The organism is Siphonobacter aquaeclarae (assembly GCF_900103285.1).
GTDB lineage: Bacteria > Bacteroidota > Bacteroidia > Cytophagales > Spirosomataceae > Siphonobacter > Siphonobacter aquaeclarae.
This window is the reverse complement of sequence record NZ_FNGS01000005.1, coordinates 408,936-625,499: the sequence shown is the minus strand read 5'-3', so window position 1 is coordinate 625,499 and position 216,564 is coordinate 408,936. Positions and strand designations below refer to the sequence as shown.

The following is a 216,564-nucleotide window of genomic DNA, read 5'->3' as shown; positions in this document are numbered from 1 at the left end:
TCAAACTCAATTTAAACGGCAAGAGCCCGGTTCAGTACCGAGCTCTTCGAATCGAATCGTAACTTTTACCTGTCCAACTTTTGGGGGCTAGTCCAGTATGGGAGCCGTTTGGTTATTCTTCACGTGACGGGGGGAGGTTACACCCTGACGGGCCGCAACCCGTATTCAGAATGGCCTGCCCCAATAGTAACCCCCCGAAAGCGCCTGCCATCCAGTCTGAATAGACAAACCCCGTAAGCACCAGGATGATACCGAAGGCCAGTCGGATAATGCGCATCAGAGGCCAGTTTGCAAGGGTCATATCAATGTCGGCGAGAGGTTCGTGGATGAATACCGATTAACGTATACAGCGGGCACATGCCGGTGAAACTCGTCAGCAGCAGGATACCGGAAATGATCAGAAGGGCGCCGCCGCCCATTCCGGTGATAACGCCGGTAACGTACAGTCCGACAAGGAGCAACGCCACCGCGGCACGAAGCAGCCGGTCTGTTGGATGCATGTTCTTTTTCATGTTGATCTGCGATTAGAAATCAGCACAAAGAAGGAAAAGTTGCAAGCCGGATTCCGTGACACTTGTCACATAGCGCCGCCGTAGTACGTGATCTTGTTGCGCGTCAGCGCTACGCGCCCGTTTTTTTCCAGTTGTTTCAGCAGTCGGGAAACTACTTCGCGGGAGGTGGCCAGCTCACGGGCAATCTCCTCGTGGGTGATAAGCAGCGTATGACTTCCCGCAGCAGCGGTTTTCTTTCGCAGGTATTCCAGCAGTCGCTGGTCGAGTTGATGGAAAATGACGCTGTCCACCGTCTCCAGCAAATTCTCAAATCGTCGCTGGTAAGTCCGGAAGATAAACGCTTTCCATGTCGGGTATTGGCACAGCCAGTTGTCTACCTGCTCCGCAGGCACGAGCAAAACAGTAGTTCTCTCCTCTGCAACCGCGGCAACTTCACTGGCGCGCCGTCCGACACAGCAGGTGAGCGACATCGCGCAGGAATCATGCGATCCAAGGTAGTAGAGCAATGCTTCCCGTCCTTCCGTGTCAGGTCGCAGCACTTTGATGGTACCGCTCAAAACAATCGGTACGGAGCGTATGAACTCTCCCGGACGGATAAGGGCTGTACCGGAGTCCAGGGTCCGGAATTCGCCCGCCTGTGCGAGTTCTTCGAGCAGGCGGAATTCAAACAGGTCGGGGAGGAGTTCGCGTAGCTGGTCAGTCGAAAGCTTCATTATTCAAAAAAGAGTAGACACTCAGCAGAAAACCAATTACCAGGAAATGCGCGCTTCGGCCCAGTCAATCAGCTGATCGGCTCGTTTGAGGCCGGCCTGGGCTACTTCAGCGTCCGGGTTTCCATCGTAACTCATAGACAGGTGAAGGGTGTCATAAGCCGCAACAAAGGCCGTCAGAACCCGCTTGTCGATCTTTCCCAGTTCTTCCTTGTACCATTCGACGCTTTTCCTTCCCTTCCGCTTTGCGCCCAGTACCGTGTCCAAGGCCAGCAGTACGCCGGAAAAAGCGGCATGACCGGCCAGGCGGACATACTTGGTATCCTGGTAGTATCCTTCCTCTTTACACGCTTTTTCGCGGAGGAGTGAGCGGGCGTTTTCGACGTATCGCCTTGGAGTAGTGAAAGAGTATGACATGGGCGTATTCGTTTCGCTTTTCAGGTTGGAGTCGATTGTTTAATGGAATATCCACGCACGACTATGCGAGTCGAAGCTCTACCCATTCAATCAATTGATCGGCCTGTTCGAGACCAGCCAGGGCCACTTTGGCGTCGGGATTTCCGTCATAACTCATCGACAGGTGGAGGGTGTCATAGGCAGCAACGAACGTCGTCAGTGCGCGCCTGTCGATCTTGCCGAGTTCTTCCTTGTACCATTCAACACTTTTCCTCCCTTTCTGCTTTCCGCCCAGTATTCTGTCCAGGGCAAGTAAAACGCCCGAATAAGCGGCATGCCCGGCCAGGCGGACATATTTGGTATCCTGGTAGTATCCTTCTTCTTTGCATGCCTTTTCGCGGAGGAGTGAGCGGGCGTTTTCGACATATCGTCTGGGAGCAGCGAGGGAAGCACGCATGGGTATTGTTTCGGGTTTGGGGGTTGACTATAGACAAGAAAATGAGGCTGCCAAACTACGCGAGACGGAGTTCCACCCAGTTGATCAGCGTGTCGGCTTCTTCCAAACCATAGTTCGCAATTTTGGCGCTGGGGACACCATCATACCCCATCGACAGATGCAGGATATCGTAAGCTGACACGAACGTACCCAATGCCTTCTTATCCAAAGCGGCCAGTTCTTCCTTATACCACTCCACGCTTTTCCTCCCTTTCTTTTTCACGCCCAGCGCGGCATCTAACGCAACAAGTACGCCCGAGTAGGCGGTATGACCCGCCATCCGGACGTACTTGATATCCTGGTAATATCCTTCTTCCTTAATTGCCTTGTCGCGCAGCAGGGCGCGGGCATTCTCAAGGTAACGTCTGGCTTCTGTAACCGCTTTCATCTCTTTTCCTTTAACAGGAACGAAAATTAAGTATTTCTACTCTTTTGAAAGCAAGCCGTTGCTGAAAATTACCTGATCGGCAAATGTTTCAGCGACGCAATTACCTCCTCCGGGCTGGGAGCAGAAAAGACGAAATTGCCCGCTACGAGCGCGTCGGCACCGTGTTCGACGAGTTTGCCGGCGTTTGCTGCATTTACACCGCCGTCAATCTCGATAAGAAGCTTATTATTAAGTGTGTAGCGCATATCCGCCAGGCGATTGATTTTCTCGTACGTCCGCTCAATGAACTTTTGTCCTCCGAAGCCGGGGTTTACCGACATCAGTAGCACAAGGTCGAGATCTTCGAGAATATCTTCCAGCAATGTCACCGGCGTATGCGGGTTGAGGGCTACTCCGGCCTTGCAGCCGAGCGCCCTGATATGTTGTACCGTCCGGTGCAGGTGCGTGCACGCTTCGTAGTGCACCGTGATCGTCGCTGCGCCGGCGTCCCGGAAGGCTTCCAGGTAGCGCTCGGGTTGCACGATCATCAGGTGGACGTCGAGCGGCTTTTCCGCGTAGCGTTTGACGGCCTCCGTCACCGGAAGACCAAAAGAAATATTCGGAACAAAGACGCCATCCATGACATCGACGTGAATCCAGTCGGCCTCGGACCGGTTCAACATCTCGATTTCCTTCTGCAGATTGGCGAAATCAGACGCCAGGATGGAGGGAGCAATGATCGGGGTTTTCATGTACCAAAGGTCGGAGAATTTTTAGCTATGCAAAAGTTTTAGAACTTTGCCATGGGGGCATTGATCGCTTCCGGGCACTTTTCCCGGAAGCCTCCCCGAATCTTTCACTGCACGCACGTATGAATCCCCAGCAACGGATTGACGAACTGACCGGTCGTCTGAACTACCTCAACCAGCGGTATTACCAGGACGCCGTCTCGGAAATATCGGACGAAGAATTCGACCAGCTGCTCCGGGAACTATCAGACCTGGAAAGGCAACACCCTGAGCTGAAGCACAAAGACTCACCGACCCAACACGTTGGCGGAACAATCTCCAAAGAATTTCCGACCGTCAGCCACCGCTATCCGATGCTGTCGCTGTCCAATACCTACAGCGACGAGGAGATACTGGATTGGGAAGAACGTATCCGCAAAGCCATTCCCGAAGAGACGGTCGAATATATCTGTGAACAGAAGTTCGACGGAATCTCGTTGTCGATCCGGTATGAAAACGGTCAGTTGACGATGGGAATCACGCGGGGCGACGGAACCCGCGGCGACGATATTACCCATAATATCAAAACACTCCGCACCTTACCGCATCGCATTGAAGCGGAGGACCTCCCGCCGGTGTTCGAAGTCCGCGGAGAAGGTTTTATGCCGCTGATTTCGTTCAACCGCCTCAATCAGGAGCGACTGGACATCGGCGAGGAACCGCTCATGAACCCGCGTAATGCAGCGGCAGGTACCTTTAAGTTGCAGGACTCCGGAGAGGTTTCCCGGCGGCGGCTCGACTGCTACCTCTATAGTTTTTTGTCGGACAGGGAAATTTTCCAGACGCACGAAGAGAGTATTCTCGCGCTGCAGCGCTGGGGCTTCAACGTATCGCCGACGTGGAAAAAATGTGCATCCATTGAAGAAGTAATTGCCTATATCCGCGAATGGGAGACCAAACGGTTTGATCTTCCTCTGAATACGGACGGCATTGTAGTCAAGGTAAACTCATTTGCACAGCAGCGGGAACTGGGTTTCACAGCCAAATCTCCGCGCTGGGCTATTGCCTATAAATACAAGGCGCAATCGGTCGAAACGACGCTTCGCTCCGTGAGCTACCAGGTCGGACGCACCGGCGCGGTGACGCCGGTGGCGAACCTCGAGCCGGTATTGCTGGCAGGTACCATTGTAAAACGGGCCAGTCTGCACAATGCCAATGAAATAGGCCGGCTGGGTATTCGCCTCGGTGACTATGTATTCGTGGAAAAAGGAGGAGAAATCATCCCGAAAATTACGGGGGTAAACCTCGACCGCCGGCCTGAAGAAACCGAGGAAATACACTACCCTGAAACCTGCCCGGTTTGTGGTACTCCGCTGGTGCAGCCGGAGGGAGAGGTAGCGCGGTACTGTCCGAATGACAAGGGCTGCCCGCCGCAGATCAAAGGTAAACTCGAGCACTTCATTCAGCGAAAGGCCATGAACCTCGACAGCCTTGGAGAAGGAAAAATCGAGTTGCTGTACGACAAAGGCCTCGTGACCAATCCGGCGGATTTCTATGACCTGACGTATGAGCAGCTTTTCGGCCTCGAAAAAGTCATTACCGACCCTGAAACCGGCAAAAGCAAGAAGATCGGTTTCCGGGAAAAGACAACGCAGGCCATCCTGAATGCGATTGAAGTATCGAAAACAGTGCCGTTCGAACGGGTACTGTTTGCCATCGGAATCCGGTATGTCGGTGAAACCGTCGCCCAGAAACTGGCCCGGTATTTCAAAACAATCGATGCGATTCGGCAGGCAGGTGTCGAAGAATTGACGAATGTTCCCGAAATTGGCGGTAGAATTGCGCAGAGCGTCGTCGAATTCTTTTCGGCGGCTGAAAATCAGGAGCTTGTCGCCCGCCTTCAATCGGCCGGCCTGCAATTGACCCTGGGCGAGGAAGCCATCATCGAACAACTCAGCGAAAAACTTTCAGGAAAGACGCTTCTTTACACCGGTACGTTCCGGAGTTTTGAGCGGGAAGAGCTTGAACGGCTTATCGAAGCCCACGGCGGCAAATTGCTCAGCGGGGTTTCGGGTAAACTGAATTTCCTGATCGTCGGCGAAAAGCCCGGTTCGTCGAAAGTCGACAAAGCCAGGAAGCTGAATGTGGCGATGATTTCGGAAGACGAGTTTTTGAATTTAATCGGATAAACGTGTACGGAGCAGGCGTGTGCCTCTGACCTCCCCCTTTGAAAGTGATGAATACCAAATTTCACGGCGTAGGAGTCGCCCTTGTTACTCCCTTTCACGAAGACGGCTCCATCGACTGGGATGGCCTGGAACGCATGATTCGGCACGTGACCGACGGTGGCGTCGACTACCTGGTGATCCAGGGAACGACGGGTGAGTCGGCTACGACAACCGATGCAGAAAAAGCTGATATCCTTCAGTTTGTCAAAGAACATAATCCGGGAAATCTTCCGATCGTGTTCGGCGTCGGAGGAAACGTTACGTCCAAAGTTGTCGAGCAGATTAAGAAAACCGACTTCTCGGGTGTGGCTGCAATCCTGTCCGTTTGTCCGTATTACAATAAGCCCGGTAAACGCGGTGTGATTGCGCATTATACGGCCGTCGCTGACGCCAGCCCGGTGCCCGTCATCATGTATAACATTCCGGGACGTACCGGCATCAACATGACGAGTGCGACGGTCATCGAACTCGCTCAACACCCGAATATCATCGGCGTGAAAGAGGCTTCCTGTATCATCGAGCAGTGCATGGAGATTTTCCGCGATAAACCGGAAGACTTCCTGCTGATTTCCGGTGACGACGTACAGGCTGTCCCCATCATCAGTATCGGAGGCGTAGGTGTCATGTCCGTTATTGCCAATGCCTATCCGAAGGCGTTTTCGGCCGTCATCCATTCGGCGCTGAAGGGTGACTTTGCCGCTGCCCGTAAAGGACTGGTATCGTTCCTCGACATCGATCCGCTGTTGTATGAAGAAGGCAATCCTGTCGGCGTAAAAGGTATTCTGAGCACGCTGGGGATTATTTCCTCTGACGTCCGCCTGCCGCTGATGAAAGCTTCTGACGAACTCCGCGAAAAACAAGTTCTCGTTATCCAAAAAGACGGGCTCACCGCCTGATATCCCGCATGTTTGTACACGTTGTTAATTTCTGGCTGAAAGAAGGAATTTCAGCAGAAGACCGCGCCCGCTTTGAGCAGGGTGTGAAAACCCTTGGTGAGGTAGAAGGCCTCGAAGTATTCAACGTCGGAACGCCGGCCGCTACGGACCGCCCCGTGATCGACCGGTCATACGATTATTGCCTCCTGACCGTTTTCAAAGACGAAGCAGGTCACGATGCCTACCAGGTGGCGCCGATTCACCTGAAGTTTATCGAAGATTGCAAACAGTACTGGGACCGCGTCCTGATCTACGATTCGGAAACGGTTTAATCCTCCGTTGAACCATGAAGAATACCCTGAGGTGGCTGGGCGTGATGTGGGTGATGCAGGCGTGTTTTACGCCTTCCGTACCGATCACAACCAAAGTGAAATATGATTTGCCGGTTTATTGGAATGATACAGCACCGGACCGTCCTTACGACGAAATCCGGAAGCTGACTTTTTCCGATGAAAAGCCGCTCGTCGCCGGGCAAACTGCCCGCGGGCGGATGACGGCCCGGGGCAACGACGCTACCCAGAAAGACAAGATTACCCAAAAACTGGTAGAAGAAGCGAAGGACATAGGCGCCGACGCCGTCATCAAAGTCAAATACCAGTACTACACCTCCGCTACGGCAAACGGATTCACGATGGAAGGCATCGCGATCCGGTATCGGGGACAGTGACAAAAAGACCGCCCGGAATTCCGGGCGGTCTTTTTGTTGCATGGGGCAGAGGGCATGGGGCAAGCGACCCCATGCCCTCTGCCCCATGCTATTTCCTCCCCCTGCGGGTCGCATAGATCACCGTGTAGATGGTTGTGACGAGTACCATTGCGACAAGCAGCGTCATCTTTCCCCAGGAAGGCAGATACAGCATCGGAAGTATACAAAGCAACCCCGCGAACATCATCAGCCGACCGCCGACGCGGTGCGTTTCTTCCCAGACCTTCGGGTCGTTGAGCGTCGCCGGTATCCGGAAACCGATGAGGGCATTCGGAGTGGAATGGATCATCAGGTTTCCGAGGTAGACAAACAACAGCGGAATCGCCACGAAAAGGTAGTCGATGAGGTCGCCGTTATCGCGCCGCGACGACTCGATGATCAGCAGGCTGACAAAGGAAATCAGCAACGTAGCGCCGAGGGCCGCCTTCTCGAGGATATCCCGGTTCGCTTCTCCGCCTTTCGGATCGAGTTTCCAGGCATTTTTCAATCCCCAGAACAAGGCGATGGAAAACCCCGCAAGTCCAAACAACAAGCCATACAGCCCATACCGCGTCGAATACCTGTCAGGCGTACCCGCCAGGTTGAAATGCGTCGCCACCCGCTCAGGCAGCTCCGCCCAGATAAAATTCAGGTACAAGAGTGGAAGCAGCGCAATCAAAATAGCCAGCAGTGTCCGGGATGTTTTCATGGGAGAGGGGTTAGGAAGGGGGAAGGTTGGCTTTAAGCCGTAGGCTATAGGCGTTAAGCAGTTGGCAAAAAGCCGCGTAAACCGGTAAACTGTAACTAATTGTATTTCAATAGGAAAGCCCGCTGCCCACAGCTTTAGCCTAAAGCTCACAGCCTCTTAAAAAATAAGCTGTAAACAGTACCCCGGAGCTTCAACCCCTGCAGCCTACTGCCTACAGCTTATCGCCTAAAGCCTATTGCTATTAATTCACCATAAATACCGCATTCGCGAATACCAGCTTGCCCTGGTACCAGAAACCGCGGAACAGCGGATTGTTAACGAAGTACACAACCTGACCGCGACCGAGATCCTGTACGCCGAACATCAGCGTGTTTTCGATCTTCTTGCGGGCGTCCTTGCCGACAAAGCCAGACACCGGCGCGTCGCCTTTTTTGATGTATCCGACGTTCCAGCCATTTTTCAGGAAGCCGTATTCAGACGTAGACAGTACCAGGCCGTGGTAATAGCCGGGCAGACCATAGGCGAGGGGATGGGTATTGTCGACCGCAAACTTGTAAATAGCGCCCGGCGTATCTCCGGAGACAGCTTCACGCTCCTGATTGCCATAGATCTTCAGATCGTCGTCCTTTTTGTCGTCTTTCTTTTCCTCCTTCTTTGCGATATCGAAGCCTTCCTTTCCGGCAAACGCACCGACGGCGCCTTCCATCAGGATGAGCTTTCCGCCGTCCTGTACCCAGGCTTTGATCCGGGCGATGGTGGCGTCGTTGAGCAGGCGACCGTAGTTGCCGTTCGCCAGCACCAGTACGCTGAAATCGTTTAGTTTGAAGTTCGGGAAATCGCCCGTCAGTACCATCGTCGCCGGATAGTGGAGCTGCTTGTCGAAATAATGCCACACCTCTCCAACCGAGTAAGAAGAAGTACCTTCTCCGGTCAGAATCGCTACTTTCGGCGCTTTCAATTGTGATACATAGTTGGAGCCGAGGTCAGGGCCGCTGGTTACATAGCCGGAGGTCACCGGCGTGAGTGAAAGGCCGTTTTCATGCGCTTCTTCCGCCAGGATAGTATCGAATTTGTCGCCGAGGCGGGCGTTTTCCCCCCGGGTAAAGATTACCGTGCCGATACCATATTTCTTTCCTTCCAGCTCAAATTCCTTCGTCGCTACCCGTGCGCGGAGGTTTTTCCGGTACAGGTGTGCCAGCAGGTGCGCGTCTTCCTGTGAGCTCCAGCGCAGGAGGTAGGCGTAGGGTTTGATGATCGCCGGGAGCGTTGTCGCGGTAGCCGGCTTGGTAGCCGACGGCGTCAGTTTTTCCTTCAGCGCGTAGGCTTTCAGGCCATAGGCATACGGGAGCGACCAGGAAGTAATGTCATACGTCACCGAATCTTCGAGTACAGTTTTCGGCTCCATCAGGATTTTGAGGAAAACCGACCGCGGCTGGCTGGTGCTGATGAGGATATCTCCGGCTTCGACAGCCGCCGTAGCGGTTTTGTCATCCACATAGCTGTATGAACCGGGGAAAGAAGCGGTCTTGTCGGCGTACCCGAACTGAAAGCCCATCTTCGTGAGGTAGTTCGTAAAAGACTTAATCTTTCCGTCTTCGCCTTTCGTCTTCACCACAAACGTCTTGTAAGTACCTCCCGGCGCGCTTTTCGCGTTCGAGAAGAACTTGATAAACTCCGAAGCCGCCTTGTCGGCATTGGCTGAAAGCGCCGCCATCGTGGCCTTGCTCGCCGTGACGTGGTGGAGAATACGCTCCTTCAGCGTCAGCGTGTCGCCGTCGGCTTTCTGGATAGCGAGTCCGGCGCGTCCGTTTCCGGCTTGCTCAAAGGTCATGCCGATGGCGCCGTTGAAGGTGGGATAGGTATCGCCGTAGCTCGGATAGAAAAGGTCAAAGTTTTCACGGGTGAAATACAGCCAGCCATTTTTGTCAAAAGCTTTGCGGTTGAAATCCCCGATGATGGTCTGAAACTCGCGCTGCCAGCCCGTAACATCCTGGTGGACAGGCTTTGCCGGCGGCGTAAAGAAATACGGAGAGTTGATGCCCTGTTCGTGGAAATCGGCGAATACGTGCGGCATCCATTGCTGGTACAGCGCATTGCGGGCCTGGCTTTCCTGCTGGACCATCCAGGCCCAGTCGCGGTTGAGGTCAAACAAATAGTGGTTGACCCGACCGCCCGGCCAGGGTTCAGTATGCTCCCAGGCGCCGGCATAGGCGTTCGGCGTAGACCCCATGCGCTGGTTGTAGCCGTTGACATAGCGGTCGTACCCGTCCGGGTTGACGCAGGGGTCGAGTACCACGATCGTATTTTTGAGGACGTCTTTCGCATCGCCTTTCAGCAGATCGTACAGCACGATCATCGCCGCTTCAGACGATACGTTTTCGTTTCCGTGGATGTTGTAGCTCATCCAGGAAATGGCAATATCCTTGCCTGATCCGGCGCCATCCTGCAGGCCGATAGACTTGAGGTGGTTGGTGCGAAGTTCTTCGAGTTTCGGAAAGTTCTCCTCAGAAGCGACCACCGCAGCCATCAGCGGCCGGTTTTCATAGGTTTTGCCGTATTGAATCAGCTTGACCTGACGGGGAAACTGTTGAGCGAGGTACTCGTAATAGGCGATTACGCGGTAGTGCGGTGTGCAGCGGACGGTGCCGGGTTCGTATCCGAGAAATTCCGTGGGAGATTGCTGAGAATAAGCCTGATACGTGAAGAGGGTTAAGAGCGCAAGCAGGGAAATTTTTTTCATGCCGATGTCGTGTATTTTTCGGAAAAGCCAAAAATAGCCGAATTTGCTTCTTCCTGTAGCCTGCTTTTCCAAAAGATCATCACCCCGGCGATCAAACCCCACTATCCGGTGATGAAATGGTACCCGACGCCCTTGATCGTAACGATCTGAAGCTTTTCGTCTTCCCGGAGATATTCCCTTAACCGGGTGATGTATACGTCCAGGTTCCGGGAGTTGAAGAAGGAGTCGTCGCCCCAAACCTTCATCAATATGTCCTTGCGGGCGACGGTCTGATTCTGGTTTTCAGCGAAAATCCGCAGCAGTTCATTTTCCCGGTGCGAAAGCTTGCGTATACGCTCTCCTTTCCGGAGTTCAAATTTCTGAGGAAGGAAATCGTAGCTCCCGACCGACAGCGCCGCTTTCTGCGCCGGCCGGACGGATAGCCGAAGCAGGTTTTCGATCCGGACGATGAGCTCCTCCAGGCTGAAAGGCTTGCGGAGGTAGTCGTTACCGCCTGATTCAAAGCCAGTTATCACGTCTTCTACCTGGGTTTTGGCCGTCAGAAACAGAATCGGCAGGTCGGGGTAGCGGGCCCGGATCTCGCGGGCGAGGGAGAAACCGTCCCGGTTGGGCAGCATGACATCCAGCAGGCATAAGTCCGGGTTGGCCGCTTCGAGCGTGCCGGATACTTCGTCGCCATCCGCGACCATTACCACCTCGTACTGCCGGCTCTCGAGGCTTTCTTTCACAATACGCCCCAGAAAGGGTTCGTCTTCGACATACAGTAGTTTAGCCATGATACGGAAAGGTAATTTCAAAGGTACTGCCTCGGCCGGGTTCGCTGTCCAGGCGTATGGTACCGCCGTGGCCGGTGATAATCTGATGGACATAGCTCAGGCCGAGGCCATACCCTTTGACATTGTGGACGTCGCCGGTAGGCACACGGAAAAATTTCTCAAAAACCTGCAGCTGATACTCCGGCTCAATACCAATTCCCTGATCCTGTACCTGCAGGCGTATCCCGTGGGGCATATCGGTCAGCGAAAGGCAGATGTTGGGCCTGCTACGGCTGTATTTCAAAGCATTATCGAGGAGGTTGTAGAGGACGTTCATCAGGTGAACCCGGTCTCCCGACACAGAAAATGCTCCGGTGCCGTGTTGAAACCGGACATCTGCCTCGGTCTTCTCAAACTGAACCCGCAGCGAGTCCAGTACTTCCTGAATAAGGGGTACAAGCGGGAGCGTCTCGAAATGATAGGCGATCCGCTGCTGGTCGAACAGCGCCGTTTTCAGGACTTTATCCACCAGCAGGTTCAACCGGTTGAGCTCTGTTTTCGAAATCGCGAGGTACTCCCGCGTACGTTCCGGATCTTTCAGGGCGTCAAAATGACTGAGGGCCTCGATCGCTACGCTGACGGTCGAAATCGGCGTTTTCAGCTCATGCGTGATGTTACTGATGAAATCGTTTTTCATCGCCGTGAGCTTTTGCTGTGCCCGCAGACTTCTGAATACCAGCACGAAGGCTACCGTTGTCAATCCAAGTAAAAAAACGGAAAACAGGATCTGCGGCACCATCCGTTTCAGGACGAGCGGTACATAGTCTTCGATCCGCGCGACATAAAAATGGTCGGGCGGCAGACCGGCCTGAAAGGCGTTGGTAAACAGCGTGTCGGAGTGCCGCGGAGGAGGCGCCGTCATCCGGAAGACGGAATAGCGGATGCGTAGCGCCGACGTATCCAGCTCCAGTTGATACCGAATTGATAATTCTTTGATTTTGAGGGAATCGCGCAGGGAATCCGGTCCGATTCTGGCCAGTGAAGCCGGAATACCCCGGCCAAAAAACACGGGCCGGCGACCCACCGGAGGCGGCGTTCCCGTTCGCCGCTCTATGTGACGGAAAAACGCTTGCTGAGGCGGATGAAACAGGCTGTCCCGGCGCGGCTGCATGGTCATGATACGGATACTGCCGCCCAGGCCTTTTGCCTGCATGGGCCGAAGTACTTTTTGCGTAATCAGGGAATCCTGCAAACCCATAACCGACCGGAAAAAGGGCTGACTGGCCTCGGCAACGAGCAATTGCTTCTGCTCGCGGAAGCTCCGCCGCAGCCACCACGCCATAAATCCGCTCAGCAGCAGCAGACTGCTCACCATGAGAGCAATCAGCAGCTGGTTGCGGGAAAAAGGCTTCGGATACCACATGATTCAAAGATAACGGCAGGAAGTCACGGCCGAAACGGCATTAACCTTGTTTAACCTTATAGCAAGGTTTGTTAACCTCGGCGGAAGGTAGCTTTGTCTATCCGTATTTTCCTTCCAATTTCATGAAAAAAGCCCTGTTACTCCTCTGCTTCACCGGTTCTGCGGCCATCGCCCAGCATACCGAAGGGACCATTACCTATAGTCAGAAAACAGCGATGCGCGGCCGGGTTCAGATCGCCGACCCCGCCATGCAGGCCCGTATGCCCGAGTCCGTTACGACGGGGTATCAGCTGATGTTTACAGCGGACGAAGCGCTGTATGAACCGACTGTTGACGACGAGCCGGCAGGCCCCGGCGGCGGTCCGGCGTTCCGCTTCAACCGTCCGCGTACCGAGATCTACTCGAAAATCCGGGAACGGAAACGGGTGGAACTCCGCGACGTATTCGGCGACCTCTACCGGATCGAAGATACCCTGCGCAGCCAGCGCTGGAAGATCGGCTCGGAAACCAAAACCATCAAGGGGATCGAATGCCGGAAGGCGACTTTCAGCGACTCCTCTTCAGCCCAGATGCTGACGTTCGGCGGACCGATGCCAGCCCCTCAGGGGCAGCAACCGGCCCAGGCGAAACGATCGCGTACGGTGGTGGCCTGGTATGCCCCGGAAATCCCCGTGTCCATCGGTCCGGATCGCTACGCAGGCCTTCCCGGCCTGATTCTGGAAGTAGACGTGAACGAAGGGGAAATGGTTACAACGGTCACGGAAATTGACTGGAAGAAGCCGAAGTCTTCCGAACTCAAACAACCGAAAGGCGGCAAGGCCGTCACCCAAACCGAATTCCAGGACATCATGCGCCAGAAAATGCAGCAGATGAACGGCGAACGCCGGGTGCGGATCGGGGGGTAATTAGGCAATAGGTTTTTGAGCTGTAAGCAATAAGCTGTAGGCTGTAAGCTATAGGCCGCGCCGGGGTAGTTTGCCGGCAGCCTATAGCTTACAGCCTATTGCTTACAGCCTACGGCTTATTGCTTCCTTAAAAATCTATTAAACATATAGAGTTTATATAAAAAGTACGTTTCTTTGTCCAGCCGGCGAGGGTCCGGCTTTTTCTTTTGTGTATGGCTACTACGACAACTACTGCCCGGGCATTGCCGGCGCCCAATACATTCTGGCTTATTTTAGCTGTCAGCGTTTTGTTGGCGGGAGGATTGGCGGCAGCACTCGCTTTCGCCGGACCGGCCGTTACGGTGGTCGTATCTGAACTCACGAAAGGGGAGTTCTGGCTGTTTGTCGGAGCCGGTTTCCTTGCGCAGACGATAGACGGCGCGCTGGGAATGGCCTATGGCATCAGCTCTACATCGCTTTTGCTCAGCCTGGGCGTTAGTCCGGCGGCAGCGAGCGGCAGCGTACACATTGCCGAAGTATTCACCACCGGCGCTTCCGGTCTTTCACACTGGAAATTCGGGAATGTCAACAAGAAACTGCTCAAGGTACTGATCATTCCCGGCGTCATCGGCGCGGTGACCGGCGCGTACCTGCTCAGCTCGTTCGACGGTAGCTTCCTGAAGCCCTATATCTCTGTTTACCTGCTTTGTATGGGCGGTGTGATTATCCGCAAGGCGATCATCGGACGAAAAACCAAGAAAAAGACCCGCTACGTAGGAGCGCTGGCATTGCTGGGTGGTTTCATCGATGCCGTCGGCGGGGGCGGATGGGGGCCGGTTGTTACGACGTCTCTTCTCGGACAGGGCCGCTCGCCGCGTTATACCATCGGATCGGTTAACCTGGCCGAGTTTTTCATCGCGGCCGCAGGATCGCTGACGTTTATTCTGATGATTGGTGTTCAGCATTGGAGCATCACGGCCGGTTTGCTGCTGGGCGGCGTACTTGCCTCTCCATTTGCGGCCTTTATCTGCGGGAAGATTAACCCGAAGGCATTGATGATCGTGGTTGGACTGGTGATCATCGGCCTCAGCCTGCGCAACCTGATACTCTAAAAATGTATGTGTATGCTGTGAAGTCTGTGAGAACATCTATTTCTTTTTTCTCACAGACTTCACAGAATACACAGACAAGATCCTGATAAAAGAAAAGCGGCTGTCCTTGCAGCCGCTTTTCGCATTTATCCCCCGATCATAATCGGCGGCCGCCCTCCCGGTCCGCCCCGCACCGGTCCCCGCCCGCCTGCGCCTGCCTTGTTCCGGAGCGTGTATGTGAAGGTGACCAGGAAGTACCGCGCCAGCGACCGCACCCGCTCTTCCTGGAAATAGTTCACATCGACCGACCGGTTGATAACCACGTTCCGGTTGAGCATATCCGTCGCGATAAACTTGATCTCTCCGGCGTTGTTCTTCAAAATATACCGCGTCAATGAAGCATTCCAGATCGGAATTTCCTGGTTGTAGCCTTTCCCGGCGAGTACCTGATAATTCATCGAACTGGAAATGGCCCATTTCGGCGTGATATTCCAGTTGGCGTCGACAGTATAGCGCTGGGTGGAGTACTGCTGATTCTGCGCTGCCTGAAGGGAGTAGGTGGCGTTGTTGAGCGATAGATTCGCTGCCAGGTTAATGTCAAATACATCGCCCGGACGGTAGTCGATCCGCGTTCCCAGGTTTGTTCCCAGCGTTTTGGTGACGTTGTTCCCGGCGTTGATGATACTCTGGCTGCGGGCATAGGTCACGCCGACGTTCGCATTGACCCGCAGGCCCTTTACCTTCTGAATAGGCAGGCCAAAGCCAACAAATCCGTTCCCCTGGAGATTATCCGGTACGTTGACCGGCTTCGTCGTTGTAACCAATTGATCACTTACGGTTTGGGAGTTGGCTATTTTATTCGTGGTATAGGTCAGAAACGCGTTTCCGAAGAAATTCCGGAACCGGGATGGGTTAAACGAGAAGTAGTTGAGCGAAAACTGATGGTTGTACTCCGGCTTCAGGTCCGGATTACCGGTACTGATGTTAAGAGGATCGGTATTGTCGACGATCGGCTGAAGCTGCGTCAGGCTGGGCTGCTGCACGCTGGTTTCATAGGTGAAATTCAGGTTTTTGCTCGAAGCCAGGTTGTACATCATCCGCAGGTTAGGCAGCAGGTTGGTATAGTGCCGCGTGATGCTCATATCCTTCAGCGGAAACTCCCCGATCAGGCTTGCCTGCTGGATATTCAGACCCGTCGACAGGTTGAGCGCCCGCCCGGCGTACCGGTAGCTCAGACCGCCGCGGTGGTAGTTGTACTGGTTGTCATACCGGTTGGTGAGCTGGGTATTCGGCGTGCGGGTTTCGCCCTTGATATCGTCGACGTCTCTCCGCGAATCGTTGAGATTCCGCTGGTAGGTATAGTTGAATTCCAGGAAAGTACGCTTGCTGAGCGGTTCGATGTAAAAAGCCGTGATGCCGTAGTTGAGCCGTCCGTTTTTCTGGCGGTCGTCCTGCCGCGTGGTATCCGACGACGCATTCGTGCCGAAGTAGTTGTTGACTGCGTTGATGTTCCCGGTCTTTTTGTCGTTGTTAAGCCCGAAAACCAGGTTCGCTGTCAGCGAACGACCCTTTTTGCTGAACCGGCGGCGGTAGGCGAGGTTGGAATTCAGCGAGTAGGCTGTGCCTTCATAGTAGTTGGCGCGTGTTCCGTCGTTCTGAAGTGCCCCGTCTGTTCCATAGGTCTGGGTGAGGGTGGAGGTCCGGTAGTCGCTCCCGGTGATGGAGCCGGTATTCGTCCACCGCAGGGTACTGAGCGAGTCCAGCTGGGTTTCGAGGTTCAGGTTGAGGCGGTGGTTGGTCGTCCGGCTGACGGTATTGCCGCTCTGTTTGCTTTTGTAACTGCCGTTTTCGAGAAAATTCTCTTTGTCAACGGTCCGGTCAATCGTGCTTTTGACAGAATTGAGGAGATAGTTACCGTCGATTTTCGTCTTTTTGTTAATCTGGTTGAAGAAATTAAGGCCTCCGGAACCGGAATTGACAAATCCGGAGGACGTCTGGCCGGGAATATTCACCGCCACGCCGTTGACCGTCGCGCCGCCTCCGCTGCTGCCACGGGTGACGTTGACCATCGTCGGGCCGCCCCCGCCGGAACTGCCGCTTCCCACCGACGAAAAGTTAAAGTAATCGTTGAGCGTAAAACCCTGCTGGTTGATGTTATTCAGCGTGCCGATGAGGGAATACTGCTCGTTTTTTGCGAAGCGGTTGAGGTTCAGACGTCCGGTATAGCGGCCCTGATCTCCTGCGCCGGCGACAGCCGTCCCGAAAATGCCTTTCTTGAAGTCTTCCTTCAGTTCGAGGTTGATGGTCTTTTCCCGGGTACCGTCGTCTACTCCCGAAAAGCGCGACTGCTCCGATTTCCGGTCGAATACCTGAACCGCCTTGACGGCCTCCGCCGCCAGGTTCCGGGTCGCCATTTTCGGGTCGGTGCCGAAAAACTCCTTGCCATCTACCAGTACCCGCTGCACGCTTTTGCCGTGTGCTTTGACGGTACCGTCGCTTTCCACTTCCACGCCGGGCAGGCGTTTGAGGAGGTCTTCAACGGTGGCATTCGGCCGGGTTTTGAAGGCGTCGGCATTGAATTCGACTGTATCGTGCCGCATCGTGACCGGCGCTCTTTCACCTTTGACGACTACTTCATTCAGGTTTTTGCCACGAGGTGTCAGGGTAATTTTACCGAGATCGGGGACATCGCTTCCGACTTTTTCAAACCAGTCGCGGTATCCGACATGCGTGATGCGCAGCAGGTAGTTTCGCTGAGCGAGGTTCGGAAAGGCAAATGCGCCCTTGCTGTCAGATAGCTGAAAATCAAGCAATGTAGAGTCTTTGGTATCAAGTAATGTGACAGACGCGCTCTGAAGGATACCGCCGGTGGAATCGGCCAGGGTACCTTTGAGGGTCCACCGGCCTGTCTGTGCGGTGGCGGCCAGACTGAGCAGCAGGAAGAATACCGGAAGAAGGTATTGTTTTTTCATGGAAGAAATATGTTGTCGGAGATCTGGGCCGAAACTATTCCTTTCCTCTTCCAAAGGCGGTTAACGAACCTTGCTTTAAGGTTAAACAAGGTTAATGGCAGAAAACGGCCGGTCAATTCTTTCCTGCCGATTCGGCGGCGATCCCCGTATCTTCTCTATTTTTGCGGCGTTTTAGTCACCACGGATGCGTACGATTTCTTCGATTCTTTTGGGCTGGGTAGTTCTGCTGACGATGGCGGCTTGTCATTCGGAAGAGCAGGGCGGACAGAAAATTCCGCCGGTGCCGGACCTGAACCAGGGTTTTTCAACCCAGCAGGCGCTGGAACTGCTCACCCGTGTCATCCGACAGTACCCCGGCGCGGCCGACAACTACCGGAAACGCGCCGAGATCTACTTCCAGCGCGAGGAGTACGATGCCGCCCTGCAGGATATCAACGACGCCATCGACCTCAAGCGGAATACCGGCTCTTTTTACGTCACCAAAGCGAAGATTCTTCGGGCCAAGCGCAAAACCGAGGATGCCCTCGTGGCTGCGCAGCGCGCCGAAATCCTCAACGTCCGGACGCCGGAGCTGTATATCCTGCTCGCCGACCTGTACCAGCAGGTCAATCAGCTCGGCCTGGCGCGGCAGTACATCGCCCGTACCCTGCAGATTAATCCTTTTTATGGGGAAGCCTATTTTTACCGCGGCGTAATCGCCGCCAAACTGGGCGATACCGTTCGCGCGCTGGCCTTGTACATGCACAGCCGTGCGCTGTCTCCCGGCTTCCTGGATACCTATAAACAACTATCGACCGTCCACTACCAGCTGAAGCAATACCCCCAGAGCCTGGTGTTTGTGGGGGAGGGGCTGAAGTTTTTTCCGAGGAATGCGGACCTGCATTTTCGGCGGGGTCTTACTTTTTTACGTATTTCGCAGCCGGACAGCGCTTACCGGGAGTTTGCTCATGCGCTGAAAACCGAGCCGGAACATCCCGGCGCCCGTTTTCAGGCCGCCGCGGTGTTGTTTGAGGTGAACAAACCTGCTGAAGCGCTGAAACACCTCGAAGTCGTCGAAAAAGTAAACCCGCAGTATCCCGGATTGAACTTTCTGATGGCCCAATGCCTTGAACAGACAGGTAATGACGACAAGGCAATGGATTATTACCTGCTGGAAGCCCAGCAGAACCCGGCCAACCGCCGGGCTGTAGGCGGCTACTGGCGCACGCGTAAACGTATTCTCACCAGCGATCCCACGCTGCGGCAACTGGACCGGTACCGGCCCCAGTTGGCCATCCCGGATAAGTCCGGTGCCGCGGGAGACTCGCTCCAGTGATAACCGGCTGAGCCGGAAAGAGCTCACGGACTTTGTATCTCCGTGATTTATAACCGTTTAACCATTTATGGAAAACCAAATCCAGATTACCCTGCCGGACGGGAGCATTCGTACGTTCCCGAAGGGTGCTTCCGGCCTGGACATCGCCCGCAGCATCAGCGAGGGCCTTGCCCGTAACGTATTAGCCGCCGAAGTCAACGGCGAAGTATGGGACGCCAGCCGCCCCATCGAAGCGGATTCGTCCGTCAAACTCCTCACCTGGAACGATACCAGCGGCAAAGCGACTTTCTGGCACTCGTCCGCTCACTTGCTGGCAGAAGCCCTTGAGGCGCTGTATCCGGGTGTGAAATTCGGGATCGGACCTGCTATCGAAACCGGCTTTTACTACGATGTAGACCTCGGAGACCACAAGTTTTCGCAGGAAGACTTCAAGAAAGTCGAGGACAAGATGCTGGAACTCGCCCGGAAGAAGGAAGTATTCACCCGCACGCCTGTTCCGAAACAGGAAGCGATCGAATACTTCGAGAAAAAAGGTGACGAGTACAAGCTCGACCTGATCAAGGACCTGGAAGACGGAAAGATTACGTTCTACACCCAGGGCGACTTTACCGACCTCTGCCGCGGACCGCACATTCCGGATACCGGTTTTATCAAGGCAGCCAAGATCATGAACGTCGCCGGGGCCTACTGGCGCGGGAACGAGAACAATAAAATGCTCACCCGTATTTATGCGGTGACATTTCCGAAGCAAAAGGAACTCGACGAATACGTTCACCTGCTCGAAGAGGCCAAAAAGCGGGATCACCGCAAGCTCGGTCGCGAGCTGGAGTTGTTTACCTTCTCCGAACGGGTAGGTCAGGGGTTGCCGCTGTGGCTGCCGAAAGGTACCGCCCTCCGCGAGCGCCTGGAGAATTTCCTCCGCCGCGCGCAGATCCGGGCCGGGTACTCGCCTGTGGTTACCCCGCACATCGGCTCGAAGCAACTCTATGTAACCTCCGGGCACTATGAAAAGTATGGCAAGGATTCGTTCCAGCCGATTCATACTCCGGATGAGGATGAAGAATTCCTCCTCAAACCGATGAACTGCCCGCACCACTGCGAAATCTACCGTTCCAAACCCCGGAGTTACCGGGATCTGCCGGTACGTTTCGCTGAGTTCGGAACCGTGTACCGCTATGAGCAATCGGGCGAGTTGCACGGTCTGACCCGGGTACGTGGCTTTACCCAGGACGACGCCCATATTTTCTGCCGCCCCGATCAGGTGGAAGAAGAGTTCATGAAGGTAATTGATCTCGTTCTTTATGTATTTAAAGTACTGGGCTTCAATGACTACATGGCGCAGGTATCGCTCCGTTCAAAGGAAGACCGCTCCAAGTACATCGGAACCGAAGAAAACTGGGACAAAGCCGAGCAGGCCATCATCAATTCTGCAAAGGAAAAAGGCCTGCCGACCGTCATCGAGTACGGAGAAGCAGCCTTCTATGGTCCGAAGCTGGATTTCATGGTGAAAGATGCCCTCGGCCGGAAATGGCAGCTGGGAACGATTCAGGTAGACTACAACCTGCCCGAGCGCTTCGAGCTGGAATATACCGGAGCGGATAACAAAAAGTACCGTCCGGTGATGATCCACCGCGCGCCGTTTGGCTCGCTGGAGCGTTTCATCGCGATTCTGATCGAAAGCACCGCCGGGAATTTCCCGCTGTGGCTGTCGCCCGAACAACTCGCAGTATTACCCATCTCGGAAAAATACACCGACTACGCCAATGAGATTTTCCTCCTTTTGCAGGAAGATGATCTCCGCGGCTATGTCGATCACCGGGATGAAAAGATCGGAAAGAAAATCCGTGACGCCGAAGTAGCCAAAACGCCGTTCATGCTCATCGTGGGTGACAAGGAACAGGCAGATGGCACTGTGTCAGTCCGGAAAAAAGGGGAAGGTGACCTGGGCAGCATGCCAATTGGTCAGTTTATTGCCCTTGCCAAGGAGGAAATCAATAAAAATTTGCTCAAATTCTAAAAAGTTTCCATCTTAGGCACAACATTTGAAGCCGTTGAAGAGGGAACCCGATTCAACGGCTTCTTCTCGGTTTTCAGTTCAGGACAACGAATTTTCCGCTTTTGTTTCTGCTGAAAACACTCGCTAACTGAAACCCAAAAAAAAACACCAAATTCGCTAGTATGGCATTACGCCCCGGCGGTTATAACCGCAGACTTCCCGTCAGGAAAGAAGAACCCTACCGTATCAATCAGCTTATCCGCGGCGTACAGCAGGTACGTCTGGTCGGAGAGAACGTCGAACAGGGAATTGTGGACATCAAGGTAGCCCTTGAGCTCGCCCAGCAGCAGGCGTTGGATCTGGTGGAGATCTCTCCGAATGCCGATCCTCCGGTTTGTCGGGTTGTCGATTATTCCAAGTTCAAGTACGAACAGAAGAAAAAGCAGAAAGAACTGAAGGCGAAGCAGGTCAAGGTCGTGCTCAAGGAAATCCGCTTCAGCCCGACGACTGACGACCACGATTACGACTTCAAACTCAAGCACGCCACCAACTTCCTCAAGGAAGGTTCCAAGGTAAAAGCGTATGTACAGTTCTCCGGTCGGGAAATTGTCTTCAAAGACCAGGGATTTAACCTGCTCAAGCGGTTCATGTCGGACCTCGAAGAGTGGGGAAAACTGGAATCCGAAGCACGCCTCGAAGGCCGGCGGATGAATATCATCATCGCTCCGAAAGTGAAGAAATAAGTCCGGACGCTCCGGATGCAACGGCCGCTGCTCTCCGACGGATGAGCAGCGGCCGTTTTTCTGTCTGACTGTCAGGGGAATAAATATCAAATTCTTTCATACAACCGGACAGTTATTTTCGTATCTTCGCGACTCATTTCACACACGCGTACTTTTTTCATTTTTTAACAGGTTCAGTTTATGCCTAAGCAAAAGTCAAACTCAGGTGCCAAGAAGCGGTTCAAGCTGACCGGTACCGGGAAAATCAAGCGGAAGCATGCCTTCCACAGCCACATCCTGACGAAGAAGTCTAACAAACGTAAGGCTAACCTCGTCAAGACGACCCTCGTGCACGAGTCCGATCACGCCCGCGTTATCGCCCTCCTGCAATAGTAACTTCGGTTACGGTTTTTGTTTCACCCGACAACTGGCTGAAAGAGAGCAGTAACAGGGCAGTTTTCAGTTTATGGTTTTCGGTTTTCAGTTTAACTGACAACGGAAAACCGAAGACAGTAAACCGGCTTTGCTCCGCCAACGTCAAAAAACTAACACAACATGCCACGTAGTGTCAATCACGTAGCGTCACGGGCCCGCCGCAAAAAGGTGCTCAAACTGGCTAAAGGTTACTTTGGCCGTCGTAAAAACGTTTGGACGGTAGCGAAAAACGCCGTCGAACGCGGTCTTAACTATGCTTACCGCGACCGTAAGCAAAAGAAGCGGAATTTCCGTGCCCTCTGGATTGCACGTATCAACGCTGGCGCCCGTATTCACGGCCTCAGCTACTCGCAATTCATCGGCAAGCTTCATAACTCCGGTGTTGAACTGAACCGGAAAGTACTCGCCGACCTCGCCATGAACCACCCTGAGGCGTTCAAGGCCGTTGTCGACCATGTGAAATGAACCGATAGACGCTAGCGCCTGTCACGAAAAACCCTCCGGACTTCCGGAGGGTTTTCTGTTTTACAGCCTGGCTGCGATCAGTAATCCAAGGCCGACAGCATACAGCAACAGCATTACCTTGAGCAGGCGCCCTGTTGACGGTGGCGCTTCCCGGAACTCCTTCCAGATATAAATACCCCAGATGGCTGCGACAATTGTGGCGCCCTGCCCGAGCCCATACGAAATCGCCGGCCCGGCCTTATCCGATGCCAGTATGCTCAGCGCCATACCCAGTGTCCAGATCATTCCCCCAAAAATACCCATGAGGTGATCCCGCCCCGATCCGCGGAAGTACGCAGCGTAGGAAGAGGGAGCTCCGGTTACCGGCTTGTAAATCAGGTAGGTATTAATAAGCATATTCGACGCCGCGATACCCAGCGCAAACAATACCAGCGCAGTATAGGGTGTCAGCTTGCCAGCCTCCGGGTGGGCGAAGTCGGTCGCCATGGCTGCGGCGACATATTTGTAAAAGAAGCCCATCGCGACGCCGGCCACGACAGAAAGCAACAGACCCCGGGCCGAAACGCCACCCGTTCGACCGGCCAGCGACCGGTATGCCCGAGCATTCAGCCAGATAGCCATAGAAACCAGCGCTACCCCGCCGAAAAGCAACCCGGGCTGGCCCTCAGGCCGGTCGAGGTAGTTGACGATTACGCCAAGTACCAGCGCAATACCAATTCCGACCGGAAAGGCGACAGACATACCCGCAATCGCGATCGCAGCTACCAGGACAATATTCGCGACATTGAACACGATCCCGCCCCAAAAGGCCGAGAGCAGGTTTGGCCGCGTGGCCTGAGCGAGATCGTCGGTAAAGGAACGCCCCTCCGTGCCATTGCTTCCCGCCGTAAAAGCCAGCAGCAGCGAGAACAGGAGGATTCCCCAGACATAGTCCCAGTAAAAGAGTTCAAACCGCCAGGAAGTACTCGCCAGCTTTTGGGTATTGGCCCAGGAACCCCAGCAGAGCATCGTGACAAGACAGCCGGCTACGGCCATAGCATATGTATCAACGACCCACATCGGTTTTCCAGGTTTTGGTATTGGGTTGATTGTCGAACGTAATGACATAGCTCAGCCGCAGGTCGTGGTCGGGCGATGGATTCAATACCTTCAACCGCAGTTGATGCTTGCCCGGTTTGAGGTCGTAGCCATAGAAGAAGTTGAACCGACGTTCGCGGAAGAGCGTCGGAAGGGATACTTCTTCCACTTTCCGGCCATCGAGGTAAACTTCTGCCCGGAAGACGTATTCGCTTTCTTTCTTCTTCTTTGCTTCTCCGTTGATGACATAGCCGATACCTTCAAAGTCCAGGACATAGTCCTGTTCCAGGTTTTTGTCGATCAACTGTTTTTCTTTCGGGTAATGGCCGGGAAAACTCTCTTCAAACCGAACCGGAACGGCTCGCTGCGTACGGATTTCCACCGTATTTCCGGAAACTTTTCCTCCCTGTTTTTCAATAACCTGAAGGGCGTGCTTTAAACCAATACTATAGACGTCGTTGAGTGACATGGTCGTAAACCGGAAGTCAATGTCCTCCGCTTCTTTCAGACCACGTTTCCAGAAATCGGGAATCTTGTCGTATCCGATAATCGCACCGAGAACGCCTCCTGCCGAGGCCGGGTTGCAATCCGAATCCTGCCCGCAGCGCGTGCTGATTTCCAGTGTCTTTCCAAAGTCACCTTTACCGTAAAGCAGGCCAATGACGACGTAGGCGGCGTTGACAGTTGCGTCGATATTGAAAGGAAGGAAAATCCCTTCGGGTACGGTACGGTCGGACGACCATTTTTTCTGCACCTCAAACCACGTCTGTTTCCAGTCGTCCGGATACTGCTTATGCCAGCGGATGACGTCAGCGATGCAGCGGTGAAAGGTCGATTTCTCCGGAATAGTCTTCAACGCTTCCGACACAACGTAGTTAACGTCGCTCGATACATAGGCCAGCGAGTACATCGCCGCCATGTAAACCCCACCATACCACCCATCTCCGTAATTCATGATATGCCCGATACCGTCGCAGATATCGGTGGCCGTTTTGGGCATACCGGGAGACATCAGGCCGGCGAAATCGGCTTCGATTTGAAAATCAATCGCATCGGCCTGCGGGTTGTTTTTCCAATGCCCGGATTCCGGCGGCATCAGGCCGTTGAGGATATTGTACCGGCCAACCTGATTGGCGTGCCAGAGCCGGTAGTCGGCATTGGCGTATGCTTTGGCATGCTCTGCCACCGGTGCGTCGATACCTTTTTTCTCAAAGACATCCACGAAAGTCAGGTCCATGTACAGGTCGTCATACAGGCTCGGACTGCCGAGCATCGACTGGCGGATATACCCCTCCGGCCACGGAATAGCCTGGTAGTCCTGAATATAGGTACCGTTGTAGCGGAATTCGGTCGGGCCGCCAAACGTGCAACCAATAACCTGGCCGGCCCAGCCGCCCTTGAGTTTGTTCTGGAGACTTTCCTTTGTCATCCGTACGGTTTGCTGGCTCCAGCCGGTCAGGCTGATACCGAGAAGCAGGCAGGTAAGCGATTTTTTCATAGGGTTAGAGACTAAGGTATTGGTTCAGAGTTCTTTGCGATAGGGGAGTGAGGCCTGCGCACCCATCCGCGTGACGGATAGCGCGGCAGCGCGGCAGGCAAAATCAATGGCAGCGGGCAGGTCTTGTCCTTCGCTGACGGCAACGGCCAGGGCTCCGCTGAAACAATCGCCGGCGGCTGTAGTATCAACGGCATGGACATGCGGAGCTTCAATCAACTGTCCCTGCTGACCATCAAAAGAATACGCGCCTTTCGCGCCGAGGGTAATGACGACGTGTCCGACACCTTTCGCGGCGAGCTGCCGGGCTGCCGCTTCAGCCGTTGCGGCGTCCGTCACGGGAATGCCGGTGAGCAGCCCTGCTTCCGTTTCATTGGGTACGAGGATCGCGAGCCGGGGAAACAAATCATCCGGCAGCGGCTGCGCGGGAGCCGGATTCAGGATGACGCCGATGCCCTTCTTTGCACAAAGACGAACAGCGGCTTCGACCGTCCCGAGCGGAATTTCCAATTGGATCAGAACGGTATCGCCGGCCCCGGCATTTTCCAGCGCCTGTGATACTTCTTCCGCTGTCAGGCGGGCGTTAGCGCCGGGCGCGACGACGATACAGTTTTCGCCTTTTTCGTCTACCGAAATCAGCGCAACCCCGGACGCCGCCTGCGGATCGGTAAAAATCGGGGAGGTGTCGATGCCGTCGCGCCGGAAGCCCTGTACAGCCTGTTTGCCGAAGAGGTCGTTGCCGACCTTCGCGACAAAACGCACATCTCCGCCCAGCCGGGCTGCCGCTACCGCCTGATTGGCGCCTTTTCCACCCGGATTCATCAGAAACTCGCCGCCGATGACGGTCTCGCCCGGGGCCGGTAACCTACCCGTTTTGACGACCATATCCGTATTGGACGAGCCGATGACAATAATCTTTCCCATCTCAAATAGAATTTTTCTATGCAACAATAGGATATATGAAACAGAAACCAGGCAATACGCCGAAATATTTAAATGCGTATCTTAGAGAATGAAAATGTTATGAAATGACTGTTAATATATTGAATATGAATGTATTAACAGGATAATTTAAGAGAATAGATGACCGGAACCGAACAACTCCACCGCCTGATTCTGCGGATGGACAAGGCAGAACGCCGCCGTTTCCGCCAGCAAGCTGCCGAGGGACAGTACCTGCGACTCTATACGCGCCTGGAAGAACTGCCTGCCTGGACTCCGGCTTCCGACGCGGCCCTGCAAAAGGAATTCCCGCAGCTGGAGCCTACCCGGAAGTACCTGCAGGTCCTGATTCTGGAAAGCCTGCGTGACCGGACGGGCGTCGTCCGGAATATGCTCCTCGATGCGGATACCTGGCACCGGAAGGGTTTTCTGGCACAAAGTCTGGCAACCTGGCGGAAGGCCGGCGACCTGGCGCGGGAAGCGGCACTACCCATACTCGAAGCCGAAGCATTACAGGGAGAACTGCACGTCTGGTTGGAATCCGGATTTGGCAATGCGGCTGAGGAAGAATTGATCCGGAAGCAGGAGCGCCTGGCCACTTTGCTGGAGAACCGCCGCGATGTTCGCCGCCAGGCCGAGCTCTTCGAAATACTGTCCTTCCGATACCGGCAGGCGGGCACCGTACGAACGGACGCGGAAATCCGGCAATTGCATGACCTCGTTTTGCAGGAAAGCCAGATGGTCCGGCAAAGCCGTCGGGCTGACGACCGTCTGCATCGGCATTTTCAGGCACTGTATCTACGGATTACCGGCGATTCGGCCGCCAGCCTCGGCGTTTTACTCGATCTCGCGGCCTCTTATCGGGGCCGTACGCTGTCTGGAGAGGAGACCGACCGGTATTACCGCCTCCTGCATGAAGTATTGTCCGAATTGTATGAGTGGGGGAGATATGACGAAATGACACCTTTTTTAGAGGACTTAGGCAAAAATGCGTCATCCCGTCAGGTGTTTTTGCTCCATACGTTCACACAGGCCAAGGGGCTGAAAAAACCGCTGAATACCCTGCGGCAGGATACTGTGCAACGCTATGGAAAGGGCCTGGAAGGGATGGAGGACCGGATTCGCTTTACCTTTCTTTTCGAATCAGCCGAGGCATGGTTCGACGAAGGCGCGCTGAGTCAGGCCCTTAGAGAGGTCAACGAGGTACTTAACTGCCGCTCTTCCCGTGAAAATGACCAGGTGATTCGATGCCGGATGCTGTTTTGGCTGATTCAGAAACAGCGGAGAAACGAGGACCTGCTCCGTTCAGAATTGCGCTCGGCCATCAGAAGGTATGGTAAGGAAGGCGTAGTTGGCTGGGTAATACATTGGTTATCAGGGTATGATGAAGCAATACTTCGCCGGGAACTGGCCCAGCTCCGGCAGATACCCTATGAGGCCCGGCTGATACGCGCGCTGCGGCTTGAAGACCGGTTTACTCCGTTTCCGTTGCGTGGGTAGAGATGCAAACCCATTGATTGTCAATGGTTTTTCCAAGTAAAAAGTAATCTATTTCCCGTTTGCCGGCCTTGAATACGGTCAAGTCGGAGAGTTGACCGGAGAGCCATTCCTTCAGTGAGTCGAACTTTACAGCCATCGCTTCTTCTTCCTTCCCGAACCAGTCAAAGCGGGCGGTTAGCGGCTTGAAAAAGGCATTGATTTTCAGGGATTTGACCGGAGTTTTTTCGGGGATATCGAGGAGAGGGCGCAGTTCGTCGACCGCAGGCGCGCCGGTACCCTGCCATTCGGGAAGAGCGCGAAAGGAGAACGGCGCGTTGGATTCGCTGAGGTAAACAAGGCCCTGGAGCCGGGTAGTAAGGTCCTGTTGCAGGTCGGAAAGGGCAGATCGGTTCATGGAATCGGGTAATGGTGTAAAGGAAACTGCTTAATTGTGCCGGAGGAAAAACCGGGTGCCTGCCAGATTTCCAGGCAGGTAGTTTCCGGCAGGAAGGAAAGGAAAAAGGTTTTTTTTTCTTTTCCAAAAATCCCCCTATCATTGCCTGCCCTTCGGCAAATAACCAATCTAACTACTTCAATCATGCTGGAACAACTGCTCGGCCTCATCAAGGATAATTCACAGGAGGCCATCGTCAACAACCCCGCCATTCCGAACCAATACAACGATTCTGCCCAGGCTACAATCCTTTCCTCCATCGCCAATGGATTGAAGAACGAAGCAGAAGGAGGTAATCTCGGCGGGCTGATCGGTCTGCTGACAGGCAAACAGGCTCAGGGCGCAGCAGGGGTGATGGGTAACCCGGTCGTTTCCGGAATCGCTCAAAACGCGATCGAAGGACTGATGGAGAAATTCGGCATTGAAAATCAGGCAGCAAAGGGAATCGTCGCGTCAGTCCTTCCTTCGGTTATCGGCGGGCTGATCTCCAAAATCGGCGATAACGGCGACAGCTCCATTGACCTCAATTCAGCGATGGGTTCGATCCTGTCGAACACCCAGACGCCGCAGCAAACGCAGGGCTTTGATTTCAACCAGATCGGAGCGGCGTTGTCTGACGGAAAAATCGATATGAACGACGTCATGAACATTGGCGGAAGCCTGCTTGGCGGTAATTCCGGCGGCGGCCTTGGCGGACTGCTCGGAGGTCTCTTCGGCGGTAACAAATAACCGGCCTTTTTCTACTTCCGGTATCGGTACCGAACCTGCGGGAAACCCCCGCAGGTTCTTTTTTTGCCTGTCAATGTGTCAGAACAGGACGGTCTTGCCGGAAGCAGGCACGGGGATTTAGGAGATAGAGGCATCTGTTGAAACGAAAAATCTTAACACACAATACAGTATTATGGGAAAAATCATTGGCATTGACTTAGGTACGACGAACTCCTGCGTAGCGGTGATGGAAGGTAACGAGCCCGTTGTTATTCCGAACAGCGAAGGCCGTCGCACGACACCGTCCGTCGTTGCCTTTATGGATAACGGAAACGGCGAGCGCAAGGTAGGAGATCCCGCTAAGCGTCAGGCCATCACCAACCCCGTAAACACCATTAGTTCTATCAAGCGGTTTATGGGGAAAAAGTTCTCCGAAGTACAAAATGAGATGCGTTCCATTTCGTACGTCGTCGAACAGGGCCCCAACAACACGCCCCGCGTACGGATCGGTGACCGCCTGTACACGCCGCAGGAAATTTCCGCGCAGATTCTCACGAAAATGAAGCAGACGGCCGAAGATTACCTCGGCCAGACCGTTACGGAAGCTGTTATTACGGTTCCGGCATACTTCAACGACGCCGAGCGTCAGGCTACGAAAGAAGCCGGTCAGATCGCCGGTCTGGACGTGAAGCGGATCATCAACGAGCCGACCGCCGCTGCACTGGCCTTCGGTCTCGACAAGAAGCACGCCGACATGAAGATCGCCGTGTTTGACCTCGGTGGCGGTACGTTCGATATCTCCATCCTCGAACTCGGTGACGGTGTATTCGAAGTAAAATCAACCGACGGGGATACTCACCTCGGCGGTGACGACTTCGACCAGGTCATTATCGACTGGCTGGCAGGCGAATTCAAGGCAGATGAAGGCGTAGACCTTCGTCAGGACCCGATGGCCCTGCAACGCCTGAAGGAAGCAGCAGAAAAAGCAAAGGTTGAACTTTCATCTTCTTCACAGACGGAAATCAACCTGCCCTATATCTTCCCGGTAAACGGCATTCCGAAGCACCTGGTGCGGACGCTGAGCCGTGCGAAGTTTGAGCAACTCGCAGACGGACTCTTCACCCGCATGATGGAGCCGGTTCGCAAGGCGATGAAAAATGCCGGTCTGAATACGTCTGAAATCGATGAAGTAATCCTCGTCGGCGGTTCTACCCGGATTCCGAAAGTACAGGAAGAAGTAGAGAAGTTCTTCGGTAAGAAGCCTTCGAAAAACATCAACCCGGATGAAGCGGTAGCCATTGGCGCTGCGGTTCAGGGTGGTGTATTGACCGGAGAAGTGAAGGATGTCCTCCTCCTCGATGTAATCCCCCTGTCACTCGGTATCGAAACGATGGGCAGCGTGTTTACGAAACTGATCGAGGCCAATACGACGATTCCGACCAAGAAATCGGAAACATTCTCAACGGCGTCTGACAACCAGCCTTCTGTTGAGATCCACGTTCTCCAGGGTGAGCGCCCCATGGCCAGTCAGAACCGGACCCTCGGCCGTTTCCACCTGAGCGATATTCCTCCGGCCCCGCGTGGCGTACCCCAGATCGAAGTAACGTTCGACGTTGACGCCAACGGTATCCTGCACGTTTCTGCCAAAGACAAGGCAACGGGCAAGGAGCAAAAGATCCGGATCGAAGCTTCCAGCGGCCTGAGCGATGCCGAAATCCAGCGCATGCGGGATGAAGCGAAAGCCAACGAAGAAGCCGACAAAGCGGAACGTGAGCGTATCGAGAAACTCAACCAGGCTGATTCCCTGATCTTCCAGACAGAGCGTCAACTGAAAGAATATGGCGATAAGCTGTCTGAAGGCAATAAATCAGCCATCGAAGGCGCTCTGACAACGCTGAAAACGGCTCACCAGTCCGGTGACGTTGCGGCGATCGACAGCGCCTCCGAAGCCCTCAACAACGCCTGGGCTGCCGCTTCGACTGAGATGTACAACGCAGCCAATGCCGGCGGCGAGCCGACAGGCTACCCGGGTGGCGAAGCTACCAACGGCCAATCCGACGGCGGGAATGCCGGCGCGTCTGACAAGGACGTACAGGACGTAAACTTCGAAGAAGTGAAGTAATACGACCGGATAATAATGCGAAGGGGCTGTCTCATACCGAGACAGCCCCTTTTTCTTTTTAGTCCGTGTATTCTGTGAAGTCTGTGAGAATTTGAATTTTATTTTTCTCACAGACTTCACAGAATACACAGACTTTTATTTCGGGAAAAGGACGGTATTGATTACGTGAACCACCCCATTCTTCTGCGGCTGATCAGCATACTGAATCACACCTGAATTTCCTTTTTCATCGGATACCACAAATTGCGTTCCTTTTTTGGTGACGTACAATGCCTGACCGGTGAGGGTACGCAGCTGCGTTTTACCACCGTTTTTCCTGATGGCTTCATCCAGGTTCGAAGCCAGCCATTTGCCGGTTACGACGTGGTGAAACATTACTTTGCGGAGTGCTGTCGTATTGTCTTTCGAGAGGAACTTCTCAGCGTCCGGAAGAGCATTGAAAGCAGAATCTACCGGTGCGAATACCGTAAACGGACCGGCAGCGGTAAGCGTATTGCTGACGCCCGTTTGCTTGATAGCGCCCAGAAAATCAGAAAGGGCAGGAGACTGCACTACGTTATCGACAATGGCACGGCTTGCGTTCATCGAAATGGCAGCCGGCTTGACCTGAGCAAAGGAAGCGCCGGCGATCAGCAGCAGGGCAGCAGTTTGGATCGTTTTCATGAAGGAAAGGTATAAGAACTTGACGGGTCAAGTTTAGGTGAAAAAATTGGGATGTAATTCTTAAAAAAACCAAAAATACGACAGTCAGGTACCGATTCGTCAGTTCGGGAAAAACAGCGCGCTGGTTACATGAACCACGCCGTTGCTCCGCACCAGATCCGGCGCCTCGATATACCCTTTGTGTCCTTTCTTATCTGAAACGGCAAAACGGTCTCCTTCTTTTGTGACCGTGAGCGATTCCCCCGCCAGCGTCTGGAGCTCCGCCCGTCCGTTACCCCGGTCAATCGCTTCCTGCATATTACGCGTATACCAGACGCCTGTGACGATCTGATAGGCCATAACCTTGCGGAGCCGGGTTACCTGAGAAGGGTCGAGCAGACCGGGGTCGCCGGACTTCACGAAAGCCGAATCCGTTGGAGCGAAGACCGTAAACGGCCCCGCACCCTGCAGGGTATTGATGAATCCCGAGGACTGCAATGCCTGATAGAACCGGGTATGCTGCCGGGAAGCAGACGTTCCCTGTACGATGCTTTCCCGTCCGCCGGGCGTAGCAGTAGTACCGCCGCCAGTTGACGGCGTAGACGTCGAACGTGTTGGAGTTTGCATGCAGGCTGCCATCACGACCAGCAGGCAGAGGGGAGCAAAGGTCTTTTTCATGATCAGGTTGAGGAAAAAAGGAGCAGCCTGAGGCTACTCCTGTCGTCATTATCCGATTGTTTCTTCTTCATCCGAAGATTCTTCTTCGGCTTCCGGCTCGTCATCGCTCTCTTCGGCCAGCAATGATCCTTCTGCTTCCGGAGAAGGAGGCTCCGGTAAGCGTTCAAATGCCGTTTCCTTCTGTTCGAAGTGCGCGAACGGATCTTTTTCTTCCCGTTCGAAAGCATTAACAGCCTCGTCGAGCGGGCGAAGCGTGTCCAGCCGCTGATTATCTACTTCATAAGGAACTACTTCCAGAATCGGCGTCAGCCCGACGTCCGTAATTTCATAATCCTCCACGCGTCCGAGCAGGTCTTCGACGCGGTCATAGGCCTGCTTGACAGAATCTGCGTTGACCAGAAAAAGGGAAGAGGATTTCTTCTCTTTCTTCGTCTTTTCATCGAAGGTCGTGATGACGATCTTCACTTTGAACCACTTCAACTCCGGGCCTTCTACGTGAAAGACCTCCTGAACTTTCATCGGAGCGAGGCTCGTCACGCGGAAATCCGGCGCGTTGTCTCCCAACAGATCATAAAGCCGCGCTTCAGAATCGGTAAAGGAAACGGCGTCGAGCAGGTATGCTTCGGTGATCGTCTGGAACTTGCCGGGTTCGATTTCTTTGGTGTATCGTATTTTGCCTAAAAACCAGGTTGCCATAAACAATGGGTAAAACAGTAAACCGGCAAGTTAACAGGCGTCCGGCGAGCTCCCTGCTTCCGGACCGAAAAAATATAGCTTCCGTGTAAACGGGTACCTGAAAACCAGTGTCAAAGACTTGTCTTCGGTGTTATTACCGTATCTACTCCGTGAAAGATACCGTTTTCAGCTACCTGGTCGGCGACGACGATCTTCGCCGAATTGCCATTTTCGTCCGTCAGCAGAATACCTCCCTCGATCTGTGTCGCAAGAAGGGTGCTGCCGCCCAGGGTTTTCAGCGTTGTCTTACCGTTACCTGCTGCTATGGCTTCCTTCAGGTTGGCGACGGTATACTTACCGGCCACGACGTGATACGACATCACCTTCGCCAGCAGATCCCGGTTTTCTGCTTTCAACAGCTTATCGAGCGAACCGGCGGCCAGCTTATAGTAGGAGAAATCGTTTGGCGCGAAAACGGTATACGGGCCTCCGGTGCGGAGCGTCTGGGATACGCCGCTGAGGTTCAGGGCGTTGACAAAGATCGAGTAATCGGCTGTGCTGCTCAGATTACCGATCAGGTTTTTGGTAGCGTCCTGTGCCATCGCCGGCGAAGCGCCGAGCAATAACAGAACTATGAGCTTTTTCATAGGTTTCGATGCGTTTTTGGGTGGCGGTTGGTCGAAGTACCGCTTTTTCCCCGAACTTCCGGACTATCCCGGAAAAAAGAATGCCAGTTTCCGTATCTACGGGCTCCGGTGAGTCGCGGATGTTCCGTTTCCGGTCAAAAAAAGAACGCATCGTATCGATGCGTTCGTAAAATCAGCAGTATCTGTATCAGAATCAGGTAAGTATCGGTTTGACAACCTTACCCGCCACGTCCGTAAGCCGGTATCTTCTTCCCTGAAACTTGAAGGTCATGCGCTCGTGATCGACGCCGAGAAGGTGCATGATCGTAGCCTGGAAGTCGTGCACGTGTACCGGGTCACGGGCAATGTTGTAGCCGAACTCGTCGGTTTCTCCGAAAACAAAGCCTTTCTTCACCCCGGCGCCGGCCATCCAGACGGTAAAGCAGCGGGGATGGTGATCGCGCCCGTAATTTTCTTTGGTCAGTTTACCCTGGGAATAGTTGGTCCGGCCGAATTCCCCGCCCCAGATGACGAGGGTATCGTCGAGCAGGCCGCGCTGCTTCAGGTCCCAGATCAGGGCGGAGGAGGGTTGGTCCACCGATTTCGTCATCACCTTGATATCGTTCGGCAGGTTGCCGTGCTGATCCCAGCCCTGGTGATAGAGTTGCACAAACTTCACATCCTTTTCGATGAGCTTTCGCGCCAGGAGGCAGTTCGCCGCAAACGTACCCGGTACCCGGGATTCCGGACCGTACATATCGAAGATGTAGTCGGGTTCTTTCGAGATGTCGAGGGTCTCCGGAACAGCAGTCTGCATCCGGTAAGCCATCTCGTACTGGGCCACGCGGGAGTTGATTTCCGGGTCGAGTACCTGCTTGAACTGATCCGCGTTGAGGCGGGCCAGGGCGTCGAGCATACGTCGCCGGGAGGTTTTGTCAATGCCCTGCGGGTTAGACAGGTAGAATACCGGGTCCGGGCCTGACCTAAAAACAACGCCCTGGTGTACAGAAGGCAGAAATCCGTTGCTCCATAGTTTCGCATACAAGGGCTGGTCGCCGCCGCGTCCTTTTGACAACAGTACCACAAAGGCCGGCATATTCTGATTGTCAGAGCCGAGACCCCAGCTCACCCAGGACCCGAAGCTTGGACGACCTCCCTGCTGACTGCCGGTCTGAAAAAACGTCACAGCCGGGTCATGGTTGATGGCTTCTGTGTGGAGACTCCGGATGAAAGTGGCCTCCCCGGCTACTTTCGCGATATGGGGCAGTAACTCAGAAATCCACATGCGGCCCGGGCCGTATTGCTGAAATTTGAAAGCCGACGCGGCAAGCGGAAAGACGCTCTGTCCGGCTGTCATACCGGTCAGGCGTTGCCCTTTTCTGACGGATTCGGGCAGGTTCTGCCCCCACATTTGCTCGAGTTTCGGCTTGTAGTCGTACAATTCGAGGTGCGACGGCGCCCCGCTCTGGAACAGGTAAATAACCCGTTTCGCTTTGGGAGCAAAGTGAGGCATATGGCCGGACGACGCTTCGGCGGTACCCGGCAGCAGCGAAGACAGGGCGGCTGCGCCGAGCCCGAGGCTGCTTCGGCTGAGGAAGTTACGACGGCTCATCTGGTCGTGATGAGCCTGCTCGAGTTCCATCCATTCGGTCTTTTTCATGCGCTATCGTTTGATGACGAATTCGTCTGCATTCATGAGGGTAGTGGCCAGCATCATCCGGGCGGCCAGTTCAGTTTTGTCAAGCGCCGGATCGTTGGGAAATTCACCTACGGTCAGCAACTCCTGTACCCGCCTGGGATTCCGGCTGAGTTCCGCTTTTTCCTCGGAAAAATAGTTTTTGAGGATATCCATTTCCGTCTGGCGGGGCAGCCGGCTCGTCAGTGCTTTGTAGGCATACCGGATCTGGTCGTCGATCGACGTGCCGCCCTGCTTCATCATCCGCTGGGCCAGTACCCGGGAGGCTTCCACAAACTGCGGATCGTTCATCACCACCAGCGCCTGAAGCGGCGTACTGGTTTTTTGTCGTCTCACCACGCAGAAATGGCGCTCCGCGGCATCAAAATTGAGCATCATCGGCGGCGGAGAGCTCCGTTTCCAGATGGTATACATACTTCTGCGGTAAAGACTGTCTCCATGATCCTGCACGTAGTTGACGGCGTTACGGGTAGCAAGTGCTTCCCAGATACCTGCCGGCTGGTACGGTTTCACGCTGGGGCCGCCGATCTTCTGGGTGAGCAAACCGGACGAGGCAAGGGCATTGTCGCGTACCTGCTCTGCCGAGTACCGGTAGCTCGGTCCGCGAGCCAGCAGTCGGTTGTCCGGGTCTGCCTCACGAAGCTGTTCAGAGGCAGAAGACCGCTGGCGATAGGTTGCTGACAAAGCGATCTCCCGGAACAGCCGTTTGACGTTCCAGCCGGATTCACGGAAATCGACGGCCAGGTAATCCAGTAGTTCGGGATGGGAGGGAAGTTCTCCCTGATTGCCGAAGTCGTCGCTCGTTTTGACAATACCATTTCCAAACAGCTGCTGCCAGAAGCGGTTGACGACTACCCGGGCAAACAACGGATTATCGGCGCTCAGGAGCCACTGCGCGAGTCCAAGCCGGTTTTTAGGAAGATTTTGCGGGAACTGACCGAGAATCTCCGGCGTCATCGCTTTCACTTCTTGTCCCGGAGCGTCGTATGCGCCCCGCTTGAGGAGATAGGTCGGGCGCGGGTACTTTTGCTCCCGCATGACCATGACATCGATTTCATGGTTCATCAGTTCATTTTCTTCCGTCAGAAGGGCGCTGCGCTCTTCCCGGATGCGCCGAAGCGGCTCGTCGTAGTGAAAGGTATAGTGCTCAAATACCTGTTGCCGGGTAGCGGGCGCGGCGCGCGGCCCCTTTACCCACTTGGCAATCTCCCATCCGCTGACGGGCCGGTTGTATACCTTCAGTTCACTGACAGCAAAACCTCTGTAATTATGATCCTGACTCTGTCCGATGGACAGGTTATTCGTTCCGGCGCCCCAGTTTGATTTGTCTTTTCCCCAGATAACGCCCTGCGTCAGATTATCAGTCATGATCCGTACCGGTGCAGGCTTACCGTTCAGGTAGATCCGGATGCCCTTGGCGCTGCCTGAGCCGTCGTAGCTGACGGCGATATGGGTCCAGTGTTTGAGCGGAACTTGCTGGAACGTTTCCACATCCATCGCGTCGTCCGGCCATACGTAACTCATTCGGAATGCCAGACGGCCGTCCGGAAGCCGGACACATTCATATCCGCGGAAGCCGTTCATCGGCCCCAGGTGGCGGTTGAACAGCGGGCCGTCCAGCTTCGGATCCCGGATATTTACCCACAACCCGATGGCAAACGGGTCTTCCCGGTTAAACCAGGCGGTATTGTCGGGCATGCGCGCGCGGTCGCCGCGATTGAAACCCCGCATTTCCAGGTAGGTTTCCCCCGGCAGAAAGACGCCCGACCGGTCCTTGTTCCGGACCATTTTCGGCAGGTGATCCATGTCGCCGCGGATCTGCATCGGCATGGTATCATTGACAAAATTGGTGAACTTATATTCGATACCCGTACGTATTTCCTTGCGCGGCTGCGCCTTCGGGTTTTTGGCGAGCTCTTCCGGAGAAGGCTTGATTTCGACTTCTTTCGTCCACGGACGGATCTTCAGCGTATCAAAGCGAACGTCAAAAATGAGCCCTTTCCGACCCGAAATGCGCGGCAGCTTCCGCTCGCCACCCAGTGCCTTCCAGCTTTCGTAGCGGGTATCTGCCAGTTTCAGTTGCTGGTCGTAGGTTACCTCCAGCTCTTTCAGTCGTTTGTGAATCTCCTTCAGCCGCTTTTCCGTTTCGGGCTTAGGCAGCGTGATATGCGGAGAAGGCTCACCGTTATACGGAATCTGCCCATACTCATTCACCGTATTGAAGAACGCATAGAGCGAATAGAAGTCTTTTTGGGAAATCGGATCATACTTGTGGTCGTGGCAGCGCGCGCATTCGACTGTATGCGCGAGGAACGTCTTGCCAAAGGTATTGACCCGGTCGATGACATATTCGGTATGGTATTCTTTCGGTACAATACCGCCTTCCTGACTTTGCTGGTGGTTTCGGTTAAAGGCCGTGGCCAGCAGCATTTCGCGGTTCGGGTTAGGCAGTAGATCGCCCGCGAGCTGCCAGGTTACGAATTTATCATACGGCATGTTCCGGTTGAAGGCGGAGATGACCCAGTCACGATAGGGCCACATCGTCCGCAGCCCATCGTCCTGATACCCGTGTGTATCGGCGTAGCGGGCCATATCGAGCCAGCTGACGGCCATGTTCTCGCCAAAGTGCTTTGATTTGAGCAACCGGTCCACCACTTTTTCATAGGCATTCGGCGACTGATCCGCCAGAAAGGCATCTACTTCCGAAACCGTGGGCGGCAGACCCGTCAGGTCGAAGGTAACGCGGCGGAGCAAGGTCGTTTTATCGGCTTCAGGAGAAGGCTTAAGCCCCTTGTCTTCGAGTTTTTTCAGGACAAAACGATCAACATCATTTCGCACCCACCGGGCGTCTTTCACCTCGGGCGGAGTTGCTTTTTCCGGTTTGGTGAAGGCCCAGTGGGGTTTGTAGGTGGCGCCGTCTTCAATCCACTTGATGAGCACCGCCTTTTCTTCGGTAGAGAGGGTTAAATGGGATGAAGGCGTTGGCATGACCAGCTCCGGATCGGCTGAAAGTATCCGGTGAACGAGATCACTGCCGCCGGGATTCCCGGGATCAATGGCATTGCGGCCATTTTCTTCGCTGACGTGAGCCAGGGCTGACTCCGACAGATCCAGACGCAAACCTGCCTGCTGCTTGTTCTTGTCAGGACCATGGCAGGCAAAGCAGCGGTCAGACAGGATAGGTTTTACGTCGTAGGTGTAGTCAAGCTTTTCCGGCAGCTTTTCCATCGCCACCTTCACATCGGAAGGGACATCGATGCTGCTGCTGCCGCAGGACGAGATCAACATGCCTGCGAGGGCGGTTCCGGAGAGGCAAAGTAGCCGTTTCAGGTGAGTCATATGAAAGCGCGTCACGACACAATACAGCGGCGGGGTGAAGGGATGAAATCGTATCAGTCTGACTTGATAAAATACGTTAAGCGTCATTCTAAAATACAAAACTAGGCAATCCGGAACCCGCTGAGTGATGCTTTATTAACCAGTTGTGGCAGATTCGGAACTAAGACGCGGCGAAGCGCCTTTTTCCTTAGCTGACCCTTATTTTTGCTTCGTTTTTTTTGCTTTCATGGTCCGTATCGCGTTCGATCCCGTTTTCTGTCACCCGCTTCCGGAAGGCCACCGGTTCCCGATGGAGAAGTATGAGCTGATTCTCGCACAGTTGCTCTGGGAGGGTACCATCACGGAATCGCAGCTATTCCACCCCGCGCCGGTTGAGGCGCAATGGGTCCTTCAGGCACATACGGAAGCCTATTGGGAGGACTTGCTTCACCTTCGCCTTTCTCCGAAAATGATCCGGAAAATCGGGCTTCCCTTGTCTGCAGAGCTGGTTTACCGGGAGCGCGTGATCACGCAGGGGACGATTGACTGTACCCGGTACGCCCTGGAAAACGGCGTGGCGCTGAATGTCGCCGGAGGTACCCATCATGCTTATGCTGACCGGGGGGAAGGCTTTTGTCTGCTGAACGATGTAGCTGTGGCGGCACGGTATCTTCTGGCGACGGATCAAAGCCGGAAAATACTGGTTATCGACCTCGATGTACACCAAGGCAACGGCACCGCCGCTATCTTCCGGGATGATCCCCGCGTTTTTACCTTCTCCATGCACGGGAAGGAGAACTATCCGCTGCATAAGGAGCTGTCGGATCTGGATGTGGAATGGCCGACGGGTACCGGCGACGAACCTTACCTCACCCGCCTGCGGGAGTTATTGCCGGCATTGATCCGGAAAGAACAGCCGGACTTCCTGTTTTTCGTATCGGGGGTGGACGTACTGGCGTCGGATAAACTCGGCAAGCTGGGAATGAGCCCGGAAGGGTGTCGCGAGCGGGACCGACTGGTATTCTCGGCGGCGCTGGAATCGGGCCTGCCACTGGTCGTCACGATGGGAGGCGGGTACTCCCCGCGCCTGAAAGACATCGTGGAAGCCCACTGCAATACCTTTCGCCTGGCGGAGGCGCTGTACGGCGACGGTCAGGGGCGCAGGCCCCGCCGCTCGCTCTGAAGATGGAGTATGGTTTCGCGCTGGGCGGCGACGGTCGAGTCGCTTTTCAGCAAGGCCGTACTCAGGCGGTTGCCGGTATTCCGGCCCGAAAACCACTGGAAACCATTGCACACGAGGGAAAGCAGCAGCAGCCCCGCCAGCGCGCCTCCCCGCAGCCGGCGATAGCGCCGGTAGGAACCCGGGAAAAACAATTTTGTCATGCAATCACCAAAGTAAGGACAGCAGAATTCCGAGGCAGGCAAACAGCCGGATGTCCAGCGATGGATTGACAGGGGGAAATTGACGGGAAACCAGCTCCAGCATAATTCCCGAAGGAACGCCCAGCACAAATCCGATCAGGATCATGCGGGCTACCGAGGCCAGGTCGGCCCAGGGCGGACTGATCAGCCGGACGATCGTGCCGAGGGCGAGCCCCGCCAGGACCGACAACAGACAGGGAATAAATTTCATGCAGCGGACAACAGATCTTGATGGGTACTTCCTTAAAAAGACTACGCCGGGGCCGACGTTAAGGACCCCAGCGTGTCTGTATTTCCCCCATTACAAACCATCTAACCGGATGAGAAAACTGGTTTGCTTTGCATTGGCAAAACAAGGGGTCAATACTTAACCACGTGTGAAGTAATCCTTAAAAACTGCTGAAATTCGCCCTTACCGACAGGGAATGGTCACGGTAAAGATGACCGTTCCGTCTCCCGAGCGAACCGCAATCTGCCCGCCGTGCAACTTGACAATGCGTTCCACCAGCGATAACCCGATGCCGTAACCGGCTGTTCTGACCCGTTTCTGGCTTCTGTAAAACGGTTCAAAAATCAGGCTGATTTCGTCTTCCTGAATATCGGAATGATTGGTAAACAGGAGGACGATTTGTTTGTCGGACGGTACCACTTTTACTTCGACGGCGTGGTCGTCCGAAAATTTGCATCCGTTCTCCATCAGGTTTACCGCCGCGATCTTCAGCAGGTAGGCATTTCCAGAGACGGTCAGCAGCGCGTCTTCTTCCAGGTCGGCCGGAAACTCGACCTTGATGGAATAGTCCGGGTGCGTGGAGCGCAGCAGATCCCGGGCATCCCAGACGATTTCGTCGATGCGGACGGAAGCCGTCAGGAAGGAATGACTCTGGTCGGTCACTTTTGCCAGCTCCAGCAACGTATTCGAAAGGTGACTCAGTTCGCGGGTATCAGATAGTACAGACCCTAACGTCTGCCGGTATTCGTCGCCCGTCCGCTCCCGCAGGAGCACAACTTCCAGCTGGGAAATAATCTTGGTCAGCGGGTTCTTCAGTTCATGGGAAACATTGGAAATGAACATGTTCTGAAGCTTGAAGGCTTGTTCGACCCGATCCAGCAAGGCGTTGAAGGTGGCCGTCAACCGGCCTATTTCATCTTTTTCATTCTCGGTATGAACCCGCCTGCTCAGGTTCTGGGGATAGATACGCTGGACTTCGTTGATAACGGAAGATATCGGCACAAGCGCCCTCCCGGCAAACAGCCAACCTACCACGGCTACCACGAGAATCGCCGCGATATAGGCATAGACCATGATTTTGAGGAGGGAACGCATGTTCACCTGATCGGCCACATCCGAAGCGCCCGCTACACTGACAACCCGGTCTTCACCCGAAGAATAATACAACCCGAAGATCTTATACTCGCCCTTGTCAATGCGCAGCTCCCGGTTGAGGCGGATTTTATTCAGGATATTCTGATCGAGATCGAACCGGATGGTATCGTTGTTGGTGTGGATCTCCTCGTTCCGGTAATTGTAGATGATGACGTTTTCCTTGTAGAGCAGGTCCCGGTTGGACTGATCCACCAGTTTCAGGATCTCGGAATTGACCTCTTCGACATTGACCAATAGCTCAGCCGTAGTCAAAGCCTTCTGTTTCAGCCGGTTATAAAACTGCTCTTCCAGGTAGTACTGCCGAAACCAGTAAATGGCCGCAAAGGCCAACAGCACGATGACCGAGACGAGCAGGCTAAACTGGATAGTCAGACGGGTACGAATCTGCATGAGAAACGGAAAAACGGCAAAATACAGAAATCAATCCTCCAGTTTCAGCACATAGCCCATTCCGTACTGGGTATGGATCAGCCGGGCGGAAAAGTCCTTGTCCACCTTCTTGCGTAACAGGTTGATATACACCTCGATAACGTTAGTGCCGGTATCGAAGTTGACATCCCATACCTTTTCGGAGATTTCGGATTTGGAGAGTACCTTTCCCTGGTTGCGCAGCATGTACTCAAGAAGGGCAAATTCCCGCGCGGTGAGATCGATTTTCTTTTCATTGCGGGTGACAGTCTTCGAATCCAGGTTCATTTCCAGGTCGGCATACCGCAGGATATTCGAAGCAATCGGAATGGAGCCGTTCCAGCGACGGGTGAGTACCCGGATACGGGCGAGCAGCTCGGCAAATTCGAAGGGTTTGACGAGGTAGTCATCCGCACCCGCGTCGAAGCCCATGAGCTTTTCATCGATACTTCCGAGCGCGGTGAGCAGCAATACCGGCGTTTCGACCCCTTCGCTCCGCAGCTCACGGGTCAGCTCTACGCCGTTCAGGCCGGGCATGATGATATCGGAAACGATCAGGTCATAGGGATTCTTCTTGGCCAGATGCTTGCCGATGAGACCATCGTAGGCGATATCCACTTCGTATCCGTTTTCTTCCAGCCCCTGTCTTACCGACTGAACGGTCTTGGGTTCGTCTTCGATGATCAATAGTCTCATGTCGTTCGGGTTTTAGTCGGCTACCGTTGAAAAGCGGTAGAACACACCCAGCGGAAGCTTCTTGTCGAACGAATCCGGCAGGTAGAGTTCGCCGAACTCCGTGTGTCGCGTCTGTCCAAAAATACGGAGAATCAAACTCTCCGCAATCAGCGCGGAAAAACTAAGGGAGTACAGGTTGATGAGGAAAAAATGGTTTTCGGGGTCGAGCAACTCCTTGCAAAGCTTTAGCAGTTCATTGATCTGTTCTTCCAGCACCCACTTTTCACCATCCGGACCGCGCCCATAAGCCGGCGGGTCGAGGATAATACCCTGGTACCTGTTGCCGCGGCGTACTTCCCGGCGGACAAACTTCATGGCGTCTTCTACCACCCAGCGAATGTTGTCCAGTCCGCTCAGTTCCATGTTCTCCCGGGACCAGCTGATGACCTGCTTCACCGAGTCCACATGCGTGACATCGGCGCCGGCAGCGCGTGCCGCGAGCGACGCAACCCCGGTGTAGGCAAAGAGATTAAGTACCTTCGGCGTCTGCAGCGCCTTCGATTTCCGGTGGATGTATTCCCAGTTCGCCGCCTGCTCGGGAAATAACCCGACGTGCTTGAAAGACGACAGCGCGAGCTTGTAGCTCAGCTTTTGTCCGCCGATCGGGCAGGTGCCAACCCATCTGTCAGGCATACCTTTCTTTACCACCCATTCACCGCGTTCAGAGTTTCCTTTTTCTTTCCGGAAATAGGCCTGCGCCTGTTTTTCCCACTCTTCCTGTGAAAGAGTCTTATCCCAGATAGCCTGAGGCTCGGGCCGGGCCAGCACATAGGAGCCAAAGCGCTCCAGTTTCTCAAAATTGCCGCAGTCAATCAGTTCGTAGTCCGACCAGGGAGCAGGGGTGAGGAGTTTCATGGCGCTAAGGTACGAATCGCATGGGGCGGTAGGCAATAGGGGGAGTGCTTTAGGCTGTAAGCTTTAAGCAGCAAGCTGCGATGGCTCTGCTATATAAAAGCAAAAGGCGGCAAGCCTTCCGACCCACCGCCGCCTGCTTAAAGCTTAAAGCCTATCGCTTACAGCCTTAATACGCTACTTTATTCAGATAAAACACCGTTCTCCTCCCGTCTGCATCGTTTGTGATGCGCTGGAAGCCCCAGGCGAGGAAGTAGTTATCATACCAGTAGTCCAGGTTGTCGGTACCCTGGCGGCGGATTTTGTCGCCCGCGCTGCCGGTCGCAATGGCCTGCGCAGTACCGTTTTCAAGGACCATATCGCCTTTGATGGATTTGGACAGGAGCCGTCCCCGGTCACTGTATACCATCGTCAGCTGGTCGTTCTGCAGATTTACCTTGACCTTTTCTTTCAAAGTCATGGACTTCGTCTGGTCAATTTCAAAACTGTTATCCCAGACGATAGCACCCTGCTGGTTGATACCTGCGACTATGGCGTGGGTATACTGCCAGCCGTCGAATATCTGCGAGCCGTTGTTGTACAGACCCCGGTTTCCGAAGTACCAGGGGTTCAGGCTGTACATACCCCAGCCCCAGCCGGGATAGAAGCCGCCGCCACCGGGACCGTAACCCCACGGACCGCCGCCATATCCCCACGGATTGCTCTGGTTCCGGAACGTAGCCTGGAAGGCTTCGGCGACGATGATCAGCTGCCCGTCTTTCTGAATGACATCATGGAGCAGTAGTTGCGTATTGACTTTGTAGTCACTGCCTTTTTCCTTCTTGCGGGCGATCTGACGTTCGCGGCGCTCCAGGTCGCGCGGGCTCAGGTAGGAATAGAAGTTCTTGAAGTCCGTGAAGCTATAGTACTTCAGTGGAAGTACTTCATTTTCAGTTACTTTGCAGATATACAACCCTTGTACGATACGTCCTTTCGTCGGCGATTGCATGTTGCGGAAACCATAGGTGCCAACCATCAGCTGGGTACCATCCGGGAGGACGCTGAGGCGTCCGTCGAGCAGCGCATAGTCCTCGTCCGGCGTGACGACGATCTCAGAAAGCTGCTTGCCCACGTCGTCGAAGGACTTGACGACGATGGAGTAATCCCGGCTTTTCCGGACGCAGTAGGTTACGTTGACGCGGTTGGTCACCGAATCCACGTCAATCGCCTGCACTTCGGCCTGGCCTTTGAACGTGGCGTTCAGCAGGCGGTTCTGTCGCGTCTGCAGGTTGGTATACGACAAAATCGGCTGCTCCCGCACAATACCGGCGATGTAAATGCCGTCATTGAAGGCTTTGAACTGGGAGATCTCCATTTTGTCGACCGAATGAATCTCAAATTTCTCCGTAAAACCGGGTCCTACGTAGACTTTGATAACTTCGTATACATTGCTTTTCGAGCGACTGAAGAGGAGATAGACATTCCGGCCATCGTACGAGTACGTGACGTATTCGAGGCCTTCGGTAATCGTACCGTCTACCGACCAGCTGCGGTCCATGTTGGTGTCGAACCGGTCGACATGGTAGGAGTTTTTGCCCGTCTGGGTCAGCAGCATAACGCCTTCCTTTCCGACAGGAATGGTGAAAATACTGGCGGAAGTTGACGGAATGGGAATTTCCAGCCGCCGTTGCTGCGCGGCGACGGATAAAGTAAGGCCCCAGGCGAGGGCGAATACAAGGAGGGGGTTACGCATGTTCATGTCCTAATCCAAGGATGATATCGAATTCTTCGGGGCGGACGGGAGAGACCGATAAGCGGGACAGTTTCACCAGTGCCAGGTCCTGAAGACGGGGATCGGCCTTGATCGTTGCCAGTGTGACGGGTTTCTCCAGCTTTTTGACCGGCTCGAGGTCCACCACAACCCAGCGATCGTCGTCCGTTGTGGGGTCTGGATAAGCTTCCCGGACGACCTTTGCGATGCCTACCACTTCTTTTCCTTCGTTGGAATGGTAAAACAGCACCAGGTCTCCGACGGCCATCGCTTTCAGGTTGTTACGGGCCTGAAAATTGCGTACTCCGTCCCACATGCCGCGTTTTTCTTTAACGAAAGTGTCCCAGGAATATTTAAACGGTTCGGACTTGACTAGCCAGTGGTTCATGATGCGGAAAGAGGTTTCAGGGTTTGGTAAAGGTAAAAAGGCTGATTATGAGTTGGTTGTCTGGCAGATTAAAGAGATGTTAATAATCCTTAAATCGGCCTGACAAGCAGCAGGTCTTTCGAGAGAATCAATACCTGATAATGGATGACGGTCGGCTGCTTCTGACCCGGCGCCGTGTAGGTAATGGTCAGTTCCTTTACCTGATTCCCGTCTTTGATGACGGAATACGTGCCCCTTGTCAGCGTTACTTTGTTGGATTGGCTTACGCTTACCTGCACATCTGCAGGTGTGAAGATGAATTTCTGGCGATAGCCCGTTTCCGTAAAGTTGTAGTTGGCAGTGCGAAAGACAAACCGGTCCTGCTGGCTTTCAGACAGCGAATTTTCCCAGGTCTGATAGAGGTAGGCGAGGACGTCTTCCTCTTCGAGCGCGCCACTCTGGCGACAGCCCGTCAGCAAGAGGAGGCAGAAGAACAGAAGTCGTTGCATCGTCGGCTGGAGTGAGAGACGGAAAAATAACAAAAAAGCAGGTGAGCCCGAAAGCCCACCTGCCCGTATCAGGGAAATTTCGGGAATTTCCGGAAGTCGGGTTTTCGCTTTTCGAGGAATGACCGCTGTCCTTCTTTCGCTTCATCGCTGAGGTAATAGAGGAGCGTGGCGTTTCCGGCCAGTTCCTGAATACCCGCCTGCCCGTCGAGTTCGGCATTAAAGGCTGACTTGAGCATGCGAAGGGCAATCGGGCTGTTTGCCAGCATTTTGCGGCACCATTCCACTGTCGTTTCCTCGAGTTTTTCGATCGGTACGACCTTGTTGACCAGGCCCATGCTCAGGGCGTCCTGTGCATCGTATTGATCGCAGAGGAACCAGATTTCGCGGGCCTTTTTCTGACCCACCACGCGGGCAAGGTAGCTCGCGCCGAAGCCGCCGTCGAAGCTGCCTACTTTCGGGCCGGTCTGACCGAAACGGGCATTTTCAGCAGCAATGCTGAGGTCGCAGATCACGTGAAGCACGTGCCCTCCGCCGACAGCCCACCCGGCTACCATCGCCACCACGGGCTTCGGAATGGAACGGATCTGTTTCTGAAGGTCGAGGACGTTGAGACGGGGTACATGGTCATCTCCGATGTATCCGCCATGGCCGCGTACCGACTGGTCGCCGCCCGAGCAGAACGCCCGGCCGCCTTCGCCGGTGAGGATGACGACGCCCACGCGCTCGTCCTGGCGGGCGAGCTCCATGGCTTCGCTCATTTCCTTGACGGTCAAGGGCGTAAAGGCATTGTGTACTTCCGGACGATTGATGGAGATCATCGCGATACCGTCGTAATACAGAAAGCGGATTTCCTTGTATTCCCGGATGGTTTCCCAGGGAAACTGCCAGGTAAGAATCGGCGCTGTTTTCGGATTTCGGTTACTCATGTGTTTGGCCTGCTTGGCAGCGGGTTTATCGGGCGGGGTCGACTTCAAGCCGGTCGCCGTCTTCGTTGTAAAATAATACGTCCCAGGTATGATCGTAGAGCATCGTCACCTTCGCGACGAAACGGTTGTAGCGAAACGAGCGGCCCCATTCTTCCGGCGCCACGAGCGAGAGCAGGTCAGAGCCGTCGGTCCGTTCGTAGAGGTACATCGTCTGACCGATAAACGGCTCGAAATTCACCGTGGCCTGATAGACCCGTTCGGAAATTTCGACGCGCCGCTGAATCACTTTCGCCTGCTCGATCAGGGTTTGCATCTGGCCGGCGAGCTGGTCGTACTGCTTGCCGGTCTGCTGCCGCATGGCGGTCAGGGCCTTGGCTTTGATACGGCCTTCGTCTTCCGGGCGGATGACGGCACTCCCCGCATGATGGGCATAGGGTAACAGGCCGGGATTTTCGGCCACATGATCTGGGTTGATGGGGTTTTCGAACGCCCCGGCTTCCGTGTTTTCCGGCATAAGAACCGCTGGTTTTGTGTTAAAACGCCCAAAAATACGGATTGTTTATCAGGAAATGGTCAGGGAAAGCCCCCGGATTCGCCCGCGTATTGACAGAAACGAAACAAGAACCTGACGATCAGGCCTTGACTTTCCGGCGGCTTTTCGCCTTCCGGATCTCGAGGATTGGCGCTTTCTGCAACTGCACGTTATGATCGAAAAACTCGAGGGCGCGCTGAATATTCCGCTGGCGTACTGCAACAAGGTACGGCTGCTTGCCTGTCGTCTGTACCAGGCGGGCGTCGAGTTTATAGATCGTCCCTTCCGGGAAATGACAGAAAATCCGGGAAGGACACCGAACGGCGATATTACCCGGCACCCGCTGGTTATCGATCGTCCTCAGGCGAAATCGGTTGCGGCGCGAATCGAATACGACGCGGGCGTAGAGATCCAGAAAAAAACGAGGCTCGTCTTCGGGAATGAGGGAAAGTTGCATGCGGTATACCTCCGGAATGGAACTGCGAAACTAATAGATAAGGCGCCTGAAATCAAGTCATTGCCTCCGGCAGGCCCCGCAGGCGGGGCGAATATCCGGCCTGCGCGAGGCGAAGCGCAGGGGAATCTGTATCTTTGGATTCTGATTTTCCATTCATCGTTACAGGACAAGGTTATGCAATTGATTGACGGCAAGGCCGTTGCCGCCCATTTTAAGGCCCGGATCGCAGAAGAAGTTACACAGCTTAAAGCGGAGTCGGGCAAGACTCCCCACCTCGTCGCTATCCTCGTGGGGAATAACGGGGCGTCGGAAACGTATGTCGCCCACAAGGTAAAGGCCTGCGCTGAGCTGGGTTTCGAGTCGACGCTCGTGCGTTTTCCGGATACGGTTTCCGAAGAAGAACTGCTCCGTAAAGTGGAGGAAATCAATGCCAATCCCGATATGGATGGCCTGATCGTTCAATTGCCGCTTCCGAAACACATCAATCCCGACCGGATCATGGAAACCATCGCGCCGGCTAAGGATGTGGACGGTTTTCACCCGATCAATATCGGTCGCATGGCCAAGGGTCTTCCTGCTTACGTTTCGGCCACGCCCCAGGGCTGCCTGATGCTGATTGAGCATTATGGCATTGAAACGGCGGGTAAGCATTGCGTGGTCGTGGGCCGGAGCCAGATTGTCGGCCTGCCGATGAGCATTCTCATGCAGCGCAATACCTATCCCGGCAACTGCACTGTCACGATTACGCACTCCAAAACCGCTAACCTGGCCGAAATCTGCCGGCAGGCGGATATCCTGGTCGGCGCACTCGGACGCCCCGAGTTCATTACCGCTGATATGGTGAAGGAAGGAGCTGTGGTTCTGGACGTCGGACTGGAGCGCGTTGCCGATCCGTCCAAAAAATCCGGCTTCTCCCTGAAAGGTGACGTGAAATTCGACGAAGTAGCTCCCAAAACCAGCTACATCACGCCGGTACCCGGCGGCGTCGGGCAGATGACGATCATCTCCCTCATGCAGAACACCCTTCTGGCTGCCAAAGGCGCCATTTATGCCAAATAAAAAGGAAGCTTGTTGATGGCCTCCAATGCCTTGCGTCAAGTACCGCTGCTGACTCTCCTCGTGGTGATTTGTCTGGTAGCGTTTTCGTTTATGCCTGCGGACCTTCAGTGGCAGGAATATGCCCTGAAACCGGTTAATATTTTGTCCGATATCCAGCAGGATACGCTGGCGGTTTTGCCGCCTGCGCCCCCGGTGGCGAAGGTAAAACCGCCAGCGGAAGCGCCGAAGCCCGAAAAGGAGCTTCCCTGCCCGAAAGGCCGGACCTGCGTCGAGGATTTTGACGCGAAAGGGGAAGGCCTGACCCGGTTTATGAAGGCGCTGGAAGAACAGGCGCCCAATGAACCGGTACGGGTGGCGTTTTTCGGGGATTCCTTTATCGAAGGAGACATGCTGTGCGGCTACTTCCGGGATACGCTGCAGGCAGCATTCGGAGGCCGTGGCGTCGGGTTTGTGCCGCTGACGTCTCCGGTAGCCAATTTCCGGGTGACAATCCGGCACCAGTTCCGGAATATCAAAACCTATTCGGTGCTGCAGCGCGATCCATCCGGACCTGCGCTCGGTGTTTCGGGTTTCAGTTTTGTGCCGGAAGGGGATAACCAGGTGACGTACAGTACGTCCCAGCCCTACGGCGCCAGTCGTTTTGACCGTGTACGCGTCTTTTATAAATCCAGCCAGACAAGTGAACTGTATTATTCCCTCGGGAAAGGCGCAGGCAGCCAGCCAGCGGTGCTGGAGGGGCATGGACGCCTCGCCGCGCAGACGCTGACGGCCGGAGCCGGCAAAATCCAGTTTTCCTTCCCGAAAGGGCTGAATATGTATGGCGTGAGTTTCGAGAATAACAACGGCGTATATGTCGACAACTTCAGCATCCGCGGTAATTCCGGCTGGGGATTGCTCGGAGTGTCGGAAGATATGTACCGGCAGTTTAATGATTTACAGCATTATAAGCTCGTTATTCTTCAGTATGGCTTGAACGTTATTCAGCCGAATACCCAGCAACTGGGCTGGTATGTCCCGAAGATGATGTCCGCGATCGAACGGATCAAAAAGGGATTCCCGGAGGCAAGTATTCTCGTCGTCGGCGTGTCGGACAGAAGTACGAGAAAGGACGGTTCCTACGTTTCTTTCCCGAGTATTCCGCGGCTGATCGAAGCGCAGCGGGAGATGTCCCGGAAAACGGGCGTCACGTTCTGGAACCTCTGGGAGGCGATGGGCGGACCCGGATCCATGGTCCGCATGGTCAACGCCGGTCTGGCAAACAAGGATTATACCCACCTCAAGTATGCGGGTGGACGGAAAATAGCGAACCTGCTTGCGGGCGCGCTGCTGTTTGAAAAGAAGAGATATGATCAGAAGAATTCTTCCCGGGCTGCTGCTGAGCTGCCTGCTGGCAGGACGGATACAGGCGCAGACAGCATCCGTCATTTCTGAACAGGTGGTCAGCCACCGGACCGCCCGCCCTGTCGGTAACATGATCGGGCAGGAGAGCGGCCTGGAGCAGTTTTTCAGTCAGCTCGACGGGCTGCGCACGCACCACACAGGTGTCGTGAATATCCTGCATATCGGCGATTCCCACCTGCAGGCTGATTTTCTGACGAATGTCCTGCGGAAGAATTTTCAATACGAGTTCGGAAATGCCGGCCGCGGTCTCGTGGTTCCGCTGCACGTTGCCCGAACCAACGAGCCCCATACGTTCAAAACGATTTGCGATACCGTTTGGGAATCCAAGCGGTGTACGTTTCCCGATCAGCCGCTGCCCATCGGTATCGGCGGGGTGACGGTCCGCAATGCACATCCGGGTCGGAAAATTACGGTGCAGATCCGGTCGGATTCGTCGCTGGGGTATCAGTTCGACCGTGTCCGGTTGTTCTGCCTGCGCGACGAGCATAGTTTTGATTACCGCATTCTGGATGACTCCGGTGCTGTACTGGGAACTGCGCAGGCGTCGGGTATCTCCGACAGCCAATCACCCATTACCGTTCAACTGCCTGAACTGAACGACCAGTTTACGCTGGAACCGGTGCGTACCGCCGATCAGCAGAACCACGCGACGCTGTTTGGTTTCAGCCTTGAAAACGGGCAGCCGGGCGTATTGTATCATACTGTTGGCGTCAACGGTGCGCAATACAGTCATTACAAGGCGGCGACCTATTTCGCCGAGCAGACGAAAGGCCTTGCGCCTAACCTGATCGTGATTTCGCTGGGTACAAACGAGGCGTTCGCACCGAGGCTGACCGGCGACGAGTTTTACAGCCAGATCGCCGGCCTGGTACAATCTCTCCGGAAGGCAAATCCGGAAGCGTCTATTTTACTGACGACACCGGCAGATTCCTTTAAAAGCTATCGCCGGCGCCGCGTTCCGAACCCGAAAATGGCCGAAGTCCGCGAAACGATCCTGCGGTATGCGACCGACCACCAGCTTCCCTGCTGGGATTTGTATGGTATTACCGGTCCGGCGACCTATTGGCAAAAAAAACACCTGATCCAACGCGACGGCGTCCACTATACCCGCCAGGGGTACGAGCTTCAGGGCCGGCTGCTGTACGATGCCCTGATGAATTCTTTCAACCAGTATGTTGCCAATCGACCTCGATAAACTGGCGGAGGTACTCCGCTACCAACCGAATGCGCCGATGCTGTTCAACAGCGGGCTGTTCCTGTGGCTATTTCTCGGATTTTCTACAATTTATGTACTGATTCAGCCATACCACCGTGCGAAGGTCATCTTCGTAACGGCGTTTTCTCTATACTTCTATTACAAATCCTCAGGGTGGTACTTTCTGCTGCTGGTGCTGGCGACTGTAGTTGACTATGTACTAGGCTGGATGATTTACGATGCGCAACGTACCTGGGTAAAACGTTTCTGGTTGATACTCAACCTGATCCTGAACCTGGGACTGCTGGCCTACTTCAAGTACACGAATTTTTTTTACGAAGTCTGGACGGAAATCGCCCGGCAACCCTTTGATCCGCTGCCGATATTCCTGCCGGTCGGGGTGTCGTTTTACACGTTTCAATCCCTGAGCTATACCCTTGATATTTACCGTAATGAAATCAAGCCGGTCAAGAGCATTCTTGACTATGCCTTTTTCGTGTCGTTTTTCCCGCAGCTGGTAGCCGGGCCGATTGTCCGGGCAAAGGATTTTATCCCGCAGCTCTACCGCCCGGCGGTAGTAACCCGCGAGCAATTCGGACGTGCCGTCTTTCTCATCGGAGCCGGTCTGTTCAAGAAGGTCGTCATTTCGGATTACATCAGTATCAACTTTGTTGACCGGGTATTTGACAATCCGACGCTGTATTCCGGTCTGGAAAACCTGGTAGGTGTGTATGGGTATGCGCTTCAGATTTACTGCGATTTCTCCGGATACTCGGACATGGCGATTGGTATCGCGCTGCTCCTCGGGTTCCAGTACCCGTTGAACTTCGATTCCCCGTATCAGTCCCGCAATGTGGCCGAATTCTGGCGCCGCTGGCATATTTCGCTTTCCAGCTGGCTGCGCGACTACCTGTATATCTCCCTGGGCGGTAACCGAAAAGGCAGGTTCCGGACGTACCTCAATCTCTTCCTGACCATGCTGCTGGGCGGCCTCTGGCACGGCGCAGCCTGGCGGTTTGTGATCTGGGGGGCATTGCACGGCCTGGCGCTGGGCGTACACCGGTTTTTCCGGGAGTACTTCGCTCCGGGAGCCTATCCGATGCCCAGGTTCATTGCGCAGCTGTTGACATTTCACTTTGTCTGTTTTTGCTGGATATTCTTCCGGGCGGATAACGTGCAGACAGCTACCGAAGTCCTTAATCAGATCGCGACGCAGTTCGACATTTCCATTCTGCCCGAATTTGTCAGTGGCTATCGGTACGTACTGGCACTGATGGTACTCGGCTATGCCCTCCATTTCCTCCCGAAATCGGTCGAAAACTGGTCAGAAGCGGTCATGGCGCGAATGCCGCTGGCGGGTAAGCTGGCATGGCTGCTGGCCGTCATTTTGCTAATGACGCAGATTCAATCGGCTGAGGTACAGCCGTTTATTTATTTTCAGTTTTAGGTCGGGGGCTATAGGCTGTATGCTTTAAGCTATAGACGGTACGCTGCATCAGCGAGTAAACACAAAGAGGCACGCTCCATTCAGAGCGTGCCTCTTTGTGCATTGCCTGGATTCGAAATCTCTGGAGATATTCGTGGAGACTTGCCACCCGCCTATAGCTTAAAGCTTAAAGCTTACAGCCTACCGCATTATAAACCTATCGCCGCTTCACAATCACCGAGAAAATCCGATCGTTCCAGTTCTGGTTGCGCAGTCGGTCGGATGATTCGGTAAACGTGTAGGAGGGTCCTGAGAACCGGTCATTTCCAAACACCTGTACCGTATAGCCTCTCGGAACGCGGATCGACGAAGCCTGGCCGCGCAGCGCGCCGAGTGACACGGAGGTATGACGGCCGACGGTCAGCGAGGCAGTACTTCCCCGGAAATTATCATCCTCAAAGAGTACCACTACGTCGTCGCCCGGTCGGCCGGGATTGCCCTGGCCGGGACGGTCCGGGAATCCGGGGCGGTCGTTCTCGCGAACGACACGGAAGGAGCGAATCCGGCCCGACCAGCCCTCCAGACGTGCTACGTCCTGGCTGAAGCGGGTCGACGGGCCTCGGAAATTCGGCTGAGCGAACGCTTCAACCACAAATCCCCGGGGTACGCGTAGCGAGCCGAAGCCGCCGCGGAGATTGATACTGGCATAATTTCCTTCCCGGTAGGTTTCCGGACGACCTTGAAAATTGGGAGAAGGGAAAACCGATACTTCAGCGAAACGATCGTCTCCCGGCCGATGACGTTCCGGCCGGTTTTGTCCAAAGACCGTAGTGGTCAGCAAAGCGAGGAGGAAAAGGAGCTTTTTCATGAGATTAAAGGATTGGCGTAACATTATTACGATGGAAATGTAGATTATCCCGTCACAAATCCGAGTAATTCCGCGGAATTCCCACCGTTAAAAAGAGTGAAAACCGACCGGAGTATCAGGGTTTCAGCGCGTTGTCAAAAAAGGTATCGGCGTCTTTTTTGAGCTGAATCAGCGAGGGTTTGTGGATGTACATCATGTGCCCGGCCTCGTAATAGGTAAAGGAGACGTTTTTTCGCTGTTCCGGCTTTAGACCCATGTGCTGGAAGGTATACTCCGCCGCGAAAAAGGGAGTAGCCAGGTCGTAATAACCCGCGCCCACCCAGACCTTCAGGTAGGGGTTTTTGCTCATCGCCTGGCGCAAGGTTTCGGCGACGTTGAGGTACTGATTCTGCACGTTATTGTAATTCCAGGGATAGACGCGGCTGGTCAGGACGAGATACGGCAGGTCGTTTTCATACTTCAGATCCTGACGGACATACTGGTTCATCGCCGTAGAATACGGTCCGGAGATGGTCGCATCGAGGCTTGGATCGAATTCGTACCGATCCCCGGCATTGTCGAAGTCGGTTCCGGTGATGCGGCCGTCGAGACGACCGGCGGTCTTTCCTTCGTCGCGAAGCAGTTCCTTCACAAAACGACCGATTTCGATCCGCATACGGGTATTCTTCAGGTATTCTTTCGAAAGACCGGTAAACCGGGAGAGTTTCTCAATCACCTGATTTTCTTCCGCTTCCGTCAGCAAGTCCCCTTTCATAAGGGCTGTATTGTATTCGTTGCGGGCAAATTCCCGGACGGCCAGCATGGTTTTGGCGAGGTCGCCCTGGTATTCCGCACCAATTTTCTTGTGGTACCAGGCCATTGCTGCATAAGTAGGCAGAAAGAGCGCGTAAGGCAGGTCATTACCCCGGTCAAAACGGGCCGTCTGAAAGTTGAGAATGGAGGAAATTAACGCTACTCCGTTGATATAGAGGTTGTATTTGTCCTGCAGGTATCCCGAAAGCCCGGCGGCGCGCGTAGTGCCGTAACTTTCCCCGGCAAGAAATTTCGGGGAGCCCCACCGCCCATAGCGGGTCGTATAGAGGCGGATGAATTCTCCTACCGACTCGATATCTTCCACATAGCCCAGAAACTGCTTCTCGTTTTCGCCGGTCACCGCACGGCTGTAACCCGTATTTACCGGATCGATGAAGACCAGGTCGGTTTTATCCAGCCAGCTGTATTCGTTATTGACGAGGGAGTAGGGAGGCGAAAGCGCCTCTCCCTTTTCAGTCATCGGAATGCGCTTCGGACCGATGCAGCCAAGGTGCAGCCAGAGCGATGCCGAACCGGGACCACCGTTGAAGGTATACGTCACCGGCCGTTTCGACAGATCTGAAACGCCGTCTTTGGTATATGCCGTAAAGAAAATATTGGCTTTGGGCTTTCCGGCTTCGTCTTTGATGGTCAGGTAGCCGGTGCGGGCGGTGTAAGAAATGGTCTGGCCCTTGATGGTAACGGTTCCTTTGGTTTCAACCGGCGCTCCGGGGGAGGGGGCAGGGGCAGCACTTTTTTCTTCCGGTTTGGCGCCTTGTGCGATGACGCCGGAGGTAAACAACAAACAGGCAAGTAGAGGTACAAGCTTCATGAAACGGGATGTTGATGCGTTCAGAGGCAATATAACATCCCGGTGATTACGCGTGGCAGAAAAGAGACGAAAGCCGGCGGTGAGAAGTTTTCGGTTTGCAGTTCTGACCTGCAGCCGCATTCGCCAATCCAACTGAAAACCGAAAACTGCAAACCGAAAACCCTCAAGGAATTCCCACACGGATTTTAAACGCCGCCGCATAAATCAGCTGGCTATTCAGTTGCAGGGTTTTGGCTTGTCCGTCGGCGGTAGAGAGGGTTACCGCGTGTGAGACAGTGACATCGTCACAGGGAAGAGGGACCCGCCCGCAGCTCCAGGTAGCCGGAGCGTGCCAATTGCCCGCCGAGAGGGTTTGACAGGTACCGCAGCCGGTAAATCCATACAGATTAGACGCGGTATTGACCCATAGCTGCCCGCTGTCAGTATTCCGGAAAACACGTGTGCCTGCTTGTCCCGGCGGATCGACGTACCGGGTCCCAAAGCCTGACCCGGGCCTGGGGCGGAAGGGAGCAACGGTATTATTACTGCCACTGGCCGAGTAGGAGTATTCTCCCCAGGCGAGACCTTCATAGCCATAAACGGCGGCGCAAAACCAGGCGTAGTTCATCCGGTTCTGGTCGAAATTGCTGCGGTTGGCCAGATCGGTAGTTGTCGTGGCCAGTATCTTAAAATGTCTTGCATTGCGGTATCCCTCCAGCCAGGCTGCTTTGTTGACCCAGTTGGGATCGTAGTTCCAGCTGGAAACGGCAAAGCTTTCCGACAGGTAATAATCTCCGGCATTCAGGACAGTAGATATGCCGGACGGATTATAGGTCGGATCGGGAAAGGAGCCGAAGGCATGATCGGCGTTCCAGGCGTTTGCGACGACCGGCAGGCCCTGATTATGAATGTATTGGACGACGTCGTTCTGACGCTGGCGGCTAACACCGTAGTCATAGCCATAGTCGTCCAGAAAAATGCCGTCGATACCCATCGCCTTCCATAGTTGCACACGGTTCTGTATATCGGCGATGGTCAGATTCTGCGTCGTAACTCCAAGATCGATGTAGCCGAAAAACGTGACGTTTGCTGTGATCGGATGCTGGATAATTTGCGTGGTTTTCGCATGGTCGCCGTGAGTGGCGTCCTCCAGGCCGTTTCCAAGGACTACATAGCGGTATTGGGCAAACTGGCTGGCGGCTGTGACGACCGTTCCCCCGGAATTATTAATCAGTGATGGCCAGCCGTAATAAATCAGAAAGGGCTTCGGCCCGGTTTGTGCCCCGGCGGACATCGCCCCGAGCAGCAGCATACAACACAAAAAACGCATGACAAACGAATTACCAGTTGTCAAGTACGCTGTTTCGCTGGTGAAAAGCAATTTGGTCGACAGACGGGCGGTTGGGGGCGACGGAAAGGGCAGGGGGCATGGAGCATAGGGCATGGGTATGGGGGGAAATTCGCTGAAAGCCGAAAGCCGATTGCCGAAAGCCGATTGCCACCTAAAATCCGATGTCCACTACCAGCGGCTGAATCAACATGCCTTTCTGCTCTGTCCACACGGCGCGGAGGCCGGCTTCGAACGGCTGGCGGAGGCGCAGCACGTTAAATTCAAAGCTCAGGTCGAGACCCGCCGACCGGTACTGCTGCACGAAGCGGCTGCGGTCGTTTTCCCCCGAAATCCCCTGCCCGAAATCGCCGAAAGCATTTAGTTTGATACGCTGGATGTACAACAACCGGCCCAGGTTCCAGTCCGGATAAGCCAGTGGCAGCTGATACTGAATCGTACCGGTATACAATTGATCTGTACTCACATACGAATAGCCGCGCGGGAAGAACATGGGGCTACCGAAAGAATACGAATCCCCGCTGCCCTGAAACTGCATGCCGCCGAACAGCCGCAGGGAATGATGCTTCGCCAATCCGGGGAAAAAGAGCCGTGCCTGGGCGGCAAACAGGTTTCCGCTCAGTACCCCGCCGAAAGGTGTATTCCGGGCATACAGCGAAAGGACCTGCCCGAGCCGGGGCTGTACATCCCGTTTGGCCTGCCGCAGGAGGCGGGAATAGGCGAAGGCCAGGGTAGTAGCGGCGAGGTTATTCGTTCCCGGTTCATCGAGGTAGCGCCGGGGCAGGTCATACCCTTTTGTCTGGATAAAATTTGCCTGAACGGACAGGTTAAGCCCTTCCCGGTATTTCGAATGGGTCAGAATGAGGGGTAGGCGCAGGCCGATATTCAGTTCGTTTTGCCGCCAGCGATCCGTCCGCATGCTGTCGATTGGCTGGGCGCGGTCGATCGGCAGGGTAGTACTGCGCTCGGCACTGACTACACCGACGTCAATCACCGGAAACCAGCCCAGGTAACTGAAGTTGCCGAACCAGCGGCCGCGGCGCTCGCCGGCGTCATATCCGTATCCGGCGGAGGCAAATGTGGTGGAAAGCAGGTTCTGCGACTGCAAGCCGAGGGTAAGTCCCGTACCGGTTGACTCAAACACCGGCCCCCATCCATAGATATTAAACAAATTGGCTTTGGAATACGGCTTGACCGCAAGCGGCCCCGACGGTACCTGCTTCAGGATATTTCCCTGGTTTTCCTGCTGGACCAGCGGGCCGAAAGCGCGCGTCGCTGCGGGACGTACTTCCTCTTTTTTCTTCCAGGTACCCGGTTCAAACGGTATTGTCGCAATCCGGAATCCTTCGCTCCGGAAGTCCTGAAACGCCAGTGTTTTACCGTCGGGAGATACCGTGACGTGGTAGGCGCCGAAGGGCCGGTTCGTTACCTGATAGTGAATCTTCGTTTCAGTATCGAACGCATAGATATTGTCAATACCCGACAGGGGAGAATTATAGAAAACCCATTTGCCGGACACGACCGGCTGGGCAATGTTTTCATTCCCGGTTTCGAAAAGCGTTTCCTGACTACCGGAATCCGTATCGAGGACGCGGAGGTACTTGCGGGCGGCCTGTTGGGCGATGAAGACGACGTGTTTTCCGTCCTCCAAAAAGCGCGGTTGCTGCAAAAACGCCCCGTCCGGGTTGTTAAATACCCGCCGCAGCGAGCCGTCGTAGCCATTCAGCAATACCAGGCGGCTGTTTCCGGAAGTTTCCGTTTCCACTACTACCAGGCGGGAGGCATCGGGCGAGAGCGTCGGCGCGAAATACCGGCTTTTGAACGTGAGCTGGTTCAGGTTCCGGAAGTCGACGTCCATCGATTTAATCACGGTATAGTCCCGCATACCCCAGCGGGGATCGAAATGCTGTTCGGCCCAGACTATTATTTTCCCGCCTGTGGAAAGTGTCGCTGAATTATTGACGAAGCCGGTTTGATGTACCTGACGCTCGGTTTTTCCATCGAGTGTCACAAAAGCCGGAATATCCGCGAGGCCTGATCGCAGCGCGACCAGCCGACCGTCGGCGAGGTACTGTGGTGTAACATAGTCGGTATATACTTTTGCCGGAGACGCCGGTACGTCCTGCACGGGTGTATACTGCGCGTCTTCCGTGGTCCATTCACGGCGGAAATCGGCGAGCGCGTCGGTATAGAGTTGCTCGATTTTATGCCCGGTACTTTTTCTGAGACTATTCGAAAACGAAAAGGGATAGAGCGGAAAGGAATAGTACCTCTGCAGCGTCTTGTCCCAGATATCCGGGCCATAGGTACGGCGGGCGTAGTTTGCCAGGTGGTAGCCAAGGACATACCAGTCCGGAATGTTATCGCGGTAAGATCCTGCTACGGCTTTCGAATAGGAAAAAGGCGTCTTGCGACTGGTGAGTTGCGTACGGAAGAGGAGGTTGAATTCCGGAATCCGACCGCGGCCGCCGGGCGTGAGCGCCGTTTCGGTACAGACGGCGTCGCCTTCCGTAAACCAGTCCGGGATACCTATGTTGATGAAACTGAGTGCATTGTATCCGAATCCGTAATAAAGAATCTTGCTGAAACCGGTCAGTGCCTTGTCATTTTGAACGACATGCCGGAACTCGTGTACCGACAGCAGGTCGAGCCAGCGGTTCAGTCCGACAAAGTTGGCGTCCTGCGGAGACGTAATGTAAAACTCCGAATGCCGGGGCAATAGGGTGACGAACCCATTCGAGACCGTCGTCTGATTTTGCAGAACGAGGGAAATCGGGCGTGGTTTCTTCCCCAGCGTCTTCGATACCGGTTCATAGACCGTTTCGAGGGTATGCGCGAGCCGCGTACCGACCGAATCCTGTCCCCTGGGAAAAATCACCCGGAAGTGCGGTGTTTTGATCTGGGACCATTTGACGGATGATGGATTTTGAACCGTACTGCCGAGTTGAGCAAACGCTCCGAACGGCAGCATAAAGGCAAGCAGACAGACCGGTAATTTCATGGGTAGCTGGGGGACGTATGCCCGCAAAAGTAGAAGGAGTTCGTCATAACCCATTGGGATGAGGAAGAGAATACTGTTCGCAGGGCCTGTCTCCGGAAAAAATCCCCTGATTTGCGGGAAAAGGCTGAAAAACTTGACTCCGCACGGTTTTTCTCTAGTTTTGCTAAAAGTTTTGTCATTCACGGGGAACATGAGTATCATCAGTGAAAACATACGGTACCTGCGGAGCCGGAACGACCTGACGCAGGAGCAACTGGCCCGGCGCATCGGGACCAAGCGGCCGAATATCGGTGCCTATGAGGAAGCAAGGGCCAATCCACCGCGGGAAGCGTTGATTAAGCTGTCTCAGCTGTTTGGCGTTTCGATCGATCAGCTGCTTACGACCGATCTCCGCCGGATCAGGGATACACCCAGCCTGGATCTTGGTCCGGCCGCCTCGCCGCCACCACCGCCGGTGTTCAAGCCGGAGACGCCCCGGCCGCCGCAACCTATTCAGAAAGTAGTAGACACCTATCTGCGGGAAAAGTCACAGGTGCAACTGGTGGCGCAGCGGGTAACCCTCCGCAAACTCAACCGGCTGGACTATGGGCCGCTTCCGGTAGTGCCGCCAATAGTAGAACGGAGGAAGGACCCGGTCGTACTATCCGAACCCGTCAGGGAAGTACGGGAGGCCGCGGGTATCCGGCTGGTGCGCCGTGCCTTGCTGGACGATTACCTGCATAAATTCCGTCATCCGGAGTTTATTCGGGAATTGCCTGATTTTCAGTGGCCATTTGCCGGAAGAGGAACGTTACGGGCGTTCGAAGCGGGAGATGATTTTGTCTTTCCGGGCGCGATAGTCGTCGGAGAAAAAGTAGAAGACTGGTTTACGGCCGAGGACGGCAAGCACTACCTCATTGTAGCCAATCACCACGGTTTTCTGTACCGCCGGATCTACAACGAACTAAAAATCAAGAATACGTTGCTATTGAGTTCCGACAGCCCCGGCGTACGTTCGATGGAGCTTCCCGTTAAGGATATCCTCGAAATCTGGGCTGTGAAGGGCTTTTTCAGCCAGCAGCTGCCGGAACCGGCGCTTTCGATCGATCGCGTACGTTCGCTGGTGGACGAACTTCGTCTCGAACTGGAGCGCGTGAAGCGTTAGTTATTTAGCAAACCGTCGAGGGTCTTTTCAATATGACTCAGGAAACGGTGATTTCCCGGCGGGTTCACGAGCGATACCCCGAGTTCATACCAGAGGCCGTCGCCGATTTCGAGGTAGCGACCGGGTTGGCGGGGTTCGCGCTGAATGGCTTTTTCAGGAAGGAAATCCCCGGTATAAATGAGTTTTAGTACGGGGTTGAGGGTATCCCAGTTCAGCGTACCGTTTTTCTTGCCGGCCGGCCGGCTGAGCAGTGTCTCAATGCTTCTTGTTGCAAATAATACGCTGATATCCAGGCGGTCGGAGCCGTCCTTTTCCAGTTTCAGGTAGGTAATGCGAAGGGGGGCTTCCAGGCGCGCCGTCTCATAAACGGCCTGCATCAGCTCCTGGGAGAGGTATTCCCACTCTTCATGGTTGCGGGGACTTCCGCTGAAAACACTGTCTGCTTCTCCTTCTACCGTAATCCAGTTTTCTGATTCGGCGGGTTGCCGCCCTGCCCGGTGGTAGTCGGTACGGCTAAGAAGCCGGGTAATCTGGGCTGTCCAGGCCGGTGCGAGGGTACCTTCCCAGGCGAAATCGTCGTCGCCGGTAAATCCTTCACTTTCGATTTCTTCTTCTGTCAGTTCCTCCCGGTCCAGGTATTCAATCCTGAAAGAAGTTTGTAACTCCTGTTTGCTGTTGACGGTCGCTGTAAACGAAATATGATGGGAGTAAGGCGCCGGAATAATATCGGCGGTCTGGTAATGGATCGTAACTGATCGGATCGCGTGTTCCATAATTAACTGTCTCGGGTGCGAAAGTAACGCTTCGGGGCGAATTTACCCGACGCTCAGAGGCGGGCGACGGTTTGTCGCTTGTCGATTTTGCCCGACGGCGTCTCCGAAAAAGCGGAAATCGACCGGATTAATTGCGGGTGCTGATAAGGCGGAAAGAGGCCGCGTAATTCGGTGAGGATTTCTTCCGCATCCGGAATCTGCGTCGTTTCGACGACAAGGCCCAGTTTCTGCCCGAGCCGCTCGTCCGGAAAACCCCAGGCAAAGAACCGGGAATCGGGGAAGAAGCGGGCCAGACGTGTTTCTGCCAGTTGCTCCGTTTTTTCGAGCTGAATTTTGATACCGCCTGAGTTGATGATGTTGTCGAAGCGACCCAGCAGGCGGAAGGATCCATCCGGAAATAACTCAGCGACATCGTTGGTTTGAATGCGTTCGTGGTTGGAAGCGGCGGCTGTGATAGCAAGACACTGTCGACCGTCGAGGGAAAGATCGACGCCTTTGAGGGCATGAAAAAGTCCGTCTGCATCCGGGCCGTTCAGCCGCTGAATAGCAATGTGGGAGACGGTTTCGGTCATGCCGTAGGTTGAATAAACCGGCGCCTGAATAACCTGCAATTGCTCCAGCAAGGCACCGGATACCGCCGCTCCGCCAATGATGATGGCCTTCATCCGGCTTAATGCGGGCAGGTACCGGTCTGTGTGACCCAGCAACGTTTGCAGCTGAAGGGGTACAAAGGCGGCAAAGGCGAACGGAATCTCCTCCAAACCGCGGAGCGGCTCAGCGTCAGGCTCTACCAGCCAGGTGTCGAGGCCCAGCTCGAGTGTGCGTACCAGCATCATCCTTCCGCCAATGTACCGGATGTTAAGGCAGCAGAGAGCCTTGTCGCCCGGCTCCAGCCCGAAGGTATCGCCGGTGAGCCGCGCAGATGCCTCCATCTGGTACCGGGTGAGAACAATGGGCTTGGGAGTACCCGTCGACCCGGAGGTCTGCAACTGAAATGCCGGCTGCCCCTCGAGCCATTCCCGGCAAAATGCCACTGCCTCCCGTTCGTATTCGGTTCCGGGATTTGGCAGGGGTGTGGTAAGTCGGATCATGGGGCGAAAATACGGGGTTTAGGGAGTTTTGGGTTGGGAGTTTTGGGTTTAGAGTTTAAAGTTTAGGGTTTAGAGTTGGGGGTTGGCGAATACAGTCGCCCGCCCCCAACTCTAAACTCTCAACCCCCAACCCTAAACTCTAAACCCTAAACTCTAAACTCTAAACCCTAAACCCTAAACCCTAAACCCTAAACCCTAAACCCCCAACCCTCCCTACTTCCTCACCTCATAATTTCCCGCCACAAACCCGAACGACCGTACCAGCCGGTTCCAGCCGTTGATCTGGGTGACAGCCAGCGTTAGGAAGGCGATTTCGTCGCGGGTGAAATGGTTGCCCAGTGCAGCATAATGCGGGTCTGCTTCTTCGGCTTCGGGCATACGCGTCAGAAATTCGGCGTAGGCGAACACGGCACGCTCGGCATCGCTGTAGTAGGGTGCTTCCCGCCAAACGGATACGGAAATCAACCGCAGAGGCGTCTCACCGGCGTCAATAGCCTCCTTGTAGTGCATGTCGAGGCAATAGGCGCAGCCGTTGAGTTGGGAAACGCGGGTCCGCATGAGTTCGAGAAGCTTGCGGTCAAGGCCGGAGCGGTCAACATATGCCTGTACATGGCGCATGGCCGCCATCAGGCCTTGGGGTAATTCGGAGGAAGGAATACGTTCCATCAAAAGAATAGAGATTGATTTAACAGGAAGACAATTCAACCCTTCCGGATGTGACAACGGCGTATTCCAATTCCCGTAGTTTTTCCGGATTACGGAGAAAGTATGTATTGATAATCAGGTTGTTATAAATTTGAAAAACCTGGCAGGTTACCAGTTTATCGTCGTTGAAAAACAGCAGAGCCGGTTGATGATTGACAGTCGCAGCGACCAGTCTGCGGCGGAATTTGTGAAAAATCCCGGAAACAAAAGCCGCGACGTCGTCACGACCAACCACCGGCCGCCGGGCCGCCGGAACCTTCCCGCCGCCGTCTGAAACTGACCGGATATCTTCGTGAAAGAAACCTTTGAGCCGTTCGATATCGCCGGACCGGAGTGCTTCGAGATACCCCTCGGGAATAGTAATATGCTTACTGTCAGGAAGATAGGGAGTAGTGAGCCGCTTCTTAGCCCGGCTTACTAATTGGCGGCTATTGGCAGCGGAAAAGCCAAGGATGTCTGCGATTTCCGCATGTTCAAAATCAAACGCTTCCCGAAGTACAAATACAGCCCGCTGCCGCGGATCGAGCTTTTCCAGCAACGCGAGCAGGGAGTAGGACAGAATGTCACTTTGTTTCAGGGCGCCGTCTGCGGACTCGGTCGCAACCGGTTCCGGTAGCCAGATACCCGGGTATCCGGATACCCTGTTTGATCGCTTTACTTCGTTGACAGACAGGTGAATGACCGTTCGTATGAGGTAATTCCAGATATCCCGCACAGGCCGGTCGGGCTGCTCCAGTAACCGCAAAAAGGCATCCTGAACGAGATCGCGGGCTGTCTCGCGCGAACCGGTGATGGCATAGGCATAGTGGACCAGAACGGGTCTGAGCGAACCGGCGAATTGTTCAATCCCATCCCTGACGGCCGTTATTTCCATCGCGTATACACCAGGCAATCGAGGAAACGTCCCTCGAAAATCCGGTTCTCCCGGAAATGGGCCTCCTGGATGAACCCGTTTTTCTCCAGCAAAGAAGAAGACGCTTCATTGGCCGGGTCCACAATCGCTTCAACCGTATGGAAACCCAGTTCCCCGAAACCATAATCCAACACACGCACAAGCGCCTCCTGTACATAACCTTTCCGCTGATAGTCAGGATGTAAGGCATAGCCGACTTCCGAGCGGTGGTGCTCTTTGTAGATGTTAACGAAGCCGATTGTTCCCATCAGCCGCTCCGGCTCGTCTGCCGTTGCGATCGCCCATGTCAGGCCATCCGCGCGGCTGGTCATTTCATCCAGTTTCGCCAGGTATGTCCGGACGTCATCGTGCGTTTGTGCCAGTGTCCGGGGAATGTACCGCATGACATCTGCATCGGAACGTATCCGGAAGAGATCGGGAACGTCGGAATCGACAGGGCGGCGGAGTATCAGCCGCTCTGTCTTCAGCGTCGGAAACGGGTCGAAATGAAGATCAAGCATAGCAATAGGCGGGAAAAATGGCGGGAATTACTCCCGCCATCTTATTGAGAATGAGCAATTAAGCAGCCGGGATCAGGCGTGGCTGTCCGTCAACCCAGACCGTAAATTCAGGTCCCTGGTGGTTGTCTACAACAGTACCCTCAGCCGTAACGCGTACCTTCAGCAGGTTTTCCCGGAAGCGAACGTTGAACGAATAGGCGCTCCATTGCACCGGGCAGGTCGGCGACAGATGTAGTTGATGGTTTTTCACCCGCAACCCGCCAAAGCCCTTTACGACCGACATCCAGGTACCGGCCATCGAGGTAATGTGAAGGCCGTCTTCCGTGTCGTTGTTGTAATCGTCGAGGTCCAATCGGCTGGTTCTCAGGTACATTTCATACGCCTTTTCGTGCAGACCCAGCCGCGACGCCAGGATCGCATGCACGCAGGGCGACAGAGACGATTCGTGCACCGTCCGTGGTTCGTAAAACTCAAAATTCTTCCGGATGGTCTCTTCGTCAAACTCGTCTTCGAAGAAATAAAGACCTTGTAATACATCCGCCTGCTTGATGAAGCAGGAGCGGAGAATCCGGTCCCACGACCATTTCTGGTTCAGCGGCCGGTCTACCGCCGGAAGTTCCTGCACGAGTATCTGCTCTTTGTCGAGGTACCCATCCTGCTGCAGAATAACCCCCAGCTCCTCCGAATAAGGCAGAAACATGTTGTCCAATATGTCTTTGAACCGGGCAAATTCCGCGTCTTCAGCCAGCAGCAGTTGCTCCCTGAGGCTGTCATACCTTCCGGGTTCGACGGATTTGAGGTACTCCGCGACCTCCAGCGTATACCGCAGGCACCAGCAGGCAATGTAGCTGGTATACCAGTTGTTGTTTACGTTGTTTTCGTACTCGTTCGGGCCGGTTACGCCAAGCATGACGTACTTTTTCCGCTCGCCGGACCAGGTAATGCGCTGCGACCAGAACCGGGAAATAGCCAGCAGTACCTCAAAACCGTGTTCGCCGAGATACGAGGTGTCACCGGTATAGCGGACGTAATCGTAAATGGCATAGGCGATTGCGCCGTTGCGGTGAATCTCTTCAAACGTAATTTCCCATTCATTGTGGCACTCTTCTCCGTTCATCGTGACCATCGGATAGAGCGCTGCCCCGCCCGTAAACCCGAGCTTACCGGCGTTTTCGATGGCCTTGCCCAGTTGCTTCCAACGGTATACGAGGAGGTTGCGGGCGACGTGCCGATCGGCGGTCGATAGATAGAAAGGAATACAGTAAGCTTCTGTATCCCAATAGGTTACGCCGCCATATTTTTCTCCGGTAAAGCCTTTCGGACCAATATTCAGGCGGTCGTCCTCACCGGTATAGGTCTGACTGAGCTGAAACAGGTTGAAGCGAATACCCTGCTGGGCAGCGATATCTCCTTCAATCGCGATATCCATTTGCGCCCATTTGGCTTCCCAGGCAGCGATTTGCCCGTCGAGCAGGTCGTCATATCCGATGGCGGCCAGCTGCCGGACATACGCTTTGGCGCGGTCGCTCAGCTCTTCTTTCGGGTGATTGAGATCGCTCAGGTTACAGGCATACTTGATGAGGGTAAGTTCGGTACCTTCCGTCGCTTCGAGTACAATTTTGCTACCGACGAATTTTTCCTGTTTGACAGGAAGTGCCTGAAATTCAATAGACTTTCCGTCTCTCAGAAGTTCGAAATGCTGCGCTGTCGCCACTTCAAACTGTGGAACGCCATACGGGTTCGGAATGGTTCGGAGCTGCAGGCATCCTTCGGCAAAGCTTGTTTCCCGGTCGGTTTCTTCCCAGAATTTCTGATCGTAGTTGGCATCCCGGTTCGAGATGGTGCCGTCGATATAGGGAAAGAAGGTAATTTTATCGCTGAAATCGAGCGGCGTAACCGAGAAGCGAATGGCGCCGCCTTCGTCATGCGTCAGCGAGCAGAACCGTTGTGAGTGAATATGGATACGCCGGCCCGAAGGCAGAATCGCTTCGCAGGAACGGCTGAGCCAGCCTTCCTTCATGTTCAGGGTACGCTCAAACGCAAGAATCTGACAGCCTGCGAGGTCCAATACCTCGTCGCCAACCGTAATGCCGATGCCGATCCAGTTGGCGGCATTGATAACCTTGGCGAAATAATTCGGATAGCCGTTTTTCCACCAGCCAACGCGTGTCTTATCCGGAAAATAGACGCCGGCTACATAGTTGCCGGGAAGGGTTTTTCCGGAATATCCTTCCTCAAAATTGCCCCGCTGGCCCATACGGCCGTTGCCGAGTGACATAATGGACTCCGTAATCTCGTTCCATTCGGGATGAAAGCCTTCTTCCTTAATCGTCCAGTTCTCGTGTATCAGGTAATTCTTCATATCAAAGGGCAAACAATTGGTCAAGAGTCAGTTGGGTGAAACCGGGTACTACCAGGTCGGCTTCGGTGAGTACCTCCGGCGAGCCGATGCCGACGGCCTTCATACCGCCGCGGTGCGCCGCTTCAATTCCGGCTACCGCGTCTTCGAAGACGATGCAGTCAGAAGGAGGGAAGCCCAGCGCCTGAGCCCCGAGGAGGAATACTTCCGGATCGGGTTTGCTGCGGGTAGTATGGGTACCATCGATGACGGCGTCAAAATAGGAAGCCATTTCGATCCGTTCGAGAATGAGCGGGGCGTTTTTACTGGCTGATCCAAGGGCGATTTTAATACCGTTTTTGTGTAAGGTTGTCAGGAAATCCTTTACGCCCGGCAGTACTTCAGCCGGCGTCATCTGCCGGACATATGCGAGGTACCATTCGTTTTTCCGGGCGGCCCAGGTTTCTTTTTCTTCGGGAGAAAGGCTAACATCCCCCCAGCTGAGTATCCGCTCCAGGGACTCCATCCGGGAAATACCCTTCAATTGCTCGTTCTGGTGCTCGGTGAAATCAAAACCCAGTTCATTGGCCAGCCGGCGCCAGGCTTTGAAGTGATAGACGGCTGTGTCGACGATCACGCCGTCAAGGTCGAAAAGACACGCTTTCAAATTGGTTTTCAGTTAGGTTGTGTTCAGTTGAGTTCCAGTATCGTGGCAGACAGCGGCGGTAGTTTCAGGTGGGAAAGATCGGAAACGATAGATCCCGACAGCACATCGCGACCGCTGGTTTTGCCCTGCATACGCTCGGCGAAGCGGTCTGTAGCCAGTCCCTTTTCTTCCCGGTTGGAATTGATAGCCACCAGAATCGTTTTGGCGGAATCGTACCGAAAATAGACATAAATACCGTCCTGCGGGACGAACTGCATGAGTTTTCCGGTCTGAAGCGCGGGCGTTTCCCGGCGGTAACGGGCCAGTGTCCGGACATAGCGGAAGGCTTCGTTCTCCACGGTGCTCCGGCCCGCCTCGGTAAACTTGTCGGCCGGGTCTCCGGGAAATCCCCCCGGAAAATCCTGCCGTACTTCGGCGTCCGAGGGATTTTTGAAGTTCTTCATCAGGATTTCTGTGCCGTAGTAGAGTTGGGGAATACCCCGGGTCGTCAACAAAAAAGCGATACCCATTTTGTATTTCCGCAGGTCTTCTCCAACGACCGAAAAGAACCGGTTCTGGTCGTGATTGTCCAGGAAAACCACGTTCCGGAAGGCGTCTTCGTAAAGTAAATCCTGGGCAAGTACCTGGTACCAGCGCTGAACGCCCTCGTTCCAGCCGAATGCCTGGTTCAGGGCGTCGTTGGTTGCAAAATACAGCTGAAAATCAATCGCGGAGGGGAGGTTACTTTTCCAGGATGTCTGAATGCGGTTCCGTACAAAATACGCCTGATTCGTGACGCTGTTGACCCAGTTTTCCCCGCAGATAAAAAAGCCCGGAAATTCCCGGAACAAGGCCTCGTTGAGGCGGTTCAGAAAATCCGGATCGTTGTAGAAGTACGAATCGACGCGGAAACCATCGACGCCAAACGTCTCAATCGCATACAACGCCTGTTGAATCAGGTAGTTAACAACCTGTGGCTGTTGCTGGTTGAGGTCGGGCATGAACGGTACAAACCAGCCTTCCCGACTTATTTTCCGGTCAATTTCCGCGCCGTACGGGTCTACCAGCGGCTGGTCCCGGTAGCTCGTGTTCTGGTACGAAGGCCAGGCATGCAGCCAGTCTTTAGACGGAAGGTCCTTCATCAGCCAGTGGTACAGCCCCATGTGGTTGTACACGACGTCGTGAATAATTTTCAAACCCTTTCCGTGAGCGGCGTCGACGAGTCTTTTATAGGCGTCGTCGCCTCCCAGGCGTTTGTCGACGTGATCATGGTCCGTAATGCCATAGCCGTGATACGAAGAGCGCTGAGTGCCGTTTTCATCGGTCAAAGGCTGGTCGTTTTCGAGTACCGGCGTGAGCCATAGGGTCGTTACGCCGAGGTCTGCCAGGTAGTCGAGGTGCCGGGTAACGCCCCGGAGGTCGCCGCCGTGCCGGCGAAAGGGGTTGGACCGGTCAGTCTCGTTGTCTGCCATGCCGGTGACACGGTCAAGCGACGGATCGCCGTCTGCAAACCGGTCGGGCATAATCAGGTAGATAAAATCGGCGGAGGTGACCGGCTTCGGCTTTGCCGTCCGGGCTTTCAGTTCATACGGCAGGGTGATGGTTACTTCTTTTCCACCGTTGACGACGGTACTGCCGTTCGCGCGTTTTTCGGTTAACGGAAAAATCCGGGACAACTGAAACGTTACCATACCGGGCTTTGCCGCCGGGCTGATGGTAAGGTCTGCGAAAATGTAGTTCGGATTGTCGGTGTACTGAACGCGGTCGACTGTCACGCCCGGATACGTTGTCCGGACTTTCGTGCCTTTGATACCGGGGCCATAGAGCAGGAGCTGCAGCGACTGGCGCTGGAAGCCGGTAAACCAGTGAGCGGGACTAACACGCTGAATCTGAATGGTCTGGGAGAGTACGTCTGTCGGAAACATCAGGAGCAGATACAAAAAACCTGCAATCGGCGTGTACCGAAGATTTTGCAGGCGTCCGGGAAGAAAGTAACAACGCGTCATGAAAGACATAACAATGGCGCAGGCAATTTCCGAAATCGGCGTAAATGATGGACTACCAAATAGGAAAATGTACTTATTTTTGATCGATCCCGGTTTTGCGAAATGTTCACGGGGCCGGATTCACTGACTCATTCCGTTTTATTCCTGTCTGTTTCTCATGGCGAAAGCACACCACAAACTACTGGTTTATGAGCTTACTCTCCGGCTATCCGGAAATAAAAATACAAAAGTAGTCCCCTGGGGCTCATTGGCGGAGAACGGCACCGGTACCTTTAACGACCTCGACGACGCGGCATTGCGTCACCTGACATCCTTTGGCGTTACACATCTCTGGCCGATGGGGATTATCGAGCATGCGACGATGGAGGATTTTTCGGCAGAGGGTATTCAGAAAGACCACCCGGCCGTGATCAAAGGCCGTGCCGGTTCTCCCTATGCAATCAAGGATTATTACGACGTCAATCCTTATCTCGCGTCCGATCCGTCGAAACGCATGAACGAATTTGAAGCGATGGTTGAGCGTATTCATGCCAATGGCCTGAAAATCATCATCGATTTTATTCCCAATCACGTTTCCAGGACCTATCATTCCGATGCCAGACCGGCAGGCATTCAGGACCTGGGTGAGGGAGACGACGCGACGATAGCCTTTTCCCCGCAGAATAACTTTTACTATTTGCCCGGCCAGGACTTTACTGTACCCGAGGGTATCCGCCTGCCGATGGAGTCCACCCAGCCATACCACGAATATCCGGCCCGGGCGACCGGAAACGATGTATTTACGGCGCATCCCGGTATCAACGACTGGTACGAGACCGTTAAACTCAATTATGGGGTAGATTACCTGGGCGGTCGCGCAGGGCATTTTGATACCATTCCGTCTACCTGGCTGAAAATGCGGGATATTCTCCTGTTCTGGGCCGGAAAAGGCGTCGACGGCTTCCGGTGTGACATGGCGGAAATGGTACCCGTTGAATTCTGGGGCTGGTGTATTCCGCAAATAAAGGCAGCAGCTGACGTTGTTTTCATCGCCGAAATCTACAATCCGGCAGCGTATCAAGCCTATATCTTTCAGGGTGGGTTCGATTACCTCTACGACAAAGTCGGCCTGTATGACGCCCTCCGCCGCCTCATGGAAGGGCATGGAGACGTCGCCGATATTACGCGACTCTGGCAGCACGAGTCCGGAGACATCGACGAGCACATGCTCCGTTTCCTCGAAAACCACGACGAACAGCGTATTGCCAGCCGTTTCTTTGCCGGAGACGCCCGCTATGCCCGCCCGGCGTGGGTCGTTTCGGCGACGCTGGGCCGTGGCCCGCTCATGTATTACTTCGGGCAGGAAGTAGGAGAGCCGGCGACTGAAGCCGAAGGCTTTCAGAGTGATGACGGGCGTACGACGATCTTCGACTGGTGGCGGGTACCATACTGGCAGCAACTGATGAACGGCGGTACGTTCGACGGCGCCGGTCTCACGCCCGGGCAGAAAGAGCTGCTGGCATTTTATGCCGCTGTCAACCATCTATGCCTCACGTCGGAAGCTGTGAAGACCGGCGATTTCTTTGATTTACAGTATGTTAACGATAACGGGCAGTCGACCGGATACGACCGTATCTACAGCTATCTCCGGTATACGCCGACGGAAGTACTGTTGTTTGTCGTGAGTTTTCAACTGACGCAGGAAACCTCTACGTTTGTCCGGATTCCCGATCTTTTCCGGTCGATGGCGGGCCACCAGCCCGGTACGCCATTCCGATACCAGGAGATTTTTGGCGACACCGACCAGCACGGCGAAGCCACAGAGGGTATCCCGGTAATGATCCCGCCTGCCGGCGTTCTGATTTTTTCCCTGACCTGATACAACACGATGACGGCACCGAAACCGCGTCTTTCCTTCTGGCAAATCTGGAACATGAGCTTCGGCTTTATGGGCATACAATTCGGATTTGCCCTGCAGAATGCCAATACCAGTCGGATTTTTTCGACACTCGGTGCCAATGCCGACGAGATACCCATCCTCTGGGTAGCCGCTCCGCTTACAGGGTTGCTGGTCCAGCCGGTCATCGGGTACCTGAGCGACCGTACCTGGCATCCGCGCTGGGGGCGTCGCCGGCCCTTTTTCTTCATCGGCGCCGTGCTGGCAAGTCTGGCGCTGATCGCCATGCCCAATTCCTCCAGTCTCTGGATGGCGGGGCTGATGCTCTGGGTGATGGACGCGTCGATCAATATTTCGATGGAGCCCTTCCGGGCGTTTGTCGGAGACATGTTGCCGGATGACCAGAACACCTCCGGTTTCGCGATGCAGAGCTTTTTCATCGGTATCGGCGCAATTGTGGCATCTTCTCTGCCTGCTATCCTGACGTGGTGGGGGGTACCGAATACCGCTTCGGCGGGTTTGGTACCGGATTCCGTCAAGTGGTCGTATTACCTTGGTGCAATCGCGTTTTTCGGATGCGTGTTGTATACCGTCCTGAAAACCAGTGAATATCCTCCGCACGAACACCACGAGCCAACGGGTATCCTGGCTGGTATCCGGGAGTCGTTTTCCGGTATTTTCCAGATGCCGGAAATCATGAAGCAACTCGCCTGGGTGCAGTTTTTCACCTGGTTCGGCTTGTTCTGCATGTGGATTTATACGACCGCGGCGATTACGGGCCACGTCTTTGGCGCCACGGATACTTCTTCAGACGCCTACAACCGGGGCGCGAATTTTGTTGGGATAGCTTTTGCCGTTTACAACGGTGTTTCAGCGGTTTTTTCTCTTTTTCTTCCTTTTCTGGCAAAAAATCTAGGCCGTACACGTACGCACCTCGTATGTCTCGTCACCGGCGGCCTCGGCCTGGCTTCGTTGTGGTTCGCCACCGGGCCGGTTTGGGTACTGGTTGCGATGGGAGGGGTAGGCATTGCCTGGGCGAGTATCTTATCCATGCCCTATGCCCTGCTGGCGTCGAGTCTGCCGGCGCATCGCATGGGATATTTTATGGGGGTATTTAACTTTTTCATCGTCATCCCTCAGGTATGTGCCAGCCTTGGCCTCGCGCCTCTGATGGGCGGTCTGGGGCTTACGCCGATGCAGGTAGTTGTCTTCGGCGGCCTTTTTCTGATTTTGGCAGGTTTGCTGACGCTGCGTATCCGGGACGAAATACATTGAGTTTTGGTAAATAAATACCCGGAAACATACTATTTTGGTTCGATTTCCGGCCGGCAACTACGGATTTTGTCAGAAATTCTATTTTTGCAGGGATAATGCACTATGAGTCGTAACAGCCTGTGGGTGGGGATATTGTTGCTTGCCCTGCTGACTTCGTGGACGCAGTCGGGGGACGACGAGCTGCTGAAACAAAAACTTCGCATTACCCGGGAGGCCTCCCTTCCGGAAACTGCCGTACAGGTGGCGATGAGCTTTCTGGGTACGCCCTATGTGGCACATACCCTTGAATCTCCGGAGGAGCATCTGGTCGTGAACGTCCGGCAGCTGGATTGTACAACCTTCGTCGAAAATGTGCTGGCCCTTGCCCGGACGATTCAGGATAACGAACGGACGGCAGACGCTTTCCGGCGTAATCTCACCCAATGCCGCTATCGGGGCGGTGTGATTCAGGGATACGGGAGCCGGCTCCATTATTTTTCTTCCTTCCTGGGACAACTCGTGGAAAGGGGAGAAGCCGATCTTGTGTACCCGGGCGACCGGCAGGCATACGACAAACCCATCAACTTTATGTCGGGACACCGGCAGCTGTACCCTTCACTCGGAGACAGTACGGCTTACCGCCTGACGCTGGATGCGGAAAGGAAATTACTGACGACCCCGCGGTTTTTCATTCCAAAAGACCGGATCCGCGAAGATCTTTTCCGGCCGGGAGATATTGTCGGCATTACGTCGTCGATCAAAGGACTGGATGTATCACACGAGGGATTTGCGGTCCGGAAAGCCGGGCGTATCTACCTGCTGCATGCTTCCTCCGAAAAAGGTAAAGTGATGCTGACTGCCGAACCGCTCACGGCGTACCTCCGGCAACACTCCACCCAAACCGGAATTATGGTTGCCCGCTTACGTTGATTTCATCCCCAAGCTAAAAAGCACCTATGAATAGTAAAGCAGGACGACCTGCCGACAAGCGTACCGCCATTCTGGAAGCCACGCTCGACCTGATTTCCAGAAACGGGTTTCACGCCACGCCGATGAGCATGGTGGCGAAGCACGCTAACGTCGCTGCAGGGACCATCTACCACTACTTCGACAGCAAAGAGCAGCTCATTGACGAACTCTTTCTGATGTACCGGGAGAAAGTAGCCCGGGTTATTATCGACAGTGATGACGCCGCGAAACCATACCGTGACCGTTTCCGGGCCGTGTTTCTCGGGTTGTATCATTACTTCGTCAATAATCCGGATCAGTTTCTCTTCATCGAGCACTACGCCAATTCCCCGATCATGAACAAGATGCCGAAGGAAGAAATCTTCAGCTTCTATCAGCCTCTGTGGGAATTTCTCCGAAAGGGTATTCATACCGGCCAGATGAAGGATATTTCCTCGAAACTGATGGCCTGGCTGGTCTACGGAAACATAACCTCTCTCGTGAAAATGAAACTCTCCGGAGACCTGTCCGTCGATCCGATGCTGCTCAATACCGCCGTCAATACCGTTTGGGACGGGTTGAAACGATAACGAAAAAGGGGCGCCGAAGCGCCCCTTTTTGATACAGTTGTATGGCAGATTACTTGATCTTTCCGGCCTTTTCCCACTCCAGGGCCAGCTTCACCGCCTGGTAGGCATTGACTTCACCACCCGTATTGGACAGTTCGCCAAAGGCTACCTGGCCGTCGCCGCCCGGCAGATTGACTTGTTGCTCGGGGAATTTAACGGTCGACTGGATCAGGAGATCTTTCAATTGCGCCGCCGTAATTTTCGGGAAGTAGGACTTCACGAGCGCAGCCACACCGGCTACTACCGGAGAGGCCATTGACGTTCCGTCGAGTTCTTCGTATTTCGAACCGGGAACAGTAGAATACAACGCGACGCCCGGCGAGAAGAGATCAACGCCTTTCTTTCCGTAGTTCGAGAAGCTGGCTACCTTGTTCGGTTCCCAGCTGATCGCGCCAACTTCGATCCAGTTGTTGGGTTCTCCGCCTTTCTTAAACTTCCGGTTGGGGAAGTTCGGCTCTTCGTCGGTATTCTTGGATTCGTTGCCGGCCGCGTGGACGAGGAGTACTCCTTTCTTCTCCGCGTATTTTACTGCTTCATCAACAGCCTCTTTCTGAGGAGAATAGGCCTTGCCGAATGACATGTTGAGAATTTGCGCACCGTTGTCGACCGCATAGCGGATGGCATTGGCAACGTCCTTATCACGTTCGTCTCCGTCGGGTACTGCCCGAACGACCATAATCCGGACGTTGTCAGCTACGCCTTTCACTCCGAGGGAGTTCGTCCGGTCAGCGCCGATGATACCCGCTACGTGCGTGCCGTGGCGCGCGTCAGGCCCGATGACGTCGTTGTTACCGTAGTTGTGATCGGCCGTATTATCCGGATCGTCGCCAATGATTTCTTTCCGGGCGTTGAAATCGGTGTTGAGCTGGATTTCCGCTTCGGTCTTGTAGTGATCCAGGCCTTCCTGCAGTTCCTTCTCGTTGTACCCCATCTGATAGCCACGTTCCAGTACAGAGATGGCCTTTTTCACCTTCGCGTCTGCCGTGGTTTTATCGATTTTGGAGACGTCTTCCGCCGTGAAGCTGTCTTTCTTCAGGTATTCTTTGATCGTCGCAGTCGACTCCTGGTAGGTCTTGAGGAGGTTCTCGATCAGGGGCAGCATCATCTTTGATTCCTGCGCCTTTTCGTTGTACGCGATCTTCAGCTCCTGGTAGTACGTGAAGGCGTCTTTCTGATCGGCAGGAATGTCGGCTTCCGATTTCCCGTCGAACAGTTTCTTGTACCGGGCGTATTCACGGGTCAGCTCGAGGGATTCCTTGTCGATGTTCCGGCCGTCCTTGTTGCCAAGAAAGCTCCAGCCGTTGACGTCATCGATATAGCCGTTTCCGTCGTCATCCTTGCCGTTTCCGGCAATTTCCTTCGGGTTCTTCCAGATGACCGACTTAAGGTCTTCGTGGTTGATATCGATTCCCGAGTCGATGACGCCAACGATCACGGGATGAGATTTCCGTCCTTTCAGGAGTTCGTAAGCCTTTTCGGTACTGACACCTCGCACGTTGTCAGCAGAATAATCAAGGTTAAACCAGTTGGTCGGCGCCTTGGTTTTTACAGGTTCAGAAGACGTGTTCTGACTTTGGGCGGTTGCCAGATGAGCAGCCAGTACGGCCACCGGAATGAACCATTTACGCATAGGTAATTTTGTTGATGTGTCTTCCGGATACCCATGGAAATCCGGAACGATTTTTCACTAGTAACGGAAAAGGAGTCTGCCAGCGGGTGGCGTTCTGCCTGTTTCCCTGAAATGGAAGGAAAAAATACAAAATTAACCGGGAATACGACCGATAAATTTTGTTAAAGGGTCGGTTGGGATGACATCCGGAACGGAGGTTCCGACAGAAGGCGCTGAAGTACCTTCATCCCGTCCGTGGCCTTTTCCCGGATATAGGTCACATTCCGGGAGCGGGCTACTTCCGGAGTATGCGGATCAATCACAAAAACGGGAACCGACCGGCCGACATAGTTGACCAGCCCGGCTGCCGGGTATACCTGCAGGGACGTTCCGATTACCACAAATACATCCGCTTCCTCACAAAACGGGATAGCCTCGTAAATCGCCGGAACTTCTTCCCCGAACCACACGATATGCGGCCGGAGCTGGCTTCCCTGTTCGCAGGTATCACCCATTTGCAGCGACCAGCCGTCAACCGGGTAAACAAGCGACGGATCGGCTGTAGACCGCGCTTTGAATAACTCTCCGTGCAGGTGGAGAACGTCCGTACTGCCTGCCCGCTCGTGCAGGTCGTCGACATTTTGCGTGATAATGGTTACATCAAAATCAGTCTCCAGCGCCGCCAGCAGGAGATGAGCCTCGTTTGGTTCGGCTGCCAGCGCCTGTTTGCGCCGCTGGTTGTAAAACTCCAAGACCAGCTCCGGATTTCGTTTCCAGGCTTCGGGCGTGGCGACATCTTCTACGCGGTGGTTTTCCCACAGACCACCGGAGTCGCGAAAAGTCCGGATCCCGCTTTCTGCTGAAATGCCGGCCCCGCTGAGTATCACCAGTTTTTTCATCGAAAACAAAAGCTGCCGGCGGATGGCCGGCAGCAGGTTATTTTTTGGATTCGGCCTTTTTCCGGGCCGGCTTCTTCTCTTTTTCTTCGGCTGCGGGTGTTTCGCCGCCGAGTTCCAGGCATTGTTCGAGCGTCAGCGTTGCCGGGTCAGTACCCTTCGGAATACGTACGTTCCGCTTGCCGATCTGGATATACGGCCCGTATTGCCCGTTCAGCACTTTTACAGACGGGTTTTCCGGAAATTCACGGATGACCTTGTTGGCTTCAGCATTCCGCTTGTTCTGGATGACGGTAATCGCCTCTTCCAGGGAAATCGTCGCCAGGTTCATGCCGCGTGGCAGGGAGAAAAACTTCCCGTCGTGCTTGACATACGGCCCGAAGCGACCCTTGCCCTTGGTAATCGGATTATTTTCGAAAAGCCCGAGCATTTCGGATACTTCCGCGGCCCGTTTTTCCTCGATCAGCTGTACAGCCCGCTCCTCGTCGATGGTATACGGATCGTCTTCCGGAGTGAGGTTAAAGTACTTGTCGTCAAACTTGACGTACGGTCCCAGTTTCCCGATGTTGACGAGCAGCTCCTTGCCTTCGTACTCGCCCACGGTCCGGGGTAGTTTGAAGAGCTCAATCGCTTCTTCCAGCGTAATGGTTTCCAGGAGCTTATCCTTCGGCAGGTTGGCGTATTGGGGCTTCTGCTCGTCCTTGGAGTCGCCGAGTTGCGCATACGGTCCGTACTTGCCGAGACGTACCGATACCGGCTTCCCGGTTTTCGGGTCGATACCCAGCTCCCGGGCCGACGTTACCGAACTTTTTTCGGCACTGGAACTCTGTTCGATCGTGGAGTGGAAGTTCTTGTAAAAATTATCGATCATCCGCTGCCATTCGATCTGGCCTTCAGCGATCTTGTCGAATTCCTCCTCCATATCCGCGGTAAACTTGAAATCCACCACGTTATCGAAATTCTGCACCAGGAAGTCATTGACAATCATACCGATCGTCGTCGGGAAAAGCTTGGCCTTTTCGGTACCATACGTTTCTTTTCCGGTACTTTCCCGAATGGCATTGTCTTTCAGAACGAGTTCCTGGAAACTGCGTTCCTTGCCGGGACGGTCTTCCTTGACGACGTATTCCCGCTTGATAATCGTCGAGATCGTCGGCGCATAGGTTGACGGACGCCCGATACCCCGCTCTTCCAGTTCCTTGACGAGACTCGCTTCCGTAAAGCGGGCGGGCGGGCGGCTGAAGCGCTCTGTGGCCTTCATGTTGTCGAGGTCGAGTACCTGACCGATAGAAAGCGGCGGCAGCATGCCCTTGCTTTCTTCGTCTTCGTCGTCTTTCGACTCCAGGTATACTTTCAGGAAACCGTCGAACTTGATGACTTCACCCTGTGCGATGAGCTCTTCCGAAGTGGTTGATATTCCGATGGTTGCTGTGGTACGCTCAAGTTGTGCATCCGCCATCTGCGAAGCGATGGCGCGCTTCCAGATCAGCTCGTACAAACGCTGCTCCTGGCGGGTTTCTCCTGCAGAGGCAACGGAAAATTCGGTCGGACGGATGGCTTCGTGCGCTTCCTGTGCCGACTCGTTTTTCGTCTTGTATTTCCGTACCTGTGAGTAGGAATCACCGAACTGATCGATAATGGAAGCCTTCGACTTGGAAATGGCTTCTTCGCTCAGATTCGTGGAGTCGGTACGCATGTAGCTGATCTTCCCCGCTTCGTACAACTTCTGGGCATACAGCATGGTGGAGGCGACGGAGTATCCGAGCTTCCGGCTGGCTTCCTGCTGAAGTGTAGAGGTGGTGAAGGGCGGCGCGGGTGATTTCTTGGCCGGCTTGGTCTCCAGGTTTTTGATGGTGAAGATGGCGCCGCGGCATTTTTCGAGGAAAGTCCGGGCGAGCTCGGCCGTCTCCAGGTTTTTAGCGAGCTCCGCCTGCAGTACTTTCCCTCCTTCGAGTCTGAAAAGCGCTACAACCTTGAAACTGGATTTCGACTTGAACTTGTCAATATCGCGTTCGCGTTCGACGACGAGGCGTACCGCTACCGACTGTACGCGGCCGGCGGAAAGACCGCGCTTGACTTTTTCCCATAGGACGGGAGAAAGCTCGAAACCGATCAGGCGGTCGAGTACCCGGCGTGCCTGCTGGGCATTGACGAGGTCCTGATTGATCGTACGCGGATTCTGAATAGCCTTCTGGATGGCGCCTTTCGTGATTTCCCGGAATACGATCCGTTTGGTCGAATCGGGCAAACCGAGCGTTTCCTTCAGGTGCCAGGAAATAGCTTCTCCTTCCCGGTCGTCGTCAGTTGCCAGCCACACTTCCTGTGAGGACTTGGCAAGCTGCCGCAGTTCGTTGACGACTTTCACCTTGTCCGGCGATACCTCGTAAGTGGGGAGAAAACCGTTTTTAATATCAATAGCGAGCCCTTTATCAGGCAGATCCCGGACGTGTCCGTAGCTGGATTTAACCTGAAAATCCCCGCCCAGATACCCTTCAATGGTCTTGGCTTTGGCGGGTGACTCCACTATGACAAGGTTCTTCTTGGCCATAATAATGCGACATTAGGTGTATGGGAAGCGTCTGCCAAAATAAGTGACAAAAATTCGAAACACAGGCAACTATTCCTTTCCAACAAAGCGGAATATTTGGTAAAAAAAGCAGTGGAAAGTATAAAATTTGCTGAAAATCAACCGGCTAAAGAGCTTCTTTTTTAGCAGATGGTTTTGTAGAACAGACAGACGGGCACTACCGGAAACTGATCCAATCGTGGCAACGTTAGCCAATCGGGTAGGGTTCCGTGAGCCTTCTTTCCGTCTACCTTTTATCCTGTTACGGGCAGAAAAACCCATGCCGGAGGGTAGTTGAGTCCCCGGCAGCGGCGCTCAAATCGGGTGGATATCCATGTATAATATCTGAGCAGGAATTTCAGATTTTCTCGTGGCATGACCCCACTTGTTTTGTAGTTTTGCGGCAAAGACCTGTTCCTTCATTATTTTAAACGCTAATAGAAACGATGGCTTTTGACATTGAGATGATTAAGGCCCTGTACGCCCGGATGCCGGAACGAGTGGCAACCGCACGGCAGGTACTGGGTCGGCCGATGACTCTTTCGGAGAAGATTTTATACGCTCACCTTTGGGATAGTTCGCTTAGTACTCCGTTTACGCGTGGCAAGGATTACGTAGACTTCGCTCCCGACCGCGTGGCGATGCAGGATGCGACTGCCCAGATGGCATTGCTCCAGTTCATGCAGGCAGGTCGTCCGAAAGTAGCCGTTCCCTCAACCGTACACTGTGACCACCTGATCCAGGCGAAAGTAGGTGCGAAGGAAGACCTTACGAACGCTGTGACGCAGTCAAAGGAAGTATTCGACTTCCTCTCGTCGGTATCCAATAAATACGGAATTGGTTTCTGGAAACCCGGAGCCGGGATTATTCACCAGGTAGTACTCGAGAACTATGCGTTCCCGGGCGGCATGATGATCGGTACCGACTCCCACACCCCGAATGCCGGCGGTCTGGGTATGGTTGCGATCGGTGTCGGCGGCGCGGATGCCTGCGACGTTATGGCTGGCCTTGCCTGGGAACTGAAAATGCCGAAACTGATCGGTGTGAAGCTCACGGGCAAACTCAGCGGCTGGACTTCCGCAAAAGACGTTATCCTTTGGGTAGCCGGTCAGCTGACCGTGAAAGGCGGTACCGGTGCGATCGTCGAATACTTCGGCGAAGGCGCTGAAAGCCTTTCTGCTACTGGAAAAGGTACGATCTGTAACATGGGTGCGGAAATCGGGGCGACGACTTCCATCTTCGCGTATGACCCGAAAATGGCTGAATACCTCAAAGGTACGGGCCGTGCCGACGTTGCCGAACTGGCTGACGGCGTTGCCGGATACCTCCGTTCCGATGATGAAGTATACGCTGACCCGGCTGCCTACTACGATCAACTGATCGAACTTGACCTGTCGACGCTCGAGCCGCACATCAACGGCCCGTTCACCCCCGATCTGGCCTGGCCGCTTTCTAAATTCGCTCAGGCGGTGAAGGAAAACAACTGGCCGGCAGAGCTCGAAGTAGGTCTGATCGGTTCCTGCACCAACTCTTCCTACGAAGACATCAGCCGCGCTGCCAGCCTCGCCCAACAGGCCGTTGACAAGAAGCTGAAGGCGAAAGCCGAATACACCATTACGCCCGGTTCGGAGCTGGTTCGCTTCACAATCGAGCGCGACGGCTTCATCGATATCTTCGATACCATGGGTGCCGTTGTGATGGCCAATGCCTGCGGACCGTGTATCGGTCAGTGGGCCCGCCACACCAGCGACCCCACCAAGAAGAACTCGATCATCACGTCGTTCAACCGGAACTTCAAGGCCCGGAACGACGGCAACCCGAATACCCACGCGTTTGTGGCTTCGCCCGAAATCGTAACGGCGTTCGCCATTGCCGGTGACCTGACATTCAACCCCATCACGGATACCCTCCTCAACACCGATGGCGTGGCTGTTAAGTTCGACGAGCCCCAGGGACTCGAGCTGCCCCCGCGCGGCTTTGCTGTAGATGATGCCGGCTATCAGGCTCCCGCCGCTGACGGATCTGCGGTTCAGGTAATTGTATCTCCGACTTCGGATCGTCTGCAACTCCTAGCGCCGTTTACGGCATGGGAAGGTACCGACGTCACCGGTCTCAAGCTGCTCATCAAGGCAAAAGGCAAGTGTACGACGGATCATATCTCCATGGCAGGTCCGTGGCTGAAGTTCCGTGGTCACCTCGACAATATCTCCAATAACCTCCTCATCGGCGCTACGAACTTCTTCAACGAAAAGGCGAATGAAGTGAAGAGCCAGCTGACAGGTGAAGTAGGAACCGTTCCGGGTACCCAGCGCGGCTACAAGGCTGCCGGTATCGGTACGATCGTTGTCGGTGATGAAAACTACGGAGAAGGTTCATCCCGCGAACACGCAGCGATGGAGCCCCGCCACCTCGGCGTCCGGGCTATCCTCGTGAAATCATTCGCCCGTATCCACGAAACGAACCTGAAGAAGCAGGGTATGCTTGCCCTGACCTTCGCTGATCCTGCCGATTACGACAAGATCCTGGAAGACGATACCATCGACATCGTTGGCCTGACCGAATTCGCTCCGGGTAAACAACTGACGATTGTCCTCAACCACGCAGATGGTACGACCGAGACTTTCCCGGTTAACCATACCTATAACGACGCTCAGATCGAGTGGTTCAAGGCCGGTGGCGCCCTGAACATCATCCGGGCCAGCGTAGGCGCGTAAGGTACACGTATGAGTAAGAAAAAGCCCTGGTGTGAGCCAGGGCTTTTTTTTGTTTGTGAAATCGAATCTTATGATCAGCTCCAAACAAACTGAGATTTGTTAGTTTTCCTGCCAACAGAAGTCATCGTTCTCAACAGAAGAGTTGCGTTGCTTTGGGAAAGCAATCACGCTACCGATGAAAACGATACTCGTTCCCACCGATTTCTCCCCGATGTCCCTGAAAGCACTCGATGTGGCGGTTCAGCTGGCCGGCGGAGCCAAAGTTCTGCTCATGGATGTCCTGAAATACCCGGAGCCGGTACTCATCGCCGGTGGGGTGCAGGCCGAAGACCCCGACGATGTATTTGAACGCCAGGTGGAGGGCATCGAAAACCGCCTCCGCTGCCTTGCCGCCCAGTATCCGAATGTTTCTCCGATCGTACTCCGGCAGGAAGGCAGTATCGGGGAGACCATCGCCACTCACGAGGTGGACCTGATCGTGATGGCGTCTGAAGGTGCTTCGGGATGGAAGGAGAAGACGACCGGTTCCAACGCCGGTAAGGTCGTCCGCAAAGCGAAATGTCCGGTGCTGGTCATCAAAGACGATATTACATTACCCATACGCCGGGTGCTGTTTCCGACGGATTTTACGCATACCGATTTCATCCAGCGGTTTCTGTCACTGCCGCTTTGCCGGGAAGCCGCTGTCTCGTTTGTGACCGTCAACACCGGGCTGCTTTCCATGGATACCCAGCAACTATGGGGCAAGATGCGCAAGCTCGCAACCAAAATCGGCCTGGAATCATATGATTACGGCATTACCGACGCACCCAACGAAAGTGCGGGTATTATCCAGTTCGCCGGCGACGTCGAAGCGGACCTGATCGCGCTCTATACCCACGGTCGTGATGGATTCGCTCACTGGTTCAAAGGCAGCGTTGCCGAAGATGTCGTCAACCATTCCGATCTGCCGGTACTGACCTGGGGATTGGAAGAAGAAGCCTAGTGCTGCAGACGTACGTTCTCCCTTCAACCGAAACGAGGCTGGCTCACATCAAAGGAGCCGGCCTCGTTTTTGTAAACGCGGTATACCTGAACAGTTATTTTCCGAGCGAAATCAGGTTCGCAAACAGCCGATACGCTCCCGGAACGCCTGCCGGTAATTCCCGGAAAAACGCATAGCCCGTGAATACATACCAGCCTTTCCCGTACTGCGCGGCGAGCATACCGCCGTCGAGGGGTTTTTCGCCGGGATCATTGCTGCTGAGGATAGGCTGGTAGTGATCGTCCCATTCGTTGGCGAAATACAACCCCCGTTCCTGTATCCAGTTACCGAAATCGGCCTCAGTAATCCGGTTCGGGCGCTGAAGAATGGGGTGGTCGGCTTTGAGGAAGCGTACGGGTGCTTCTTCGACCGTGACACGGTCCCGCGACAACTGGAAGGGGTAGGGGCCAATCGATTTTGAGATCTTCTGAAGATTGGAATTAACCTGGTATTGTACGACAACCGTGCCACCGGCCTTCACATAGTCCATCAATTTCGCCTGTATGTTTTCCATACGGCCTTCCATGTTGTAAGCCCTGACCCCAACGACAATCGCGTCAAACGTGGACAGGTTAGCTTCCCGGCCGGTCAGCATCGTTACGTCGCAACCCAGCTGCCGCAGCGCTGCCGGTACCTCGTCTCCCGCGCCGGGGATATACCCGATGCGTTTGGCTTTGTTTTCAATCGAAAGCCGCACAATCTTCGATTCTGCTACCGGGAAGACCGTCAACGGTGGAATATGCTCGTAGCGAATCTCATAAATACCCCGGCTGCCCGTTCCGGCAGCCGTTTTTACGTTGACACGTACAGACGCCTCGGCTGCCTGCGCGGGAGGCGTCAGCCGGAACGTGACGACCTGCTCCCGGAATTTGTCTCCGAAAGAAAAGGGAATACCCGCCGGTTCGGCTTTCCATCCGGCGGGTAGTGCGAGGGATACTTCCCCGGAAACCGGAGCTTTGGACGATTTGAGAACGATACTGTATTCCTTTGCCTTACCATCCGGGAAAACCAGTACTTTTTCGGCCGGTGTCGCCGTTACTTCCGGGCGGATTTCGAAGGGGCGATAGAGCTCGCCGCGGACTTCGTCGGTATACTTGTAAGTGACGGGTACCTGCCAGGAAAGCGGAAGTCCGTCTACCGTAAAGAAAAATTCAGCCTGATAATCAGCTGGTTTTTCGGGAAGACCAATCAGCGCAGGGTCGTCGACACGGTACATACCCTTGCCCATTTTCGGTTCGGTTAACCAGTACGGCTGGGTGATAGCAGCGGATGCGGGTACACGTACATTCGTTTCCATGCGCTGGTACTCATTATTCCCCAGCGAAACAGATAACGTCGTATCCCGGTTGAAACCAGCGAAACGGACGCGTGTCAGCGTGACAGGAACTTCCGAGCGCTTGACAAAGCTGGTGATCAGTCGAACCGGGTCGCCGGCGGTTACCGCATACTCTGACGGATTGGTTTCGAACCAGAGACCGGCGCAGGCGACGATCAGTTGCCGCAGTTGCTTCTTCTTTTCTTCCTTCCAATAGGCATCCTCCAATTGATCTACCTGCCGGTAAATCTTCGTCAGCTGAGGTACCAGCGCGCCTGGATTCGCCGGCTGGAAAGACTGAACAGCCTGCTCCACCAGCGCCTGTACGGCTGCGCCGCCCTTTACGCGGCTCCAGGTAATATCGAGGCCGTCAAACAGGTCTTTATCCGCCTTGTCGCCGTTTTTGTGGACCAGGTACTCGATTTTGATACCCCGGGATTTGGGCACGCCAAAACCCTGCGACTTATGCTGGGAACGGCTTTCCGCGGCCAGCTCGGTATAGGAAGTCGCCAGCAGCGGGTTATAGCCGCCGATTTCCACCGAAAACCAGGTACCTTCCGTAGGCCGCTGGGCGGGATTGACGCCGAAAGAGAACGTATTCCAGACGATGCGCTTCGGGCGCCAGGGCTGAAGGGTTTTCAGCTGTTCCGGAAACTGTGTCGGGTCGCCGGCACGGACGAACGCCTCTTCTGCCAGCGCGGCTGAAGCCGAGTGGTTACCATGCCCGGCACGCGGGTCGGGCGGGAACCGGCAGATCATCACATCCGGGCGGAACTTCCGGATCCGCCAGACGATGTCCGACAGAACGGCTTCCTTTCCCCAAATCTGAAGGGTTTCTTCAGTAGTCTTCGAAAAGCCAAAGTCATTGGCACGGCTGAAGTATTGCTCGGGGCCGTCGATCGACCGGGCAGCCAGCAGCTCATAGGTCCGGATCAGGCCGAGGAGATCACCCTGTTCGGAGCCGATGAGGTTTTGCCCGCCATCGCCGCGGGTGAGGGACAGGTACGCCGTCCGGACGTTTTTCTCCTTCGCCAGCCAGGCGAGCATTGCCGTGTTTTCGTCGTCGGGGTGCGCGGCGACGTACATCGCCGAACCCAGGACGTTGAGTTTTTTCAGCTGAAGAGCGATTTCTCCGGGAGCAAGGGGTTTCGGTAGCTGGGCAAAGCAGGTAGTGCCGGCCAGCATAAGCGCAACAAAAAGCCTCATTTGACGCGTGTGTAATGCAGGTGATGATTCAAAAATAGGAACGTCGTTCTGCCTAAAGGTCATCCGATGGAAGAAAGATCCGTCGAATCAGAAAAAGTCAAGAATTTCTTAACAGAGTTCCAAAATAAAGCATCTTTCATTTGCCCAATTGGGAGGCTCGTCTATTTTTGTGAATGACGCGTAAACCTCTGTATTAAACCTTTAACGCTATTCGCATGACTCCTTTACTGTACTTAGTTCCCGTGCTGGGGATTGTGGGGTTAATTGTAATGTTTGCCAAGGCCGGCTGGGTCAACCGGCAGGACGCGGGCAGCTCCGATATGCAGGAGATTGCCAACGCCATTGCCGCCGGGGCGCTCGCTTTTCTCAAGGCCGAATGGCGTGTTCTGATAGTTTTTGGTCTTGCAGTAGCGGTTCTTCTGGCCTTTTCCGGGACCCTGGTGGAAAACTCGGACTGGGTCATCGGAGTAGCCTTCGCGATCGGAGCGTTTATCTCCGCCCTGGCCGGGTACATCGGTATGAACATTGCGACGAAAGCCAACGTCCGTACCTCGCAGGCGGGCCGTACGAGCCTCGCCAAGGCGCTGAGCGTCTCATTCACAGGTGGTTCGGTGATGGGTATCGGCGTGGCGTCGCTGGCTGTCCTCGGGCTTGGCAGCCTCTTCATCCTTTTTTACCACCTGTATGTGGGAGAGACGGGCAACGTCAACGGTCTGGAAATGGAGAAGGCGCTTGAAGTACTGGCGGGTTTCTCGCTGGGCGCCGAGAGTATTGCCCTGTTTGCCCGTGTCGGCGGTGGTATTTACACGAAAGCGGCGGACGTAGGCGCTGACCTCGTCGGTAAGGTCGAAGCCGGTATTCCGGAAGACGACCCCCGCAACCCGGCTACGATTGCCGATAACGTAGGCGATAACGTCGGGGACGTGGCAGGTATGGGGGCTGATTTGTTCGGTTCGTATGTCGCGACGACACTCGCCACGATGGTACTGGGCCGCGAAATCGTTTCAACCGGCGATAATGCCAACGGTATCGCGCCGATAGCGTTGCCAATGTTGATTGCCGGCCTGGGACTCGTCTTCAGTATTATCTCCATGGCGTTTGTCCGTGTTTCGGACGATAACGGCAGCGTACAAAAGGCGTTGAATATCGGCAACTGGGGCTCCATTATCCTAACGGCCATTGCGTCTTTCCCGCTGGTGAAATGGCTGCTGCCTTCGGGTACGATGTCGATCCGGGGCGTTGAGTTTGTGTCGGAAGATGTCTTCCATAGTATTTTGCTGGGATTGGTCGTCGGTGCTATTATGTCGGCGGTGACGGAGTACTACACGGCCATTGGCAAGCGACCGGTCCGTTCTATTGTGCAGCAGTCATCTACCGGCCATGCGACCAATATTATCGGCGGGATTTCAGTGGGGATGGAATCCACAGTGATTCCGATTATCGTCCTCGCTACGGGTATTTTCCTGAGCTACAAATTTGCCGGTCTGTACGGCGTGGCTATTGCCGCTTCCGGCATGATGGCGACGACCGCCATGCAACTGGCTATTGACGCCTTCGGGCCGATCGCCGATAACGCAGGCGGAATTGCCGAAATGAGCCACCTGCCGGAAGAAGTACGCGGCCGGACTGACGTCCTGGACGCCGTAGGAAATACGACGGCTGCGACGGGTAAAGGCTTTGCCATCGCTTCCGCGGCACTTACGTCGCTTGCTCTGTTTGCGGCGTTTTGCGGAACCGCCGGTATTTCGTCCATCGATATCTTCAAGGCCGATGTACTCGCCGGTTTGTTCGTAGGCGCGATGGTGCCGTTTATTTTCAGCTCGCTGGCGATTGCGGCAGTAGGTCGCGCGGCGATGAAAATGGTGGAAGAAGTACGTCGCCAGTTCCGGGAAATCCCCGGTATCATGGAAGGTACTGCCAAGCCGGAGTACGACAAATGCGTGGCGATCTCGACGCAGGCTTCCATTCGTGAAATGGTTGCTCCGGGGCTGATCGCATTGCTGGTACCGGTGATCATCGGCTTCCTGTTTGGTCCGGAAGTACTGGGTGGTACGCTGGCGGGGGTGACGGTTTCCGGCGTCCTCCTGGGTATTTTCCAGAACAATGCCGGCGGTGCATGGGACAATGCCAAGAAGTCGTTCGAAAAAGGCGTCGATATCAACGGCACGATTTACTACAAGAAATCGGAGCCGCACAAGGCTGCTGTGACGGGTGATACCGTCGGCGATCCGTTCAAGGACACGTCCGGCCCTTCGATGAATATTCTTATCAAGCTGATGTCCATCGTCTCGCTTGTCATAGCTCCGCATATCGCTGTTCAGAAGCATGAAGCTTCGAAAGCGCCAGTACCGCCGAAGGTGGTGTTGGTGGCGAAGAAGTGAGTAGGACGAGGGCCGGCAAGAATGCCGGCCCTCGTTGTTTTCAGTTTTCAGTTTGTTGTTTTCAGTTGGGGTTGGGAGGGCGTTGTTAGATTGGGAGAGAGGGTAAGACGAATCCGTCTGCCCGCCGTGCGTAGCATTCGCTACGCACTTTTTAGTTGGCAGGCTGTGCCTGTCGTAAAATGCTCTTCCTAAAAGAACTTACGAACGCTTTTTAAGAACTAGTTGATGATCTGACCAGAGGCATCCCATCACGTTTGTTCGAATATTGAGGAGCCGATGAAATGCGTATGAAGTTTTTCGCGAGGGTGAGCTTGTTTTATACGGATCGCGGTAGGCACAGCCTACCAACTAAAAAGTGCGTAGCGAATGCTACGCACGGCGGGCCAACGTATTCGTCTTATCTCTTTCCCGTATCCAACACCTCTCGCAACCCCAACTGAAAACAGTAAACTGAAAACTGAAAACACAAGGGGCCGACGCGAACGCCAGCCCCAACTCTAATAACTACTTCAAAACCGGCAGCACAATCCTGCTCGCCTGCCCCGCCTCATGGAAGACACGGATCGTAGCTTTCTGGAAGTCGCTGTCCTTCGCCTGGTAGATGTCCACGAATTTTTGCGGGTTGCGGTCCACCAGCGGGAACCAGCTGCTCTGAATCTGTACCATTACCCGATGGCCTTTTTTGAAGGTATGGGCAATGTCGGGCAGGGTATATTTCACCCGGGTGATTTTGCCGGGAATAAAGGCTTCCGGTTTTTCGAAGCTGTTCCGGAAACGACCGCGCATCACTTCTCCACGTACCAGCATCTGGTACCCGTTCATGATGTACTTGTCTTCAGTGCTGTAGGAAAAATCATCCGGGAAGACATCAATGAGTTTCACCACGAAGTCCGCATCGCTGCCGGTAAGGCTCACCAGAAGATCTGCGACGAGCGGACCGGAGAGCGTCAGGTCTTCCGTCAATACCTCCGTCCGGAACGACAACACGTCCGGGCGGATGGAGGCAAACCGCTGATCATCGGTCATGTACTCCCGCGTCCGGTTGGATTTCACGCCTTCTGCGTAAGGGACCGGCCGGGCCGGATCGCTGACATACTCCGTAAAGGCGCCGCCGGCGGCCGGTTTGGCGAAAGAGAGGCCGCCCTTCGGCTGTAGGTACAAGGATGTTTCAGCGGCCTGTTTCGGCGGCCATTGCTCAAACTGCCGCCACTGGTTTTCACCGGTGAAGAAGATCGTCGCTTCCTTCAGGTTATCAACGTTACCTTTTCCTTTCAGGTAGTAGTTGAAGAATGGGACTTCCACTTTTTCGGCATACCAGGTGCTGGTCGGACTGCCAAACTGAACGTTTCCAAGCGAGGAGCCGTCGCTGCCCCGTCCGGCCCATTGTCCGTGGAACCAGGGCCCCATAATAATCTTGTTATCGTTTTTCGCCTTTTGCTCGATCGCGCTGTAGGTTGTCCAGGCGCCGAAGCAGTCTTCGGCGTCAAACAGGCCGCCTACTACCAGCGTCGCTACGCCGTTCGGAACATGGTTGGCGAAGTTCCGGACATTGCGGGCTTTCCACCATTCGTCCATGTTCGGATGCTTCATAAGCTCGTTCCAGAACCGGACGCTGTCACCCGTCAGCTTCGTGAAGTTGGGCAGCGCGCCGGTACGCAGAAAAAACTCGTAGTTGTCTTTCGTGGGCTGATTGTAGCCTTTCGGTCCGACGGTCGTCGGTGCAGGCCGCGGCATCCCGAAGCCTCTTTCCACGTAAAAAGTAAAGGCATCAGCCAGCATAAACGCCCCGTTGTGGTGGAAATCGTCGCCGAGGAACCAGTCTGTCACCGGTGCCTGCGGACTGGCTGCTTTCAGCGCGGGATGGTTACTGAGGGCTGCCATGGTGGAGTAGAAGCCGGGGTAGGAGATGCCGAACACGCCCACATTCCCGTTGTTGTTCGGCAGGTTTTTGACGAGCCAGTCGATGGTGTCATAGGTATCCGAGGCTTCGTCAACGCTGTTATTTCCTTTTTTGGCGGGAAGAAAAGGGCGTACGTCCTCGTAAACGCCTTCACTCATCCACCGGCCGCGCACATCCTGGATGACCATGATGTACCCCTCTTTCAGGTACTCCTTGTAGTGATTGAGGTAGAAGGGGCGGTATACATCTTTCCCGTACGGTGCACAGGAATAGGGCGTGCGCGTCATCAGGATCGGATGCTTTTCGCCGGTCTCTGTCGGAAGGTAAATAGAGGTAAAGAGGCGCTTGCCGTCCCGCATGGGGATGTACTGTTCAAGTTTGGTGTAATGCTGCCGGAACCAGGTAGAGTCAGGGTTTTGGGCGGCGGCCCCGAACGACAGGGAAAGACACAATGCGTAAAACAGGTGTTTCATACCAGAAAGATGTTGTGAAGAAAGAAAAACGCGGCGCCGACAAGTTACGCAATGCGGCGCAAAATCTCCGGAAAACAAAAAACCCGGCAGCAATGCCGGGTTTTTCGGTTCTCTCACATCGCGGGAGACTACTTGCCACGCAGGGAGCGCGGGATGTCGATCGTTGCGATGGGGAGGGCGAGTGCGTTGAGGATTTCAACGTTTTCAACCTTTACTTCGCTGACACGGACAGATTTGCCGAGGTCGAGGTGGCTGATGTTGACTTCCACAGCGTCCGGAATATTTTCAGCGGCACCACGCAGGGTAATTTTGCGCAGCTTCTGAACCAGTTTACCCCCTTTTTGAACACCGGGAGAGTTGCCTACAAACTTCAACGGAACGTTGACTTTGATCGGCTTGTCGGTGATTTCAAGGAAGTCGGCGTGCAGCAGGCTGTCGTTGACCGGGTGGAACTGCGTATCCTGGAGGATGGCGCGGTAGATATCACCTTCGATGTTCAACGTTACCTCGTAAGCATCCGGAGTAAACAGAAGATCACGGAACAGAATAGCCGGTGCGTAGAAGTGAACCTGGTTCGCACCACCGTACAGAACGGCAGGAATGTTGGCTTCGGCCCGAAGATCTTTCGATTCCTTCTTACCGAGATTCGCTCTTTTAAACCCTACAATCTCGAGTTTTTTCATTGTGTTGAAATTAAGTGCCTTGCGGCGAATTAGTAATTGATAAACAGGGAACTGATTGATTCGTAATCACGAATGCGTCCGATGGCCTTGGCAAACAGCTCGGCCACTGACAAGACCGTTATTTTCGGGCTGGACTGGCTCAGGGGGATGGTATCCGAGACGATCAGCTCTTCCAGAACGGAATTGGAAATATTTTCATAGGCCTTTCCGGACATCACCGGGTGAGAACAGATGGCCCGTACAGATTTCGCTCCTTTGTCGAGCAGCAACTGGGCTGCCTTGCAAATGGTACCGCCGGTATCGATGAGGTCATCAACGAGGATAACGTTGGCGTCCGTCACGTCGCCGATGAGCTGCATGGCGGCAATTTCGTTGGCTTTCTTGCGGAATTTGTCCACGATAACCAGGTTGGCGCCGGGGAAATAACTCGCAAATTTCCGGGTCCGGGCCACGCCGCCTACGTCGGGAGAGGCGAATACCAGGTTGTCCAGGTTCTTCGACCGGATGTACGGAACGAAGATGGATGCGCCTTCGAGATGGTCTACCGGGAAATCAAAGAATCCCTGGATCTGACCGGCATGAAGGTCCATCGTAATCAGGCGGTCGGCTCCCGCTGCGGTGAGCAGGTTGGCCACCAGTTTGGATCCGATCGATACCCGGGGTTTGTCTTTCCGGTCCTGACGGGAATAGCCGAAATACGGAACCACCGCCGTAACGTAGTGGGCAGAAGCCCGGCGGGCGGCGTCAATCATCAGCAGCAGCTCCATCAGATTCTCTGCCGGAGTGAACGTACTTTGGATCAGGAAAACGTCGCATCCACGGATCGATTCGTCGAAACTGGGTGACATCTCCCCGTCAGCAAACCGCTGAACAGTGACGGTCCCGAGATCTTTGCCGTAAAAACGGGCAATTTTCTGGGAGAGATACTGAGTAGAACTGCCTGAGAAAATTTTTACCGGATTGGTAGCCATTGGTCCCTTTAAAATTGAGCCGCAAAGGTAGGGAAAATATGAAGGGAAAGCCACGGAAATACGAAAAAAAGAGCGGCTGAACCCGGGTTTGCCTGAGGTTCAGCCGCCTTTTTTACGGAAAAACGATTAGTTCGTCTTCCAGAACTTTGTCGTCCGTCCGAGGAGCGGGCTGCCGATATATCCGCGAACAGCCAGTTCCGTTTCGGAGACTTTTGTGATCTTGCAGGAATAGGTCTTTCCGTTCCGCGGATCGTAAATCTTGCCGCCGGTCCAGACGCCGTCTCCGTCATACGTAAAATCGGTCAGCATCACCAGGCCGACGATCGGGCGGGTACGGAGTTTCTCTTCCGGATTTTTGGCGTCGAGACGGGGCGCTCCCGCACCGGCATCCTTGATCCAGACGATCTTCCCGTAATATTTCTCACCCTGTTTGTAAATCTGGACCTTGGAGGTCTTCTCTTCGTTGAACCAGACGCCCTGAATATCTTCCGAAACAGGCGCCAGGAATTTCCCCCAAAACAGGGAAACAAGCAGAAAGGCTGTTTTCATGCGGTTCGCGTTTGTTGAATACGACGGTACACAAACGTCACGAGAAAGGCAGATAGTATGCCGACTCCCGCGCCGACTGCTACATCCAGCGGATAATGCGCGCCGACATAGATCCGGCTATAGGATACCAACGCCGCCCAGACGTACAGCCAGCGGACAGCCGGATACTTCTGCCCGGCCAGCAAGGTCAGTACCGTCGCGAAGCCAAAGGTATTGGCGGCGTGACTGGAGGCAAACCCGAACGGCCCGCCGCATTCCCACACAACGTGGACCAGGCGCTCGATCGATGGCTCATGACAGGGCCGCAGCCGTGCTACCCAGGGCTTGAGTATGCTGCTGGTAAACTGGTCGCCCAGCGCAATCGTCGCGATAATGCAAAGTACAATACCGGTGGAACGTCCCCGGAACGTCCAGATCAGCCAGGCCAGTATCAGTGCATAAAACGGATACCAGAACGCCTGATCCGATACCCAGTACATGACCGGGTCAAGCCAGGACGCATGCGCTCCGTTCAGAGCCAGAAATATCCGGGTGTCAATGTCGTACAGCATAATCAGTAGCCGAGGACTTCACGAACACGGACAATGGTCTGACGCGCAATCGCACGGGCCTTTTCCTCCCCGCGCTGCAGCTCGCGCTCCAGCTCATCGAGGTTTTCCATGTAATAGGCGAAACGCTCGCGCTCCTTCGCAAAACGGGTCAGGATCAGCTCATACAAGGCCTGCTTGGCATGCCCGTAGCCATAATTGCCGCCGAGGTAGTTGGCGCGCATCTGTTCGACCTGCTCCGGCGACGCGATGAGGGAGTACAGGGTAAATGTCGTATCGCCGTCCGGATTTTTGGGCTCTTCAAGAGGAGTGGAATCGGTTACGATGGCCATTACCGCTTTGCGAAGCTGCTTTTCCGGCAGGAAGATGTTAATGTAGTTGTTGTAGGACTTGGACATTTTCCGTCCGTCCGTCCCCGGAATCGTCATGACGTCTTCCCGGATCGCGGGTTCGGGCAATACCAGGATTTCACCGAAATGCCGGTTGAAGGCCGTTCCGATATCCCGGGTGATTTCCAGGTGCTGCTTCTGGTCTTTCCCGACCGGTACGAGCTGGGCGTCGTACAACAAGATATCAGCCGCCATCAGCACCGGGTAGACAAAAAGCCCGGCGTTGACGTCCGACAGATTCTCCATTTTGTCCTTGAACGAATGGGCGTTGGCCAGCATCGGGTAGGGCGTGAAGCAGTTCAGGTACCAGGCGAGCTCGGTATGTTCGGCCACGCGTGACTGCCGGAAGAATACATTCTTTTCCGTATCAAACCCGCAGGCGAGCCAGGCGGCCGCAACAGCGTTGACAAATTCGCGGCGGGAAGCCCCGTCCTTGATAGTCGTCAGCGAGTGCAGGTCAGCAATAAAGAAGAACGATTCGTTCGACGGGTCCTTCGACAGTTCAATCGCCGGGAGAATAGCCCCCAGGATATTGCCGAGGTGCGGCAGTCCGGAACTTTGTATGCCGGTAAGAATACGAGCCATTGAGAAATAAAACAGTTATCGGATATTCGCAGTCGGCTTGGGCGGCCTGCGTTTTCCTGCAAAACTGCAACGTTACTGCCGCAATCAAAAATTTACCGGTCACGCTATGCCACAAATTCCACCTTCAACACTCCGGTTTTTGCAAGAACTGGGTCAGAATAATACCCGTGAGTGGTTTCAGGCGAATAAGAAACGCTGGGAAGGCGTCAAAACGAATTTCGAGGAAACCATCGCAGACCTGATCAAACGGATCGGTCAATTTGAGAACCTCGATGGCGTACGGGTGCAGGACTGCAACTACCGCATCGCCCGTGACATCCGCTTCTCTCCCGATAAATCCCCGTACAAAACCTGGTTGTCTGCCAGCTTCGGCGAAGGCGGCCGGAAGGGTGGAAAGATGGACTATTACCTGCATATCCAGCCCGGCGACGAATCGTTTATCGGCGGCGGCATGTACGAGGCCCTGCCCGTGCAACTGGCGAAATTCCGGCAGGAGATAGACTATAATCCCGGTGAAATCAAGGGAATCATCTACGATCCTGTTTTCAAGGAACATTTCGGCGAACCCTACGGAAACTCCCTCAAAACGGCTCCGAAAGGGTATGCGAAAGACCACCCCGATATCGACCTCCTGCGGCGTACGCAACTGTTTTTTTATCGGAAGTATACCGACAAGGAAGTAACTTCACCGGAATTTGCAGAGAAAATAGAGCACTCCTGCCGCATCCTCAAACCCTATCTGGACTTCCTGAACCTCATTTTCGAGGAGCCCAAAGACGAGGTGTAGCCACGGCAAACTAATTTGATAACGGCTCTGTTATTCCTCTGAACACGGTTCCGGAAGCAACTTTCACAGACCAAATGAACTTTCGTAAACGGAATCCGTTTTACCCTTCGAATCATCTATCATACCAATAATTGTAAAGACAATGGCACACAAAGCGATTGAAGCAACAGACACCAACTTTGAAGAACTGATCAATTCCGATAAACCTGTTTTAGTGGATTTCTGGGCAGAATGGTGCGGACCCTGTAAGATGATCGGACCGGCTGTAGAAGAGCTGGCCGGTGAGTACGAAGGAAAGGCCGTCGTAGCGAAAATGGACGTAGACGCCAACAGCGTAACCCCGTCCAAATTCGGTATCCGGAGCATCCCGACGCTCATGATCTTCAAGAACGGCCAACTGGTCGACAAAGTGGTCGGCGCTGTTCCGAAGCCGGTTTTGGCGCAGAAGCTTTCGGCGCAACTGTAAGCAAAAACAGGAAAAAAAACAGCCCGCTGGCCAAAAGCCAGCGGGCTGTTTTTTTTCCTGTTTTTGCAGTTTTCGGTTGGCGGTTTTCTGTTTTCAGTTCTGCCGGATGGGGAGTTGACTGATTGGGGAATAGTTAGCCTGTTTGCGGTTTTCAGTTCAGCATGAGTAAGTAGGCCGCCAAAAAAATAGACAAACCACTGAGTAGGTGGATATTGGATTCGACTTCCCCTAACTGAAAACTGAAAACTGAAAACTGAAAACTGAAAACTGAAAACTGAAAACTGAAAACTGAAAACTGAAAACTGAAAACCGAACCTACCCCTCCATCCCCCTCACCAACACCCCACACGCTTCCCGGATTTCCTCCTCAGTGATGGTCAGGGGCGGGGCGATGCGCATGGAATTGTCGCAGAAGAGGAACCAGTCGGTGATAACGCCGTTGGCGATGCCCCGGTCGATGATGCGTTTCAGGGTATCAAAGTCCGAAAACTCGACGGCCATCATCAAACCTTTGTGGCGGATTTCCCGGATAGCAGGGTGGACGAGGAGTGAGCGGAATAACTCCGCTTTCGCAGCGACAGTTTCGCAGAGGCGCTCGTCCCGGATGACCTGGAGCGCCGCCAGGGACGCAGCTGCGCTCACCGGATGCCCGCCAAACGTCGTAATATGCCCCAGAATCGGGTTGTTTTTGAATACCTGCATCAGTGCCTGCGGTGCCATGAACGCGCCGATCGGCATGCCGCCACCCATTCCCTTGGCCGCCAGCAGTACGTCCGGCACAACGCCATAGTCTTCAAAGGCCCAGAATGTACCCGTGCGACCGAATCCGGTCTGTATTTCATCGAAAATCAATAATGTGCCGGTTTCTGTACAGCGCTCGCGCAGGGCTTGCAGGTACGCTTGAGCGGGTACACGAACGCCGGCTTCTCCTGCTATTACTTCAATAATGACAGCGGCGGTTTTGTTCGTAATACGGCCGAGATCATCCGGCTGACCGTGCCGCAGATGCCCGATATCCGGCAGCAGGGGGCGGAACGGTCGCTTGAAAAACTCCGCGCCAGCCAGGCTCAGCGCTCCCTGGGTAGACCCGTGATAGGCGTTGAAGCAGGAGAGGATTTCGGTCCGCCCGGTATACCGCTTGGCGAGTTTCATCGCCCCTTCCACGGCTTCAGCGCCGGAATTGGTGAGGTACACGTTGTCAATCGCATGCCCGGACGGTGTTCGCCAGGCCGCCAGGGTTCCGACGAGGGCTTCGGCGAGTAGTACTTGCGGCGACTGCACGTATTCACCGTATACCATCGTATGGAGGTAACGGTCTACCTGAGCGTGTATGGCAGCGACTACCTTCGGGTGCCGGTGCCCGACGTTGGAGACGCCTATGCCGGCAATCAGATCCATATAAGCCTGTCCGTCAGGTCCGTACAGCCAGACGCCTTCGGCTTTTTCTACTTCAATACATAAGGGAAAATCAGACGTCTGAGCCAGGTGACTCAGGAATAGCTGTCGCTGCTGCATGGCTTACTGACTACTTCCGGCCTTGCTCGCAGGAAGTAGTGTTAATTTTTGTGAAAGGGAATATCGGGAATGGAAAACAGGTTACCTTTTGGCAACAACCTGTCCTGCCCATGAAATACCTGCTGCTTTTTCTCCTGTTTACCGCGTCTTTATCGGTATATGCACAGGATCCCGTTTACTATGCCAAACCCGATTCTACCGGACCGACGTTCAGACTGGTATTGAAAACAGGGGTAAAATTACGGGGCAGGATTCTTTATCAGGATGAAAAAGTTTGCCGCATTTTGACAGAGGAAGGTATGGAACTGGAAATCAGTCCATCCGATATTCTGAGGAGCGAGCGAACAGACATACGGCTCGAACAGTATCCCAACGTATTTCCACACCGGCTTATCTTTTATCCGACGGCATTTCCGATGGCCAAACACAGCATCGAGTATTCCAACAACGAGATACTCGTCTCCCGTGTTGGCTACGGATTGACAAAGCACTTCAGCGTTGCCGGCTCCTTTACTTCTTACGATCCTCGGTCAGTTTTCGCCCTTCATGCCAAGTGGACCGTTGTAGATACAAAGCTGATACGGGTAGCCGTCGACGGCAGTGCCTACAGCGGCCGCAGGGCAAAGGGAATCCTTTTACTACCGCAGGTGCTAGTGACGGTCGGCACATCCGAAAACAACCTGACGCTGGGCGGCGGCGTCGTTTTCGACAGAAACTACAATATCAAGGTCAGCCGTCTCATCGTCCTGGGCGGAGTCACAAAGATCTCAAGAGGCACTTCCCTCCTGATGCAAAACCAGATACTGGTGTCGCGGGCGGGAAGTGCAATGGGTATACTGGCGCTGGCGGCCCGGATGAACGGGCGGAAGGCAGGCTTTGACGGGGGACTGATGGTATTGACAGGCAGCCCTGAAAATACAAACTCCGGTATTTTTGTGCTGCCGTACTTCGGCTTTATGCTGAAGCTCGGAAGGCGCTAAACCTCGAAAAAACACGCCGAAGCGCCCACCCAGGAAAAATCCTTGTTGTACCGGACTCCGATCATTTCACCACGGCTCAGTCGGCTGAGGCTCGTCAGTAGTTTCGGACGGGCGTCTCCTTCCGGCCAGGTATACAGCAGGCGGATTTCGCATTTTACGCCGCCGTCAGGCGCCTGAATCACAGGCTCATACTGTACTTTTTTCTGAAGGATATAATGTCGCGGATCGGTGATCGCCGCGAGGCTCTCCGCCGTGGGATGCAGGTCTACGCCCATACCTGCGAAGCTGAAGAGGGGCTTCAGCACATAGTTGTCCAGGTCTTCCGGGAATTTTCCTCCGAAATCAGACAGATACCGCGTGTCGGGTACGTAGGGGGACTTCAGCAACGGCAGGATGTACTTCGAAATCCGGAAAAACCAATTGGGATGACCTACCCAGGTAACGTCAATATCGTCGGTCAGCTGAAAGTCGGTTTGCAGCCCCGGATAGCTTTGCAAGTCATCAAAAATCAGCCGGTTATAAATCCGGCGGATCGGCGTCCGAATGCCGTCCCGGTCATAAAACAGGTTACGGCCTTCCTTTTGAATTTGTGTATAGCAAACCGGACGAATACCTGTCAGCGCTTCCGTTACCGCAAAGTCGATTCGGGTTTTCTGTTTTTCGGGGAATATTTCGAGCAGAATACAGTGTTCCGGAGCTTCATCCCCAAGCAGTACCTTCTTCAGTTCAGCTGCGTAATCATCCGCTGCAAAATGCCACCGCAATGACTCCGGTATGGCCGGATACCGTTCGGCAAACAGTGCAGACAGATATCCCTGAAAAGCAAATACAGAAGGAAATCCCTGAAGTTCAATCAGTTGCGGAGTCAAATCCCCGGCTTCGTCGCGACAGACGGCAAAATCAATAGCCAGAAAGCTGGTATGGCCGTTTTCGCCGGGTACCCGCTGGCCGTCCGGAATGGCAGCCTCCGTTTTCATGCGGAAATCGGAGGCTGTGATGGTATCGATAAACGATTCGCCGGCTGTTATCAGTTTTTCCCGTAGCGCTGCCGGAATGAATACCGGCGACTCCGCTACCCGGAAGTCGAGCTGTCCGGGCCAGTCTTCCCGGATTTTCTGCAGAAAATCCACATAAACGGCCTCTGAAAAGGACTGATTGTATGCCTGACGAATGGAATCGATCATGAGAGTTTCTGATAAGCGTCCCGGAGGAAGGTCGGAATAATGACAGATTCGGTGAGGAGAATCTTATCCGGGTCGTTGAGGGTATTCAGCATCTGCTGGTACTTCTCATACCCGTGTTCGTGGATGATCTGCTTTTGCTTTTCAGGCTGCTGAAAATAGTGGAGCATCCCGACGGCGTCGGCTTCGGGGTGAAACTGCGTGCCGAATACTTCCCGGGAAAACCGAACGGCCATCACAGCCCGCTCCAGCGGTACATGCGGGCGGATCTTTTCGCGGCAGAGTACCTTCGCGCCGATGGCGTCGATTTGTTCGAGGTCGGCGCTGATGATCTGAAAATCACGGGAATCTACCGCCCAGAACGGATCGGGGAGGAGGTCAAAATACGGCTCGTCATAACCGTTTGCCGTTTTGTGAATCGGAAAGGTGCCGAAGCTGGTAGATCGCCGGCGCGTCACCCGGCCAATGCCGAGGTGGTGGCTGACCATTTGAAACGAATGGCAGATCAGGAAGAGAAACTTCCGGCCCTGACCCGAGTCGTTGATTTCGAAAATACGGTCGATCAAAGCGAAATAGGCAGTTCCCCAGGTTCCCGTATCCAGCGGGTCGCCGGGGCCGCCGGTCGACAGAAAGATATCATAGTCTTCCGCAGCGGGTATTTCCTGTTTGCCCCGGACGTCGAACGTTGCGACTTCACAACCTCCGATTTCGTCCGAAAACTCCTGAATAAGCTGGCGGATACAACGCATTCCCTCGTTGGGAACGCCGTCGTACATGTCCAGAACGGCTAATTTAAGTTGCTTCATTGGGTGCGGCGTCAGCTGTGTCCCGACAGCGGACGGATTCTCGTTGTACTGAAAACAGGCGGCAAAGATACACAATCGGCCGGGGTAATCCGGTCGGGAGGTACTTTCCCGTCAAAGGCAGGGCTATGAACGTATTCCGTGGCTGGTTTCCTGAACGATGAAATCGACTACTTTTTTCATGTCACGGGTTTGTTCCCAGACGGCCAGCTGACGGTCGGCTCCGGTACCCATGCGCAAAATTGTATTGATGTATTCCACCTCTTTCCGGCTGCCGAGTTCGTCGACAACATCGTCGATAAAGTCCAGCAGTTCCTGCGCCAGCGTGGTATAGGAAACTTCCTCCTGACGCCCGAAATCGATCAGTTTTCCGGAGATACCGTACCGGGCCGCCCGCCATTTGTTTTCGCTGATGAGGGCCTTTCGGTACATCCGGAAGTTGAGATTCTGTTTCATCAGCTTGTAGATCTTGACGACCAGCGCCTGCATGAGCGCGGCGAGGCAAATCGTCTCATCCACCCGCATCGGAATGTCGCAGATGCGGAACTCAACGGTATCGAAATGGGGGTGAAGCCGGATGTCCCACCAGATTTTCTTCCCGTCGTCGATGCAATTGGTTTTGATGAGGAGGTTGACGTACTCGTCGTACTCATTGGCGGAGTTGAAGTATTCGGGAATACCCGTCCGCGGAAATTTGTCGAATACTTTGGAACGGTAGCTTTTGAAACCCGTATCCCGCCCGCACCAGAACGGCGAGTTGGTGCTGAGCGCATAGATATGCGGCAGGAAGTACCGGACCGCGTTCATGATCTGGAGGCCTTCGTTCCGGCTGGGAATACCCACGTGAACATGCAGCCCGAAAATCAGGTTGGAGCGGGCTACATCCCGCATTTCGCTGATCAGCTGGTCGTACCGCGGGTTCGGTGTAATGAGCTGATCGACCCAGTCCGAAAAGGGATGGGTACCTGCCGCCGCGATGCGGAGGTTCTGCTTGTCGGCCAGCTCCATGATTTCCCGGCGCAGAAAGGTTACTTCCTCCCGGGCTTCGTGAATATTGGTGCAGATATTGGTCCCGACTTCTACAACAGCCTGGTGCATTTCCGCTTTCACGCGTTCCTGCAGAATGATCTTTCCTCCGTCCACAATCTTGCTCATGTGCGAACGCAGTTCTCGCGAGTCCGGATCAATGGTCTGGAACTCCTCTTCAATACCGAGCGTAAATACCGGCATGGCTCTTCAGGTTAGATGAAACGGGGACTTACTTTTTCGCTTTTCCGGCCGGCTTTTTCGGTGCTGCTTCGGCTTTAGGCGCCGCTGCTTTCTTCGCGGGCGCCGCTTTTTTGACGGGTTCTGCCACTTCTTTTTTAGAGACGACCGTACCAACGCTCAGGTTTTCCAGCGGAAGGTTCATCGCTCCGACGCGGGTAAACTGCCCCCAAGTCAGGTTCATTTTGCCTTCCACGTGGTTTTTTGCCTTTTCAATGGCGAAGAGCGCAGCGGTATCGACTACCCATTCAAAGTTCTCTTTTCCTACCGAATGAATATCAGCATCGGGCGCCGGATTGCAGAAATCGATCGCGATGGGCACGCCGTTACGCACGGCGAATTCAACAGTATTGAAGTCATAACCGAGGGCTTTATTGAGGCGGAGAACGTAGTCTTCCATCGTCTTCAGCAACTCCGGATTATGGGGAAAATTCGCTTCGTAACGCAGGTGATGCGGGTTACGGGGCTCATACGGCATAATCCGGACATGCTCGCCGCCGATGCAGTAGCAACGGTAATAGGACTCAAAGTCGATCGCCTCCTGCAGCAACATGACTAACTGCCCGGTTTCGTTGTAGGCCTGGAAGAGCTCGTCGGCATTGTCGACTTTGTATACGTTTTTCCAGCCGCCGCCCGAATGGGGTTTCATGAAGGCGGGAAAACCGATGTATTCAAAAATCTCATCCCACGGCATCATCGCCAGGTTACGGAAAGACGTTTCGCGGGTATCGTCGGGGCGTTCTTTTGACGGAAGAAGCACCGTATTCGGAACCGGTACGCCCACCTTCGTGGCAAGGCAGTTATTGAAAAACTTCTCGTCGGCGCTCCACCAGAAGGGGTTATTGATGACAGCCGTACCCGTCAGCGCGGCGTTTTTGAGCCACGCCCTGTAAAACGGGACGTCCTGGGAAATACGGTCAATGACAACGGCATAATCGGAAGGTTCTCCCTGAACCACTTTCGCGAGACTGACCGGTTCGGCTACAATACCGTCCGGCGCGAGCTGGTTGACACGTTCGACAAAGGCGGCCGGAAAGGTGTTTTCCATGCCGTGGAGGATACCGATTTTTTTCATGGTTAACGCTATTGAAGTAATGAAGTAAGGTCAGATTTGAGAAAGGTATTCCGGAAACATTTCTTTCCAGATAGGCCAGTCGTGCGTGCCGTGCCATCGGATATCCAGCCAGTGCGGGATCTGCTTGGCTGTCAGGATAGCTGACAGGCGCTCGGTTTCCGGTTTACAGAAATCCGCAAGACAGCTGCCAAGTATGATTTTCATTTGCCAGAGATTCGGATCGTTGGCATTGGGCAGGTAGTCTGGCGGATTGTTGAAATAGACATTTTCGTCGTAATACCCGCTCATAAAATCCCGGATATCAAACGCAGCGCCCATTGTAAACAAATGCGAGACTTTGTCGGCATGCTTGAAGGCAAAATTGGCCGCCTGAAAGCCGCCGAAACTGCAACCTGCCGCCGCTACCTTTCCGACATTGCACTCCTGCTGAATCCAGGGGACAAGTTCTTCGTTCAGGAAACGATCATACTGAATGGCATTCAGGATGCGCAGGGAAGGATGGAGGTGTTTGGCATACCATGAATCCCGGTCGATTGAGTCAACACAATAAAGCTTGATCCGGCCTTCGTCAACCAGCCGGCGGGCCGATTGCACCAGTCCGAAATCCTTCGCTTCGTAGTACCGACCCATAGTCGTCGGGAAAACCAGAACAGGATACCCCCAATGTCCGTAGACGAGCAATTCAATGTCCCGGCCGAGCCGGTGTGAGTAGTACTTAGTATACTGTTCTTTCACCCGATGAAGTGTTTCTTTTTCCGAAGTTTAAGGAGATTTTGATTTCCTCCAAATAATGCACGGCGTTTTTTGTCAGAAAATTAATTTTTCGGGGGATAGTATCCCTTCATATGAAATATTATTTGGGGGCATAGGCTTGGGAACTTTCAACAGTTTTTGTAACTTACTTTCTTTTACCAGTCCGGTCTGAGGTTTTTCTACTAGATTGGCATCTTTTATTCATGCAACACCGAACCGTGAACAGCGCTTTCATTCAGTCCCGAACGGGTTCCCTGGCCTCCCGGCCTTTGCAGCGGCAGGTAATTCTCACCGTTTTACTGCCTCCCGGATATGATCAGTCCGCGCAGCAGTATCCGCTGCTGCTGGTGAACGACGGGCAGGATTTCGAACGTCTTCAATTGAAAGCGCGTCTGGAATCGCTGATGCGCCACGGTGAAATTCCGCCGCTGGTAGTAGTAGGTGTGCATGCAAACGAGCGGCGGCTGTCGGAGTACGGCACGGCCGGATTACCCGACTATAAAGGTCGCGGTAATCTCGCTTCCGCCTATACGCAATTCATTATCGATGAGTTAATTCCGCATCTCGAACATTCATACAGAGTTAACGGGCAGAAGCGCTATTTCGCCGGGTTCTCGCTCGGCGGGCTTTCGGCGCTGGATATCTGCTGGCAGCACGACACCACCTTCGCCGGAGTAGGCATCTTTTCCGGATCGCTCTGGTGGCGCAGCCGGGCGTATGATGAGGGTTATGACGACGAAAACGACCGGATTATGCACGTCCGGGTCCGGAATACCACTGCCAAACCGGCGCTTCGTTTCTGGTTTCAGGCCGGAACAGACGACGAGCAGGAAGACCGCAACCAAAACGGTATCATCGATGCCATCGACGATACCCTCGACCTCATGCGCGAGCTGCAAACCAAGGGATACCGGCAGGATGCAGACTATACCTACCTGGAGGTATCGGGCGGTCAGCATAATCCGGAAACCTGGGGCGCAGTTTTTCCCGATTTTCTCCGGTGGGTCTGCCGCTGATCCCCGGTTTCGGACCGCTTGTTTTATTTTCGGCAGGCATCGTGCAACTTCGCCGGGTATTTGCGCATTCATCCGGAAAAAGTCTGTTCTGTGAAAAATACTGCCTTCTTTCTCCTCCTTTTTTGGGCAGGAATCTCCGCCGCATTCGCTCAGGGTGTGAAGGGAACCGTTCGGGGCGGCAACGGCGAAGTTCTGCCGTATGCCGCGATACAAGTCAAAGGTACCCGGATCGGAACCATGGCCAACGGCGAGGGCGGCTACGAGATTTCACTCGCGCCCGGTACCTATGAAATCCAGTTTCAATACCTGAATCACCAGACCCTTTCACGAAAAGTGGAAGTAGGGTCGGGATTCGAAGTGGTGGACGTTCGCCTGGAAGAAATCGCCGTGAAGCTGGCGGAGGTCCGCGTCGGCAGAACCAAGGAAGATCCTGCGTACACAATCATGCGTAAGGCCATCGCGACCGCCCGGTTTCACCTGCTGGAGACCGAATCGTGGACGGCGCGCACGTATGTGAAAGGTACTTTCCGCATTGACAAGATCCCCGGTCTGCTGGAAAATGCCCTGAAAAAGGAAAACCTGCAGGTCGGAACAACGTACATTCTCGAATCCATTAACGACCTCTCGTTCCGGCAACCCAATACCGTGCAGGAAAAAGTCGTTTCGATTCGTTCCAACCTGCCGCCGGGAAGCAATCCCCTTATCAATTTTGCCCGGTTGAGTTTTTACAATCCTTCGCTGGGCGATCTGGTATCCCCGCTCTCTCCCAAGGCCTTTGGCTATTACAAGTTTGAATACCTGGGCTTTTTCAATGACAAGGGCGTACTGGTCAACCGGATACGGGTAATGCCCCGCAGTCCCGGTCTGGACATTCTGGACGGTACCATCAACCTCATCGAAGATACCTGGAGTATTCACAGCCTTGAGTTTTCCTTCCGCGACGACGCCGGAACGCAATACTCCATCCGGCAGCTTTTCTCACCGTTTGAGAATATCTGGATGCCAGTGCAGCTCGAAACCAATGCCAAAATCAGCCTTTTCGGTGCGAAAGGCGAAACCCGCTACGTGACCTCCGTCCGGAATTACAACGTCAAAATCGATCCGCGGTACCACCGGGTACCACAGGTGGTCGACGAGAAAATAGACAAGGAAATTGCCAGTAGCCTGAAACAGAAGGCCCTTCCAAATGCAGCTCCACCGCAGCAGGCTACCCGTAAACAACTCCGCCAGATGGTGAAAGAGCTGGAAAAGGAAGACCGGCGGGAGCGAAAGAAGCAGGGGGAAGACGTAACCGTGACCCGGAGCTGGTCGTTTCAGGTCGACACCCTGGCGCGGAAACGACCCGAAGCTTTCTGGGACGGCGAGCGGCAGGTACCACTGACGAAGCTGGAAACCACCGGTTTCCGCCGGGCAGATAGTTTGTATAAAGCCAACGAAGTAAAGATCCGGAAGGATTCGATCCGCAACCTGCCGAAATTCAAAGTAGCACACCTGCTGGAGGGACATACCTATAATTATGGCAAACGCCGGGAAATGGAATGGTATCCGCGGCAGCTGGTGTTTGAATCTCCGGTGATGGACCTGACCAAAATGGAGTTTTTCAATGCGGTGGAGGGGTATGTGGTGAAATCCCGCCTGACCTATGTTCAGCGGCTATCCCGGAGTGTCAACTGGAATGCGTCGGTTTTCGGGCGGTATTCCTTTGCCCGGGAACGGCTCAACGGTGGTATTTCAGCGGGCTTTAATACCGAAAAATGGCGACTGGACGCCAGCGCCGGCCGAAATGTCTATCAGTTTAATGCCAGTAACCCCATCCGGGAGAACATCAATACCTTTTATACGTTGTTCCGGGAGAATAACTACCTGAAGTTTTACGAGAAACAGTTTGTCTCGGCGACGGTTTTTCACAGACTGTCTCCGACGTTGTCGGCCCAGCTGACTGTCGACCGGGAAAAGCGTTTTCACCTTGTCAATCACGAACGCACGGGTTGGGTAGACCGGAAGGACCACGAGTTTATGTCAAACGACCCGGAAAGCCTGGAATTGAATAACCAGACTGCCTTCCCGAATCATCAGGCGACGGTGCTGACAGGCGTCGTAACCTTTCGGCCGCTGGCTAAATCAGCCGTGTTTAATGACCGGAAAGTTGTTCTCGGGAATAATTCTCCTGTTATCACCGGTTTAGTCAAATGGGGAAATACCGGCGGGAATACCTTTACGCGTGTAGAACTGGGCGTCAGGGATGAATTTAAATTGCTGCGGAATGCGTTCAGCTATGTCGTACGTGGCGGATATTTCCCGCAAAAGCCTTCCTGGTTCATGGATTACCGGCATTTCGACGGAAACGAAACGCTCTTTCAACCGCCGGGAACCGATCATTTCAGTGTGTTGCCTTATTACAGGTATAGTACAGCCGGGCGATATGCCGAGGCGCATGCGAACTACCAGTTCCGCAAATTTCTCCTGACGCAGATTTTGCCGGTACGGTTATACGGCATCAAGGAAGACCTCTTTGCGCATTACGTCACCACGCAGCAGGTGCATCACGTCGAAATCGGCTATGGATTTTCCGGTCTGATGAAGCTGCTCGGCGCCGAAGTAGTTACCAGCTTCCAGAACGGGTCGTATTATCAGACGGGTTTTCGGGTGAGGATGGGGTTGTAGGCATGGGGCAGAGGGTAGCTGAAACAGGAAGTAAAAGGAGGGGCCGGCAGCTTGGTACTGCCGGCCCCTCCTTTTCTTATCAGATAGTCAATCTACTGGTGTCGGTGGCTTACTGCTTAAAGCCTATTGCCTAAAGCCTACCGCTTAAAGCCTATTGCCTTATACCAGCCAAAAACTCAACCCAGATTCACCAAAAACTGCATCGTATCCACGCCGTCGGCATAATCCCACAGTTTCGGGGACTGGGTTTCACCGAAGGGGACAAAGCCTTTTCCGGCGATGCATTGAATTTTGTCGTGGGAAAGACCGGCTTCCAGCGCCTGCCTGTCCGCATAGCGCTCGTAAAACAGGACGGAGATCGGAGAGACAAGCGCCTCGCTTTCCGTCAGAAGCAGAAAGCCGTTATCCAGAAACGGCGTCCGGTTGACGAGGAAAATAGACTTGTTGTAATCGTAGTTATGGACGTACTTGTGGTTATGCGTAATTGTCTCGAGTGATGCGATGGCTTCGAAAAACGTCGTAAAATCATATGTATTCGGTACATAGATCTTCGAGACGTTTCTACAGCCGAGACCGTAGTACGTCGTAATATCTTCGCCCAGCGCCAGGATCTCTTCCGGAGTCTCGTTCCCGTCAAGAATGGCTACCGACGTACGGTTTTTACGGATAACGTGCGGTTTTTTCGCAAAGTAATACTCGAAATACCGGGCGGAATTATCGGAGCCGGTCGCAATGATGGCGTCGGCGTCGTTCATGCGTTCCTGAAAAACAATAAACGGAGCGAAGCCCGGCTCGAGCTCAACGAGTTTGCCGAACAGCGCACGGATCAGTACTTCATCCTGGGAAGAAGGCTTGATAACCGCGATATGTCCGGCGATCAGGACGGAGAGAATATCGTGAAATCCGACAGCAGGGATATTGCCGGCGAGGACAAGCCCAACTTTTTGCGGCGTCTCAGGATGTAGTTCCGGGTAGGAGGCAACCCATTGATCAAGCTGTTCCTGCTGAAGAAAACCATCGGCGATAGCGCTGAGACCGGCTTCGACATTTTCCGGGACGAACCACCCGTTGCGGCTGGCGGCGATGGACGCCCATTCTTCCCGCGCTTCTTTTCCGTCTTCACTATTGAGCCAGGTACCCAGCCGGGAAAAGGCAGCTATCCTTGTGGAAATATGCATAAATTAACTGTGATTAATTATATGTCCGGGCGTAATATTCAGTTTTTTTTGAGCCTCGAACTTTATTTAGTTACATTTGTTATCCGATTGGATTTATAGGCTACGAAATTACTAAACGCGACTGAAATGGCCATCATGATTACCGATGAGTGCATCAACTGCGGCGCCTGCGAACCGGAATGCCCGAACACCGCTATCTATGAAGGCGGCGTGTCGTGGACATTTGCAGGAGGCACTTCGTTGGTGGACGTCGAACTGGGGGACGGAACGGTAGTGAGTGCGAAAGAGGCTCAGGCACCCTTTTCGGAAGAATTCTATTATATTGTTACGGATAAATGTACGGAGTGTATCGGTTTCCACGAGGAGCCTCAGTGTGCGGCGGTTTGTCCCGTAGACTGCTGCGTACCTGATCCGGATAACGAAGAAGACGAAGATACGCTTACCGCCAAGAAGGAATGGCTTCACGGCGAATAGCTGATAACAACCACTCCCGGTTTGAAAAGCCCCTTCCTGCAATGGAAGGGGCTTTTTTTAGGTTCGCGGCAGATGGAAGCCGGAATCGCCGGGTAAGGCCACGGGCCGGGAAGGATTTTCCCGGCCTTTTTTATTGCACTTTCGGAAGAAACTGCCGGAAAGTAACTTTTTAAAAAATTTTGAAAATGAACTTCAAAACAGAATAATCTTGAAAATCATAAATAGTTTAATAAAGTATGATTTTACGTATAATTTATTGATAGAAAATAATAAAATTCATATTTTGATATGAAAAATGGGAATTTTTAAACCTGTATTCTTGCATTTAATTCTTTTTGCCTCAATATTTGAACTGTTCTAAGACACCTTACTCCCATTTTACAAACAAAATTATATAATGAAAAAGGCCGTAATATCCATCTTTTCTTTGTTTTGTGTAACAGCAGCGTTTGCTGAAGTTTCCCCAGAATCGAAAGAAAAACCGAAAACCAAAAAAGCGCCCGTAACGGCGCAGGCTTCCGACGACAAGAAATCCGACGAAAAGACGGACGAAGGCAAGGAGAAGAAGGAAGAAGGCGAGAAAGGCAAGATTACGTTTTCCGGATACCTGGATACGTACTACATGGCCAACCTCAACAACCCGGCCTCGCGGAGCAACCTCGGTACGTCCGGCTTATCAGACGGCACGCCGACAGTCGGAAACGCCCGGGCATTCGACCAGAAGTCAGGTCAGTTTTCGCTCGGCCTGATCCAGACGAAGGTGGCTTACACGAGTGACAAACTCGACGCCGTTGCTGACCTGACCTTCGGACCGAACGCCGATCTCGGTAACTACGGAAACGCCATCGGGCCTCTCGGCGGTAATTCCACTGCTCTGGCGATCAAGCAGATGTACCTGACGTACAAATTCTCGCCGAAATTCTCCATCACCGCCGGTCAGTTTGGTACCCACATCGGTTACGAAGTCATCGACGCCCCGGTTAACTACAATTATTCACTCTCAAACCTGTTCAATAACGGTCCTTTCTACCACATCGGAGCGAAAGCTCAGTACTCCTTCAGCGACAAAGCGTATCTCATGGCCGGTGTCGTCAACAACATCGACGCCCTGAACGATAATAACAAAGCGAAGGCGATCATCTCCCAGTTCTTCTTCTCTCCGGCGACAAACTGGAACGTCTACATCAACTGGATCGGCTCCAACGAAGTATCGGCTGTCGGCAAAACCCCGAGCGGAAACTTCTACTCCCTGTTTGACCTCACCACGACGTATCAGATCACCGAGAAATTCTACATGGGTCTGAATGCTGCTTACGGTACCAACAAAACGTCTGGCGTAAGCCCGACGCCGAAATGGGGCGGAGCCGCTATCTACAGCAACTATGCCTTTACGCCGGTGTTTGGCCTGGGCGTACGTTACGAATACTTTGACAACAAGAAAGGCGACCGGGCGGTGCGGAACGGAGACGGGCTGGGTACCTCGGTCAACTCCCTGACGATTACCGGAAACTTCACGCTGGCTGACGGCCACCTGCTTCTCAAGCCGGAATTCCGCCTCGACAGCTATCCGAAGGTCTCCGGTTCTACGCAGAAGTTTGAAGACAGCGACGGCAAGTTTACCAAGAGCAGCCAGTCGACGCTCGGACTCATTGCAATCGTCAAGTTCTGATTCCGAATACCCTTAACCAAAACATCTCCTGATTTCCTTGTTCTACACCAAATCCTAATTTTTCAGTTCTATGCAAAAACCATCGTATATCCCCTTAATCATTCTGATCGCAGTCAGCGTTCTGGGAGCGTTCGTTCCCAATCTGCCGACGTCGATCAACACCGAAGGCCTCAATTCCGGCGACATGGCCTGGATGATCGTAGCCTCCGCGTTTGTCCTCCTCATGACGCCCGGTCTGGCGTATTTCTACGGCGGTATGGTCAACGCGAAAAACGTCATCTCTACCATGTTCCAGAGCTTCGTCGGAATGGGCGTGATCTCTGTGGTCTGGGTGGTGTGTGGCTTCAGCCTCGCCTTCGGAGACTCAATCAAAATCGGTGATTTCGGCTTTGTCGGTAACCCCGCTACGTTCTTCATGTGGCAGGGAGTACTCGACGGAAAGCCCTGGTCACTCGCTCCGACGATTCCCCTGGCACTTTTCGCGCTGTTCCAGCTGAAGTTTGCGGTCATTACTCCGGCCCTCGTAACGGGCTCCATGGCTGAGCGTATCAACTTCAAGAGCTACGTCCTGTTCATGATCCTGTTCAGCATGTTCGTTTACAGCCCGCTGGCACACATGACCTGGCACCCGGAAGGTTTCCTCTTCAAGCTGGGCGTGCTCGATTTCGCCGGTGGTACTGTTGTACACATGTCTGCCGGTTGGGCTGCACTCGCCGGTGCGCTGTACCTGAAGCGCCGTAAGTCTCACCTGGAAGCCAACTTCCTTCCCCCGGCAAACATTCCTTTCGTTCTCCTCGGAACGGCGCTGCTGTGGTTTGGCTGGTTCGGTTTCAATGCCGGTTCGGCTGTGGGTGCTTCTCCGCTTGCGGTTTCGGCCTTCGCTACGACCAACTTCGCAGCTGCTGCTGCCGGTCTGGCCTGGGTACTCTTCGACGCTGCCAAAGGCAAGAAAGTATCTTCACTCGGTTTCTGCATCGGTGCAGTAGTCGGTCTGGTAGCCATTACGCCGGCTGCCGGTTTCGTAACGATCCCGGTTTCTCTCTTCATCGGAACCGTTGCCGGTATCACTTCCAACTACTTCGCTCACCTGAAGGCCAAGGGTACCCTGGATGACACGCTTGACGTATTCCCCTGCCACGGTATCGGCGGTATGGTTGGTATGATCATGACGGGTATCTTCGCTACGAAGACGGTTAACTCCGCTGTCGCTATCGACGGTCTCGCGTACGGCGCATTCGATACCTTCAAGGCACACATGATCGCCCTGGTACTCGTTTCTGCCTTCGCTTTCACCCTTTCTTACGCACTGCTGTGGCTGACGGACAAGATCCTGCCGCTGCGCGTAACGGATGAAGACGAGCGCGTAGGTCTCGATGTCAGCCAACACGACGAATATCTCATCGAGGCATAAGCCTCCAGGCAAATCCACCGGTTTGCCGGTGGTTTTGTTGCATAGAAATGAAGCCAGCCCCGCATTGCAGGGCTGGCTTCTTCTTGTTGGGTGGGGCGGCTGTACGCGTTAGGCTTTAAGCTTTAGGCGGGTGAGAGAGGGGTCTGTCAGTGGGAGGGAGTGTCCATTCGGGTGAAGCCGGGCAGGCGGCAACAATCTTTTGAGAAGGTGTATTGTCGTTGAAGCGATATAGCAAAGGCAGCGTCAGAAGATGCTGCCTTTGCTATATCAATGTATTGTCAATAACCGGCAGATGCGGAAGTACTTATAGGCAAAAATTTTTCACAAACACCCCTTCAAACCCTTCACCGCCTTCCCGCTTTTGCCTATAGCTTAAAGCCTACGGCTTATAGCTCATCCCAAAACCATCTCCGGCTCCGTTACTTCTACCAGGCCATTTTCCGCAATACTACTGAGCTGGACGGTCTTGATTTCGTTGATGAGCAGGGGATCGTATTTGGCCATGACGCGGACGTAGTTTTCTGTCCAGCCCTGCATGTACCCGTCTTCGATTTCTTCTTCAAACAATACCCTGGAAACACGCCCGAGCTGACTTTCGTAAAACGCCCGTTTCTTCTTTTCAGAAAGAATATGGAGCATTTTGGATCGCTCTGCGCGTTGGGAAGCCGGAACTACCGGCTTGATTTCAAGGGCATTGGTATTGGCCCGCTCCGAGTAGGTGAATACATGGAGATAAGAAACGGGCAGCTCCTGGAGAAATGCATAGGTTTCGAGGAACAGCTCCTGCGTTTCCCCCGGGTGGCCGACAATTACGTCTACGCCGATACAGGCATCCGGCATGAGTGCTTTGATCTTTTCAACCCGGTCCTTGTACAACTCCCGGCGGTAGCGGCGCTTCATCAGGCCGAGTACCTTGTTGCTGCCCGATTGCAGCGGTACGTGAAAGTGGGGAACAAACCGCTTCGAATCGGTGACGAATTCAAGGATCTCGTCCGTCAGCAGGTTCGGTTCAATGGAGGAAATCCGGAAGCGGTCGATACCTTCCACTTCGTCCAGCGCCTTTACCAGGTCGGCAAAGCGTTCGTTGCGGATCCCGTTCTGTATGCCGAAGTCACCGATGTTCACGCCCGTCAGGACGATTTCACGTACGTCGCGGGCCGCGATGTCCTGCGCCGCTTTAATCACATTACCGATCGTATCGCTGCGGCTGCTTCCGCGCGCCAGGGGTATGGTGCAGTAGGAGCAGGGGTAGTCGCAACCATCCTGAACCTTGAGGAAGGTACGGGTACGGTCGTTCAGGCTGTAGCTGGCGTGGTAATCAAGTACTTCTTCAATGCTGGAATTATAGACGCGGGCATTGCCGGAGGGTTCCTTGACAAAGCCGTCCAGCAGCTCCGTCAGTCGGAATTTCTCTGCTGCACCCAGTACTGCGTCTACACCGTCAATACCGGCGATTTCCTGTGGCTTCAACTGGGCATAACAGCCGATAATGGCGACGTAGCCATCCGGGTTAATCCGCTGTGCTTCACGGACAATCTTGCGGCATTTCTTATCCGCATTTTCCGTCACCGAACAGGTATTGATGATGAAGATATCCGGGTCCTGGTTGAACTCGACACGCTGATACCCCTTCTCCTCGAAACTCCTCGAAATAGTAGAAGTCTCGGAAAAATTGAGTTTACAGCCAAGTGTGTAGAAAGCTACTTTTTTCATGAATCAGGAATTCAACCGGGTCTGGATGCTGGCCCTGCTTTAGGTTATAAGCTTTAAGCTATATGCTGAGACGCTTCGGAATGAAGGCAGGCTTACAGCTTAAGGCTTATGGCCTACGGCCCGGCAGTTACAAGCTGCAAAACTACCCATTTCGTTCCGCATACCCATAAAAAAAGCCCCCGAAAACGCGGGGGCCAGGCATAAGGGGGAAAGAAGATTATACTTCTTCAGCGCTCTTAACGGTCTTGATGATCCGTGCGGCAACCTTGTAGGGATCTGCAGCGGAGTTCGGGCGACGATCTTCGAGCCATCCTTTCCAGCCGCGTTCTACCGTGGCGATGGGAACGCGGATGGAAGAGCCACGGTCGGAGATACCCCAGGAGAACTTGTTGATAGCAGCTGTTTCGTGCTTGCCGGTCAGGCGCAGGTGGTTGTCCGGACCGTATACCGCTACGTGCTCTTTCACTACCGGGCGGAATGCTTCGAGGATTTTCTCGTAAGCTTCCTTGCTGCCGGAGGTACGGAGAATCGTATTGGAGAAGTTGGCGTGCATACCTGAACCGTTCCAGTCGAGCGTTCCGAGGGGCTTGCAGTGCCAGTTGATGGATACGTTGTATTTCTCGCCGATGCGCTCGAGGAGGTAACGTGCGATCCAGGTTTCATCGCCGGCCTGCTTGGCGCCTTTGGCAAATACCTGAAATTCCCACTGACCCATCGCTACTTCGGCGTTGATACCTTCTACGTTGAGGCCGGCCTGGAGGCAGAGCTCGAGGTGCTCTTCCACGATGTCGCGGCCTACGGCCTTGCCAGCGCCTACTGAGCAGTAGTAGGGACCCTGAGGACCGGGATATCCGCCTACCGGGAAGCCTACCGGCTTGTTGTTGGCCGGATCCCAGAGGAAGTATTCCTGCTCGAAACCAAACCAGAAATCGTTATCGTCATCATCGATCGTTGCACGACCGTTTGATTCGTGGGCGGTGCCGTTTGCGTTCAGAACTTCGCACATCACCAACCAACCATTGCCGCCGAGACGGGCAGGGTCCTTGCACACAAATACCGGCTTAAGCAAACAATCGGAAGAGCGGCCCGGAGCTTGCTCAGTAGAACTACCATCAAAAGACCACATTTCGAGGTCTTCCAGTTTGCCCGAAAAATCACTTACGATTTTCGTCTTGCTGCGGAGGCTTTGCATGGGCTTGTAGCCGTCGAGCCAGATATACTCCAATTTAGCTTTTGCCATGGTTTTGTTATAAATGAGAAATGAAACGATTCGTTCGATTGACGATTCAAATCTAGTTCGGTTTTGGTCAATTATCCAAATAATTATTTGGCGAAATGTCATTTTTAACGTGAATAAATTTTGAAATATTGAAAATATCCAATTAATTATATGATTGTTGAAAAGTTATTTAGATGGAAATCGCCGGAAATACTTGATTTTGAGATAATTTGACGTTTTCGGAAGATTTTGGAGAAAATTTCAACTGATTTTAACAATTAGAAGCTCTTTTTTTGAAGAATGTCCTGAAATGGACACTTTGTTTTGCTTCAGAGGGCATAAACCGGAATCGAGAAGGACAAGGGTATCCGGAATTGTATTTTACCAAGAAGCATCCCGGGGACGGAGGATTTTTTTGCAGATTTGTATGGCAACACCCCGCTGCAAAAGACGGGAAGTTCAATTTTAGGCCTATTTTAGCGAGTTCAGAAACAGAATCAATCCCAGAGTATGGCTTTAGCACGCTTTAAAGCATTGGAATTGGCACAATCGCGCCAATTGACCCCCGTTAAGACCCCCTCGGAAAAAGTGACCGAGTACTACGGCAGTCTGACCTTCAACGAAGAGGCTATGCGCTCTTTGCTGAGCCCGGATACCTTCAACAAGATCAGCAAATCGATCAAGGAAGGGCATAAGATCGACCGGGAAACGGCAGACGAAGTAGCCGCTGCCATGAAGTCCTGGGCGGTGTCCAAAGGAGCGACGCACTATACGCACTGGTTCCAGCCGCTGACCGGTACCACCGCTGAAAAGCACGATGCCTTCTTCGACATCGTACCCGGCTCCGGAAAGGCGATTGAAAAGTTCAAGGGCTCTGCGCTCGTGCAGCAGGAGCCGGACGCCAGCTCGTTCCCCAACGGTGGCATCCGGAGTACGTTTGAAGCCCGCGGTTATACCGCCTGGGATTCGTCGTCCCCTGCCTTTATTATGGAGAACGGCGCCGGTACTTCTACGCTGTGTATCCCGAGCGTGTTCGTCGCCTATACCGGCGAAGCACTGGACTACAAAACGCCCCTGCTGAAATCCATCGAGCTCATCGACCGCGCCGCAACGAAGGTGATGAGCGAGTATTTCGACCGGAACGTTGAAAAGACTATCCCGACCCTCGGCGCCGAGCAGGAGTACTTCCTGATCGACGAAGCGCTGATGAACGCCCGTCCCGACCTGCTTATGGCCGGCCGGACCGTATTCGGTCATGCACCCGCGAAGGGTCAGCAGCTGGAAGATCACTACTTCGGCTCGATTCCCCCGCGCGTGAATGCCTTTATGGTTGAGTATGAAATGGAAGCTCATCGCCTGGGTATCCCCGTGCGTACGCGCCATAATGAAGTAGCTCCCGCACAGTTTGAGGTAGCTCCGACGTTCGAAGAAGTAAACCTCGCGTGCGACCACAACGCCCTGCTCATGGACCTCATGCAGAAAGTGGCCGCCCGTCACCGCTTCAAGGTTCTCTTCCACGAGAAGCCTTTCGCGGGTATCAACGGCTCCGGAAAGCACAATAACTGGTCGCTTGCTACCGATAACGGCATCAATATCCTTGGCCCCAGTACCAAGCCGAAGGAAAGCCTCCGCTTTGTGACCTTCCTCGTCTGCGTGGTGAAAGCCGTGCACGACAATGCTGACCTGCTCCGTGCAGCGATCGCTACTGCCGGTAATGAACACCGCCTCGGCGCAAACGAAGCTCCCCCGGCCATCATGTCGGTGTTCCTCGGTTCGGAAATGACGCGCGTCATCGAGACCATCGAGAACCTTCCGGCGATGACCGAGTTCAAACTCGAAAAAGGTGACAACGTATACCTGAAGCTGGGTATCAACAAGGTACCGTCCCTGCTGCTCGACAACACGGACCGTAACCGGACGTCTCCCTTTGCCTTCACCGGTAACAAATTCGAATTCCGCGCGGTAGGCTCTTCGGCCAACTCAGCCTCTGCCATGACGATCCTGAACACGATCGTAGCGGACCAGCTGATCCAGTTCCGCAAGGACGTCGACGCTCTCCTTGATACCGACCTGAAGAAAGAGCTCGCGATCGTCGAAGTACTCAAGAAGTACATCGCTGCATCGAAGCGCATCTTGTTTGAAGGAAACGGTTATTCCGATGAATGGGTCGACGAAGCAGAACGCCGCGGCCTGTCCAATATCCGCTCGGCTCCGGCTGCGCTGGAAGTATATACCCGCAAGGAAGTAGCTGAACTGTTCGAGCGTCACGGCATCTTTACCGAGAAGGAGCTGCATGCCCGCTACGAGATCGAACTTGAAAACTACATCAAGAAGATTCAGATCGAATCCCGGGTGATCGGCGACCTCGCCATCAACCACATTGTCTCGACGGCCCTGAAGTATCAGTCTCAACTGGTAGAAAACGTCAAAGGGCAGAAAGACATCGGAATCGACGAGAAATACTATGCGCCGACGGTCGAAACCATCAAGAAGATTGCCGAGTACACGGCCAAGATTCAGATCCTGGTAGACGAAATGACGGAAGCGCGCAAACATGCCAATGCCATCCAGCAAAACGACGAGCAGGCCCGCCTGTACGGATCGAAGGTCAAAGACTACTTCGATGAGATCCGTTACTACGTGGATAAACTCGAGCTCATCGTGGATGACGACGAGTGGCCGCTTGTGAAGTACCGGGAGCTCCTGATGCTTCGCTAGGTTATTTTTCCCCGAAAGAGCCCGCATTTTGCGGGCTTTTTTTTCGTACTTTGGGAATCAAACCAATTATTCTTTTTATGCCATCCGTAGAAAATTCCGGCTCCTCAGCTCCCGATATCCAGAAATTGAAGGACGATATCCGGCAGGGCGGTAAATCGTTTGTCTACACGGAAGACCCCGAACTCGATGAACCGACCGGAGATGAGTTTGCCCATTTTCAATTCGTTGGTCAGCACGAAGGAAAAGAAACGGTATTCGATGCCGTAGTCTATACCCTCCGGCTACACCACAGCAGCCTTGTCTACGAAGAAGCCGAACGCCGGGCGACGAAGGAACACCCCCTGTACGTGCCACTGGATCAGCGGGATGAGACCTACCAGCCGAACGAGGAAATGGACGAGGAAGTAGAGTTGCTGATTACGGAAATCATCGAAGAGATCGAGGAGAATGAAGAAATCAAGGTGACCGAACACATTGAAACCGAGGTATCGGATCCCAATGTCGTGGAACTGGATATCTGCCTCAATAAGGATGCGGTGACGGAAGACGTCATCGAACAGTTTGTCCGCGATTACAACGCCGGAACACTTTCCCTGGATCCGACGCTTTATTCCTTCAAAAGCCTGGAGGAAGAGTAGGAATGGCCTTGTTTTACAAGCCTGATATACTGGAACAGCCTTTTTTGTCCGAAGAAGAATCCCGGCATGCCGTAAAGGTGCTGCGGCTGGGCGTCGGGGATACCCTCGACATCGTCGACGGAAAAGGGGGGCTGTTCCGGGCCGTTATCCGGGTAGCCGACGCCCGGCGCTGTACCATCGAAATCCGGGAATCTATTCCGGAACCGGATGTACGCCGGCATCGGATTCACCTGGCTATCGCGCCGACGAAAGACCTGGACAGGATCGAGTGGATGCTGGAAAAGTGCGTGGAAATCGGTGTGGATCAGGTGACGTTCATCCGTACCCGCCGTACCGATGAGCGCTACTGGAAGGGCAAGTCCATTCATCCGGAACGCCTGGAAAAGATCTCAGTCTCGGCCATGAAACAGTCCCTTAAACGCCGCTTGCCGGTAGTAACGGACCTCGTTCCCTGGGAACGGTTTCTGGAAGAGCGGGAAGCGGGTGAGAGCCGGTTTGTGGCGCACCTGGAAGAAGATGACCGTACCTTGTTGCAGCAGAAGGCGATACCGGGCGAAAATTATGTCGTGCTGATCGGCCCGGAAGGCGATTTTACGCCGGAAGAAATCGCCGAAGCAAAAGAAAACGGCTTCGCGCCCGTTAGTCTCGGAAACAGCCGGCTCCGGACGGAGACGGCCGGCCTGGTGGCCGTCCACACACTCGAACTCTTAAACCAGGGCGAATGAGACGCGTATTGTTTGTGTGCCTGCTCGGATTAATGGCCTGGAACGCCGGAGCGCAGTCTTCCGTCAAACTGGCCAAACTCAAGTATGGGGGCGGGGGAGACTGGTATGCCAACAAAACCTCGCTGCCCAACCTCATCAAGTTCTGCAACCAGAACCTGAAAACGGCGCTGGCGCCGGAGGAGGATATTGTCGAGCCGGGTAGCCCTGAACTGTTCAACTACCCGTTCGTACACATGACCGGACACGGTAACGTCGTTTTTACCGAAGCAGAGGCGCTCAATATCCGGAAATACCTGCTTGCAGGCGGTTTTTTGCATATTGACGACAATTACGGCCTCGATCAATTCGTTCGGAGGGAGATGAAAAAGGTTTTTCCGGAACTGAACTTCGTGGAGTTACCTTTTGATCATCCGGTTTACAAAGTGAAATACCCGTTTCCAAATGGTCTTCCGAAAGTGCATGAGCACGACGGCAAGGCGCCGCAGGGATTCGGACTGATCTGGCAGGGGCGACTCGTCTGCTTCTTCAGTTATGAATGTGATCTGGGAAACGGCTGGGAAGACCAGGCGGTCTATAACGACCCGGAGCCGGTGCGCCAGCAGGCGCTGAAAATGGGCGCTAATCTGGTCTATTATGCGATGACATCGCTTTGAAAAGAAAATCCGGGGATGAATGGATCATTCCCCAAAATTTCATAAACTTTTGCAACTAACCTCCGGAAACCGGGGTTTACTTGTTACATTTGTAATTGGTACTCAACAAAACTGCCGAAATGCAACTCATCATTCCTACGTTCATTATCCACTGGTACCTCTCGCTTTTCAGCCAGACGTTCTTTCTTCATCGGTATTCAGCGCATAAGATGTTTACGATGAACAAGTTCTGGGAGCGGTTCTTTTATGCGTTGACGTATGTTTCGCAGGGTTCCAGCTACCTGAGCCCCAAAGCGTACGCGATCCTTCACCGGATGCACCACGCCTTCAGCGACACCCCGCGTGACCCCCACTCGCCTCACCATACCAAGAACGTCTTCACGATGATGTGGAAGACCAAAGACATTTACAACGCGATTCTGTTTGGCAAGTCAAAGATTGAGCCGCAGTTTGACAAGAACTATCCCTACTGGCAGACGATGGAAAACATCGGAGATTCCTGGATCTCCCGTGCAGGCTGGGGTACAGCGTATTCCCTGCTGTATATCGGTGCCTTCATCTGGCTGGATATGCACTGGGCATTTTTCCTCCTGCTGCCGATCCACTTCCTCATGGGCCCGATCCACGGTGCAATCGTAAACTGGAGCGGTCACAAGTATGGCTACCAGAACTACGACAACAACGATAAGTCGAAAAACTCCCTCGTTCTTGATTTCCTGATGATGGGCGAGCTGTTCCAGAACAACCACCACAAGCTGCCGAATCAGGTAAACTTCGCTTCGAAGTGGTATGAGTTCGATCCGACCTATCCGATCATCAAGGCCCTGCATTGGATGCACATCATCCGTCTGAAGCCGGTGAAAGCGAAACCTTCGCGTCAGCTGGAAGAAGCATAAGCTTGATTGATATACAAAAGAGAAGGGCGACCAACCGGTCGCCCTTCTCTTTTGGTGCCTATCGGATCAATCAGATCAACTTGCGCTCGGCGTCAAAGGCTTCCAGGTAGTCTGAAACACGTTTGACAAACTGACCGCCCAGTGAGCCGTCCACGATGCGGTGATCGTAGGAGTGGGAGACAAACATCTTCTGACGGATACCGATCACGTCGCCGTCCGGGGTTTCAATGACCGCCGGCTTCTTCACAATCGCTCCGAAAGCCATAATCGCCACCTGAGGCTGCACGATGATCGGCGTACCCATCAGGTTGCCGAACGTTCCGATGTTAGAGACTGTATAGGTGCCGTCGGCCAGGTCATCTGCCTTCAGCTTGTTTTCCCGGGCGCGGCGGGTGAGATCGTTGATCTTCTTCGTCAGTCCGACCAGGTTGTATTCATCGGCGTTGTGGATGACGGGCACGATCAGGTTGCCGTTGGGCAGTGCGACCGCCATACCGATGTTGATGGCTTTTTTGATGAGGATACGATCGCCGTCTACTGAACTGTTGATCAGCGGGAAATCCTTGATAGCCTTGACTACCGCTTCAATCAGCAGCGGCGTGTAGGTGAGGTTTTCACCGTATTCTTTCTGGAATTGACCTTTCATGCGGTCCCGCCAGCGGGAGAGTACCGTCATATCCGTTTCGAGAAAACTCGTCACGTGCGGCGCTGTACGCTTCGAATCCACCATCCTTTCGGCGATCATCTTCCGCATACGGTCCATCTCGACAATTTCGACAGCGGCGCCATTGACCGGTCTGGGAGCAGGTGCCGCGGGAGTAGCCGTCTTTGCCGGTGCAGCTGCGACGGGCTTCGGAGCCTGTGCCCGATCCGTCACGTATTTCAGAATATCGTGTTTCGTCACCCGGCCTTCGGCGCCCGTCCCGGGTACCGTATCCAGTTCCTCCATCGGAATACCCTCTTTCTCGCAAATTGTCAGGACCAGCGGGGAATAGTAGCGCCCGTTTCCTGCGGCAGCAGCCTGACGAGATTCCCGGACGACCGTCGACGCGATCGCGAGTACTTCGTTTTCCAGTGTTTCGGCGACAGCTTCGGCGGAGGGTTCTTCAACGGCGGGAGCAGCTGCCACGGGAGCGTCTGCCGTTGCTCCTTCCGCGTCGATCAGGCAGATCGGCTTGCCGATGACCGCTACGTCGCCTTCTTTCACCAGGATTTCCCGGAGGATACCGGTATGCGTGGAGGAAATTTCGGTATCAACCTTGTCCGTCGCGACTTCCAGAAGAGGTTCGTCGGTCTCGACCCGGTCACCCGGCTTCTTCAGCCACGTCAGCACGGTGGCTTCGTGAATGCTTTCGCCCATCGCAGGCATCAAAATCTCTGTCATAGGATCAAAGTTGCTATAATTTCGGCTGATAAAGTGTCTACTCTTCCTGCAAAAGTACCTTTCTGAGCAGATTCAACAGGTAAATAGCCGACAAATGTATGTTTTGCTGGCGGTCGCCGCCCAGGGTGAGCTTACGTGTAAGGGTTCTTTCCGGCGTAGAAACCGCTATCCAGACTGTACCGACCGGCTTTTCGGGCGTTCCGCCGTCCGGTCCGGCTATACCGCTGGTAGCGAGTCCGAACCAGGTATGGAAGCGGGTACGGATACCTTCTGCCATCTCGCGGATGGTTTCTTCCGAGACAGCTCCATACTTCGCCAGCGTTTCAGGACGGACGCCGAGTGTCTGCTCCTTGATTTCGTTGGCATAGCTTATTACGCCTCCCTGAAAGTAGGCGGAGCTTCCGGGGATTTTGGTAAGCAGGTGAGCAACATATCCGCCGGTACAACTTTCAGCGGCGGAGATCGTCTGTCCGGATGCTTTCAAGAGTGCAGCGATTACCTCTTCGAATTCTTCTCCGTCATAGCCGAATACAAACGGTTGAATAACAGGCAGGATATCCTGAACCAGTTGCTCTGTTTCCTCTTTCAATGCGGCAAGGGAAGTACCCGTTGCCGTTAGCCGCAGTTTGACCATACCCATCGAAGGCAGGTAAGCGAGCCGGATATGCGGGGGGAGAGCATCTTCCCAGGCGGCGATTTTCTCGGCCAGAAAAGACTCGCCGATTCCTACCGTCCGGATCACCCGGTGATGAATAACCGGGAGGGTAAAACGTTGCTTCAGCCGGGGAAGAATCTCGTCCGTCATCAGGCCTTTCATTTCGAAAGGAACGCCCGGAAGCGACACAAATACTGTCCCTTCGTGATCAAACCACATACCCGGCGCCGTGCCCCGCGTGTTGGGAATATAGGTAGCGTTGAGCGGCAGAGCAGCCTGCTGCCGGTTGATGTCCGACAGTTCCCGGCCGCGTTTGCGGAAGAAGGTATCAACGGCTTCCAGTGCGTCGGGGTGAATGGCCAGCGATGTGCCGAAGTATTCGCAAAGCGTGTGTTTGGTGATGTCGTCTTTGGTAGGGCCGAGGCCACCGGTGATCAGGACGATGTCGGCGCGCTCCTGCGCTTCTTTCAATACACGGAGGATTTCTTCCCTTACATCGCCCACCGAACTCTTCCGGATTGTTTTTACGCCGATCAGCGACAGTTCGACGCCCATCCACTGGGTATTGGTATCGGTGATTTGTCCGAAAAGGATTTCATCTCCGATGGTAATGACTTCCGCGGTAACAACTTTCATAAAAAGGGAGACGGAAAATAGTTGAAATCAGGCCGTTCGTCGTGAATCGCCGACTGCACAACCGGATATTCCGGCAACGTGTTTCATTTTGGCCTAATTTTGCGGGTAAAACTACATAAAAAACGGAGGTGTAGCGTTAGGAGGCGATAGGCTAGCGGCTTTAGGCTTTAAGCAATAAGCTATAGGCCTTGGGCTGTAAGATGAACGTTTTCGGCATTTGGCATAAAGCTTACGGCATAAAGCCTATAGCCCGCCCGCCCCCCGAACCATTCCCATTATGAAAAAACTCGTCACGACGGCCGTTGTTCTGGCCTTTTCTCTTCAGATAGCGCAGGCCCAGACCGATACCACCCAGAAGAAAGGAGGCCTTGGCGGCTTTCTGGAAAAGGCAGGCAATATCCTCAGGCAAACGACAGGCGGCAACAGCAGCAGCATGGGCTCCGATGAGATTGCCCGGGGGCTGAAAGAAGCCCTGACCATCGGAATCAAGAATGGTTCGGAACAGGCGTCACAAAAAGATGGCTATTTTGGAAACGCACTCATCAAGATCATGCTTCCACCGGATGTACAGAAAGCCGAAAAGACGCTTCGTAAAATCGGTTTAGGCAAGCAGGTCGATAATTTCATGCTGACGATGAACCGCGGCGCCGAAGAAGCCGCCAAGAAAGCCTTCCCGATTTTCGTCGACGCCATCACCAAAATCACCATTCAGGACGCCATCGGTATTCTGCGGGGGGATAAAAATGCAGCGACGCTGTACCTGAAACGAACGGCATTTGACGGATTGTACAAAGAGTTTACTCCGGTGATCAAAACCTCCCTGGCGAAGACGCAGGCCACCAAATATTACGGCGATATTGCCAATACCTACAACCGGATTCCGCTTATTCCGGAGAAAATAAATCCCGACCTGAACGACTATGTCACGCGGAAGGCGATTGACGGCTTATTTTTGCTTGTTGAACAGGAAGAGGCCAAAATCCGGGAAAATCCCGCCGCCCGCGTCACCGATCTGCTGAAGAAAGTCTTCGGACAATAAGAGCCGGGAACCTATTTTCCTGTTTCATCGCTTTTGACACTATTACTTTAACGGGCAGTCGCCATTTATTTATGAAAAAAGCAGAGATCCACTTCGATATTCAACTGGATGAAAACAACGTTCCCGACAAGATTTTCTGGGACGCATCCGATAACCCGAACGAAGGACTCAACGATACCCAGGCCGTCTCCATTGCTACGTGGGACCGCTACCACCGCGCCACCATGAAACTCGATCTGTGGACGAAGGACATGGAAGTAGGGGATATGAAGCAGTTTTACATTGAGATCATGTCCGGTATTGCGGATTCTGTTACTTCTGCGACCGGAGATAAAAAGATGGCCGAGCAGATCCACGACGTCTGCAAGATTCTCAGCCGCAACCTGAAATCCGAGCTCGAAGAACTGCAACGTAACAGCAAATAAGCATGCGCAAAACCTGGGTTTTCCTGCTCTTTTCGCTGACAGCGCAGGCACAGGTCAGTTTTATTCCGGGGAACCTGCGGACGGCTTTTAACCGGGCTGCCTCCGTCCACAAGCCGGTATTCATCGAGGTATATTCGCCGACGTGTCACGTGTGCGAGAGTTTTGTCCCGGTATTCAACAAGCCATCGGTCGGGAAGTTTTACAACGACCGGTTTGTGAGCTACCGCCTCGACATTAATTCCCAGGAAGCCCAGGGCTTTCTTGCCAAGCAGGGATTGGTTGTGCCGTCGCTGCCGCTCTTTTTGTTTTACGATGAAAATGTGAGGCTACTGCACGCTCAGAACCTGAATAATACAGAAAAAGAGGTGACGGGAACGGGAAGCAAGGCGCTGAACCCGGCCGAAAGGGCCTCGGGATATAAAGACCGTTTTGCAAAAGGGGATCGTGCCGCGGCGTTTCTTTCGGCGTACAGCCTGTATACCCGCATTGTCCGGGATACAGTCTCGAATATTCAGGTGATGAATGCGTATGCGAAGAGTATCCGGCCGGCGGAGTATGTATCGGCCTTTCCACTGATCAAAAAGGCGCTTCTCGATGCTGAAAATCAGCTGTTTACGTATTTTATTACGCACCTGGAAGAATACCGGAAAAAGAATGCTCCGGCTGACGTCAAACAGGCAGGAGAGTCAGTCATTATGGCGACGCTCTATTCCAGCCGGGGAAACCAGATGAGCTCCGACCGTATCAGCAAAGTGGCATCCTACCTGCTTTTGCTGGGTTTCGACAGGAAGACGATGGAAAACCGCAGTCTGTTGCCGGAACTCAACGCTCTTTTCCGCGAGCGGAAGACCCTGCAGGCTATTACGCGGGTAGACCGGTACCTGCAAACGACGCAGCCCGGCCCCGATGAATACCTGTACCTAAGCAACTATCTCCCGGCACGAAGCAGCGACCCATTGGTTCTCCGCAAAGCAGCCGAGTTGAAAGCCAGGGCGCAAAAAAAATAAAATGAGGGCCGTTTCTCACCGAAACGGCCCTCATTCTTTCAAACCCCTGTTTTCTGTGGAGTCTGTGTTTTCTGTGAGAAAAAACAAAATAGCTCACAGAAAACACAGACTTCACAGAAAATTGCGACTTAGAACTGGAAGTAGTTCTTCGCATTGTGATAGCAGATATTCTGAACCATTTGCCCCAACCATTCGAGATCGGCGGGAAGCTCTCCGTTTTCCACGTCGTTGCCGATGAGGTTACAGAGAATCCGGCGGAAGTACTCATGGCGCGGGTAGGAGAGGAAACTACGCGAATCCGTCAGCATACCGAGGAAGCGGCTGAGAAGACCCATGTTCGACAGCGTATTCATCTGCTTTTCCATTCCGTCTTTCTGATCGAGGAACCACCAGCCTGAACCCCACTGGATTTTGCCGGGCAGGGTGCCGTCGTTGAAGTTTCCGATCATCGTCGCAAAGACGTCGTTATGAGCCGGATTCAGGTTGTACAGAATGGTTTTGGCGAGTTTGTTCTCGTTATCGAGCATGCCGAGGAAAGTCGCAAGCGGCCGTGCCTGATCAAAATCACCGATAGAGTCCCAACCGGTATCCGGGCCGAGCTGGCGGAGCAGACGGGTATTGTTGTTTCGCAGTGCGCCGAGGTGGTACTGCTGCGTCCAGCCTTTTTCCCAGTCCATCAGGGCAAATTCAATCAGCATGGCCGACTTGAATTTCTGCCGCTCTTCGAAGGTCGGCAACTGCCCGCTGCGTGCCTTGGCGAAAATCGTCCGGATTTCTGACTCCGTGTATTCCACGGAATAGATTTGCTCCAGTCCGTGATCGGAAAGACGCCCGCCGAGAGAAGCGAAAAAGTCGTGACGCTTCCGGAGACCCGCCACATAGTCGTCATAAGTAGCAATCGATCCGCCGGTGAGTCCTTCTACCTTGTCGACATACTCGTTGAAGAGATTCGTGTCGTCGATCGACAACATCGCTTTATCCGGCCGGAAAGTCGGAAGTACCTTCACTTCAAACCCTTCTTTGGCGAGTTGCTGGTGAAAGCGGAGGTCGTCTGTCGGGTCATCCGTCGTACAAACGACTTCTACGTTCATTCTCCGGAGAAGATTGCGAACAGAGTAATCGGGTGTCTGAAGCAGTGAGGTAGCCTCGTCGTAGATATCTTTGGCAGAAGCGGGATTGAGTACCCGGTCGATGTTGAAGTACCGCTGAAGCTCCAGGTGCGTCCAGTGATACAGCGGGTTCCGCATGGTATAGGGAACCGTTTCCGCCCATTTCTCGAATTTCTCAAAATCGGACGCTTCGCCGGTGCAGTAGCGCTCGGAAACGCCGTTGGTCCGCATGGCCCGCCACTTGTAGTGATCACCATAGAGCCAGATCTGGGAGAGATTGGCAAAGCGCCGGTCTTCCGCTATCTGGTCAGGAGGAAGATGGCAGTGGTAATCAATAATTGGCATTTCCCGTGCAAAATCGTGGTAGAGCACACGAGCGGTTTCAGTCTGGAGGAGGAAATCTTCGCTCAGGAACGGCTTGACAGACAATAATGTGGCGTTCATACGATAGCGTTCTTTCTCTCAAGACAGGCCTTGACCGTTCTATCCCTGAAAAAAGATGTAAAATCTTCTCGCAAGAAATGATGAAAGAACCAAAAAGGGATTATTTACGAAGTTGTACGGGCTTGCCGAAATGGGTCTGGAGGAAGTAGGCGGCGTTTTCGTCGCCCAATTGTGCTGCCGCTTCCCAGTCGATCCGCGCCGAGTCAAAATGCCGCAGCCGGTAATGCGCTTCCCCGCGGAAACGGAGTACCTCCGGGTTTTCCGAACGCGAATGCCACACGGCTTTGTCCAGTTCCAGAAAAGCGGGATGAATTTCGCCAAGCTCCAGGTGTGACAAACCCTTGTAGAGAAAACATTCCCACTGGGTATTATCGAAAGCAGTGGACTGCGTGAAATCATATAGCGCGGAATGATAGTTGCCAAGCTGGTACTGGCAAATACCGCGGTACAGAAAAGCGATAGCCGATTTGGGATAGCGGTTTACAAGAAGGGAAAAATAGGCGCAGGCTTCTTCGTATTGCTTGCTTTGTACCAGCTCAATCCCTTCGGAGAAGCGCCTCCGGTCTTTGTCCGCAGGCGTATCATGATCATCCGTAAAGTAACGGATGATCACGTAGGGGATAAAAAGCAGTATAAGCGCTATCGTTTCCATGACCGGCTACAGATATTCTCCCTGCACTTTCCGGGGCAGGCTCCGGACGATCAGTTCGTAGGAATGATCGATCAGCTCCCGCACCAGAGCGTCGGGGACAACCGGCGTAGGTGCGAGCGTATTCCAGTGTTTTTTATTGAGGTGGTAACCCGGAATGATCCAGTCGTACTGCTCACGCAGTTCGACCGCCCGTTCCGGATCACATTTCAGGCTGCAGCGAAAAACGGGCTCATCGAGACTCGTCAGTGCAAAGATCTTTCCGCCGACCTTGAAGACGAGCGTCTCCGGGCCGAAGGGCGTCTCTTCTGCTGCTCCATTTTTGCTCAGGCAATATTCCCGGAACGATTCGAGGTGCATACCTATCGGGTAAAAGCCCGTATGATCATCACGATCAGACAGAACAGAAACATCAGAATGCTGATCCGGTTGATACCGTGCATGACCCGCAGGTTGAAACTGTCCGGGCGTGACGGGTCCGGCTTCCGGAATACCCGCAGGAAATAGCGGAAGGCCTCTCCCAGGCGAAATTGTTCTTTGACGCGATTCGAGTCCATGGTTATGCTTGTTGAAGGGCAGCGGCCTCCGGCTCCCGCCAGACACCGTCTTCCCGCATGAGTTCAATGAGTTCGTCGAGGGCTTTGTCGGCCGAAACAGAACGCTTCACGAGCTGCTGCCCCCGGTACAGCGCAATTTTGTTAACGCCCATTCCTACGTATCCATAATCGGCGTCGGCCATTTCTCCCGGACCGTTTACGATGCAGCCCATGATACCGATTTTAACGCCTTTCAGGTGATCGGTACGCTTGCGGATCAGGGCAGTGGTTTCCTGGAGGTCAAACAGCGTCCGGCCGCAGGAAGGGCAGGAGATGTATTCCGTTTTGCTCATCCGTGTCCGCGCAGCCTGCAGGATGCCGAAACCGAGGGAATTGAGCAGGCGAACCTGTCCGTCTTCCTGTCCGGCAAACGGGCGAAGCAATAGTCCGTCACCGAGACCGTCTACCAGCAGTCCACCACAATCGGTCGCGGCAAAAAGCATGCTTTCATCCGAATCGGCCGAAGGCTGTTCCCACTGTATGACGACCGGCAGGTGAATCCGGTTCTGGATCAGCCGGAAAAACAGGCGCCGGAGTTCCGGCATGGCGTGTGCATTGGTGGTGGTAATCACCAGCACCAGCAGCGGATCTTCCTGCAGGTAACTGAGAATATCTCCTTCCGTTTCCGCCAGAGTGAGGCGGAGAAAATGGAGGGAAGTAAATCCTTTTGTTACTTCCGCAAGGTATTCCTCCCGGTTGAGCAAAGGATAGGTATGTTCCTGATCATCAATCGATTTCCAGGTTTGAAAATCGACGATTTGTTTGAGCCCGTTCGGCAGCATGAACGGCACCGCAGCCGCACCGGTATAGAGGTAATCGGCGCCGAGGTCGTTCATGGCCCATTTGTCCGTCGCCGGAAGGTAAAAATGACCTATGGTCTGCAAATCAGTAGGTTCCTGCACACGGATACCAGAGAAATCGGCGATAATCCGGGGGACGTTCTTTCCGCCGAAATTCCCGACTTCGGCCGTTTCCCGCCTGTGGTACGCGAAGGGGTTCACCGGAGACGCGTCGATCGCAGGAATAGGCGTGGCTTTTGAAGCGCGGTCATCGTACCGGCGTACCAGCGCCTGAGCAACCGGAATTTCGAACTCCGGATCTTCCGTCAGGCTTACGCGAATGGTATCGCCCAGCCCGTCTTCCAGCAAGGTACCGATACCCATCGCAGACTTCACGCGACCGTCCTCTCCCTCGCCGGCCTCGGTTACGCCGAGGTGCAGCGGGTAGGGCTGGAGATTTTCGTCTTTCAGCCGCTTGGCGAGAAGGCGGTAGGCCTCGACCATTACTTGAGGATTGGAGGACTTCATCGAGATGACGAGGTTGGTATATCCTTCGTCTTCACAAATCCGGAGAAACTCCAGTGCCGATTCCACCATGCCGTTCGGCGTATCTCCGTACCGGCTGAGAATACGGTCTGACAGCGAACCGTGGTTCGTCCCGATCCGCATAGCGGTTCCGTACTCCTTGCAAATCTTCACCAGCGGGAGAAACTTGTCCCGGATGCGCTGTATTTCAGCCTGGTATTCCGATTCGGTATACTCAAGTACTTCAAAACGCTTCTTGTCAGCGTAGTTACCGGGATTGATCCGTACTTTTTCGACCAGCCGCGCCGCCAGTTCGGCCGCATTCGGTGTAAAGTGTATATCGGCGCAGATCGGCGTGTTGTAGCCGCGACGCCGCAGTTCTTTGCGGATATTATCCAGGTTCTGCGCTTCCTTGACGCTGGGGGCTGTAATTCGTACCAATTCACAGCCGGCTTCGATCATGCGGATCGATTGTTCGACGGAACCTGAGGTATCCATCGTATCGATCGTCGTCATCGACTGCACCCGGATAGGGTAATCAGATCCAAGCCAGAGGTCTCCAATCCGCACAGGAATGGTTTTCCGCCGGGAATAAGCCGTCAGCGAATCACAATAGTCGGTGCCGGAAAACACGTCCGGCACGAATAAGCTGGGTTCGTTCATGAAACAAATGCAATAGAGCAAAGGTACGATCCGGTCAATGGAAACGCGCCCATTATTTTGTTTTTCTGTCCTGCTGAAACACCCGTTCATCCGGAATTGTTTCCACTGACAACAGCTTGACAAGTATCCTCCATATCCTGCTCACTCTCTAAAATCGGCATCCGGATAGTTCAATATTAAAGAATGATCATTCAATCTATATTTGTAAAGTATTGATTGTCAGTAAAACAAAAAATCCCGGTCGCAAAACCGGGATTTTTTGTTTCAGGATGTCGGAAATCGCCGCCACATCTATTCCAGTAAGAGCAGCAGACTGACCCCGTAGGTTCGAATTCTAATGCTTCATTCCGATCTTATGCCCCTTGGATGCAAAAAACAGGATATACAGGTAGCAAGGCATCACGGCGACAAAGTAGGCCAGGCGGAAATCAAGGTGCATGGTTTCGGAAAGCAGTCCGTAAAAGAGCGGCCAGATAGCGCCCCCGGAAATACCCATGATCATAACAGCTGAGCCGATTTTGGTAAACTTACCCAATCCCTGAATACCCAGCGGGAAGATAGCCGGCCACATCAGCGAGTTGGCCAATCCGAGCAGCGCTATAAACACGATGGACGAGAATCCGGGCAGCACGAAAGCGAGGATGGAAAAGATAATTCCGAGCACTGCACAGATATAAAGCGCTTTCTGTTGGCTGAGGTACTTGGGAATGGCAATAATGCCGATGATGTACCCGACCAGCATACAGGAAAGCGTCAGCGAAGTCAGGTAGTTACTGATATCAGCGGAAAGCCCGAGCCGTTTTCCGTAAACACCGATAATATCGCCGGCCATTACTTCAGCAGCGACATAAAAGAAGATGCAAAGGGCTCCGAGGAATAAATGCGGAAACTGGAAAAGGCTGGTTTTGGCTTCCTGTTTTTCTTTTTCCTGATCGACTACTTCGTTCTCTTCCTCCACATGCGGAAGTTTGACTTTCATGAAAACAACTGCCAGGATGGAAAAAAAGATGGCAAGAACCACCGACGGCGTATTCACACGTCCGAGAAGCTCGCCTACATGCTGGAATCTTTCGGCTTCAGTAGCGGCGGAAGCGATCTGTTTTTCGACAACCGATGCGTTCGCCAGGAAGAGCGTTCCCATGACAAGGGGAATGATGATACCGGCAAACTTGTTGCAAATACCCGCAATGCTGATCCGTTTTGCGGCGCTTTCAATAGGGCCGATGATCGTCATGTAAGGATTCGCCGCCGTCTGAAGCAGCGCCAGTGCAGAACCCTGGATGAAGATACCCACCAGAAAAAGGCTGAAGGATTGAAGCCGGGCTGCGGGGATAAAAACAAGAGAACCGAACGCCAGAACGAACAGGCCGGTTACGATGCCGTTTTGGAAGCCCAGTTTTTTCAGAATAACCGAAGACGGCAGCGCCAAAAAGAAAAAGGCGATATAAGAAGAAAAAGTAACCAGAAAGGACTGTGTATCCGAAAGGCTGAATGACAGTTTGAAAAACTGAATCCAGGTACTGTTGGCCCAGGTGACGAAACCAAAAACGAAAAAGAGGATACAAATCATCACGATCGCCAGCGTATTGCTTTTGGGCGTAACCTGGGATGCGACTCCGGTTGAGTTTATTTCGGACATGTCTGACTGGGTTTGTTTGTTTGGATCGTCATTTAGAGGGATGAATCAGCAGTCTGCCGGACGGCTCGGAGGCGGCGCCGGTTGGGCTGACGTGAAGGACAGGAATAACTATCTTCGTCAATAACGTCTGCCGGGAGAGAATGTTGGAACGAAGGGGCTGCGCTGGTTTTCGCGGGAGAAAACCGGGAATGGGAATGATCCGGGTCTTCCGGCCTGCCGTGTGCCTGACGTAGCCGCGGAAAACTGCCGCTGTTTGATAGACATAGAGAGTTTAGGTAACGAATGAAAGGGGAATCAGCGGGCTGACCCTTATCAGAGATTGACGGTGTTAATACGATACTCTTCAGCCTGATGACTATTTCTCCCGAGGTGCGGAGAAATCCTGATTCGGATGATCGTGCTAACGAATCTGAAAAGTACACCCGGAAATTGAATTTTTTGTAATTTTTAAAAAATATTATTAAATCAAATTTGTCGAATGACCGTGCTTTCGTTGGTTTCGAAAAATCGTGTTTCTCTGACACAGGCCGGTTTTTTTACGACAAAACGGAACAATTATCCGCAGACATCCGTTTCTTTGAAGCGAAAACAGGACTTTCCACAGATCGACGGGTGTTGCTGACACACTTTCAGACGGCCCCAGATCTTTCGTATCAGTGAGACGGAAAGAAGACATTCTTCCGTCAAAAAATCAGGCAGTATGGAATCAAAGCGAGTTGCGGTGTACCGCAAGGAGCACTTCAACGCCGCGCATCGTTTGTATAACCCGCGCTGGTCGGACGAAAAAAACCGGGAGGTGTTCGGCCTGTGCAGCAATGCAAACTATCACGGGCACAACTACGAACTCATTGCTGAAGTCATCGGGCCGGTGGATCCGGAGACGGGCTTTGTCATTGACCTCAAATACCTCTCAGATCTGATCCGGAAGGAAATTCTGGACCGGTTTGACCACCGAAACCTGAACCTGGATACCGAAGAATTCAGGGACCTCAATCCAACCGCCGAGAATATCGCCATTGTGATTTATGAAAAACTGAGGCAATACCTGGATCCCCGGCTTGCGCTTAAAATTCGACTGTATGAAACCGAACGAAATTTCGTTGAATACCCTGTTGGTTGACGATACCCCCCTCGACGATGAACTCGGCAACGAGCATGTCAGTACTTCAGTGGAAACGCCGCTCCGTCCGGATGCTTTCGAATTGAGCGATGACCAGAAAATTGCCAAAATCCAGGAGCACTTCCGGGAAATTATGCTGACGCTCGGGCTGGACCTGAACGACGACAGCCTCAAAGGCACTCCGAAACGGGTGGCTAAAATGTATGTGAAGGAAATTTTCAGCGGTCTGAATCCGGCTAATTTTCCGAAAGCCACCCTCTTCGAAAATAAATACCGCTACCAGGAAATGCTGGTAGAAAAAGATATCCAGTTTTATTCGAACTGCGAACACCATTTTGTCCCGATTATCGGAAAAGCTCACGTAGCTTATATCTCAAGCGGCAAGGTGATCGGGCTTTCCAAACTCAACCGCATCGTTCAGTACTTCTCACGCAGGCCCCAGGTGCAGGAACGCCTGACGATGCAGATCGCGCGGGCGCTGCAGAAAATTCTGGAAACGGAAGATGTCGCCGTCGTCATGGATGCCAGCCACCTCTGTGTTTCGATGCGGGGGGTGCAGGATCCAACTTCTTCCACGGTCACTTCATTTTATGGCGGAAAATTCGCAGAAGACGACCGGAAAAAGGAATTCCTTGGGTACCTCAACCTGTAGTTATTCGATCAGATCGACCAGAAAAAGCCGGAAATCGTCCGGCTTTTTCTGTTTTCGACCGTTTGTAGATTATCCGGCCGGCGAAGCGGTTCCTGTTCGGCTTTTTCTGACTTTTGCAGAAATCAGAACCAAAACCTCTCTATCGCTATGCCCATCCTTTCCGGCTCCTTTATCTTTCTCCTGCTGGTTGTTGTGGTATTGTACCTGTCTGTCGTGATTGTGCAGCAGGGGACCGTCGCCGTCATCACCATCTTCGGGAAATACCAACGGGTCATGACCCCGGGGCTTAACTTCAAAATCCCGTTCGTCGAGTACATCTACCGGCGGATATCCATTCAAAACCAGTCTGTTGAACTTGATTTTCAGGCTATTACCAACGATCAGGCCAACGTTCGCTTCAAAGCTATGCTTGTGTACGCGGTACTTGATCAGGGAGAAGAGACGATCAAGAACGTCGCATTCAAATTTGTCGACATCCGCAGCCTCATGCAGGCCCTGATCCGGACGATCGAGGGCTCCATCCGGAGTTATGTCGCCACGAAGAAGCAGGCGGAGATTCTGGCGCTTCGGACCGAGATCATCTCGCACGTGAAGACCGAACTGGATGAAATGCTCGTCACCTGGGGCTATCACCTGATTGACCTGCAGCTGAACGACATCGTGTTTGACGAAGCCATTATGCGCTCTATGGCGCAGGTTGTGGCCTCGAATAACCTCAAAGCCGCCGCCGAAAACGAAGGGCAGGCGCTGCTTATTACCAAGACAAAGGCAGCCGAAGCCGAAGGGAACGCCATCAAAATCGCGGCGGAAGCCGAACGAACGGCGGCCCAGCTGCGGGGACAGGGGATCGCGCTCTTCCGCGAAGAGGTCTCGAAAGGGATGGCCCACGCTGTACAGGAGCTGAAAGACAAGAACCTGGACCCGTCGCTCGTGTTGTTTTCGATGTGGACGGAAGCTATCCGGCACTTCGCCGAGCACGGAAAAGGGAACGTAATCTTCCTCGATGGGTCCAATGAAGGTATGCAGACGACTACCAAACAGCTGATGGCCCTGATTCAGAAGAAGGATCTGGAAGGTAAGTAAACGAAAACGGAGCCGTGACAGGCTCCGTTTTCGTTTCTCAGAATCCGTTATAAGCCCGTACGTCGGCCTGCCGGGCCGCTTTAACGAGGCCCGTAGTCGAGACGGTTCCGAGACAGAGCAGGAGGGCGCATGTCCCCCAGAGGATGGCTTTACGGGCCCGGACAAGCAACTCTTCCATGTCCGGAATGAGACTCGTGTAAAAAAAATGCTTGAGGTAATAATTGAGGGCGATGGCGGTCAGGAACAGCGTAATCAGGAGCATGATGACGCCCGCGTTGTTGTTGGCCGTAAAATCCCCATGCACACCCCGGTAAATCAGCGCCAGCACGAGGTAGCAGAAAATCATCACCAGGTTGGCAAACAACGCCCGGAAGAGTGTGAGCCAGAACGGCTCTTCATCCAGCGGCGCCAGCAGGTACGTCTCAATACCGACGACCAACAGGAACAGCAGAAAATACAGGCTGGTTTCGTGATAGATAGACAGGTCCATAGGCGATTGCAGAGGTATACGCAATCTTACCTAAAAGATTAGTTCAAAGCAAGGGTTTCCGGGAAATTATTCGCTTTTGAGCGTTTCAAGGAAGTGTTTCTGGTTGAGTACCAGGTTCTCACGGGTCCAGTCGATGGAAGTAGTTCTCGGAAACTGCCGGACAGGGCAGTCCGCCAGTCGGCAGTGATGGCAGCAGGCTGGCAGGCAGGGGTCGACGTGTACGAAGATTTCGACTTTTGAAGCGAACTCTTCTTCAAGTATAGCCTCAAATTCATGTACAACGGAATGGACCTTTTCCAGATCCCAGTAATAAGGAAGGGTAAGGTGACAGTCGACATGCAGGTCGGCGCCATATTGCTGAATACGCAGGTTGTGGACATCGATCCAATACTCCTTTTGGCGAGTTTTGAGAATATCTACGACACGGAGCAGGGTAGTATCGTCCACTTCGTCCATGAGGCCGCCGGCAGATTTACGGGCAATCCGAAACCCATTCAGAATGAGGATAATACCAAAGACGATGGAAATCAGCCGGTCCAGCCAGACATACCCGGAAAAGAGAACAAGACCTACGCCTACCAGTAGAATAAGCGTCGAAAAAGCGTCCAGCTGCAGGTGCTTGCCGTCGGCAATCAAGGACGGCGAGCCTTGTTTTTCACCCTCTTTCTGTACATAATATCCGACGACGTAGTTGATGACCATCGTTGACCCCACCAAAAGCATACCTGTTCCCAGCTCTTCCAGCGGCTCGGGATAGATCCATTGGCGAACGGCCTGAACAATAATGAAGATCCCGGCGAGCAGGATGAGTACTCCCTCAAGGCCGGCAGAGAAAAACTCGATTTTTCCGTGGCCGTAGGGGTGGTTGAGGTCCCGCGGCTGGGCAGAAAGGTAAACGCTGTAGGTGGCAAAGCCGGTGGCCAGCACGTTGACAATAGACTCCAGGGCATCCGACAGAATGGCGCTGGAGCCTGTCAGCCACCAGGCTGCGAACTTCAGGAGCATCAGAAAAACGCTGACCCCAAAGGAAAGCCAGATGAGCTGTAATTTACGATTGGATGACATGGCTTCGACATATTCCCGGCTTCCGCGCAGGATTGCCGCAAAATTAACGAATTAGACGCCCTTTCCGAGGTCTGTTCTTATTTTTACCGAATGGAAGATATTCAATCACCGTGGACAACGGTTTCGTCGGAGGTCATCTACGACAATCCCTGGATCCGCCTTCGTCACGAGGAAGTCATCGCACCCACAGGCAAACCGGGTATCTACGGTGTCGCACATTTCAAGAACAAGGCGATCGGCATCATTCCGATCGACAACGAAGGATATACCTGGCTGGTAGGTCAGTACCGGTACCCGCTGAACGAATACTCCTGGGAAATCCCAATGGGAGGCGGCCCGATCGAGGCCGATATTCTCGAATCGGCGCAGCGGGAGCTTCGGGAAGAAACCGGCCTGATAGCCCGGCGGTGGGAAAACATCGGCCGGATTCATACATCTAATTCTGTTACGGACGAAGAAGGGTTTATCTTCGTCGCGGAAGACCTTCAGCAGGAAGAAACGGAGTTCGACGACACGGAGATTCTTCAGATTCGCCGGTTGCCGTTGAAAGAAGCCGTTGATATGGTGATGGACAACCGCATCACCGATTCCCTCAGTGTCTACGGACTGCTGAAAGTTGCCCGTCTCCGGGGTCTCTGACCCTCAACCTTTCTTGCACTTCATGAATTATTGGGAAGCTTTGTCGCTCGGTTTTACCTCGGGTGTCGTCATGTGCCTCACGTTAGGGGCCGTTTTCTTTGCGTTAATCAGAAACAGCCTGGATTTCGGCTGGACCAGTGGCCTTCGGATTTCCCTGGGCGTTATCATCTGTGATGCAATTTTCATTTTCGTTGCCCTGACCGGCACCTCCTTCATTCCGAATTTTCCCTATTTCGATACCCTGCTGCGTGTCGGCGGCGCGATTTTTCTCGGCGCCATGGGTATCAATACCATACGCAAAGCCCATATCCAGGAGCCTGCCTCGCAACCCAAGCGGCGTTTCTTCCAGTTCCTGAAGTTTTTTGGTATCGGTTTTACGCTGAATGCCACCAACCCGGCCAATTTTATCATCTGGGTATCCGTTTCGGCCTATGTCAAAGGGGTATTGCAGTATGAACTCAACGAGCGCGTCGTCTATTTTGTCGCCTGCCTGACGGCGATTTTCCTCACGCAGGTCGGAATTGCCTTTTTTGCGCAACGCATCAAGCGGTTTCTGAACGACGGCCTCATTACCTGGATTAACCGGATCAGCGGGATGGTATTCGTCGGAACTGGTATTTATTTGCTTTACCGGCAGGTCGAAATCTGGATCGCCGGTCATTAAGTTACCAATATGAGAGAGGAAAGACCGTTTCCCGTGATGCCCTACACCGTCCACGGAGAGAAGCTGCTGCGTCGGCTCATGCTGGCTTACCGGCCGCTCCGCTGGCTGCGCCGCAAAAGCTGGGAAACGCCGAAGAAGAATTTTGAAGAAAACCCGAGGCTCTCTCCCTATGTCGGAGCGGCTTACCTGGGTTACAAATACTACATCGCACCGCCCCTGCGCGCGCAGGGCGGACTGGAGCAGCACTTCCGCAAGCAGGAACTGGACTTTACTCCGCCGGCAGAGTTCGTTTCCGAACAACAACTGACGCTGAGCGCAGGAGGAGATCTCATGCCGTATGAGCGCGTAAACGCCCATGCGGCCCGTCACCTGTGGGACGAAGTAGGAGACTGGTTTTTCGATGCCGATCTCGTGGTTGCGAACCTCGAAACGCCGGTAGACCTCACCCGGCCGGCAGCCGCCGTTCCGGAAATCATGCTGAACGACATGCATTTCAACGGATCGGAAGAATTGTTCGGCCTTTTTTCGGGAAACGGCCGCTTTAAAGGGTATGACGTACTCTCCACTGCCAACAACCACAGCCTCGATCAGGGCGAGGAAGGCCTTTTCCGGACGATGGAGTTTTTGAGGAATAAGGGAGTAACTTATTGTGGGTCAGCCTGTTCGCAAGAGGAGTCTCAGGCGCCGGTCATCGTGGCGCGAAACGGCATCCGGGTCGGATTTCTGTCCTGGACGTCGAATCTGAACAAGTTCGTTCCTGAACCGGGTCGCGAATGGACGGTGAACTACGATCGCCTGAACGGCGCAGATCCCGATCTGTCGGCTATCCGGCGGCAGGTAGAGGCGGCGCGGAACGCCGGCGCGGATATTACCGTTTTCCTCTTTCACACCGGCAATGCGTATCAGGCTTATCCGTCGGCACATACAGTTCATACTTTCCACCGTGTTTTTTCGGAATGCGGGGTGGATGTGATTCTCGGCAGTCACCCGCACAATCCGCAGCCGATGGAAAAAGTGGCTTACCGCGACCCGATTTCGGGAGAAGATAAAACCGGGTTTGCCATCTATTCCCTGGCGGATTTTGTGGCGTATGACATTTTTGTGTGGGACCGACTCGTTCCGTTGCTGAAGCTGACGATCGAAAAGGGAACGGTTAACGGTCGCCCGAAGACCCTGCTGACACAGGTACGCGTGCTGCCCGTCTACAACTGGGGTACCAAGCCGGCACACGGCGGACGGGAAGAAATGCGTTTTCTGGACCTCAAAAAAACAGTCCGCCTTGTGGAAGACGGACTGAAACCAGATTTCTTAAGCGATGTATGTGTGCAGGAGCTCCGGCACCTGAACTGGTTCTGCGACCGGCATTTTCTGCCGGAGCAAAAAGACTACTTGCTCGCTACCGCTTCGACTTCATACGAGGCGGAATGGAGGAAATCCAGCCAGTTCTGAATCATCATCTTGCGCAATACCCGAGGGAATTTATGCTGGCCGCCCATTTTGCCTTTGGCGGCCATCCAATCATAAAAAGCCTGAACGGGTAACACGGTCAGCTTCACGTCCCGCAGGGCGTGGCGACGCTCGACTGCATAGTCGTCATTCAATTCCTTCAATTTTTCATCGATGAGGCGGCGAAGTACGTCTGCATCGACCGCGTCGTCCGTACCCACGTACCAGTGGTGCGCAAACAGCGCGCCTTCGGGTACTCCGGCGACGGTATATTCCGGAATCGAGATACCGAGCTCGGCGGTAGCAAGTTCGATAGCCCGGTTCATGTTTTCAACGGAAAGGTGCTCTCCGCAGAGGCTCAGGTAGTGTTTTGTGCGACCCGTAATCGTGATTTCGCCACGGCGCTTATCCGTGAAGCGAACGGTATCACCGATGAGGTAACGCCAGGTGCCGGAACAGGTAGAAATCAGGAGGGCATACTCAACGCCTTCCTCGACGTCGTCGATCATCAGCGTCTGTGCCTCCGGCCGTACTTCTCCGTCTCCGTTAAAATTCTCGTCATTGAACGGAATGAACTCAAAGAATATACCCTGATTCAGCGCAAGTTGCATACCCTTCGCTTCCGGGCGGGCCTGGTAGGCGAGGAAGCCTTCGGAAGCCAGGTAGGTCTCGATATAGGTGATCGGGCGACCAAGTAGTTTTTCGAATCCGCCGCGATAGGGTTCAAACGATACGCCTCCCCAGCCGAATACTTCCAGATTCGGCCAGATTTCGTGAATATTCTTCAGGTTGTAATGCTTGATAATCCGCTCAAGGAGGAGCTGAATCCAGGCCGGCACGCCCACGACATACCCGATGTCCCAGTCTTTGGCCTGCTTGGTGATTTCTTCGAGCTTCAGTTCCCAGTCGCGGATACGGGCGATTTCCTTTCCGGGCTTGTAAAAACGTTCGAACCAGAACGGAATCTGGGAGGCATTGATCCCGCTGAGGTCGCCTTCGAAGTACCGACCGCTGAATTTCAGGTCGGTACTACCGCCGAGCATCAGGTACCCTTTCTCGAACAATTCATCGGACAGATTCTTGAACTCGGACAGGGCGATGATCTGGCGGATACTCGTCCGCTGCATGGCTTTCACCATGTCTTTGGTAACGGGGATGTACTTGGAGGCAGCCTCCGACGTTCCCGAACTCAGGGCAAAAAACTTGACACGTCCGGGCCAGGTGACATTTTTCTCCCCGTCTTTGGTCCGGTGCCACCACTCGCTGTACATCTTATTGTAGTCATGAATGGGGACATATTGGCGGTAAAGGTGGTAAAACTGCTTGTCTTTACGGAAAAGCGCCGAGGACATGATTTCCTCGAAATGATACGCCTCTCCGAAAGCCGTATAACGGGCCTTGTTCAGTAACTTGATAAACGCTTTACGCTGTGATTTATATCCATTTACTCGGCGTTGGCGGATGACAGTCCCTGTCAAACCGATACCTCTTTTCAATAGACTTCCGAGTACTGCCATAGTTCAGCGGATTAGATTCAGATTATTCAAAAATAAAGACTCAGGTCTGAAATAACCAACGTTGCCGGAAAACGAACGCTGTGCCGCCCGTCAGAGCGACCAGGTTTTCAGTTCCTCCAGCGCCGCATAGGCAGTTAAATCGGTTTTACAGGGAACGATGGACACGTAATTGTTGGCGAGCGCCCATTCGTCCGTATCGTGGCCGGTATCGAAGTTAACAAATTCTCCGTCAAGCCAGTAATAGGGGCGGCCATAGGGATCTTCCCGCTGCTGGAAATGCTCCAGGTAGCGGGCGTCTGCCTGGCGGCAAAGACGGATGCCTTTAATCGGCTCTTCGACACGCGCCGGAAAGTTCACATTGAGCGCTACGTGCTTCGGAAGGCCCTTCTCCAGTACCTGGCGGGCGATGAGTGTGAGGTAGTCAACCGTATGCGAGAAATCGGCTTCGGGGTGGTAGTTGGCCAATGAGAACCCGACGGCCGGAATACCTTCGATAGCGGCTTCCATCGCCGCCGACATCGTACCGGAATACAGGACGCTGATGGCGGAATTGCTGCCGTGGTTGATACCACTGACGACGAGATCCGGCTTCCGGTCCTTCAGAATGAGGTGTTTACCGAGCTTGACGCAGTCAGCCGGCGTACCGGTGGTTTCATAGGCGACGAGAGAATCAAAGACCCGGGAGCGGCGGATCCGGATCGGAGAATTGATGGTGATGGCATGTCCCTGTCCCGATTGGGGGCGGTCGGGCGCAATGACAATAACTTCGCCGAGTTCCTGCATGGCTTCAGCCAGTACGCGGATACCCTTGGAAGTAATGTCGTCATCATTGGTGACGAGAATTACTGGTTTTTCGACAGACATGATTTATGGCTGGCCGGGTCGTTTTGGGGCGATCCTGCCGGTGGTTTTGTACTTTTTCAATTAGGACGGATGTCCGATTTATTCTAGTTTCGTCTTCACAACCAACCAATCCGGTTATGCCAACGCTGCTGATCAGGGACGCGGATTTTACAGACATTCCCACTATTCAATACATCGCCCGGGAGGCCTGGCTTCCTACTTACGGCGACATCCTGTCGGCTGAGCAGTCGCGTTTTATGCTCGACTGGATGTATAATTCCGAGACGCTGTCAGCCGGCATGTCGGCCAAAACCCGCTTTCTTATCGGCAACGAAGACACGCGTTCGGTAGGCTTCGCGGCCTTCGAACACAAAGAAGGCGGGGTAGTCAAACTTCACAAAATATACCTGCTGCCCGACTTTCAGGGCAAGGGTTACGGTCGCCAGCTGCTCGACGAAGTTACCCGGCAGGCAGCCTCCGGCGGAGGGCAATACCTGGAGCTGAATGTCAACCGGCAGAACACCGCGCGTGACTTCTACGAAAAACTCGGCTTTTATTTCCTGCGTGACGAAGACAATTACATCGGAAACGGGTACTGGATGAACGACTACGTACTGCGCAAAGTCCTGTAGCAGGGGAGGCCTGAGCCTCCCTTGTTATGCCGGCCGGAGCGTACCGAAACTGCCTTTGGCGTTACGGAAACCCAGTTCGGCCGAATAGTCTGCCGTAATCTTCGGGTAGTACCCTGTTCCGTCATACGGCCGTTTTTTCGGATTGGTCCGGCATTCTTCGCTGCAGCATCCTTCCATCTTCCACCCGCAATCCTCGCAGATCGTCACGTGCTCGTTGCACTCCGGGTTGGCGCAGTTGACCATCCGGCTGGTGGAAGTGCCACATACATAGCAGGTTGAAATGACCTGCGGGTTTACCGTATTGACGGAGGTCGTTACCCGGCCGTCAAATACATAGCATTCTCCGTCAAAATTCTCGCCGCCTTCTTCGAGCCCGTACCGGATGATGCCGCCATGCAGCTGGTAAACATCCTTGAAACCCTGTTGTAACAGGTAAGCCGATGCTTTTTCGCACTTGATGCCTCCGGTACAATAGGTGACGATTTTCTTGCCTGATTCCTTGAGGTGTTCGATTTCGGCGACGTGCTGCGGCAGTTCGCGCAGGTTCTCCATGTCGAAGGTGATCGCCCCGCGGAACTTGCCGACGTTGTGTTCGTAATTGGAGCGCATATCGACCAGTACCACGTCGGGATCCTGGAGCATCGACCGGAATTCAGCCGGTTCGAGGTGAATACCCGTTTCCCTGCGGGGGTCAACGGGGAGGTCGGAGTTCACGATTTCCTCCTTGATCCGGACATGCAATTTGTGAAACGCATGGCCGTCGTGCTCCTCGACCTTGAACTGAATAGCGCGGAAGCGCTCGTCGGCATGCAGCCACTGCATGTAACGTTCGCAATCTTCCGCCAGCCCTGACACTGTACCGTTCAATCCTTCCGCCGAAACAATTACCCGCCCCATCAGGCGGTTGTCGATGCAAAAGCGGTGATGTTCATCGCGGTACGCCACGGTGTCTTCAATGGGCGTGTAGATGTAATAAAGCAGAATGCGGTACTCTTTCATTGGATGAATAAGGGAAACCACCTGTAAAGTGGATCTTTATGGACCGCAAAGGTAACTCTTTTTTCAGGGAGAAGGGCGGGAGGACGCCGGAAGTCCGGGGAAGAACCCGTAGGTTTGGTGCCGGAAAACGCGGATCTGTCCCGTATTCCCTTCGATCACAGACGAAAAAACGAGGTACTATGCACATTGCAGTGACCGGCAATATCGGTGCTGGAAAGACAACCCTGGCCCGGATGCTGGCCGACCACTTCGGGTGGGAGGTGTTTTATGAAGCGGTTGAAAATAACCCTTATCTGGCTGATTTCTATGGAGATATGGAACGGTGGGCGTTTCACCTCCAGATTTATTTTCTCCGGAGCCGTTTCGACCAGGCCAGGCAGATTATGCAGTCTACCCGTCGTATTATTCAGGACCGGACGATTTACGAAGACGCGTATATCTTCGCCCGGAACCTGTATCAGTCGGGTTATATGAGCAAAGTAGACTACGATACCTACTTTTCCCTGTTTCAGACGATGATGAGCGTTGTCAAGCCGCCCGACCTGATGATCTATCTGAAAGCCGATCTGCCCAAGCTTACCGCACAGATCGAAAAGCGCGGCAGGGACTTCGAGCAAAACATCAGCCACGACTATCTTCAGGCTCTCAATGATCACTACTCCGAGTTCATCGAGGGGTATAAAGACGGAAACCTGCTGGTCATAGACGTCAATTCCCTGGATTTCGCCAATAAGCCGGCCGATTTCACCTTTGTAGTATCGGAGGTAGACCGGGCGCTGCTTTACGGTGCCTGATACACGAAAAAGGAGGCTGTGCAGCCTCCTTTCTTTATTCGTTCCAGTACATCGCCCGAAACCGCTTGACAGCCTCCACCCGGTCGCGCAGAAAACGGGCGTTGAAGAGGCTATGGGTACAATCTCCCCGGTTGTCGTATTGAAAACCCAGGTAGAAAAGCCAGAACATCGGAAACAGATATGGGATCGCGGCTATTTCTTCGTCGGTCAGCGGCCGGACTTCCCGGTATGCATTGAGAAACACGGTAAACTGGCGATCGCCTTCTTCCCGAGTGATTTTACCATGTGCTTCGTGGAAGAAAAAGTATACAAAGAAGGTCGTAAGGTCCAGTACCTGAAAACCTTTTCCCGCGAAATCAAAATCAAAAAATGTAACGGTATCGCCGGCGAAGTGAAAGTTCTTCGGCAGAAAGTCGAACTGACAGTACCCGAAGGAAAACTGTGCCGTATTCCATCGCCGTAGCCTTTCCGAGACGGCGGCTGCGGTTTCGGAAAGGTAGGTATACCCTTCTTCATACCCTTCGAAAGCGGGTTTTATGCGCTCCAGTGGGCCGAAGAGCGTCGTTTCTTCCGTATACGCCAGCCGACAGGTGCTTTCCGGAGCCGGAACAGCATGAAAGCCAGCCATTTCCCGACCCAGCGCGCGTAACTGCGCATCACTCAGATCATATACATTTTCGCCCGCTGCATACGTAAAGAGCACGCCGTGGCGGACGCCTTCCGCTGCCTGGAAAGCCTGAATAAAGGCGCCCGACCGGTCAGGCAGGGGTGCCGAAACCGACAGGCCATATGCGCGGAGGCGGACGAGCAACGTTACCTCTTCCTCAATTTCAGCGTATGAGCGGTGATCGGTCCGGTACACCTTGAAAATAGAGCGGACGCCGGCGGGGTCGGTCAGTTCATAGGTATCACTGACGTTTCGAAGCAGCAACCGGCAGTTCAGCGGCGCCATGCCATACTGCTCAGCGATAAACCGGGCCAGGGCAGAAGAAGACAGGGTAGAGTACTGGGTTGGAAAAAGGATCATGCCGGTATAGTCCAATTTTAAGCGTGGGGGAAGTATGCAAAAATCCCTTGATATTCCGAAAAAAAATCATGTAGCAACAGGTAATTCCGGAGAAGGGGTCGTGTAGGTCCGACACTTTAGGGCAAAGTATACCGGAAATTGATCTGTAAAGTCCGTTTTCGGTGATCCGGAGCGAATGTAGCCTTTTCGCGGTTTTCGTTACTCAGATGCCCTGAAAAACGCCGGAAAACCAGAAAAGAGAAGCAATTATCTGCATAAAAAAAATTCCCCGACCTCAAAGAGGCGGGGGAATGTCTTTTATCCAACCCACGTGAGAGAATTGTTCTCTCATGTTGAAAGCAAAGATACGGCTTTTTATAAATATTAAAAACTCTTTAACGGAAAAAGATGAAAGGGTAAAAAGCTTGCTTAATTGGAAAAGTCCAATTGGGAATGGGTTGTTCGTGGCAGCCGGAAAAAAGCCAGGAATCCGCCGGAGCAAACAATTGTATAGTTATTGTTATAATTACTTTACTTTTTTTGGGAATTCCGGCGTCGGGCGTATACTTTTGCCGCTACCACACCGCCGTCTTGCCTTTTGTTATCTCATTTCCCGCAAGGTCGCGTTTTGACTACCTGTTTCTTTCTCCTTCGTTCGAATGGAGGAGTAGTGGCCTGTACTGCGTATAATTATCGCCGTTCTGAGTTTTTAACGATAAACAGGGCCTGGTTTTCAGGCCCGTTAACCCACACCGGTGTATTCCGGCATTGTTCCATACAACTGTCCATTTTATGAAACGTCTTTACTGTTCCCTGATTCTCGCCGCCACCGTATCAGGTACTGCCTTTGCCCAGACGGGTGTCGGTACCACTACGCCTCACGCCAGTGCGCAATTGGAAGTAGCCTCTCCGAATAAGGGCGTGCTGCTTCCCCGCGTGTCTGCGGAAGATCTCCCCGCCGGACCGGCAGAAAGCCTGCTGCTGTACCAGAAAGATGCAGAAAAGGGTTTCTATTATTATACAGGAACGAAATGGGTCAGACTCGCGACTGCCGATGATATTCCGGTTGTTCCGACGCCGGGATCCAATGCAGGATATGCCGGAAATTCTACCGGCGCCAATATAGTCGTTGTGCTGGGCGGTACTGCCATTCCCTTTCCCAGCGACCAGAACCTCGGGTCAGGTATTACGGTAAATGGATCTAATACGGTCTTCACGGTCGCGACGGCCGGCCGCTACCGGATTACCTACCGGGCGGCAACGACGATTGGTCTGTTGATGAGCAGCCGTGTCGTGATCAACGGAACCCAGGCGAATCAGTCTGTAAACAGTCCTTTGTTGAGTACAAGCCAGTTTATCGGCGACTTTATTACGAATCTCAGTGCGGGATCGACCATTAGCGTCGAGTTTTACGGATTATTGGGCGTTGCGACGCTCGCAGGCAGTTCTTCGTTGGTGATTCAAAAAGTTGACTGATATGACCACGAAGAAACATCTCTTTTTGAACGGTGCGCTATTGCTGGGTATTCAGGCAGCCAGCGCCCAGTTTGTCGTTGGAGGCGAAGGGTTTTTCATCAAAAGCGGCACTACGGTTTTTGTAGATAGTCTGGTGATGACGCCGAATGCCGATCTGACCATCGTAAACAACTCAATCGCCATCAGCCGCGCGGCCATACCGGGTGTGCCGAAGGGCAGCGTCGCGCGGGTGTACCAGTTCGGCGCGCCGATCAGCTACTCCGGCGTTATCGGTTTTTTCTACGCTAATTCTGAACTGAACGGCAATACTGAACCGGAGCTGACGCTTTCGTATAATTCCACGACAGGCCAGATCGGCTTCGTGAATACGTCTCCGGCGAATGCCTCGTCGAATTTCGTAAGCCAGACGCTGGCTTCTCCGACGACGCTCCAGCAGGTGACGGCGGCCGCTTCGGCCTCTGCCTTGCCGGTTTCGCTGCTTAGCTTCTCCGTGCGTCCGGACGGACATAAAGTGAAGATCGAGTGGGAAACTGCCTCTGAGCGGAACAACAAAGGATTCGAAATTGACCGCTCTCCTGATGCGGTTCGGTTTACGCGTCTGGCGACGGTCGACGGCAGGGGAACCGTCTCCAGCCGTCAGAAATACCAGCTGGTAGACGACAGCCCTGAACCGACTGTGACCTATTACCGCCTCAGGCAGGTCGATTTTGACGGAACAGTGAAAGATTACGGGATCAAGTCCGTTGTCTTCGACTCGCCCAATCACAGCCTGAAAGTGGTAGCATATCCCAATCCGGTGACGTCGCGGTTGTCGCTTCTCCTGCCGGATGGCCGCCCGCGGTCGCTCAAAGTAGACTGGCTGGACCCCGTAACCGGTCGCCGGCTCAGTACCGAGTCGATCGAAGCAGTAGGAGCAGAGCAGCCTTTGACGATTCCCTCCGGCCTTCGTTCCGGCCTCTACCTTTTGAGAGTGAATAGCGGTGACATTTCCGAATCGGTTCGGATTTCGCTGCAGAAGTAATAGTCTTTTTATTGAATGAGGCACCCGGAGATTCTTCGGGTGCTTTTTTATGGATGGATGGAAAAGTAGGTATATAAGCTAAAAATTGACAAATGAAAGTATATTGTAGCGTCACAACCTAAACGTTTTTAAATGAAATCTCTTTCTTTTGCCGGCCTGCTCCGGTTTTGCGGAATTGCGTTGCTTCCATTTTCAGCATTCGCTCAGACGCCCAGTGCGATTGTCCAGCCCGATAATACCGTGAAATACACGTCAGGCGGCAGCTACAGCATACCGCTCGACCTTGGAAAAAAGCTGGATAATTACCGTACCGTTCAGGATTTCGGAGCTGTTGGAGATGGGGTAACGGATGATACACAGGCGATACAGCGGGCTATTGATGCCTGTGGCGCCTCAAAAATTCCGTTACTTTTCCAGGCAGGAAAAACGTATCGTATCGGTCAGATCGCGCCCGTGTCGAATACCTATATGGATCTGAACGGATCAACGCTCGTGTTAAAAGATAATATCAATGCGCCGGTGATCAACCGGCAATCAACACCTCCTGCCTATGAAAATGTGACCATTCAGAATGGAACAATCGATGGGAATATGGCAAATAATCACAACCCGGCAGCCCAGGCGGGAGCGATTTGGCTGACCGGTTGGAAAAACGTGACAATCAGAGGAATTAACTTTATCAATTGCTACCGCGAACTGATCAATTTTTACGATATCGATAAGGTACGGGTTGAAAACTGCCACGCAAAAAATTGCGGTATGAATGTGGTGAACTCGGTCTATACTTATTTTGGCGGATTTGTCAATTGTTCAGATGTGCGAGTTCAGGATGTGTCCATGACAGATAGTTTCGGTTTTGGGATTCATTTTTATAAGTGTACGGACTACGTCGCCGACGGGGTGAGATTTGTCAATCTTACGCATCCTGCGTCTATTGGAATCACCGTCACGGAGGGTGACAGAGGCCTGATACGCAATGTCCGGACCAAGCTCACCAACAACAATGCGATTGAAATCAATGCTGTAAAAAATGTTACACTCTCGGATATTTTTATCGAGCAGCCTGGTGTTTACGGAATAGTGTTTGGTGACGATACGACGAAGAAGATTAGCCAGAATGTGGGAATAGAAAACGCAGTTGTTATGGGAACAACAGGCAGCAAATCGCTTTCTATTAACTACATGAAAAGATTAACTATACGGAACAGTTCCTTTGACAAGGGGCTCAATACGACTGAGAATATGCCATCGGATAGCATATTCTTTGAAAACTGTCACTTTTTGACGAATGCAGAGCACCTTAATTTTGCATACCGGAGATTCAATTATTCTAATGTGGCCTGGCAAAACGTCAAAGCCGTGAGGCATTCGATTACCGAAGGGTCCTACGTTTCTGCTGCGCCTGTGACAATAGCGCCCGGCGACTCTGTCGCAGTGCCGACAAATTTAGTTCCTTGCTACGATCGCCCACTTGCCGGGACCTTTTCTACTGTATCAAGTATGGTAGGTAATTTTGGACAAATGACGTACCAGCAACGCCCTTTTGTGTTGGAAGGAGGGCCTAAATTCGGCGCGGAAGTGCGTATTGATGCCGCTGTAGCCAGGCCGCTGGCGTACTATGGCGAGACCGCGACCAAGAAAATCTGGTTGAAAAACATAACAGACAAGGCAGTCGAGGTCCGATGGCAGATTAACTAGCACCGCTCAATTCATGCACATTTCGTTTTTGCTTACTTGAGTATATTGATAATCAGTTCTTCAGCCGAAACGGGAGTTTTTTCTTCTAAAAAATCCAAGCTAATACTTGCCTTCCCCTTCGAAAAAGTATACTTTTGCACCACATTCTCAAAAACGGCGTTGTGGTGGAATTGGTAGACACGCTACTTTGAGGGGGTAGTGCCGGTTCCGGCATGGGAGTTCGAGTCTCCCCAACGTCACGGTCAAGCCCGTTCGGTGTAAACTGAGCGGGCTTTTTTCTTATGCGGATTTCGATAGCAGGTTTTGTTGTACCTGATTCCTTGCCGCGTTTTGCTGCGATGACATGCGTGTTTTCTCCCGCTCCGCTGTCTGAACCGTACTTTTTATAAAAAATTCACATTTTTTTAACGCCGTGAATGCCTGAGTAGCAGGACTTCCGGAGCAAGGGTGTGTTCGCAGGGGGAGCAGCCGCCCTGGCAAGACTTGCTTTCGCCTCTCAAAAAGCCTACTTTTGCACCACGATCTCAAAAACGGCGTTGTGGTGAAATTGGTAGACACGCTACTTTGAGGGGGTAGTGCCGGTTCTGGCATGGGAGTTCGAGTCTCCCCAACGTCACGGTCAAGCCCGTTCAGTCTAAGCTGAGCGGGCTTTTTTCTTGCCGGACGTGATAAATAGGAGAGGTACCTGCGGCTTTTTTTGAAAAGAAGCCCGGCAGGGGAATCCCTCGACTGCGCCCGATTCAGTAACTTGCAGTGTTTCCGGTTGCTGCCAGCGGCAGTGCCGATTAGTCGAAAAAGAAATTAGCAGAATCAACCAATGGCATTAGAAATTGAAGGCGTGCTTCACGTGGTCCTCCCGGAAGTAGGTGGTACCAGCAAGACCGGTAACTCCTGGGCGAAACAGGATTTCGTCATCGAAACCGAAGACCAGTATCCGAAGAAGGTGAACTTTTCGCTCTGGGGTGACAAGCTGGCAGATCTGAAGCAGTTTGCACCGGGAGATAAAATCAAGGTTTCCTTTAACCTCGAATCACGGGAGTACAATGGACGCTGGTACACCGAGGCGCGCGCGTGGAAAGTGGAACTGGTTGACAAAAACGGTTTTCTAGGCAACAGCGGCGGCGGAGATCCGTTCGGAGACATTCCGCCTTCGTCTCTCATGCCGTCTGACGGCGGTACAGACGATCTGCCGTTCTGATAACAGAAAGGGTGAGCGACTGCTCACCCTTTCACGTTTAAAAAGCAAGTAGTCTCTCGACCGCCAGCTTCGCATTATTTCGTATGCCGAGTATATCCGTCTCCATCATGTAGCAGGGAGCGGTCACAATTTTCAGGTCCTGGTCGACCACAATCTCTTCAATCGTCGCTTCAGCAGGGTGCGCACCGACTTGTCCGATACCGGCGTGAAAGCCGGCGATGTCGTAAGGGGACGCGGCCGCTGTCGTTCCGAGCGTCAGCCGCGCATGCCAGTCTGTACCTTCAAAGGCTTTGGCCAGCACGACCGGACTCACGCAGAGTGCGGCAATAGGAATACCCTTTTCAACGGCAGCGATCAATATCTCCCGAACCTCCGGTAATACAGTTGCGGCAGGGCCGTCGAAGGCCCAGGTCGAAAGGTTTTTCGCTGCGCCGAAACCTCCCGGAATCAGCAAGCCATCTAAGTCATCCAGATTCAGGTGACGGATGTCCTCAATTTGTCCTCTCGAAATCCGGGCTGATTCTACCAGGATATTACGGGTTTCCGGCATTTCCTGCCCGTTTGCGTGGTTGATCACGTGGTGTTGCGGCCGGTCAGGCGCATAACACCGGTATTCGGCTTCCGCTTCCCGGATGGCAAGCATGGCCATCGTGGCCTCCTGGATTTCCGTGCCGTCAAAAACGCCGCACCCGTGGAGGATGATTCCGATTCGCTTCATAGTATTGGTTTTTCCCGCAAAATAGCCGATCACCAGGCAGATACAAAAGCTCCCTGCCGTCGGATGTCAACGCAGCGTTTTCCGAGCGGTAGCAGCGCCCTTCGCCATCGCTCGACAGTAGCCGGCGAATTTGTGGCGTCGAAGATGTATACATTCACCACCGAAGCGAGCAGCGCCTTGTCCGGATAGCGACGGGCATTGTGGCTGAAAACGAGGTAGTCTACCGGATATGGAAAGCGAATCCGGCCAAGCGTATAATGCGATAGCCAGACCACGATGCGCCCGGAAACTACGCCTGCCTGTCCGCCGGGAATCGACCGGATGCCGGAAACCGAATCGGTGCGGACAATACCCCACGCCGGTTGCAGGCAGAGAACCGATCGCGACAAGACCGCCGCGCCCGGGGCCCGGGGCATCCAGAGATACTGCGTTCTTCCCCTTATCACACTGATTACGCCCTGTTTTCGGGAGTGATGAATGATCAGTATTTCCTGGTGACGATGCTGCTGATAGGCGAATAATTTTTGACAGAGGAAAAAAGCCGCTGCAAGTAACGCCGGCCAAAACAGCGCCCGTTTCCGGCGGGTAAGCAGAAGCAGTAGGAAGACGATGACCGAGGAAATGAGAAAGTACTCCGAAAGAAGGAGAGATAATCCGGTCCATCGGGCGCCCGGAAGCCGGTCTGCCAGCCGGATGAGACCGTTCAATCCACCGAAAAACAACTGAAGACAATAGCTGAGGAAGTCCTCCAAAACAGGTATCCAGGCGAACGCGAGGTAGCCCAGGCCGAAAATCAGCCCACCTGCTGAAAGGCTCAATACAAAGGGATTGGCTAACAGGAAATAGGTAGGAAACTGGTGAAAATAATACACCGCCAGCGGGAATGTCACCGCTTGGGCAGCAACGGCACCACAACTCATTTCCCAAACCTCAAGCAACAAAGGATTTTCCGGTCGCCACAGCCAGCGAAGGACCGGGTATATCACAATCAAGCCACCTACCGAAAGATACGACAGCTGAAAGCTCATTTGAAACAACGCCAGCGGTTGGACAAGCAATGTCACAAAGGCCGAAAAGGCAAGAGTATTCAACGGATTAGCATCCAGCCGGAAGGTATCCGCTGTAACAAGCAGGCTGAGCATCAGGGCGGAGCGAACAACCGGCGTCGACAGCCCGGTAAGCAGCGCATACCCCCAGACCAGAGCCAGCGCCAGGCCTGCAAAAAGCCATCTTCCCGTGTTGCCCCGGTTTTTCAGAAATCCCAGTATCCGTCCGACCACCAGAAACAGTATTCCTACGTGCATCCCTGAGACCGACAGCGCATGAATCGCGCCGGCCGAAGAGTAAGCCTGAAGCAGCTCCGGGTCAATATCTGCCCGTAAGCCGATCAGCATTGCTGTAGCGACGGTCGCGTCTTCCCGCGACAGGAAAGCGTTGTCCAGTAGTTCCGCGGCCAACAGACTGACTTCTATCGCCCGGGCCATAAGCCGGGAAGGAGGCGAATGGCCAGCGAGCCGATAACTGCCTTCGCGGAGGTATTGCTGGTGAAAAACGCCGGAAAGGGATTGGTATGCCCTGTAGTCAAATTCCCCGGGGTTTTGCGGGGGCGGAATAAGGTCAGGCGTGCCGGTGATCAATAACTGGTCGCCATACCGGAGTTTTTCGCCTCCTTCCAGGTAACAGAGGACCACGCCCGAACCGGATTGCCAGCAGGAACCCAAATGCAGTTGCGTAACCCGGACAAACGTCCTGTGAACCGTGGCCCGTTTTTCCGGAGCACTGGTAACGACGGCCACGTAACCGCGAACGGGTTTCCGGCCGATCCAGTCGGATTTCGTGGCAGGATTGTGCAGGAAAACCGTCAGACATCCTGAAACAAGGAGAAATGACAGCCCAAGCCAGCCCGGCCTACGCCGATGCAGGCAGATATACCCGATGGCAAGCAGCAACCATGAGAAGCCGAGAAGGGTCAAGGATGCCGCAGGCAGCAGTCGGGCGACGAGAATGCCCGACATCAGCGCCGACGTATACCGTACGAATGGAAACGATAACCAGTTCATCTTCAGGTTGGAAAACGATCCGAATATCGGGCGGTCGGCAGCCGCGGAAAAGACTAAAAATAGGGATACGGAATAGACGAGCGCGTTTTCAACGGAAAACTGTTCCCCTGAAACCGCATCCGGATCAAATGCAGCATGACTTCGACCGCTTACAAAAAAATCCCGCTTCTTATTTTGGAAGCGGGATCGGAGAAACACGCAGTAAAGGAAACCTACCGGATATATACCCGGGTGACCTTTTTCTCAGTCGGCGTTTGTACTTGCAGCAGGTAAACGCCCTGGGTAAGTCCTTTTACAGGAAGGAAAAACCGGTTGCTCGGCTGCGAGCTGCGGTTGTCCGAATACAGCACATGCCCGGCCGTGTTCGTCAGCGAAAACTGGAGGTTTTGAATTCCCTTGAACGTGGCATCAAACGCAATCAGCTGACTACTAACAGGATTCGGATAAACCGACACAACGAGATGATCGGTATCCGACAGGGTATTGCTACCGGCAATCAGCTTCTGGCGGCGGGTAGAAACTTCGAGTACTGCCCGTACACGCTTCTTCTGATCGGCTGTAAAAATGTTCATACAGGCGTCTGGCGAGTAATCGAGGTAGTTTTCAATCATATTTTTAGTGCGCTGTCCGCTGACACAGGTCGAATACGTGTCGTTGCAGTACCGCGTCCGGTTGGCAGATTCGGTCGGCGGTGTATCATTGCAATAATCGGTACCGCAGTAATCATCGCCCCAGGTATGAATCAGACCCAGCCAATGCCCGATTTCGTGGGTAGCGGTTCTGCCGTAAGCATAGGTCTGATCGGCCAGGTCACCGGTATCGCCTACGTATGCGTGACCAAGAAAGACGCCGTCCGTTTTTGGAAACTGCTCGTAATACATTTGGAGACCTTCGTAGTTGGCCGCGGCAAACTGCGCATAGCCGAGGAAACCGGATAATTCCGGAACGATCCACATGTTAAGGTACCGGTCAGACGGCCAGTAACTCAGCGCACTGATCTGTTCGAGGTCGGAATTGATGTTGTATGCCGCTTTGGCATTGTACCGGCGGAGGATACCGGACGTAGGGTTTCCGTTCGGATCCTGGGTTGCGAGGTAAAACTCGATTTCCATGTCGACCCCTACCGGATTGGTATTGTATCCCCGGGTACCTTCTTTTTTGCGGTAGTCTTCGTTGAGAATCCGGATTTGGGACTCAATCTGGGCAACGGAGATATTGGCATTGCCTTTTCCGCCGAAAACGAGTGAATCCCGGTTGTTGTGAATGACGTGCACGACGACCGGAATACGGAGAATCCCGCTGCCCGTACGTCCGCCCTGCGCATCCATCTGCCGGATTTTTGCCTGTACGGAATCTTCGAATGCCTGCCTGGCGACTCCGAACGTCTTGTTTTTCAGGACCATCTGGCGATAAACATCGCCAACTGCGCAGTCGCGCAGTTGCTGCGCGGATACTGCGATTGAGCTCAAAAGCAAAAAGCCGCTGACCAGCGGCTTCATGCAGGCGCTAAGGAGGCGCTTATCTCCGTATTTCATGGGCATATTCGGCCTTTTCATAGGCTTCAATAATCAGACGCACGAGCTTGTGCCGTACGACGTCGCGACCGTCGAGCTGGACAAACCCGATTTCATCCACGTCGCGGAGGATTTCGAGGGCTTCGCTCAGGCCGGATTTCATTTTCGTGGGCAGGTCAACCTGCGTTTTATCGCCGGTGATAATCGTCTTGGAATTCGGCCCCATCCGCGTCAGAAACATCTTCAACTGCATCGTCGTCGTGTTCTGCGCTTCGTCGAGCAGGATGAACGCATTGTTGAGCGTCCGTCCGCGCATGTAGGCGAGGGGAGCGATTTCGATGGTGCGGTTTTCGATGTAGAGTTTCAGCTTTTCAGCCGGAATCATGTCATCCAGCGCATCGTAAATCGGCCGGAGGTACGGATCGATTTTTTCCTTCAGGTCTCCGGGAAGGAAACCGAGGTTTTCGCCGGCTTCCACGGCCGGCCGGGTGATGATGATTTTCTTGACTTCTTTGTTTTTAAGCGCCTTGACAGCAATGGCAACGGCGGTATACGTCTTTCCGGTACCGGCTGGGCCGACGGCAAAGACGATATCGTGTTTGGCAACGGCATCCACCATGGCTTTCTGGTTGGCCGTCTTCATCCGGATCACGACACCCTTGTTTCCATAGAGAAATACGTCATCGTCTTCCGGCGGAAGCGCCGTGGGCGTCTCGTCGACGGTCAGCCCGAGATACGAGCGTACGTTGTCGGCGGTTACTTTCCCAAAACGTTGATAATGATGACGAAGAGACTCCAGAATGTCGGTGATGCGGCTGATTTCAGAAGAGGTTCCGCGAATGGTGATCTCGTTGCCGCGCGAGATGATTTTGCTCATCGGGAAGGCCGAGGACAGCTCCCGGATGGTGGTATTTTCGACGCCCAGGAAATCAACAAGTGAGACGTCTTCCAGCGTGATGGTCTTTTCGATCAAACTGTTGAGGAGGTTTTGTGGATACTTCTTTTGACCAAATTAACCATTATTCTGTCTTTTTAGTCCCCGGAACAGATTATTTTTTCGTGATCTGCTCATGCTGAACACATTAGCGCCGATGGTGAAAATGTTTCTTCCGAAGGGCAAAAAAATGCTCCCGCAGGCAGTAAATTCGCCCCTCTTTTTGCGTATCATTGTGTATATGGAAGACAACAGACGACAAGCAACTACTAGAAAGTCAGCCGCTTCGGCGGGGTATGTGCCGAACGGGAATCGGTGGCTTGATACCGGTCTGGGCAAGATTCCTCCCCAGGCCATTGAGCTGGAAGAGGCGGTGCTCGGCGCCGTGATGCTGGAGCGGGATGCGCTGACGGCTGTTGTGGATATTCTGAAACCCGAGAGCTTTTACCGGGAGGCCCACCAGAAGATTTTTACGTCTGTCCTGTCTCTCTTCAATAATTCGGAGCCGGTTGACCTGCTGACGGTAACCCAGCGGCTCCGGAACGACGGTACCCTCGAATTTGCGGGCGGAGCGGCTTACCTGGCTGAATTGACCAGCCGGATCAGCTCAGCTGCCAACGTAGAGGCCTATGCCCGGAAGATTGCCGAAAACTCGATCAAGCGGGACCTGATTACCTCTTCCAACGAGGTTCTTAAACTGGCTTACGAAGATACCACGGACGTGTTCCAGCTGCTGGACAAGGCCGAACAGGACCTTTTCAAGATCTCCGAATCCAATATCCGGAAGAATTTTTCGGACATGAATGCGGTCGTCAAGCAGGCGCTCGAAGAACTCGAAGCGAAGAAGCACCTGCAGGACGGTCTGACCGGCGTAGCGTCGGGTTTTACCGCGCTGGACCGGGTGACGGGCGGCTGGCAGAAGTCCGAACTGGTCATCATTGCGGCCCGTCCGGCAATGGGAAAGACGGCCTTTATCCTTTCCGCGTGCCGGAATGCGGCAGTAGACTGGAATCAGGGCGTTGCCATCTTCTCGCTTGAAATGTCCTCGGTTCAGTTGGTGAACCGTCTTATTTCGGCGGAAGCGGAGATCGAAAGTGAGAAAATCAAGAAAGGAAGCCTGGCCAACCATGAATGGGCTCAGTTGCACGCGCGGATCAGCAAACTGACGTCCGCGCCGATTTTTATCGACGATACCCCTGCGCTTTCGATTCTGGAATTGCGGGCCAAATGCCGTCGTCTGAAGCAACAGCATGATATTCAGCTGATTGTTATCGATTATCTCCAGCTGATGCAGGGAGACAGCAGCAAAGGCGGAGGCAACCGCGAGCAGGAAATTGCGTCTATTTCGCGGGCGCTTAAGAACCTGGCGAAAGAATTGAATGTGCCGGTGATTGCCCTGTCACAGCTCAGCCGCGCGGTCGAAACGCGGGGTGGAGAGAAGAAGCCTCAACTTTCCGATCTCCGGGAATCCGGCTCTATCGAGCAGGATGCGGATATGGTTATGTTTTTGTACCGGCCCGAGTACTACGGCATTACGCAGGATGAAAACGGCCAGCCGACGACGGGCGTCGGCGAAGTTATCATCGGTAAAAACCGTTCCGGTTCAACCGAAACCGTGCAGCTCCGGTTCATCAATAAGTTTACCAAATTTGCCGATCTCGCCGGCGGAGATTTCTCTGCCATGAACGAAGGACCGCGCTTCTCCAATCAAGGCAGCGGCGAGTTTATCGGGTCGTTCGAGAATCAGGGCGGCGCCCGGACTTTTGGCAGCAAAGTTAATCAGCAAACCCAGGCGCCTCCGGGCGATTTTGGCAGCTTCTCTACCGGAATGGGCGACGTCCCATTCTAAAAAGAAAGGCCTTTGGAGATTTCCAAAGGCCTTTCTTTTTAGAATGGGTCCCAGTGAATTCCCTCCCGGATTTTTCGGGCGGTACCAGAGCCATAGACGGCATTCTCTCCGTCGAGCGGCCGCGAAACAATCGTTCCGGCTGCAATGACCGAGCCCGGCGGGATCACAGAACCTTTGAGTATCGTGCACCTGCATCCGATCCAGGTTTTGTCGCCGACGGTCACGTCAGCAGGTTCGTTGATGATCCGGTGAGCGGCGTCGCGGATCGGGTGCATATCGGTATCGAGAATGAGATTTTCCCAGGACAGAAGGCAGTCGTCGCCGAATGTCACTTTCTTATGGCAAACTATTGCGGACTCTGCGCTGATCGCGAAGTTGGCTCCGAATGTAACGACGCCGTCTGGTCCTACAGACAACCGGGTGCCATGCCCCAGCGCCGCAGCACCTTTGAAAACAACGGTACCCCCTACCTGCCAGATACTCCTCGAATAGCGGGCGTCGAAAATACCAATGTCACCATACCCGATTTGCACCTTGCCAAAGAAGAGATCCCCTTCCAGGCGGACCTGTCCGCCGAGGTCTTTCAAAAGGACATGGCGGGACACAAGCACGGGGAACCGGATGGCCTGCCGGAATGGAAAATACCGGAAGTTGAACCGGAGCGTGGAATAGTTGAGTCGGGTTAGATGATGGAAGAAGCGGCGCATATAATCAAAAAACAGGATATTTTTTACATATCCTGTTTTTTGCGAATTGGTTATCGTTATGCCCGCTTTTCCAGCCACATGACGTTTTCGACGTGGTGCGTATGCGGAAACATATCGACGGGTTGCACTGCTTTTACGTCGTAAAGTGCAGCCAGAGCGGCTACATCACGCGCCTGCGTAGCCGGATTACAGCTGACATAAACAATCCGCTGCGGCGCGGCGCCGAGAATAGCTTCGACCACATCCGGGTCCATACCCGCCCGCGGAGGGTCAGTAATGATGACATCCGGCTTGCCGTGTATTTCAAAAAAAGACGCCGTCAGGAGCTTTTTCATGTCTCCCGCAAAGAACGACGTATTCTCAACGCCGTTGATTTCCGAGTTTACACGCGCATCCGCTACCGAAGCCTCGACATATTCGATTCCGACGACCCTAGCGGCCTGATGGGCCACGAAGTTGGCAATTGTGCCGGTGCCGGTGTAAAGATCGTATACGAGCTCGGTGCCGGTCAGTTGCGCATATTCCCGGGCCAGTTGGTAGAGAACATAGGCCTGATCGGAGTTGGTCTGGTAAAACGACTTCGGGCCTACCCGGAACGTCAGGTTTTCCATCCGTTCTTCGATAAACGGTGTGCCGCCAACGTGGATAATTTCCTGATCCTGAAAGGTATCGTTCAGTTTGGTATTGACGACGTAATGGAGGGACGTAATCGCCGGGAAATTCTCCTGCAGGTAGTCCATCAACGCCTGAATCTCCTCCGGCTGCGATTCCCCGAATTGCACAATGACCATTACCTGGCCGGTGGAGGATGTCCGGATAACCACGTTCCGGAGGAAACCGCCATGTTGAATGAAATCGTAAAACGACCACCCGCGCGATTCTCCGAACTGCTTGACGGCGAGGCGGATAGCATTCGACGGCTCCGGCTGCAGGTGGCAGTGCTGAATATCCAGGATGCGGTCAAAGCGCTTTGGTACGTGGAAACCGGCTGCGCGTCGATTGAGCGTATCTCCGGAAGCTATTTCCTGGTCGGTGTACCAGCGGTTGGCCGAGTACGTAAATTCCAGCTTATTCCGGTATTCGTACTGTCTGGAGGAACCGATAATCGGACGTATACCCGGGTGGGAAACTTTCCCGATCCGTTCCAACGAATCAGTTACCTGACGGGTCTTGAAATCGAGCTGGGTTTCATATTGAACGTGCTGCCATTTACAGCCGCCGCACGTGCCAAAATGCTGGCAGGCAGGCGTCTGCCGCAACGGCGAAAACGAGTGAACCGCAACGGCTCTTCCTTCCTTGAAATTGGACTTGGTCTTGAATATGCGAACATCGACTACATCACCGGGAGCCACTTCGCCTTCAATAAAAACGACCTGTCCCTCGTGGCGGGCGAGGCATTTTCCTTCGGCAGCAAAATCTTCCACCCGCAGATTTTCGAGTATGACGGGAGGTTTCTGTTGTTTCTTTCTCATGATTTGGCCGCAAAATTAGACAATTTCCGGGCGCTCCCGACTATTTCGGCCGGAGTGCCTTGATGTTTTCCCCGGGAAACTGGAACTTGAGAATGGATTTGCCGGCAGGTCCGGCCCTGCTTATGAAAAAACTCTACCTGTTTACGATACTTTGTTTGTTGCCCTTTCTGACCCGCGGAACCCACATTGTGGGAGGGGAGATTCAGATGGAGGAGCTGAAAAATGCCACGAACGGAGCCACCCACCGCATTACCCTGAACCTGTATTTTGACGACATCAACGGTAACGTCGGTGCAGACGATCCGACGGTCGTCATTTCCATTTTCCGGAAGCGGGACAACGCCCGGATGGGGGACCTGGAAATGCCCCGCATTTTTGACCAGATCATTCCGTACTCAAATCCCCTCTGTGCCAGCGCCGGGGCGTCGCTGCGTACGCGCCTGATCCGGTACAGTTCCGATGTTATTTTTCGCCACCAGGCGTTTGACGACGCGCAGGGTTATTACATCGTCTGGGAGCGCTGCTGCCGGAACAATGTAATCAGCAATATTGTCCGGCCACAGGATGCCGGAACGGTGTTTTACCTCGAAATCCCTCCGTTGTTTCAGAACAACCGGATTTTCAATAATTCATCGCCTCAGTTTACCGTCGTCAAAGGCGACTACATCTGCCTGAACCGGCCGTTTACCTTTGATTTCAGTGCGACGGATCCGGACGGAGACAGCCTCCGGTACTCCCTTGTGACGCCCCTGAACGGTTTCAGTACACCGGGTACGCCCCGGCCGCTTGCGTCGCCGAGTTCCAGCTATCCGGCTGTTACCTGGGGTGGCGGATATTCGGCTGCACTGGCTATTCCCGGTAATCCGCCGCTGGCGATCGACCCGCGATCGGGAAAGCTCTCCGTGACAGCGTCTCAGTTAGGGCTTTATGTTTTTTCGGTTATGATCGAGGAGTTCCGCAGCGGAAAGCGGATCGGTGTTGTCCGTCGTGACTTTCAGTTAAAAGTTATTGATTGCCCCGCCGGAAACCCGCCGGTGGTCATGGCGCGGGAAGACGGCAAAACGCAGTACTACCGGCAGGGGGAAATCATCCGCATGAAAGCGGGAGAGAAGCGCTGCCTGAACCTGTATTTCACTGACAAAGATCCCCGCTCGCGGCTTTCGCTGAAGGTTCGCGCACTGATTCCCAATCCGTTGACGTTTACGCTGGCGCCTTCGGAGGTCGTCATCAACACAGGCAAAGATACTGCCTCCGCGCAGATATGCCTGGGTGAATGCGCAGAGAGTGCCGACGGCCGACCTGTTCAGTTTCAGGTGATTGCGAGCGACGAAAGCTGTCCGCTGCCGCAACAGGATACGCTGACGGTCAGCGTACTAGTCGAACCGCGACCTAATCAGAAGCCAACGGTATCGACGACGCTTCCCGGAAACCAGACAACTGTCCCCTTTGGCACGCCGGTTGCTTTCCGGGTGGACGGCCTGGACCTCGATCCCGACAGCATCCGGCTGGAGGCTCGGGGACGGGGCTTTTCTCTCGCCAGCGTCGGAATGACCTTTCCGGGAGGAAAAGGCTATGGAAAGGCACAATCTCCCTTTACCTGGAACCCGCCCTGCGCCGCTGTGCGGGATCAACCCTATATTGTTGATTTCTATGTTATTGATCTGAGATGTGGCCGTAATCTGACGGATTCTGTCAGTGTATCGTTGAAGGCTACCGGTCGACCGAGTCAGCCTCCTTCCGTATCCACGACATTGCCTGGAAATAAAGCTACCGTTGTATTGGAAGGAACCACCGGCGAACCGATTCGCTTTGACGTAGCCGGGGTTGACCCGGACAGCGATCCGCTTACGGTGAAAAGCGCCGGGCGTGGGTTTTCGCTGGGCTCAGCCGGGATGCAATGGTCGGATTTGTCAGGTACGGGTCGTGTTTCCGGACCGTTTGAGTGGATACCCTCATGCGATCTGCTGGAAGGGCTTCCGGAAAAAACCTTTACTGTTGATTTTGTTACGGAAGACAATTCTTGTAACCCGAACCGCTTTGATACCGTTTCGGTGGAGCTGACGATACGGGACCGGGTAACGGACTATGCCTTCCTTCCTCCGAACGTCATTACGCCAAATAATGACGGAAAAAACGATTTCTTCTACGTGGACGATCTCCCAAAGGATAACTGCATACAGCAATTTGAGTATGTCGAAATCTTCAACCGCTGGGGCAAGCAGGTATACAGGGATACCAAGCGGACGTTCAGGTGGGGAGGAGAGAACCTGTCGACAGGTCAGTATTACTACGTCATCCGCTATACGAAACAGCAATTTAAAGGCGTGGTGAGTATACTGAGGTAGCTGTTCTTCCGCGAAAAAGCCGCATTTTTACGCCTTTTGCGAAAGAGCATATTCATGAAAGATAAAGTTGTTTTGATCACCGGCGGCTCGTCCGGTATTGGCCGGGCTCTGGCACTGGAGTTCGGCAGAAAAGGCAGTAAGATTGTAATTACGGGTCGTGATGCGGGCAAACTCGCGGAAGTCGGTGCCGAATTAACCCGGGAAGGTATTGATTACCTGGCTGTTACGGCTGATGTTAGCGCGCAGGCAGACAACGAATTAGTCGTCTCCCGAACGCTTGCAAAATATGGCCGGCTGGACGTACTCATCAATAATGCCGGTATCTCCATGCGGGCAATGTTTGAAGACCTCGATCCGGAAGTAATCCGGCAGGTCATGGACATTAATTTTTTCGGAGCCGTTTATGCGACGAAAGCCGCCTTGCCTCATTTGCTGGAATCGAAGGGAAGTATCGTCGGGATTTCGTCGATTGCCGGTTACCGCGGGCTTCCGGTGCGGTGCGGGTACTCGGCGTCCAAATTCGCGCTGAATGGATTTCTGGAGGCGTTACGGACGGAATTACTGTATTCAGGCGTCCATGTGCTGACGGCGGCCCCGGGGTTCACCGCTTCGAATATCCGGTTTGCGTCTCTCGGTAAAGACGGCTCGCAAACAGGCGAAACCATGCGTGACGAGGACAGGATGATGTCGGCGGAAGAAGTTGCTACACATCTCTACAAGGCCGTTGTGAATCGCAAGCGGGAACTCGTTCTCACCACACAGGGAAAACTGACGGTCTTCCTGAACAAGCTGTTCCCCGGGTTTATGGACAAAATGGTGTATAACGAACTGGCGAAAGAAGCCAATTCACCGCTCCGCAAGCGGTCTTGAGCGGAGGAGACGTCACCGGACCACCCATACGTCGGCTGCCTTGACATACGCCAGCCGGTTGTCCCATAATACCTGGTACCAGATATCGGATTTCCCAAGTACTTTAAGGCGATGCCCTTCGGTGACTACTTCGGTAGGCAAAGCGCCGCCGGAGGGGTCCTGTCGCAGGATGGTATCGGGGTTGCGGATGATCACCTGCCGGTAGCGACCCGGCAGGTTGACGAGGAGCGCTACTCCCAGCCAATAGAAAAAGAAGATAGCCTTGTGTCGAAAAGGTATGTACTGCTTCTTCACCAGTTTCGACAACAATACGATAAAGACATAAGTACCGAGTACCAGTAAAACGCCAATCAGGTAGCCGGAATATTGCTTGAAAAGTAGTACGAGCAGGTTAAAATCATCCAGTTCGTAGCCTTTCCAGCTTTGGGTACGGGCGATTTCGTTCATGCGCTGAAGAACGCGCTCGTCCGGGACCTGTTCGTAGTAAAGGTTCAGGTAGTACTGTTCCTTCAGCCAGTCTTTTCGTTGTTCATGGAGAAAGGCCAGCTTGAGGTAAACTGTCGGCGCGATACGCGGCGTCTTCGCGAGGACATCTTCATATGCTGTAGTTGCTTTCCAGAAGCTGTGGGAACGGAAAAGGGAATCGGCTTCAGCAAGACGTACATTCTGAGCGTCAGCGGATTGAACGAAAATCGACAGGAAAAAGAAAAAAAATGTAACTTTTTTGAGGCTTGCCACTTGCTTTCGGCTCTAAATAACCCTACTTTTGCACTCGCAAAAACAGAAAGACAATCTGTCAAGCAAAGGTAACGATTCTGTAGCTCAGCTGGTAGAGCAATACACTTTTAATGTATGGGTCCTGGGTTCGAATCCCAGCGGAATCACAAGTAGTTAAAGGAAAGCGCCTCAAAAGGGCGCTTTTTGTTTTTATAGGCCTGATTTTCAGGTACTCACGGTTCCTATAATGCCAGTATTTGCCACTGGACGCACGAGCTGCTCCATGTCGACCAATACCGTAGATGGGGCATAGAGGATTTTGCCCGGAAATTCCTCAATAATTACCCGGTGGAAAAAGAAGCCAACCAGCAAGGCTCAGCCGTTGCGGGTTACAATTGCCGGAATGGCGAAGGAATTATGGGATTTGCCGGAGGGAGCAGCAACGGTCAGCAATCCTGGCCAGTGCTGTATAACAGTCAGACTTCTGAAACATATATTGCCCAGTGTATCTTCTATGATAATCCCTATCCCAATTATTATTTCGTGACTAATACCAGCCGGATTATTACGGTCGATTACCTCAATAACGCGCAGCTGAATATCGGCTATGCTGCCGCCCCTCTGAACCCGGTTGCCGCCTGGGACATAGCGGCGCCGAATTTCCGGTATGGACGTCACCGCCGACAGCAGAATCTGGTGCTCTTTTCTCGCGGTCAATCAATTCGGTCAGCAGATGTTGGATGGCTTCGGCCGGCCCATGTTCCGGGACCATGTAATCGGGTATGTCCAGCGGCTTTAAGGCGTCGCAATTTTTATGCGTTGATCGCAGCCTGATCGTTCCTGCCTGGAGGGGCTCCGGCAGGTTCCGGCCGGGCGCAGCAGCCTCGTAATCCAGGTCCAGCAGGGATCGATAAGCAGGTCTTCCTTTCATCCGGAAAAGCGTGTTTACAGGTACTAAAAGCTTACCTGTAATGGCCCGATTTCGGGCCTGAAATAGCGGCCTTTATTGGAGCGAAAGAAAAGATCGGTTTCAGCCAAAACCGGGAGGATGGCGTGTTTTGCCACCATCGGCAAGACATAACAATGTCACACGGACATTGTGGTGGAAGGCCCTGTTGCTCTGAAGTCGCGGCCTGTTTGCGGTAGTGTAAGACTATTATGGAGCAAATGCGAAAGGCAGCGGATACACTTTCGGTCCGTTGCCGATGTGGCAAGAAAAGGTTACCGCTGGGTACAGAAAAGCCAGGGAATGGACAGATAATTTTGAAGCAATCCCCAAACCAAAGTGATTGCTTGCTTCTTTAGAATCGATAGGTCAGTGTAGGCGTAAGAGTGATGGCTTCCAGTGTTTCGACTGTAATCAGATAGTAGGCCTTTACTTGCAGTCCGAGATCAAAATGCGTATCGATTTTTCGTTGGTATTCTACTCCTGCAGCCAGGCCGAGCTCTTCCAGATTGCTGTTTTTGAAGTTCCTTTCTTCGACCCTGATCTCGTTTAAGTAGTTGCTGATTTCGATTTCCTGTTGGTTCATCTGGGCATAGATGCCGCCTAACTGAAATTTAAAGGTATCGTTAACTCGTTTTAAAGATCGCTGGTAGTAAAGTTGGTAGAAGTTATTAATATGCCGGTTGCTGAAATCAATTACACTTACTTGGACCCCTGAAATAGTACCGCTATAACTCCGCTCCCGTTTATTTATGCTCCTGGAGTAAGCAATGCCAAGTTCACTGTTCTTGCCTATCCGGACCGCAAGATCGGCTCCTGATATGGTACCCAGGAAATCTTTTTTGTAGAGGAAAGTCTTGTTGGGTGTGCCGGATAATTCATCGTATTGTTTTACGAAGAAATTTCCATTGAGCCCATAGTTCACCTTAACTGACAAGATGTCTTTGCTTTGGGAGAAGGTGGAGGCAAATGGAACAATTGCGAGTAGAAGGAGCAGGATTCGTTTCATAGGGCCGGATGTTAAACAGAAGAAATAGCTGAGCATTTTCAGCTCAGCCATTTCCGGAAAATTAATAGAAGGTTCGGTCATTTAAAGTAAAAGACACATCGCCATTTTTACTCCGTACCGGCCATCCGTCCTTCATCTCACCCTCCAGATCGATCCGGTTCAGGGAGAAAAAAGTGTCCCTGTTCAGATTGTTTTGAAGGATAATGTAGTCATCGGATTTGTAGTTTATCTTGAACCCAATAGGACCGATCTGCACACTGCCCAGGCTATCTATCTTTAGCGTTGTGGAAACCTGTCCCGAAAATTCGGAAGTGTTCCGGTTATCTTCTTCATAGATCGCGATGTTCTCTTGTTTGTTGGCATCTTCCCAATCGCCGTCCCATTCGGCAGCGTACGCTACCCAATTTTCATTGCGTATGTTGCGGCGGCTGATGGTTTGACTGCCTACCAGGAACATATCGGCAGTTACCTGCCCATCATTCATTTTTAAGTAACCGTCAGCCCGGGTAAAACGAATCTCCGAACCACCGCCATTACCTGTAAAGCTAATGAGCTTGTCGAATTGCCGCTTACATTTTACGTCACCGACATATACTTGCTTTACCTCGCGGGTAATTCCGGGAAGATCTACAGGAGTGCCTGGTACAAAGGCAGACATGGTCGACGGAGGCAGATCATAGGGTTCGATTCCATTTACGCCAATGATTTGAGTGGGGTTGTTGGCACAGTAGTTGTCATCTACCAACACTTCGTCGTAACGGATAAAGTTGCCGTTTTCATCACGTACCGGACGGTAGCCGGTACCCTGGTCTGCATCAGCGGTAGCCGTTACAACGGAAGCAACCTGTTCGGTGATTTCATAAAAGAAATCCATGTTCTTCGGCTTTTCCTCCAGCTGCGAATAAGGGCAATAAATGGAAACCTGTGGTACTTGCGACGACTCACTGCCCGTTCGTCCGGAACGCTTTGGTGAGGTTACTGCCGCAGGTTCATTGAGCGAATTCAGGAAGTTGAGATAAGCGCTGTCACTCATCAAACGGGCAACTTTCCAGAAGTTATCCGTAAAATAGGATAGCTCCAGGTTGTTGCGGCTCATCAACTCTTTGAACCGCTTGCTATTGTTGAGCCGGCTGTTCTGCGGATGGATCAGGTCTTTTAGCAAGATGGACTCGTCTGTATAAACCTGTGTGGCAACGGAGGCATTGACAACGGTAAGGTTCTTGGTGTCAATGTAGAGTTTTTTGAGCACCTCCGTCGTCTTTTGAAGGTTAACGACCAGTTCTTTTTCCTTCGCCGTAGTGGGCAGGTAATCTTCCCGGCCGCTTGCCATCTGGACCTTATCGGCTGGTTCGGTTTGCATTTCTATTTTCTCACAACCGGCGAGGAAATAGAGACCCACGGCAAGGGCAAGGTACCTCGCGACCGGGTGGGTGATGGGGTTGGATTGGAACCAAGTACAGCATCATTGGTTGGATTGAGATTGTACATCTTGATAGTTTTTGATTGGGTTGATATGTTCATCCTGGCGGACGCTGGCCTAATATCAATCGGGAAGTCGAAATGTAACCTACTGCCTTCAAAAGATACAAGATAGAGCGGCTTTGCCGCGATATATTCCTCAAAATATCCTATTTATATTTTGAGGGTATTTTATCCCATAGTTTACCAGTATTCTTGTAATAAGATATCCACTGAGCCAGGTGACTTTTATTTCCGCTCTACATAATCCTCACGGTGTCCAGACCGGCCTATAGTTGTTAATTCAATAGACTGGGTCCAAAGGAACGGGGAAAAACACAGGGAGAAGAGTTTTTTCTCTGCATTTTAGCCGGGGCTAGATGTCCGGCGACTCGTATATGAAGTGGTCTATGCTGTGATGAAGTACATTGCGATGCGGCAGATATAGGATCCCCTCAAATTGCAGGAGGGGGTTGCGCGCAAAAAAGGATACCTCAAAACTCTGCAAAACATATGTTTCGGATCGTTTGCCGGGATACGGTGAATAACTCGATTATCTTTTCTGCAAGCTCATCGTCCAAATCCTGACGGACTATCCCCATGCAAAACTCCAGCCTTGCACGATCATATGGAAAATGTTATGTATAGGTTTGAAGCTCATATTGCCGTTTTTTGTTTATCGCCTTATCCAAGCTTTCTTTATTCATTTGACTTCAATGCTCGACGTACTCTCAAGTACTGAAAAAAGAAACGCTTTCCGCGTTGACGAACCGATTTTCCCTGCGTCCGATACAGTAAGGAGTCCGGTAAACAGCCCTCAATGCTGCTAAAAAGGCCTTTCATCGCGACAATCTCTCCGGACAGGCGGAACCTCAGGTTCCGCCTGTCCGGAAACCCGGCTATTGTTTGACCGCCCTCAGAGATAAAGGATGCGCCAGACTTGCATTCCGGACCTGGATCAGGTAAGTGCCGGGAGACAGACCGGAAGCAGGGATTCGGACTCGGTTTGTACCATTAATCAGGTCAACCTGTTGCCGGGTCTGTAAGCGGCCCTGCAGGTCCCTGAGTTCCACCGTTGCAGCGGCAGCAGCCAGCGACGGATCGCCATACTCAATCAGCAACTCAATTTCTGTCTTGTTAGACGGGTGTCCGGAAAGGGACAGGTGGATGCCGACATAGCCTTCCAGCTGCACGGCCGCCACCCTGCTAAAACTGTAAGTCCCGTCGGCATCCACCTGTTTCAGCCGGTAATAGTGCCGCGTATTGGTTGTTGTGGGTTTGTGTGTAAACCGATAGCTCCGCTTTTGTGGCGTAGTACCTGCTCCGTTTACGGTACCAACGGTTTCGAAGGTATACGCGTCTGTAGAATGCTGTATGTCAAACAGGGCATTAGCCTGCTCGGATTGCGTTTCCCAAGCCAGGATTACGTCTTTGCCGGTGGCAGTGCCCGAAACAGACGGGGCTGCCTGCCGAGTACTTCCCAGACCCCGAAGGGGTCAAACGCTAATATCCCCGGGCGCTTAGCCCGGGGTATTTTCCCGGCCTTGGATCCCTGGGCCATGCCCCGGGTTACCGGCGTTCGACCCCTTCGGGGTCTGCATGTCTCCGCGCAAAAAAAAATACAGCAGGTTGCGAGAGTGTCGCATATTTGCTACTCCTTTTTTTCGCCGCACAGCGCCAGCTTTTCAGTCTGTTTCAATACCGCCGGAACAAACTGATGAAGCGACTATCCGATTATGGAAGCTGCCCTGCGGCAGTTGCTGGCGCGTCTTTTGCCGGGACGGAGTGCGTTGCGGTCTTCTCACTGGAGGAGGCAACCAATGCCCTTCAGGCGCAGCATTTTGACCTGATACTCCTGGATATCGCTGTAGCCGGATGTGATCCTATCGGGATCATCCACATATTCAGGGCGTTGCAGCCCCGTATACCGGTACTGGTTTTTACACGGCTCGACGAAAACGTATATGCGCTGCCGTTTATCAGGTTGGGCGACAGCGGTTTTCTCGCCAGGAACGCGCCGACGGAGGAGATTACCCATGCGCTGACGCTCGCGCTTTCGCACCGGCGTGTTTACCTTGGCGAATTCCTGATAAAATGCGCGGCCTGGTTAGCCTCAGGAGAATAAAACAGCCGATACCGGTTCATGAAATGACACATCACGAATAAAGCCGGACCAACAGCCCGGCTTTATTCATTGGCTATCCTAAAACTCAATCGTCGCCTCATTAATCACCGGCTTCTTTCCGCCTTGTCCGGTTTGAATCAGCTTCACATTGGTCATCGTTATTTTTTTGTTCTTTACGGCTACGGAATAGGTCCCGTCCGGATCGAATGTAAGTCCGTCTACGCCGACTTCGACTTCGTCTTTGATGCTGCTTAATCCGAAATCCCGTACGTTGAATGTGCCGCCCCTTTCGGCTTCTTCCTTGCTGCCGAAGTGCACCTGGAGGAGCTTGTACGGTTCGTCCTGCTGGCAGGATACGGAATAGATGCCGCCGATCGTTACGATACTTGTTTTACCCTTGTAACTCACGCCGTCAATTTTGAATGTTCCCGTTTTTTCCGGCCCGGTACCTCCCGATCCGTCGTCGTCTTTTTTGGCGCAGGAAGATGATAGCGCAAGCAGCAGAAGCAACGCAGAAGCCGGCCTGCATACAAGCGCAGGTTTGAAGGGTGAAACGAAACGGCGGAGAGATAACAGGCTGTTTGTCAGAATAGTAGAAGTCATTTGGGTGATGATTTTGCTGGGCGTTTCCTGTGCCCTGCGTGAAAAAAAGGAAGGTTGAAGCCGGATATAGGAAGCAGACAGATCAGGAAATGAAGGCCTCTGCCAACCGCCGGGGATTGGATGCAAACCTAGCCGTTGAACCGGCATGGGGGTATCATAGAAGTATATGAGCCAACGGCCGTTTCGGACGATTACTTGTCAGCCGGTATCGCCGGTATTTCGGTTTCCTTTCCGTGAAATAAGGCGTCGTCCGGAGCCGGGCACGCCGGTTGATTGGGCAGGGTATTCGGAACAAAGCAGGAAGTGCTAACGGATAAGCGTTTTTGAATGATCCTGCTTATCTTGACCGGCGTATCACGCTACTCCTTTAACCTGAGATATGAAACGTTTTTTACTGCTGAGTTTCATGATTGTCCGGACGCTTGATCTCGGCGCTCAGGTTCCCGCCAGCCGGGATTCCCTCGAAGCCTTCCTCCGTACACATCCCAGAGACACCCTGTACGTGCAGGGGATGGTGAATTACGTCTGGATGTTGCTGGAGCAGGAGGAGAATACCCGGCAAGGGGATTCGATTGCCGTGCAACTGGGGCTTCTGGCCAACCGGTTGAATTACCCGCTGGGAAAATTTTTGAGTGTTAACCTGCGGGGAGCTGTGGCGTATCACAAGGACGAACACCGCAAAGCGCTGAATTTTTTCGAGGAAAGCCGCCGTATCTGCCTGCAATACAACCTGCCGAAGCAGCGATTGCAGGTAACGCTCAACAATATCAGCATCATGTACAAAGACCTCGGGGAGTCGGAGAAGTCTATGCAGTATGCGCTTCAGTCGATTGCCGTTTTTGAGAAATACAAACTCCCGAAACTATCCGGAGAGCCTTACAACGTAGTGGGGTATTATCTCAAAACGACCGGCCAGTACAGGAAAGCGCTGGGATATTACGAAAAGAGCTTGTCTTATAACCGCAAAGACGGAGATCCGTCCCAGATAGCCATCACTGAAAACGGAATGGGCAATGTGTACGACGATATGGGACTGCTGCCAGAAGCGCTCAACCACTACCAGGCTGCCCTGAAAGCCGCGCGAAAAGCCAACTATCCACTGCTGGAGAATGACTGCCTCGTCAGTATCGGCCGGATGTACGAAAAAATGGGGAAGTACCGGGAGGCATTGGATGCTTTTCTGTTGTCTGAAAAAACCTGCCTCGAGTTGGGAAGCCAGGAAGCCCTGAACACAACGCTGACCAATCTGGTCAATGCGTATCAGGACCTCAAACTTTATCGAAAGGCCGAGGATGTGCTGGACCGTAAGATGAAGCTGTCTGTCAGGCTCAAAGAAGCCGAGGACATTCAGATTACTCATCAAGGCTATGCGCAGCTATATTCGGAAATGGGCCGGTTCCGAGAGGCCTTTGTTCACCAGAGCAGATGGGTGGAAATGAAGGACTCACTGCTGAACATCGAACGGGAAGTGAAACTTCAGGAACTCACTACCCGCTATGAAACGGAGAAAAAAGAACAGCAGATCCGCCTTCTTCAGCAGGACAACAAATTGAAAAAGGAAGAAGCCGACCAGCAGCGCCTCGTCAAGCAGGGCTATCTGGGCGGCGGGCTGCTGCTGCTGCTGGCCGGCGGTCTCGGCGCAGGATGGATGCTGAACCGGCAGAAAGTCCGTCGCCTGGAAGAAAGCGAACGCATGCGTAACAAAATAGCTGCTGACCTGCACGACGAAATCGGCGGAACGCTTTCCAGTATTTCCCTCCTCAGCTCGCTCATGGAGCAGCAGATCCGGGAGAAGAAAACGGAAATGGCCGCGCCGATGATCCGGAAGATCGAAACCGATGCCCGGCAGATTCTCGAATCGATGGATGACATCGTCTGGACCGTCAACCCGGGCAACGACTCCCTCGCGCGGGTGGTTGCCCGCCTGCGCGAATACGCCCGTCCGCTCATGGACGCCCGGTCCATCCGCCTGACGATCGACGCCGCGCCGGATCTGGACGGCGCCGGTCTCGGCATGGAAGTCCGGCGCAGTGTCTACCTCATTGTCAAGGAAGCCCTGAACAACGCCGCCAAGTACTCCGGCGCGACGGAAGTATCGGTGCAGTTTCTGCGGGAAAAAAGACTGACGGTGATGATTGCCGACAACGGTAAAGGCTTTGATTCAGCGCAGGTAACGTCCCGGAACGGCCTCCGCAACATGCGCACCAGGGCCACGGAAATCGGCGGAAACCTGGACATAGATTCCGCAAACGGTACCCGGATTACCCTGACGGTCTGACTCATATACTTCTATGATAGCCCCGTACAGGCGGACCGGCTACTTTTGTATCAAATCCTCAGGCGTATGATACGGACTGCTATTTTCGAAGACAACGACTCGTTCCGGGGAACGCTTACCTGGCTGCTGGCCGCGCATGGCGATATGTCTGTAACAGGAACGTATCCGGACGCCCGGCAGGCTGTGGAGCGTGTATTGTCAGACTCACCGGATGTGGTGCTGATGGATATTCAGATGCCTGGCGTATCCGGAATCGAAGCGGTCCGGAAGATCCGCGAAGCCTGTCCGGACGTGCGGATTCTGATGCTGACGTCGTACGAAGATACCGACAAGATATTCGACGCCATCGCTGCCGGCGCGGTTGGGTACATCCTCAAAAAAACACCCGGCGAGAAAATCGTCGAAGCCATCCGGGAGGTCCATGCCGGCGGCGCAGCGATGACGCCTTCAGTCGCGCTGAAGGTCATGGCCTCTTTCCAGCAGGCAAAGCCCAGGCAGAATCCGTACCTGCTGACGGAAAAGGAACAGGAAGTACTGGCCCGGCTGGTAGCAGGCGATAGCTACAAACTCATCGCTGCCAACCTCGACATCAGCCTGGGAACGGTCCATACGCATATTCTGCACATTTACCAGAAACTGCACGTCAACTCGAAAGGGGAGGCCATTACCAAAGCCCTGCGCAACGGGCTGGTCTGATACCGCTCAACCTTCAACTACTTGTTATGAAATTTCTGCTATCCCTTCTGGCGGGCATAGGGTGGATCACTATGGCCTCCGCGCAGGTGCTGATTCCTGCGCCCGGTAACCTGGCGGTGAAAGTAAACGGAAGCCGGCAGGTCGTCCTGACCTGGAAAGATAACAGCTCCAACGAAGAGGCATTCGAAATTGAGCGTGCTTTCGGCTTTACCAACCTCCAGTTTACAAAGATCGGCGAGGTGGCAGCGAATACCGTCACCTACACCGACAACAACCTGACGCAGCAAACGCAGGTCAACTACCGGGTACGGGCCCGCCGGACGGCCTCGACGTTTTCCGCATACTCGTCCGTCGCCGACGGCGTGCTTCCCCTGATTCCGGTGATGAAGTCGATCGACGCCAAAGGCACCGGATGGATTGGGATCACTTTTCAGGTAGAAGGAGGAAAAGACGCCGGAAACGTGATTATCCAGCGGCGGCAGGGGCAAAATGGCGCCTGGGAAACGATTTACAAATACGACTCCAATCTCAAAAGCTACGAAGACCAGGCGGTGCCGCTCGACTACACGGAGTATTGCTATCGGGTGTATTTCGAACCCTATCCGGGAGATGTGTCGAATGTGCTCTGTGCGACGACCCTGGCCGCAGTACCCGGATCCCCGACAGACCTGACCGCTACAGCCGTTTCTTCCGGTCAGATTAACCTGAAGTGGGTAGACAACTCGAGCAACGAAACGGATTTTCTGATCCAGCGCTCTGCGGACGGAAATACCTTTACCGACCTGGGCACTGTGCCACCGAACACCACTGCCTATTCCCACACCGGGCTTTCTGCCGGTACGCGGGTCTATTACCGGGTTTGGGCCAGAAGGAGCACCCAGATTTCACGCGCTTCCACCAACGTGGCGGATGCCACGACGCTGGCGCTGCCCCAACCGCCCGCAGCTCCGACGAATCTGGCAGCCACTGCCGTATCTTCCTCCCAAATCAACCTGAGCTGGACAGACAATTCGGCAAATGAGCTCGGATTCGAAGTAGAACGCTCAACCGACGGCGTTTCTTTTGCAGGAATTGCGACCATCACCGCAAATACATTCTCCAATACCGGCCTTGCTGCCTCCACTAAATACTACTACCGGGTGCGGGCAGTCAGCAATGTCGGACCGTCCGGGTATACCAACGTAGCGAATGCGACGACATCGGCGCCTCCGCTTCAGGTACCCGCCGCGCCTTCCGGTTTGTCAGCCACCGCGGTATCTTCTTCCCGGATTGACCTCAGTTGGACGGATAATTCAAACAACGAAACCGGGTTTGAGATCGAACGGTCTGCGGACGGCGTATCTTTCTCAAAAATCGCAGATAATCAACCGAATACGTTTTCGAACATGGGCCTTTCCGCGTCGACAAAATACTACTATCGTGTCAGGGCAGTGAACCAGGCGGGGGCATCCGGATATACCAACGTAGCGAATGCGACGACGTCAGCGCCTCCGGTTCAGGTACCCGCCGCGCCTTCCGGTTTGTCAGCCACCGCGGCCTCTTCTTCCCGGATTGACCTCAGCTGGACAGATAATTCGAACAACGAAACGGGTTTCGAAGCGGAGCGATCGACAGACGGTATTTCCTTCTCGAAAATCGCAGATAGTCAGTCAAATACGTTTTCGAATACCGGCCTTCCGGCATCCACCAAATACTACTACCGGGTGCGGGCAGTGAACCAGGCGGGGGCATCGGGGTATTCGAATGTGGCGGGTGCGACGACTTCACCGCCTCCGAAAAACCCGCCGGCAGCGCCGTCCTCGCTTAGCGCCGCCGCCATGAATTCCGATCAGATCGACCTCGGCTGGCAGCGAAACTCTACCAATGAGACGGGTTTTGAAATCGAACAAAGTACGGCTGCCGGAGGCCCGTTCACCAAAATCTCCGAAACGAAAAACCTGAAAGTCACGGTATTGGGACTTGTCGGACAGACAACGTATTATTTCCGTGTGCGGGCGTTCAATGCTGATGGCTATTCGGGCTACTCAAATGTTGCGTCGGCAAAGACGCCCGAAACGATCATATCCGTCCGTCCGCCTATACCAACCGAAATTCGCGTATATCCTAACCCGTTCGTTGATCTGGTGCAGATTCGTTCGGAAGAATCTTCTGTGGAGGTGGATCTCCGTGTGTATGATGCTTCCGGACGGATTCAGTACCGGTATGACCGGGTTTCACTCCGGCGGGGAACGGCCTTCAACCTGCCGACCAATACCTGGAAACCAGGCAGCTACGTCCTCGAAATGCAGAATTACCAGGGTATTACGCTGAAACGCATGCTGAAACAGCCATGAAACGATACCTGTTTTTGCTACTGACGGGACTTGTCGCGCCGGCCTGGGCGCAGAAATCCGTGCGCCTGTCGGGCGGCCTGCAACTCTACGGCGGACTCTACCAGGCGCACGGCATCGAACCCCGCAACAATACGACTCCGTTCGGGATCAACGGCCAGGTAACCTTGTCCCTTCCCGGCGGCGTATCCCTGCCGTTTGCCCTGACGGTCGGCAATCAGGGCGTCAGCTTCCGCCAGCCGTTCAACCAGTTTGGCGTATCGCCTCAGTATAAATGGATTACGCTGCACGCCGGGTACCGGAACGTGACCTTCTCGCCCTTTACCCTGGCCGGGCATACCTTTCTCGGTGGCGGAGTGGAACTTAACCCGGGCAAGCTCCGGCTGGGCGCCGTCTACGGGCGGTTCAACAAGGCGATTCAGACCGATCTGGTCAACCCGGATGTCATTCCGGCCTTCCAGCGAACCGGTTACAGCGTGAAAATAGGGTATGGCTCGCCGACCAGCTATGTAGACCTGGTCATGCTGAAGGCCGGCGATGCGTTGTCGTCTGTTGCGAACCCCGTCTCTTCGGAGACTGTGACGCTGCAACCGGCCGAGAACATGATACTTGGATTAACCTCCCGTTTCCGCATCGGAAAGCGCCTATCCGGCGAGCTCGACGGGGCTGTGAGCGCCTATTCCCGGGACATCCGGTCGGAAGAAGTACATCTGGAAGAATCGGTCTGGCTGAAGGTATTCCGCCCGTTTTTCACGCCGCGCCTGTCTTCGCAGCTGACGCAGGCCTTGCAGGCGGGACTTGCGTACAGAGACCGGGTTTTCAGCCTGAAACTTCAGTACAAGCGTATTGACCCGAATTTTCAGTCGATGGGCGCTTACTACTTTCAGAGCGATATCGAGAGCTATACGGTTTCTCCGGGGTTGACGCTCGCCGGCGGTAAAATCCTCGTCGTCGGGAGCTATGGTATTCAGCGGGATAACCTTGCCGCCAATAAAAACGCCCGGACCGGCAGGCGGATCGGCTCCCTGGTTCTGGCGCTGAATCCGTCGCCGCGATTCGGTGCGGACATTCAGTTCGCCAACTACGGCATTACCCAGCAGGCCGGGTTACGACCGGTGATCGACACGCTGAAACTGGCTCAGAACAACCTCTCTGCGTCAGCCAACCTGCGCTATCTTATTCAAAATGAATCTGTTAACCACCAACTGACGCTCTCCGGGACCTACCAGCAACTGACGGACCTCAATACCCGTACCGCCCGTTTTACCGAAAACCGCAATACCAACGGAAGTATCGGCTATTTTCTGACGCAAACGCCCGGCCAGTGGGGAATAAACGCTGTAGTAAGCTATACGCATACACAACTTCCTGATGGTCAATTACTTCGATTTTACGGGCCGACTATCGGCGGAAACAGGGCCTTTCTCCGGAAAAAAATGACAACCTCCCTGAACCTGAGCTACCTCGTCAACGAGCAGGACGGCAGGCAGGGAAGTATCCGGACCGGGAACCTGTCGCTTGGGTACAAAGTCACACCTAAGCAGACGGCCACTCTGCTGGGCAACTACCTCAAAACGGAAACGGGCATCGCCGGGCAGGCGTTCGATGAGCTTCGGGCCTCTCTCGGCTATGCACTTCAATTCTAAGGACATGAAAAAGCTGTTCTTCTTTTTTCTTTTTGGGGCGACGGTTGCCCGTGCGCAGCAGGTTTCCGTATCTGTCAATGTACTGCCGCCATATTCTGCTTATTTGCAGGACTATGCAAGCCAGGCCGGCAAAGTGCGGATTCTGGTGCGGAATACGACTGCCACAGCCATAGACCTGCGGCTGGAGGGAAGTATCACGGGCGATAACGGGGTAACGATCCGGACGCTGGCTAACTACCGGCCGGTCGTGCCGCTGCACCTGGCCCCGATGGAAAGCCGGGTATTGTCGCAGCCTGACCTTGAGGGACTCTTTGACCTGAATCAGATCAGCGTCGAGGGCATGGACAAAAACCAGCTCTACCAGGGCCGGCCGTTGCCCGAAGGCATGTATCAATTATGCCTGAAAGCCTTTGATAACCGGACAAGTCAGCTGCTGTCCGCTGAGTTTCCGCAGGGATGCAGCGCGCCGTTTATCGTTCGTTCGGTCGAGCCCCCTGTGCTGATACTGCCGGTTTGCGACGGGCAGGTGCCGGTAACCACGCCGCAGTCCGTTGTCTTTACGTGGGCGCCGCCGGTGGGAGTATCTTCTGCGCAGGTGGAGTACACGCTGCGGGTGGTGGAACTGCCACTCGACGTCGACCCGAACGTATACATCGACGCCGTCAACCTTCCGAACAACGGACTGGAAGTAACCCACCTCAAAACAGCCGGATACTTCTACAAACCAGGTGATCCGCCGCTTCAGGCCGGCAAACGGTATGCCTACCGGGTGCGGGCCGCCGATCCAACGGGCAAGCTTGTTTTCCTGAACGACGGCAAAAGTCCCGTCTGCTCATTCCGCTACGGGGCGGAAGTCATCGCCGAAAAGAAAAAAGAGCTTCCGAAACCACCGGCAGAGGCCCGGCTGGACCTGTTTACCTTTTGCGGAAAGGCCATTCAGGTAGCCAAACTCACGGATACCCGCCTGGATCAATATACAGGAGAGGGAACGCTGACGTTATTGGAACCCTTTCGGATGACTGTCCGTGTTCGTTTTTCGGGATTGACCATCCGGCCGACCCGTTTTGCGGAAGGACAATACCCTGCGACACAGGGTTTCAGCGGATTCGAAGTCGTTCAGGGGCACCTGGAGGAGGCTATCGACGCATCTGCTTATAGTCAGGCAGATGCGAAACTGAAGACCGATCCGCATACCGGAGGCAGCGCAGCAATGACATGCGACGCCGTCCGCCTGGATGCCCAGGTACCCGTCGAATTCAACACAGAGCGAAATGCGTATGACAAAAAGGGCGGGAGCGAAGTAGCCGAAATCCGGAGCGGCGTACGCTGGAACTCGCCGATCCTTATCTCCGAACAGGTTAAAGTACCGAAAGGAGCAGTTAACCCGCGGTTTTCAATCGCCTCGCCGACGTCCCTGTTTTCGTCCGTCCGCGTAGAAGTACCTGCTGTCTGGGGGCCGCTCAGCAAGGGTAAAACCAACGAATCCGGCGAGCTGAAAGTAGCGTTCGGCAAGCGGCTGACTTATGAAAAACTATCGGATTTGCCGGGATTCGCGCTGACGCTGGAGGAAACGTCGTACTTCAGCATCTCAAAAGGCGTTCTGAAAGTAGTCCTCACCGGCGACCTGACCATTCCCTGCGGACGGAGCGGCTGCCCGGCAATGCAGATACCTTTCCGGGAGCAGAGCGGTGTGGCGTTTACGGCGTCGGTCGATGATCCGCTCGTCGTACCACTGACCGACAATGCCAGCGGCTTTCTCCGCTTCAGCAAACTCAATATCCGGCTGGCGGATTTGTGGCAGGCCGAAGACCTGACCTATCCCGAATGGGTGACCGGCGTGGCCCTGCCGGAGGCGGCTATACTGGTACGGGCCGCGTCCTCCAAAACCCTTCCGCGAAACCTGATGCCGGGAAGCGGAACACTGCCTGCATCCGGTGGCATGAAACCGGTGGTGAAGGCTTCAACCATCCGGCGCGGAGTAATTCAGGAGAATACTCCATCGAAACAGCTCTCTGCAGAGGAATCGGAATACATCACGATCCCGCATTTTGGCCTGGTCAATACCGGGAACGGCTTTGCGACAATACGGGGAGATAAGAACAAGACTGCCATCAAAACAACCTTCCGGGGCTTCAAGGCGAAAATAACCTCCTCGACCCTGACGATCCGGCAGAGCCGGCTCAAGGGCGGCTCTATTCAGGGAGCCCTTTACATCCCGGTCATTGGTGCGATCGGCGATCTCTACATCGCTGTGACAGACGACGGGCTGGCCGACGGCGAAGTACTGCGCATCCAGAAAGGAACCCGGACGCTGGTGGATACGCCGGAGGGCGACCAACTGACGGTGGAACTGAAATCCGGGAAGTTTGAACACGACGACGCGCTGACCTGCGAGTTGCGCTTTTTCGCGGGAAACAAATACAAGGTCAACCGGGGCCTTTTGGCCTGGGGAATTCCGGTTAAGAAAGTCGGGATCACGGCAGACGGACGGATTCAGCGGACAGGACTTCTGGTGTCTGCTCATTCCGCCTACTACAGCGACGAGCAACTGTCGGCCGCCTACAACGGGATGGATTTTCACCTGAAATGGGCCGATTTTTATTCCTCCGCAAAAGGATCGGATGACAGTTGCCATTTCGACGTAGGCGGGATGATCGTGCTGGGCGAGAAGATCGTTTCCCTCGGAGATGAAAGCAGGTTGTCTTTCGCTTTTGCCAAACCGGCAGACGATTTTGAATTTACGGCTCCTTTCAAACAGGCTTCTCCGTCCGTTCCTCCCGTTGTGCCCAATAGCAAGCCGACGGTCCCGGCTAACCTCAAAGAATCCAAAATCCCGAAAGGAGGGGGCCTGGAGCCCGTATCGGCTTTCGAAAAACTGGAGACTGCCGAGTATGTCATGTGGCGGGCACTTCCGGCGCCGGAGATGGTGCAGGAAACCAATACCATCCGCGCCGGCGCAGACATCGGCAGCCTGGCTTTCGAAGGCACCTTTACGTCCTACCTCGACGATCCGGATTACGGAAATGGCTTCCGGGTTAAACTCAATGCGGAAATACGCGAGCCTTTCCGGCAGATGGCGACGTCCACCGTCGTTGCCGGCAATAAAAACGGGGTTAAATACTGGTTTCTGGAAGTGGGTACGGAAGGCGATCTGACTACATTTCCGCTTTTTGCCGGCGTCGAGGCGTACGGATTCAAAGGGCGGTTTTACCACCACATGAAACATGCCGGCGATCAGTATGACGACATCGGAAAGGAAGATTACATTCCCCATCACGGTGTCAGCTTCGGGATGTATGTCAGTATGCCCATCCGGACGATGGAAGGCGGATACCTGCTCAAGGGGCGCGTTGCTGCAGAGACCGTTTTCAAGGGTTTTGTGCCGGAGACCATGACCATTCAGGGAGACGCTGGCATCCTGTCGACGCAGGCCGACGGAGGAGACGCCAGAATAAAAGGGCGCATGCGGGTCAATTTCGACTTTCTTGATTTGACTATGTCCGGTACGGTCGACATACAGGAAGCGAATCTGACCGTTTTGTGCGGTCATGGGAAAGCCTATTTCTACCTGGACAAAGAAGCCAACTTCGTCTGTTCGGCCGGAACGCCCTCGGAGCCCATTCAGGCAAATCTCTTTTGCGGCGCCGGTCCGCTTGGAAACATGACTTCCATCAGCGCTTCTGCGACGGTATTTCATACGAATGAAGCCATGACCGGGCCGCTGGCATTTGTTCCGGTCGGGACGGGCATCCGCGTTCACGCACAAGCCACCCTGTTATCGCTCGATAGCCGGTCGATGACCGGAATAGACAACCCGTATCTGCTGGTGACGGTGACGGCGAATGCCGACTTTGACCTGAATATCAAGGACATGTCGACAAAAGCGGAGATAGGCGCGAGACTGACGGCGACCGCGGGATACAGTCCTTTTCAGCGCGACCTGGCCGATGTCGGCGTCTATGTTCAGATGACGGCCTTCGATCCGCTCTGCATCGCCCTGCGCCAGAAAATATGTTTTCCGGGAATAGGAGGACCCAGTTTTGTCATCGGCATCAAAAACGGAGCACCTGTTTTCGAAGTGTTTGGGGAACAGAAAGACATGTGCTTCCCGTCTCCGAACGACCCCGGAGCCTGCGACGGTATTCTGAACAAGATTGTCGACGGAGCGCTCCGCCTGGTAAACGAGGCCGGAGAATTGCTGGAAGACATCGGAGAAACAATCGTCAACATAATCTGCCTTGGTTTTTGCTGATAATCAATAAAATACCATGAAAAGGATAGGTCTTTTTCTCGTCTTTCTGGCGACTGTTTCCGGAGCTGGCGCCCAGGAGCGCAAAGGAGCGGTTGTGTACACCGGCATCGTACCGGGGAAAAATGAAATTCAGGTAAAATGGTTGCTGACGATCGGTTTCAAGTCCAGGTACCACGTATACCGAAAGGGACCCGGAGAAAAGCAGTTTCGCAAACTGACCCGGGTTCCGTTGGAAGCAGAACCGCCGCTTCCGGTATCCGAGCAGCGGTATACCGGCAAGTATTCGCGGTCCGAACTGGAGTACAGCCGAGCGGCGATGAACGTTCCGAAAGAGAAAAAAGCCCTGAGGGCTTATACCGAAACTGTGGCTCTTCAGGCATATTCCGACACCCGCTTCGCGCAACTGGCCGGCATGTACTACAAGGACGTACTAGTCAAACCCGGCGAAACGTATCAGTACGGAATTGCGATGATCTGGGAGGGAAAGGAAATGACGATGGGCTTTTCGGAACCGATTACCGTCAAACCATTCGAAGCGCCTCCTTCGCCGGCGGCGCTGGTGCTGGAGCAGCTTTCAGCCGGGACTATTTCGATGAAATGGACGTACAACCGCCACTTTATCAACTACCACGTCTACCGAAAAAAGGGGAGTGAACCGGAAAGGCAAATCACTAAAACGGCCATCGCCGTTCCCGAATTCATAAACGGCAAAACGCCCGATACCTTCTACGCCGATTCCGATACCCTCAAACGGGAAGGTGAAACCTATACCTACCGGGTGGCGGCGATGGATGCCTTTGGTAACCCGGGGTATTACAGCCAGCCGGCGACGCTGACGTTGAAGGATATCACGCCGCCGGCAGCGCCGGCCAACCTCATCGCTGTGCGTAATAACCGGGACGTCCGTCTTTCCTGGCGACCGTCCCGCTCAGCCGATTGCAAAGGCTATTCCCTTTACCGCAAAGCTTCTCTCCACGATACCTATATGAAAATCAGCACGCTGGCGCAAAAAGATACGGTCTACGTAGACCGACAGCCAACCGAAGGCGCAGGATATTACTACTACCTTGAAGCCGAAGATGTAGCCGGAAACAGGCAGTCGACCATGCCCGTGTCCGTCACCCTGGCCGATCTCACGCCGCCGGCTATGCCTGCGGGCCTGACGGCGAGAACCGACACCGGAAAAATCGTCCTTTCCTGGAAACCCAATACAGAGAAAGACCTCGAGGGATACCTCGTCTACCGGGCGCTGAAAGACGATCCGGACAACTACGCCCAGTTGTTCCGGCTGCCGCAAAAGGCCACGACTTTCCTCGATACCCTGCCGAAAACGCATCGAAACCGTTTTTTTTACCGGGTAACAGCGCTGGACAAGCAGCGGAATGAAAGCGCTCCCGCCGTACTTTCTGCCAGCATGCCCGATGCCGTGCCGCCGCCACCTCCCGTTCTCGGTATTCCGGAAGTACAGGGCGGGAAGCTGGCATTTTCCTGGACGTCGTCGACCGACGTCGCTGCTTTCGACGTGTACCGCGACGACGTATGCCTGGCAGCTGCCATCCGTACCCATCGCTTCAGCGAGCCGGTACCGGGTCAGCGCGCGGCCTACCGCGTAGTAGCCATTGACAGCGCCGGAAACCGCTCCGTGCCTTCCGTGATGCGGGAGTACCTGCCTGAGCAACGGGACCTGGCTCCGCCGACCGACGTATCCCTGAAGTTTGACGGGCAGGCCCTGCAGGTACGCTGGCAGGCTGCACCCCAGCCAGAGGGCTTCCGGGGATACCGGGTCGTAGTCCGTTCGGGAACCGGCGCGTTTGAACCTGTTACGCCGTTGCTGCAGGAGAGCCAGGCGGTACTGTCTGATCTTCAGGAGAATACAGACTATGAAATCCGTGTCGTGGCCGAATCTGCGGAAGGAGAAAAACGATTCAGTCTCCCCGTAAAAACAAAAAGCAAATGAAAAAGCGACTGCTGCTTCTGTTGCTGCTGACCAGCTGCCGTCCTCAAACACAGGAACCAGTAGCCCGGCTGCTGGCAAAAGTCTGGAAAGCCAGGGAAGTACGGGAAAGTACGACGCTGGTGTATGCCGAAGGAGGAACGGCCAATATCAAACCCGGATATGTCCGTTTTTCGCTCGACCTGAGCAACCCGCCCCGGGCAGTACTGACGGATATAGACGGAAAGGCCATTACCGGCACCTGGACGTTGTCGATAGATAATAAACGGCTGATTTTGAGTGATTTGGTTCCTCAACCTACGGGCACGGTCTCCATCATCGAATACGACATCCGGGACGAACCGACAGAATCGGAGCTGCATCTTGAGCGCACCGCGGAGAGCCGCAAAACCGGTAATTCGCTCAATGAATACCGATTGATTCCGAAGTAGGCGGAACTGTCCGGGAATCCGGTTTCATCCGGCTTCACCGCTCGTACCACGGAATGTAATTTTCCCAGTACCACGGCGTATACACATCGCCGATCGTTTCTTTGAGCAGGTCTTTGAAGATTCCCTCGCCATTATCAGAATTGGTGAGGATGACGACGGCGATCTTTTTATCCGGGAAGGCAATCGTGTAGTGGCCCCAGCCCTGGTCGTTTCCTTCCTTGAAATAGGCTCTGCCATGCGGCGATTGCAGGACGACGTACCCGAGGCCATATCCGAGCTGAATGTTGTCGTTGAGGGTGGAATCCTTCCAGGAAAGGGGGCCGAATTGTTTGACAGACCGGATCCGGATCTGGCTGTGCGTCATGTCGTGAAAGGACTTTTTCGACAACCGCCTGCCATTGATCAGCAGCGTATAAAAGCGGTTGAATTCGTCCATGGTCGTTGTCAGCGAGCCGGCCGCGTTCGCAATCGTGCGGCGGGGAAAGAAGGTACTGTCGTTCTTGCGGTCATGGCCGACCGCATATGCCTGCTCATACTGCGGCTGCCACACATAGCTGGATGCCTTCATGCCGCAGGGCTCGAAAATGTATTCCCGCGCGAGGGATTCCAGGCTTCTTCCGGTGATTTCCTGAAGGATTACCTGCAATAGATAAAGTCCTTCACCTGAGTAACTTACCCGGCTGCCGGGTTCAAATTTGATGCGTAGTTTCCTGTCCGGTTCAAACCAGCGGAAATTGGGGAAGCCCGTGGTATGGTCGAGACACATGCGCGCAGTGATTTTTTTGTAGCGCCCGTCGCCTTCGAGGTCTTTAAAAGAGGATAGTTTCCCCGGAAATGTATAGGTCATCAGGGAGCGTGGCAGGTAATGTACCAGGGGTTTATCGAGGTCAATTACCTTTCGGTCAACCAATTGCATCACCAGATGAGCAAAAACCGCCTTACTGAGCGACAACGCGTAGAGGGCCGTCGAGGCGGTCATCGGTTGCTTCGTAGCGGCGATGGCATAGCCATACGTTTTGGCAAAAACGGGTTGATTGTTGTTGTAAACAGTGAGACAGAGTCCGGTAACCCTTGCTTTTTCCATCAGATCCCGTACCCGTTGATCCAGTGTCGCGGCGTCGATAGCAGAGCCGTCGATCCGCCGAATGGGCTGAGCGGTACCGGCCGAGCTCAGCAACAGGCAAAAGGCAGCGAACAGGAGGAGGAGAAGTGATCGCATCGGTTTTCCGGAAAAGTGAACATTACTTGCTACCAAACTAGCGTATTTCCCGGTAAATCCCGCGTAATTTCCAGGGCCTGAGATCGTTAGTGGCACGCTGTTTTCCGGTAAACGGGAATAGCAGACGGCAGTGTCGTTCTATCAACCTTTTCTACCTGTTCAGCCGATGAAAACACGAAAAATATGGGCGAATGTCAGCGTCCTTGACCTGGACCGGACCACCGCATTCTATAGCCGGCTCGGGTTTAAACACAACGGCGCGTCAGAGCAGCTGACCAGCTTTTTCTTTGGCGACGATATGTTCATCATTCATTTCTTCCGGAAAGAAGTACTCGAATCCGGTATGAAAGGACCGATAGCAGACCTGAAAACAGGCAACGAAATTATTTTCACCCTTTCCGCCGAAAGCCGGGAAGAAGTAGATGCCTGGGAAAAGGAAATACAGGAAGCGGGCGGAACGATCGTCTCTCCGCCCGAAGATTTCGGAAACGGGTATTATGGATTCGTCTTCGCCGATCCCGACGGCCACCGGTTCAACGTTTTTCTGATGTAGCAGACGGTCCGTCATATCCGCTTCTCACGAGGAAGGACAACGGATCTTTCAGTTCGATGATCTCCTTGACGGCCAGTCGTTTGTCGGTAGCTTTGCGGTAATACGCCTGGCAGATTTTGTAGCCGATGTAATATCCCAGGTCAGAAGGCCGGTCTTTGCTCGTGCCGCCGTTGTAGAGCCAGAGGTTGGCATTATCCCGGCATAAGGTGCTTTTGAATTCTTTCCAAAGCGCCGTTTCATGTGCTTCACCATACGGGCTGGCGCCGGATTTTCCGGTTATCAGCTCGGCCACAAAATTGGCAGCGCCTTCCCGGAGGCAGGAATACAGCTGGGGACACTGCACTGCCAGGCTATCCGTTTGCCCGGGCTGCTGCGTGTGTACGCATTCGTGGGCGACTATACCTTTGATTGATGCCGGAATATTGGGCTCTTTTTTCGCCGGATCGGGCTTCCAGGCGGGGTTTCCTTCCGAGAAATCAACGTTTTTGCCGGCGGTGACCATCTCCGTTCCCAGCAGAACAAAGCGGTTGGATACCGTGCCGCCGGTATTCCGGAACCCGATGCCGAAGCATACCTTAAACGGTTCGAAATTCCCGTACAGTTGCTTGAATTGCTGAAATACTTCCTCGATAAGCGGTGCCGACTTCTTCGCTTCCTCGGTATAGGGCCGTACTGAAGCATAATACCTGGGCCAGCGGGCAACGGCTCTGACGAATTGGTCAGGTGTCCACTGCCGCGCAGCGATGAAATCCTGCAAACCGTTCGTGGCCCGGTCGAAATACAGGTGCTGAAACGTCAGGACACTATCCCACCGCGACCTGGCATACCGGAGGTGATCATACGCTTCCCAAAAATGATCGATATCCAGCGTAAGCACGTTTTTGCTGTTTTCTTCCTCCAGTTTCTTTTTTGTCCGCTCACGCTCCTCCAGTTCCGTCGGTGTATACTGCCGGATGTAATAGTTGACAAACCCGCTTTGGGCGTTGCCGCTTTCGTCCAGTCGCTCGATAACCAGTTGATACTGACCGTTTTGTTTTGGCAGGTATTCCGCTGTTTCAAGGCCTCTGGATCCGTTGGGCGAGTCTTTTTCGAGCAAGGTAGTACCTTTTTCGTCGCGGAGAATCAGGCGGATATCAATTCCGAGTTGTTCCACCATCAGTTGGTACGACGTGCCTTTCTTCAGGGATAGCGGCACGGTGATATTTTCGCCTTTACGGACAGAAACGTTTTCATATCCGGTATTGAAACGAACGGTACGCTGACCGGAAGCGCAGGTGCTTATTCCAGCCAGAAAAGCCAGAAGGAGAGGGAATCTGTTATGCATAAGTTCAGAGACAGGTCGGCCGCCAACGGGGATAAGGCGACAGACGTTTGGCCCAAAGTTGACCTGCAAAAACGGCAAAAGAAACAGGCGCAACGCAACTTGTGATGAGCGGCGGCAGGTATGGCATCCGTCTGCCGATACCATTTCTTCACATTTTCGGGGAAGAAATTCAGCAGTTAAGGGGCAGGTATTGTATTGGTTTTTAGGCAATTAGTCGCCATTCCTCTTGTTTTCAGCGATCAACAGCAACAGAAAAGTTATATAGTTGTATTTTTACAACTGCAAAAATGCAACTGAAAGATGACCTACGTAAGCGCGCAACCGATGGCGACGGAATCCTGGGACGACATCTGTTATCCTGTCGAACCGGTATGGTTGTCGGAACTGCTGCCCGATTACGACATCATGGCTACAGACCGGCAACAGCTGATTGTCGGGCAGATGCCCGGTGGCAGAAAAACATTGTTCGGCATTCAAAGCGCCGAATACACGATTATCCCGAATGAAGCGATCCGACAGGTAATCGATGAACTGATTCCGGAATACCGCATGCTGGCGAAGTATACGACGACGGGAGAGTTCAGCATCAGTATTGTCCTTCCGGCGACGTTGTCAGTAGGGCAGGAGCGCCTCGAACGGAGCCTGATTCTCACCAATAGTTACAACGGGAGGACGCCTTTTAGTATTCAGGGCCAGACACTTACGTCGCTGTTGAGTACGACGGCCGCTCCCGGCAGCAGTTTCTTCCGGCCGCTTTGTCAGAACGGGCTGCTCGGATGGGCCGATTCGTTTTCGGACTCCCGCGCGTATCGGAACTGGCTGGCCGACTGGTCGAAAGGCAAAGAAAAAATACCCGGCACAAAAGGCGCCCCGACCGGGAAAGCCGCCGTCCGGTCTTCCACCGAAATACGAAAAATCCACCACCGCGCGCTGACCATCGAACGCTTTCAGGAACACCTGCGGACGTTGCTGCTGGAGCATTTATCGGCCCCGCCGACGCTGACGGCCTCGGTCTACAGCCATTTTCAGGAAACGCCGTTGCCCGTAGCGAGGGAGGGAGTACTGCAAAAACTGCCTATCCCGGTTCAGCTCGCCAAACAGGCGATGGAACGGATGCGGCTCGAAGAGCGCATGCTGAACAGCTCCGGATCATACTGGCTGCTGTACAATGCCGTGAACTATGCCCTGTTTTCAGCCCGCAGCAGCCTGACGCTCAACGACCGGTACCGGCTGGACGAACGGGTTTTTCACCAACTGGCGGCAGATACCTACGCCTGATCCTTCAACCGAAAACCCGGCAATCCTTCAGCCGAATCTCCAAAAACCAAGCGATGGGAGTTCAGGTTCTTTCAATCATCACGTTGTCTGTCGTGACGCTGTCGGTTCCCATTCTCTGGTGGGAACAGCGACGCTATCGGGACAAAACGAGCAAAAAACGGGGAAAGAAAGAAACGGAGTAGTATGACAGTATCTTCCGTCATATACTACTCCGTTCGTTTGGCTACTACAGCCGGTTTGCTTTGACTTCTTTTGCGGCATAGTCGACCGCCCGGGCCGTCAGTGCCATGTATAGCAGCGATGGACTCTGGTTTCCGGTACTCGTCATACACGCGCCATCGGTGACGAAAACATTCGGCACGGCGTGTAGTTGGTTGTGCGCGTTGAGAAGGGATGTTTTCGGATCTTTTCCCATTCGCACACCGCCCATTTCGTGGATATCGAGCCCGGGAGCCTGACGATTGTCGTGCGTTTCAATGTTGATACATCCTGCTTTTTCGAGCATGGCTTTGCTTTCCCGTAGAAAATCTGCCGTCATTTTTTCGTCGTTGTCGTCATAACCGACTGACGCGATGAGTTTGGGTATGCCGAATCCGTCGGTCTCCGAAGTACTCAGTCTTACGTGATTTTCTGCTTTCGGTATCGTTTCTCCCTGCATATACATATAGATATGCCACGGGCCGGGTTCGGTCATCTTCTTCTTGAAGCTTTCTCCGAATCCGGGTGTATCTGCCGAGGCATTTCCCCGGTGACGGTGCGCGCCAAGAAATGTCGTAAAGCCGCCCACATAATCGGTATCCTGCTTACCCAGGTTGCGGTAGTTGGCGATGATGGCGTCGGTGGGATTTCTTCCGAAATAATAGCCGTTTTCAAAACCGGGCATTTCGGCGCTCAGGCTGCCGCGGTAGTTATGGAAACCGACGTATTTACCCAGCAGCCCGGAATCATTGCCCAGGCCGTTCGGGAAGCGCGCCGAGCGCGAATTCAGGAGAATGAGGTTGGTATTCAGCGCAGAAGCATTCAGGAAAATGACGCGGGCTGAAAACTCCATCGCTTCTTTTGTTTCTGCATCGATAACGCGTACGCCGGATGCTTTGCCCGTTTTTTCGTCAAACAGAATGGAATGCACCACCGAATGCGGCCGGATGGTGAGCTTACCCGTTTTCTGCGCCCAGGGCAGGGTAGAGGAAACCGAACTGAAGTACCCGCCAAACGGACAACCGCGCATGCAGAGGTTACGCGCCTGGCATTTGCCGCGGCCCTGTTTCAGGTGGATTTCCCTGGGCTGCGTCAGGTGTGCCCAGCGGGCCTGCACCAGGTGCCGGTCGGGATAGTGCGTCCGGATGGACTTTTGCAGCGCTTCTTCCACGCAGTTTAACTGAAACGGCGGTAGAAATTCGCCGTCCGGCATAGCTTCAATCCCGTCTGCGTTTCCGCAAACGCCGATAAAGCGCTCCACGTGCGTATACCACGGCGCGATGTCGTTATAGCGGATGGGCCAGTCGATCCCATAGCGCAGACGATCGGGCGCCGAAAACTCAAAATCACTCCACCGCTGGCAGGCCCGGCCCCAGGTCAGGGATTTCCCGCCCACCTGATACCCGCGAATCCAGTCGAACGGCTTTTCCTGAATGTACGGATGATCTTTGTCCTGGATGAAAAACTGAGCATTATCCGAACCGAAGCCGGCGGCCTTGGTAATCAGCGGATTTTCATCCATAAATGCCTGCGGCATGTGCCCCCGGTAGGGTATTTGCCAGGGATGCATGAACGTCGTCGGGTAGTCTTTGACGTGTTCAACAGACCGTCCGCGCTCGAGAACCAATGTCTTCAGGCCCTTGTCGCACAGTTCTTTCGCTGCCCACCCGCCGCTGATACCGGAACCGACGACGATCGCATCATAGGAATTTTTGTCTTTCACTGCACTTTCTTGTTCGTTGCCGGTGGTAAGGTAAAGAAATCAACAGACTTCTTTCCGAATCTTCGGCGATGGGACGGGAGATTCCTGTTTTTAGCTAAAAAAGCTGAAAGCCCGGATAATACCGGGCTTTCGGAGTAGTGAGGCGAAGGCCGGGTATGCTAGCTTTCGTCTTCGACGGATGCGTCGGGCGCGTTTTTCTTCACCGACTCGATGCCGTTGTCCCGGCCGGAAGCGCTTTCATACATCTGGCTCATACCGATCACCTGTCCGTTTCCGGCTTTGAGGGTGAAATACTCTTTGCCGTTGGAGGCCGTTTTACGGTCATAGTTACCGTCTTCCGGTGCATTTTTCCGGACGGATTCGATGCCGTTTGTGCAGCCGGATTTGGCGGCGTATCCTTCACTGGTGAGAATGACCTGCCCGTTGTCGGCCTTGAGGTTGAACTGGAACTCGCCGTTGGTTCGCTTGGAGATGACAAATTTTCCCATGATTGATTTTCGCAGATTTGGCTGAAAATGTAACGAAATTGTAGAAAAATTGTCTCATTTCGATGACTAACAGGGCGATTTTTACGGGATATCCGCTCAGAATGAGTAATAGAGATAGGACATCCAGGTTGGAGGAACCCGGCGACGTCTGGTAAAATCACGACTTTTTTGGGAAAGCAATGCCGTCTGGCGGAAGGATGAGAACGACAGGCATGCATCCCCGTGAGGCGCCTGATCCAGCCACAAAACCCCCGATTGTTAATTTTTTTTGAATTTTTTTCGGGGGATGAAAATCTGTTTCTCAGCATATTATCCCCTCCAGCCCGTCAGAACGGACAATTCCCGCTTGCGTTCGCCTCTTCAACGCCCTATATTTGCACCACGAAACGCCAAAAGCCGGACACGAAACGGAAAAAGGCAGAGAAGTAAAAGCAGATTTTGTCGACCTTCTCACGTAAAACGATCCTGTAGCTCAGCTGGTAGAGCAATACACTTTTAATGTATGGGTCCTGGGTTCGAGTCCCAGCGGGATCACAAATGATTAAAGCTAAAGCGCCTCAAAAAGGCGCTTTTTTGCATTTATCTGTGCGCTCTTGAGTTCGGTTAAAAACAGGCAATTCTTTTTAACCGAACTATTCAGTTCTTCATTCCTGCTATACACAGCATTTGAAGCCTGCTGCCTGTAACTGCTACTTTTGTGATGTACCAGTCGAAACGCACCAGCATGAGCTTTGGTCAGAATGTTATCCGTTTTCACGAACAATTAGCGTACACAGGTTCAGCCTTGCCGGACGGTATCCACGTGATTAATCCGTTTGCGGAGTCAACACCGGCAATGGATAATCTCAGGATGTTTGCCCAAAAGTACCTGGATGATAAGAACCCGCGCTATCTCATTTTGGGCATCAATCCCAGTCGCTTTGGGGCGGGTGTAACGGGCATTCCGTTTACGGATACAAAACGGCTGGTCAGCGAATGCGGCATTCCGTACTCGGGGAAGCAAACGCATGAAATTTCCTCGGTTTTTGTCTATGAAATGATCCATGCGCTGGGTGGCATAAGCGATTTTTACAGCAGATTTTATATCAACTCGCCGTTTCCGCTGGCCATTACGAAGACCAATTCCGAAGGGAGAGAACTGAACTACAATTACTACGATAGTGCAGCGCTCACGGAGGCTGTGTATCCTTTTATCGTACAGAGCGTGCGACAATTGATTGATCTCGGGATCAGGACGGATACCTGCTTTTGTCTCGGCACCGGTAAGAATGCCCGATTCCTGAAGCAGCTCAATAACGCTCACGGTTTTTTCCGCCGGATAGTACCCCTGGAGCATCCAAGATTTATCATGCAGTATAAAAGCGCAGAGAAGAGCAGGTATATCGAAAAATACAAAAGAGTCTTAGACGAAGTGGATTCGGACGCAGGCAGCTGACAGATGTGCAAGTAAAATCCAGGACCCTTCCGGAGAATGGAGTCCGTACGGACAAGGCGGCATAGGGGGGCGCAACTGCCGTCCGGAAACGATTATTTCCCCAAAATTGCAGGAGTAGGTCACACGTAACACGATCAAACAGGCATAGGATGTTTCAAAAAAGGAAATATTCTGTCTTTCCCTTTCTTGCAATTGCATCCCTTATCATTTTGCTTTGAGAGATCAATAGTATTCTGCCGGATGTATGCCGGTCGGAACTTCCGTCAACAAATGAAGAAGCTTGAACAACTAAAAGACTGGCTGCCAATCGGATACCTGTACCTTGTCATTCTCGGCGTTCTGAAAGAAGGTGTTTTCTTTTACCAGCTGGGAATAGATGTGCTGAAGTTCTCGCCGGTTTCAGACATTTTCATGAGTCCGGTCGCCGATATTTTTTCAGATCCGGTTATTCTCGGAGCGTTTGTACTGGTGATGCTGCTTGTGTATGTGTATCTCCGGATACTGGAAAAACTGGCAAAGAAACCATCGGTTCGGCAGGTGTTTTCAGGAAAGGGAAATCCGCTACTGACCGATGAAGAAATGAAGGCTAAAATGCGTGGTTTGCTGAATATATGCCTGGGTATTGGCGTCCTTTGTTTCTTTGTTGGAACGGGTTTAGGCGGAGGAAATAAAACCCGCAGGAGGATCGAGGAAAACCGGATGGAATACCGGCACAAAGTCACATTCGGCACAGGAGAAACGGAGGAAGTATATCTGATCGATTCCAACAGTGCCTATTGTTTTTACGTCAGCAAAGGCCAGCGCACGATCAAAATCGCTCCGATGGGCGCGGTAAAGAGCATCGAACTGATTGACAATCGGATGCTGGAAACGAAGAAAACACCGGTAGCGGCAAAAGGATAGCAAACGCAGAAAAAGCCGGAGTCTCCGGCTTTTTCTGCGTTTAAACGGACCGGATCAGTCTTCATTTTCTGCCTCCCAATTGATGTTATTTTCTGCGATGGAAGTCAGGCCTTTATCGGTTTGTTTTTCTTCCTCCAATGTCTGCTGAAGAATACCGGCAATTTCCTTTCGCCCCATCGTATTGGCGAGCTGAACAAGCCCGCCATAGGTGGCAATCTCATAATGTTCGACCTTTTGCGCGGCCATGATAACGCCCACGTCACGGGTCATGCTGCCGTCTTCTGTTTCTTCGATGACGGTTTCGCCTTCTTTGACAAGACCCTCCATCGCTTCGCATTTCTTCGCCTGAGGCTTTTTCCCGAGTAGTTCAAAAACCTGTTCGAGACGGGATACGTGTTCTTCTGTCTGTGCCAGGTGATCCCCGATAGCGGTTTGCAATTCCGAAGTAGTGGCCGCTTTTTTCATTTTGGGAAGCGCCCTGGTCAGGTGCTTTTCTGCCCAATAGATATCCTTGAGCGAGTCAAGGAAGTACTTTTCGAGTTGCGAATTTCCACGGACATCCGCTTTCTTTTCGGCTGGTTTATTTGCAGTAGCAGGCATGATGTAAAAGATTAACAGTGAAACAGTGACAGCCCTTCGCGGCATGCATTGCGCTTGCTGACGACACCGCGAACGGGCCGGTGTCCACCTCCGGGAAAACTCCATGCCATCTGTTTCGGGCCTCACTTTGTCTGACAGGTGCCCCTTTCGATTCGTTTATGTCCGGTTTTTTCGCCGAAACGGGCCAGGGAAACGGAAATGAGTAAGCCTTTCTACGTCCGGGAGAATCCCGGCACCGTCCGGTTGGCTGGTACGGCGTTTGAGCGACTTTACCGCTTAAGCCTTTTTGTATATAGCACTGAACGAATCGTATGTACTCATTACGGACGGAACCAGCGGAATCGGGTTTGAACTGGCGAAAATGTTCGCGGAGCGCGTCCGCTGGTAATCGTGGCCCGGCACACGGATGATCTGGCTGCTGCCTCCGGGGCATCGCGGACTCTCACCAACCGCCCTAAACTCAAAACCCTAACTCCCCTGACCAAACGTCAACAAATTACTATCCGGATCGAGAACAGAGAATTCCCGCTGACCCCACGGCTTGGTTTCCAGCGGCGCATTGGGATGGATGGGGATATTCCGGTCGAGAAAGGACTGATAGAGCTCGTCAATGGCGTTGGTACGGATGTATACCTGGCCATAGTTTTCCAACGGGTCCAGGTCGGCGTACTCGAAAAAGTGAATCTGGATCTGGTCGAGCCCGACCATCAGGTACCCCGCATAATCGGCGCTGCCAAAGAGGCTGAAGCCGAGTTGATCGACGTAGTAGGCTTTTGTAGCGGCTTTGTCCCGCATGGGGAGCTTGGGATGGATATCGGTGAGCATGGCCTGAGGTAGTTGAACAAGAGGAAAAGGTAGGAAGAAGTCCGGGGAGAATCAAATACGCGGGCGTCGTTGCATCAGGAGAAGTGGAATGCAACGCAGTCGCTCCCGTACCGTCACCTACTTTTCCGGAAAATTGATACGTTTGATATCCGAAAGATCCGACGCCTATGCGATTCGAACGAATACTCCCGGCAGAACCGCTCCGCCCATACGTCAACTACCTCGTCATTTCCGAAAACGATTCGGAAGGCGAGTACCGCGTATTGCCCGGAACCGGTCTTGTTGCAGGGTTTCAGTATTCAGGACGCCTGTCAGTTTGGGAGAATGGCTCCATGAAAGGACTCTCTGGCGCCGGCGTTACCGGGATCTGTGACTCCGTCCGGATATTCCGCAATTCGGCAGGGATCGGCACAATTCTCATCTACTTCACTGAAACAGGCCTGTCTGCCTTTTCAAGACTGCCGGCACATGAGCTTTTTGGTAAAAGCGTGTCGCTGGATGAGTTATTCCCGTCTCAGGACGTACGGGCAATGGAAGACCGGCTTTCAGAGGCTTCCGATGATGCGAAGCGTATTCAGCTGGTGGAAGCTTTTTTGCTTAACCGGCTTCATACCCGTGAAACCGACCGGCTCGTTACCGCCGGTATTCGGTTATTGCGGGAGTCAGGAGGTCTGATTCGGATGGAGGAGCTTCAGCGCCGGCTGGGTACCAGTGCCAGTCCGTTTGAAAAGCGTTTTCGTGAGAGGGCGGGAACGTCGCCGAAAAGACTCGCTTCTCTTGTTCGTTTCGAGGCGGTCATCCGTGATCTGTCAGCCGGAAAATCACCTGGTGATGTGGCGTTCGATCATGGTTATTTTGATCAGGCTCACTTTATCCGTGATTTCAAACGGTTTGCGGGAGAAACACCCGATCAATTCCGCCGCAGGTAAACGGTTTTTTACAATGCGCACCGGCTGATCACGCCGATCTTTGAAGGCGTAACCAGCGAATGAATATGTTCACCATCCCGCAAATTGACGAGGCACACGCACGCGTGCGTTCCGGGGCCGACTTTCCCGCGTATGTTCAGGCCATCAAAGCACTCGGCGTAACGGGTTTTGAGACCTGGGTGACTGATAGCCACACCGATTACCACGGCGCCGGCGGATTCCAAACCAGCTCCGGATCACAGTATTCCCCGCTAGTCATCGCGAAAGCAACCGATGCGGAAGCCTTTCTCCATTCCCTGAAAATCCACCAGCAAGGCCGGACCGACTACCTTACTTTTTGCCGGCATTGCGCCGAAACCGGTATCGAACGTTGGGTCGTCTCCCTTGAAGCTATGACCTGTACCTATTTTGATACGCGAGGTGAAACTATCCTTGTCGAACAAATACCCGGCTAGCCTTGGAATAGGTACGGACATGATGAAACGGCCGGGAGATTCCTCCCGGCGTAACGAATAATACGGGAGGGGATCTGCTACTTCTTCGCCAGCGGGTGTCCGAGCCAGATCAATACCAGCGGCAGCAGCAGGAAGGGAATCTCCGACAGGGCTACTTTGACGTTGCCGGCACGGAGTGCAAAGCTCATTACCAGCAGAATACCAATGGCATTCAGGATGTTTCCGGCGAAAAAGGTACCGGGAATCAGTGTCAGGACGGCCGTCGCCAGTCCCATAACCGAAATCACTGTTACCATCGTCTGATCCAGGCCCATATCGGCCATCAGTTTGGCTTCTGCTTCGCTCATCCGGCCCGAAAGCCCGGACCAGCCGTGTTTGAGGTTGAGGTACACGGTCACCAGAATCAGGATTGCGCTGACAATTTTCATCGTGTGGTTGTTAGGAGGATACCTGTGCGGACCATTCCGCACAGGTAATATACATCAGATATTCATACCTCCCGATACTTCGATGCGCTGGGCGTTGATCCAGCCGGCATCTTCGGTACAGAGAAAGGCCACTACGCCGCCGATGTCGGTCGGCAGTCCAACCCGTCCGAGGGCCGTAATGCCTGCTACATGGGCGTTCAGTTCCTGATTATCACGGACCCGGCCGCCGCCGAAGTCGGTTTCAATGGCGCCGGGAGCGACGACATTAGCCGTGATTTTTCTCGAACCCAGTTCTTTCGCCAGGTACCGCGTCAGTACTTCCACGCCGCCTTTGAGCGAGCCATATACAGACGACCCGGGCATTGTCATCCGGGCAAGACCTGATGAGATATTGATGATCCGGCCGCCGTCGTTGAGGAACGGCAGCGCCTGTTGCGTGAGGAAAAAGACGCCTTTGAAGTGAATATTCACCGCCGCGTCAAATTGCTCTTCTGTTGTTTCACCCACAAGGGCGTATAGCGCTGTTCCGGCGTTGTTAATCAGGAAGTCAAATGCCGGCCGACCGGTTGTTTCTGTCAGATAGCCAGTGACTTCATCGAAAAACGGCCCGAACCGTCGGATATCGCCCGCGTCGAGTTGAAAGGCGTGCGCTTTTTGTCCGAGCGCCTCAATTTCAGCCACTACCTTGTCGGCCTCCTGCCGGTTAGTATGATAGGTAAGGAGAATATCGTTTCCTTTTTCCGCAAGGCGGAGCGCCATGTCTTTTCCCAGACCGCGACTGCCACCGGTAACCAATGCAATTTTTGTCATGCTAGTGTAGATGAGGGCGGAGCGGTGATGTACATAGCCCCGCCTGAACGGCACAAAGGTCCGGACGCTTGCCGGACCTGTACTTGCGAAGAGCAATCCGTTGTTTGCGGAAATCAAATACCGTTAAGAAAAAAAGCTGGCTGAAATCTATTCAGCCAGCTTCTAACTTATGGGAATCGCATTTTATGCAGATACGTTGTCGTAATGGATCTGCCGGTTTTCCGGGAGATGGTTAACGTGCGGCATGAGCCCCTGCCGGTACTCCCGGTAGAGGCGACGGATATCGTCTTCCGAATCAGCAACGAACGGCCCATGACTCGCTACTTCCGCGCCATGCGGATGGCCTGCATAGACGACCAGCCGTACCTCCTCTGCACCTGCCTGCAGAAGGAGGGGGCCTCCTCCGCGTTCGAGCCAGCCCACCTGCCCGGCGCGCAGAGAGGCCTCCGCGACGGTAGCGTTTCCGTCAATAACATAGACAAAACCGTTCTGATCAGCTGGAATATCCGTCGTGACGGATGCTTCGGGAGCCAGGCGGATTTCCAGTAACGTCAGCCCCGTCACGTTGTGCAGCGGGGAAGTAAATCCCTGACTACTGCCGCTGTACACGCGAATAGCCGCGTCAGACGTCTGATACACCGGGACAGCCGAAGCAGCGAGCTTCTGAACCCGGGGTTCTGCATTTCGCAGCTCCGGCGGCAGCGCCAGCCAGAGCTGGAGAATATGCATCCGCGTGCGGGCGGTAATTTCTTCGGTATGGACGATTCCCCGTCCGGCGGTCATGAGTTCCAGACTTCCGGTTTCCCAGTCGCGTCCGTCGCCTTGCAGAACGAGCGTTACCGTTTCAAAACCGGCATGCGGATGCGGACCGCCGACGGGCTCTCCGCCGGGGAGATCCAACCGGTCGTCCATCAACAGCAAAAACGGGTCGGTTTCCCGAAAGCGGCTGCCATTGACGATAGCGGCCGCTGTATGCCCTTGCCCGAGAAATCCGGGGTGAAAGGCGGGAGTATTAATGTGCTTGATTTTCATGGTTTTACATGGCTATTGCGTCTGTATCAGGCAGCGATCAGCCGTTGCTTGAGCTCCGGAAAGCGAATTACCGCCGTAATCCATATAAGCGCTTCAACGATCGCCGCCATGAAAAAAGGCTGCTGGTGCAGGATGTGGGTCACGATTGCGCCGCCCATATAGGAAGCCAGCAACAACGTTCCGAGTACCCCCGTCCGCGGGATGATAAATAGAATGAGTGATACCGTTTCAATAATACCGATGGTGAAGAAGGTGGCGGCATCGATTCCGACAGCGGCTGCCTCGGTGATGGTTGCCTCGTCTGGCGCTATTTTACGGAATGCGCTGAAAAGAAGAAGCGCTCCCAGCAGAATGGTGAGTACCCAGCCGGTAATACGAAGGACCTTTGGTGACATAATGTGGTTCTTTTTTGAATACAGAAGCAAAACTAGGTTCAAACGATATACTTTTGTTATCTGTTACAAAAAGGATACCGATTACAAAAAGGATACCATGCATACCACAGACAATTGCAAGAAAGCGCGACTGGCCATCCAGGATACTCTGGATGTCGTCGGCGGAAAATGGAAGCTCGTATTATTGACCGTCCTGATGGATGAAAAACGCCGTTTCCGCGAGCTGAGCCGCGTCGCAGGCATCACACCCCGTATTTTATCGAAAGAACTGCAGGAGCTGGAGCAGCACGGCCTGATCAGCCGGACGGTCCTGGATACCCGCCCCATTACGGTCGAATACGCCGTAACGCCCTATTGCGAGACGCTGAAGGAAGTACTCGACGCCATGCATAAGTGGGGTACCGTACACCGGGATCGGGTGATGCACGGACAATAGCCGTATCCTAAATCAGGTTTTTCAGGTAGCGTACCTGACCGGCGTGATACCCCTCGTGATAGAGGAGGTAGCTCAGGGCGTCGTCGATATGCGTCACAGGGAAACCGTATACGTTCAGAATACCAGCGGAAGGAGAATAGGAGAGAAATTTGCCCTGTGTGTAATCGTCGGCCAGTTGGTCCAAAGTAGCGGCCGCCAGCCGTTTTAATTCAGAAATATCTGCCGCAGATGTTACCGTTTCCGGCCGCGTTCCGGTCAGGAACGGCAGGTAGAATGCCTCCGGAATGAGAACGGGAAGCCCCGCGCGAGCGTAGCATAACATCTGCTGCGCGGCAATGACGTGTCCCAGTTGCCAGGCAATGTTGTTCGGACAGCCGAAAGGGATGCGGTTCAGCTCTTCTTCGGTGAGATCAGCTATCTCGGCAAGCAGATGCCGGCGAAAACCCTGTATCTGACGGATAGTTGTTACCATTCCCGGAATCAGTTAAAAATGGATCGCCTACGGCCGATCTCAATACGAAAACGTCAGTTTTGCCCGCAGGATCTTACCCCGCAGGCTGTCTTTGGCAGAGGCTTCCACAACGCCCGCCGAAATGCCGGGAGCCAGAGAAACAATAGGGCTGGGCTTCTGCGCGAGAAGATCATTCCAGGTATACTTCCGCCCGCTCATGCAGCTTCGGATAGACAGAATCTGATCGGGACGGTCTTCGAAGGAAATATAGACACGTGCTTCACGCGAGGTATCGGAAGACGTTACGCAGGAATCCGGCCGGTCGTCCGACACGTTCTTCAAAATAATCCGGTGCCCGCTACCGGCCAGCGAAATATACTTGATGGAATCACCCTCCTTCAGTTCGACCGTCAGCAGTTGCTTCCCCATGTCTACCGTGGGGTACTTTTCACACCCAACGACGAAGAAAAATCCGGCGAGAAGAATAACAGGAAGAAAAAAGCGGGTACGCATCGGGTTGGAAGAAGATTTGTAAGGCTGAATAAAAGACAAAAGTAAGTGCAATTCCGGAGATCAGGCCTGAAACAATACCATCTGGCCGTTTTCGGTGGGTTGCTGCATACTTCGGGGCAGGCGCAATTGCGAAGCGGTATACCCTTTGCTGTCCCATTCAAGCAGACGGGTAAAGAGAATAGCGGTCGCTTCGGCGTCACCTGCCGCCCGGTGCCGGTTATTCAGCGTGATATTCAGGTCGTTGCAGAGCTTTCCGAGGCTATAGGATTTGTGGCCGGGTTTGATCTTCCGGCTCAGCTTAACCGTGCAAAGCCGGGGTGCAGAAAACTCGATTCCGGCCAGTGAAAGGTGATATTTCAGAAAAGAGTAGTCAAACCCAACATTATGCGCGACGAAAATATTCCCCTCCAGGTACCGGTGAATCTCCGCGGCAACGTCGGCGAATGTCGGGCTGTCCCGGACCATTTCGTCGTTAATACCCGTCAGCCCCTGAATAAACGGAGGAATCGGCCGCTCGGGGTTGACCAGGGTTTCGTACCGGTCGACAATCTCCAGTCCGTTATGCAGGCGGATCGCTACTTCGGTGATGCCGCTGTCGGTCACGATTCCACCCGTCGTTTCAATATCGACGATCGCATACAGCCTTCGGTGCCGGGGTCCTTCCTGATTCATTTCCATGCAAACATTCCTTCCGGACAAAGATAAGACGCGAAGCGGAAGGCTTCATCCGCGCCGGATGACATTTCATCCGTTTTTTCCATACGCCCGCAACATTTCGCTGGAAGGATCGGTTCTCATTCCGTTACTTGTGCGAAAAAACATGGAACAGGCGACTGTCATGAAAGCCGTTCCCTGTAATACACGGAATTTGTACTATTTCCATCGGAGAGGAAACGTCTCCCCTCTGATTCCTGTTACCCAGAAAACCCCTGAAGGACGATGGCAACGATCGAAAAAATCAGACAGGCTTACCAGGAATACGTACTGGAGCATGGACAGCAACCGGCCTCTGTATTCGCTTTTGCGAAGAAGCTGAAAATCACGGAGAGCGACTTTTACGGCTTCTATAATTCCTTCGAACAGATTGAACGCGATATCTGGACCAGTTTCTTCGATGAAACCAGAAAGCGCCTGGAGGCCGAAGAGGTTTTCGGGACCTACTCGGTCCGGGAGAAACTGCTGGCGTTCTATTTTACGTGGATCGAAGTACTGACAGCCAACCGCAGCTTCGTCCTGCGCAGTGTGAAAGAATTCCGGCAGCAGCGGTCGCTCCGCACGCCGGTAGCGCTGGAGGGTTTCAAAGGACAGTTTCAAAAGTTTGTCCGCGACCTGCTGGAAGAAGGACGGGAAAGCCAGGAGGTAAAATCCCGGCGTTTTCTGGATACCCGCTATCCCGATGCTTTCTGGATTCAGACCCTCTGGTTACTTGATTTCTGGACAAAGGATACCTCCGCCCGTTTCGAAAAAACCGATTCTGCTATCGAAAAGGCCGTCAACGCGGCGTTTGACCTGATCGGTGTTTCCGCCCTCGATTCGGTTCTGGATCTGGCGAAGTTTGTCTACCAGAATCATTAATTCCGTAAAGCCGTGAAATAAGTATGAAATCGCAACAGTCCATCCCCACCTCCAAAGTGGCCCGGGCGACCCAGTTCGTCAAAACCGGCGTCAAAATCGGAGGCAATTACCTGAAACACAACGTCAAGAAGCTGGTCAATCCCGACCTCAGCCGGGATGAATTACACGAAGACAACGCCTCCGACATCTACGAATCGCTGAGCCAGCTGAAAGGCTCTGCGCTGAAAGTCGCCCAGATGCTGTCGATGGACCGCAATCTGCTTCCCAAACAATATTCCCAGCGTTTTCAGTTATCCCAATATTCGGCTCCTCCGTTGTCTGCTCCGCTGGTCGTGAAGACTTTTCAGCAGTATTTCGGGAAATCTCCGCAGGTACTTTTTGATTCTTTCGCGATGGAAGCGGAAGCGGCGGCGTCGATCGGACAGGTACACCGGGCGTTGTCGGGCGACCGCCGTCTGGCTGTCAAGGTACAATATCCCGGTGTGGCCGACAGCATCAGCTCTGACCTGAAAATGGTAAAACCCATGGCCCGCACGCTGTTCGGGCTCAATGAAAAGGATGTGGACCGGTATACGGCGGAAGTAGAGCTCCGCCTTCTCGAAGAAACCGACTACGAACTGGAGCTTCGGAGAGGCCAGGAAATCACGGAAGCCTGCGCGCATATCGACGGCCTCGTTTTTCCGAAATATTACCCGGAATTCTCTTCCCGTCGGGTACTGACTATGGACTGGCTCGACGGCCTCCACCTGGCTGAGTTTCTGGCGACTAACCCGGATCAGGCCACGCGTGACCGTATCGGCCAGACACTCTGGGATTTTTATGATTTCCAGATCAACACCCTGCGCCAGGTACACGCGGATCCGCACCCCGGAAACTTCCTGTTTCAGGCCGACGGCCGGGTTGGCGTCATTGATTTCGGCTGCATCAAAGTCATCCCCGAACACTATTACACCAACTATTTCGCGCTTATCAACCCGGACACGATAGCCAACCGGCCGAAAACCGAACAGCATTTCAAAAACCTGGAATTCCTTCTTCCGACCGATTCACCGGAAGAAACGGAGCTTTTCTATGCGCTGTTTGTGCAGATGGTTCACCTGCTCGGACGTCCTTTTGCGGAGGAAACCTTTGATTTCGCTGATGATTCGTACTTCGCCGAGGTATATGCCTTTGCGGAAAAACTGCAGCAGGTGGAGGAAATCCGGCATTCAAAAGTAGCTCGGGGCAGCCAGCACGGTCTCTACGTCAACCGGACGTATTTCGGCCTGTATTCCATGCTCAACGAATTACGGGCCCGCGTTGTGACGCACCGGCCGGACTGGCTCCGCAGCGGGTACGCTACTTTGTGAATGCCAGGGGAATAACCACTTTCACGGTATCCCACATCAGGGAAAGATCGGCGCCCGTTTCTGTTTCCTCGAACCGGAAAGTCAGCGCTTCATAGACCTGCGTATTGGTTTCCACCGGCACGTCAACGCGCAGGTAGTCTTTCTCCGGCTGATAATGGAAGGCTCCCCACTGACCCAGTTCGGTATTGAGGATAATCGTCCAGGTTTTCTCATTCGGAATGGTAAATACGGCATAGGTTCCCTGGCGGACGGGTTTTCCGGCGAAGCGGACGTCGCGCGTCAGCGTGAGTTCCGTCGCTTCGTTGGCGCCGGTCCGCCAGATTTTTCCATAGGGTTCCAGGTTACCGAAAATAACACGCCCCTTTTTGAGCGGCTGCCCGTAGGTGAGCTTCAGGTAGCAGTTGTCGGTTTTGTAGAAAGCAAGTGCAACAGGGCTCGGCCGGAACTGGGCTCTGACGGTATCGCGGGCGGTTGCGACGGAGTCGGTTTGAGCCAGTGCTTGCAGGGAAATCAGACAGAATAAAGCGGAACAGATGCGTAACTTCATGATTCGGGACTATACATTTGGCAAAAATAACGTTTTCCGGAGTTTGCAAAGGCAGATTTCTGTCAGGCAGAATCTGCTCCTCCGGATCTCGTAACGCCGAGCACCGCTTCCTTATGACGAAAACCCGTCCCCATTTTGACGACATTTTTATGGACCTGGCCTCCAGCCTGGCAGAACGTTCCCACTGCATCAAGGCCCAGGTAGGGGCCGTTCTGACGCGTGATACCCGTATTATTTCGATTGGTTACAACGGCCCGCCGGCCGGAACGCACAATTGCGACGAAGAATTTCCGGAGGCCGGATGCCCGAGGGATTCGAAGGGAAGCTGCTCCCTGGCCTTGCATGCCGAGCAGAATGCGATTCTGTATGCCGCCAAAATCGGCGCGAGTGTGGAGGGCGCTACGCTGTATGTGACGCTGTCGCCCTGTATTGCCTGTGCCCGGATTATTTTCTCGATGGGAATCAAACGGGTCATCTACCGCGATTCCTATGCGCGCTACAAGGGTATCGGGGTAGACGAAGGCGTAGAATTTTTGAGGAAATTCGGCGTTCTGGTTGAAGAATATACACACAAAACAGCCTGAAACGAAAGGGGAGCGATTATTCGCTCCCCCTTTCGTTTGGATCAGTGGTGGTGAACGCCGCCTTCACCGTGTACGTGGCCGTGGCTCAGTTCAGTCGGTGTTGCTTCGCGTACGCTCAGGACTTCGCCGGTAAAATGCAGCTGCATCTCGGCGAGCGGGTGATTGAAATCCATCCAGACAGACTGGTCCGTGACGCTGATGATACGGCCATTGAGCTGGTAGCCTTCGTCGTTCGTCATCGGCAATACGTTGCCAACCTGTACCATTTCGGAATCTACTTTGCCGTCTACCTTGAAAACGTCGAGCGGAAGATCCACAACAGCTTCCGGATCGCGTTTTCCGTAGCCTTCTTCGGGAGAGATGGTGAAATCAAAGGTGGCGCCGGGTTCGAGGCCTTCCAGTTGCTGTTCAAAACGCTCCGGATAGCCACTCATGCCCTGTATATAGCCCATGGGTTCTTCTTTGCCTACCGATTCGACCAGCAGGAAATCCTCTTCTTCAGGTCCTTTGATGGCCAGTTCGTAGGCGAGAATCACCACTTTGTTTTTTGTGATTTTCATGTTCAGTTCATTTTTTGCAAACGTACCAGTATTGGTTTGCTTATTTGACAGTTGTCCCGCAAAAGATTTGGGAGACGTGAACCGGGAGTCTTAAATAATCATTCTAAGGAGAAAAAGCAGACAAAACGTCACCTGACGCAGTGCAAACTAACCGGATATCGCATGAATTTCCTGGCACATATTGCTCTTTCCGGCAGCCATCCGGACATCCGTGTCGGAAATGTCCTGGGCGAGTTTGTCAAAGGCAGGCTCGATAAATATAGCGCCGAGGAGATTATTCCGGCAATGATGACAGGCGTACGCCTCCACCGCCGTATCGATGATTTTACGGACCGGCATCCGGTGGTCCGCCGCAGCAAACGCCGGCTGGTGGATGAGTATGGCCTGCTTTCGGGCGTACTCATCGATATGTTTTACGATCATATCCTGGCGAAGGAGTGGGGGAATTTGTTCCCCGGCGAGCCGCTGCCCGTTTTCGCACAGACCTTTTACCGGGAGTTGCTGGCCCGCCAGGGTAGTCTTCCGGAGGTGATGCAGCCGTTGATCCGGTCGATGACATCGCGCGATTGGCTTACCAACTACGCGACGCTCAGCGGCATTGAATGGTCGCTGAAGGGAATTGGCCACCGTTTTCCGCCCGCTGCCGGGATTGAGCGCAGTATTCAGGACCTTTCTGCCGGATACGACGACTTTGCAGCGGATTTTCGTGAATTTTGGCCCGAGCTTTCGGCACATTGTCATGCCTTTCTGGTGGCGGAAGGCGCCACTTTCTGATTAATAGCCTCATTATAGAATGCCGCAAACGTTTGAATCCGTTTGGAAAGACCTGAAAAAGGGCCCGATGGGGCCGCTTTACCTGCTTGCCGGTGATGAACCGTTTTACATTGACCAGCTGACTGATTTTTTTGAGGAAAACGCGTTGCCGCCCGGCGCGCGGGATTTTAACCAGTTTGTGCTGTATGGAAAAGATGTGACAATCGGTACGCTGCTGAGCCATGCGAAGCGCTTTCCGATGCTGTCAGACCGGCAATTAGTGCTTGTCAAGGAAGCCCAGGACATACAGGGCCTCGACGCGAAGGACAACAGCCGTTTTCTCGAAGACTACATCCTCAACCCGTTGCCTTCTACAACGCTGGTACTAAGTTTTAAGACATCTGTAGACGAACGAAAGTCCTGGGTCAAAGCTTTCGACAAGAAGGGAATCTACGTCTCCTCGAAAAAGATGTACGATAGTCGGCTGCCGGATTGGATCGCTGGTTATTGCCACGACAAAGGAGTCAAAATTAGTCCAAAGGCGTTGCAGATGGTAACCGAGTTTATTGGTAACGATCTGAAGCGTATTTCGAACGAGCTGGAGAAGATTATTCTCAATTTGAAAGCGGATGAGTCGATTCAGGCGGAAACAGTTGAACGCTATGTTGGAATCAGCCGTGAATTCAATAATTTTGAATTGCAAAAGGCGATTATTCAGCGGGATATTGTGCGTTCCAATCTTATTGTGAACCACTTTTCAAAGAACCCGAAGGACAATCCGATACAACCTACGCTGATTATCCTTTATAACTTTTTTAGCAAGCTTTTGCTGGTCCATGCAGCGTCCGACAAGAGCGAGCGGGCACTGGCTTCGAGCCTTGGCGTGAACCCGTATTTCGTGAAAGACTACCTGCTGGCTTCCCGAAACTACCCGCTCGACAAGGCCGCTCAGGTAATCGGGCTCCTTCGCCAGGCCGACGCTGCCTCCAAAGGGGTAGATGTGGGGTCTGTCAGTGAAGAAACCATACTTAAAGACTTGGTTTTTAAAATATTACATTGATTTTGCTCAAAAATTAAACGGGAGTGTTTTCCCGGGGTTTCAGCCTGACAGTTTCGCCGTTTCATTGCGCGACATCCTGTCAGGCTGTTTTTTTTGTCCATTGTCTTTGATTTTTATTTGTAATTATTTGAATATTTAATTATATTATTTTAATCCAATGATCGAGGCGACTTATTCGACCAACGGAGACCCTAAAGACCCGTAGGGGAATGAACAATGGAGATGAAAAATCGGATGGAAGATGTCTGACGAGACCTTTAGCAAGAAGCTTTTTCGAGAGAAACAGAGGAAAATAAAGTATATAGACAACCATGAATAAATGCTATCCTGTTTGTGAATAGATAGTTGGAAATAAGGAACAGTTTACGATTGTAAATAGCTGTAAACTGTGTGCATTTCAGGAAAGGATAAGAGCCTGTGCATGAATTGGAGGCGTATCCGGATAGAAGGGAACAGACCGACGCGATATAGCGCATTTATGGCCCTGTTACTCATGATACATGATGCAAAAAAGAGAATATGAACGCCGAGATAGTGACCGGATTACCGGTCATTTCTGCTTATCAAATAGCAGCCTGCAGTAGAAGAAAAAGGATAGGTACTATGGAATGCAGGAACGAGGTAATCGGGGATTCAGGATTCAGACAGGAGTTTACGGAACAATGCTTTTCCATGCCCGGACCGGGTATTTTATCGGCTTCAGGAGGATGCTGGAAGATTTGGGCAATGGGATAATCAGAGTCGGAAACGAATTACTTTTCGGATTCAGGTTTTTCGTCTCAGAAATTACCTACCTTATGCGCTTGGAGCATCCGTCTTGGTTGCGTAGACGACAGCTGGAAGCCTGAAAACAGGCCGGAAGATAATAAAAAAGCCGCTCCCTGAGGAGCGGCTGCCTGTAGCGGGGACGAGAATCGAACTCGTGACCTCCGGGTTATGAATCCGACGCTCTAACCATCTGAGCTACCCCGCCGTTGAATTTTCGTGGTGCAAAAGTATGCGTATTTCGGCCGAAATCCATACCTTGTGGAAAAAAAAAATAAGATTTTTAAATACTGTGCTTGTCGACTTTCGATACAGTATTGATAATGAGTAAATTGAACATGGAGGCGTCTCTGACGAATAATTATGACCAAGTATAAATTCAGTGCCGAATTTGAACTGAAGGCTTCCCCAAAGATGCTTTTTCCCTATATCAGTACGGCCAGCGGCCTTCAGCAGTGGTTCGCCAGTAAGGTAGTGGTAGGTTCCAATCAGTCTATGATTTTCGAATGGGATGGGGAAAATCACACGGCACGAGTAGTATCCGTTCGTCAGAATAAGAGTGTAAAGTATGACTTTGTCCCCGGTGGGGAAGACGATGATCACAATTACCTGGAGTTCCGGCTGGATCAGAGCGACCTGACCAACTCGACGTTCCTGAAAGTGACCGATTATTCGAATAACGACAACGAAGACGACCTGAAGGCGTTGTGGGACGGGTTGATCGATAGTTTGCGCGAGGTAGTAGGGGGTTAAAACTTGTTAACCGGTCGGGTAGATGCCGCAAACGGGCGTATACTTGAAGCGGATTGTCATGAGAAAGTTAGATAAATTAGTTCTCGGAGCGTTTTGGGGGCCTTTTGTGGTCACCTTCGCCGTCACCGAGTTTATATTTCTTACCCGGTTTATTCTGCTCTATTTCGATGAAATCGCGGGCAGGGACGTGGGGCTGGACGTATACGGGCGCCTGTTCTTTTACTTCAGCCTCATGGTCGTTCCGGTGTCAATGCCGTTGGCCGTGTTGCTGTCTTCCCTGATGTGTTTCGGAAACCTGGGGGAGTTTTCAGAGCTGACAGCGGTGAAGAGTGCCGGTATTTCGATTTCGCGGGTCATCCGGCCGGTAGCCATCGTTATTTTCTTCATTACCGGCTTTATTCTCTGGTTCAACAACACGATTCAACCCTGGGCTAACCTCAAGGGTTACAGCATGTTGTGGGATATCAAGACGACTAAGGCGACGCTGGCTTTCAAGGAGGGTATCTTTAATGACGACTTGCCAAACTTTTCGATCAAAGTGTCGAAGAAGTATGCGGATGGTTCGTTGAAGAATGTCATCATTTATAATCATTCCGGAAACAACGGAAACCGGGCGGTGACAATCGCCGATTCGGCCCGTACCTATATGATTCTGGATGGCAAGTACCTGGTATTTGAGCTGTTTAACGGCGCGGATTACGTAGAAGATGTAGATAAAACATCTCCGAACCTGAATACCACCGACTTCGCCAAAAACGCGTTCCGGCATAAGAAAGAGTACATCAACATGCGGGCTTTCAAGATGAACCCGACGGACGAGGAGCAGTTCAAGAATCACGCCATCATGAAATCACTTGGTGAGCTGCGCAAGGACGGGGATTCGCTCAAGGCCAATTATGACCTGGCGATGAAGGGTATGTTGCAGATGGCACCGCAGTATTATTCCTATCACCTGCAGCCGCAGTCGGAGGTAGCTAAAAAAATGTCCCGCAAGTGGGTGGATTCCCTGGTGACAGCCCGGGAAAAGGCCTTTTACGGAACGAAGAATGTTCGTCCGGATCAATTAACAAACGCTCTCAATTCAGCCAAGTCCCGCTTTACGGCAATTGAAACGGATGAATTGCTGATGTATGACCGCCGGAAAAATATTTATAAAAACGACCTGGAGTGGAATCACAAGTTTACCTCAGCCATTTCCTGTCTGGTGATGTTCCTGATCGGTGCGCCGCTGGGGTCCATTATCAAAAAGGGGGGATTTGGCCTGCCGGTATTGGTGGCGATTATCTTTTTCATTCTGATGTATGTGCTGACCATTCAGGGAGATAAGTACGCGAAAGAGGGTACCATGTGGGTGCCGCTGGGCGCGTGGATGTCGAATCTTGTATTGTTCGGGTTTGGGGTTTATTTCATGATCAAAGCCCTGAATGACTCCCGGCTTTTCGAAGCTGACGTATATCGGATTGCCTTTAACCGTTGGAAAGAAAAGTTCGAAGCCTGGCGGGAAACGGCTCCGGTAATCGGTAAAAAAAGGGAACTGTCCTAGGTATAATCGATTATTTTTTCGTACATTTGCAGTCCAAACAAATAATTTCGCTGCATCTCATGTATCTGACTGCCGACAAAAAGAAAGAAATCTTTCAAGCGCAGGGGCATGCCAAGTCAGCAACCGACACAGGTTCGGCTGAATCGCAAATTGCTCTTTTTACGTTCCGGATTAGTGCTCTGACGGAGCACCTGAAACAACACAAGAAGGACCACGCTACGCGTGCAGGTCTTCTGAAGCTGGTAGGGAAACGTCGTGCTCTTCTCGATTACCTTCATAAAAAGGATATCACCCGTTACCGGGCGATTCTTGCGGAACTGAATCTCCGGAAATAATCCGGCGGTTTTACGGTCAGGGAATTCACAGGTTGAATTCCCTGACCTGTTTTGTTTTGTCTAGAAAATTTTTCCCGGGCAAAGTGATTACTTCTTAGCGTTTTTTTACTCTATTACATACGGAACGAGGTTGTTTCATTCGTCGCACGAAAGGGGCTACCCCAAAAACTAACCTCTTGAAAGCGGTTCCTCCACAGGTCGAGTTACACAGCGGTCCCTCACCTGGCCGGAGAGCGGTCTAAAGCGGTCAATACGAACACTATGAACGTTGTAACCAAAAAAGTGAGCCTGCCGGATGGTCGTATCATCACCATCGAAACCGGCAAGCTGGCCAAGCAGGCCGATGGCTCTGTCGTCGTCCGCATGGGCGATACGATGCTCCTCGCCACGGCAGTGGCTTCTGCTGATGCCCGTCCGGGTATCGATTTTCTCCCTCTTTCGGTTGATTACCAGGAAAAATTCGCTTCTGCCGGTAAGATTCCGGGAAGCTTTCAACGCCGGGAAGGCCGTCTTTCCGACTATGAAATCCTGATCAGCCGTCTTGTAGACCGGGCATTGCGTCCCACCTTCCCGGATGATTTTCACGCTGACGTGCAAATCAACGTAATGATGATCTCGGCAGATCCGGAAGTACAGCCGGACGCGCTGGCAGGCCTCGCCGCCTCCGCTGCCCTGATGGTCTCCGACATTCCGTTTAACGGTCCGATCTCCGAAGTACGCGTCGCCAAAATCGACGGCCTGTACCTGATCAACCCGCCGACCTCCATGCTCGACCGGGCAGAACTCGACCTCATCGTTGCCGGTAACAGCACCGACATCCTGATGGTAGAAGGCGAAAGCAACGAAGTATCGGAAGACGATATGCTGACGGCTCTCAAGACAGCTCACGACGCGATCAAGATCCAGTGTGCTGCGCAGAAAGAACTGGAAGCCGAAGTCGGTAAAACCGAAAAACGGACTTACAACCACGAAACACACGACGAAGAGCTGAAGAAATTTCTTTACGACAACTACTACGGCAAAATGTACGCAGTAGCTGCCTCTGGAAACGCCAACAAGAGCATCCGGAAAGAAGGTTTCAAAGCCGTTCGCGAAGAATACCTTGCCACGCTGCCTGAAGAGCACGAAATTGACCTGTCGCTCGTAGGCAAGTATTTCCACGACATCGAAAAAGACGCTGCCCGTAACCTCGTTCTCGACGAGCGGAAGCGCCTCGACGGCCGGGCACTCGACGAAGTACGTCCCATCTGGTCGGAAGTTGATTACCTGCCGCGCGCCCACGGTTCAGCCGTATTTACGCGGGGAGAGACCCAGTCCATTACAACGGTTACCCTCGGTACCAAGCTGGATGAGCAGATTGTCGATCAGGCATTGGTATCCGGTTATAATAAGTTCCTGCTGCACTACAACTTCCCTGGATTCTCTACGGGTGAAGTGAAGCCGAACCGCGGCCCCGGACGCCGGGAAGTGGGTCACGGTAACCTGGCCATGCGGGCGATCAAGAAAGTAATGCCTCCCGAAGCGGATAATCCGTATACGATCCGGGTGGTTTCAGATATTCTGGAATCCAACGGTTCGTCTTCCATGGCGACTGTCTGCGCCGGTACGCTGGCACTGATGGATGCCGGGGTGAAAATCAAGGCGCCGGTATCCGGAATCGCCATGGGGCTGATTTCCGATCCGAAGACTGGCAAGTATGCGGTTCTGTCGGATATCCTGGGCGATGAAGATCACCTGGGTGACATGGACTTCAAGGTCACCGGTACCGAAAACGGTATTACGGCCTGCCAGATGGACATCAAGATCGATGGGCTGTCATACGAGGTTGTTGCAGAGGCCCTGTTGCAGGCGAAGAAAGGTCGTCTTCATATTCTCGGTGAAATGAAGAAGACGCTCGCCGAAGTTCGTCCTGACTTTAAACCTCATGCCCCGCGCGCCGTCATTATTGAGATTCCGCAGGAATTCATCGGTGCGGTGATCGGACCTGGCGGAAAGGTTGTGCAGGAAATCCAGAAGACGACTGGTACAACGATTGCCATTGAAGAAAAAGATAACAAGGGATACGTCAGCATTTTCGCCACCAACAAAGACGCCATGGACGCAGCCGTGGCGCGTGTGAAGGGCATCGTGACGGTTCCGGAAGTAGGCGAAGTATACACCGGAAAAGTGAAGACCATCACGGACTTCGGTGCATTCGTCGAATTTCTCCCGGGCCGCGACGGACTGTTGCATATCTCTGAAATCTCCTGGGACCGCCTGCCGGCTATGAAGGGTGTGCTCGAGGTGGGAGAGGAAGTGAAGGTAAAACTGATCGAAGTGGATCAAAAAACCGGAAAATTCCGTTTATCCCGTAGAGTGCTCCTCCCGAAACCGGAAGGATACCAGGAACGCCCGGAACGTCCGGAAAGAGGGGATCGCCCCGAACGCAGCGACCGTCCCGACCGCTCTGAAAACCGACGTTCCCGTAACTAAGTCACCGGAACGGGTCCCATTCGTTTTGACAGACATGTTACTTAATCATCAGCAACCCGTTAGCAAATTCTGATGCCAGATGAGACAGCTAAAAATTTCAAAGCAAATCACCAACCGGGAAAGCCAATCTCTCGATAAATACCTTCAGGAGATCGGAAAAGTGGATTTGCTCACCCCGGACGAGGAGGTAGAACTGGCACGTAGAATTCGTGAAGGCGATCAACTGGCTCTGGAACGACTGACGAAGGCAAACCTTCGTTTCGTAGTGTCCGTTGCCAAGCAATACCAGAACCAGGGCCTTTCCCTCGGCGATCTGATCAACGAAGGAAACCTTGGCCTGATCAAGGCAGCACAGCGTTTCGACGAAACGCGCGGTTTCAAGTTCATTTCCTATGCCGTTTGGTGGATTCGCCAATCGATTCTGCAGGCACTTGCCGAGCAGTCCCGTATTGTCCGTCTTCCATTGAACCGGGTAGGTTCTCTGAACAAGATTTCGAAGACTTTCTCCGAGCTCGAGCAGAAATTTGAACGCGAGCCTTCTCCGGAAGAGCTGGCAGAAGTACTGGAAATCTCTGCCGGGGAAGTCGTTGATACCCTGAAAATTTCAGGTCGCCACGTTTCCATGGATGCGCCGTTCGTACAGGGAGAAGAAAACTCTCTCCTCGACGTTCTCGAAAACGACGGTGAAGACAAGCCAGATTCCGGCCTGGTGAACGAATCCCTCCGTAAGGAAGTACAGCGGGCGCTGTCGACTCTCACACAACGTGAGGCCGATGTCATTACCCTGTATTTCGGGCTCGATGGCAACCATGCCATGACGCTGGAAGAAATCGGAGAGAAGTTTAACCTGACTCGTGAACGCGTACGTCAGATCAAGGAAAAAGCGATTCGCCGCCTGCGCCATACGTCCCGGAGCAAAGCGCTCAAGACGTACCTGGGCTAGGTTTTCCCGCTGGGTGGGTAATTGAGAAAAGAGAGATCGTCGGAAGGCGGTCTCTCTTTTTTGCTTTTGGCAGTAGGCTATATGCGGGTATGCGGACCTAAACTTTGATATAGAGGGAAGTAAATAAAAGACCCCGAAGGGGTCCAACATCAATAGCCTCAGGCGATAGCCTGAGGCATTTACGTGTAGAAGAGGCCCCCGGGCTCCAGCCCTCCAGCCCGGGGCCAACCAACGTTCGACCCCCTCGGGGTCCCGGGAAAGGGCGCCTTTCAGCATAAGAAACCCCTCCCAAAACTCATTCCTGCTGCCTACCTTTGCCACCATGATTTTACAGCCCCTTCTTGACCTCGTGGCACTCTGTGCTGAACGGGGAATCCGGCACGTGGTGATTTCTCCCGGCTCACGCTCCGCTGCGCTGACACTGGCTTTTGCCCGACACTCTTCCATTCAAACCAAAGTGATACCGGATGAACGTTCAGCTGGATATGTGGCGTTGGGTATGGCTCAGCAACTACAGGAACCTGTCGCTGTTGTATGTACCTCAGGCACAGCGGCTTCCAACCTGGTTCCGGCTGTGACGGAAGCGTTTTTCCTCGGAATACCATTGTTGGTATTAACCGCCGACCGGCCGCCGGAGTGGATCGGGCAGCAGGACGGACAAATGATCTACCAGCGGGATGTCTTTGGAAAACACGTCAAAAAGGCGTTTGAATTACCGGCGGATTACACGCATCCTGACGCGCTGTGGAGCATCGAACGTCAGGTCAACGAAGCAATTAACCTGGCCGGGACTGCGGTGCCCGGGCCTGTTCATATCAACGTACCCATACGCGAGCCCTTCTACCCGACAGAAACGGAAGTATACCGTTTCGGCCGACCGCGGCAAATGATCCGGGTAGGGGCGGAGCCGGTGCTGACGCCGGAAACCTGGGCGGAAATCGCTGAGACACTCGAGCGGCACGCGGGCCGTATCCTCATCGCCGCGGGGCAGCTTCAAGGCTATTCCAGTGAGTTGACAGGTATTCTCGAACAGCTACGGGCCGAGTTTGGTATCCCCATCGTCGGGGATATTATCTCCAACATTCATCAGACGGGGACATTTGTGTCCCACCAGGACTATTTTCTGCCGCTTGCCGGCGACGAGCTGCAGCCCGACCTGCTCATCACTTTCGGGGATTCATTCATCTCGAAGAATATCAAACTCTATTTCCGGAAACATAAGCCGTTTCTGCATTGGCATCTGTCGCTCCGGCCGGAGCTGATCGATCCTTTCCAGACACTGACGCATCAGTTCCCCGTCCAACCGGAGTACTTCTTCCGGAACATGCTGGAGACGCTCGATATGCGGGCCTACAAGGATGGCGACGAAGAACCGGACTCGGACCTTCTGGCCCGGTGGGAAGCCGCAGATATGCAGGCGCGGAAGACTATTTTTCAGGCTGTATCGGCATTTGACTCCTTTGGAGAACTTGCTGCCGTTGCAGAAGTACTTGACACGCTGCCCGAACCCGCTCAACTTCACCTCGCCAATAGTCTATCCGTGCGCTATGCCAATTTCCTGGGGTTGCGCGGGCGACAGGTAACCGTGCTTTCCAACAGAGGAACCAGTGGTATCGATGGTTGTCTGAGTACCGCCGTCGGCGCCGCGCTGGTTTCGGACGAGCCGGTATACCTCCTCATTGGAGACGTGGCCTTTTTCTACGACCGGAATGCTCTGTGGCATCCGCAGCTGCCGGCGAACCTTCGGATTGTTTTGCTGAACAATTCCGGAGGAAGTATTTTCCGCATGATCGACGGCCCGGCCCGACAGCCGGAACTCGGGCAGTACTTCGAAACCCGTCATCATACTTCCGCCGAACGGGTATGTGCAGATGCCGGCATCGATTACTTTCCGGCTGGCGACGAAGCAGCGCTCCGGAAAGGCCTGTCTGAACTGAAAAAAGAGGGAGATAAACCTAAGTTGCTGGAAATCAGTACAGACCCCGAGCGCAATCAAAAATACTTCGCCGAATTTAAAGCAGCAGGAAAACGGAGCTAATGCTTCTTGTAACATCCTGATACCGTAATAGATACGGAAACAGTTAGAAGCAAATTGCTGAAAAAACAACCGCCTGAGATTTGCGTAAACTATTCGTGCCTGATATTCGGTAAGGAATAGGTAATTCTCAGGCGGTTGCTACCGGCAGTTTTTCACGGCCTCCGCTGATTTCTTTTCGTGAAGTGTAACGCCCCGCCGGAAGGAAGTACATGCCTGATCGGACCGGCCGGCAGCCTTGTAGGCAGAGCCCAGGTAAAAGTAGAGATCGTCGACCGAAGGGTCCATCTTCTCAGCTTTAAGCAGTTGGGCGAGCGCTTCGGCGTGCTGCTGTTTCTTCAGGTAGTATATTCCCAGATTCCGGTACGCCCAGGTGTTCTGATCATCGAGGCGGATGGAACGGTCCAGTTCCGGTTTGGCATCGTCAGGGCGATTGAGCTCGAGCAAGGCAAAAGCGCGGTTGTTTACCGCGTACGCCAGGAGCTTTCCTTCCGTGATTTTCACTGCTTTATCTGCAATTTTCAACCCTTCCTGCGCATCTCCGAGCTGCGTCGTCACCATGGACAGGTTATTGACTGTACTTGGTTCGTCGGGTCGGTACTTCAATGCTTGCCGGAAATCGGCAGCCGCTTTGTCGTATTCTTTCCGGAGAACATAAATCCATCCACGGAAGGCATAGATGGAATAGTCTGAAGGGCGGACCTTCACCGCACGGTCGAAGGACTGGAACGCCTGCTCTTCCTGTCCGCTCATGTACTGGGCGTTTCCGAGCAACGCCCAGGATGCCGATGAATCGGGTATAAGCTTAACAGCCTCTTCCAGGTCCTGACGCGCTTTGGCGAAATCTCCCGTCAGGGTAAAGTAATTACCCCTCGCCTGGTAGGTATTCCCGACTTTGTTATTGATTTTCAGCGAGTTATTCAAATCCTCGATGGCCTGGTCCATTTCGCCGCGCTGCGTATGTGCAACGCCCCGGTTGGTCAACGCCTCCGGAAATTCAGGTTTCTTTTTAAGGGCTTCGTCGTAGAAGCGGATCGCTTCCGGGTAATTGGTCTTGAGCAGTTGCTCATTGCCCCGGATGAAGAACTGATACGCTTCCTGCCCTTTCTGGTCTCCGCAGGAAATCAAAAAGATCGAAAGAAATAGCAGGAGAAATAAGATATTCGCACCAGTTGTGGCAACAAAACCGAGGTATTTGAAAGAAAATGCCTTCATGAGACAATGAAAGTAATCGGAGAAATTTCGCATCCGTCGTGTAAAATTACACTGTACGCCTGGAACAGCCGGTATATCGTGAAAATCGAAGCCGGCCAATTGGAACAAACTTACAAAATCAATGAGTACGACATCTCCAGCGAGGAAGACCTCAGGGAAGTCGTGACGGGTCCTTTTCTGGACAAAGTCCTGGCACGGTTCGAAGCCATGGCCAGAGACTGGGAGGAAGCCCTCGAGGAAGTCGAAGACTGATGTATGACATCAACGGCGTCTGTCAGGCGCCGTTTTTTTATGCCCAGACCCATTTTCGGAACACAGTTTCCTGTGCCGGTGTGATTGTATCGGCGCGGACGATCCGCCAGCGCACCATCGGCGAAGGTATCAGCTCCACTTCCGCCACAAGGACACGGCCCGCCCGCCGGATTTCCAGACGAAGCCGCTCGCCGGGCTCCCGCGTCTCAAGGTGTCGGGGAATATCGGAAATACCCGTGTCGTCAATCGCCGTGATTTCGTCAAACGCATTCAGTCCTGCCTGCCAGGCGGGCGAATCCCGGAGTACCGCTGAAATGACCGGCTTTCCGGGTGCAAAGACGGCGCCGAGAAAACCCCCGTCGCCGGGATCGGTAATGAGACGACAGCCGGCGTAATTCAAATAGTGCTGAAAGTCAAGCGATTCTGTGCCATAGATAGCGGATTCGAAAAATGTTTTCAATGATTTTCCGGCCACTTGCTCAACTGTAGCTTGAAGCTCTTCCTCCGAAAATCCGCGGTTTAACCGGAGATAATATTCATCATACAACAGGCGCAAAACATCATCGAGTGATTTTTCACCGGCTGTTTCATGGATAATTTTCAGATTCAATAGTGTCGAAACTGCTGCACCTTTGACATAGTAAGATACCTGACTATTAACGGAATTTTCCGTTTGCCGGTAGTACTTAATCCACGCGTCAAAACTGGCATCGGCGAGGGATTGAACCTGAGCGCCGGGCGTATTCTGCACATAATTAAAATCCGTGGCGACGTCTTCCAGGTATTTTTCAACCGAACTGATTTTAGCTCTCCGGAGAATGTGATTATCAAACAAACTGGTGAATCCTTCCGCTACCCAAAGCTGGCGGG

The 216,564-nt window shown here is 53.6% G+C and carries 193 protein-coding genes and 5 tRNA genes (1 of these 198 cut by a window edge); 91 read left to right on the top strand and 107 right to left on the bottom strand.

Features of this window, described 5'->3' with window-relative positions; genetic code table 11:
- Positions 1 to 112 precede the first annotated feature (112 nt).
- The 7 genes from BLR09_RS25530 to rpe all read right to left on the bottom strand — a co-directional run bounded on the left by BLR09_RS25530 (position 113) and on the right by rpe (position 3,233).
- Positions 113 to 277 carry a hypothetical protein gene (locus BLR09_RS25530; RefSeq protein ID WP_176785572.1) on the bottom strand — a complete coding sequence of 55 codons (165 nt, stop codon included), beginning with the start codon at positions 275 to 277 and terminating at the stop codon, positions 113 to 115.
- Positions 278 to 302: 25 nt separating this feature from the next.
- Complete coding sequence (locus tag BLR09_RS15840) at positions 303 to 512, bottom strand: YgaP-like transmembrane domain (protein WP_093204204.1); 210 nt, start codon at positions 510 to 512, stop codon at positions 303 to 305.
- Between the two features lie 65 nt (positions 513 to 577).
- Positions 578 to 1,225: a Crp/Fnr family transcriptional regulator gene (locus BLR09_RS15835; RefSeq protein WP_093204202.1), complete on the bottom strand. Its 648-nt coding sequence runs from the start codon at positions 1,223 to 1,225 to the stop codon at positions 578 to 580.
- A 36-nt stretch (positions 1,226 to 1,261) separates the two neighbouring features.
- The gene (locus BLR09_RS15830; RefSeq protein WP_093204199.1) at positions 1,262 to 1,639 is read right to left on the bottom strand and encodes a DUF5618 family protein; all 378 of its coding nucleotides are present in this window, start codon (positions 1,637 to 1,639) and stop codon (positions 1,262 to 1,264) included.
- Between the two features lie 61 nt (positions 1,640 to 1,700).
- Positions 1,701 to 2,075 carry a DUF5618 family protein gene (locus BLR09_RS15825; protein ID WP_093204196.1) on the bottom strand — a complete coding sequence of 125 codons (375 nt, stop codon included), beginning with the start codon at positions 2,073 to 2,075 and terminating at the stop codon, positions 1,701 to 1,703.
- Between the two features lie 55 nt (positions 2,076 to 2,130).
- Positions 2,131 to 2,502 carry a DUF5618 family protein gene (locus BLR09_RS15820; RefSeq protein ID WP_093204194.1) on the bottom strand — a complete coding sequence of 124 codons (372 nt, stop codon included), beginning with the start codon at positions 2,500 to 2,502 and terminating at the stop codon, positions 2,131 to 2,133.
- A gap of 68 nt (positions 2,503 to 2,570) precedes the next feature.
- Positions 2,571 to 3,233, bottom strand: a complete 663-nt coding sequence (gene rpe, locus BLR09_RS15815; protein ID WP_093204191.1) for a ribulose-phosphate 3-epimerase — start codon at positions 3,231 to 3,233, stop codon at positions 2,571 to 2,573.
- Between the two features lie 119 nt (positions 3,234 to 3,352).
- Here rpe and ligA point away from each other — a divergent pair, with 119 nt between their 5' ends.
- From ligA to BLR09_RS15795, 4 genes are read left to right on the top strand one after another with little or no spacing between them, the layout of a single operon-like run.
- A complete protein-coding gene (gene ligA / locus BLR09_RS15810) occupies positions 3,353 to 5,398 on the top strand; it encodes an NAD-dependent DNA ligase LigA (protein ID WP_093204189.1) in 2,046 nt (681 codons plus the stop codon).
- A 47-nt stretch (positions 5,399 to 5,445) separates the two neighbouring features.
- The gene (gene dapA, locus BLR09_RS15805; RefSeq protein ID WP_093204186.1) at positions 5,446 to 6,333 is read left to right on the top strand and encodes a 4-hydroxy-tetrahydrodipicolinate synthase; all 888 of its coding nucleotides are present in this window, start codon (positions 5,446 to 5,448) and stop codon (positions 6,331 to 6,333) included.
- A gap of 8 nt (positions 6,334 to 6,341) precedes the next feature.
- Positions 6,342 to 6,644, top strand: coding sequence for a Dabb family protein (locus BLR09_RS15800; protein WP_093204184.1), 303 nt, complete (start codon positions 6,342 to 6,344; stop codon positions 6,642 to 6,644).
- Between the two features lie 14 nt (positions 6,645 to 6,658).
- Positions 6,659 to 7,039, top strand: coding sequence for a heavy metal-binding domain-containing protein (locus tag BLR09_RS15795; RefSeq protein WP_093204181.1), 381 nt, complete (start codon positions 6,659 to 6,661; stop codon positions 7,037 to 7,039).
- A gap of 88 nt (positions 7,040 to 7,127) precedes the next feature.
- Here BLR09_RS15795 and BLR09_RS15790 read toward each other — a convergent pair whose 3' ends face one another.
- The 4 genes from BLR09_RS15790 to BLR09_RS15775 form a co-directional block, all read right to left on the bottom strand.
- Positions 7,128 to 7,766: an SdpI family protein gene (locus tag BLR09_RS15790; RefSeq protein ID WP_093204178.1), complete on the bottom strand. Its 639-nt coding sequence runs from the start codon at positions 7,764 to 7,766 to the stop codon at positions 7,128 to 7,130.
- A gap of 241 nt (positions 7,767 to 8,007) precedes the next feature.
- Positions 8,008 to 10,506, bottom strand: coding sequence for a M14 family metallopeptidase (locus tag BLR09_RS15785; protein ID WP_093204296.1), 2,499 nt, complete (start codon positions 10,504 to 10,506; stop codon positions 8,008 to 8,010).
- A gap of 101 nt (positions 10,507 to 10,607) precedes the next feature.
- The gene (locus BLR09_RS15780) at positions 10,608 to 11,282 is read right to left on the bottom strand and encodes a response regulator transcription factor (RefSeq protein WP_093204176.1); all 675 of its coding nucleotides are present in this window, start codon (positions 11,280 to 11,282) and stop codon (positions 10,608 to 10,610) included.
- Positions 11,275 to 12,684 carry a sensor histidine kinase gene (locus BLR09_RS15775; protein ID WP_093204173.1) on the bottom strand — a complete coding sequence of 470 codons (1,410 nt, stop codon included), beginning with the start codon at positions 12,682 to 12,684 and terminating at the stop codon, positions 11,275 to 11,277. The genes BLR09_RS15780 and BLR09_RS15775 overlap by 8 nt, the downstream gene beginning before the upstream one ends.
- A gap of 122 nt (positions 12,685 to 12,806) precedes the next feature.
- Between BLR09_RS15775 and BLR09_RS15770 the strand changes: the two genes are divergently transcribed.
- Both BLR09_RS15770 and BLR09_RS15765 read left to right on the top strand, forming a co-directional pair.
- Complete coding sequence (locus BLR09_RS15770; RefSeq protein ID WP_143011116.1) at positions 12,807 to 13,589, top strand: GLPGLI family protein; 783 nt, start codon at positions 12,807 to 12,809, stop codon at positions 13,587 to 13,589.
- A 212-nt stretch (positions 13,590 to 13,801) separates the two neighbouring features.
- Positions 13,802 to 14,680, top strand: a complete 879-nt coding sequence (locus BLR09_RS15765) for a sulfite exporter TauE/SafE family protein (protein WP_093204168.1) — start codon at positions 13,802 to 13,804, stop codon at positions 14,678 to 14,680.
- Between the two features lie 125 nt (positions 14,681 to 14,805).
- Here BLR09_RS15765 and BLR09_RS15760 read toward each other — a convergent pair whose 3' ends face one another.
- Entirely contained in the window at positions 14,806 to 17,631 is a 2,826-nt protein-coding gene (locus BLR09_RS15760) for an outer membrane beta-barrel family protein (protein ID WP_093204165.1), read from the bottom strand.
- Positions 17,632 to 17,815: 184 nt separating this feature from the next.
- Between BLR09_RS15760 and BLR09_RS15755 the strand changes: the two genes are divergently transcribed.
- The 5 genes from BLR09_RS15755 to rplT all read left to right on the top strand — a co-directional run bounded on the left by BLR09_RS15755 (position 17,816) and on the right by rplT (position 22,564).
- Positions 17,816 to 18,946, top strand: a complete 1,131-nt coding sequence (locus BLR09_RS15755; RefSeq protein WP_093204163.1) for a tetratricopeptide repeat protein — start codon at positions 17,816 to 17,818, stop codon at positions 18,944 to 18,946.
- Between the two features lie 67 nt (positions 18,947 to 19,013).
- Positions 19,014 to 20,963 carry a threonine--tRNA ligase gene (gene thrS / locus BLR09_RS15750; protein ID WP_093204160.1) on the top strand — a complete coding sequence of 650 codons (1,950 nt, stop codon included), beginning with the start codon at positions 19,014 to 19,016 and terminating at the stop codon, positions 20,961 to 20,963.
- 161 nt (positions 20,964 to 21,124) lie between these two features.
- Complete coding sequence (gene infC / locus BLR09_RS15745; protein ID WP_093204158.1) at positions 21,125 to 21,685, top strand: translation initiation factor IF-3; 561 nt, start codon at positions 21,125 to 21,127, stop codon at positions 21,683 to 21,685.
- 180 nt (positions 21,686 to 21,865) lie between these two features.
- On the top strand, positions 21,866 to 22,057 hold the full coding sequence (gene rpmI, locus BLR09_RS15740) for a 50S ribosomal protein L35 (protein ID WP_093204156.1): 192 nt from the start codon (positions 21,866 to 21,868) through the stop codon (positions 22,055 to 22,057).
- Positions 22,058 to 22,219: 162 nt separating this feature from the next.
- A complete protein-coding gene (rplT, locus tag BLR09_RS15735; protein ID WP_093204154.1) occupies positions 22,220 to 22,564 on the top strand; it encodes a 50S ribosomal protein L20 in 345 nt (114 codons plus the stop codon).
- 60 nt (positions 22,565 to 22,624) lie between these two features.
- Here rplT and BLR09_RS15730 read toward each other — a convergent pair whose 3' ends face one another.
- The 3 genes from BLR09_RS15730 to rbsK are packed head-to-tail and all read right to left on the bottom strand — an operon-like array spanning position 22,625 to position 26,060.
- Positions 22,625 to 23,623: a GRP family sugar transporter gene (locus BLR09_RS15730; RefSeq protein ID WP_093204151.1), complete on the bottom strand. Its 999-nt coding sequence runs from the start codon at positions 23,621 to 23,623 to the stop codon at positions 22,625 to 22,627.
- Positions 23,610 to 25,139 (bottom strand): ADP-ribosylglycohydrolase family protein, encoded by a 1,530-nt coding sequence (locus BLR09_RS15725; protein ID WP_093204149.1) that lies wholly within the window; start codon positions 25,137 to 25,139, stop codon positions 23,610 to 23,612. The genes BLR09_RS15730 and BLR09_RS15725 overlap by 14 nt, the downstream gene beginning before the upstream one ends.
- A 24-nt stretch (positions 25,140 to 25,163) precedes the next feature.
- Positions 25,164 to 26,060: a ribokinase gene (gene rbsK / locus BLR09_RS15720; protein ID WP_093204146.1), complete on the bottom strand. Its 897-nt coding sequence runs from the start codon at positions 26,058 to 26,060 to the stop codon at positions 25,164 to 25,166.
- A 159-nt stretch (positions 26,061 to 26,219) separates the two neighbouring features.
- On the opposite strand from rbsK, the gene BLR09_RS15715 reads away from it, so the two are divergent.
- The gene (locus tag BLR09_RS15715; protein WP_093204143.1) at positions 26,220 to 27,578 is read left to right on the top strand and encodes a hypothetical protein; all 1,359 of its coding nucleotides are present in this window, start codon (positions 26,220 to 26,222) and stop codon (positions 27,576 to 27,578) included.
- Here the strand turns inward: BLR09_RS15715 and BLR09_RS15710 are convergent.
- Positions 27,553 to 27,972: a nuclease A inhibitor family protein gene (locus BLR09_RS15710; RefSeq protein WP_093204141.1), complete on the bottom strand. Its 420-nt coding sequence runs from the start codon at positions 27,970 to 27,972 to the stop codon at positions 27,553 to 27,555. The two genes, BLR09_RS15715 and BLR09_RS15710, sit on opposite strands and share 26 nt — an antisense overlap.
- 183 nt (positions 27,973 to 28,155) lie before the next feature.
- Between BLR09_RS15710 and BLR09_RS15705 the strand changes: the two genes are divergently transcribed.
- Complete coding sequence (locus BLR09_RS15705; protein WP_093204138.1) at positions 28,156 to 28,740, top strand: hypothetical protein; 585 nt, start codon at positions 28,156 to 28,158, stop codon at positions 28,738 to 28,740.
- 172 nt (positions 28,741 to 28,912) lie between these two features.
- Entirely contained in the window at positions 28,913 to 30,841 is a 1,929-nt protein-coding gene (dnaK, locus tag BLR09_RS15700; protein WP_093204135.1) for a molecular chaperone DnaK, read from the top strand.
- Positions 30,842 to 30,976: 135 nt separating this feature from the next.
- Here the strand turns inward: dnaK and BLR09_RS15695 are convergent, their stop codons facing one another.
- From BLR09_RS15695 to BLR09_RS15670, 6 genes are all read right to left on the bottom strand, one after another.
- Positions 30,977 to 31,504, bottom strand: coding sequence for a fasciclin domain-containing protein (locus tag BLR09_RS15695; RefSeq protein WP_093204133.1), 528 nt, complete (start codon positions 31,502 to 31,504; stop codon positions 30,977 to 30,979).
- A gap of 99 nt (positions 31,505 to 31,603) precedes the next feature.
- Entirely contained in the window at positions 31,604 to 32,161 is a 558-nt protein-coding gene (locus tag BLR09_RS15690; protein WP_093204130.1) for a fasciclin domain-containing protein, read from the bottom strand.
- Positions 32,162 to 32,209: 48 nt separating this feature from the next.
- Positions 32,210 to 32,857 (bottom strand): DUF4494 domain-containing protein, encoded by a 648-nt coding sequence (locus tag BLR09_RS15685; RefSeq protein ID WP_093204128.1) that lies wholly within the window; start codon positions 32,855 to 32,857, stop codon positions 32,210 to 32,212.
- Between the two features lie 110 nt (positions 32,858 to 32,967).
- On the bottom strand, positions 32,968 to 33,483 hold the full coding sequence (locus tag BLR09_RS15680) for a fasciclin domain-containing protein (protein ID WP_093204125.1): 516 nt from the start codon (positions 33,481 to 33,483) through the stop codon (positions 32,968 to 32,970).
- A gap of 193 nt (positions 33,484 to 33,676) precedes the next feature.
- A complete protein-coding gene (locus tag BLR09_RS15675; RefSeq protein WP_394331408.1) occupies positions 33,677 to 35,122 on the bottom strand; it encodes a DUF1501 domain-containing protein in 1,446 nt (481 codons plus the stop codon).
- A gap of 3 nt (positions 35,123 to 35,125) precedes the next feature.
- Entirely contained in the window at positions 35,126 to 38,497 is a 3,372-nt protein-coding gene (locus tag BLR09_RS15670; protein ID WP_093204123.1) for a DUF1553 domain-containing protein, read from the bottom strand.
- 226 nt (positions 38,498 to 38,723) lie between these two features.
- Between BLR09_RS15670 and BLR09_RS15665 the strand changes: the two genes are divergently transcribed.
- On the top strand, positions 38,724 to 39,659 hold the full coding sequence (locus BLR09_RS15665) for a histone deacetylase family protein (protein ID WP_093204120.1): 936 nt from the start codon (positions 38,724 to 38,726) through the stop codon (positions 39,657 to 39,659).
- On the opposite strand, the gene BLR09_RS15660 is transcribed toward BLR09_RS15665, so the two are convergent.
- From BLR09_RS15660 to BLR09_RS15610, 11 genes are all read right to left on the bottom strand, one after another.
- Positions 39,629 to 39,859: a hypothetical protein gene (locus tag BLR09_RS15660; protein ID WP_093204118.1), complete on the bottom strand. Its 231-nt coding sequence runs from the start codon at positions 39,857 to 39,859 to the stop codon at positions 39,629 to 39,631. The two genes, BLR09_RS15665 and BLR09_RS15660, sit on opposite strands and share 31 nt — an antisense overlap.
- 4 nt (positions 39,860 to 39,863) lie before the next feature.
- Complete coding sequence (locus BLR09_RS15655; protein WP_093204115.1) at positions 39,864 to 40,109, bottom strand: hypothetical protein; 246 nt, start codon at positions 40,107 to 40,109, stop codon at positions 39,864 to 39,866.
- A 201-nt stretch (positions 40,110 to 40,310) separates the two neighbouring features.
- Positions 40,311 to 41,672 (bottom strand): ATP-binding protein, encoded by a 1,362-nt coding sequence (locus BLR09_RS15650; protein WP_093204113.1) that lies wholly within the window; start codon positions 41,670 to 41,672, stop codon positions 40,311 to 40,313.
- Between the two features lie 30 nt (positions 41,673 to 41,702).
- Complete coding sequence (locus tag BLR09_RS15645) at positions 41,703 to 42,386, bottom strand: response regulator (RefSeq protein ID WP_093204110.1); 684 nt, start codon at positions 42,384 to 42,386, stop codon at positions 41,703 to 41,705.
- Positions 42,387 to 42,398: 12 nt separating this feature from the next.
- The gene (locus BLR09_RS15640; RefSeq protein ID WP_093204107.1) at positions 42,399 to 43,280 is read right to left on the bottom strand and encodes a class I SAM-dependent methyltransferase; all 882 of its coding nucleotides are present in this window, start codon (positions 43,278 to 43,280) and stop codon (positions 42,399 to 42,401) included.
- Between the two features lie 166 nt (positions 43,281 to 43,446).
- A complete protein-coding gene (locus BLR09_RS15635) occupies positions 43,447 to 45,009 on the bottom strand; it encodes a hypothetical protein (RefSeq protein WP_093204106.1) in 1,563 nt (520 codons plus the stop codon).
- Positions 45,002 to 45,415 carry an EVE domain-containing protein gene (locus BLR09_RS15630; protein WP_093204103.1) on the bottom strand — a complete coding sequence of 138 codons (414 nt, stop codon included), beginning with the start codon at positions 45,413 to 45,415 and terminating at the stop codon, positions 45,002 to 45,004. Before BLR09_RS15630 ends, BLR09_RS15635 begins: the two co-directional genes overlap by 8 nt.
- Positions 45,416 to 45,504: 89 nt before the next feature.
- Positions 45,505 to 45,903 (bottom strand): hypothetical protein, encoded by a 399-nt coding sequence (locus BLR09_RS15625; RefSeq protein ID WP_093204101.1) that lies wholly within the window; start codon positions 45,901 to 45,903, stop codon positions 45,505 to 45,507.
- Between the two features lie 68 nt (positions 45,904 to 45,971).
- Entirely contained in the window at positions 45,972 to 46,829 is an 858-nt protein-coding gene (gene menB / locus BLR09_RS15620; RefSeq protein ID WP_093204291.1) for a 1,4-dihydroxy-2-naphthoyl-CoA synthase, read from the bottom strand.
- 25 nt (positions 46,830 to 46,854) lie between these two features.
- Complete coding sequence (locus tag BLR09_RS15615; RefSeq protein WP_093204098.1) at positions 46,855 to 47,343, bottom strand: DUF2452 domain-containing protein; 489 nt, start codon at positions 47,341 to 47,343, stop codon at positions 46,855 to 46,857.
- Between the two features lie 118 nt (positions 47,344 to 47,461).
- Positions 47,462 to 47,818 carry a hypothetical protein gene (locus BLR09_RS15610; protein WP_093204096.1) on the bottom strand — a complete coding sequence of 119 codons (357 nt, stop codon included), beginning with the start codon at positions 47,816 to 47,818 and terminating at the stop codon, positions 47,462 to 47,464.
- A 174-nt stretch (positions 47,819 to 47,992) separates the two neighbouring features.
- On the opposite strand from BLR09_RS15610, the gene BLR09_RS15605 reads away from it, so the two are divergent.
- From BLR09_RS15605 to BLR09_RS15590, 4 genes are read left to right on the top strand one after another with little or no spacing between them, the layout of a single operon-like run.
- Positions 47,993 to 48,877, top strand: a complete 885-nt coding sequence (locus BLR09_RS15605; RefSeq protein WP_093204093.1) for a bifunctional 5,10-methylenetetrahydrofolate dehydrogenase/5,10-methenyltetrahydrofolate cyclohydrolase — start codon at positions 47,993 to 47,995, stop codon at positions 48,875 to 48,877.
- A 30-nt stretch (positions 48,878 to 48,907) separates the two neighbouring features.
- Positions 48,908 to 50,308, top strand: a complete 1,401-nt coding sequence (locus BLR09_RS15600) for an SGNH/GDSL hydrolase family protein (protein ID WP_176785571.1) — start codon at positions 48,908 to 48,910, stop codon at positions 50,306 to 50,308.
- Positions 50,223 to 51,473: a GDSL-type esterase/lipase family protein gene (locus tag BLR09_RS15595; RefSeq protein WP_093204088.1), complete on the top strand. Its 1,251-nt coding sequence runs from the start codon at positions 50,223 to 50,225 to the stop codon at positions 51,471 to 51,473. The genes BLR09_RS15600 and BLR09_RS15595 overlap by 86 nt, the downstream gene beginning before the upstream one ends.
- Positions 51,451 to 52,920: an MBOAT family O-acyltransferase gene (locus BLR09_RS15590; protein WP_093204086.1), complete on the top strand. Its 1,470-nt coding sequence runs from the start codon at positions 51,451 to 51,453 to the stop codon at positions 52,918 to 52,920. The genes BLR09_RS15595 and BLR09_RS15590 overlap by 23 nt, the downstream gene beginning before the upstream one ends.
- Positions 52,921 to 53,116: 196 nt before the next feature.
- Here BLR09_RS15590 and BLR09_RS15585 read toward each other — a convergent pair whose 3' ends face one another.
- From BLR09_RS15585 to BLR09_RS15570, 4 genes are all read right to left on the bottom strand, one after another.
- Positions 53,117 to 53,767 (bottom strand): hypothetical protein, encoded by a 651-nt coding sequence (locus tag BLR09_RS15585; RefSeq protein WP_093204083.1) that lies wholly within the window; start codon positions 53,765 to 53,767, stop codon positions 53,117 to 53,119.
- A 115-nt stretch (positions 53,768 to 53,882) separates the two neighbouring features.
- Complete coding sequence (locus BLR09_RS15580; protein WP_093204289.1) at positions 53,883 to 55,391, bottom strand: S10 family peptidase; 1,509 nt, start codon at positions 55,389 to 55,391, stop codon at positions 53,883 to 53,885.
- 163 nt (positions 55,392 to 55,554) lie between these two features.
- The gene (locus tag BLR09_RS15575; protein WP_143011115.1) at positions 55,555 to 56,700 is read right to left on the bottom strand and encodes a hypothetical protein; all 1,146 of its coding nucleotides are present in this window, start codon (positions 56,698 to 56,700) and stop codon (positions 55,555 to 55,557) included.
- Positions 56,701 to 56,872: 172 nt separating this feature from the next.
- Entirely contained in the window at positions 56,873 to 59,719 is a 2,847-nt protein-coding gene (locus BLR09_RS15570) for a TolB family protein (RefSeq protein ID WP_176785570.1), read from the bottom strand.
- A gap of 190 nt (positions 59,720 to 59,909) precedes the next feature.
- Here BLR09_RS15570 and BLR09_RS15565 point away from each other — a divergent pair, with 190 nt between their 5' ends.
- Positions 59,910 to 60,863 carry a helix-turn-helix transcriptional regulator gene (locus BLR09_RS15565; protein ID WP_176785569.1) on the top strand — a complete coding sequence of 318 codons (954 nt, stop codon included), beginning with the start codon at positions 59,910 to 59,912 and terminating at the stop codon, positions 60,861 to 60,863.
- Here the strand turns inward: BLR09_RS15565 and BLR09_RS15560 are convergent.
- The 8 genes from BLR09_RS15560 to BLR09_RS15525 form a co-directional block, all read right to left on the bottom strand.
- A complete protein-coding gene (locus BLR09_RS15560) occupies positions 60,860 to 61,636 on the bottom strand; it encodes a hypothetical protein (RefSeq protein ID WP_093204075.1) in 777 nt (258 codons plus the stop codon). The genes BLR09_RS15565 and BLR09_RS15560 overlap by 4 nt on opposite strands.
- Before the next feature lie 53 nt (positions 61,637 to 61,689).
- Positions 61,690 to 62,727, bottom strand: coding sequence for an AMP-binding protein (locus BLR09_RS15555; protein WP_093204073.1), 1,038 nt, complete (start codon positions 62,725 to 62,727; stop codon positions 61,690 to 61,692).
- A 213-nt stretch (positions 62,728 to 62,940) separates the two neighbouring features.
- Positions 62,941 to 63,393 (bottom strand): carboxymuconolactone decarboxylase family protein, encoded by a 453-nt coding sequence (locus BLR09_RS15550; protein ID WP_093204070.1) that lies wholly within the window; start codon positions 63,391 to 63,393, stop codon positions 62,941 to 62,943.
- A 19-nt stretch (positions 63,394 to 63,412) separates the two neighbouring features.
- Positions 63,413 to 64,306 (bottom strand): sigma-70 family RNA polymerase sigma factor, encoded by an 894-nt coding sequence (locus BLR09_RS15545; RefSeq protein WP_093204068.1) that lies wholly within the window; start codon positions 64,304 to 64,306, stop codon positions 63,413 to 63,415.
- Positions 64,297 to 64,845 (bottom strand): GNAT family N-acetyltransferase, encoded by a 549-nt coding sequence (locus tag BLR09_RS15540; protein WP_093204065.1) that lies wholly within the window; start codon positions 64,843 to 64,845, stop codon positions 64,297 to 64,299. Before BLR09_RS15540 ends, BLR09_RS15545 begins: the two co-directional genes overlap by 10 nt.
- A 58-nt stretch (positions 64,846 to 64,903) precedes the next feature.
- Positions 64,904 to 67,207 (bottom strand): family 65 glycosyl hydrolase domain-containing protein, encoded by a 2,304-nt coding sequence (locus BLR09_RS15535; RefSeq protein WP_093204063.1) that lies wholly within the window; start codon positions 67,205 to 67,207, stop codon positions 64,904 to 64,906.
- Between the two features lies 1 nt (position 67,208).
- The gene (gene pgmB / locus BLR09_RS15530) at positions 67,209 to 67,850 is read right to left on the bottom strand and encodes a beta-phosphoglucomutase (protein WP_245689935.1); all 642 of its coding nucleotides are present in this window, start codon (positions 67,848 to 67,850) and stop codon (positions 67,209 to 67,211) included.
- Positions 67,851 to 67,873: 23 nt separating this feature from the next.
- Positions 67,874 to 69,835: a glycoside hydrolase family 13 protein gene (locus tag BLR09_RS15525; RefSeq protein ID WP_093204285.1), complete on the bottom strand. Its 1,962-nt coding sequence runs from the start codon at positions 69,833 to 69,835 to the stop codon at positions 67,874 to 67,876.
- A gap of 157 nt (positions 69,836 to 69,992) precedes the next feature.
- On the opposite strand from BLR09_RS15525, the gene BLR09_RS15520 reads away from it, so the two are divergent.
- The 4 genes from BLR09_RS15520 (at position 69,993) to BLR09_RS15505 (ending at position 74,503) form a co-directional block, all read left to right on the top strand.
- Entirely contained in the window at positions 69,993 to 71,693 is a 1,701-nt protein-coding gene (locus tag BLR09_RS15520) for an alpha-amylase family protein (protein ID WP_093204058.1), read from the top strand.
- 9 nt (positions 71,694 to 71,702) lie between these two features.
- Positions 71,703 to 72,986 carry an MFS transporter gene (locus tag BLR09_RS15515; protein ID WP_218126664.1) on the top strand — a complete coding sequence of 428 codons (1,284 nt, stop codon included), beginning with the start codon at positions 71,703 to 71,705 and terminating at the stop codon, positions 72,984 to 72,986.
- A gap of 102 nt (positions 72,987 to 73,088) precedes the next feature.
- A complete protein-coding gene (locus BLR09_RS15510; protein ID WP_093204055.1) occupies positions 73,089 to 73,895 on the top strand; it encodes an N-acetylmuramoyl-L-alanine amidase-like domain-containing protein in 807 nt (268 codons plus the stop codon).
- A gap of 26 nt (positions 73,896 to 73,921) precedes the next feature.
- Entirely contained in the window at positions 73,922 to 74,503 is a 582-nt protein-coding gene (locus tag BLR09_RS15505; protein WP_093204053.1) for a TetR/AcrR family transcriptional regulator, read from the top strand.
- Positions 74,504 to 74,552: 49 nt separating this feature from the next.
- On the opposite strand, the gene BLR09_RS15500 is transcribed toward BLR09_RS15505, so the two are convergent.
- The 3 genes from BLR09_RS15500 to topA all read right to left on the bottom strand — a co-directional run bounded on the left by BLR09_RS15500 (position 74,553) and on the right by topA (position 79,595).
- The gene (locus BLR09_RS15500) at positions 74,553 to 76,172 is read right to left on the bottom strand and encodes a S8 family peptidase (RefSeq protein ID WP_093204050.1); all 1,620 of its coding nucleotides are present in this window, start codon (positions 76,170 to 76,172) and stop codon (positions 74,553 to 74,555) included.
- Between the two features lie 161 nt (positions 76,173 to 76,333).
- Positions 76,334 to 77,050, bottom strand: a complete 717-nt coding sequence (locus BLR09_RS15495) for an SIR2 family NAD-dependent protein deacylase (protein WP_093204047.1) — start codon at positions 77,048 to 77,050, stop codon at positions 76,334 to 76,336.
- A 37-nt stretch (positions 77,051 to 77,087) separates the two neighbouring features.
- Positions 77,088 to 79,595 (bottom strand): type I DNA topoisomerase, encoded by a 2,508-nt coding sequence (gene topA, locus BLR09_RS15490; protein WP_093204043.1) that lies wholly within the window; start codon positions 79,593 to 79,595, stop codon positions 77,088 to 77,090.
- 464 nt (positions 79,596 to 80,059) lie between these two features.
- Between topA and BLR09_RS15485 the strand changes: the two genes are divergently transcribed.
- Positions 80,060 to 82,327, top strand: a complete 2,268-nt coding sequence (locus tag BLR09_RS15485; protein WP_093204040.1) for an aconitate hydratase — start codon at positions 80,060 to 80,062, stop codon at positions 82,325 to 82,327.
- Between the two features lie 175 nt (positions 82,328 to 82,502).
- The gene (locus BLR09_RS15480) at positions 82,503 to 83,312 is read left to right on the top strand and encodes a universal stress protein (RefSeq protein ID WP_093204037.1); all 810 of its coding nucleotides are present in this window, start codon (positions 82,503 to 82,505) and stop codon (positions 83,310 to 83,312) included.
- A gap of 94 nt (positions 83,313 to 83,406) precedes the next feature.
- On the opposite strand, the gene BLR09_RS15475 is transcribed toward BLR09_RS15480, so the two are convergent.
- Positions 83,407 to 85,872, bottom strand: coding sequence for a PIG-L family deacetylase (locus tag BLR09_RS15475; RefSeq protein WP_093204035.1), 2,466 nt, complete (start codon positions 85,870 to 85,872; stop codon positions 83,407 to 83,409).
- 215 nt (positions 85,873 to 86,087) lie between these two features.
- Between BLR09_RS15475 and BLR09_RS15470 the strand changes: the two genes are divergently transcribed.
- The gene (locus BLR09_RS15470; protein WP_093204032.1) at positions 86,088 to 88,253 is read left to right on the top strand and encodes a sodium-translocating pyrophosphatase; all 2,166 of its coding nucleotides are present in this window, start codon (positions 86,088 to 86,090) and stop codon (positions 88,251 to 88,253) included.
- Positions 88,254 to 88,757: 504 nt separating this feature from the next.
- On the opposite strand, the gene BLR09_RS15465 is transcribed toward BLR09_RS15470, so the two are convergent.
- From BLR09_RS15465 to trpS, 6 genes are all read right to left on the bottom strand, one after another.
- Complete coding sequence (locus tag BLR09_RS15465; protein WP_093204029.1) at positions 88,758 to 90,626, bottom strand: CocE/NonD family hydrolase; 1,869 nt, start codon at positions 90,624 to 90,626, stop codon at positions 88,758 to 88,760.
- 128 nt (positions 90,627 to 90,754) lie between these two features.
- The gene (locus BLR09_RS15460; RefSeq protein WP_093204027.1) at positions 90,755 to 91,309 is read right to left on the bottom strand and encodes a 50S ribosomal protein L25/general stress protein Ctc; all 555 of its coding nucleotides are present in this window, start codon (positions 91,307 to 91,309) and stop codon (positions 90,755 to 90,757) included.
- A gap of 29 nt (positions 91,310 to 91,338) precedes the next feature.
- The gene (locus BLR09_RS15455) at positions 91,339 to 92,280 is read right to left on the bottom strand and encodes a ribose-phosphate pyrophosphokinase (protein ID WP_093204023.1); all 942 of its coding nucleotides are present in this window, start codon (positions 92,278 to 92,280) and stop codon (positions 91,339 to 91,341) included.
- A 126-nt stretch (positions 92,281 to 92,406) separates the two neighbouring features.
- Positions 92,407 to 92,829 carry a DUF2147 domain-containing protein gene (locus BLR09_RS15450; protein WP_093204020.1) on the bottom strand — a complete coding sequence of 141 codons (423 nt, stop codon included), beginning with the start codon at positions 92,827 to 92,829 and terminating at the stop codon, positions 92,407 to 92,409.
- Complete coding sequence (locus BLR09_RS15445) at positions 92,826 to 93,380, bottom strand: phosphatase PAP2 family protein (protein ID WP_093204017.1); 555 nt, start codon at positions 93,378 to 93,380, stop codon at positions 92,826 to 92,828. The genes BLR09_RS15450 and BLR09_RS15445 overlap by 4 nt, the downstream gene beginning before the upstream one ends.
- Positions 93,381 to 93,382: 2 nt before the next feature.
- The gene (gene trpS / locus BLR09_RS15440; protein ID WP_093204015.1) at positions 93,383 to 94,351 is read right to left on the bottom strand and encodes a tryptophan--tRNA ligase; all 969 of its coding nucleotides are present in this window, start codon (positions 94,349 to 94,351) and stop codon (positions 93,383 to 93,385) included.
- Positions 94,352 to 94,457: 106 nt separating this feature from the next.
- Here trpS and BLR09_RS15435 point away from each other — a divergent pair, with 106 nt between their 5' ends.
- Together BLR09_RS15435 and trxA are read left to right on the top strand one after the other, a co-directional pair.
- On the top strand, positions 94,458 to 95,138 hold the full coding sequence (locus BLR09_RS15435; protein WP_176785568.1) for a DUF2461 domain-containing protein: 681 nt from the start codon (positions 94,458 to 94,460) through the stop codon (positions 95,136 to 95,138).
- Between the two features lie 142 nt (positions 95,139 to 95,280).
- Positions 95,281 to 95,604, top strand: a complete 324-nt coding sequence (gene trxA / locus BLR09_RS15430) for a thioredoxin (protein ID WP_093204012.1) — start codon at positions 95,281 to 95,283, stop codon at positions 95,602 to 95,604.
- A gap of 315 nt (positions 95,605 to 95,919) precedes the next feature.
- Here trxA and BLR09_RS15425 read toward each other — a convergent pair whose 3' ends face one another.
- A complete protein-coding gene (locus BLR09_RS15425; RefSeq protein WP_093204010.1) occupies positions 95,920 to 97,119 on the bottom strand; it encodes an aspartate aminotransferase family protein in 1,200 nt (399 codons plus the stop codon).
- Positions 97,120 to 97,229: 110 nt separating this feature from the next.
- Here BLR09_RS15425 and BLR09_RS15420 point away from each other — a divergent pair, with 110 nt between their 5' ends.
- Positions 97,230 to 98,099: a hypothetical protein gene (locus BLR09_RS15420; RefSeq protein ID WP_093204008.1), complete on the top strand. Its 870-nt coding sequence runs from the start codon at positions 97,230 to 97,232 to the stop codon at positions 98,097 to 98,099.
- On the opposite strand, the gene BLR09_RS15415 is transcribed toward BLR09_RS15420, so the two are convergent.
- The 5 genes from BLR09_RS15415 to BLR09_RS15395 all read right to left on the bottom strand — a co-directional run bounded on the left by BLR09_RS15415 (position 98,096) and on the right by BLR09_RS15395 (position 103,159).
- Positions 98,096 to 99,283: a hypothetical protein gene (locus BLR09_RS15415; protein ID WP_093204004.1), complete on the bottom strand. Its 1,188-nt coding sequence runs from the start codon at positions 99,281 to 99,283 to the stop codon at positions 98,096 to 98,098. The two genes, BLR09_RS15420 and BLR09_RS15415, sit on opposite strands and share 4 nt — an antisense overlap.
- Entirely contained in the window at positions 99,280 to 100,086 is an 807-nt protein-coding gene (locus BLR09_RS15410; RefSeq protein WP_093204001.1) for a type 1 glutamine amidotransferase, read from the bottom strand. Before BLR09_RS15410 ends, BLR09_RS15415 begins: the two co-directional genes overlap by 4 nt.
- 123 nt (positions 100,087 to 100,209) lie before the next feature.
- Complete coding sequence (locus BLR09_RS15405; protein WP_093203999.1) at positions 100,210 to 101,313, bottom strand: carboxylate-amine ligase; 1,104 nt, start codon at positions 101,311 to 101,313, stop codon at positions 100,210 to 100,212.
- 28 nt (positions 101,314 to 101,341) lie between these two features.
- Positions 101,342 to 102,424: an ATP-grasp domain-containing protein gene (locus tag BLR09_RS15400; protein ID WP_093203996.1), complete on the bottom strand. Its 1,083-nt coding sequence runs from the start codon at positions 102,422 to 102,424 to the stop codon at positions 101,342 to 101,344.
- Positions 102,425 to 102,454: 30 nt separating this feature from the next.
- The gene (locus BLR09_RS15395; protein ID WP_093203994.1) at positions 102,455 to 103,159 is read right to left on the bottom strand and encodes an esterase family protein; all 705 of its coding nucleotides are present in this window, start codon (positions 103,157 to 103,159) and stop codon (positions 102,455 to 102,457) included.
- Between the two features lie 221 nt (positions 103,160 to 103,380).
- Here BLR09_RS15395 and BLR09_RS15390 point away from each other — a divergent pair, with 221 nt between their 5' ends.
- The gene (locus tag BLR09_RS15390; protein WP_093203992.1) at positions 103,381 to 104,193 is read left to right on the top strand and encodes an alpha/beta hydrolase; all 813 of its coding nucleotides are present in this window, start codon (positions 103,381 to 103,383) and stop codon (positions 104,191 to 104,193) included.
- Positions 104,194 to 104,283: 90 nt separating this feature from the next.
- The gene (locus BLR09_RS15385) at positions 104,284 to 106,857 is read left to right on the top strand and encodes a DUF5686 and carboxypeptidase regulatory-like domain-containing protein (protein ID WP_176785567.1); all 2,574 of its coding nucleotides are present in this window, start codon (positions 104,284 to 104,286) and stop codon (positions 106,855 to 106,857) included.
- 176 nt (positions 106,858 to 107,033) lie between these two features.
- On the opposite strand, the gene BLR09_RS15380 is transcribed toward BLR09_RS15385, so the two are convergent.
- Positions 107,034 to 108,035, bottom strand: coding sequence for an acyl-CoA reductase (locus BLR09_RS15380; RefSeq protein WP_093203987.1), 1,002 nt, complete (start codon positions 108,033 to 108,035; stop codon positions 107,034 to 107,036).
- Positions 108,036 to 108,161: 126 nt separating this feature from the next.
- Between BLR09_RS15380 and BLR09_RS15375 the strand changes: the two genes are divergently transcribed.
- The 3 genes from BLR09_RS15375 (at position 108,162) to BLR09_RS15365 (ending at position 111,589) form a co-directional block, all read left to right on the top strand.
- Positions 108,162 to 108,509, top strand: coding sequence for a 4Fe-4S binding protein (locus BLR09_RS15375; protein ID WP_093203985.1), 348 nt, complete (start codon positions 108,162 to 108,164; stop codon positions 108,507 to 108,509).
- A gap of 397 nt (positions 108,510 to 108,906) precedes the next feature.
- Entirely contained in the window at positions 108,907 to 110,178 is a 1,272-nt protein-coding gene (locus BLR09_RS15370) for a porin (RefSeq protein ID WP_093203982.1), read from the top strand.
- 70 nt (positions 110,179 to 110,248) lie between these two features.
- Positions 110,249 to 111,589, top strand: a complete 1,341-nt coding sequence (locus BLR09_RS15365; RefSeq protein ID WP_093203980.1) for an ammonium transporter — start codon at positions 110,249 to 110,251, stop codon at positions 111,587 to 111,589.
- Positions 111,590 to 111,982: 393 nt separating this feature from the next.
- On the opposite strand, the gene mtaB is transcribed toward BLR09_RS15365, so the two are convergent.
- Together mtaB and BLR09_RS15355 are read right to left on the bottom strand one after the other, a co-directional pair.
- The gene (mtaB, locus tag BLR09_RS15360) at positions 111,983 to 113,302 is read right to left on the bottom strand and encodes a tRNA (N(6)-L-threonylcarbamoyladenosine(37)-C(2))-methylthiotransferase MtaB (RefSeq protein ID WP_093203977.1); all 1,320 of its coding nucleotides are present in this window, start codon (positions 113,300 to 113,302) and stop codon (positions 111,983 to 111,985) included.
- Between the two features lie 217 nt (positions 113,303 to 113,519).
- Positions 113,520 to 114,542 (bottom strand): glutamine synthetase beta-grasp domain-containing protein, encoded by a 1,023-nt coding sequence (locus BLR09_RS15355; protein WP_093203975.1) that lies wholly within the window; start codon positions 114,540 to 114,542, stop codon positions 113,520 to 113,522.
- A gap of 489 nt (positions 114,543 to 115,031) precedes the next feature.
- On the opposite strand from BLR09_RS15355, the gene BLR09_RS15350 reads away from it, so the two are divergent.
- The 5 genes from BLR09_RS15350 (at position 115,032) to BLR09_RS15330 (ending at position 120,151) form a co-directional block, all read left to right on the top strand.
- Complete coding sequence (locus BLR09_RS15350; RefSeq protein WP_093203972.1) at positions 115,032 to 117,239, top strand: glutamine synthetase III family protein; 2,208 nt, start codon at positions 115,032 to 115,034, stop codon at positions 117,237 to 117,239.
- Positions 117,240 to 117,316: 77 nt separating this feature from the next.
- Positions 117,317 to 117,877 (top strand): hypothetical protein, encoded by a 561-nt coding sequence (locus BLR09_RS15345; RefSeq protein WP_093203970.1) that lies wholly within the window; start codon positions 117,317 to 117,319, stop codon positions 117,875 to 117,877.
- Positions 117,878 to 117,879: 2 nt separating this feature from the next.
- Complete coding sequence (locus tag BLR09_RS15340; RefSeq protein WP_093203968.1) at positions 117,880 to 118,602, top strand: 16S rRNA (uracil(1498)-N(3))-methyltransferase; 723 nt, start codon at positions 117,880 to 117,882, stop codon at positions 118,600 to 118,602.
- Positions 118,599 to 119,255 (top strand): DUF4159 domain-containing protein, encoded by a 657-nt coding sequence (locus tag BLR09_RS15335; RefSeq protein ID WP_093203966.1) that lies wholly within the window; start codon positions 118,599 to 118,601, stop codon positions 119,253 to 119,255. The genes BLR09_RS15340 and BLR09_RS15335 overlap by 4 nt, the downstream gene beginning before the upstream one ends.
- Positions 119,256 to 119,374: 119 nt before the next feature.
- A complete protein-coding gene (locus BLR09_RS15330) occupies positions 119,375 to 120,151 on the top strand; it encodes an acyl-CoA desaturase (protein ID WP_093204278.1) in 777 nt (258 codons plus the stop codon).
- Positions 120,152 to 120,221: 70 nt separating this feature from the next.
- Here the strand turns inward: BLR09_RS15330 and BLR09_RS15325 are convergent, their stop codons facing one another.
- Together BLR09_RS15325 and BLR09_RS15320 are read right to left on the bottom strand one after the other, a co-directional pair.
- Complete coding sequence (locus BLR09_RS15325; RefSeq protein ID WP_093203962.1) at positions 120,222 to 121,535, bottom strand: dihydrolipoamide acetyltransferase family protein; 1,314 nt, start codon at positions 121,533 to 121,535, stop codon at positions 120,222 to 120,224.
- Positions 121,536 to 121,572: 37 nt separating this feature from the next.
- Positions 121,573 to 122,826 (bottom strand): competence/damage-inducible protein A, encoded by a 1,254-nt coding sequence (locus BLR09_RS15320; RefSeq protein ID WP_093203958.1) that lies wholly within the window; start codon positions 122,824 to 122,826, stop codon positions 121,573 to 121,575.
- A gap of 277 nt (positions 122,827 to 123,103) precedes the next feature.
- Here BLR09_RS15320 and BLR09_RS15315 point away from each other — a divergent pair, with 277 nt between their 5' ends.
- The 3 genes from BLR09_RS15315 (at position 123,104) to BLR09_RS15305 (ending at position 125,297) form a co-directional block, all read left to right on the top strand.
- The gene (locus BLR09_RS15315; RefSeq protein WP_176785566.1) at positions 123,104 to 123,865 is read left to right on the top strand and encodes a DUF4197 domain-containing protein; all 762 of its coding nucleotides are present in this window, start codon (positions 123,104 to 123,106) and stop codon (positions 123,863 to 123,865) included.
- 71 nt (positions 123,866 to 123,936) lie between these two features.
- Positions 123,937 to 124,290 carry a gliding motility protein GldC gene (gldC, locus tag BLR09_RS15310; RefSeq protein WP_093203953.1) on the top strand — a complete coding sequence of 118 codons (354 nt, stop codon included), beginning with the start codon at positions 123,937 to 123,939 and terminating at the stop codon, positions 124,288 to 124,290.
- 2 nt (positions 124,291 to 124,292) lie between these two features.
- Positions 124,293 to 125,297 carry a thioredoxin domain-containing protein gene (locus BLR09_RS15305; protein ID WP_093203950.1) on the top strand — a complete coding sequence of 335 codons (1,005 nt, stop codon included), beginning with the start codon at positions 124,293 to 124,295 and terminating at the stop codon, positions 125,295 to 125,297.
- Positions 125,298 to 125,425: 128 nt separating this feature from the next.
- On the opposite strand, the gene uxaC is transcribed toward BLR09_RS15305, so the two are convergent.
- From uxaC to BLR09_RS15275, 6 genes are all read right to left on the bottom strand, one after another.
- Positions 125,426 to 126,850, bottom strand: a complete 1,425-nt coding sequence (uxaC, locus tag BLR09_RS15300; protein ID WP_093203948.1) for a glucuronate isomerase — start codon at positions 126,848 to 126,850, stop codon at positions 125,426 to 125,428.
- Between the two features lie 100 nt (positions 126,851 to 126,950).
- Complete coding sequence (locus BLR09_RS15295; RefSeq protein WP_093203945.1) at positions 126,951 to 127,502, bottom strand: tetratricopeptide repeat protein; 552 nt, start codon at positions 127,500 to 127,502, stop codon at positions 126,951 to 126,953.
- A gap of 6 nt (positions 127,503 to 127,508) precedes the next feature.
- Positions 127,509 to 127,859, bottom strand: coding sequence for an MmcQ/YjbR family DNA-binding protein (locus tag BLR09_RS15290; protein WP_093203943.1), 351 nt, complete (start codon positions 127,857 to 127,859; stop codon positions 127,509 to 127,511).
- Positions 127,860 to 127,861: 2 nt separating this feature from the next.
- A complete protein-coding gene (locus BLR09_RS15285) occupies positions 127,862 to 128,056 on the bottom strand; it encodes a DUF6728 family protein (protein WP_093203940.1) in 195 nt (64 codons plus the stop codon).
- A gap of 2 nt (positions 128,057 to 128,058) precedes the next feature.
- The gene (gene ispG, locus BLR09_RS15280; protein WP_093203938.1) at positions 128,059 to 130,062 is read right to left on the bottom strand and encodes a (E)-4-hydroxy-3-methylbut-2-enyl-diphosphate synthase; all 2,004 of its coding nucleotides are present in this window, start codon (positions 130,060 to 130,062) and stop codon (positions 128,059 to 128,061) included.
- Positions 130,063 to 130,396: 334 nt separating this feature from the next.
- Positions 130,397 to 131,701 (bottom strand): sugar MFS transporter, encoded by a 1,305-nt coding sequence (locus BLR09_RS15275; protein ID WP_093203936.1) that lies wholly within the window; start codon positions 131,699 to 131,701, stop codon positions 130,397 to 130,399.
- 700 nt (positions 131,702 to 132,401) lie between these two features.
- Here BLR09_RS15275 and BLR09_RS15270 point away from each other — a divergent pair.
- The 3 genes from BLR09_RS15270 to BLR09_RS15260 all read left to right on the top strand — a co-directional run bounded on the left by BLR09_RS15270 (position 132,402) and on the right by BLR09_RS15260 (position 134,556).
- The gene (locus BLR09_RS15270; RefSeq protein ID WP_093203934.1) at positions 132,402 to 132,821 is read left to right on the top strand and encodes a 6-pyruvoyl trahydropterin synthase family protein; all 420 of its coding nucleotides are present in this window, start codon (positions 132,402 to 132,404) and stop codon (positions 132,819 to 132,821) included.
- The gene (gene folE / locus BLR09_RS15265) at positions 132,781 to 133,473 is read left to right on the top strand and encodes a GTP cyclohydrolase I FolE (protein ID WP_093203931.1); all 693 of its coding nucleotides are present in this window, start codon (positions 132,781 to 132,783) and stop codon (positions 133,471 to 133,473) included. The genes BLR09_RS15270 and folE overlap by 41 nt, the downstream gene beginning before the upstream one ends.
- 147 nt (positions 133,474 to 133,620) lie before the next feature.
- Positions 133,621 to 134,556, top strand: a complete 936-nt coding sequence (locus BLR09_RS15260; RefSeq protein ID WP_093203928.1) for an SPFH domain-containing protein — start codon at positions 133,621 to 133,623, stop codon at positions 134,554 to 134,556.
- Between the two features lie 37 nt (positions 134,557 to 134,593).
- Here the strand turns inward: BLR09_RS15260 and BLR09_RS15255 are convergent, their stop codons facing one another.
- Both BLR09_RS15255 and BLR09_RS15250 read right to left on the bottom strand, forming a co-directional pair.
- Positions 134,594 to 135,046, bottom strand: coding sequence for a hypothetical protein (locus BLR09_RS15255; RefSeq protein ID WP_093203926.1), 453 nt, complete (start codon positions 135,044 to 135,046; stop codon positions 134,594 to 134,596).
- A 66-nt stretch (positions 135,047 to 135,112) separates the two neighbouring features.
- Positions 135,113 to 136,111 carry a cation diffusion facilitator family transporter gene (locus BLR09_RS15250; protein ID WP_093203920.1) on the bottom strand — a complete coding sequence of 333 codons (999 nt, stop codon included), beginning with the start codon at positions 136,109 to 136,111 and terminating at the stop codon, positions 135,113 to 135,115.
- 90 nt (positions 136,112 to 136,201) lie between these two features.
- On the opposite strand from BLR09_RS15250, the gene BLR09_RS15245 reads away from it, so the two are divergent.
- Genes BLR09_RS15245 through BLR09_RS15235 form a run of 3 tightly spaced genes read left to right on the top strand, consistent with a single transcriptional unit; the run spans position 136,202 to position 138,863 of the window.
- On the top strand, positions 136,202 to 136,750 hold the full coding sequence (locus BLR09_RS15245) for an NUDIX domain-containing protein (RefSeq protein ID WP_093203918.1): 549 nt from the start codon (positions 136,202 to 136,204) through the stop codon (positions 136,748 to 136,750).
- Positions 136,751 to 136,772: 22 nt separating this feature from the next.
- Positions 136,773 to 137,414 (top strand): LysE family translocator, encoded by a 642-nt coding sequence (locus BLR09_RS15240; RefSeq protein WP_093203915.1) that lies wholly within the window; start codon positions 136,773 to 136,775, stop codon positions 137,412 to 137,414.
- 9 nt (positions 137,415 to 137,423) lie between these two features.
- Positions 137,424 to 138,863: a CapA family protein gene (locus tag BLR09_RS15235; protein WP_093203913.1), complete on the top strand. Its 1,440-nt coding sequence runs from the start codon at positions 137,424 to 137,426 to the stop codon at positions 138,861 to 138,863.
- Here BLR09_RS15235 and BLR09_RS15230 read toward each other — a convergent pair.
- Positions 138,800 to 140,377, bottom strand: a complete 1,578-nt coding sequence (locus BLR09_RS15230; protein WP_093203909.1) for a GH3 family acyl-acid amido synthetase — start codon at positions 140,375 to 140,377, stop codon at positions 138,800 to 138,802. The genes BLR09_RS15235 and BLR09_RS15230 overlap by 64 nt on opposite strands.
- Before the next feature lie 90 nt (positions 140,378 to 140,467).
- Positions 140,468 to 141,241 carry a 5'/3'-nucleotidase SurE gene (surE, locus tag BLR09_RS15225; RefSeq protein WP_093203907.1) on the bottom strand — a complete coding sequence of 258 codons (774 nt, stop codon included), beginning with the start codon at positions 141,239 to 141,241 and terminating at the stop codon, positions 140,468 to 140,470.
- A gap of 116 nt (positions 141,242 to 141,357) precedes the next feature.
- On the opposite strand from surE, the gene BLR09_RS15220 reads away from it, so the two are divergent.
- Positions 141,358 to 141,852, top strand: coding sequence for a GNAT family N-acetyltransferase (locus tag BLR09_RS15220; protein WP_093203904.1), 495 nt, complete (start codon positions 141,358 to 141,360; stop codon positions 141,850 to 141,852).
- A gap of 24 nt (positions 141,853 to 141,876) precedes the next feature.
- Here BLR09_RS15220 and trhO read toward each other — a convergent pair whose 3' ends face one another.
- Complete coding sequence (trhO, locus tag BLR09_RS15215; RefSeq protein WP_093203902.1) at positions 141,877 to 142,851, bottom strand: oxygen-dependent tRNA uridine(34) hydroxylase TrhO; 975 nt, start codon at positions 142,849 to 142,851, stop codon at positions 141,877 to 141,879.
- A gap of 179 nt (positions 142,852 to 143,030) precedes the next feature.
- On the opposite strand from trhO, the gene BLR09_RS15210 reads away from it, so the two are divergent.
- Complete coding sequence (locus tag BLR09_RS15210) at positions 143,031 to 143,645, top strand: deoxynucleoside kinase (RefSeq protein ID WP_093203899.1); 615 nt, start codon at positions 143,031 to 143,033, stop codon at positions 143,643 to 143,645.
- A 34-nt stretch (positions 143,646 to 143,679) separates the two neighbouring features.
- Here the strand turns inward: BLR09_RS15210 and BLR09_RS15205 are convergent, their stop codons facing one another.
- The gene (locus BLR09_RS15205) at positions 143,680 to 144,672 is read right to left on the bottom strand and encodes a phosphotransferase enzyme family protein (protein ID WP_143011113.1); all 993 of its coding nucleotides are present in this window, start codon (positions 144,670 to 144,672) and stop codon (positions 143,680 to 143,682) included.
- Positions 144,673 to 145,443: 771 nt separating this feature from the next.
- Between BLR09_RS15205 and BLR09_RS15200 the strand changes: the two genes are divergently transcribed.
- From BLR09_RS15200 to BLR09_RS15175, 6 genes are all read left to right on the top strand, one after another.
- Entirely contained in the window at positions 145,444 to 146,127 is a 684-nt protein-coding gene (locus tag BLR09_RS15200) for a BclA C-terminal domain-containing protein (protein WP_093203894.1), read from the top strand.
- A gap of 1 nt (position 146,128) precedes the next feature.
- A complete protein-coding gene (locus BLR09_RS15195) occupies positions 146,129 to 147,148 on the top strand; it encodes a T9SS type A sorting domain-containing protein (RefSeq protein WP_093203891.1) in 1,020 nt (339 codons plus the stop codon).
- 132 nt (positions 147,149 to 147,280) lie between these two features.
- A complete protein-coding gene (locus tag BLR09_RS15190) occupies positions 147,281 to 148,846 on the top strand; it encodes a glycosyl hydrolase family 28-related protein (protein WP_093203889.1) in 1,566 nt (521 codons plus the stop codon).
- A 155-nt stretch (positions 148,847 to 149,001) separates the two neighbouring features.
- Positions 149,002 to 149,085: transfer RNA gene (locus BLR09_RS15185), tRNA-Leu, on the top strand.
- Between the two features lie 293 nt (positions 149,086 to 149,378).
- Positions 149,379 to 149,462, top strand: a tRNA-Leu gene (locus BLR09_RS15180).
- A 201-nt stretch (positions 149,463 to 149,663) separates the two neighbouring features.
- On the top strand, positions 149,664 to 150,044 hold the full coding sequence (locus tag BLR09_RS15175; protein WP_093203886.1) for a DUF3127 domain-containing protein: 381 nt from the start codon (positions 149,664 to 149,666) through the stop codon (positions 150,042 to 150,044).
- Positions 150,045 to 150,081: 37 nt separating this feature from the next.
- Here the strand turns inward: BLR09_RS15175 and elbB are convergent, their stop codons facing one another.
- The 4 genes from elbB to BLR09_RS15155 form a co-directional block, all read right to left on the bottom strand.
- The gene (gene elbB, locus BLR09_RS15170; protein ID WP_093204275.1) at positions 150,082 to 150,762 is read right to left on the bottom strand and encodes an isoprenoid biosynthesis glyoxalase ElbB; all 681 of its coding nucleotides are present in this window, start codon (positions 150,760 to 150,762) and stop codon (positions 150,082 to 150,084) included.
- A 29-nt stretch (positions 150,763 to 150,791) separates the two neighbouring features.
- Positions 150,792 to 152,822, bottom strand: coding sequence for a ComEC/Rec2 family competence protein (locus BLR09_RS15165; RefSeq protein ID WP_143011112.1), 2,031 nt, complete (start codon positions 152,820 to 152,822; stop codon positions 150,792 to 150,794).
- Positions 152,823 to 153,034: 212 nt separating this feature from the next.
- Entirely contained in the window at positions 153,035 to 154,378 is a 1,344-nt protein-coding gene (locus BLR09_RS15160) for a M43 family zinc metalloprotease (protein WP_093203881.1), read from the bottom strand.
- Positions 154,341 to 155,309, bottom strand: a complete 969-nt coding sequence (locus BLR09_RS15155) for a PhoH family protein (RefSeq protein WP_093203879.1) — start codon at positions 155,307 to 155,309, stop codon at positions 154,341 to 154,343. Before BLR09_RS15155 ends, BLR09_RS15160 begins: the two co-directional genes overlap by 38 nt.
- Positions 155,310 to 155,511: 202 nt before the next feature.
- Between BLR09_RS15155 and dnaB the strand changes: the two genes are divergently transcribed.
- Entirely contained in the window at positions 155,512 to 157,119 is a 1,608-nt protein-coding gene (gene dnaB, locus BLR09_RS15150) for a replicative DNA helicase (protein ID WP_093204272.1), read from the top strand.
- 38 nt (positions 157,120 to 157,157) lie between these two features.
- On the opposite strand, the gene BLR09_RS15145 is transcribed toward dnaB, so the two are convergent.
- Positions 157,158 to 157,826: an acyltransferase gene (locus BLR09_RS15145; RefSeq protein WP_143011111.1), complete on the bottom strand. Its 669-nt coding sequence runs from the start codon at positions 157,824 to 157,826 to the stop codon at positions 157,158 to 157,160.
- 56 nt (positions 157,827 to 157,882) lie between these two features.
- Positions 157,883 to 159,298, bottom strand: coding sequence for a 23S rRNA (uracil(1939)-C(5))-methyltransferase RlmD (gene rlmD / locus BLR09_RS15140; RefSeq protein WP_093203874.1), 1,416 nt, complete (start codon positions 159,296 to 159,298; stop codon positions 157,883 to 157,885).
- A 122-nt stretch (positions 159,299 to 159,420) separates the two neighbouring features.
- On the opposite strand from rlmD, the gene BLR09_RS15135 reads away from it, so the two are divergent.
- Together BLR09_RS15135 and BLR09_RS15130 are read left to right on the top strand one after the other, a co-directional pair.
- A complete protein-coding gene (locus BLR09_RS15135; protein WP_176785564.1) occupies positions 159,421 to 161,643 on the top strand; it encodes a T9SS type B sorting domain-containing protein in 2,223 nt (740 codons plus the stop codon).
- Positions 161,644 to 161,697: 54 nt separating this feature from the next.
- The gene (locus BLR09_RS15130) at positions 161,698 to 162,513 is read left to right on the top strand and encodes an SDR family oxidoreductase (protein WP_093203869.1); all 816 of its coding nucleotides are present in this window, start codon (positions 161,698 to 161,700) and stop codon (positions 162,511 to 162,513) included.
- A 12-nt stretch (positions 162,514 to 162,525) separates the two neighbouring features.
- Here the strand turns inward: BLR09_RS15130 and BLR09_RS15125 are convergent, their stop codons facing one another.
- Positions 162,526 to 163,251 carry an SH3 domain-containing protein gene (locus BLR09_RS15125; protein WP_093203866.1) on the bottom strand — a complete coding sequence of 242 codons (726 nt, stop codon included), beginning with the start codon at positions 163,249 to 163,251 and terminating at the stop codon, positions 162,526 to 162,528.
- A gap of 73 nt (positions 163,252 to 163,324) precedes the next feature.
- Between BLR09_RS15125 and BLR09_RS15120 the strand changes: the two genes are divergently transcribed.
- Positions 163,325 to 163,397: transfer RNA gene (locus BLR09_RS15120), tRNA-Lys, on the top strand.
- Positions 163,398 to 163,578: 181 nt separating this feature from the next.
- Positions 163,579 to 164,064 carry a hypothetical protein gene (locus BLR09_RS15115; protein ID WP_093203864.1) on the top strand — a complete coding sequence of 162 codons (486 nt, stop codon included), beginning with the start codon at positions 163,579 to 163,581 and terminating at the stop codon, positions 164,062 to 164,064.
- Between the two features lie 467 nt (positions 164,065 to 164,531).
- Here BLR09_RS15115 and BLR09_RS15110 read toward each other — a convergent pair whose 3' ends face one another.
- The 3 genes from BLR09_RS15110 to BLR09_RS25715 all read right to left on the bottom strand — a co-directional run bounded on the left by BLR09_RS15110 (position 164,532) and on the right by BLR09_RS25715 (position 167,878).
- Entirely contained in the window at positions 164,532 to 165,236 is a 705-nt protein-coding gene (locus BLR09_RS15110; protein ID WP_218126662.1) for a hypothetical protein, read from the bottom strand.
- A gap of 10 nt (positions 165,237 to 165,246) precedes the next feature.
- Complete coding sequence (locus tag BLR09_RS15105) at positions 165,247 to 166,584, bottom strand: hypothetical protein (RefSeq protein ID WP_143011108.1); 1,338 nt, start codon at positions 166,582 to 166,584, stop codon at positions 165,247 to 165,249.
- Between the two features lie 958 nt (positions 166,585 to 167,542).
- Complete coding sequence (locus BLR09_RS25715; RefSeq protein ID WP_143011107.1) at positions 167,543 to 167,878, bottom strand: T9SS type A sorting domain-containing protein; 336 nt, start codon at positions 167,876 to 167,878, stop codon at positions 167,543 to 167,545.
- Between the two features lie 482 nt (positions 167,879 to 168,360).
- Between BLR09_RS25715 and BLR09_RS15095 the strand changes: the two genes are divergently transcribed.
- The gene (locus tag BLR09_RS15095) at positions 168,361 to 168,768 is read left to right on the top strand and encodes a response regulator (RefSeq protein WP_143011106.1); all 408 of its coding nucleotides are present in this window, start codon (positions 168,361 to 168,363) and stop codon (positions 168,766 to 168,768) included.
- Positions 168,769 to 168,846: 78 nt separating this feature from the next.
- Here BLR09_RS15095 and BLR09_RS15090 read toward each other — a convergent pair whose 3' ends face one another.
- Positions 168,847 to 169,371 carry a hypothetical protein gene (locus BLR09_RS15090; protein WP_143011105.1) on the bottom strand — a complete coding sequence of 175 codons (525 nt, stop codon included), beginning with the start codon at positions 169,369 to 169,371 and terminating at the stop codon, positions 168,847 to 168,849.
- A 379-nt stretch (positions 169,372 to 169,750) separates the two neighbouring features.
- Here BLR09_RS15090 and BLR09_RS15085 point away from each other — a divergent pair, with 379 nt between their 5' ends.
- The 7 genes from BLR09_RS15085 (at position 169,751) to BLR09_RS15055 (ending at position 182,958) form a co-directional block, all read left to right on the top strand.
- Positions 169,751 to 171,649, top strand: coding sequence for an ATP-binding protein (locus BLR09_RS15085; protein WP_093203850.1), 1,899 nt, complete (start codon positions 169,751 to 169,753; stop codon positions 171,647 to 171,649).
- A gap of 66 nt (positions 171,650 to 171,715) precedes the next feature.
- Entirely contained in the window at positions 171,716 to 172,345 is a 630-nt protein-coding gene (locus BLR09_RS15080) for a response regulator transcription factor (RefSeq protein WP_093203848.1), read from the top strand.
- Between the two features lie 26 nt (positions 172,346 to 172,371).
- Positions 172,372 to 174,678: a fibronectin type III domain-containing protein gene (locus BLR09_RS15075; RefSeq protein WP_093203845.1), complete on the top strand. Its 2,307-nt coding sequence runs from the start codon at positions 172,372 to 172,374 to the stop codon at positions 174,676 to 174,678.
- Positions 174,675 to 176,321 (top strand): hypothetical protein, encoded by a 1,647-nt coding sequence (locus BLR09_RS15070; protein WP_093203843.1) that lies wholly within the window; start codon positions 174,675 to 174,677, stop codon positions 176,319 to 176,321. The genes BLR09_RS15075 and BLR09_RS15070 overlap by 4 nt, the downstream gene beginning before the upstream one ends.
- Positions 176,322 to 176,325: 4 nt before the next feature.
- A complete protein-coding gene (locus tag BLR09_RS15065) occupies positions 176,326 to 180,573 on the top strand; it encodes a fibronectin type III domain-containing protein (protein WP_093203839.1) in 4,248 nt (1,415 codons plus the stop codon).
- Positions 180,574 to 180,589: 16 nt separating this feature from the next.
- Positions 180,590 to 182,530: a fibronectin type III domain-containing protein gene (locus BLR09_RS15060; RefSeq protein ID WP_093203836.1), complete on the top strand. Its 1,941-nt coding sequence runs from the start codon at positions 180,590 to 180,592 to the stop codon at positions 182,528 to 182,530.
- Positions 182,527 to 182,958, top strand: coding sequence for a hypothetical protein (locus BLR09_RS15055; RefSeq protein ID WP_093203833.1), 432 nt, complete (start codon positions 182,527 to 182,529; stop codon positions 182,956 to 182,958). Before BLR09_RS15060 ends, BLR09_RS15055 begins: the two co-directional genes overlap by 4 nt.
- Positions 182,959 to 182,992: 34 nt before the next feature.
- Here BLR09_RS15055 and BLR09_RS15050 read toward each other — a convergent pair whose 3' ends face one another.
- Positions 182,993 to 184,177 (bottom strand): serine hydrolase domain-containing protein, encoded by a 1,185-nt coding sequence (locus BLR09_RS15050; RefSeq protein WP_093203831.1) that lies wholly within the window; start codon positions 184,175 to 184,177, stop codon positions 182,993 to 182,995.
- 166 nt (positions 184,178 to 184,343) lie between these two features.
- Here BLR09_RS15050 and BLR09_RS15045 point away from each other — a divergent pair, with 166 nt between their 5' ends.
- Positions 184,344 to 184,730 (top strand): VOC family protein, encoded by a 387-nt coding sequence (locus BLR09_RS15045; RefSeq protein WP_093203829.1) that lies wholly within the window; start codon positions 184,344 to 184,346, stop codon positions 184,728 to 184,730.
- Here the strand turns inward: BLR09_RS15045 and BLR09_RS15040 are convergent.
- Positions 184,711 to 186,054: a DUF2268 domain-containing putative Zn-dependent protease gene (locus BLR09_RS15040; RefSeq protein ID WP_176785563.1), complete on the bottom strand. Its 1,344-nt coding sequence runs from the start codon at positions 186,052 to 186,054 to the stop codon at positions 184,711 to 184,713. The genes BLR09_RS15045 and BLR09_RS15040 overlap by 20 nt on opposite strands.
- A 300-nt stretch (positions 186,055 to 186,354) precedes the next feature.
- On the opposite strand from BLR09_RS15040, the gene BLR09_RS15035 reads away from it, so the two are divergent.
- Together BLR09_RS15035 and BLR09_RS25870 are read left to right on the top strand one after the other, a co-directional pair.
- Positions 186,355 to 187,332 (top strand): hypothetical protein, encoded by a 978-nt coding sequence (locus BLR09_RS15035; protein ID WP_093203824.1) that lies wholly within the window; start codon positions 186,355 to 186,357, stop codon positions 187,330 to 187,332.
- A gap of 53 nt (positions 187,333 to 187,385) precedes the next feature.
- The gene (locus BLR09_RS25870; RefSeq protein ID WP_262507492.1) at positions 187,386 to 187,514 is read left to right on the top strand and encodes a hypothetical protein; all 129 of its coding nucleotides are present in this window, start codon (positions 187,386 to 187,388) and stop codon (positions 187,512 to 187,514) included.
- A 44-nt stretch (positions 187,515 to 187,558) separates the two neighbouring features.
- Here BLR09_RS25870 and BLR09_RS15030 read toward each other — a convergent pair whose 3' ends face one another.
- A complete protein-coding gene (locus BLR09_RS15030; RefSeq protein ID WP_093203822.1) occupies positions 187,559 to 189,253 on the bottom strand; it encodes a GMC oxidoreductase in 1,695 nt (564 codons plus the stop codon).
- A gap of 158 nt (positions 189,254 to 189,411) precedes the next feature.
- Complete coding sequence (locus tag BLR09_RS15025; protein ID WP_093203819.1) at positions 189,412 to 189,741, bottom strand: YegP family protein; 330 nt, start codon at positions 189,739 to 189,741, stop codon at positions 189,412 to 189,414.
- Positions 189,742 to 190,202: 461 nt separating this feature from the next.
- On the opposite strand from BLR09_RS15025, the gene BLR09_RS15020 reads away from it, so the two are divergent.
- The 3 genes from BLR09_RS15020 (at position 190,203) to BLR09_RS15010 (ending at position 192,079) form a co-directional block, all read left to right on the top strand.
- Positions 190,203 to 190,275 (top strand) — tRNA-Lys (locus BLR09_RS15020).
- Between the two features lie 190 nt (positions 190,276 to 190,465).
- Positions 190,466 to 191,176 (top strand): uracil-DNA glycosylase family protein, encoded by a 711-nt coding sequence (locus tag BLR09_RS15015; protein WP_093204270.1) that lies wholly within the window; start codon positions 190,466 to 190,468, stop codon positions 191,174 to 191,176.
- 270 nt (positions 191,177 to 191,446) lie between these two features.
- Positions 191,447 to 192,079 (top strand): hypothetical protein, encoded by a 633-nt coding sequence (locus BLR09_RS15010; RefSeq protein WP_143011104.1) that lies wholly within the window; start codon positions 191,447 to 191,449, stop codon positions 192,077 to 192,079.
- Between the two features lie 54 nt (positions 192,080 to 192,133).
- Here BLR09_RS15010 and BLR09_RS15005 read toward each other — a convergent pair whose 3' ends face one another.
- The gene (locus BLR09_RS15005) at positions 192,134 to 192,679 is read right to left on the bottom strand and encodes a YciE/YciF ferroxidase family protein (protein ID WP_093203814.1); all 546 of its coding nucleotides are present in this window, start codon (positions 192,677 to 192,679) and stop codon (positions 192,134 to 192,136) included.
- Positions 192,680 to 193,147: 468 nt separating this feature from the next.
- Positions 193,148 to 193,504, bottom strand: a complete 357-nt coding sequence (locus BLR09_RS15000) for a bleomycin resistance protein (protein ID WP_093203811.1) — start codon at positions 193,502 to 193,504, stop codon at positions 193,148 to 193,150.
- A 167-nt stretch (positions 193,505 to 193,671) separates the two neighbouring features.
- On the opposite strand from BLR09_RS15000, the gene BLR09_RS14995 reads away from it, so the two are divergent.
- Together BLR09_RS14995 and BLR09_RS14990 are read left to right on the top strand one after the other, a co-directional pair.
- Positions 193,672 to 194,433: a helix-turn-helix domain-containing protein gene (locus BLR09_RS14995; RefSeq protein WP_093203809.1), complete on the top strand. Its 762-nt coding sequence runs from the start codon at positions 193,672 to 193,674 to the stop codon at positions 194,431 to 194,433.
- A 65-nt stretch (positions 194,434 to 194,498) separates the two neighbouring features.
- Positions 194,499 to 194,888 (top strand): DUF1398 domain-containing protein, encoded by a 390-nt coding sequence (locus BLR09_RS14990; protein ID WP_093204268.1) that lies wholly within the window; start codon positions 194,499 to 194,501, stop codon positions 194,886 to 194,888.
- Positions 194,889 to 194,965: 77 nt separating this feature from the next.
- Here the strand turns inward: BLR09_RS14990 and BLR09_RS14985 are convergent, their stop codons facing one another.
- From BLR09_RS14985 to BLR09_RS14970, 4 genes are all read right to left on the bottom strand, one after another.
- Positions 194,966 to 195,316, bottom strand: coding sequence for a hypothetical protein (locus tag BLR09_RS14985; RefSeq protein WP_093203806.1), 351 nt, complete (start codon positions 195,314 to 195,316; stop codon positions 194,966 to 194,968).
- Between the two features lie 54 nt (positions 195,317 to 195,370).
- Complete coding sequence (locus BLR09_RS14980) at positions 195,371 to 196,126, bottom strand: SDR family oxidoreductase (protein ID WP_093204265.1); 756 nt, start codon at positions 196,124 to 196,126, stop codon at positions 195,371 to 195,373.
- 183 nt (positions 196,127 to 196,309) lie between these two features.
- Positions 196,310 to 197,158, bottom strand: a complete 849-nt coding sequence (locus BLR09_RS14975; RefSeq protein ID WP_093203804.1) for a pirin family protein — start codon at positions 197,156 to 197,158, stop codon at positions 196,310 to 196,312.
- A gap of 26 nt (positions 197,159 to 197,184) precedes the next feature.
- Positions 197,185 to 197,553, bottom strand: coding sequence for a DoxX family protein (locus tag BLR09_RS14970; protein ID WP_093203801.1), 369 nt, complete (start codon positions 197,551 to 197,553; stop codon positions 197,185 to 197,187).
- Between the two features lie 97 nt (positions 197,554 to 197,650).
- Between BLR09_RS14970 and BLR09_RS14965 the strand changes: the two genes are divergently transcribed.
- Positions 197,651 to 197,989, top strand: a complete 339-nt coding sequence (locus tag BLR09_RS14965; RefSeq protein ID WP_093204263.1) for a winged helix-turn-helix transcriptional regulator — start codon at positions 197,651 to 197,653, stop codon at positions 197,987 to 197,989.
- 7 nt (positions 197,990 to 197,996) lie between these two features.
- Here the strand turns inward: BLR09_RS14965 and BLR09_RS14960 are convergent, their stop codons facing one another.
- From BLR09_RS14960 to BLR09_RS14950, 3 genes are read right to left on the bottom strand one after another with little or no spacing between them, the layout of a single operon-like run.
- A complete protein-coding gene (locus BLR09_RS14960; protein WP_093203798.1) occupies positions 197,997 to 198,461 on the bottom strand; it encodes a DinB family protein in 465 nt (154 codons plus the stop codon).
- 39 nt (positions 198,462 to 198,500) lie between these two features.
- A complete protein-coding gene (locus tag BLR09_RS14955; protein WP_093203796.1) occupies positions 198,501 to 198,953 on the bottom strand; it encodes a hypothetical protein in 453 nt (150 codons plus the stop codon).
- Between the two features lie 60 nt (positions 198,954 to 199,013).
- Positions 199,014 to 199,625 carry a 3'-5' exonuclease gene (locus BLR09_RS14950; protein WP_093204260.1) on the bottom strand — a complete coding sequence of 204 codons (612 nt, stop codon included), beginning with the start codon at positions 199,623 to 199,625 and terminating at the stop codon, positions 199,014 to 199,016.
- Positions 199,626 to 199,892: 267 nt separating this feature from the next.
- Here BLR09_RS14950 and BLR09_RS14945 point away from each other — a divergent pair, with 267 nt between their 5' ends.
- Positions 199,893 to 200,528: a TetR/AcrR family transcriptional regulator gene (locus BLR09_RS14945; RefSeq protein ID WP_093203793.1), complete on the top strand. Its 636-nt coding sequence runs from the start codon at positions 199,893 to 199,895 to the stop codon at positions 200,526 to 200,528.
- 23 nt (positions 200,529 to 200,551) lie between these two features.
- The gene (locus BLR09_RS14940) at positions 200,552 to 201,877 is read left to right on the top strand and encodes an ABC1 kinase family protein (RefSeq protein WP_093203791.1); all 1,326 of its coding nucleotides are present in this window, start codon (positions 200,552 to 200,554) and stop codon (positions 201,875 to 201,877) included.
- Here the strand turns inward: BLR09_RS14940 and BLR09_RS14935 are convergent.
- On the bottom strand, positions 201,867 to 202,424 hold the full coding sequence (locus tag BLR09_RS14935; protein ID WP_093203788.1) for a DUF2911 domain-containing protein: 558 nt from the start codon (positions 202,422 to 202,424) through the stop codon (positions 201,867 to 201,869). The two genes, BLR09_RS14940 and BLR09_RS14935, sit on opposite strands and share 11 nt — an antisense overlap.
- Before the next feature lie 113 nt (positions 202,425 to 202,537).
- Between BLR09_RS14935 and BLR09_RS14930 the strand changes: the two genes are divergently transcribed.
- The gene (locus tag BLR09_RS14930; protein WP_093203786.1) at positions 202,538 to 203,008 is read left to right on the top strand and encodes a deoxycytidylate deaminase; all 471 of its coding nucleotides are present in this window, start codon (positions 202,538 to 202,540) and stop codon (positions 203,006 to 203,008) included.
- A 41-nt stretch (positions 203,009 to 203,049) separates the two neighbouring features.
- On the opposite strand, the gene BLR09_RS14925 is transcribed toward BLR09_RS14930, so the two are convergent.
- Positions 203,050 to 203,568: an FKBP-type peptidyl-prolyl cis-trans isomerase gene (locus BLR09_RS14925; RefSeq protein ID WP_093203783.1), complete on the bottom strand. Its 519-nt coding sequence runs from the start codon at positions 203,566 to 203,568 to the stop codon at positions 203,050 to 203,052.
- A gap of 162 nt (positions 203,569 to 203,730) precedes the next feature.
- On the opposite strand from BLR09_RS14925, the gene BLR09_RS14920 reads away from it, so the two are divergent.
- Both BLR09_RS14920 and holA read left to right on the top strand, forming a co-directional pair.
- Positions 203,731 to 204,342 (top strand): acyl carrier protein phosphodiesterase, encoded by a 612-nt coding sequence (locus BLR09_RS14920; protein ID WP_093203781.1) that lies wholly within the window; start codon positions 203,731 to 203,733, stop codon positions 204,340 to 204,342.
- 19 nt (positions 204,343 to 204,361) lie between these two features.
- On the top strand, positions 204,362 to 205,381 hold the full coding sequence (holA, locus tag BLR09_RS14915) for a DNA polymerase III subunit delta (RefSeq protein WP_093203778.1): 1,020 nt from the start codon (positions 204,362 to 204,364) through the stop codon (positions 205,379 to 205,381).
- Between the two features lie 899 nt (positions 205,382 to 206,280).
- Here holA and BLR09_RS14905 read toward each other — a convergent pair.
- A tRNA-Met gene (locus tag BLR09_RS14905) sits at positions 206,281 to 206,354 on the bottom strand.
- Between the two features lie 155 nt (positions 206,355 to 206,509).
- Here BLR09_RS14905 and BLR09_RS14900 point away from each other — a divergent pair.
- The 6 genes from BLR09_RS14900 to menD all read left to right on the top strand — a co-directional run bounded on the left by BLR09_RS14900 (position 206,510) and on the right by menD (position 214,230).
- Positions 206,510 to 206,899 carry an START-like domain-containing protein gene (locus tag BLR09_RS14900; RefSeq protein WP_093203774.1) on the top strand — a complete coding sequence of 130 codons (390 nt, stop codon included), beginning with the start codon at positions 206,510 to 206,512 and terminating at the stop codon, positions 206,897 to 206,899.
- Positions 206,900 to 206,957: 58 nt separating this feature from the next.
- Positions 206,958 to 208,442: an LptF/LptG family permease gene (locus BLR09_RS14895; RefSeq protein ID WP_093204258.1), complete on the top strand. Its 1,485-nt coding sequence runs from the start codon at positions 206,958 to 206,960 to the stop codon at positions 208,440 to 208,442.
- Between the two features lie 59 nt (positions 208,443 to 208,501).
- The gene (rpsO, locus tag BLR09_RS14890; RefSeq protein ID WP_093203772.1) at positions 208,502 to 208,777 is read left to right on the top strand and encodes a 30S ribosomal protein S15; all 276 of its coding nucleotides are present in this window, start codon (positions 208,502 to 208,504) and stop codon (positions 208,775 to 208,777) included.
- Between the two features lie 261 nt (positions 208,778 to 209,038).
- Positions 209,039 to 211,249: a polyribonucleotide nucleotidyltransferase gene (pnp, locus tag BLR09_RS14885; RefSeq protein ID WP_093203769.1), complete on the top strand. Its 2,211-nt coding sequence runs from the start codon at positions 209,039 to 209,041 to the stop codon at positions 211,247 to 211,249.
- A gap of 79 nt (positions 211,250 to 211,328) precedes the next feature.
- Positions 211,329 to 212,192 carry a sigma-70 family RNA polymerase sigma factor gene (locus tag BLR09_RS14880; protein ID WP_093203767.1) on the top strand — a complete coding sequence of 288 codons (864 nt, stop codon included), beginning with the start codon at positions 211,329 to 211,331 and terminating at the stop codon, positions 212,190 to 212,192.
- A gap of 322 nt (positions 212,193 to 212,514) precedes the next feature.
- Positions 212,515 to 214,230 carry a 2-succinyl-5-enolpyruvyl-6-hydroxy-3-cyclohexene-1-carboxylic-acid synthase gene (gene menD / locus BLR09_RS14875; RefSeq protein WP_093203764.1) on the top strand — a complete coding sequence of 572 codons (1,716 nt, stop codon included), beginning with the start codon at positions 212,515 to 212,517 and terminating at the stop codon, positions 214,228 to 214,230.
- 138 nt (positions 214,231 to 214,368) lie between these two features.
- Here the strand turns inward: menD and BLR09_RS14870 are convergent, their stop codons facing one another.
- Positions 214,369 to 215,442 carry a tetratricopeptide repeat protein gene (locus BLR09_RS14870; RefSeq protein ID WP_176785562.1) on the bottom strand — a complete coding sequence of 358 codons (1,074 nt, stop codon included), beginning with the start codon at positions 215,440 to 215,442 and terminating at the stop codon, positions 214,369 to 214,371.
- A 6-nt stretch (positions 215,443 to 215,448) separates the two neighbouring features.
- On the opposite strand from BLR09_RS14870, the gene BLR09_RS14865 reads away from it, so the two are divergent.
- Positions 215,449 to 215,694: a hypothetical protein gene (locus tag BLR09_RS14865; RefSeq protein WP_093203759.1), complete on the top strand. Its 246-nt coding sequence runs from the start codon at positions 215,449 to 215,451 to the stop codon at positions 215,692 to 215,694.
- Between the two features lie 37 nt (positions 215,695 to 215,731).
- On the opposite strand, the gene BLR09_RS14860 is transcribed toward BLR09_RS14865, so the two are convergent.
- Positions 215,732 to 216,564: the 3' portion of a M61 family metallopeptidase gene (locus BLR09_RS14860; RefSeq protein ID WP_093203757.1), read on the bottom strand. The gene runs 907 nt beyond the window's last position; only the last 833 of its 1,740 coding nucleotides appear in the window; its start codon lies beyond the right edge, outside the window — the gene reads right to left on this strand; it ends in the stop codon at positions 215,732 to 215,734.

Excerpts from the sequence above, each read along its gene's own strand:
- BLR09_RS25530 (WP_176785572.1), bottom strand. The coding sequence starts at position 277 with ATGCGCATTATCCGACTGGCCTTCGGTATCATCCTGGTGCTTACGGGG.
- BLR09_RS15840 (WP_093204204.1), bottom strand. The coding sequence starts at position 512 with ATGAAAAAGAACATGCATCCAACAGACCGGCTGCTTCGTGCCGCGGTG.
- BLR09_RS15835 (WP_093204202.1), bottom strand. The coding sequence starts at position 1,225 with ATGAAGCTTTCGACTGACCAGCTACGCGAACTCCTCCCCGACCTGTTT.
- BLR09_RS15830 (WP_093204199.1), bottom strand. The coding sequence starts at position 1,639 with ATGTCATACTCTTTCACTACTCCAAGGCGATACGTCGAAAACGCCCGC.
- BLR09_RS15825 (WP_093204196.1), bottom strand. The coding sequence starts at position 2,075 with ATGCGTGCTTCCCTCGCTGCTCCCAGACGATATGTCGAAAACGCCCGC.
- BLR09_RS15820 (WP_093204194.1), bottom strand. The coding sequence starts at position 2,502 with ATGAAAGCGGTTACAGAAGCCAGACGTTACCTTGAGAATGCCCGCGCC.
- rpe (WP_093204191.1), bottom strand. The coding sequence starts at position 3,233 with ATGAAAACCCCGATCATTGCTCCCTCCATCCTGGCGTCTGATTTCGCC.
- ligA (WP_093204189.1), top strand. The coding sequence starts at position 3,353 with ATGAATCCCCAGCAACGGATTGACGAACTGACCGGTCGTCTGAACTAC.
- dapA (WP_093204186.1), top strand. The coding sequence starts at position 5,446 with ATGAATACCAAATTTCACGGCGTAGGAGTCGCCCTTGTTACTCCCTTT.
- BLR09_RS15800 (WP_093204184.1), top strand. The coding sequence starts at position 6,342 with ATGTTTGTACACGTTGTTAATTTCTGGCTGAAAGAAGGAATTTCAGCA.
- BLR09_RS15795 (WP_093204181.1), top strand. The coding sequence starts at position 6,659 with ATGAAGAATACCCTGAGGTGGCTGGGCGTGATGTGGGTGATGCAGGCG.
- BLR09_RS15790 (WP_093204178.1), bottom strand. The coding sequence starts at position 7,766 with ATGAAAACATCCCGGACACTGCTGGCTATTTTGATTGCGCTGCTTCCA.
- BLR09_RS15785 (WP_093204296.1), bottom strand. The coding sequence starts at position 10,506 with ATGAAAAAAATTTCCCTGCTTGCGCTCTTAACCCTCTTCACGTATCAG.
- BLR09_RS15780 (WP_093204176.1), bottom strand. The coding sequence starts at position 11,282 with ATGGCTAAACTACTGTATGTCGAAGACGAACCCTTTCTGGGGCGTATT.
- BLR09_RS15775 (WP_093204173.1), bottom strand. The coding sequence starts at position 12,684 with ATGTGGTATCCGAAGCCTTTTTCCCGCAACCAGCTGCTGATTGCTCTC.
- BLR09_RS15770 (WP_143011116.1), top strand. The coding sequence starts at position 12,807 with ATGAAAAAAGCCCTGTTACTCCTCTGCTTCACCGGTTCTGCGGCCATC.
- BLR09_RS15765 (WP_093204168.1), top strand. The coding sequence starts at position 13,802 with ATGGCTACTACGACAACTACTGCCCGGGCATTGCCGGCGCCCAATACA.
- BLR09_RS15760 (WP_093204165.1), bottom strand. The coding sequence starts at position 17,631 with ATGAAAAAACAATACCTTCTTCCGGTATTCTTCCTGCTGCTCAGTCTG.
- BLR09_RS15755 (WP_093204163.1), top strand. The coding sequence starts at position 17,816 with ATGCGTACGATTTCTTCGATTCTTTTGGGCTGGGTAGTTCTGCTGACG.
- thrS (WP_093204160.1), top strand. The coding sequence starts at position 19,014 with ATGGAAAACCAAATCCAGATTACCCTGCCGGACGGGAGCATTCGTACG.
- infC (WP_093204158.1), top strand. The coding sequence starts at position 21,125 with ATGGCATTACGCCCCGGCGGTTATAACCGCAGACTTCCCGTCAGGAAA.
- rpmI (WP_093204156.1), top strand. The coding sequence starts at position 21,866 with ATGCCTAAGCAAAAGTCAAACTCAGGTGCCAAGAAGCGGTTCAAGCTG.
- rplT (WP_093204154.1), top strand. The coding sequence starts at position 22,220 with ATGCCACGTAGTGTCAATCACGTAGCGTCACGGGCCCGCCGCAAAAAG.
- BLR09_RS15730 (WP_093204151.1), bottom strand. The coding sequence starts at position 23,623 with ATGTGGGTCGTTGATACATATGCTATGGCCGTAGCCGGCTGTCTTGTC.
- BLR09_RS15725 (WP_093204149.1), bottom strand. The coding sequence starts at position 25,139 with ATGAAAAAATCGCTTACCTGCCTGCTTCTCGGTATCAGCCTGACCGGC.
- rbsK (WP_093204146.1), bottom strand. The coding sequence starts at position 26,060 with ATGGGAAAGATTATTGTCATCGGCTCGTCCAATACGGATATGGTCGTC.
- BLR09_RS15715 (WP_093204143.1), top strand. The coding sequence starts at position 26,220 with ATGACCGGAACCGAACAACTCCACCGCCTGATTCTGCGGATGGACAAG.
- BLR09_RS15710 (WP_093204141.1), bottom strand. The coding sequence starts at position 27,972 with ATGAACCGATCTGCCCTTTCCGACCTGCAACAGGACCTTACTACCCGG.
- BLR09_RS15705 (WP_093204138.1), top strand. The coding sequence starts at position 28,156 with ATGCTGGAACAACTGCTCGGCCTCATCAAGGATAATTCACAGGAGGCC.
- dnaK (WP_093204135.1), top strand. The coding sequence starts at position 28,913 with ATGGGAAAAATCATTGGCATTGACTTAGGTACGACGAACTCCTGCGTA.
- BLR09_RS15695 (WP_093204133.1), bottom strand. The coding sequence starts at position 31,504 with ATGAAAACGATCCAAACTGCTGCCCTGCTGCTGATCGCCGGCGCTTCC.
- BLR09_RS15690 (WP_093204130.1), bottom strand. The coding sequence starts at position 32,161 with ATGAAAAAGACCTTTGCTCCCCTCTGCCTGCTGGTCGTGATGGCAGCC.
- BLR09_RS15685 (WP_093204128.1), bottom strand. The coding sequence starts at position 32,857 with ATGGCAACCTGGTTTTTAGGCAAAATACGATACACCAAAGAAATCGAA.
- BLR09_RS15680 (WP_093204125.1), bottom strand. The coding sequence starts at position 33,483 with ATGAAAAAGCTCATAGTTCTGTTATTGCTCGGCGCTTCGCCGGCGATG.
- BLR09_RS15675 (WP_394331408.1), bottom strand. The coding sequence starts at position 35,122 with ATGAAAAAGACCGAATGGATGGAACTCGAGCAGGCTCATCACGACCAG.
- BLR09_RS15670 (WP_093204123.1), bottom strand. The coding sequence starts at position 38,497 with ATGACTCACCTGAAACGGCTACTTTGCCTCTCCGGAACCGCCCTCGCA.
- BLR09_RS15665 (WP_093204120.1), top strand. The coding sequence starts at position 38,724 with ATGGTCCGTATCGCGTTCGATCCCGTTTTCTGTCACCCGCTTCCGGAA.
- BLR09_RS15660 (WP_093204118.1), bottom strand. The coding sequence starts at position 39,859 with ATGACAAAATTGTTTTTCCCGGGTTCCTACCGGCGCTATCGCCGGCTG.
- BLR09_RS15655 (WP_093204115.1), bottom strand. The coding sequence starts at position 40,109 with ATGAAATTTATTCCCTGTCTGTTGTCGGTCCTGGCGGGGCTCGCCCTC.
- BLR09_RS15650 (WP_093204113.1), bottom strand. The coding sequence starts at position 41,672 with ATGCAGATTCGTACCCGTCTGACTATCCAGTTTAGCCTGCTCGTCTCG.
- BLR09_RS15645 (WP_093204110.1), bottom strand. The coding sequence starts at position 42,386 with ATGAGACTATTGATCATCGAAGACGAACCCAAGACCGTTCAGTCGGTA.
- BLR09_RS15640 (WP_093204107.1), bottom strand. The coding sequence starts at position 43,280 with ATGAAACTCCTCACCCCTGCTCCCTGGTCGGACTACGAACTGATTGAC.
- BLR09_RS15635 (WP_093204106.1), bottom strand. The coding sequence starts at position 45,009 with ATGCGTAACCCCCTCCTTGTATTCGCCCTCGCCTGGGGCCTTACTTTA.
- BLR09_RS15630 (WP_093204103.1), bottom strand. The coding sequence starts at position 45,415 with ATGAACCACTGGCTAGTCAAGTCCGAACCGTTTAAATATTCCTGGGAC.
- BLR09_RS15625 (WP_093204101.1), bottom strand. The coding sequence starts at position 45,903 with ATGCAACGACTTCTGTTCTTCTGCCTCCTCTTGCTGACGGGCTGTCGC.
- menB (WP_093204291.1), bottom strand. The coding sequence starts at position 46,829 with ATGAGTAACCGAAATCCGAAAACAGCGCCGATTCTTACCTGGCAGTTT.
- BLR09_RS15615 (WP_093204098.1), bottom strand. The coding sequence starts at position 47,343 with ATGCCGGAAAACACGGAAGCCGGGGCGTTCGAAAACCCCATCAACCCA.
- BLR09_RS15610 (WP_093204096.1), bottom strand. The coding sequence starts at position 47,818 with ATGCAACTTTCCCTCATTCCCGAAGACGAGCCTCGTTTTTTTCTGGAT.
- BLR09_RS15605 (WP_093204093.1), top strand. The coding sequence starts at position 47,993 with ATGCAATTGATTGACGGCAAGGCCGTTGCCGCCCATTTTAAGGCCCGG.
- BLR09_RS15595 (WP_093204088.1), top strand. The coding sequence starts at position 50,223 with ATGATCAGAAGAATTCTTCCCGGGCTGCTGCTGAGCTGCCTGCTGGCA.
- BLR09_RS15590 (WP_093204086.1), top strand. The coding sequence starts at position 51,451 with ATGTTGCCAATCGACCTCGATAAACTGGCGGAGGTACTCCGCTACCAA.
- BLR09_RS15585 (WP_093204083.1), bottom strand. The coding sequence starts at position 53,767 with ATGAAAAAGCTCCTTTTCCTCCTCGCTTTGCTGACCACTACGGTCTTT.
- BLR09_RS15580 (WP_093204289.1), bottom strand. The coding sequence starts at position 55,391 with ATGAAGCTTGTACCTCTACTTGCCTGTTTGTTGTTTACCTCCGGCGTC.
- BLR09_RS15575 (WP_143011115.1), bottom strand. The coding sequence starts at position 56,700 with ATGCGTTTTTTGTGTTGTATGCTGCTGCTCGGGGCGATGTCCGCCGGG.
- BLR09_RS15570 (WP_176785570.1), bottom strand. The coding sequence starts at position 59,719 with ATGAAATTACCGGTCTGTCTGCTTGCCTTTATGCTGCCGTTCGGAGCG.
- BLR09_RS15565 (WP_176785569.1), top strand. The coding sequence starts at position 59,910 with ATGAGTATCATCAGTGAAAACATACGGTACCTGCGGAGCCGGAACGAC.
- BLR09_RS15560 (WP_093204075.1), bottom strand. The coding sequence starts at position 61,636 with ATGGAACACGCGATCCGATCAGTTACGATCCATTACCAGACCGCCGAT.
- BLR09_RS15555 (WP_093204073.1), bottom strand. The coding sequence starts at position 62,727 with ATGATCCGACTTACCACACCCCTGCCAAATCCCGGAACCGAATACGAA.
- BLR09_RS15550 (WP_093204070.1), bottom strand. The coding sequence starts at position 63,393 with ATGGAACGTATTCCTTCCTCCGAATTACCCCAAGGCCTGATGGCGGCC.
- BLR09_RS15545 (WP_093204068.1), bottom strand. The coding sequence starts at position 64,306 with ATGGAAATAACGGCCGTCAGGGATGGGATTGAACAATTCGCCGGTTCG.
- BLR09_RS15540 (WP_093204065.1), bottom strand. The coding sequence starts at position 64,845 with ATGCTTGATCTTCATTTCGACCCGTTTCCGACGCTGAAGACAGAGCGG.
- BLR09_RS15535 (WP_093204063.1), bottom strand. The coding sequence starts at position 67,207 with ATGAAGAATTACCTGATACACGAGAACTGGACGATTAAGGAAGAAGGC.
- BLR09_RS15525 (WP_093204285.1), bottom strand. The coding sequence starts at position 69,835 with ATGACGCGTTGTTACTTTCTTCCCGGACGCCTGCAAAATCTTCGGTAC.
- BLR09_RS15520 (WP_093204058.1), top strand. The coding sequence starts at position 69,993 with ATGGCGAAAGCACACCACAAACTACTGGTTTATGAGCTTACTCTCCGG.
- BLR09_RS15515 (WP_218126664.1), top strand. The coding sequence starts at position 71,703 with ATGACGGCACCGAAACCGCGTCTTTCCTTCTGGCAAATCTGGAACATG.
- BLR09_RS15510 (WP_093204055.1), top strand. The coding sequence starts at position 73,089 with ATGAGTCGTAACAGCCTGTGGGTGGGGATATTGTTGCTTGCCCTGCTG.
- BLR09_RS15505 (WP_093204053.1), top strand. The coding sequence starts at position 73,922 with ATGAATAGTAAAGCAGGACGACCTGCCGACAAGCGTACCGCCATTCTG.
- BLR09_RS15500 (WP_093204050.1), bottom strand. The coding sequence starts at position 76,172 with ATGCGTAAATGGTTCATTCCGGTGGCCGTACTGGCTGCTCATCTGGCA.
- BLR09_RS15495 (WP_093204047.1), bottom strand. The coding sequence starts at position 77,050 with ATGAAAAAACTGGTGATACTCAGCGGGGCCGGCATTTCAGCAGAAAGC.
- topA (WP_093204043.1), bottom strand. The coding sequence starts at position 79,595 with ATGGCCAAGAAGAACCTTGTCATAGTGGAGTCACCCGCCAAAGCCAAG.
- BLR09_RS15485 (WP_093204040.1), top strand. The coding sequence starts at position 80,060 with ATGGCTTTTGACATTGAGATGATTAAGGCCCTGTACGCCCGGATGCCG.
- BLR09_RS15480 (WP_093204037.1), top strand. The coding sequence starts at position 82,503 with ATGAAAACGATACTCGTTCCCACCGATTTCTCCCCGATGTCCCTGAAA.
- BLR09_RS15475 (WP_093204035.1), bottom strand. The coding sequence starts at position 85,872 with ATGAGGCTTTTTGTTGCGCTTATGCTGGCCGGCACTACCTGCTTTGCC.
- BLR09_RS15470 (WP_093204032.1), top strand. The coding sequence starts at position 86,088 with ATGACTCCTTTACTGTACTTAGTTCCCGTGCTGGGGATTGTGGGGTTA.
- BLR09_RS15465 (WP_093204029.1), bottom strand. The coding sequence starts at position 90,626 with ATGAAACACCTGTTTTACGCATTGTGTCTTTCCCTGTCGTTCGGGGCC.
- BLR09_RS15460 (WP_093204027.1), bottom strand. The coding sequence starts at position 91,309 with ATGAAAAAACTCGAGATTGTAGGGTTTAAAAGAGCGAATCTCGGTAAG.
- BLR09_RS15455 (WP_093204023.1), bottom strand. The coding sequence starts at position 92,280 with ATGGCTACCAATCCGGTAAAAATTTTCTCAGGCAGTTCTACTCAGTAT.
- BLR09_RS15450 (WP_093204020.1), bottom strand. The coding sequence starts at position 92,829 with ATGAAAACAGCCTTTCTGCTTGTTTCCCTGTTTTGGGGGAAATTCCTG.
- BLR09_RS15445 (WP_093204017.1), bottom strand. The coding sequence starts at position 93,380 with ATGCTGTACGACATTGACACCCGGATATTTCTGGCTCTGAACGGAGCG.
- trpS (WP_093204015.1), bottom strand. The coding sequence starts at position 94,351 with ATGGCTCGTATTCTTACCGGCATACAAAGTTCCGGACTGCCGCACCTC.
- BLR09_RS15435 (WP_176785568.1), top strand. The coding sequence starts at position 94,458 with ATGCCACAAATTCCACCTTCAACACTCCGGTTTTTGCAAGAACTGGGT.
- trxA (WP_093204012.1), top strand. The coding sequence starts at position 95,281 with ATGGCACACAAAGCGATTGAAGCAACAGACACCAACTTTGAAGAACTG.
- BLR09_RS15425 (WP_093204010.1), bottom strand. The coding sequence starts at position 97,119 with ATGCAGCAGCGACAGCTATTCCTGAGTCACCTGGCTCAGACGTCTGAT.
- BLR09_RS15420 (WP_093204008.1), top strand. The coding sequence starts at position 97,230 with ATGAAATACCTGCTGCTTTTTCTCCTGTTTACCGCGTCTTTATCGGTA.
- BLR09_RS15415 (WP_093204004.1), bottom strand. The coding sequence starts at position 99,283 with ATGATCGATTCCATTCGTCAGGCATACAATCAGTCCTTTTCAGAGGCC.
- BLR09_RS15410 (WP_093204001.1), bottom strand. The coding sequence starts at position 100,086 with ATGAAGCAACTTAAATTAGCCGTTCTGGACATGTACGACGGCGTTCCC.
- BLR09_RS15405 (WP_093203999.1), bottom strand. The coding sequence starts at position 101,313 with ATGCCGGTATTTACGCTCGGTATTGAAGAGGAGTTCCAGACCATTGAT.
- BLR09_RS15400 (WP_093203996.1), bottom strand. The coding sequence starts at position 102,424 with ATGAAAAAAATCGGTATCCTCCACGGCATGGAAAACACCTTTCCGGCC.
- BLR09_RS15390 (WP_093203992.1), top strand. The coding sequence starts at position 103,381 with ATGCAACACCGAACCGTGAACAGCGCTTTCATTCAGTCCCGAACGGGT.
- BLR09_RS15380 (WP_093203987.1), bottom strand. The coding sequence starts at position 108,035 with ATGCATATTTCCACAAGGATAGCTGCCTTTTCCCGGCTGGGTACCTGG.
- BLR09_RS15375 (WP_093203985.1), top strand. The coding sequence starts at position 108,162 with ATGGCCATCATGATTACCGATGAGTGCATCAACTGCGGCGCCTGCGAA.
- BLR09_RS15370 (WP_093203982.1), top strand. The coding sequence starts at position 108,907 with ATGAAAAAGGCCGTAATATCCATCTTTTCTTTGTTTTGTGTAACAGCA.
- BLR09_RS15365 (WP_093203980.1), top strand. The coding sequence starts at position 110,249 with ATGCAAAAACCATCGTATATCCCCTTAATCATTCTGATCGCAGTCAGC.
- mtaB (WP_093203977.1), bottom strand. The coding sequence starts at position 113,302 with ATGAAAAAAGTAGCTTTCTACACACTTGGCTGTAAACTCAATTTTTCC.
- BLR09_RS15355 (WP_093203975.1), bottom strand. The coding sequence starts at position 114,542 with ATGGCAAAAGCTAAATTGGAGTATATCTGGCTCGACGGCTACAAGCCC.
- BLR09_RS15350 (WP_093203972.1), top strand. The coding sequence starts at position 115,032 with ATGGCTTTAGCACGCTTTAAAGCATTGGAATTGGCACAATCGCGCCAA.
- BLR09_RS15345 (WP_093203970.1), top strand. The coding sequence starts at position 117,317 with ATGCCATCCGTAGAAAATTCCGGCTCCTCAGCTCCCGATATCCAGAAA.
- BLR09_RS15340 (WP_093203968.1), top strand. The coding sequence starts at position 117,880 with ATGGCCTTGTTTTACAAGCCTGATATACTGGAACAGCCTTTTTTGTCC.
- BLR09_RS15335 (WP_093203966.1), top strand. The coding sequence starts at position 118,599 with ATGAGACGCGTATTGTTTGTGTGCCTGCTCGGATTAATGGCCTGGAAC.
- BLR09_RS15330 (WP_093204278.1), top strand. The coding sequence starts at position 119,375 with ATGCAACTCATCATTCCTACGTTCATTATCCACTGGTACCTCTCGCTT.
- BLR09_RS15325 (WP_093203962.1), bottom strand. The coding sequence starts at position 121,535 with ATGACAGAGATTTTGATGCCTGCGATGGGCGAAAGCATTCACGAAGCC.
- BLR09_RS15320 (WP_093203958.1), bottom strand. The coding sequence starts at position 122,826 with ATGAAAGTTGTTACCGCGGAAGTCATTACCATCGGAGATGAAATCCTT.
- BLR09_RS15315 (WP_176785566.1), top strand. The coding sequence starts at position 123,104 with ATGAAAAAACTCGTCACGACGGCCGTTGTTCTGGCCTTTTCTCTTCAG.
- gldC (WP_093203953.1), top strand. The coding sequence starts at position 123,937 with ATGAAAAAAGCAGAGATCCACTTCGATATTCAACTGGATGAAAACAAC.
- BLR09_RS15305 (WP_093203950.1), top strand. The coding sequence starts at position 124,293 with ATGCGCAAAACCTGGGTTTTCCTGCTCTTTTCGCTGACAGCGCAGGCA.
- uxaC (WP_093203948.1), bottom strand. The coding sequence starts at position 126,850 with ATGAACGCCACATTATTGTCTGTCAAGCCGTTCCTGAGCGAAGATTTC.
- BLR09_RS15295 (WP_093203945.1), bottom strand. The coding sequence starts at position 127,502 with ATGGAAACGATAGCGCTTATACTGCTTTTTATCCCCTACGTGATCATC.
- BLR09_RS15290 (WP_093203943.1), bottom strand. The coding sequence starts at position 127,859 with ATGCACCTCGAATCGTTCCGGGAATATTGCCTGAGCAAAAATGGAGCA.
- BLR09_RS15285 (WP_093203940.1), bottom strand. The coding sequence starts at position 128,056 with ATGGACTCGAATCGCGTCAAAGAACAATTTCGCCTGGGAGAGGCCTTC.
- ispG (WP_093203938.1), bottom strand. The coding sequence starts at position 130,062 with ATGAACGAACCCAGCTTATTCGTGCCGGACGTGTTTTCCGGCACCGAC.
- BLR09_RS15275 (WP_093203936.1), bottom strand. The coding sequence starts at position 131,701 with ATGTCCGAAATAAACTCAACCGGAGTCGCATCCCAGGTTACGCCCAAA.
- BLR09_RS15270 (WP_093203934.1), top strand. The coding sequence starts at position 132,402 with ATGGAATCAAAGCGAGTTGCGGTGTACCGCAAGGAGCACTTCAACGCC.
- folE (WP_093203931.1), top strand. The coding sequence starts at position 132,781 with ATGAAACCGAACGAAATTTCGTTGAATACCCTGTTGGTTGACGATACC.
- BLR09_RS15260 (WP_093203928.1), top strand. The coding sequence starts at position 133,621 with ATGCCCATCCTTTCCGGCTCCTTTATCTTTCTCCTGCTGGTTGTTGTG.
- BLR09_RS15255 (WP_093203926.1), bottom strand. The coding sequence starts at position 135,046 with ATGGACCTGTCTATCTATCACGAAACCAGCCTGTATTTTCTGCTGTTC.
- BLR09_RS15250 (WP_093203920.1), bottom strand. The coding sequence starts at position 136,111 with ATGTCATCCAATCGTAAATTACAGCTCATCTGGCTTTCCTTTGGGGTC.
- BLR09_RS15245 (WP_093203918.1), top strand. The coding sequence starts at position 136,202 with ATGGAAGATATTCAATCACCGTGGACAACGGTTTCGTCGGAGGTCATC.
- BLR09_RS15240 (WP_093203915.1), top strand. The coding sequence starts at position 136,773 with ATGAATTATTGGGAAGCTTTGTCGCTCGGTTTTACCTCGGGTGTCGTC.
- BLR09_RS15235 (WP_093203913.1), top strand. The coding sequence starts at position 137,424 with ATGAGAGAGGAAAGACCGTTTCCCGTGATGCCCTACACCGTCCACGGA.
- BLR09_RS15230 (WP_093203909.1), bottom strand. The coding sequence starts at position 140,377 with ATGGCAGTACTCGGAAGTCTATTGAAAAGAGGTATCGGTTTGACAGGG.
- surE (WP_093203907.1), bottom strand. The coding sequence starts at position 141,241 with ATGTCTGTCGAAAAACCAGTAATTCTCGTCACCAATGATGACGACATT.
- BLR09_RS15220 (WP_093203904.1), top strand. The coding sequence starts at position 141,358 with ATGCCAACGCTGCTGATCAGGGACGCGGATTTTACAGACATTCCCACT.
- trhO (WP_093203902.1), bottom strand. The coding sequence starts at position 142,851 with ATGAAAGAGTACCGCATTCTGCTTTATTACATCTACACGCCCATTGAA.
- BLR09_RS15210 (WP_093203899.1), top strand. The coding sequence starts at position 143,031 with ATGCACATTGCAGTGACCGGCAATATCGGTGCTGGAAAGACAACCCTG.
- BLR09_RS15205 (WP_143011113.1), bottom strand. The coding sequence starts at position 144,672 with ATGATCCTTTTTCCAACCCAGTACTCTACCCTGTCTTCTTCTGCCCTG.
- BLR09_RS15200 (WP_093203894.1), top strand. The coding sequence starts at position 145,444 with ATGAAACGTCTTTACTGTTCCCTGATTCTCGCCGCCACCGTATCAGGT.
- BLR09_RS15195 (WP_093203891.1), top strand. The coding sequence starts at position 146,129 with ATGACCACGAAGAAACATCTCTTTTTGAACGGTGCGCTATTGCTGGGT.
- BLR09_RS15190 (WP_093203889.1), top strand. The coding sequence starts at position 147,281 with ATGAAATCTCTTTCTTTTGCCGGCCTGCTCCGGTTTTGCGGAATTGCG.
- BLR09_RS15175 (WP_093203886.1), top strand. The coding sequence starts at position 149,664 with ATGGCATTAGAAATTGAAGGCGTGCTTCACGTGGTCCTCCCGGAAGTA.
- elbB (WP_093204275.1), bottom strand. The coding sequence starts at position 150,762 with ATGAAGCGAATCGGAATCATCCTCCACGGGTGCGGCGTTTTTGACGGC.
- BLR09_RS15165 (WP_143011112.1), bottom strand. The coding sequence starts at position 152,822 with ATGAACTGGTTATCGTTTCCATTCGTACGGTATACGTCGGCGCTGATG.
- BLR09_RS15160 (WP_093203881.1), bottom strand. The coding sequence starts at position 154,378 with ATGAAAAGGCCGAATATGCCCATGAAATACGGAGATAAGCGCCTCCTT.
- dnaB (WP_093204272.1), top strand. The coding sequence starts at position 155,512 with ATGGAAGACAACAGACGACAAGCAACTACTAGAAAGTCAGCCGCTTCG.
- BLR09_RS15145 (WP_143011111.1), bottom strand. The coding sequence starts at position 157,826 with ATGCGCCGCTTCTTCCATCATCTAACCCGACTCAACTATTCCACGCTC.
- rlmD (WP_093203874.1), bottom strand. The coding sequence starts at position 159,298 with ATGAGAAAGAAACAACAGAAACCTCCCGTCATACTCGAAAATCTGCGG.
- BLR09_RS15135 (WP_176785564.1), top strand. The coding sequence starts at position 159,421 with ATGAAAAAACTCTACCTGTTTACGATACTTTGTTTGTTGCCCTTTCTG.
- BLR09_RS15130 (WP_093203869.1), top strand. The coding sequence starts at position 161,698 with ATGAAAGATAAAGTTGTTTTGATCACCGGCGGCTCGTCCGGTATTGGC.
- BLR09_RS15110 (WP_218126662.1), bottom strand. The coding sequence starts at position 165,236 with ATGGCTGAGCTGAAAATGCTCAGCTATTTCTTCTGTTTAACATCCGGC.
- BLR09_RS15095 (WP_143011106.1), top strand. The coding sequence starts at position 168,361 with ATGAAGCGACTATCCGATTATGGAAGCTGCCCTGCGGCAGTTGCTGGC.
- BLR09_RS15090 (WP_143011105.1), bottom strand. The coding sequence starts at position 169,371 with ATGACTTCTACTATTCTGACAAACAGCCTGTTATCTCTCCGCCGTTTC.
- BLR09_RS15085 (WP_093203850.1), top strand. The coding sequence starts at position 169,751 with ATGAAACGTTTTTTACTGCTGAGTTTCATGATTGTCCGGACGCTTGAT.
- BLR09_RS15080 (WP_093203848.1), top strand. The coding sequence starts at position 171,716 with ATGATACGGACTGCTATTTTCGAAGACAACGACTCGTTCCGGGGAACG.
- BLR09_RS15075 (WP_093203845.1), top strand. The coding sequence starts at position 172,372 with ATGAAATTTCTGCTATCCCTTCTGGCGGGCATAGGGTGGATCACTATG.
- BLR09_RS15070 (WP_093203843.1), top strand. The coding sequence starts at position 174,675 with ATGAAACGATACCTGTTTTTGCTACTGACGGGACTTGTCGCGCCGGCC.
- BLR09_RS15065 (WP_093203839.1), top strand. The coding sequence starts at position 176,326 with ATGAAAAAGCTGTTCTTCTTTTTTCTTTTTGGGGCGACGGTTGCCCGT.
- BLR09_RS15060 (WP_093203836.1), top strand. The coding sequence starts at position 180,590 with ATGAAAAGGATAGGTCTTTTTCTCGTCTTTCTGGCGACTGTTTCCGGA.
- BLR09_RS15055 (WP_093203833.1), top strand. The coding sequence starts at position 182,527 with ATGAAAAAGCGACTGCTGCTTCTGTTGCTGCTGACCAGCTGCCGTCCT.
- BLR09_RS15050 (WP_093203831.1), bottom strand. The coding sequence starts at position 184,177 with ATGCGATCACTTCTCCTCCTCCTGTTCGCTGCCTTTTGCCTGTTGCTG.
- BLR09_RS15045 (WP_093203829.1), top strand. The coding sequence starts at position 184,344 with ATGAAAACACGAAAAATATGGGCGAATGTCAGCGTCCTTGACCTGGAC.
- BLR09_RS15040 (WP_176785563.1), bottom strand. The coding sequence starts at position 186,054 with ATGCATAACAGATTCCCTCTCCTTCTGGCTTTTCTGGCTGGAATAAGC.
- BLR09_RS15035 (WP_093203824.1), top strand. The coding sequence starts at position 186,355 with ATGACCTACGTAAGCGCGCAACCGATGGCGACGGAATCCTGGGACGAC.
- BLR09_RS25870 (WP_262507492.1), top strand. The coding sequence starts at position 187,386 with ATGGGAGTTCAGGTTCTTTCAATCATCACGTTGTCTGTCGTGACGCTG.
- BLR09_RS15025 (WP_093203819.1), bottom strand. The coding sequence starts at position 189,741 with ATGGGAAAATTTGTCATCTCCAAGCGAACCAACGGCGAGTTCCAGTTC.
- BLR09_RS15015 (WP_093204270.1), top strand. The coding sequence starts at position 190,466 with ATGAGCTTTGGTCAGAATGTTATCCGTTTTCACGAACAATTAGCGTAC.
- BLR09_RS15010 (WP_143011104.1), top strand. The coding sequence starts at position 191,447 with ATGAAGAAGCTTGAACAACTAAAAGACTGGCTGCCAATCGGATACCTG.
- BLR09_RS15005 (WP_093203814.1), bottom strand. The coding sequence starts at position 192,679 with ATGCCTGCTACTGCAAATAAACCAGCCGAAAAGAAAGCGGATGTCCGT.
- BLR09_RS15000 (WP_093203811.1), bottom strand. The coding sequence starts at position 193,504 with ATGCTCACCGATATCCATCCCAAGCTCCCCATGCGGGACAAAGCCGCT.
- BLR09_RS14995 (WP_093203809.1), top strand. The coding sequence starts at position 193,672 with ATGCGATTCGAACGAATACTCCCGGCAGAACCGCTCCGCCCATACGTC.
- BLR09_RS14990 (WP_093204268.1), top strand. The coding sequence starts at position 194,499 with ATGTTCACCATCCCGCAAATTGACGAGGCACACGCACGCGTGCGTTCC.
- BLR09_RS14985 (WP_093203806.1), bottom strand. The coding sequence starts at position 195,316 with ATGAAAATTGTCAGCGCAATCCTGATTCTGGTGACCGTGTACCTCAAC.
- BLR09_RS14980 (WP_093204265.1), bottom strand. The coding sequence starts at position 196,126 with ATGACAAAAATTGCATTGGTTACCGGTGGCAGTCGCGGTCTGGGAAAA.
- BLR09_RS14975 (WP_093203804.1), bottom strand. The coding sequence starts at position 197,158 with ATGAAAATCAAGCACATTAATACTCCCGCCTTTCACCCCGGATTTCTC.
- BLR09_RS14970 (WP_093203801.1), bottom strand. The coding sequence starts at position 197,553 with ATGTCACCAAAGGTCCTTCGTATTACCGGCTGGGTACTCACCATTCTG.
- BLR09_RS14965 (WP_093204263.1), top strand. The coding sequence starts at position 197,651 with ATGCATACCACAGACAATTGCAAGAAAGCGCGACTGGCCATCCAGGAT.
- BLR09_RS14960 (WP_093203798.1), bottom strand. The coding sequence starts at position 198,461 with ATGGTAACAACTATCCGTCAGATACAGGGTTTTCGCCGGCATCTGCTT.
- BLR09_RS14955 (WP_093203796.1), bottom strand. The coding sequence starts at position 198,953 with ATGCGTACCCGCTTTTTTCTTCCTGTTATTCTTCTCGCCGGATTTTTC.
- BLR09_RS14950 (WP_093204260.1), bottom strand. The coding sequence starts at position 199,625 with ATGAATCAGGAAGGACCCCGGCACCGAAGGCTGTATGCGATCGTCGAT.
- BLR09_RS14945 (WP_093203793.1), top strand. The coding sequence starts at position 199,893 with ATGGCAACGATCGAAAAAATCAGACAGGCTTACCAGGAATACGTACTG.
- BLR09_RS14940 (WP_093203791.1), top strand. The coding sequence starts at position 200,552 with ATGAAATCGCAACAGTCCATCCCCACCTCCAAAGTGGCCCGGGCGACC.
- BLR09_RS14935 (WP_093203788.1), bottom strand. The coding sequence starts at position 202,424 with ATGAAGTTACGCATCTGTTCCGCTTTATTCTGTCTGATTTCCCTGCAA.
- BLR09_RS14930 (WP_093203786.1), top strand. The coding sequence starts at position 202,538 with ATGACGAAAACCCGTCCCCATTTTGACGACATTTTTATGGACCTGGCC.
- BLR09_RS14925 (WP_093203783.1), bottom strand. The coding sequence starts at position 203,568 with ATGAAAATCACAAAAAACAAAGTGGTGATTCTCGCCTACGAACTGGCC.
- BLR09_RS14920 (WP_093203781.1), top strand. The coding sequence starts at position 203,731 with ATGAATTTCCTGGCACATATTGCTCTTTCCGGCAGCCATCCGGACATC.
- holA (WP_093203778.1), top strand. The coding sequence starts at position 204,362 with ATGCCGCAAACGTTTGAATCCGTTTGGAAAGACCTGAAAAAGGGCCCG.
- BLR09_RS14900 (WP_093203774.1), top strand. The coding sequence starts at position 206,510 with ATGACCAAGTATAAATTCAGTGCCGAATTTGAACTGAAGGCTTCCCCA.
- BLR09_RS14895 (WP_093204258.1), top strand. The coding sequence starts at position 206,958 with ATGAGAAAGTTAGATAAATTAGTTCTCGGAGCGTTTTGGGGGCCTTTT.
- rpsO (WP_093203772.1), top strand. The coding sequence starts at position 208,502 with ATGTATCTGACTGCCGACAAAAAGAAAGAAATCTTTCAAGCGCAGGGG.
- pnp (WP_093203769.1), top strand. The coding sequence starts at position 209,039 with ATGAACGTTGTAACCAAAAAAGTGAGCCTGCCGGATGGTCGTATCATC.
- BLR09_RS14880 (WP_093203767.1), top strand. The coding sequence starts at position 211,329 with ATGAGACAGCTAAAAATTTCAAAGCAAATCACCAACCGGGAAAGCCAA.
- menD (WP_093203764.1), top strand. The coding sequence starts at position 212,515 with ATGATTTTACAGCCCCTTCTTGACCTCGTGGCACTCTGTGCTGAACGG.
- BLR09_RS14870 (WP_176785562.1), bottom strand. The coding sequence starts at position 215,442 with ATGAAGGCATTTTCTTTCAAATACCTCGGTTTTGTTGCCACAACTGGT.
- BLR09_RS14865 (WP_093203759.1), top strand. The coding sequence starts at position 215,449 with ATGAAAGTAATCGGAGAAATTTCGCATCCGTCGTGTAAAATTACACTG.